At 54.8% G+C, this 228552-nt stretch carries 214 protein-coding genes, 7 tRNA genes, 2 pseudogenes and 1 other annotated feature (2 of these 224 running past the window's edge); of the genes and pseudogenes, 91 read left to right on the top strand and 132 right to left on the bottom strand.

Annotated elements, in window-relative coordinates:
• Both ptrB and ACEPLT_RS13700 read right to left on the bottom strand, forming a co-directional pair.
• Nucleotides 1–643, bottom strand: the 5' portion of a protein-coding gene (ptrB, locus tag ACEPLT_RS13695; protein WP_232928643.1) for an oligopeptidase B. Its footprint begins 1418 nt before the window's first position; 643 of the gene's 2061 nt are visible here — the first part of the coding sequence; its start codon is at nt 641–643; its stop codon lies beyond the left edge, outside the window.
• 85 nt (nt 644–728) lie between these two features.
• A complete protein-coding gene (locus ACEPLT_RS13700; protein ID WP_232928646.1) occupies nt 729–1379 on the bottom strand; it encodes a tellurite resistance TerB family protein in 651 nt (216 codons plus the stop codon).
• Nucleotides 1380–1550: 171 nt separating this feature from the next.
• On the opposite strand from ACEPLT_RS13700, the gene purT reads away from it, so the two are divergent.
• Nucleotides 1551–2729: a formate-dependent phosphoribosylglycinamide formyltransferase gene (purT, locus tag ACEPLT_RS13705; RefSeq protein WP_447088269.1), complete on the top strand. Its 1179-nt coding sequence runs from the start codon at nt 1551–1553 to the stop codon at nt 2727–2729.
• A 41-nt stretch (nt 2730–2770) separates the two neighbouring features.
• Here the strand turns inward: purT and kdgA are convergent, their stop codons facing one another.
• The 3 genes from kdgA to zwf all read right to left on the bottom strand — a co-directional run bounded on the left by kdgA (nt 2771) and on the right by zwf (nt 6972).
• Nucleotides 2771–3412, bottom strand: a complete 642-nt coding sequence (kdgA, locus tag ACEPLT_RS13710; protein WP_008500459.1) for a bifunctional 4-hydroxy-2-oxoglutarate aldolase/2-dehydro-3-deoxy-phosphogluconate aldolase — start codon at nt 3410–3412, stop codon at nt 2771–2773.
• Between the two features lie 39 nt (nt 3413–3451).
• Complete coding sequence (gene edd, locus ACEPLT_RS13715; RefSeq protein ID WP_023325516.1) at nt 3452–5263, bottom strand: phosphogluconate dehydratase; 1812 nt, start codon at nt 5261–5263, stop codon at nt 3452–3454.
• 233 nt (nt 5264–5496) lie between these two features.
• A complete protein-coding gene (zwf, locus tag ACEPLT_RS13720; RefSeq protein ID WP_008500457.1) occupies nt 5497–6972 on the bottom strand; it encodes a glucose-6-phosphate dehydrogenase in 1476 nt (491 codons plus the stop codon).
• Between the two features lie 356 nt (nt 6973–7328).
• Between zwf and ACEPLT_RS13725 the strand changes: the two genes are divergently transcribed.
• Entirely contained in the window at nt 7329–8198 is an 870-nt protein-coding gene (locus tag ACEPLT_RS13725) for a MurR/RpiR family transcriptional regulator (RefSeq protein WP_008500456.1), read from the top strand.
• Between the two features lie 137 nt (nt 8199–8335).
• Complete coding sequence (gene pyk / locus ACEPLT_RS13730) at nt 8336–9778, top strand: pyruvate kinase (RefSeq protein WP_008500455.1); 1443 nt, start codon at nt 8336–8338, stop codon at nt 9776–9778.
• Between the two features lie 45 nt (nt 9779–9823).
• Here pyk and lpxM read toward each other — a convergent pair whose 3' ends face one another.
• The 3 genes from lpxM to znuA all read right to left on the bottom strand — a co-directional run bounded on the left by lpxM (nt 9824) and on the right by znuA (nt 13195).
• Entirely contained in the window at nt 9824–10795 is a 972-nt protein-coding gene (gene lpxM, locus ACEPLT_RS13735) for a lauroyl-Kdo(2)-lipid IV(A) myristoyltransferase (RefSeq protein ID WP_008500454.1), read from the bottom strand.
• Between the two features lie 120 nt (nt 10796–10915).
• A complete protein-coding gene (gene mepM, locus ACEPLT_RS13740) occupies nt 10916–12235 on the bottom strand; it encodes a murein DD-endopeptidase MepM (protein ID WP_008500453.1) in 1320 nt (439 codons plus the stop codon).
• 15 nt (nt 12236–12250) lie between these two features.
• Nucleotides 12251–13195 (bottom strand): zinc ABC transporter substrate-binding protein ZnuA, encoded by a 945-nt coding sequence (gene znuA / locus ACEPLT_RS13745; RefSeq protein ID WP_025910050.1) that lies wholly within the window; start codon nt 13193–13195, stop codon nt 12251–12253.
• Nucleotides 13196–13272: 77 nt separating this feature from the next.
• Here znuA and znuC point away from each other — a divergent pair, with 77 nt between their 5' ends.
• Nucleotides 13273–14028, top strand: a complete 756-nt coding sequence (znuC, locus tag ACEPLT_RS13750) for a zinc ABC transporter ATP-binding protein ZnuC (protein WP_008500451.1) — start codon at nt 13273–13275, stop codon at nt 14026–14028.
• Nucleotides 14025–14810, top strand: a complete 786-nt coding sequence (gene znuB, locus ACEPLT_RS13755) for a zinc ABC transporter permease subunit ZnuB (RefSeq protein ID WP_047747381.1) — start codon at nt 14025–14027, stop codon at nt 14808–14810. The genes znuC and znuB overlap by 4 nt, the downstream gene beginning before the upstream one ends.
• Before the next feature lie 52 nt (nt 14811–14862).
• On the opposite strand, the gene ruvB is transcribed toward znuB, so the two are convergent.
• From ruvB to aspS, 6 genes are all read right to left on the bottom strand, one after another.
• Nucleotides 14863–15873: a Holliday junction branch migration DNA helicase RuvB gene (ruvB, locus tag ACEPLT_RS13760; RefSeq protein WP_008500449.1), complete on the bottom strand. Its 1011-nt coding sequence runs from the start codon at nt 15871–15873 to the stop codon at nt 14863–14865.
• 8 nt (nt 15874–15881) lie between these two features.
• A complete protein-coding gene (ruvA, locus tag ACEPLT_RS13765; protein ID WP_008500448.1) occupies nt 15882–16496 on the bottom strand; it encodes a Holliday junction branch migration protein RuvA in 615 nt (204 codons plus the stop codon).
• 80 nt (nt 16497–16576) lie between these two features.
• Nucleotides 16577–17098, bottom strand: a complete 522-nt coding sequence (gene ruvC / locus ACEPLT_RS13770; protein WP_003859749.1) for a crossover junction endodeoxyribonuclease RuvC — start codon at nt 17096–17098, stop codon at nt 16577–16579.
• Nucleotides 17099–17132: 34 nt separating this feature from the next.
• Nucleotides 17133–17873: a YebC/PmpR family DNA-binding transcriptional regulator gene (locus ACEPLT_RS13775; protein WP_008500447.1), complete on the bottom strand. Its 741-nt coding sequence runs from the start codon at nt 17871–17873 to the stop codon at nt 17133–17135.
• Between the two features lie 27 nt (nt 17874–17900).
• Nucleotides 17901–18344 carry a dihydroneopterin triphosphate diphosphatase gene (gene nudB, locus ACEPLT_RS13780; protein ID WP_008500446.1) on the bottom strand — a complete coding sequence of 148 codons (444 nt, stop codon included), beginning with the start codon at nt 18342–18344 and terminating at the stop codon, nt 17901–17903.
• A 1-nt stretch (nt 18345) separates the two neighbouring features.
• Nucleotides 18346–20118 (bottom strand): aspartate--tRNA ligase, encoded by a 1773-nt coding sequence (gene aspS / locus ACEPLT_RS13785; protein ID WP_032675040.1) that lies wholly within the window; start codon nt 20116–20118, stop codon nt 18346–18348.
• Between the two features lie 263 nt (nt 20119–20381).
• Here aspS and ACEPLT_RS13790 point away from each other — a divergent pair, with 263 nt between their 5' ends.
• From ACEPLT_RS13790 to cmoB, 5 genes are read left to right on the top strand one after another with little or no spacing between them, the layout of a single operon-like run.
• Entirely contained in the window at nt 20382–20948 is a 567-nt protein-coding gene (locus tag ACEPLT_RS13790; protein ID WP_045908206.1) for a hydrolase, read from the top strand.
• Nucleotides 20945–21763 (top strand): DUF72 domain-containing protein, encoded by an 819-nt coding sequence (locus tag ACEPLT_RS13795; protein WP_248213920.1) that lies wholly within the window; start codon nt 20945–20947, stop codon nt 21761–21763. The genes ACEPLT_RS13790 and ACEPLT_RS13795 overlap by 4 nt, the downstream gene beginning before the upstream one ends.
• A gap of 51 nt (nt 21764–21814) precedes the next feature.
• Nucleotides 21815–22210 (top strand): MAPEG family protein, encoded by a 396-nt coding sequence (locus tag ACEPLT_RS13800; RefSeq protein WP_232928658.1) that lies wholly within the window; start codon nt 21815–21817, stop codon nt 22208–22210.
• A 40-nt stretch (nt 22211–22250) separates the two neighbouring features.
• Entirely contained in the window at nt 22251–22994 is a 744-nt protein-coding gene (gene cmoA / locus ACEPLT_RS13805) for a carboxy-S-adenosyl-L-methionine synthase CmoA (RefSeq protein ID WP_232928660.1), read from the top strand.
• A complete protein-coding gene (gene cmoB, locus ACEPLT_RS13810) occupies nt 22991–23962 on the top strand; it encodes a tRNA 5-methoxyuridine(34)/uridine 5-oxyacetic acid(34) synthase CmoB (protein WP_045908203.1) in 972 nt (323 codons plus the stop codon). The genes cmoA and cmoB overlap by 4 nt, the downstream gene beginning before the upstream one ends.
• A gap of 175 nt (nt 23963–24137) precedes the next feature.
• Here cmoB and cutC read toward each other — a convergent pair whose 3' ends face one another.
• Both cutC and ACEPLT_RS13820 read right to left on the bottom strand, forming a co-directional pair.
• Nucleotides 24138–24881, bottom strand: coding sequence for a copper homeostasis protein CutC (gene cutC, locus ACEPLT_RS13815; protein WP_032676030.1), 744 nt, complete (start codon nt 24879–24881; stop codon nt 24138–24140).
• A gap of 69 nt (nt 24882–24950) precedes the next feature.
• Nucleotides 24951–25520, bottom strand: a complete 570-nt coding sequence (locus tag ACEPLT_RS13820; RefSeq protein ID WP_039266608.1) for a VOC family protein — start codon at nt 25518–25520, stop codon at nt 24951–24953.
• Nucleotides 25521–25759: 239 nt separating this feature from the next.
• Between ACEPLT_RS13820 and argS the strand changes: the two genes are divergently transcribed.
• Nucleotides 25760–27493, top strand: a complete 1734-nt coding sequence (gene argS, locus ACEPLT_RS13825; protein WP_008500436.1) for an arginine--tRNA ligase — start codon at nt 25760–25762, stop codon at nt 27491–27493.
• Nucleotides 27494–27551: 58 nt separating this feature from the next.
• On the opposite strand, the gene flhE is transcribed toward argS, so the two are convergent.
• The 14 genes from flhE to ACEPLT_RS13895 form a co-directional block, all read right to left on the bottom strand.
• Nucleotides 27552–27944, bottom strand: coding sequence for a flagellar protein FlhE (gene flhE, locus ACEPLT_RS13830; protein ID WP_232928662.1), 393 nt, complete (start codon nt 27942–27944; stop codon nt 27552–27554).
• Nucleotides 27944–30022, bottom strand: a complete 2079-nt coding sequence (gene flhA, locus ACEPLT_RS13835) for a flagellar biosynthesis protein FlhA (RefSeq protein ID WP_232928664.1) — start codon at nt 30020–30022, stop codon at nt 27944–27946. Before flhA ends, flhE begins: the two co-directional genes overlap by 1 nt.
• Nucleotides 30015–31163: a flagellar biosynthesis protein FlhB gene (gene flhB, locus ACEPLT_RS13840; protein ID WP_021240449.1), complete on the bottom strand. Its 1149-nt coding sequence runs from the start codon at nt 31161–31163 to the stop codon at nt 30015–30017. The genes flhA and flhB overlap by 8 nt, the downstream gene beginning before the upstream one ends.
• A gap of 148 nt (nt 31164–31311) precedes the next feature.
• Entirely contained in the window at nt 31312–31956 is a 645-nt protein-coding gene (gene cheZ, locus ACEPLT_RS13845; RefSeq protein ID WP_008500432.1) for a protein phosphatase CheZ, read from the bottom strand.
• Nucleotides 31957–31966: 10 nt separating this feature from the next.
• Nucleotides 31967–32356: a chemotaxis response regulator CheY gene (gene cheY, locus ACEPLT_RS13850; protein ID WP_008500431.1), complete on the bottom strand. Its 390-nt coding sequence runs from the start codon at nt 32354–32356 to the stop codon at nt 31967–31969.
• 17 nt (nt 32357–32373) lie between these two features.
• On the bottom strand, nt 32374–33423 hold the full coding sequence (locus ACEPLT_RS13855) for a protein-glutamate methylesterase/protein-glutamine glutaminase (RefSeq protein ID WP_008500430.1): 1050 nt from the start codon (nt 33421–33423) through the stop codon (nt 32374–32376).
• On the bottom strand, nt 33420–34286 hold the full coding sequence (gene cheR / locus ACEPLT_RS13860; protein ID WP_008500429.1) for a protein-glutamate O-methyltransferase CheR: 867 nt from the start codon (nt 34284–34286) through the stop codon (nt 33420–33422). The genes ACEPLT_RS13855 and cheR overlap by 4 nt, the downstream gene beginning before the upstream one ends.
• A gap of 19 nt (nt 34287–34305) precedes the next feature.
• Nucleotides 34306–35907, bottom strand: coding sequence for a methyl-accepting chemotaxis protein IV (gene tap / locus ACEPLT_RS13865; protein WP_023344434.1), 1602 nt, complete (start codon nt 35905–35907; stop codon nt 34306–34308).
• Between the two features lie 44 nt (nt 35908–35951).
• Nucleotides 35952–37619 carry a methyl-accepting chemotaxis protein II gene (gene tar, locus ACEPLT_RS13870; RefSeq protein WP_032675045.1) on the bottom strand — a complete coding sequence of 556 codons (1668 nt, stop codon included), beginning with the start codon at nt 37617–37619 and terminating at the stop codon, nt 35952–35954.
• A gap of 84 nt (nt 37620–37703) precedes the next feature.
• Entirely contained in the window at nt 37704–38669 is a 966-nt protein-coding gene (locus ACEPLT_RS13875) for a Csu type fimbrial protein (RefSeq protein ID WP_039266612.1), read from the bottom strand.
• On the bottom strand, nt 38666–41050 hold the full coding sequence (locus ACEPLT_RS13880) for a fimbria/pilus outer membrane usher protein (protein WP_032675046.1): 2385 nt from the start codon (nt 41048–41050) through the stop codon (nt 38666–38668). The genes ACEPLT_RS13875 and ACEPLT_RS13880 overlap by 4 nt, the downstream gene beginning before the upstream one ends.
• Nucleotides 41026–41784 (bottom strand): fimbrial biogenesis chaperone, encoded by a 759-nt coding sequence (locus ACEPLT_RS13885; RefSeq protein WP_232928666.1) that lies wholly within the window; start codon nt 41782–41784, stop codon nt 41026–41028. Before ACEPLT_RS13885 ends, ACEPLT_RS13880 begins: the two co-directional genes overlap by 25 nt.
• Before the next feature lie 16 nt (nt 41785–41800).
• Nucleotides 41801–42349 carry a Csu type fimbrial protein gene (locus tag ACEPLT_RS13890; protein WP_032635222.1) on the bottom strand — a complete coding sequence of 183 codons (549 nt, stop codon included), beginning with the start codon at nt 42347–42349 and terminating at the stop codon, nt 41801–41803.
• Nucleotides 42350–42361: 12 nt separating this feature from the next.
• Nucleotides 42362–42934 (bottom strand): Csu type fimbrial protein, encoded by a 573-nt coding sequence (locus ACEPLT_RS13895; RefSeq protein WP_032675048.1) that lies wholly within the window; start codon nt 42932–42934, stop codon nt 42362–42364.
• A 430-nt stretch (nt 42935–43364) separates the two neighbouring features.
• On the opposite strand from ACEPLT_RS13895, the gene ACEPLT_RS13900 reads away from it, so the two are divergent.
• On the top strand, nt 43365–44630 hold the full coding sequence (locus ACEPLT_RS13900) for a dicarboxylate/amino acid:cation symporter (RefSeq protein WP_008500421.1): 1266 nt from the start codon (nt 43365–43367) through the stop codon (nt 44628–44630).
• Between the two features lie 283 nt (nt 44631–44913).
• On the opposite strand, the gene cheW is transcribed toward ACEPLT_RS13900, so the two are convergent.
• From cheW to flhD, 6 genes are all read right to left on the bottom strand, one after another.
• A complete protein-coding gene (gene cheW / locus ACEPLT_RS13905) occupies nt 44914–45417 on the bottom strand; it encodes a chemotaxis protein CheW (RefSeq protein WP_008500420.1) in 504 nt (167 codons plus the stop codon).
• A 19-nt stretch (nt 45418–45436) separates the two neighbouring features.
• Nucleotides 45437–47473 carry a chemotaxis protein CheA gene (gene cheA, locus ACEPLT_RS13910; RefSeq protein WP_232928668.1) on the bottom strand — a complete coding sequence of 679 codons (2037 nt, stop codon included), beginning with the start codon at nt 47471–47473 and terminating at the stop codon, nt 45437–45439.
• Between the two features lie 4 nt (nt 47474–47477).
• Entirely contained in the window at nt 47478–48407 is a 930-nt protein-coding gene (gene motB, locus ACEPLT_RS13915; protein ID WP_032658606.1) for a flagellar motor protein MotB, read from the bottom strand.
• Entirely contained in the window at nt 48404–49291 is an 888-nt protein-coding gene (gene motA, locus ACEPLT_RS13920; protein ID WP_008500417.1) for a flagellar motor stator protein MotA, read from the bottom strand. The genes motB and motA overlap by 4 nt, the downstream gene beginning before the upstream one ends.
• A 123-nt stretch (nt 49292–49414) precedes the next feature.
• Nucleotides 49415–49993 carry a flagellar transcriptional regulator FlhC gene (gene flhC / locus ACEPLT_RS13925; protein WP_008500416.1) on the bottom strand — a complete coding sequence of 193 codons (579 nt, stop codon included), beginning with the start codon at nt 49991–49993 and terminating at the stop codon, nt 49415–49417.
• Between the two features lie 2 nt (nt 49994–49995).
• Nucleotides 49996–50346, bottom strand: coding sequence for a flagellar transcriptional regulator FlhD (gene flhD, locus ACEPLT_RS13930; RefSeq protein ID WP_232928670.1), 351 nt, complete (start codon nt 50344–50346; stop codon nt 49996–49998).
• Nucleotides 50347–51141: 795 nt separating this feature from the next.
• On the opposite strand from flhD, the gene uspC reads away from it, so the two are divergent.
• Nucleotides 51142–51570 (top strand): universal stress protein UspC, encoded by a 429-nt coding sequence (gene uspC, locus ACEPLT_RS13935; protein WP_045908186.1) that lies wholly within the window; start codon nt 51142–51144, stop codon nt 51568–51570.
• Nucleotides 51571–51585: 15 nt separating this feature from the next.
• Here uspC and otsA read toward each other — a convergent pair whose 3' ends face one another.
• The 5 genes from otsA to araF all read right to left on the bottom strand — a co-directional run bounded on the left by otsA (nt 51586) and on the right by araF (nt 57541).
• Nucleotides 51586–53010, bottom strand: coding sequence for an alpha,alpha-trehalose-phosphate synthase (otsA, locus tag ACEPLT_RS13940; protein WP_232928673.1), 1425 nt, complete (start codon nt 53008–53010; stop codon nt 51586–51588).
• Entirely contained in the window at nt 52985–53788 is an 804-nt protein-coding gene (otsB, locus tag ACEPLT_RS13945; protein ID WP_045908184.1) for a trehalose-phosphatase, read from the bottom strand. The genes otsA and otsB overlap by 26 nt, the downstream gene beginning before the upstream one ends.
• 176 nt (nt 53789–53964) lie before the next feature.
• Entirely contained in the window at nt 53965–54954 is a 990-nt protein-coding gene (araH, locus tag ACEPLT_RS13950; RefSeq protein ID WP_175430159.1) for an L-arabinose ABC transporter permease AraH, read from the bottom strand.
• An 11-nt stretch (nt 54955–54965) separates the two neighbouring features.
• On the bottom strand, nt 54966–56480 hold the full coding sequence (gene araG / locus ACEPLT_RS13955) for an L-arabinose ABC transporter ATP-binding protein AraG (protein ID WP_008500410.1): 1515 nt from the start codon (nt 56478–56480) through the stop codon (nt 54966–54968).
• Nucleotides 56481–56551: 71 nt separating this feature from the next.
• Nucleotides 56552–57541: an arabinose ABC transporter substrate-binding protein AraF gene (araF, locus tag ACEPLT_RS13960; RefSeq protein ID WP_008500409.1), complete on the bottom strand. Its 990-nt coding sequence runs from the start codon at nt 57539–57541 to the stop codon at nt 56552–56554.
• A gap of 788 nt (nt 57542–58329) precedes the next feature.
• Here araF and ACEPLT_RS13965 point away from each other — a divergent pair.
• On the top strand, nt 58330–58833 hold the full coding sequence (locus ACEPLT_RS13965; protein ID WP_008500408.1) for a non-heme ferritin-like protein: 504 nt from the start codon (nt 58330–58332) through the stop codon (nt 58831–58833).
• A gap of 156 nt (nt 58834–58989) precedes the next feature.
• Nucleotides 58990–60333 (top strand): anaerobic C4-dicarboxylate transporter, encoded by a 1344-nt coding sequence (locus ACEPLT_RS13970; RefSeq protein ID WP_008500406.1) that lies wholly within the window; start codon nt 58990–58992, stop codon nt 60331–60333.
• A gap of 42 nt (nt 60334–60375) precedes the next feature.
• Here ACEPLT_RS13970 and ACEPLT_RS13975 read toward each other — a convergent pair whose 3' ends face one another.
• Complete coding sequence (locus ACEPLT_RS13975; protein ID WP_008500405.1) at nt 60376–60627, bottom strand: DUF2766 family protein; 252 nt, start codon at nt 60625–60627, stop codon at nt 60376–60378.
• Nucleotides 60628–60735: 108 nt separating this feature from the next.
• Nucleotides 60736–60819 (bottom strand): stress response protein AzuC, encoded by an 84-nt coding sequence (gene azuC, locus ACEPLT_RS13980; protein ID WP_014884364.1) that lies wholly within the window; start codon nt 60817–60819, stop codon nt 60736–60738.
• A gap of 234 nt (nt 60820–61053) precedes the next feature.
• On the opposite strand from azuC, the gene yecR reads away from it, so the two are divergent.
• Together yecR and ftnA are read left to right on the top strand one after the other, a co-directional pair.
• A complete protein-coding gene (yecR, locus tag ACEPLT_RS13985; protein ID WP_021240460.1) occupies nt 61054–61392 on the top strand; it encodes a YecR family lipoprotein in 339 nt (112 codons plus the stop codon).
• Nucleotides 61393–61595: 203 nt separating this feature from the next.
• Nucleotides 61596–62093 carry a non-heme ferritin gene (ftnA, locus tag ACEPLT_RS13990; RefSeq protein WP_008500403.1) on the top strand — a complete coding sequence of 166 codons (498 nt, stop codon included), beginning with the start codon at nt 61596–61598 and terminating at the stop codon, nt 62091–62093.
• Nucleotides 62094–62129: 36 nt separating this feature from the next.
• Here ftnA and ACEPLT_RS13995 read toward each other — a convergent pair whose 3' ends face one another.
• Nucleotides 62130–62471, bottom strand: a complete 342-nt coding sequence (locus ACEPLT_RS13995) for a hypothetical protein (protein ID WP_023325536.1) — start codon at nt 62469–62471, stop codon at nt 62130–62132.
• Between the two features lie 229 nt (nt 62472–62700).
• Between ACEPLT_RS13995 and tyrP the strand changes: the two genes are divergently transcribed.
• Nucleotides 62701–63912, top strand: a complete 1212-nt coding sequence (gene tyrP, locus ACEPLT_RS14000; protein WP_206805299.1) for a tyrosine transporter TyrP — start codon at nt 62701–62703, stop codon at nt 63910–63912.
• 33 nt (nt 63913–63945) lie between these two features.
• On the opposite strand, the gene ACEPLT_RS14005 is transcribed toward tyrP, so the two are convergent.
• A complete protein-coding gene (locus ACEPLT_RS14005) occupies nt 63946–64614 on the bottom strand; it encodes a YecA/YgfB family protein (protein ID WP_023293977.1) in 669 nt (222 codons plus the stop codon).
• Between the two features lie 424 nt (nt 64615–65038).
• On the opposite strand from ACEPLT_RS14005, the gene ACEPLT_RS14010 reads away from it, so the two are divergent.
• From ACEPLT_RS14010 to ACEPLT_RS14030, 5 genes are all read left to right on the top strand, one after another.
• Nucleotides 65039–66160, top strand: a complete 1122-nt coding sequence (locus ACEPLT_RS14010; protein ID WP_008500398.1) for a branched-chain amino acid ABC transporter substrate-binding protein — start codon at nt 65039–65041, stop codon at nt 66158–66160.
• 99 nt (nt 66161–66259) lie between these two features.
• Nucleotides 66260–67174: an ABC transporter permease subunit gene (locus ACEPLT_RS14015; RefSeq protein WP_008500397.1), complete on the top strand. Its 915-nt coding sequence runs from the start codon at nt 66260–66262 to the stop codon at nt 67172–67174.
• A gap of 11 nt (nt 67175–67185) precedes the next feature.
• Complete coding sequence (livM, locus tag ACEPLT_RS14020) at nt 67186–68460, top strand: high-affinity branched-chain amino acid ABC transporter permease LivM (RefSeq protein WP_126348856.1); 1275 nt, start codon at nt 67186–67188, stop codon at nt 68458–68460.
• Complete coding sequence (locus ACEPLT_RS14025) at nt 68457–69332, top strand: ATP-binding cassette domain-containing protein (RefSeq protein ID WP_046092823.1); 876 nt, start codon at nt 68457–68459, stop codon at nt 69330–69332. Before livM ends, ACEPLT_RS14025 begins: the two co-directional genes overlap by 4 nt.
• Nucleotides 69329–70045, top strand: coding sequence for an ABC transporter ATP-binding protein (locus tag ACEPLT_RS14030; protein ID WP_008500393.1), 717 nt, complete (start codon nt 69329–69331; stop codon nt 70043–70045). Before ACEPLT_RS14025 ends, ACEPLT_RS14030 begins: the two co-directional genes overlap by 4 nt.
• Before the next feature lie 280 nt (nt 70046–70325).
• Here the strand turns inward: ACEPLT_RS14030 and ACEPLT_RS14035 are convergent, their stop codons facing one another.
• The 7 genes from ACEPLT_RS14035 to uvrY form a co-directional block, all read right to left on the bottom strand.
• Nucleotides 70326–71003, bottom strand: coding sequence for a DUF2076 domain-containing protein (locus ACEPLT_RS14035; RefSeq protein WP_232928678.1), 678 nt, complete (start codon nt 71001–71003; stop codon nt 70326–70328).
• A gap of 302 nt (nt 71004–71305) precedes the next feature.
• Nucleotides 71306–71392, bottom strand: a tRNA-Leu gene (locus ACEPLT_RS14040).
• An 11-nt stretch (nt 71393–71403) separates the two neighbouring features.
• Nucleotides 71404–71477: transfer RNA gene (locus ACEPLT_RS14045), tRNA-Cys, on the bottom strand.
• A gap of 46 nt (nt 71478–71523) precedes the next feature.
• A tRNA-Gly gene (locus tag ACEPLT_RS14050) sits at nt 71524–71599 on the bottom strand.
• A 152-nt stretch (nt 71600–71751) separates the two neighbouring features.
• Nucleotides 71752–72300, bottom strand: a complete 549-nt coding sequence (gene pgsA / locus ACEPLT_RS14055; RefSeq protein ID WP_008500348.1) for a CDP-diacylglycerol--glycerol-3-phosphate 3-phosphatidyltransferase — start codon at nt 72298–72300, stop codon at nt 71752–71754.
• Nucleotides 72301–72356: 56 nt separating this feature from the next.
• Nucleotides 72357–74189, bottom strand: a complete 1833-nt coding sequence (gene uvrC / locus ACEPLT_RS14060) for an excinuclease ABC subunit UvrC (RefSeq protein ID WP_008500347.1) — start codon at nt 74187–74189, stop codon at nt 72357–72359.
• On the bottom strand, nt 74186–74842 hold the full coding sequence (gene uvrY, locus ACEPLT_RS14065) for a UvrY/SirA/GacA family response regulator transcription factor (RefSeq protein ID WP_008500346.1): 657 nt from the start codon (nt 74840–74842) through the stop codon (nt 74186–74188). The genes uvrC and uvrY overlap by 4 nt, the downstream gene beginning before the upstream one ends.
• 386 nt (nt 74843–75228) lie before the next feature.
• Here uvrY and ACEPLT_RS14070 point away from each other — a divergent pair, with 386 nt between their 5' ends.
• Nucleotides 75229–75282: a hypothetical protein gene (locus tag ACEPLT_RS14070; protein WP_418885776.1), complete on the top strand. Its 54-nt coding sequence runs from the start codon at nt 75229–75231 to the stop codon at nt 75280–75282.
• A 25-nt stretch (nt 75283–75307) separates the two neighbouring features.
• Nucleotides 75308–75532, top strand: a complete 225-nt coding sequence (locus tag ACEPLT_RS14075) for a DUF2594 family protein (RefSeq protein WP_008500345.1) — start codon at nt 75308–75310, stop codon at nt 75530–75532.
• 66 nt (nt 75533–75598) lie between these two features.
• On the opposite strand, the gene sdiA is transcribed toward ACEPLT_RS14075, so the two are convergent.
• The 7 genes from sdiA to ACEPLT_RS14110 all read right to left on the bottom strand — a co-directional run bounded on the left by sdiA (nt 75599) and on the right by ACEPLT_RS14110 (nt 81287).
• Nucleotides 75599–76321: a transcriptional regulator SdiA gene (gene sdiA, locus ACEPLT_RS14080; protein ID WP_032675117.1), complete on the bottom strand. Its 723-nt coding sequence runs from the start codon at nt 76319–76321 to the stop codon at nt 75599–75601.
• Nucleotides 76322–76542: 221 nt separating this feature from the next.
• Nucleotides 76543–77295, bottom strand: coding sequence for an L-cystine ABC transporter ATP-binding protein TcyN (gene tcyN / locus ACEPLT_RS14085; RefSeq protein WP_008500343.1), 753 nt, complete (start codon nt 77293–77295; stop codon nt 76543–76545).
• Complete coding sequence (gene tcyL / locus ACEPLT_RS14090) at nt 77292–77960, bottom strand: cystine ABC transporter permease (RefSeq protein ID WP_008500342.1); 669 nt, start codon at nt 77958–77960, stop codon at nt 77292–77294. The genes tcyN and tcyL overlap by 4 nt, the downstream gene beginning before the upstream one ends.
• Before the next feature lie 21 nt (nt 77961–77981).
• Complete coding sequence (gene dcyD / locus ACEPLT_RS14095; protein ID WP_032675118.1) at nt 77982–78968, bottom strand: D-cysteine desulfhydrase; 987 nt, start codon at nt 78966–78968, stop codon at nt 77982–77984.
• A gap of 106 nt (nt 78969–79074) precedes the next feature.
• On the bottom strand, nt 79075–79875 hold the full coding sequence (tcyJ, locus tag ACEPLT_RS14100; RefSeq protein ID WP_021240470.1) for a cystine ABC transporter substrate-binding protein: 801 nt from the start codon (nt 79873–79875) through the stop codon (nt 79075–79077).
• An 86-nt stretch (nt 79876–79961) separates the two neighbouring features.
• Nucleotides 79962–80513, bottom strand: a complete 552-nt coding sequence (gene fliZ / locus ACEPLT_RS14105; RefSeq protein WP_008500339.1) for a flagella biosynthesis regulatory protein FliZ — start codon at nt 80511–80513, stop codon at nt 79962–79964.
• Nucleotides 80514–80567: 54 nt separating this feature from the next.
• Nucleotides 80568–81287 carry an RNA polymerase sigma factor FliA gene (locus ACEPLT_RS14110; RefSeq protein WP_008500338.1) on the bottom strand — a complete coding sequence of 240 codons (720 nt, stop codon included), beginning with the start codon at nt 81285–81287 and terminating at the stop codon, nt 80568–80570.
• Between the two features lie 457 nt (nt 81288–81744).
• Between ACEPLT_RS14110 and ACEPLT_RS14115 the strand changes: the two genes are divergently transcribed.
• The 10 genes from ACEPLT_RS14115 (at nt 81745) to ACEPLT_RS14160 (ending at nt 90812) form a co-directional block, all read left to right on the top strand.
• Nucleotides 81745–82389 carry an acetyltransferase gene (locus tag ACEPLT_RS14115; RefSeq protein ID WP_023325549.1) on the top strand — a complete coding sequence of 215 codons (645 nt, stop codon included), beginning with the start codon at nt 81745–81747 and terminating at the stop codon, nt 82387–82389.
• Between the two features lie 105 nt (nt 82390–82494).
• On the top strand, nt 82495–82731 hold the full coding sequence (locus tag ACEPLT_RS14120; RefSeq protein WP_032676038.1) for a hypothetical protein: 237 nt from the start codon (nt 82495–82497) through the stop codon (nt 82729–82731).
• Nucleotides 82732–82740: 9 nt separating this feature from the next.
• Nucleotides 82741–83484, top strand: coding sequence for an SDR family NAD(P)-dependent oxidoreductase (locus tag ACEPLT_RS14125; RefSeq protein WP_032675119.1), 744 nt, complete (start codon nt 82741–82743; stop codon nt 83482–83484).
• Between the two features lie 11 nt (nt 83485–83495).
• The gene (locus ACEPLT_RS14130) at nt 83496–84239 is read left to right on the top strand and encodes an SDR family NAD(P)-dependent oxidoreductase (RefSeq protein ID WP_023325552.1); all 744 of its coding nucleotides are present in this window, start codon (nt 83496–83498) and stop codon (nt 84237–84239) included.
• Entirely contained in the window at nt 84236–85063 is an 828-nt protein-coding gene (locus ACEPLT_RS14135) for a transketolase (RefSeq protein ID WP_023325553.1), read from the top strand. The genes ACEPLT_RS14130 and ACEPLT_RS14135 overlap by 4 nt, the downstream gene beginning before the upstream one ends.
• Nucleotides 85056–86018: a transketolase family protein gene (locus ACEPLT_RS14140; RefSeq protein WP_023325554.1), complete on the top strand. Its 963-nt coding sequence runs from the start codon at nt 85056–85058 to the stop codon at nt 86016–86018. The genes ACEPLT_RS14135 and ACEPLT_RS14140 overlap by 8 nt, the downstream gene beginning before the upstream one ends.
• Before the next feature lie 3 nt (nt 86019–86021).
• The gene (locus tag ACEPLT_RS14145; RefSeq protein ID WP_032675120.1) at nt 86022–87401 is read left to right on the top strand and encodes an AMP-binding protein; all 1380 of its coding nucleotides are present in this window, start codon (nt 86022–86024) and stop codon (nt 87399–87401) included.
• Nucleotides 87385–88470 carry a LuxE/PaaK family acyltransferase gene (locus tag ACEPLT_RS14150; protein ID WP_023325556.1) on the top strand — a complete coding sequence of 362 codons (1086 nt, stop codon included), beginning with the start codon at nt 87385–87387 and terminating at the stop codon, nt 88468–88470. The genes ACEPLT_RS14145 and ACEPLT_RS14150 overlap by 17 nt, the downstream gene beginning before the upstream one ends.
• Entirely contained in the window at nt 88454–89701 is a 1248-nt protein-coding gene (locus tag ACEPLT_RS14155) for an acyl-CoA reductase (RefSeq protein WP_023325557.1), read from the top strand. The genes ACEPLT_RS14150 and ACEPLT_RS14155 overlap by 17 nt, the downstream gene beginning before the upstream one ends.
• Nucleotides 89682–90812 carry an FkbM family methyltransferase gene (locus ACEPLT_RS14160; protein ID WP_032635238.1) on the top strand — a complete coding sequence of 377 codons (1131 nt, stop codon included), beginning with the start codon at nt 89682–89684 and terminating at the stop codon, nt 90810–90812. The genes ACEPLT_RS14155 and ACEPLT_RS14160 overlap by 20 nt, the downstream gene beginning before the upstream one ends.
• Nucleotides 90813–90847: 35 nt before the next feature.
• Here the strand turns inward: ACEPLT_RS14160 and ACEPLT_RS14165 are convergent, their stop codons facing one another.
• Nucleotides 90848–91987 carry a DegT/DnrJ/EryC1/StrS family aminotransferase gene (locus ACEPLT_RS14165; protein ID WP_032635240.1) on the bottom strand — a complete coding sequence of 380 codons (1140 nt, stop codon included), beginning with the start codon at nt 91985–91987 and terminating at the stop codon, nt 90848–90850.
• Nucleotides 91988–92243: 256 nt separating this feature from the next.
• Here ACEPLT_RS14165 and ACEPLT_RS14170 point away from each other — a divergent pair, with 256 nt between their 5' ends.
• The gene (locus ACEPLT_RS14170) at nt 92244–93068 is read left to right on the top strand and encodes a methyltransferase domain-containing protein (RefSeq protein ID WP_032675121.1); all 825 of its coding nucleotides are present in this window, start codon (nt 92244–92246) and stop codon (nt 93066–93068) included.
• Between the two features lie 84 nt (nt 93069–93152).
• On the opposite strand, the gene ACEPLT_RS14175 is transcribed toward ACEPLT_RS14170, so the two are convergent.
• The 3 genes from ACEPLT_RS14175 to ACEPLT_RS14185 all read right to left on the bottom strand — a co-directional run bounded on the left by ACEPLT_RS14175 (nt 93153) and on the right by ACEPLT_RS14185 (nt 98986).
• Nucleotides 93153–96509, bottom strand: coding sequence for a bifunctional class I SAM-dependent methyltransferase/glycosyltransferase (locus ACEPLT_RS14175; protein WP_032675122.1), 3357 nt, complete (start codon nt 96507–96509; stop codon nt 93153–93155).
• 42 nt (nt 96510–96551) lie between these two features.
• Nucleotides 96552–97946: a hypothetical protein gene (locus ACEPLT_RS14180; protein WP_023325562.1), complete on the bottom strand. Its 1395-nt coding sequence runs from the start codon at nt 97944–97946 to the stop codon at nt 96552–96554.
• Nucleotides 97947–98149: 203 nt separating this feature from the next.
• On the bottom strand, nt 98150–98986 hold the full coding sequence (locus ACEPLT_RS14185; protein ID WP_023618406.1) for a flagellin N-terminal helical domain-containing protein: 837 nt from the start codon (nt 98984–98986) through the stop codon (nt 98150–98152).
• A 352-nt stretch (nt 98987–99338) separates the two neighbouring features.
• Here ACEPLT_RS14185 and fliD point away from each other — a divergent pair, with 352 nt between their 5' ends.
• The 4 genes from fliD (at nt 99339) to amyA (ending at nt 103094) form a co-directional block, all read left to right on the top strand.
• The gene (gene fliD / locus ACEPLT_RS14190) at nt 99339–100757 is read left to right on the top strand and encodes a flagellar filament capping protein FliD (RefSeq protein ID WP_023325564.1); all 1419 of its coding nucleotides are present in this window, start codon (nt 99339–99341) and stop codon (nt 100755–100757) included.
• Between the two features lie 13 nt (nt 100758–100770).
• Nucleotides 100771–101175: a flagellar export chaperone FliS gene (gene fliS, locus ACEPLT_RS14195; protein ID WP_023325565.1), complete on the top strand. Its 405-nt coding sequence runs from the start codon at nt 100771–100773 to the stop codon at nt 101173–101175.
• A 5-nt stretch (nt 101176–101180) separates the two neighbouring features.
• Nucleotides 101181–101543, top strand: a complete 363-nt coding sequence (fliT, locus tag ACEPLT_RS14200) for a flagella biosynthesis regulatory protein FliT (RefSeq protein WP_046092830.1) — start codon at nt 101181–101183, stop codon at nt 101541–101543.
• A gap of 63 nt (nt 101544–101606) precedes the next feature.
• Complete coding sequence (gene amyA, locus ACEPLT_RS14205; RefSeq protein WP_232928762.1) at nt 101607–103094, top strand: alpha-amylase; 1488 nt, start codon at nt 101607–101609, stop codon at nt 103092–103094.
• Nucleotides 103095–103186: 92 nt separating this feature from the next.
• On the opposite strand, the gene yedD is transcribed toward amyA, so the two are convergent.
• Nucleotides 103187–103600, bottom strand: coding sequence for a lipoprotein YedD (yedD, locus tag ACEPLT_RS14210; RefSeq protein ID WP_447088270.1), 414 nt, complete (start codon nt 103598–103600; stop codon nt 103187–103189).
• A gap of 74 nt (nt 103601–103674) precedes the next feature.
• Complete coding sequence (gene fliE, locus ACEPLT_RS14215) at nt 103675–103989, bottom strand: flagellar hook-basal body complex protein FliE (protein ID WP_008500329.1); 315 nt, start codon at nt 103987–103989, stop codon at nt 103675–103677.
• Between the two features lie 228 nt (nt 103990–104217).
• Here fliE and fliF point away from each other — a divergent pair, with 228 nt between their 5' ends.
• From fliF to rcsA, 14 genes and pseudogenes are all read left to right on the top strand, one after another.
• Entirely contained in the window at nt 104218–105897 is a 1680-nt protein-coding gene (gene fliF / locus ACEPLT_RS14220) for a flagellar basal-body MS-ring/collar protein FliF (protein WP_021241384.1), read from the top strand.
• Nucleotides 105890–106888, top strand: coding sequence for a flagellar motor switch protein FliG (gene fliG, locus ACEPLT_RS14225; RefSeq protein ID WP_008500327.1), 999 nt, complete (start codon nt 105890–105892; stop codon nt 106886–106888). The genes fliF and fliG overlap by 8 nt, the downstream gene beginning before the upstream one ends.
• Nucleotides 106881–107588 carry a flagellar assembly protein FliH gene (gene fliH / locus ACEPLT_RS14230; protein WP_008500326.1) on the top strand — a complete coding sequence of 236 codons (708 nt, stop codon included), beginning with the start codon at nt 106881–106883 and terminating at the stop codon, nt 107586–107588. The genes fliG and fliH overlap by 8 nt, the downstream gene beginning before the upstream one ends.
• On the top strand, nt 107588–108958 hold the full coding sequence (fliI, locus tag ACEPLT_RS14235) for a flagellar protein export ATPase FliI (protein WP_045908161.1): 1371 nt from the start codon (nt 107588–107590) through the stop codon (nt 108956–108958). Before fliH ends, fliI begins: the two co-directional genes overlap by 1 nt.
• A gap of 21 nt (nt 108959–108979) precedes the next feature.
• Nucleotides 108980–109423 carry a flagellar export protein FliJ gene (fliJ, locus tag ACEPLT_RS14240; RefSeq protein ID WP_021241386.1) on the top strand — a complete coding sequence of 148 codons (444 nt, stop codon included), beginning with the start codon at nt 108980–108982 and terminating at the stop codon, nt 109421–109423.
• Nucleotides 109420–110652, top strand: coding sequence for a flagellar hook length control protein FliK (gene fliK / locus ACEPLT_RS14245; RefSeq protein WP_232928680.1), 1233 nt, complete (start codon nt 109420–109422; stop codon nt 110650–110652). Before fliJ ends, fliK begins: the two co-directional genes overlap by 4 nt.
• A 106-nt stretch (nt 110653–110758) precedes the next feature.
• Entirely contained in the window at nt 110759–111229 is a 471-nt protein-coding gene (fliL, locus tag ACEPLT_RS14250; RefSeq protein ID WP_021241388.1) for a flagellar basal body-associated protein FliL, read from the top strand.
• A 4-nt stretch (nt 111230–111233) separates the two neighbouring features.
• Entirely contained in the window at nt 111234–112238 is a 1005-nt protein-coding gene (gene fliM, locus ACEPLT_RS14255) for a flagellar motor switch protein FliM (RefSeq protein WP_008500320.1), read from the top strand.
• Complete coding sequence (gene fliN, locus ACEPLT_RS14260) at nt 112235–112648, top strand: flagellar motor switch protein FliN (protein ID WP_008500318.1); 414 nt, start codon at nt 112235–112237, stop codon at nt 112646–112648. Before fliM ends, fliN begins: the two co-directional genes overlap by 4 nt.
• Before the next feature lie 2 nt (nt 112649–112650).
• On the top strand, nt 112651–113025 hold the full coding sequence (gene fliO, locus ACEPLT_RS14265) for a flagellar biosynthetic protein FliO (RefSeq protein WP_232928682.1): 375 nt from the start codon (nt 112651–112653) through the stop codon (nt 113023–113025).
• The gene (fliP, locus tag ACEPLT_RS14270; RefSeq protein ID WP_008500316.1) at nt 113025–113762 is read left to right on the top strand and encodes a flagellar type III secretion system pore protein FliP; all 738 of its coding nucleotides are present in this window, start codon (nt 113025–113027) and stop codon (nt 113760–113762) included. Before fliO ends, fliP begins: the two co-directional genes overlap by 1 nt.
• Before the next feature lie 9 nt (nt 113763–113771).
• Nucleotides 113772–114041 (top strand): flagellar biosynthesis protein FliQ, encoded by a 270-nt coding sequence (gene fliQ / locus ACEPLT_RS14275; protein ID WP_008500315.1) that lies wholly within the window; start codon nt 113772–113774, stop codon nt 114039–114041.
• A 7-nt stretch (nt 114042–114048) separates the two neighbouring features.
• Nucleotides 114049–114841, top strand: a pseudogene (fliR, locus tag ACEPLT_RS14280) (flagellar biosynthetic protein FliR); the annotation flags it as partial.
• A 287-nt stretch (nt 114842–115128) separates the two neighbouring features.
• A complete protein-coding gene (rcsA, locus tag ACEPLT_RS14285; RefSeq protein ID WP_008500313.1) occupies nt 115129–115752 on the top strand; it encodes a transcriptional regulator RcsA in 624 nt (207 codons plus the stop codon).
• Nucleotides 115753–115859: 107 nt separating this feature from the next.
• Here the strand turns inward: rcsA and dsrB are convergent, their stop codons facing one another.
• Nucleotides 115860–116048, bottom strand: a complete 189-nt coding sequence (dsrB, locus tag ACEPLT_RS14290; RefSeq protein WP_008500312.1) for a protein DsrB — start codon at nt 116046–116048, stop codon at nt 115860–115862.
• A gap of 136 nt (nt 116049–116184) precedes the next feature.
• Between dsrB and yodD the strand changes: the two genes are divergently transcribed.
• Together yodD and ACEPLT_RS14300 are read left to right on the top strand one after the other, a co-directional pair.
• Nucleotides 116185–116412, top strand: a complete 228-nt coding sequence (gene yodD, locus ACEPLT_RS14295) for a YodD family peroxide/acid resistance protein (protein WP_008500310.1) — start codon at nt 116185–116187, stop codon at nt 116410–116412.
• Nucleotides 116413–116713: 301 nt separating this feature from the next.
• Nucleotides 116714–117514 (top strand): mannosyl-3-phosphoglycerate phosphatase-related protein, encoded by an 801-nt coding sequence (locus tag ACEPLT_RS14300; protein WP_232928684.1) that lies wholly within the window; start codon nt 116714–116716, stop codon nt 117512–117514.
• On the opposite strand, the gene dgcQ is transcribed toward ACEPLT_RS14300, so the two are convergent.
• From dgcQ to ACEPLT_RS14315, 3 genes are all read right to left on the bottom strand, one after another.
• Complete coding sequence (gene dgcQ, locus ACEPLT_RS14305) at nt 117499–119199, bottom strand: cellulose biosynthesis regulator diguanylate cyclase DgcQ (RefSeq protein WP_447088271.1); 1701 nt, start codon at nt 119197–119199, stop codon at nt 117499–117501. The genes ACEPLT_RS14300 and dgcQ overlap by 16 nt on opposite strands.
• Nucleotides 119200–119272: 73 nt before the next feature.
• On the bottom strand, nt 119273–119455 hold the full coding sequence (locus ACEPLT_RS14310) for a YodC family protein (protein ID WP_008500307.1): 183 nt from the start codon (nt 119453–119455) through the stop codon (nt 119273–119275).
• 78 nt (nt 119456–119533) lie between these two features.
• A complete protein-coding gene (locus tag ACEPLT_RS14315) occupies nt 119534–120445 on the bottom strand; it encodes a DUF808 domain-containing protein (RefSeq protein ID WP_008500306.1) in 912 nt (303 codons plus the stop codon).
• 178 nt (nt 120446–120623) lie between these two features.
• On the opposite strand from ACEPLT_RS14315, the gene yedA reads away from it, so the two are divergent.
• Nucleotides 120624–121538, top strand: coding sequence for a drug/metabolite exporter YedA (gene yedA, locus ACEPLT_RS14320; RefSeq protein ID WP_021241392.1), 915 nt, complete (start codon nt 120624–120626; stop codon nt 121536–121538).
• On the opposite strand, the gene ACEPLT_RS14325 is transcribed toward yedA, so the two are convergent.
• The 3 genes from ACEPLT_RS14325 to ACEPLT_RS14335 all read right to left on the bottom strand — a co-directional run bounded on the left by ACEPLT_RS14325 (nt 121510) and on the right by ACEPLT_RS14335 (nt 124160).
• Nucleotides 121510–122001 (bottom strand): very short patch repair endonuclease, encoded by a 492-nt coding sequence (locus ACEPLT_RS14325; RefSeq protein WP_008500303.1) that lies wholly within the window; start codon nt 121999–122001, stop codon nt 121510–121512. The two genes, yedA and ACEPLT_RS14325, sit on opposite strands and share 29 nt — an antisense overlap.
• Nucleotides 121982–123397 (bottom strand): DNA cytosine methyltransferase, encoded by a 1416-nt coding sequence (locus ACEPLT_RS14330; RefSeq protein ID WP_032652569.1) that lies wholly within the window; start codon nt 123395–123397, stop codon nt 121982–121984. The genes ACEPLT_RS14325 and ACEPLT_RS14330 overlap by 20 nt, the downstream gene beginning before the upstream one ends.
• A 61-nt stretch (nt 123398–123458) precedes the next feature.
• Nucleotides 123459–124160, bottom strand: a complete 702-nt coding sequence (locus ACEPLT_RS14335; RefSeq protein WP_032652571.1) for a phosphohydrolase — start codon at nt 124158–124160, stop codon at nt 123459–123461.
• Nucleotides 124161–124444: 284 nt separating this feature from the next.
• Between ACEPLT_RS14335 and ompC the strand changes: the two genes are divergently transcribed.
• Nucleotides 124445–125608, top strand: coding sequence for a porin OmpC (gene ompC, locus ACEPLT_RS14340; RefSeq protein ID WP_032675128.1), 1164 nt, complete (start codon nt 124445–124447; stop codon nt 125606–125608).
• A 57-nt stretch (nt 125609–125665) separates the two neighbouring features.
• Here the strand turns inward: ompC and ACEPLT_RS14345 are convergent, their stop codons facing one another.
• The gene (locus ACEPLT_RS14345) at nt 125666–126529 is read right to left on the bottom strand and encodes an N-acetylmuramic acid 6-phosphate etherase (RefSeq protein WP_232928686.1); all 864 of its coding nucleotides are present in this window, start codon (nt 126527–126529) and stop codon (nt 125666–125668) included.
• Between the two features lie 165 nt (nt 126530–126694).
• On the opposite strand from ACEPLT_RS14345, the gene ACEPLT_RS14350 reads away from it, so the two are divergent.
• Nucleotides 126695–128311, top strand: coding sequence for a sensor histidine kinase (locus tag ACEPLT_RS14350; RefSeq protein ID WP_032675130.1), 1617 nt, complete (start codon nt 126695–126697; stop codon nt 128309–128311).
• Nucleotides 128308–129027, top strand: coding sequence for a two-component system response regulator DcuR (dcuR, locus tag ACEPLT_RS14355; RefSeq protein WP_008500296.1), 720 nt, complete (start codon nt 128308–128310; stop codon nt 129025–129027). The genes ACEPLT_RS14350 and dcuR overlap by 4 nt, the downstream gene beginning before the upstream one ends.
• Here dcuR and ACEPLT_RS14360 read toward each other — a convergent pair.
• Nucleotides 129008–129970 carry an FAD:protein FMN transferase gene (locus ACEPLT_RS14360; RefSeq protein ID WP_032652579.1) on the bottom strand — a complete coding sequence of 321 codons (963 nt, stop codon included), beginning with the start codon at nt 129968–129970 and terminating at the stop codon, nt 129008–129010. The genes dcuR and ACEPLT_RS14360 overlap by 20 nt on opposite strands.
• Nucleotides 129971–130064: 94 nt before the next feature.
• Entirely contained in the window at nt 130065–132845 is a 2781-nt protein-coding gene (locus ACEPLT_RS14365) for a flavocytochrome c (protein ID WP_232928693.1), read from the bottom strand.
• A gap of 609 nt (nt 132846–133454) precedes the next feature.
• Between ACEPLT_RS14365 and ACEPLT_RS14370 the strand changes: the two genes are divergently transcribed.
• On the top strand, nt 133455–134963 hold the full coding sequence (locus tag ACEPLT_RS14370; RefSeq protein WP_008500292.1) for an anion permease: 1509 nt from the start codon (nt 133455–133457) through the stop codon (nt 134961–134963).
• Between the two features lie 52 nt (nt 134964–135015).
• The gene (fumA, locus tag ACEPLT_RS14375; protein WP_032663255.1) at nt 135016–136665 is read left to right on the top strand and encodes a class I fumarate hydratase FumA; all 1650 of its coding nucleotides are present in this window, start codon (nt 135016–135018) and stop codon (nt 136663–136665) included.
• On the opposite strand, the gene ACEPLT_RS14380 is transcribed toward fumA, so the two are convergent.
• Complete coding sequence (locus ACEPLT_RS14380) at nt 136654–137547, bottom strand: LysR family transcriptional regulator (protein WP_032675132.1); 894 nt, start codon at nt 137545–137547, stop codon at nt 136654–136656. The genes fumA and ACEPLT_RS14380 overlap by 12 nt on opposite strands.
• 106 nt (nt 137548–137653) lie before the next feature.
• On the opposite strand from ACEPLT_RS14380, the gene ACEPLT_RS14385 reads away from it, so the two are divergent.
• From ACEPLT_RS14385 to ACEPLT_RS14395, 3 genes are all read left to right on the top strand, one after another.
• Nucleotides 137654–138952, top strand: a complete 1299-nt coding sequence (locus ACEPLT_RS14385) for a serine hydrolase domain-containing protein (protein ID WP_232928695.1) — start codon at nt 137654–137656, stop codon at nt 138950–138952.
• Nucleotides 138953–139232: 280 nt separating this feature from the next.
• Complete coding sequence (gene tcuC, locus ACEPLT_RS14390) at nt 139233–140546, top strand: MFS transporter (RefSeq protein ID WP_032675135.1); 1314 nt, start codon at nt 139233–139235, stop codon at nt 140544–140546.
• Nucleotides 140543–141331 carry a substrate-binding domain-containing protein gene (locus tag ACEPLT_RS14395; protein ID WP_232928700.1) on the top strand — a complete coding sequence of 263 codons (789 nt, stop codon included), beginning with the start codon at nt 140543–140545 and terminating at the stop codon, nt 141329–141331. Before tcuC ends, ACEPLT_RS14395 begins: the two co-directional genes overlap by 4 nt.
• On the opposite strand, the gene ACEPLT_RS14400 is transcribed toward ACEPLT_RS14395, so the two are convergent.
• The 3 genes from ACEPLT_RS14400 to ACEPLT_RS14410 all read right to left on the bottom strand — a co-directional run bounded on the left by ACEPLT_RS14400 (nt 141306) and on the right by ACEPLT_RS14410 (nt 143972).
• Nucleotides 141306–142205, bottom strand: coding sequence for a LysR family transcriptional regulator (locus ACEPLT_RS14400; RefSeq protein ID WP_232928702.1), 900 nt, complete (start codon nt 142203–142205; stop codon nt 141306–141308). The two genes, ACEPLT_RS14395 and ACEPLT_RS14400, sit on opposite strands and share 26 nt — an antisense overlap.
• Before the next feature lie 94 nt (nt 142206–142299).
• Nucleotides 142300–143829: a cryptochrome/photolyase family protein gene (locus ACEPLT_RS14405; protein ID WP_232928704.1), complete on the bottom strand. Its 1530-nt coding sequence runs from the start codon at nt 143827–143829 to the stop codon at nt 142300–142302.
• A complete protein-coding gene (locus tag ACEPLT_RS14410; RefSeq protein WP_071530926.1) occupies nt 143826–143972 on the bottom strand; it encodes a DUF2256 domain-containing protein in 147 nt (48 codons plus the stop codon). Before ACEPLT_RS14410 ends, ACEPLT_RS14405 begins: the two co-directional genes overlap by 4 nt.
• Nucleotides 143973–144188: 216 nt before the next feature.
• Here ACEPLT_RS14410 and mtfA point away from each other — a divergent pair, with 216 nt between their 5' ends.
• The gene (gene mtfA, locus ACEPLT_RS14415; RefSeq protein ID WP_008499488.1) at nt 144189–144986 is read left to right on the top strand and encodes a DgsA anti-repressor MtfA; all 798 of its coding nucleotides are present in this window, start codon (nt 144189–144191) and stop codon (nt 144984–144986) included.
• Here mtfA and ACEPLT_RS14420 read toward each other — a convergent pair.
• Nucleotides 144983–146194 (bottom strand): MFS transporter, encoded by a 1212-nt coding sequence (locus ACEPLT_RS14420; protein ID WP_032675139.1) that lies wholly within the window; start codon nt 146192–146194, stop codon nt 144983–144985. The genes mtfA and ACEPLT_RS14420 overlap by 4 nt on opposite strands.
• A 138-nt stretch (nt 146195–146332) precedes the next feature.
• Here ACEPLT_RS14420 and ACEPLT_RS14425 point away from each other — a divergent pair, with 138 nt between their 5' ends.
• The 6 genes from ACEPLT_RS14425 (at nt 146333) to ACEPLT_RS14450 (ending at nt 154539) form a co-directional block, all read left to right on the top strand.
• Nucleotides 146333–148075, top strand: coding sequence for an IucA/IucC family protein (locus ACEPLT_RS14425; protein WP_032675140.1), 1743 nt, complete (start codon nt 146333–146335; stop codon nt 148073–148075).
• Complete coding sequence (locus ACEPLT_RS14430) at nt 148075–149022, top strand: GNAT family N-acetyltransferase (protein WP_032675141.1); 948 nt, start codon at nt 148075–148077, stop codon at nt 149020–149022. Before ACEPLT_RS14425 ends, ACEPLT_RS14430 begins: the two co-directional genes overlap by 1 nt.
• On the top strand, nt 149019–150761 hold the full coding sequence (gene iucC, locus ACEPLT_RS14435) for an IucA/IucC family protein (RefSeq protein WP_032675142.1): 1743 nt from the start codon (nt 149019–149021) through the stop codon (nt 150759–150761). Before ACEPLT_RS14430 ends, iucC begins: the two co-directional genes overlap by 4 nt.
• Nucleotides 150758–152083 carry a lysine N(6)-hydroxylase/L-ornithine N(5)-oxygenase family protein gene (locus ACEPLT_RS14440; RefSeq protein WP_032675143.1) on the top strand — a complete coding sequence of 442 codons (1326 nt, stop codon included), beginning with the start codon at nt 150758–150760 and terminating at the stop codon, nt 152081–152083. The genes iucC and ACEPLT_RS14440 overlap by 4 nt, the downstream gene beginning before the upstream one ends.
• A 26-nt stretch (nt 152084–152109) precedes the next feature.
• Nucleotides 152110–154299, top strand: a complete 2190-nt coding sequence (locus ACEPLT_RS14445; RefSeq protein ID WP_023325592.1) for a TonB-dependent siderophore receptor — start codon at nt 152110–152112, stop codon at nt 154297–154299.
• A 164-nt stretch (nt 154300–154463) separates the two neighbouring features.
• Nucleotides 154464–154539 (top strand) — tRNA-Asn (locus ACEPLT_RS14450).
• A gap of 107 nt (nt 154540–154646) precedes the next feature.
• On the opposite strand, the gene ACEPLT_RS14455 is transcribed toward ACEPLT_RS14450, so the two are convergent.
• On the bottom strand, nt 154647–155048 hold the full coding sequence (locus tag ACEPLT_RS14455) for a RidA family protein (RefSeq protein WP_032675144.1): 402 nt from the start codon (nt 155046–155048) through the stop codon (nt 154647–154649).
• 141 nt (nt 155049–155189) lie between these two features.
• Here ACEPLT_RS14455 and ACEPLT_RS14460 point away from each other — a divergent pair, with 141 nt between their 5' ends.
• Nucleotides 155190–156128 (top strand): LysR family transcriptional regulator, encoded by a 939-nt coding sequence (locus ACEPLT_RS14460; protein ID WP_032675145.1) that lies wholly within the window; start codon nt 155190–155192, stop codon nt 156126–156128.
• A gap of 43 nt (nt 156129–156171) precedes the next feature.
• Here ACEPLT_RS14460 and ACEPLT_RS14465 read toward each other — a convergent pair.
• The 3 genes and pseudogenes from ACEPLT_RS14465 to nac form a co-directional block, all read right to left on the bottom strand.
• Nucleotides 156172–156578, bottom strand: a pseudogene (locus ACEPLT_RS14465) (LysR substrate-binding domain-containing protein); the annotation flags it as partial.
• Nucleotides 156579–156896: 318 nt separating this feature from the next.
• The gene (cbl, locus tag ACEPLT_RS14470; RefSeq protein ID WP_032675146.1) at nt 156897–157847 is read right to left on the bottom strand and encodes an HTH-type transcriptional regulator Cbl; all 951 of its coding nucleotides are present in this window, start codon (nt 157845–157847) and stop codon (nt 156897–156899) included.
• A gap of 96 nt (nt 157848–157943) precedes the next feature.
• Nucleotides 157944–158861, bottom strand: a complete 918-nt coding sequence (gene nac, locus ACEPLT_RS14475; protein ID WP_008499475.1) for a nitrogen assimilation transcriptional regulator NAC — start codon at nt 158859–158861, stop codon at nt 157944–157946.
• A 320-nt stretch (nt 158862–159181) separates the two neighbouring features.
• Between nac and ACEPLT_RS14480 the strand changes: the two genes are divergently transcribed.
• Nucleotides 159182–159257, top strand: a tRNA-Asn gene (locus ACEPLT_RS14480).
• Nucleotides 159258–159402: 145 nt separating this feature from the next.
• Here the strand turns inward: ACEPLT_RS14480 and ldtA are convergent.
• Nucleotides 159403–160302, bottom strand: a complete 900-nt coding sequence (gene ldtA / locus ACEPLT_RS14485; protein WP_100121847.1) for a L,D-transpeptidase — start codon at nt 160300–160302, stop codon at nt 159403–159405.
• Between the two features lie 191 nt (nt 160303–160493).
• Here ldtA and shiA point away from each other — a divergent pair, with 191 nt between their 5' ends.
• The 3 genes from shiA to ACEPLT_RS14500 all read left to right on the top strand — a co-directional run bounded on the left by shiA (nt 160494) and on the right by ACEPLT_RS14500 (nt 165126).
• Entirely contained in the window at nt 160494–161807 is a 1314-nt protein-coding gene (shiA, locus tag ACEPLT_RS14490) for a shikimate transporter (RefSeq protein ID WP_181238741.1), read from the top strand.
• Between the two features lie 73 nt (nt 161808–161880).
• Entirely contained in the window at nt 161881–163335 is a 1455-nt protein-coding gene (locus ACEPLT_RS14495) for an AMP nucleosidase (protein ID WP_044596678.1), read from the top strand.
• 18 nt (nt 163336–163353) lie between these two features.
• The gene (locus tag ACEPLT_RS14500; RefSeq protein ID WP_248248915.1) at nt 163354–165126 is read left to right on the top strand and encodes an aminopeptidase P family protein; all 1773 of its coding nucleotides are present in this window, start codon (nt 163354–163356) and stop codon (nt 165124–165126) included.
• A 61-nt stretch (nt 165127–165187) separates the two neighbouring features.
• Here ACEPLT_RS14500 and ACEPLT_RS14505 read toward each other — a convergent pair.
• Both ACEPLT_RS14505 and emmdR read right to left on the bottom strand, forming a co-directional pair.
• Nucleotides 165188–165263, bottom strand: a tRNA-Asn gene (locus ACEPLT_RS14505).
• A 103-nt stretch (nt 165264–165366) separates the two neighbouring features.
• Complete coding sequence (emmdR, locus tag ACEPLT_RS14510; protein WP_021241423.1) at nt 165367–166821, bottom strand: multidrug efflux MATE transporter EmmdR; 1455 nt, start codon at nt 166819–166821, stop codon at nt 165367–165369.
• Nucleotides 166822–166983: 162 nt separating this feature from the next.
• On the opposite strand from emmdR, the gene ACEPLT_RS14515 reads away from it, so the two are divergent.
• Both ACEPLT_RS14515 and ACEPLT_RS14520 read left to right on the top strand, forming a co-directional pair.
• A tRNA-Asn gene (locus ACEPLT_RS14515) sits at nt 166984–167059 on the top strand.
• A gap of 53 nt (nt 167060–167112) precedes the next feature.
• Complete coding sequence (locus ACEPLT_RS14520; RefSeq protein ID WP_025913311.1) at nt 167113–167448, top strand: gamma-glutamylcyclotransferase family protein; 336 nt, start codon at nt 167113–167115, stop codon at nt 167446–167448.
• 47 nt (nt 167449–167495) lie between these two features.
• Here the strand turns inward: ACEPLT_RS14520 and ACEPLT_RS14525 are convergent, their stop codons facing one another.
• The 4 genes from ACEPLT_RS14525 to dacD all read right to left on the bottom strand — a co-directional run bounded on the left by ACEPLT_RS14525 (nt 167496) and on the right by dacD (nt 170900).
• On the bottom strand, nt 167496–167831 hold the full coding sequence (locus ACEPLT_RS14525) for a DUF496 family protein (RefSeq protein WP_008499467.1): 336 nt from the start codon (nt 167829–167831) through the stop codon (nt 167496–167498).
• Nucleotides 167832–167989: 158 nt separating this feature from the next.
• Nucleotides 167990–169048 carry an FUSC family protein gene (locus tag ACEPLT_RS14530; RefSeq protein WP_008499466.1) on the bottom strand — a complete coding sequence of 353 codons (1059 nt, stop codon included), beginning with the start codon at nt 169046–169048 and terminating at the stop codon, nt 167990–167992.
• A 92-nt stretch (nt 169049–169140) separates the two neighbouring features.
• Nucleotides 169141–169614 (bottom strand): DNA gyrase inhibitor SbmC, encoded by a 474-nt coding sequence (gene sbmC / locus ACEPLT_RS14535; RefSeq protein ID WP_023293783.1) that lies wholly within the window; start codon nt 169612–169614, stop codon nt 169141–169143.
• A 119-nt stretch (nt 169615–169733) separates the two neighbouring features.
• Complete coding sequence (dacD, locus tag ACEPLT_RS14540; RefSeq protein ID WP_008499464.1) at nt 169734–170900, bottom strand: serine-type D-Ala-D-Ala carboxypeptidase DacD; 1167 nt, start codon at nt 170898–170900, stop codon at nt 169734–169736.
• 198 nt (nt 170901–171098) lie between these two features.
• Between dacD and sbcB the strand changes: the two genes are divergently transcribed.
• Nucleotides 171099–172535 carry an exodeoxyribonuclease I gene (sbcB, locus tag ACEPLT_RS14545; protein WP_369750702.1) on the top strand — a complete coding sequence of 479 codons (1437 nt, stop codon included), beginning with the start codon at nt 171099–171101 and terminating at the stop codon, nt 172533–172535.
• A 122-nt stretch (nt 172536–172657) separates the two neighbouring features.
• On the opposite strand, the gene plaP is transcribed toward sbcB, so the two are convergent.
• The 4 genes from plaP to ACEPLT_RS14565 form a co-directional block, all read right to left on the bottom strand.
• Complete coding sequence (plaP, locus tag ACEPLT_RS14550; RefSeq protein WP_008499462.1) at nt 172658–174016, bottom strand: putrescine/proton symporter PlaP; 1359 nt, start codon at nt 174014–174016, stop codon at nt 172658–172660.
• Nucleotides 174006–174068, bottom strand: a complete 63-nt coding sequence (gene yoeI / locus ACEPLT_RS14555) for a membrane protein YoeI (RefSeq protein ID WP_099458931.1) — start codon at nt 174066–174068, stop codon at nt 174006–174008. The genes plaP and yoeI overlap by 11 nt, the downstream gene beginning before the upstream one ends.
• A 219-nt stretch (nt 174069–174287) precedes the next feature.
• Nucleotides 174288–175217, bottom strand: a complete 930-nt coding sequence (locus ACEPLT_RS14560) for a LysR substrate-binding domain-containing protein (RefSeq protein ID WP_032675152.1) — start codon at nt 175215–175217, stop codon at nt 174288–174290.
• A 41-nt stretch (nt 175218–175258) separates the two neighbouring features.
• Nucleotides 175259–176083 (bottom strand): SDR family oxidoreductase, encoded by an 825-nt coding sequence (locus ACEPLT_RS14565; RefSeq protein ID WP_032675153.1) that lies wholly within the window; start codon nt 176081–176083, stop codon nt 175259–175261.
• A gap of 175 nt (nt 176084–176258) precedes the next feature.
• Between ACEPLT_RS14565 and hisL the strand changes: the two genes are divergently transcribed.
• From hisL to hisIE, 9 genes are all read left to right on the top strand, one after another.
• Nucleotides 176259–176309, top strand: coding sequence for a his operon leader peptide (gene hisL / locus ACEPLT_RS14570; protein WP_001364200.1), 51 nt, complete (start codon nt 176259–176261; stop codon nt 176307–176309).
• Nucleotides 176285–176408, top strand: a sequence feature (His leader region). It overlaps the preceding gene by 25 nt.
• 45 nt (nt 176409–176453) lie before the next feature.
• Nucleotides 176454–177353 (top strand): ATP phosphoribosyltransferase, encoded by a 900-nt coding sequence (gene hisG, locus ACEPLT_RS14575; protein WP_000886595.1) that lies wholly within the window; start codon nt 176454–176456, stop codon nt 177351–177353.
• 5 nt (nt 177354–177358) lie between these two features.
• Nucleotides 177359–178663 (top strand): histidinol dehydrogenase, encoded by a 1305-nt coding sequence (hisD, locus tag ACEPLT_RS14580; protein WP_447088272.1) that lies wholly within the window; start codon nt 177359–177361, stop codon nt 178661–178663.
• A complete protein-coding gene (gene hisC, locus ACEPLT_RS14585) occupies nt 178660–179721 on the top strand; it encodes a histidinol-phosphate transaminase (protein ID WP_021241431.1) in 1062 nt (353 codons plus the stop codon). Before hisD ends, hisC begins: the two co-directional genes overlap by 4 nt.
• Complete coding sequence (gene hisB / locus ACEPLT_RS14590) at nt 179718–180785, top strand: bifunctional histidinol-phosphatase/imidazoleglycerol-phosphate dehydratase HisB (protein ID WP_232928712.1); 1068 nt, start codon at nt 179718–179720, stop codon at nt 180783–180785. Before hisC ends, hisB begins: the two co-directional genes overlap by 4 nt.
• A complete protein-coding gene (gene hisH / locus ACEPLT_RS14595; protein WP_021241433.1) occupies nt 180785–181375 on the top strand; it encodes an imidazole glycerol phosphate synthase subunit HisH in 591 nt (196 codons plus the stop codon). Before hisB ends, hisH begins: the two co-directional genes overlap by 1 nt.
• Nucleotides 181375–182112 carry a 1-(5-phosphoribosyl)-5-[(5-phosphoribosylamino)methylideneamino]imidazole-4-carboxamide isomerase gene (hisA, locus tag ACEPLT_RS14600; RefSeq protein WP_032652636.1) on the top strand — a complete coding sequence of 246 codons (738 nt, stop codon included), beginning with the start codon at nt 181375–181377 and terminating at the stop codon, nt 182110–182112. The genes hisH and hisA overlap by 1 nt, the downstream gene beginning before the upstream one ends.
• On the top strand, nt 182094–182870 hold the full coding sequence (gene hisF, locus ACEPLT_RS14605) for an imidazole glycerol phosphate synthase subunit HisF (RefSeq protein ID WP_021241435.1): 777 nt from the start codon (nt 182094–182096) through the stop codon (nt 182868–182870). The genes hisA and hisF overlap by 19 nt, the downstream gene beginning before the upstream one ends.
• Nucleotides 182864–183475 (top strand): bifunctional phosphoribosyl-AMP cyclohydrolase/phosphoribosyl-ATP diphosphatase HisIE, encoded by a 612-nt coding sequence (gene hisIE / locus ACEPLT_RS14610; RefSeq protein WP_032675154.1) that lies wholly within the window; start codon nt 182864–182866, stop codon nt 183473–183475. Before hisF ends, hisIE begins: the two co-directional genes overlap by 7 nt.
• 39 nt (nt 183476–183514) lie before the next feature.
• Here the strand turns inward: hisIE and wzzB are convergent, their stop codons facing one another.
• A complete protein-coding gene (gene wzzB, locus ACEPLT_RS14615) occupies nt 183515–184495 on the bottom strand; it encodes an LPS O-antigen chain length determinant protein WzzB (RefSeq protein ID WP_032675155.1) in 981 nt (326 codons plus the stop codon).
• Between the two features lie 194 nt (nt 184496–184689).
• On the opposite strand from wzzB, the gene ACEPLT_RS14620 reads away from it, so the two are divergent.
• The gene (locus ACEPLT_RS14620) at nt 184690–185694 is read left to right on the top strand and encodes an NAD-dependent epimerase (RefSeq protein WP_032675156.1); all 1005 of its coding nucleotides are present in this window, start codon (nt 184690–184692) and stop codon (nt 185692–185694) included.
• Between the two features lie 52 nt (nt 185695–185746).
• On the opposite strand, the gene ugd is transcribed toward ACEPLT_RS14620, so the two are convergent.
• The 35 genes from ugd to ACEPLT_RS14795 form a co-directional block, all read right to left on the bottom strand.
• The gene (gene ugd / locus ACEPLT_RS14625) at nt 185747–186913 is read right to left on the bottom strand and encodes a UDP-glucose 6-dehydrogenase (RefSeq protein WP_032675157.1); all 1167 of its coding nucleotides are present in this window, start codon (nt 186911–186913) and stop codon (nt 185747–185749) included.
• A 226-nt stretch (nt 186914–187139) separates the two neighbouring features.
• Nucleotides 187140–188546, bottom strand: a complete 1407-nt coding sequence (gndA, locus tag ACEPLT_RS14630) for an NADP-dependent phosphogluconate dehydrogenase (RefSeq protein ID WP_232928714.1) — start codon at nt 188544–188546, stop codon at nt 187140–187142.
• Nucleotides 188547–188696: 150 nt separating this feature from the next.
• Nucleotides 188697–189758: an acyltransferase gene (locus tag ACEPLT_RS14635; protein ID WP_032675159.1), complete on the bottom strand. Its 1062-nt coding sequence runs from the start codon at nt 189756–189758 to the stop codon at nt 188697–188699.
• A gap of 84 nt (nt 189759–189842) precedes the next feature.
• A complete protein-coding gene (locus ACEPLT_RS14640; protein WP_032652646.1) occupies nt 189843–191270 on the bottom strand; it encodes a phosphomannomutase in 1428 nt (475 codons plus the stop codon).
• A complete protein-coding gene (locus ACEPLT_RS14645; protein WP_032652648.1) occupies nt 191270–192691 on the bottom strand; it encodes a mannose-1-phosphate guanylyltransferase/mannose-6-phosphate isomerase in 1422 nt (473 codons plus the stop codon). Before ACEPLT_RS14645 ends, ACEPLT_RS14640 begins: the two co-directional genes overlap by 1 nt.
• A 1-nt stretch (nt 192692) precedes the next feature.
• A complete protein-coding gene (locus tag ACEPLT_RS14650; RefSeq protein ID WP_032652650.1) occupies nt 192693–193799 on the bottom strand; it encodes a glycosyltransferase in 1107 nt (368 codons plus the stop codon).
• A 47-nt stretch (nt 193800–193846) separates the two neighbouring features.
• Nucleotides 193847–194977: a glycosyltransferase family 4 protein gene (locus tag ACEPLT_RS14655; protein WP_032652652.1), complete on the bottom strand. Its 1131-nt coding sequence runs from the start codon at nt 194975–194977 to the stop codon at nt 193847–193849.
• A gap of 3 nt (nt 194978–194980) precedes the next feature.
• Nucleotides 194981–196294 carry a hypothetical protein gene (locus ACEPLT_RS14660; RefSeq protein WP_086538317.1) on the bottom strand — a complete coding sequence of 438 codons (1314 nt, stop codon included), beginning with the start codon at nt 196292–196294 and terminating at the stop codon, nt 194981–194983.
• A 25-nt stretch (nt 196295–196319) separates the two neighbouring features.
• Nucleotides 196320–197135: a hypothetical protein gene (locus tag ACEPLT_RS14665; protein ID WP_032652655.1), complete on the bottom strand. Its 816-nt coding sequence runs from the start codon at nt 197133–197135 to the stop codon at nt 196320–196322.
• A 59-nt stretch (nt 197136–197194) separates the two neighbouring features.
• Nucleotides 197195–198424, bottom strand: coding sequence for a flippase (locus ACEPLT_RS14670; protein ID WP_277592208.1), 1230 nt, complete (start codon nt 198422–198424; stop codon nt 197195–197197).
• Nucleotides 198425–198453: 29 nt separating this feature from the next.
• The gene (rfbC, locus tag ACEPLT_RS14675) at nt 198454–199011 is read right to left on the bottom strand and encodes a dTDP-4-dehydrorhamnose 3,5-epimerase (protein ID WP_032652659.1); all 558 of its coding nucleotides are present in this window, start codon (nt 199009–199011) and stop codon (nt 198454–198456) included.
• A gap of 3 nt (nt 199012–199014) precedes the next feature.
• Nucleotides 199015–199893: a glucose-1-phosphate thymidylyltransferase RfbA gene (gene rfbA, locus ACEPLT_RS14680; RefSeq protein ID WP_032655542.1), complete on the bottom strand. Its 879-nt coding sequence runs from the start codon at nt 199891–199893 to the stop codon at nt 199015–199017.
• A gap of 50 nt (nt 199894–199943) precedes the next feature.
• Entirely contained in the window at nt 199944–200843 is a 900-nt protein-coding gene (gene rfbD, locus ACEPLT_RS14685) for a dTDP-4-dehydrorhamnose reductase (RefSeq protein ID WP_032652661.1), read from the bottom strand.
• Between the two features lie 2 nt (nt 200844–200845).
• Nucleotides 200846–201928, bottom strand: a complete 1083-nt coding sequence (gene rfbB / locus ACEPLT_RS14690) for a dTDP-glucose 4,6-dehydratase (protein WP_032652663.1) — start codon at nt 201926–201928, stop codon at nt 200846–200848.
• Nucleotides 201929–202282: 354 nt separating this feature from the next.
• Entirely contained in the window at nt 202283–203179 is an 897-nt protein-coding gene (galF, locus tag ACEPLT_RS14695; RefSeq protein WP_032652665.1) for a GalU regulator GalF, read from the bottom strand.
• A 176-nt stretch (nt 203180–203355) separates the two neighbouring features.
• Nucleotides 203356–204747 (bottom strand): colanic acid biosynthesis protein WcaM, encoded by a 1392-nt coding sequence (gene wcaM, locus ACEPLT_RS14700; protein WP_032675160.1) that lies wholly within the window; start codon nt 204745–204747, stop codon nt 203356–203358.
• A 12-nt stretch (nt 204748–204759) separates the two neighbouring features.
• A complete protein-coding gene (gene wcaL / locus ACEPLT_RS14705) occupies nt 204760–205980 on the bottom strand; it encodes a colanic acid biosynthesis glycosyltransferase WcaL (protein ID WP_008499432.1) in 1221 nt (406 codons plus the stop codon).
• Complete coding sequence (gene wcaK, locus ACEPLT_RS14710) at nt 205977–207257, bottom strand: colanic acid biosynthesis pyruvyl transferase WcaK (RefSeq protein WP_232928718.1); 1281 nt, start codon at nt 207255–207257, stop codon at nt 205977–205979. The genes wcaL and wcaK overlap by 4 nt, the downstream gene beginning before the upstream one ends.
• Before the next feature lie 17 nt (nt 207258–207274).
• Nucleotides 207275–208753: a colanic acid undecaprenyl disphosphate flippase WzxC gene (wzxC, locus tag ACEPLT_RS14715; protein WP_032652667.1), complete on the bottom strand. Its 1479-nt coding sequence runs from the start codon at nt 208751–208753 to the stop codon at nt 207275–207277.
• 1 nt (nt 208754) lies between these two features.
• On the bottom strand, nt 208755–210149 hold the full coding sequence (gene wcaJ / locus ACEPLT_RS14720; RefSeq protein ID WP_008499429.1) for an undecaprenyl-phosphate glucose phosphotransferase: 1395 nt from the start codon (nt 210147–210149) through the stop codon (nt 208755–208757).
• 46 nt (nt 210150–210195) lie between these two features.
• Complete coding sequence (gene cpsG, locus ACEPLT_RS14725; RefSeq protein ID WP_032622651.1) at nt 210196–211566, bottom strand: colanic acid biosynthesis phosphomannomutase CpsG; 1371 nt, start codon at nt 211564–211566, stop codon at nt 210196–210198.
• A 111-nt stretch (nt 211567–211677) separates the two neighbouring features.
• Nucleotides 211678–213114: a mannose-1-phosphate guanyltransferase gene (cpsB, locus tag ACEPLT_RS14730; protein ID WP_021241455.1), complete on the bottom strand. Its 1437-nt coding sequence runs from the start codon at nt 213112–213114 to the stop codon at nt 211678–211680.
• 3 nt (nt 213115–213117) lie between these two features.
• Nucleotides 213118–214341, bottom strand: coding sequence for a colanic acid biosynthesis fucosyltransferase WcaI (gene wcaI / locus ACEPLT_RS14735; protein WP_032652672.1), 1224 nt, complete (start codon nt 214339–214341; stop codon nt 213118–213120).
• Nucleotides 214338–214817 carry a GDP-mannose mannosyl hydrolase gene (locus ACEPLT_RS14740; protein ID WP_008499425.1) on the bottom strand — a complete coding sequence of 160 codons (480 nt, stop codon included), beginning with the start codon at nt 214815–214817 and terminating at the stop codon, nt 214338–214340. Before ACEPLT_RS14740 ends, wcaI begins: the two co-directional genes overlap by 4 nt.
• Nucleotides 214818–214819: 2 nt before the next feature.
• Entirely contained in the window at nt 214820–215785 is a 966-nt protein-coding gene (gene fcl, locus ACEPLT_RS14745; RefSeq protein ID WP_032675167.1) for a GDP-L-fucose synthase, read from the bottom strand.
• A gap of 2 nt (nt 215786–215787) precedes the next feature.
• Complete coding sequence (gene gmd, locus ACEPLT_RS14750; RefSeq protein ID WP_003863514.1) at nt 215788–216909, bottom strand: GDP-mannose 4,6-dehydratase; 1122 nt, start codon at nt 216907–216909, stop codon at nt 215788–215790.
• A 24-nt stretch (nt 216910–216933) separates the two neighbouring features.
• Nucleotides 216934–217482 (bottom strand): colanic acid biosynthesis acetyltransferase WcaF, encoded by a 549-nt coding sequence (gene wcaF, locus ACEPLT_RS14755; RefSeq protein ID WP_008499422.1) that lies wholly within the window; start codon nt 217480–217482, stop codon nt 216934–216936.
• A gap of 15 nt (nt 217483–217497) precedes the next feature.
• Nucleotides 217498–218244, bottom strand: a complete 747-nt coding sequence (gene wcaE / locus ACEPLT_RS14760) for a colanic acid biosynthesis glycosyltransferase WcaE (RefSeq protein WP_008499420.1) — start codon at nt 218242–218244, stop codon at nt 217498–217500.
• 16 nt (nt 218245–218260) lie between these two features.
• On the bottom strand, nt 218261–219481 hold the full coding sequence (wcaD, locus tag ACEPLT_RS14765; RefSeq protein ID WP_008499419.1) for a colanic acid polymerase WcaD: 1221 nt from the start codon (nt 219479–219481) through the stop codon (nt 218261–218263).
• Entirely contained in the window at nt 219456–220673 is a 1218-nt protein-coding gene (gene wcaC, locus ACEPLT_RS14770) for a colanic acid biosynthesis glycosyltransferase WcaC (RefSeq protein ID WP_023293848.1), read from the bottom strand. The genes wcaD and wcaC overlap by 26 nt, the downstream gene beginning before the upstream one ends.
• Nucleotides 220670–221161, bottom strand: coding sequence for a colanic acid biosynthesis acetyltransferase WcaB (gene wcaB, locus ACEPLT_RS14775; RefSeq protein WP_008499417.1), 492 nt, complete (start codon nt 221159–221161; stop codon nt 220670–220672). Before wcaB ends, wcaC begins: the two co-directional genes overlap by 4 nt.
• Entirely contained in the window at nt 221161–222003 is an 843-nt protein-coding gene (wcaA, locus tag ACEPLT_RS14780; RefSeq protein WP_021241458.1) for a colanic acid biosynthesis glycosyltransferase WcaA, read from the bottom strand. The genes wcaB and wcaA overlap by 1 nt, the downstream gene beginning before the upstream one ends.
• 65 nt (nt 222004–222068) lie before the next feature.
• Nucleotides 222069–224231: a tyrosine-protein kinase Wzc gene (gene wzc, locus ACEPLT_RS14785; RefSeq protein ID WP_008499415.1), complete on the bottom strand. Its 2163-nt coding sequence runs from the start codon at nt 224229–224231 to the stop codon at nt 222069–222071.
• A gap of 2 nt (nt 224232–224233) precedes the next feature.
• Complete coding sequence (gene wzb, locus ACEPLT_RS14790) at nt 224234–224677, bottom strand: low molecular weight protein-tyrosine-phosphatase Wzb (protein WP_021241460.1); 444 nt, start codon at nt 224675–224677, stop codon at nt 224234–224236.
• A gap of 6 nt (nt 224678–224683) precedes the next feature.
• On the bottom strand, nt 224684–225823 hold the full coding sequence (locus tag ACEPLT_RS14795) for a polysaccharide export protein (protein WP_008499413.1): 1140 nt from the start codon (nt 225821–225823) through the stop codon (nt 224684–224686).
• A gap of 684 nt (nt 225824–226507) precedes the next feature.
• Between ACEPLT_RS14795 and ACEPLT_RS14800 the strand changes: the two genes are divergently transcribed.
• A complete protein-coding gene (locus ACEPLT_RS14800; protein ID WP_008499412.1) occupies nt 226508–228091 on the top strand; it encodes a TerC family protein in 1584 nt (527 codons plus the stop codon).
• Between the two features lie 90 nt (nt 228092–228181).
• Here ACEPLT_RS14800 and asmA read toward each other — a convergent pair whose 3' ends face one another.
• On the bottom strand, nt 228182–228552 hold the end of the coding sequence (gene asmA / locus ACEPLT_RS14805) for an outer membrane assembly protein AsmA (protein ID WP_032675168.1). The gene runs 1480 nt beyond the window's last position; 371 of the gene's 1851 nt are visible here — the last part of the coding sequence; its start codon lies beyond the right edge, outside the window; the stop codon is at nt 228182–228184.

Below are 228552 nucleotides of genomic sequence, written 5' to 3' on the forward strand. Positions count from 1 at the left end.
GCTCGTCGTCTGTGGAGTCCGTTCCGATGGTGTGCCGCCATACCTGATAGGGCAGCAGCGTACAGGCGTGCTTTTTGACGTAGTACACCGTCTCGGAATCATTCGCCCAGACAAAATCCGGGGAGACGTTTTCCAGCATTTCCGGATACCAGTTGCCGGTGTCCAGATTGCGAAAACGCAGGCCGTACTGGCGACGGGAGAGATAATCCTCCGCCAGCGCCATCACCGCATTATCCGGCGAAATGGACATGCCGCCCAGAGTATAAAACTCGCTGTGGGCCGCGCGCTGATTGGCATCCAGCAGAATATCCCACGCATCCCATTCGGCGCTCAGGACCGACTGACGCTGGTAGATGGGATACTCGTTGCCGGGCTCATAAATATGGCGATAGCGATAGCCATTTTTGGTCCAGGGCGCGGAGATATCGCGCTGAGGAATACGCTGCACCATTTCATTCAGCAGCTGGTCCTGAAGCGTCTGCTGGCTGGACATAACCTTGCGGCCATAGTCGTTTTCCTCGTGCAGGTAGTCGAGCACCTCTGGCCGGGAGCGTGAATCGTCCCGTAGCCAGTAATAGTTGTCTATACGCGTATCGCCATGCGTGGTGATCGCATAAGGTATACGTCGGGCTTTCGGTGGCATGTCGTCATTCTTTTTCGTTTTACACCCTATAAGGTTGGCAAAACCCACGCATGATGCAAGCGAAACCGGGTCGCAACGGCGAGAACTATCCCTGTAACGCCTGTTTTTGTTCCCGAATATCCCGCTCAATGCCCTCACGCACGTCCTGCGGGATCTTCAGCGCGTCGCCAAGCGCATTCAGGTAGCTGCGCTCCATAAAGTGATCGATATCGATGGCGGCACAGCTGAGGAAATAGAGTTCAAGCGCCTCTTCCTCATTTTTCACGCTTTGCGCCAGACGCTGCGGATCCAGGGGCTGTTCGATGGCCTGCGCCACCAGCGCTCTGCCCTTCTCTTCGACGCCGGCTTCGCGCAGCTGCTGTTCGATCGCCAGCCGTTCCTTATCGTCGATATGTCCGTCACTTTTCGCGGCAAAAACCAGCGCAAGAATGAGCCTCTCGGTGCGCAGATCCAGCGGCGAGGTGTGCTCGCCGTAGTGCGGTTCATTGCTGTGCGCGGTCCGGACCCTGTCCTTGTATTTATTCCACAGGACGGTACCCGCAATGGCGCCCCCACCGGCCAGCAGCGCGCCTGTCCCGTACTTTGCCAGCAGCTTGCGCGAGGATTTATTCGCGACCAGCAGGCCTGCCAGCCCGCCGAGCGCCCCGGGCACCAGTAGTTTGCTGAGATCCCGCTCGCCGGAAGACGACGTTTTCTGCCCTAACAGTGATTGCAATTGATTTAGCCAGCCAGACATGGTTTCCCTCACTTAACGGTGAACATGTTCCACAGCGTAAGCGAGCAGGCGTCAGGAAATGTCTGGACGGGCTAAAGAAGCGCAAATTTCTTCTCCCCTCACCTGGCCGTACACAAGACAGACGCAAACGTTTTCGTTTATACTGCCTGCAACTTTTTCAGGGGGATTGTTATGATTCGTTTAGGAACCGCGCTGCGACCTGCGGCGACGCGAGTGATGCTGTTGGGATCGGGCGAGCTGGGAAAAGAGGTCGCCATTGAGTGCCAGCGTTTAGGCGTGGAAGTCATTGCCGTAGACCGCTACGCCGATGCACCCGCCATGCACGTCGCCCATCGTTCTTATGTGATTAACATGCTGGACAGCGATGCCCTTCGTGAGCTGATTTCACGCGAGAAGCCTGATTTCGTTGTACCGGAAATTGAAGCCATCGCCACCGACACGCTGATTGCGCTTGAGCAGGAAGGCCAGCGCGTGGTGCCCTGCGCGAAAGCCGCAAAGCTGACCATGAACCGCGAAGGCATTCGTCGTCTGGCGGCAGAAGAGCTGGGATTGCCCACGTCGAGCTATCGTTTTGCTGGCGATAAAGCCGCATTCCTGCAGGCCGTTGAGGAGATTGGGTACCCGTGCATCGTTAAGCCGGTGATGAGCTCCTCCGGTAAAGGACAGAGCTTTATCCGCGACAGCAGCACGCTGGACATGGCGTGGGAGTACGCCCAACAGGGTGGCCGCGCCGGTGCCGGTCGCGTGATCGTTGAAGGGGTGGTGAAGTTTGATTTCGAGATCACCCTGCTGACCGTCAGCGCCGTCGACGGCGTCCATTTCTGCGACCCGATTGGCCACCGCCAGGAAGATGGCGATTACCGCGAATCCTGGCAGCCGCAGCAGATGAGCGCCCTGGCGCTGGAGCGTGCGCAGGCGATCGCCCGTAAAACCGTCCTGGCGCTGGGCGGCTATGGCCTGTTTGGCGTGGAGCTGTTTGTGTGCGGCGATGAGGTGATCTTCAGCGAAGTCTCCCCTCGCCCGCATGACACCGGCATGGTCACGCTGATTTCGCAGGATCTCTCCGAGTTCGCCCTGCACGTGCGCGCCTTCCTCGGCCTGCCCGTCGGCGGTATCCGTCAGTACGGCCCGGCCGCCTCGGCGGTGATCCTGCCGCAGCTAACCAGCCAGAACGTTACGTTTGATAACGTCGACGCGGCGGTGGGTGCCGGGTTGCAGGTCCGTTTGTTCGGCAAGCCGGAGATCGACGGAACCCGTCGTCTTGGCGTGGCGTTAGCCACAGGAGATAACGTTGATGACGCCGTGGCGAGAGCGAAAGCGGCCGCAGCAAGCGTTAAGGTAACGGGATAAAAAAACGGGCCGAAAGGCCCGTTTTTCATGCGGCGAATGACTTACTGCTTCGCGCCTTCTACCGCTTCGCGAGCCAGTTTGGTGATGCGATCCCAGTCGCCCGCTTCCAGGGCATCCGCCGGAACCAGCCATGAGCCACCGATGCACAGCACGCTTTTCAGCGCCAGGTAGTCACGGTAGTTGGCTGGAGAGATACCGCCCGTCGGGCAGAAGCGTACCTGAGAGAATGGACCGGCAATCGCCTGCAGCGCTTTGGTGCCGCCGTTCGCTTCCGCCGGGAAGAATTTAAACTCTTTCAGACCGTAGTCCATGCCCAGCATCAGTTCAGAGACGGTGCTGATGCCCGGGATCAGCGGAATAGTCCCTTCGGTCGCGGCTTTCAGCAGCGACTCGGTCAGGCCCGGGCTGATGGCAAACTGTGCGCCCGCTTCGGTCACTTCAGCCAGCTGTTTTGCGTTCGTTACGGTACCCGCACCGATAATGGCGTCCGGCACTTCTTTGGCAATCGCGCGAATGGCATCCATCGCGCAGGCGGTACGCAGGGTCACTTCCAGAACGCGAACGCCGCCCGCAACCAGCGCTTTCGCCATCGGTACAGCGTGCTCCAGCTTGTTTACCACGATAACCGGCACGACAGGGCCAGTGGTCAGGATTGCTTCTGCACTTGTTTTCCAGTTTTTCATCAGAGTCTTCTCTCGCCAGATCGTTAAAATCAAGTCGTCTTAAAACGTAATACAGGTTGCGCCCTGCTCAGCACCGGAGAGGTTCTCACGCAGTGCGCCAAACATTTCGCGTCCTGTTCCCACGCGCGACGCGCTCAGGTCAGGAATATGGGGCTGACGTGCCGCCAGCTCGGCGTCATCCACCAGCAGGGTTAACTCGCCTGTCTGACCGTTAACGCGGATCATGTCACCGTCACGCACTTTCGCCAGCAGGCCGCCGTCGTACGCTTCTGGCGTCACGTGGATAGCTGATGGCACTTTACCTGAGGCGCCAGAGAGGCGTCCATCGGTCACCAGTGCAATTTTGAAACGGCGGTCCAATAATACACCAAGTGGTGGCATAAGTTTATGTAATTCTGGCATCCCGTTGGCTTTAGGCCCCTGATGACGCACCACTACCACGCAGTCTTTGTCGAGCAGACCGGCGTCAAAGGCAGGTAATACGTCGTGCTGGCTTTCAAATACCACCGCTGGCGCTTCGATAATCTGGTTCTCTTCCGGTACGGCAGAGGTCTTCATTACCGCGCGACCGAGGTTACCGCTCAGCACCTTTGTGCCACCGTGAGGAGAGAACGGTTTGTCGATGGTGGCGATAACCTGCGCATCAAGAGATGCGGTCGCCCCTTCGCGCCAGTCCAGCTCGCCGTTGTTCAGCCATGGCTCCTGGGTGTAGCGCTGCAGGCCAAAGCCCGCTACGGTGTTAACATCTTCATGCAGCAGACCGCCCTTCAGCAGCTCGCGCATGAGCAGCGGTACGCCGCCTGCGGCCTGGAAGTGGTTGATGTCCGCCGGACCGTTTGGATACAGGCGCGCCATCAACGGCACCACGGAAGAGATCTCGGAGAAGTCATCCCAGTTAATCAGAATGCCCGCCGCACGCGCCATGGCCACCAGGTGCATGGTGTGGTTGGTCGAACCGCCGGTGGCCAGCAGCGCGACAATCCCGTTGACGATAACTTTTTCGTCGACCATTTTGCCCATCGGCATCCATTCGTTGCCGTTTCCGGTCAGACGCGTGACCTGACGGGCCGCGGCCTCGGTCAGCGCCTTGCGCAGCGGTGCGTCCGGCTGGATAAACGACGAGCCCGGAAGCTGCATCCCCATAAACTCCACCACCATCTGGTTCGTGTTCGCGGTACCGTAGAACGTACAGGTGCCCGGCGCGTGGTAGGATGCAGCTTCCGCTTCCAGCAGCGCCTGACGATCTGCTTTTCCTTCCGCGTACAGCTGGCGAATGCGCACTTTTTCTTTGTTCGGCAGGCCGCTTGCCATTGGGCCCGACGGCACGAAGATCGCAGGCAGATGACCAAACGACAGCGCGGCCATCACCAGGCCCGGAACAATCTTGTCGCACACGCCGAGATAGAGCGCGCCATCAAACATGTTGTGTGACAGGCCCACCGCCGCGGACATGGCAATGACTTCACGGCTCAGCAGGGAGAGTTCCATACCGTCCTGACCCTGCGTCACGCCGTCGCACATGGCGGGTACCCCACCCGCCACCTGGCCGACCGCATTCACGCTGTGCAGCGCTTTACGGATGATATCCGGGTAAACCTCATAGGGCTGGTGCGCGGAGAGCATATCGTTATAGGCGGTAATGATGGCGATATTGTTACGCAACATGCTTTTCAGCGACGCTTTATCGTCAGGCTGGCAGGCGGCGAAGCCGTGCGCCAGGTTACCGCAGGCCAGCTGGGAACGGTGAACGGTGTTGCTCTTCGCCTGTTCAATCCGGGCGAGGTAGGCCGAACGGGTCTCTTTCGAGCGCTCAATAATGCGCTGTGTTACGCGTAACAATGTCGGATTCATAAAAGCTCCTCTCATTTATCTGTCCGGGCTCGGGAGTTTACAAAGTCGCTGGCAGTTGTTAACAACGCTGAAACGCTTGCTGTCCGGAGCTCAGGGGCAAAATCACTTCCGGCAGTGTAATAAAAAAAGCTCCGCGGGTGAATCCACGCGGAGCTTAAAAGTTGAAAATTGTGCCACGAGCTGTGTTAGATCATGTTACCGGTAAAATAACACTTTCGGGCTAGCGGATTATCTTACTCAAACTCGTTCCAGGAGCGGCCATCACGGGTGATCATTGCCACCGACGCGACAGGTCCCCATGTGCCCGCCTGATACGGTTTTGGCGCATCCTGATCGGCAGCCCAGGCTTCGGTGATGGAGTCGACCCATTTCCACGCCTCTTCCACCTCATCGCGACGCACGAACAGCGCCTGGATACCGCGCATGGTTTCCAGCAGCAGACGCTCGTAAGCATCGGCCAGGTGCGTCTGGTTGAAGGTTTCGGAGTAGCTCAGATCCAGCTTGGTGGTCTGCAGGTTGTGTTTATGATCCAGGCCCGGCACTTTGTTCAGGATCTGGATATCCACGCCCTCGTCCGGCTGCAGACGAATGGTCAGCTTGTTCTGCGGCAGCTCCTGCCAGGACTCTTTGAACAGGTTCAGTTCCGGGTTCTTAAAGTAGACAACCACTTCGGAACATTTCGCAGGCAGACGCTTACCGGTGCGCAGGTAGAACGGAACCCCCGCCCAGCGCCAGTCGTCGATGTCCACGCGGATGGCCACGAACGTCTCGGTGTTGCTGGATTTGTTCGCGCCCTCTTCTTCCAGGTAGCCAGGCACCTTTTTGCCTTGCGCAAACCCGGCGGTGTACTGGCCGCGAACGGTTTTCTCGCGCACGTTGGAGCGGTCGATGCGGCGCAGCGACTTCAGCACTTTCACTTTGGCGTCACGGATGCTGTCCGCCGTCAGGTCAGACGGTGGAGACATGGCAATCATGCACAGAATCTGCAGCAGGTGGTTCTGGATCATGTCGCGCATCTGACCGGCCTGGTCAAAGTAACCCCAGCGACCTTCAATCCCCACCTCTTCCGCCACGGTGATTTCCACGTGGTCGATAGTGCGGTTGTCCCAGTTATTTACAAACAGGGAGTTAGCAAAACGCAGCGCCAGCAGGTTCAGCACCGTCTCTTTACCGAGATAATGGTCGATACGGTAGACCTGGCACTCTTCAAAGAACTCGCCTACCTGGTCGTTGATTTCACGCGAGGTTGCCAGGGACGTACCCAACGGCTTCTCCATCACGACGCGCGCCGGTTTGGCGTTCAGTTTGGCTTCGCCCAGGCCTTTGCAGATGGCGCCGAAGGTGCTTGGCGGCATGGCGAAATAGTTAATGGTGACACGGTTTTTCTGATCCAGCATCGCACCCAAGCGAGCGAATGCGCTGACGTCATTCACGTCAAGGTTGCAGAAATCGAGACGACCGCTCAGGGTATCCCACAAACTTTCATCAATTTTTTCCTTCATGAAAGTTTCGAGCGCCTCGCGGACGACTTTGGTATAAGCGTCCTTGTCCCAGTCGGCGCGCCCAACACCCAGGATACGCGTATCCGGATGAATTTGGCCCGCTTTCTCCAGTTGATACAGGGAAGGCAGCAATTTTCGGCGTGCAAGATCGCCTTTCGCGCCGAAAATGACCAGGTCACATGCCTGGGCTGTTTGCGTTACCGCCATGTCATTCTCCTCAGTTGGATCACCTGGTACTTCTGCCAGGTATCGTTGTAATTTTATTACAATGCACTGTACTGCTTTTACGTCATTCCCGAAACCATTAGCGCTTATCGTCGCGTGCGATACCGCGATTTTTCACCCATCGGATGATTTCGACGGCTTAATGACGCAACAACCGTCGTTTCTTTGCGCAACAGGGTCATAGCAAAACCCGACATCGATCAAGTAATGAAAAAAAACAACAACATTATCTCGTCGATTGTTACCCTTAATGGAAGCCACAGGGGTAATATCGGCTAAATCGAATCACGATTTCATCAATTAATGAAATCGTTTACACCCATGAGCGTCCTGTTAACATGAACATGCTGGAAAAAATCCAGTTTCAACTGGAACACCTTAGCAAATCCGAGCGAAAAGTGGCCGAGGTCATTCTCGCCTCTCCCGCTCAGGCGATTCATTCAAGCATCGCCGCTCTGGCACAGGAAGCGGGTGTTAGCGAACCCACGGTCAATCGCTTCTGCCGCAGCCTGGAAACGCGCGGCTTTCCTGATTTTAAACTGCATCTGGCACAAAGTCTGGCTAACGGCACCCCTTATGTTAATCGTAATGTGGATGAAGACGACAGCGTTGATGCCTATACCGCGAAAATTTTTGAGTCGGCCATGGCTTCGCTTGACCACGTCCGTCAGTCTCTGGACATGAGTTCCGTGAATCGCGCAGTGGATTTACTCACCCAGGCCAAGCGAATTGCCTTCTTTGGGCTCGGGTCGTCGGCGGCCGTCGCGCATGACGCCATGAACAAATTTTTCCGCTTTAACGTCCCGGTGATTTATTCCGATGACATTGTCCTGCAACGCATGAGCTGTATGAATTGCAGTGAAGATGACGTCGTGGTACTGATTTCGCATACTGGCCGCACTAAGAGTCAGGTAGAACTGGCGCAGCTGGCCCGTGAAAACGATGCCATGGTGATTGCGCTGACCACGGCGGGCACACCGCTGGCCCGTGAGGCGACGCTGGCGATCACTCTCGACGTGCCGGAAGACACCGACATTTATATGCCAATGGTCTCCCGACTGGCCCAGCTCACCGTGATTGACGTGCTGGCAACCGGTTTTACCTTACGCCGTGGGGCAAAATTCCGGGATAACTTGAAGCGGGTCAAGGAAGCGCTGAAGGAATCGCGTTTTGATAAAGAATTGCTTATAAAGAGCGATGTTCGATAGTTGATAACGAAGACGTCACGAATAATGACGAAGTAACGATTTACGGCATTCGGTCCCCTCTCCACTGCCTTGCAGCAGATGAAGGCCGATTCAATGTTCACGCAACACCAAAGTTGTTTCAGTCAACGGAGTATTACATGTCCAGAAGGCTTCGCAGAACCAAGATCGTAACCACCTTAGGCCCGGCCACCGATCGCGATAATAATCTCGAGAAAATTATCGCCGCTGGCGCCAACGTGGTGCGTATGAACTTCTCTCACGGTACGCCAGAAGACCATAAATTACGTGCCGATAAAGTGCGTGAAATCGCAGCCAAACTGGGCCGTCACGTTGCGATCCTCGGCGATTTGCAGGGTCCTAAAATCCGTGTTTCGACCTTTAAAGAGGGTAAAGTTTTCCTCAATATCGGCGACAAATTCCTGCTGGATGCCAACCTGGGCAAAGGCGAAGGCGATAAAGAGAAAGTCGGTATCGACTATAAAGGCCTCCCAGCTGACGTCGTACCTGGCGATATCCTGCTGCTTGACGACGGTCGCGTGCAGCTGAAAGTGCTGGAAGTTCAGGGCATGAAAGTGTTCACCGAAGTCACCGTCGGCGGCCCGCTCTCCAACAATAAAGGCATCAACAAGCTGGGCGGCGGCCTCTCTGCGGAAGCGCTTACTGATAAAGATAAAGCGGATATTGTGACTGCTGCGCTGATCGGTGTTGACTACCTGGCCGTCTCCTTCCCGCGCTGCGGCGAAGATCTGAACTATGCGCGTCGTCTGGCGCGTGATGCAGGCTGCGATGCCAAAATCGTCGCCAAAGTTGAGCGTGCGGAAGCCGTTTGCGATCAGGATGCTATGGACGACGTGATCCTTGCCTCTGACGTGGTGATGGTTGCGCGTGGCGACCTGGGTGTGGAAATCGGCGACCCTGAGCTGGTGGGGATTCAGAAAGCCCTGATTCGTCGCGCACGTCAGCTGAACCGCGCGGTGATCACCGCCACTCAGATGATGGAATCGATGATCACCAACCCGATGCCAACCCGTGCAGAAGTGATGGACGTGGCCAACGCCGTGCTGGACGGTACCGATGCGGTAATGCTCTCTGCGGAAACCGCTGCGGGCCAGTATCCGGCAGAAACCGTGGCCGCCATGGCACGTGTTTGCCTGGGTGCTGAAAAGATCCCAAGCATCAACGTCTCTAAACACCGTCTGGACGTGCAGTTCGACAACGTTGAAGAAGCGATTGCGATGTCTGCAATGTATGCGGCAAACCATCTGAAGGGCGTTACCGCGATCATCACTATGACCGAATCTGGCCGCACCGCGCTAATGACCTCTCGTATCAGCTCGGGTCTGCCGATCTTCGCCATGTCCCGTCACGAACGTACGCTGAACCTGACGGCGCTGTACCGCGGCGTGACGCCGGTACACTTCGACAGCACCAATGACGGCGTGGCCGCGGCGCACGATGCCGTAAACCTGCTGCGCGACAAAGGCTATCTGGTCTCTGGTGATATCGTCATTGTGACCCAGGGCGATGTGATGAGCACCATCGGCTCAACCAACACCACACGCGTTATGACCGTCGAGTAATAACGTCTCTGTTAAAAAGCCCTCTCCAGATGGAGAGGGCTTTTTTTATTTCGTTGGATAAAGCTCTTTGCGTTTATACGGCTCTTTTTCACCCGGCTTACGCGTTTTAAGCAGCTTCAGGATCCACGTGTACTGCTCGGCATGCGGCCCTACCAGGATCTCCACCTCTTCGTTCATCCGACGGGCAATGGTGTGGTCGTCAGCGGTCAGCAGATCGTCCATCGGCGGACGAACCTCAATGCTCAGGCGATGCGTTTTACCGTCATAGACCGGGAACAGCGGGATCACGCGGGCACGACACACTTTCATCAGGCGGCCAATCGCAGGCAGCGTCGCTTTATAGGTTGCAAAGAAATCGACAAACTCGCTGTGCTCGGGGCCGTGGTCCTGATCCGGCAGATAGTAGCCCCAGTACCCCTGGCGTACCGACTGAATGAACGGCTTAATGCCATCGTTGCGCGCATGCAGGCGTCCGCCAAAACGACGACGCACCGTATTCCAGACAAAGTCGAAGATTTTATTGCCCTGGTTATGGAACATTGCCGCCATCTTCTGGCCCTGAGAGGCCATCAGCATCGCCGGAATATCAACGCCCCAGCCGTGTGGGACAAGGAAAATGACTTTCTCGTCATTGCGGCGCATCTCCTCAATGATATCCAGCCCTTTCCAGTCTACGCGATCGACAATTTTCTCCGGCCCTTTCAGCGCCAGCTCCGCCATCATCGCCATGGCCTGCGGTGCGGTGGTATACATCTCATCAATGATTGCCTCGCGCTCGGCGTCGCTCTTTTCAGGAAAACAGTAATAGAGATTGATCTGCGCGCGACGGCGGGCACTCTTGCCTAAGCGCCCGGCAAGACGGCCAATTTTACCCAGGACAGGATCGCGGACGGAAGCCGGCAGCAACGCTATCCCCGCAAAGGCGTAAACACCGAGCCAGGCGCCCCAGTTGCGCGGATGGCGGAAGGATTTTTCAAACTCAGGAATGTATTCAATATTGTTTTTTTGGGTTTCCATGCTGGATCCAGGGTCTGATGACGCAAAATTAATTCAGATAGTGTAGCGAGGCAGTCGTCCGCGCACAAAAGAAAAAGCCGGCGTCAGGGTGCGCCGGCTTTTTTAACGAAAACAGAGGGCTTAGTCTAAGCTCAGCTGCGGCAACACCTCTTTCACCTGCGCCAGGTAATCCGTACGATCTTTACCCGTCAGGCCTTCGGTGCGCGGCAGTTTCGCCGTCAGCGGGTTCACGGCTTGCTGGTTGATCCACACTTCGTAGTGCAGGTGCGGGCCGGTAGAGCGACCGGTATTACCGGAGATCGCAATACGGTCACCACGCTTCACCTTCTGTCCTGGTTTAACCAGCAGCTTACGCAGGTGCATATAGCGGGTCGTATACGTGCGACCATGACGTACCGCAACATAATATCCGGCTGCGCCGCTACGTTTGGCCACCACCACTTCGCCATCCCCAACCGCGAGTACCGGTGTGCCCTGCGGCATAGCAAAGTCAACGCCACGGTGCGGTGCGACGCGTCCGGTGACCGGGTTCAGACGACGCGGGTTAAAGTTGGAGGAGACGCGGAACTGTTTCGCCGTCGGGAAGCGCAGGAAGCCCTTTGCAAGGCCCGTACCGGTGCGGTCGTAGAACTTGCCGTCTTCGGCACGGATCGCGTAGTAATCTTTGCCTTCGGAGCGCAGACGCACGCCCAGCAACTGGCTTTGCTCGCGCTTGCCGTCCAGCATTTCGCGGGACATCAGGACGGAAAACTCATCGCCTTTTTTCAGCTTGCGGAAATCCATCTGCCACTGCATGGCTTTGATCACCGAACTGATTTCAGCGCTGGTCAACCCTGCGTCGCGCGCGCTGGAGACAAAGCTTGCGCCCACGGTGCCTTTGAGAACGCTGTTGACCCAGTCGCCCTTCTGCATTTCGCTGGTCATTTTGAAACCGGTTGCCGTGCGATCGTAGGTGCGGGTTTCACGGCGGGACATTTCCCAGGTCAGACGCTGGAGATCGCCATCGGCCGTTAACGTCCAGGAGAGCTGTTGCCCAATTTTCAGGTTGCGAAGATCTTTATCTGCCGCCGCCAGCTGGCTGATATTGCCCATGTCGATGCCGTACTGGTTCAGCACGCTGCTCAGCGTGTCACCGGTAGAAACTACATATTCGTGGATACCCGCTTCATTCTCGGTTTTATCGTCCAGTTCATCCTGTGGAATGGCTTCATCTTCCTGAGCCGACTGGTCGATAGGCTCACTGGCTTCAGGCAGCAAAGAGCGGATTTCGCTCTTTTCTAGCTCGATGGTTTTGATGATAGGGGCAGAACTCGGGTGGTAAACATAGGGCCGCCAGACGGCGACCGCTAAGGTGAGTACTGTAAGCGACCCCAGCATGACGCGGTGGGGTCGAGGCAGATTGTTAAATGCCAGGGCGACAGAGCGGGCTATCTGTTGCACGTATTCACTTCCTCGTTAATCTCCTTTCAGGCAGCTCGCATACTGGTTCGCCAGTTGGCTGAGGAACTGCGAATAGCTCGCTTTGCTCAACTGGATATTCGTTCCTAGCGGGTCAAGGGTCCCCATGCGCACGGATGTCCCCCTGGCCACGGCTTCTACGACCGCTGGCCTGAACTGTGGCTCAGCAAAAACGCATGTCGCTTTTTGCTCAACCAGCTGTGTTCTGATTTCATGTAAACGCTGCGCACCAGGTTGAATTTCAGGGTTGACGGTAAAGTGCCCCAGCGGGGTCAAACCGTAGTGTTTTTCGTAATAGCCGTAGGCGTCATGAAAAACGAAATACCCTTTTCCTTTCAACGGTGCGAGCTCATTCCCTACCTGCTTATCGGTTGCGGCTAATTGTGCCTCAAAATCTTTCAGGTTGGCGTCTAGTTTGGCTCGACTTTGCGGCATAAGTTCCACTAATTTGTCATGGATTGCAACCGCTGAAAGCCGCGCTATCTCTGGGGATAACCAAAGATGCATGTTGTACTCGCCGTGATGGTGATCTCCATCACCTTTTTCACCGTCGGCAGCATGATGGTCATGTTCATCGCCGTCGTCATCCGTGCCTTTCATGAGTAACGGTTTCACGCCTGGGAGGGCGGCAATCGCGACCTGTTTTTCGCCCGCCACCTGTTTTGCTGACTTCTGCATAAACGCTTCCATTTCCGGACCAATCCAGACAACTAAGTCCGCGTTTTGTAAGCGTTTTACGTCTGAAGGGCGCAGGGAGTAGTCATGCTCGGATGCACCATCCGGGAGCAGAACCTGAGTTTCTGTTACCCCGTCAGCAATGGCTGACGCGATAAACCCGAGTGGTTTAAGCGAAGCGACAACCGCAGCGTTAACATCTTGTGCGGTTGTGCCCCAAAGGGCAGCGGATAATGCTGCGAAAAGAAGCGTATTTTTATGTAACATAATGCGACTAATCATCGTAGTGAATGCGTGGAATGTGATATTATAACATTCGTTGACTTCTTCAAGCTTAAAATGACATGACGACATTGGTTTCTCTTGAAAATATTTCGGTCTCATTTGGCCAGCGCCGCGTCCTCTCTGACGTGTCGCTCGATCTGAAGCCCGGCAAAATTCTGACGCTGCTCGGCCCCAATGGCGCAGGCAAATCCACCCTGGTTCGCGTGGTGCTGGGTCTGGTCGCACCCGATGAAGGCGTGATCAAGCGTGAGGAAAAATTGCGTATCGGCTATGTGCCGCAAAAACTGCACCTTGACGCCACGCTGCCGCTGACGGTGAGCCGTTTCCTGCGCCTGCGTCCCGGCACGCGTAAAGCCGATATTCTCCCGGCGCTGAAGCGCGTGCAGGCAGGCCATCTTGTCGATGCGCCGCTGCAAAAACTGTCCGGCGGTGAAACGCAGCGCGTATTACTTGCCCGTGCGTTGCTCAGCAGCCCGCAGCTGCTGGTGCTGGATGAGCCGACGCAGGGGGTCGACGTCAACGGCCAGGTCGCGCTGTACGATCTTATTGACCAGCTGCGTCAGGAACTGAACTGCGCGGTACTGATGGTATCCCACGACCTGCATCTGGTGATGGCAAAAACTGATGAAGTGCTGTGTCTCAACCACCATATCTGCTGCTCCGGCACGCCAGAAGTGGTCTCCATGCACCCGGAATTTATCTCCATGTTCGGCCCTCGCGGCGCTGAACAGCTCGGCATCTATCGCCATCATCATAATCACCGCCATGATTTGCAGGGACGAATCGTTCTGCGTCGGGGAAATGGACACTCATGATTGAACTGTTACTGCCCGGCTGGCTGGCCGGGATTATGCTTGCCTGCGCCGCGGGCCCGCTCGGCTCGTTTGTGGTGTGGCGCAGAATGTCTTACTTCGGCGATACCCTGGCGCACGCGTCCCTGCTGGGCGTGGCTTTTGGCCTGCTGCTGAACGTCAACCCGTTCTACGCGGTGATTGTGGTCACGCTGCTGCTGGCGGCCGGTCTGGTCTGGCTGGAAAAACGCCCTCACCTCGCCATTGATACGCTGCTTGGCATCATGGCGCACAGCGCCCTGTCGCTGGGTCTGGTGGTGGTCAGCCTGATGTCCAATATCCGCGTGGATCTGATGGCCTACCTGTTCGGTGACCTGCTGGCCGTCACGCCTGACGATCTCATCGCTATCGCCATTGGCGTTGTGGTGGTGCTCGGCATTCTGCTCTGGCAGTGGCGTAACCTGCTGGCGATGACCGTCAGCCCCGATCTGGCGTTCGTCGATGGCGTGAAGCTACAGCGCGTTAAGCTGCTGCTGATGCTGGTAACGGCGTTAACCATTGGCGTGGCTATGAAGTTTGTCGGCGCGCTGATTATTACGTCGCTGCTGATCATCCCTGCGGCTACGGCGCGTCGTTTTGCCCGTACGCCGGAGCAGATGGCCGGTGTCGCCGTGATTATCGGGATGATTGCGGTAACGGGTGGGCTAACCTTCTCGGCGTTCTATGACACGCCTGCGGGGCCGTCCGTGGTGCTGACTGCGGCGATGCTGTTTATCTTCAGTATGATGAAGAAGACCGCGCAGTAGCGGGTATGTCCCCGGTGGCGCTTCGCTTACCGGGGCTATAAATTATCGCTGCTTACGGCATTGCCGGTGGCGTAATGCCGAAATGATTCCACGCCCGCACCGTGGCCATACGCCCACGCGGGGTACGCTGCAGGAAGCCCTGCTGGATCAGATACGGTTCAAGCACGTCCTCAATGGTTTCACGCTCTTCCCCGATTGCCGCCGCCAGGTTATCAAGCCCGACCGGGCCACCAAAGAACTTGTCCAGCACCGCCAGCAGCAGCTTGCGGTCCATGTAGTCAAAACCTTCGGCATCGACGTTCAGCATATCCAGCGCCTGCGCGGCGATCTCAGCGGAGATCGAACCGTTGTGCTTCACCTCAGCAAAGTCACGCACGCGGCGCAGCAGGCGGTTGGCGATACGCGGCGTACCGCGGGAACGCTTCGCCACTTCAAACGCCCCCTCTTCGCTCATCTCCAGCCCCATATAGCGGGCGCTGCGGCCAACGATGTGCTGGAGGTCGGCCACCTGGTAAAACTCCAGACGCTGCACGATACCGAAGCGGTCGCGCAGTGGAGAGGTCAACGACCCGGCTCGCGTCGTTGCGCCAATCAGGGTAAACGGCGGCAGATCGATTTTGATGGAGCGCGCAGCCGGACCTTCACCGATCATGATATCCAGCTGATAATCTTCCATCGCCGGATAGAGCACCTCTTCCACCACCGGTGACAGGCGGTGGATCTCATCGATAAACAGCACGTCATGCGGTTCGAGGTTGGTCAGCATGGCCGCCAAATCGCCCGCCTTCTCCAGCACCGGGCCTGAGGTGGTGCGCAGGTTAACGCCCATTTCATTAGCGACGATATTCGCCAGCGTGGTTTTGCCTAAACCCGGCGGGCCAAAAATCAGCAGGTGATCGAGCGCATCGCCGCGCAGCTTTGCCGCCTGGATAAAAATCTCCATCTGGGAACGAACCTGCGGCTGGCCAATGTACTCATCAAGCAGTTTTGGGCGAATCGCGCGATCCACCACATCCTCTGCCTGAACAGTGCCTGCCGAAACCAGGCGGTCTGCTTCAATCATCCTTTACCTCACAATGCAGCGCGCAGCGCTTCACGAATCAGGGTTTCACTGCTGGCGTCCGGTTTGGCAATTTTACTTACCATGCGGCTGGCCTCCTGAGGTTTATAGCCCAGTGCCACCAGCGCGGCAACCGCTTCCTGCTCCGCGTCATCATCCGCTGCAGGCGCACCTGGCGAGGTCAGTACCAGATCGGCCGCCGGCGTGAAGAGATCGCCATGCAGGCCTTTGAAGCGGTCTTTCATCTCGACAATCAGGCGCTCTGCCGTTTTCTTACCGATGCCAGGAAGCTTAATCAGAGCCGCAGGATCTTCACGCTCAACGGCATTCACAAACTGTGGTGCTGACATGCCGGATAAGATCGCCAGCGCCAGCTTTGGCCCGACGCCGTTGGTTTTAATCAGCTCGCGGAACAGGGTGCGTTCCTGTTTGTTGTTGAAGCCGTACAGCAGCTGAGCATCTTCACGCACCACAAACTGGGTAAAGACAATCGCCTCTTTGCCCGCGTCCGGCAGCTCGTAGAAGCAGGTCATCGGCATATGGACTTCATAGCCCACGCCACCCACTTCCAGCAGCACTAACGGGGGTTGTTTTTCAATGATGATGCCTCTGAGTCTGCCTATCACGTGACGCTCCTGCGTTCTGGAAGAAATTAACTGCCGACATAATAAAAAAAGGCTGGATAAACATCCAGCCTGATTTGTCATTATCGTAACCTGCCTCGCGCCAGATTGAGCCGCGACTCGCTCATTTGCATCGCGTTCTGGCTGACGTGACAGTGGGTAATCGCAATCGCCAGCGCATCCGCGGCGTCAGCCTGCGGGTTTGCAGGGAGCTTCAGCAGGGTACGCACCATGTGCTGCACCTGACTTTTCTCCGCGCTACCGATGCCCACCACCGTCTGCTTGACCTGACGTGCCGCGTATTCAAATACCGGCAAATCCTGGTTTACCGCAGCCACGATGGCCACTCCGCGCGCCTGACCGAGCTTTAGCGCCGAATCGGCGTTTTTCGCCATAAAGACCTGCTCGATGGCGAAATAGTCCGGCTGAAACTGGGTGATAATCTCCGACACGCCCGCATAAATGAGCTTCAGGCGCGAAGGCAGATCGTCCACTTTGGTGCGAATGCAGCCGCTGCCCAGGTAGGTTAACTGGCGTCCCACCTGGCGGATAACGCCATACCCGGTGACGCGTGAGCCTGGGTCAATCCCGAGAATAATCGACATCACGCGTCTCCTGTAACGGATCTACACGCTCTCATTAGAGAGTCGCTGCAACCTCATCAGAGATTTCACCGTTGTGGTACACTTCCTGAACGTCGTCGCAGTCTTCGAGCATGTCGATCAGACGCAGCAGTTTTGGTGCAGTTTCCGCATCCATGTCCGCTTTGGTGGACGGGATCATGGAGACTTCAGCGTTGTCCGCTTTCAGGCCAGCCGCTTCCAGCGCATCGCGCACGGCACCCATCTCTTCCCACGCGGTGTAAACGTCGATAGCACCGTCGTCAAAGGTCACCACGTCTTCCGCACCGGCTTCCAGCGCCGCTTCCATGATCGCATCTTCGTCGCCTTTCTCGAAAGAGATGACGCCTTTTTTGCTGAACAGGTACGCAACGGAACCGTCAGTGCCCAGGTTGCCACCGGTTTTGGTGAACGCGTGGCGCACTTCCGCAACGGTACGGTTACGGTTGTCGGACAGGCACTCAACCATTACCGCCGTACCGCCAGGACCGTAACCTTCATAGATGATGGTTTCCATGTTCGCGTCTTCATCGCCACCCACGCCACGTGCGATAGCACGGTTCAGGGTGTCACGCGTCATGTTGTTGGACAGCGCTTTATCCACCGCCGCGCGCAGACGCGGGTTAGACGCCGGGTCGCCGCCACCCAGACGCGCTGCCGTCACCAGCTCGCGAATGATTTTGGTAAAGATCTTACCGCGCTTGGCATCCTGTGCCGCTTTGCGGTGTTTGGTGTTGGCCCACTTACTATGACCTGCCATAAAAAGTTCTCCAAAAATCGCGCCTTTTCAGGCTGCGTTAATTACAAATTCTTCAATCGCCTGCCGGTTGCTCCACGACTTGGTCAGTGCGGCGGCATCCGCCGCATTCACCCAGCGGTAGGTCAGGTGTTCGGTAAACACGATCTCCCGTTCATGGGGGAGCGCGAGACAGAACCAGGACTCCGTATTGCGCTCGGTACCCGGCGCGTAGCGATGACGTAAATGGCTAAAAATTTCAAACTCCACCGTGCGCTGACAGTCCTTCAGGGTCAGTTGCTCGCGGGCAACGTCAATGGCGACCTCTTCCTTTACTTCACGCGCGGCGGCCTGCGGCGCGGTTTCCCCCTCTTCCAGACTGCCGGTAACCGACTGCCAGAATTCAGGGTCATCGCGCCGCTGCAACATCAGCACCCGCTTCGTGTCTTCTGCATAAATGACCACCAGGACCGAAACGGGGAGCTTATATGTCATATCAGTTTTTCTCTTCCTTCTTCACCACCTCAATGCCCAGCTCAGCCAGTGCGGCCGGGTTGGCAAAGCTTGGCGCTTCGGTCATCAGACACGCGGCGGCAGTGGTTTTCGGGAAGGCGATCACATCACGGATGTTATCGGTGCCGGTCAGCAGCATGGTCAGACGGTCAAGACCGAAAGCCAGACCCGCGTGCGGAGGCGTACCGTATTTCAGCGCGTCCAGCAGGAAGCCGAATTTCTCACGCTGCTCCTGCTCGTTGATGCCCAGGATGCCGAACACGGTCTGCTGCATTTCACCGCTGTGAATACGCACGGAACCGCCGCCCACTTCGTAGCCGTTAATGACCATATCGTAGGCGTTGGCGACCGCCTCTTCCGGTGCCGCTTTCAGCTCTGCCGCCGTCATCTCTTTAGGCGAAGTGAACGGGTGGTGCATCGCGGTCAGGCCGCCCTCACCGTCGTCTTCAAACATTGGGAAGTCGATAACCCACAGCGGCGCCCATTTGCTCTCGTCGGTCAGGTTCAGGTCTTTGCCGAGCTTCAGACGCAGCGCGCCCATCGCATCCGCAACGACTTTCTTGTTGTCTGCACCGAAGAAGATCATGTCGCCGTCCTGCGCGCCGGTGCGCTCCAGGATCGCTTCCACGATGTCTGCGTTCAGGAATTTCGCGACCGGGCTGGTGATACCTTCCAGACCTTTCGCACGCTCGGTCACTTTAATATAGGCCAGACCTTTCGCGCCGTAGATCTTGATGAAGTTACCGTAGTCGTCGATCTGCTTACGGCTCAGAGCCGCGCCGCCCGGTACACGCAGCGCTGCTACGCGGCCTTTGGCGTCGTTAGCCGGGCCCGCGAATACCGCGAACTCCACGTTTTTAACCAGATCAGCTACGTCTACCAGCTCCATTGGGTTACGCAGGTCTGGTTTGTCAGAGCCATAGCGACGCTCGGCTTCCGCGAAGGTCATGATTGGGAAATCGCCCAGTTCAACGCCTTTCACGTCATTCCACAGGCTACGCACCAGAGCTTCCATCACTTCACGCACCTGCTCGGCGGTCATGAAGGAGGTTTCCACATCGATCTGGGTAAATTCAGGCTGGCGGTCAGCACGCAGGTCTTCGTCGCGGAAGCATTTCACGATCTGATAGTAGCGATCGAATCCGGACATCATCAGCAGCTGTTTGAACAGCTGTGGAGACTGCGGCAGCGCGTAGAACTTGCCTTTATGAACGCGGGATGGCACCAGGTAATCGCGCGCGCCTTCCGGCGTTGCTTTGGTCAGCATCGGGGTTTCGATATCCAGGAAACCATGGTCATCCATAAAGCGACGCACCAGGCTGGTGATTTTCGCGCGGGTTTTCAGGCGCTGAGCCATTTCCGGGCGACGCAGGTCCAGGTAGCGGTATTTCAGACGCGCTTCTTCGGTGTTGACGTGGTTGGAGTCCAGCGGCAGCGCTTCAGCACGGTTGATGATCGTCAGATCGGACGCCAGCACTTCAATGGCACCCGTCGCCATGTCGGCGTTAACGTTTTTCTCGTCACGCGCACGTACGGTGCCGGTGACCTGAATGCAGAACTCATTACGCAGCTCAGAGGCCAGCTTCAACGCATCTGCGCGATCCGGATCGAAGAACACCTGAACGATACCTTCGCGGTCGCGCATATCGATGAAGATAAGGCTACCAAGATCACGACGACGATTGACCCAACCACACAGGGTGACCTGCTGTCCGACGTGGGACTGACGCAGCTGCCCGCAATATTCTGTACGCATGAGATATCCCTTAATTAGCCGCAGGCTAAATGTCGCCTGGTATGCAGGCTACTATGTCGCAGCTTTCTGTATGTCACAACTGGATGAAAAAAGGCGGCTATTATACTGGAAATTCCGCCGGACGATAAGAGCGAACCACGGCCAGGCGGTCGTTTGCTGCACTCTTATTGCGCATTCTCACAAAAATTAACAAAATTATGCGACCAATAACAGGCCATCACGTCGTATGGTGTCTGGAAGTGATTAATTTAACGGGAGTAACGATGTTAACCCTTGATGCCAGAAAAACCGCGCTTGTAGTCATTGATTTACAGGAAGGCATTTTGCCCTTCGCCGGTGGCCCGCATACCGCGGACGATGTGGTCAGCCGCGCCGCCCGCCTGGCGGAAAAATGCCGCGCCAGCGGTGCCCCGGTTGTCATGGTGCGCGTCGGCTGGTCTGCGGATTACGCCGAAGCGTTAAAACAGCCCGTTGATGCGCAGGCACCCGCGCGAGCCCTGCCGGAAAACTGGTGGACGTACCCGGTCTCGCTTGGCAAACGCGACAGCGACATCGAAGTCACCAAACGCCAGTGGGGTGCCTTCTACGGCACCGATCTTGAGCTGCAGCTCCGCCGTCGCGGCATTGACACCATTATCCTGTGCGGTATTTCCACCAACATCGGCGTGGAGTCGACTGCCCGCAACGCGTGGGAGCTCGGTTTTAATCTGGTGATCGCCGAAGATGCCTGCAGCGCGGCCTCCGCGGAACAGCACCAGGGCAGCATGACCCACATCTTCCCGCGCATCGGCCGCGTGCGCAGCACGGATGAGATTGTCAGCGCGCTATGATGTATGTCGGTTTACCCCAGTGGTCGCACCCAAAATGGGTGCGCCTTGGCATCACCAGCCTTGAAGAGTATGCCCGACACTTCAACTGCGTCGAGGGTAACACTACCCTCTATGCGCTCCCGAAAGCCGAGATTGTTGCGCGCTGGCGGGAACAAACGACCGACGACTTCCGCTTCTGCTTCAAGTTTCCGGCGACCATTTCTCACCAGGCCGCGCTGCGAAACTGCGGTGAGTTGACCGACGAATTCTTTGCCCGGATGGCGCCTCTGGCAAACCGCATTGGCCAGTACTGGCTGCAGCTTCCGGCCGTCTTTGGCCCGCGCGACCTGTCCGCACTGTGGACGTTTCTGGACGCCCTGCCCCGGGAGTTTACCTACGGCGTGGAAGTTCGACACCAGGACTTCTTTGCGAAGGGCGAAGCAGAAAAAGCGCTCAACCGCGGCCTTCTCGAGCGCTCCGTTAACCGGGTGATCCTCGATAGCCGTCCGGTGCACAGCGCGATACCGCACAGTGAGGCCATCATTGAGGCGCAGCGTAAAAAGCCAAAAGTGCCCGTTCATGCCGTGGTGACCGCGCAGAATCCCATGGTCAGGTTTATCGGCAGCGATAACATGCCGCAAAACCAGGCGCTGTTCGCCGTCTGGCTGGAAAAACTGGCCTCGTGGGAACACACCACCACGCCGTATCTCTTTTTGCACACGCCGGATATTGCCCAGGCCCCCGAACTGGTCGATGCTCTGTGGCAGGCCTTGCAGACTGCGGTGCCGTCCGTGGGCAGCCCCCCTTCCATCCCACAACAATCTTCTCTTTTCTGATATCACCCCCTATCATAGTGAAGTGCCATCTGCCAAAAACAGGGAGTTTGTATGGTCAGCGCGCTGTATGCGGTTTTAGGTGCATTACTGCTGATTAAATTTTCATTTGATGTTGTGCGCCTCAGAACGCTCTACCGCGTCTCCTACGGTGACGGAGGATTTTCCGAGCTGCAAAGCGCAATCCGCATTCACGGCAATGCGGTCGAATACATCCCCGCGGCCTTAATCCTGCTGCTGTTTATGGAGATGAATGGCGCAGAAACCTGGATGGTGCACATCTGTGGCCTGCTGCTTATCGCTGGCCGCCTGATGCACTATTACGGTTTTCACCACCGCTTAATCCGCTGGCGTCGTTCCGGCATGAGTGCGACCTGGTGTTCACTTTGGCTGATGGTGCTGGCTAACCTGTGGTATATGCCGTGGGAGTTGGTTTTCTCCCTCCATTAGCGCACAATACGCCACTTTATTTTTCCCGGATTTTTACGTTATGTCAGATCGCGACACGCTTTTTTCCGCGCCTATCGCCAGCCTGGGCGACTGGACCTTCGATGAACGGGTAGCCGAAGTCTTCCCGGATATGATCCAGCGCTCTGTTCCCGGTTATTCCAATATTATCTCTATGATCGGCATGCTGGCTGAGCGCTTCGTTCAACCCAGCACGCAGGTCTATGACCTGGGCTGCTCGCTCGGCGCGGCAACGCTGTCGGTTCGTCGTAACGTTCACCACGAAGGCTGCCGAATCATAGCCGTCGATAACTCCCCGGCGATGGTTGAACGCTGCCGTCGTCATATTGACGCCTACAAAGCCCCTGTGCCAGTGGACGTGGTGGAAGGCGATATCCGCGAGATTGAGATCACTAACGCGTCCATGGTCGTGCTGAATTTCACGCTGCAGTTCCTGGTGCCGGAAGACCGCCAGTTGCTGCTGGACAAAATTTATCAGGGGCTGAATCCTGGCGGCGCGCTGGTGCTCTCAGAGAAATTCAGTTTTGAAGATGCCGAGGTTGGCGAGCTGCTGTTCAATATGCATCACGATTTCAAGCGTGCGAACGGCTACAGCGAGCTGGAGATCAGCCAGAAGCGCAGCATGCTCGAAAACGTGATGCTGACGGACTCCGTAGAAACCCACAAGGCGCGCCTGCGTCAGGCCGGATTTGAGCATAGCGAACTGTGGTTCCAGTGCTTCAACTTTGGTTCGCTGGTGGCGCTGAAAGCGGGGAAACCGGCATGATCGAGTTCAGTAACTTCTATCAGCTGATTGCCAAAAATCAGCTCTCACACTGGCTTGAGACGCTACCTGCGCAGATTGCCGCCTGGCAGCGCGATCAGCAGCACGGCCTGTTAAAGCAGTGGGCGAATGCGGTGGAGTTTCTGCCCGAGCTGACCCCGCATCGTCTGGATCTCCTGCACAGCGTCACCGCAGAGAGTGAAGAACCGCTTCCGCCAGGGCAGATAAACCGCATCGAAACGCTGATGCGCAACCTGATGCCGTGGCGCAAAGGGCCGTTCTCGCTGTACGGCGTGAACATCAATACCGAATGGCGCTCAGACTGGAAATGGGATCGCGTTCTGCCCCACCTTTCCGACCTGACCGGGCGCACCATTCTGGACGTGGGCTGCGGCAGCGGTTACCACATGTGGCGCATGATTGGCGCGGGTGCGCATCTGGCGGTGGGTATTGACCCGATGCAGCTGTTCCTGTGCCAGTTTGAAGCGGTACGTAAGCTGTTGGGTAACGACCAGCGCGCCCACCTGCTGCCGCTGGGTATTGAGCAACTGCCCGCTCTGAAAGCGTTTGATACCGTGTTCTCCATGGGCGTGCTGTACCACCGTCGTTCCCCGCTGGAGCACCTGTGGCAACTGAAAGATCAGCTGGTCAGCGGCGGCGAGCTGGTGCTGGAAACGCTGGTCATCGAAGGGGATGAACATGCCGTTCTGGTGCCGGGCGATCGCTACGCGCAGATGCGCAACGTTTACTTCATCCCTTCCGCGCTGGCGCTGAAGAACTGGCTGGAGAAATGCGGGTTTGTGGACGTGCGGATTGCCGATGTCAGCGTGACCTCAATCGAAGAGCAGCGCCGCACCGACTGGATGATCACCGAATCCCTGGAGCAGTTCCTCGACCCAACCGATCACAGCAAAACCATCGAAGGCTATCCGGCCCCGATGCGAGCGGTGTTGATTGCGACGAAGCCGTAGCCTGTTAGCCGGGTGGCGGCTGCACCTTACCCGGCCTACTCCCGATTTCCCAGGTCCGGTAAGCGAAGCGCTACCGGGCGCAGGAGAAAAAAAGGCCCCTGTGTAATTTGCAGGGGCCTGGTACAAGCAAGCATCATATTGGGCGACATGATGCGCGGTAAAAATCGGTACGTTGCTACACGTGATGGCGCTCAATCAGCGACTTCATTTCCGCAACCGACTCTCCCTCGACGCCGTAGCGTGAATACTCATCCGCTTCAGCATCCGTCGACATTGACAATCCTGTATTGCGATAACGCATGGGTGACGGCATCCATTTGCCTGCCGAGCTGTGCAGCTCTTCTACCCCGGCGTTTAAAAACCGTTCCAGATTGCTGGCACGGACTCCCGCACCCGCCATTATTATTGGAACACCGGAATGTGCTTTTAGTTCCGTAATTAATTGCAGTCCTTTTTCAGCGGACGGCTGTTGACCCGATGTCAGAATGCGCGCCACGCCAAGTTCTCCAAGCGTTTCAAAGGCCTGAAGCGGATCTTTACACATATCAAATGCGCGATGAAAAGTGACGGCGAGCCCCTGCGCGGCGCCCATGACCTGACGCATGCGCGGGAGGTCGATATTGCCGTCTTCATCCAGCAGGCCGGTGACCAGCCCGGGGAACCCCAGGTCGCGCACGAGGGCGATATCATCAAGCATGGCACCGAACTCGCCCGCCGTGTAACAAAAATCACCGCCGCGCGGGCGAATAATCGGGTGAACGGGAATCGTGACGGCCTGACGGGCAGCCTTCAGCACGCCGTAAGAAGGCGTCAGCCCGCCCTCTTTGGGTGCCGCACACAGTTCAATGCGGTCAGCTCCGTAATTTTGCGCGGTGACGGCACACTCCACGCTGTAACAGCAAATCTCCAGCAGCGCCATGTAATCCTCCTTAAATTCCACCAAACGCACCATCATGACATGCCGTCTGTTTTCAGTCCCGGCGGGAACTCACATCTCTTGCGCCTCACTGGCAACGATTTGCTCAATGGTCCAGGGATGAAACTTCACCGTGACCTGCCCGTCCGTGACGGCCAGCGTCGGGTTGGGTAACCGCTCACGTTCGCCTTTGGGCGAACTGGTCTTCACAAAAATCCCCGGCTGGCTTAAGCCTTCGTCAGCTAACAGGGCCAGCGCGCGCGCGTTTAATGTCTCCGGCTCACCCGGCAGGACAATTTCAATGTGCTCCCACCCTTCGTGCGGATAGCGCTTCTCGCCCGGCCACGGCAGTTCAACCACGGTGAATTGCCAGTGGGCCACGTTCACCGGCTCACGCAGCCTGAACAGGCAGATGGGGCGACCGTTAATGATATTCTCGGACAGTAACTCGCCGCACTGTTCAAATCCGCGACGCCAGCGCTCTGCGGTAGCATTCTGATGGCAGCGCAAAGAGATGTGATCGGCCTCAAGCGGCGCGATATCCAGGCCGAGACGGGTGGCAAGTTCTGTGAACGCCTGGGTGAAGCGCGGTAAATCTGCGGAAATATCATGCAGTTCGTCAATGGATTGCCAGTTCGCCATAAGTCACTCTCTTTTCGTGTCGCAAAGCCGCTAATTTACTCTGTTGCTCTGTTTTGACCAACCGCAGAATCCGGCTTTTTAAGACTGCATGTTTATGCACACCTTCTTAGCCTGGATTCTGAGCAATCTTCAGGCCCCGCGATGCTGACGGCAGAAGGCATTTGCAGTATACTCCCGCCCTAAATTCTCTAACTGGCGCGGGTGGTTGTGAGCCCGCATCAAAAAAGTAAGGTATCCAGGTGAATATTCAGGCTCTTCTCTCCGAAAAAGTCAGTCAGGCACTGATTGCCGCAGGCGCGCCTGCGGATTGCGAACCGCAGGTTCGTCAGTCAGCAAAAGTACAGTTTGGCGACTATCAGGCTAATGGCGTGATGGCAGTGGCTAAAAAACTGGGTATGCCGCCGCGACAGCTCGCTGAGCAGGTACTGACGCATCTGGATCTCGCCGGCATTGCCAGCAAAACCGAAATCGCCGGCCCGGGCTTTATCAACATCTTCCTTGAGCCTGCCTTCCTGGCAAGCCACGTTGACGCGGCGCTGAAATCCGATCGTCTGGGTGTTTCCCAGCCGGAAGCGCAGACCGTCGTGATCGACTACTCTGCCCCGAACGTGGCGAAAGAGATGCACGTTGGCCACCTGCGCTCCACCATCATCGGTGATGCCGCGGTGCGTACGCTCGAGTTCCTCGGTCACAAGGTGATCCGCGCGAACCACGTGGGCGACTGGGGTACCCAGTTCGGGATGCTGATTGCTTACCTGGAAAAACAGCAGCAGGAAAACGCGGGCGAAATGGCGCTGGCGGACCTGGAAGGGTTCTATCGCGAAGCCAAAAAGCACTATGACGAAGATGAAGCCTTTGCCGAGCGCGCGCGCAGCTACGTGGTAAAACTGCAGGGCGGCGATCAATACTTCCTCGAGATGTGGCGCAAGCTGGTTGACATCACCATGTCTCAGAACCAGCTTACCTATAACCGTCTGAACGTCACCCTGACCCGTGATGACGTAATGGGTGAAAGCCTGTACAACCCAATGCTGCCCGGCATTGTGGCGGACCTGAAAGCGAAAAACCTGGCGGTGGAGAGCGAAGGCGCAACGGTTGTGTTCCTTGATGAGTACAAAAACAAGGAAGGTGAACCGATGGGCGTGATCATCCAGAAAAAGGATGGCGGCTATCTCTACACCACGACCGACATTGCCTGCGCGAAATACCGTTACGAAACGCTGCATGCCGACCGCGTGCTGTACTACATCGACTCCCGTCAGCACCAGCACCTGATGCAGGCGTGGACGATCGTGCGTAAAGCCGGTTACGTGCCGGACAGCGTTCCGCTGGAACACCACATGTTCGGCATGATGCTGGGTAAAGACGGCAAGCCGTTCAAAACCCGCGCGGGCGGGACCGTGAAGCTCTCCGACCTGCTGGACGAAGCGCTGGAACGCGCCCGTCGTCTGGTGGCCGAGAAGAATCCGGACATGCCGGCCGACGAGCTGGAAAAACTGGCGAACGCCGTGGGTATCGGCGCGGTGAAATACGCGGATCTCTCCAAGAACCGTACCACCGACTACATCTTCGACTGGGATAACATGCTGGCGTTTGAAGGCAACACTGCGCCGTACATGCAGTACGCTTACACCCGCGTGCTGTCGGTCTTCCGCAAAGCCAATATCGACGAAAGCGTGCTGGCGAATGCCACCGTGACCATCACGGAAGATCGTGAAGCGCAGCTGGCGGCGCGTCTGCTGCAGTTTGAAGAGACGCTGACCGTGGTCGCGCGTGACGGCACGCCGCACGTAATGTGTGCTTACCTGTACGATCTGGCGGGTCTGTTCTCCGGCTTCTACGAACACTGCCCTATTCTCTCTGCGGAGAATGAATCGGTCCGCAACAGCCGCCTGAAGCTGGCGCAGCTGACGGCGAAGACCCTGAAGCTGGGTCTGGATACTCTGGGTATCGAAACCGTAGAACGTATGTAATACAAAAAACCCGGCAATCGCCGGGTTTTGTTTTTTTGCAGTCCTGACAATTCAACCGTCAGCGGTAGTTCACGATGACAGAATTACTCTGCACCTTCAGCGCCGGGATCAAACGTCCCCCGCCCGGCACTTCCCAGATGAAACGCAAAGGTTCAATAGCCGGCACGCCGTTGAACGCCTGCGTTGTTCCATTTTCGCCGTCGATTTCCGTGCAGCGCGTCTGAGAGCAGAGGCGCACCCGCAGGCCCGCTGGCGTTGGGCCAATCAGCCGGTAGTTCCAGACCACCAGATCCATCAGACCGGAAACCTCTTCAGCAGGCGCCAGCGGGTTAGATGACATGGCAACACCGCGGTTGCTGAGGGTCACCCCTATGCTGCTCGCCTGCCAGGTGCCTCCCCCGGCAGCCTGCGCCGCCAGCGGGAAGAACAGCATCCAAAGCCATTTACGCATTATTTTCCTCCAATCGTCGCGGTCATGCGGATATGACGGTTATCCGACAGCTCCAGATTCGACAGCACGACCAGCTGGCTCAGGCTGCGGCGCAGGAAGCGCGACAGCAGCGGACGCAGCGCGTGGTTCACCAGCAGCACCGGCGGCGCGCCGAGCATCTCCTGACGCGCCAGCGCCTCTTGGGTTTGCGCCAGCAGGCGATCCGCCAGGCCCGGCTCCAGGCCGCCGCCGCCCTGCAGAGCCTGCAGCAGCAGACGCTCAAGCGGCGTATCGAGGCCAATAACCTGCACCTCTCCGGTTCCCGGGAACCACTGCTGGGTGATCGCCCGGCCCAGCGCCACGCGCACCACCGCCGTCAGCTCGTGAGGATCGCTTTGTATCGGCGCGTGTTCGGCAAGGGTTTCCAGAATGGTGCGCATATCGCGAATCGGCACCTTCTCGTCGAGCAGGTTTTGCAGCACCTTGTGCAGCGTGGTTAAGGTCAGCACCCCCGGAACCAGATCTTCCGTCAGCTGCGGCATCTCCTGCGTGACGCGGTCCAGAAGCTGCTGCGCTTCCTGACGGCCAAACAGCTCTGCCGAGAATTGCCCAATCAGGTGGTTAAGGTGGGTTGCCACCACGGTACTGGCTTCCACAACCGTGTAACCCTGGATCTGCGCCTGCTCTTTCAGCGCGCTTTCAATCCAGATCGCGGCCAGACCAAAGGCCGGATCGATGGTTTGCTCGCCCGGCAGCGTGCCTGCGGCGGTGCCGGGGTTAATCGCCAGCCAGCGGCCCGGATAGGCATCACCGCTGCCAATTTCAACGCCTTTCATCAGGATGCGATAGCGCGCGGGCGGCAGGTCCATATTGTCGCGGATGTGAACCACCGGCGGCAGGAAGCCCATGTCCTGGGCGAATTTTTTACGGATACTGCGGATACGGCCGAGCAGCTCGCCGTCCTGCTGGAAATCGACCATCGGGATCAGGCGATACCCGACTTCCATTCCCAGAGAATCCTCCAGCTGAACGTCGTTCCAGGTCGCTTCGACGGCCTGATTATTCTCCGGCATTTTGACCGGAACAGGTTCCGCTGCCGGTTTGGTTTCACGGCCACGCATCCACCAGGCAAGGCCCAGCAGCGCCGCCGTAAACAGCAGGAAGACGAGGTTTGGCATACCCGGCACCAGGCCGAGCAACCCGAGCACCGCCGCGGCCAGCAGCATCACGCGCGGGTTACTGAACAGCTGGCCCACCATCTGCTCGCCAACGTCCTGATCGGTGCTCACGCGGGTCACGATGACACCCGCCGCAGTGGAGATCACCAGCGCCGGGATCTGCGCGACCAGACCGTCACCGATGGTCAGCAGCGTATAGCTTTCCGCCGCGTGGCCCATGTCCATCCCGTGCTGCAATACGCCCACCAGCAGGCCGCCGACCACGTTAATCACCATGATCAGAATGCCCGCGATGGCGTCACCGCGCACAAACTTACTCGCACCGTCCATGGAGCCGTAGAAGTCCGCTTCCTGCGTCACTTCCGCACGGCGCTTTTTGGCTTCATCTTCGGCGATTAGCCCGGCGTTCAGGTCGGCGTCGATCGCCATCTGCTTGCCCGGCATCCCGTCCAGCACAAAGCGCGCGCCCACTTCCGCAATACGCCCTGCACCCTTGGTGATGACCATAAAGTTGATGATCACGAGGATGACGAACACCACGATACCGATAGCGAAATTACCGCCCACCAGGAAGTGGCCGAACGCTTCCACCACCTTACCTGCCGCTGCCGCCCCGGTGTGGCCTTCCATCAGGATGATACGCGTGGACGCCACGTTCAGCGCCAGTCGCAGCAGGGTGGTAAACAGCAGAATGGTCGGGAACGCGGCGAACTCCAGGGTACGCTGGGTGAACATCGCCACCAGCAGCACCATAATGGACAGCGCGATATTGAAAGTGAAAAGCAGGTCGAGGATGAACGCCGGGAGCGGCAGTACCATCATCGACAGAATTAGCAGGATCAGAATCGGCCCGGCCAGGATCTGCCATTGGGTCGATTTCAGGTTGCCGGGCAGGCGCAACATTGCCACCAGATTAGCCATCAGTGTCCTTCTCGTTCATAAAATCCAGCGCGGCAGGCACCGGAAGGTTCTCAGGTTTCACAGGCCGTTGACCGCCGGCCAGACGCCAGCGCTTCAACTGCCATACCCAGGCCAGCACTTCCGCCACGGCGGCGTAAAGTTGTCCCGGGATCTGTTGTCCAATATCCGCATGGCGGTACAGGGCACGCGCCAGCGGAGGGGCTTCGAGGATCGGCACGCGGTGTTCGGTGCCAATTTCACGGATACGCAGCGCGATCAGTCCCGCCCCTTTCGCCACCACTTTCGGCGCGCTCATTTTGTTTTCGTCATAGCGCAGCGCAACGGAATAGTGTGTCGGGTTGGTAACGATGACGTCGGCCTTTGGCACATCGTCCATCATGCGGCGACGGGCGGCGGCACGCTGCATCTGGCGGATGCGCCCCTTCACGTGCGGGTCACCTTCCATCTGCTTATATTCGTCACGGATATCCTGACGCGACATCCGCAGCTTCTTGAAGTGGGTATAGAGCTGGAAGATCACGTCAAAACCCACCATCGGGATAATGCTGAGCACCACCAGCAGCGCGCAGAGCCCGACCAGATTCAGCGCGTTGCTCATCGCGGTGAGCGGCGATTCGCTGATAAGACGCATCATTTCCGGCCAGTGGTACCAGAGGTAAAACCCCGCGGAGCTGCCCATCAGCACCGATTTGAGAATGGCTTTGAGCAGCTCGGCCCCGGTCTGGGCAGAGAACATTTTCGCAATACCCGGCAGCGGGTTGAGTTTGGAAAATTTCGGCTGCAGCGATTTGGCGCTGAAGACCAGACCGCCGAGCATCACCGGCGAGACCAGCGCGACCAGCACAACCCCGGTAATGAGGGGCAGCAGCGCAACCATGGCCCCTTTAATCAGCTGAATAATCTGGCTGAGGATCAGATTCGGATCGTTGACCATACTGTGGTCAAAACGGAGGCCGGTTGAGAGCATGCCCGCCAGCTTGCGGGCGAGCGACTCCCCGCCCCACCAGATAATGCAGACGCCTACGATAAGGATCAGCAGGGAGGTCAATTCTCGGGATCGGGGGATCTGCCCTTCCTCACGCGCCTTTTCTAGTCGGTGGGGTGTGGGGGCTTCCGTTTTGTCGTCGTTCTCTTCTGCCACTGTGCACGCTCAGCCCATTACGTCACGGGTATCATGCCAGCGCAGCGGAAATCCAATGGCGGGAAAAGCCCGTTTATTCGGGCTCTTTTCGGTGATTTTGTCGCAAACCGCCCCAGGCGGCGTTAACCCCCTGAAGCGGAATGGACCATCAGAAGCCGAGGCTGTCCAGCAGGTCGTCCACCTGATCCTGGCTTGCCACCACGCCCGCCTTGCTGGCGTCGAGCTGTGGACCATTGAGCAGGCTTTCGTTCTCGCGTTTTGGACGGGCTGCCGGTTCCGGGATGTTCTCCAGCAGCACCATCAGCAGCTGGCGCTCAATCTCCTGGATCACATCCATCATGCGCTTAATCACCTGACCGGTCAGGTCCTGGAAATCCTGCGCCATCATGATGTCCAGCAGCTGGGCATTGGTGAAGCTGGTGTGGCCAGGCACATCCCCCAGGAACTGACGGGTGTCGGTCACCAGTTCGCGGGCATCCGCCAGCTCGATTGGGTTCTCAAACCACTCGTCCCAGCGTTTGGTCAGCGCTTTCGCACCCTTTTCCATCGCATCCTGGTGCGGTTGTGACGCTTCAACGCTGTTCAGCGCACGTTCCGCGGCCTGAGCGGTCATCTGCACGACGTAGTCCAGGCGATCGCGCGCATCAGGAATCGCTTCCGCCGCTTCGGCAATTGCCTGATCCAGACCCAGCTCACGCAGGCTGTCACGCAACATGCGCGTCAGGCTGCCGATGCGGACGATAATGTCGCTCGGCGAGTGTTCTTCAACGGGTTTCATAGCAGGTTGCATCATAACCAACACCTCACATGCCGAGTTTCTCGAAGATCTTACCGAGCTTCTCTTCCAGGGTCGCCGCCGTGAATGGCTTCACCACGTAGCCGCTTGCGCCCGCCTGTGCAGCGGCAATGATGTTCTCTTTCTTCGCTTCTGCCGTGACCATCAGCACCGGCATGGACGCCATTCCCGCATCAGCACGAATGGTTTTCAGCAGTTCCAGACCGTCCATGTTTGGCATGTTCCAGTCGGAGATCACAAAACCAAACCCGCCCGCCTGCAGTTTGTTCAGCGCATCCACGCCGTCTTCTGCTTCTTCAACGTTATTGAAGCCCAGCTCTTTCAGCAGGTTGCGCACAATGCGACGCATGGTGGAAAAGTCATCCACAACCAAAAACTTAAGCTCTTTATCCGCCATAAAATAATACTCCTGAGTCAAATACGTATTGCCTGTCCGGCACTGATTTTTGCCAGCATCTGCTGGCTTACCTGGCTAAGATCGACCACTTCGCTCACGCCACCCATATTGATGGCCTCGCGCGGCATGCCGAACACCACACAACTTGCTTCATTCTGCGCAATCGTCCAGGCGCCAGCCTGGTGCATTGCAAGCATTCCGGCGGCCCCGTCGTTGCCCATCCCCGTCAGGATCACCCCAACGGCGTTGCGCCCCGCATGTTTCGCCACCGAATGAAACAGCACATCCACCGACGGACGGTGCCGGTTGACCGGCGGTCCGTCATGAATTTTGATTTGATAGTTAGCGCCGCTGCGCGCCAGTTCCATATGCTTGTCGCCAGGGGCGATATAGGCATGTCCCGGCAGCACGCGCTCGCCGTCTTCCGCCTCTTTCACGCTGATCTGGCACAGCTTGTTCAGGCGTTCGGCGAAGGAACGGGTAAAGCCTGGCGGCATATGCTGCGTGATCAGAATACCCGGACTTGAGAGCGGCAATGGCTGGAGTACATGACGAATTGCCTCTGTTCCTCCGGTTGACGCGCCAATGACCAGCAGTTTTTCCGAACTGAGTAAGGGACCGGCCTTCAGGGTCGCCGGCGCGGCCATCGGCGTGTGGGCGGCAAGCTTCGCCCGCGACGCGGTGCGGATCTTCTCGGCGATCATCTCGCTGTACGCCAGCATCCCCTCGCGAATGCCGAGCTGCGGCTTGGTGACAAAATCCACCGCCCCCAGCTCCAGCGCGCGCAGGGTGATTTCCGATCCTTTCCCGGTCAGGGAGGAGACCATCACCACCGGCATGGGCCGCAGCCGCATTAATTTTTCGAGGAAATCTATGCCATCCATGCGCGGCATCTCGACATCCAGCGTTAGCACGTCGGGGTTATATTTTTTAATTAAATCCCGCGCTACGAGCGGATCGGGGGCGGTTGCCACCATCTCCATGTCGCTGTGGCTATTGATAATTTCAGTCATGATCTGACGCATCAGCGCTGAATCATCGACGGACAATACCCTGATTTTACTCATGCTTTTTCCTTACTCAGCGCATATACCGTTTGCCCACGCAGGCTAAACTCACGCACGAGGTTGCTGAAGTTTTCCGAGTGCCCGGCAAACAGTAAACCGTCAGGCTTGAGCAACGGAACAAACCGACGCAAAATGTCCTGTTGCGTCGTTTTATCAAAATAGATCATGACGTTACGGCAAAAAATGGCGTCGAACGGCCCCGGCACGTTGTACTGCTTATCCAGCAGGTTAACGGGCGCGAATTCGACGCAGTTCGCCAGCTCCTGGCGTACGCGTACCAAGCCTTCATGCGGGCCCGTGCCGCGCATGAAATAACGCTGCAGCTGCTGCGGCGACAGCGTTTTCAGTTCATCCTGGCGATAAACGCCGTTACGCGCCTTCTCCAGCACTTCGGTATCGATATCGCTGGCGTAGACCTTCCAGCGTCCCGGCGCCATCCCCAGCGTATCGGCAAGGGTGATCGCCAGCGAGTACGGCTCTTCACCCGTCGAGGCGGCCGCACTCCAGACGCGATACTCCCCGGTGCGACGGCGCGCATGCTCGGCCAGGACCGGGAAGTGGTGAGCCTCCCGGAAAAACGCCGTCAGGTTGGTGGTTAACGAGTTAATAAAAGCCTGCCACTCGGCGCTGTTCTGGTTCGCCTCGAGCATGCTCAGATAGCGACCAAAATCATCCAGCCCCAGCGTACGCAAGCGCCGCACCAGACGGTTGTAGACCATGTCCCGCTTATGATCCGCAAGCACGATCCCCGCACGCTGGTAGATTAACTGACATATCCGACGAAAATGCGCGTCGGACAGCGCGAGGCGCTGTGTCATCTGCAACAATAATGACGTTTGCCCAGGGGGCATTGGTGATGTCATAGCGCCTTCTTAATTACATTCAGGATACAACTGGCACGGCCTGCGACCGCCCGACTTCTGTTACTGCTTCAACGTGCTCTTTCACATTAAATACCGCGACCAGCCCGGTCAGACGATCCGCCTGGCTGGCCAGCTGATCGGTTGCCGCTGCCGCTTCCTCAACTAACGAGGCGTTCTGTTGCGTCACCTGATCCATCTGGGTGACCGCCTGAGCAACCTGCTCAATCCCGCGACGCTGTTCATCCGACGCCGAGGCAATCTCGCCCATGATGTCGTTCACCCGCGTCACGGAGGTGACGATTTCGTGCATGGTTTGTGCCGCCGTATCCACCAGGGCAGAGCCTTGCTGAACCCGTGACACCGATTCTTCAATCAGCACCTTAATTTCTTTCGCCGCGTTGGCGCTGCGGCTCGCCAGGTTACGCACCTCACCCGCCACCACCGCAAACCCGCGCCCCTGCTCCCCGGCACGCGCCGCTTCAACGGCAGCATTCAGCGCCAGTATGTTGGTCTGGAACGCGATACCGTCAATCACGCTAATGATGTCACCAATTTTCTGTGAACTGGTGGCGATTTCCTGCATGGTGCTGGCGACATGGGACGCCTGGTCGCCGCCCTTCTTCGCCGTCATCGCCGCCTGTTTTGACAGGTCAGATGCCTGACGCGCGTTATCGGCGTTCTGGCTAACCGTCGCGGTCAGCTGCTCCATACTGGCTGCCGTCTGCGCCAGCGAGGCCGCCTGCTGCTCGGTGCGGGATGAGAGATCGTTGTTACCCGCCGCAATCTCTGAGATCCCGGTGTGCATGGCATAACTGCCCTGACGCACGTCGGATACCGTTTCCCGCAGCGATCCCTGCATCGCCTTCAGGCTGGCAAAGATCGCCGAAATTTCGTTTTTGCCGAACACCGCCACCGGACGCGCCAGGTCGCCTTTCGCAATGCTGTCGAAGTGGCTGCTGATAATCGCCAGCGGCTGCACAATCATTTTGCGTGACCAGAGCAGCGCGGCGCCGGTCAGCAAGCCCGCCAGAATCACCATCACGCCGAAGATGACGCCCGACATGTGATAGCTGGTGCGGCTTGCTTCACCGGCGCGCAGAACAGACTGATTGATATCCTGCTGCCATGCGTCAAAGCTGCCGTCAAACGCCGCCTGCGAGGCCTGAACCGGCGCGGTCATAAAATCCGACAGCTGGTTGTTCTCAAGCCACGTCGCCTGATGGTCGAGATCGCTGTACCACTGTTCAAAATGGGTCTTCATGGCGGCCTTCAGCGCTTTCTCTTTCTCGCTGCCGGTGGCCTGTGCCGCAAAGGCCTTAAACTGTGCGTCAGCCTGTTTCAGGCTGTCGCGTGCGGTGGCCATCAGCGCCTTAATGTCATCCGGCGGATAACTTAGCGCGGTTAAGGTTCCCGCCTTGTTCAGCGCAGTGCTTGCCTGCAACAGCACGGCACGGGTTTGTGCCAGTGCGGAGCGCTGCTGATTACTCGCCTCAACGTCCTGCAAATTCTGATAGCCATCGCGAAACGCCCAAAAAGACAACCCGTTACTGCCAACCTGCAACACACCGCAAAGGATCAGAATCAAAAACAGTGTGGTCGAGATACGAATACGATTTAACATCCACGCTCCCATCAAGCGGCAAGCAGCCGCGGTTTAATTGTCAGTCAAAATGTTTCCCAGTTTTCATCTTGTCCGGTCGTCGCGGTACGCGTACGGTTTGCAGCCGTTTCAGCGGCTGGCGCGCGGTACGTCGCCTGCGGGGTGACCGTGTTTCCAGCGAGTGAAGCGAGACGAAACGCCGAGACGGCCATCTTCAGACGGCTCGCCTGGTCTTCCAGCGCAGCGGCCGCCGCAGCGGACTCCTGCACCAGGGCGGCGTTTTGCTGTGTCACGCGATCCATTTCCGATACCGCCAGGGCAACCTGGTCGATACCACGACTCTGCTCATCAGACGCAGAGGCGATTTCACCCATGATGTCCGTCACGCGGGTGACGGCATTCACGATGTCATTCATGGTCTCCCCGGCGCTTTCCACCAGCACGGAGCCGGTATCGACGCGGGAGACGGAATCTTCAATCAGCGATTTGATCTCTTTTGCCGCGTTGGCGCTGCGGCTGGCCAGGTTGCGCACTTCCCCGGCCACCACGGCAAACCCGCGTCCCTGTTCGCCCGCGCGCGCCGCTTCCACGGCGGCGTTCAGCGCCAGAATGTTGGTCTGGAAGGCAATGCCGTCGATAACGCTGATGATGTCGGCGATTTTCTTCGAGCTCTCGGCGATGTCGTGCATGGTTTTCACCACGCCATCCACCACGCGGCCGCCGCGCTGCGCCGTCTCGGAGGCGCTTTCCGCCAGCTGAGACGCCTGGCGGGCGTTATCGGCGTTCTGCTTCACGGTCGCGGTGAGCTGCTCCATGCTGGCCGCCGTCTCTTCCAGGGCGGACGCCTGCTGTTCAGTGCGCGATGAGAGGTCGTTATTGCCCATCGCAATTTCGCTGGTGCCGGTATAGATGGCATCCGTGCCGCTACGCACGTTGGCGACGGTATCGATAAGCGAACGCTGCATATGGTCAACGCTGTTTGCCAGCTCGGTGATCTCATTGCGCCCGGACACGGTCAGCGTTTTGGTCAGGTCACCGCCGGCAATGTCACGAATATGGGCGATGACGCGACCGAGAGGGTTCAGCAGGATATGGCGAATGCCGTACCAGACCGCGATCAGCACAATGACCAGCGCCAGCGCCAGCACCGCCATCTGCCATTTCGCAAAGCGGTAGTCATTCTGGCTTTCAGCAAACGCGGAGTGATACAGATCGCCACTGACCTTTGCATATTCCCCCAGCGCCGCGCCGAGGGCGTTTTGCATCCCCTGCGTCGGCTGCGCGAAATAGGCGTCCATGTTGCCGCTTTCCAGGAACTGAATCAGCTCTGCCAGACCGGCATGGTAGGCGTTGTATTTTTCGTCGATATTCTGGCTCACCTGCTCCATCGCAGGCTGCGGGGTGATTTTCTTAAAGGCCTCGTAATGCTTTGCGGCATCCGCAAGTGTCGCCCGGGCATTTTTCAGCAGATCGGTTTTCGCGCTGCTCTGCTGATTGTTGGGATCCATCATCATGCGCGCGGACGAGCGGCTCAGGTTGATACGCGTTTGCAGCATCAGATCCCACGTTGAGGTGAGTTCACTCTGCTGCAGGCGGAGATCGTTCGAGGCCGCAAAGCTGTCCTGGTTCTGTTTTAATGACGAGAAAAAAAGCCCGCCGGAGATAAGCTGAAGTAGTGCGAAAATGACCAGCACCATCATAAGCATTGTGACAACGCGGATACGGTTCAACATACAACACCTTCTCATAGATTTATTAACGGTGTTATCGGCACAGCCAACAGGAACTTTACATTTGAGAAAGGGAAAAGCGCGGGGTTAGAAAGCCACGTCGACAATCAGCGTATCGGTGTAGGTTCCGGCGGGTGGCGTGGCCTGATTAGTCAGCACTTTCGCGGTGTAGTTGTAGGTACGCAGGAGACCGTCGGTACTGACCTGCGACGACGTCGCGCTGGTCCAGCGTTCGCTGCCGCTGCCGCCCCAGCGGTTACCCGTGGCTTCTTTATAGATGTCATAACTGAGGTAGTTACTGCCGCTTACCATCCGGCGCACGTTATTCAGCGCGTTAGCACCGTTGTTAATGCCGATGGTATAGGTACTGCCTTTGGTACAGGTGACGGCAATCGCCTGTGAGACGGTGGGGAAACTTTGTACCAGCGGCGCGCTGTTGAAGTTGACGTCCGGCGTGGTCATGGCGCTGCAGTCGTTGGTGACGGTCATATCCAACGTGATGCTGGTTCCTTTCGTTCCGGTTTGCAGTCCCGACAAACACGCGTTGAGCACGCCCACCGAGCAGACTCTATAGGTGATATCGAAGTTTAGCGTCACCTGATAAGGACCCGCGGTCACATTTTGCCCCGGTACCGTGCGGAAATAGAGAGGGATATTGTATTGTTTGCCGCCGATCAGATTTAACAAGGTACTGCTGTCCCAGGTATAGGTTTTACTGGTCTGCACTTCGCTGTTGTTAGCGCAGCCCGACTGCCCGCACAGGCGTGTCGGGATCACATCGGTGATGGCCGCGTTGTCGGTGCGCTTCATGGTCGCACGACCATTGGCCGAAACGGTAGCTGAGACAAAATTCAGCGTGATGGTGTCCCCGGTCAGCAAGTTCACCAGCGCATCACAGGCTACGACCAGTGTTCCGGTGGTTGCCACTTCGCCAGAACCACTCAGCGCGAATGAGGTTACACTCCCAAACGCGGCGTTAACCGTACTGACTCGACAGTCAGCCCAACTGCCGCTGGCCACCAGCAGCAGAAGCATAAACAGCAGGCGCGTCATGGCGCCTCCCGGCACACCAGCGGACCGTAGGTTTGCAGCTTGTGCTCCGGGTTGGCTCCCACGGTCAGGGTGACCTTGCAGCGTTTTCCGTCAGGCGCGATCACCTCCAGCGGATTCACATCGCTAAGGTTTTCCAGCCAGGCAATACCGTCATACCCCACCACCACATTGCTGCGCGAGGCACGCCGGACCTGGCTTCCCACCGGCAGCGCCTGGCCGCGCGCATCGTGGAGGATGACGCTTGCCACTCTCTCTTGCTCCATCGGGAAATCGACCAGATAGCCGCTGTGACGCCGAATCGCAATTCGCCGCTCGGTCTCTTTCAGCCGGGTGTCCGCCGGCAGGTTCAGGGTATCAATGCGGTAGCTTGCCGGGTAATACGCCGACACCCCGCTGACCAGCAGGTAACCGTTGTTATTCGTTTTGCCAACGGGCTGGTTCTCATAGCTGACGGGCACGTCCGGATGGCCGTCGGTACTGATGACCACAAACGCATCGTTGATCTTATTCGCCGCGAACAGCTCGCCGTCCATCAGAACAATCGCGCCCATCGCCTCGCCCCACCAGGTCATCATGTCCCTTTCGCCGTAGCCGCCGCCCTGCAGTTCAATATTGTTATTACGCCAGCCCAGCGTGCCCTGCTGATAGTCACTGGATTTTGACTGGTTGGCCCAGGCCATGTTCCAGCTAAAGCCGCCGTCAGACGGCATGGAATGGTTGTAGTTAATGCGCTGGGTGTTGCCCGCATCCGGGGTGTTTTCGACGGTGAACGCGGCGCTGTCGCGTGCCCCCAGCGGCACCTGTAGCGACAGCGCGACCGTCCAGTCTCCCCGCTGCTGGTCCCGGCTCCCGGCGAGGTAAATACTGCTCGCGCCCCACAAATTACGGCTCCATGAGAGATTAAGCAGCTCGGTTTTTTGACTGTCAAAACTCTCCACGCCAATCCAGGCTGCGCCGATGTTGCCGTACTGTCCCAGGTTGAAGGTCAGAGAATACTGGTCCGTATTGCGGCTGAAGCTGGCGATGGGTTTATCGTTCTCGTCATACACCGTAGGCTGGTCGTACAGGGCCAGATTGCCAAAGCCGCGGTCCCGACGCGTGTGCTGGGTGGCCACGCTGAACTCGCTGGTGCTGTACTGGTAACCCCAGTTGATTTGCCCGCCCGCCTCCCCGCGCATGCGGCTTTGCGAGTAAGAGGTATTCACCACGCCAAACTGGCCGAGTTTAATCACCGTCCCAGCCCCGCCCAGCGCCAGCGCCTGCGCCCCTTCGGCATGACCCTCCAGCGTCAGCCAGTCCGTCACCCCGTAGCGATACGAGCCGCTGCCTGCCGCCGGGCCGTAGTCAAAATTCTTGATACCGTAATTACGCCGCAGGCTGCCCAGCGTCACGGCGCCGTCGCTCAGCCCTTTTTTAAGCAGGTCGCTGGAAACGTAAAACGGCAGCGTGGTGCTGACCTGGCGCCCCAGTGCATCCGTCGTGACCAGTACCGCATCCCCGGCGCCGTTGATATAGGGCAGATTGGTCAGGGTGAAGGGGCCCGGCTGAAGCTGGGTTGAGCCGGACCGATAGCCGTTGATAAAGAGATCCACCGAGGTGGGTACCGCCGCTTCCCCCGCGAATTCGGGCAGCGGCCACGTCACCAGGTCAGGGCGCAGGGAGAAATCTCGCCCGACGCTGATCCCCCCCATCCGCACGCTGGAGCTCCAGCTCAGGGCATCGCTGATCACGTCCCCGACGCTCCAGCTCATTGCGTCATCCTCGTTAGTGAACAGCAGGGTCGTGTCATAGCGGACATACCCTTCCTGCTGACCGTCGTTACCGGTGAAATTTTCCCGGGCATAGCCGGTGGAGGAAAACGAGCCGTTCTCATTGAAATAGCGGAATTCATGCCAGAGGGACGCCTGTCCGCCGATATGCTCCGTGTGGTTGGTGTAGAGATCGTAATTGAGCAGCGCGCCGCGCCCGAAGTGCGGTTTGGCCTGCGCCGTTTGCGCGCCGAACGGCGTCACGCGGGATGCAACCCAGTCCCGGGGAACGGTCAGCAGCAGGCGCTGTCCGGCGCTGTCGTACTCCACCCGAACCTGAGAAAGCGATGAGAGATTCACCTCTCCGGCAGGAACATGTTCCGGGGGCAGCCCCGCGCGCAGCAGGTCAGCGCTGGAGATAAAGAAAGCGCCTTTGCGCTGCGTCACGGGCACGACCAGACCGGTATCGTAGTGGTTGAGCACGAGGGCAAGCTGGAAGACCGCTTCATCATGTATCGCCTGTGCCTGGGGCGGCGGCGGAAGGCTGTCATCGCCGGGCTCAGCCCAGGTCGCGGAACTGACGCAAAGCAGTATCATCATCGCCGGCTTCAGTTGACGAGCGTCGACTGCCATTGTGCTTCCCTGGCATTAATCTGCGCGCTCATCCGCTCTGGCTGACGAACGCCTGCGGGTATCGGCCAGCTGCGGGTGCTGCCGGGAAGTACGTAACCCAGCAATCCCTCCGCGACCGTGCGTTTCTGCCCTCCCTGCTCCAGCGCCACCTGGCTCAGCCTGACATGGACATCCCCCCGATTCCGGACCTCCAGTACCGGCTGCCCATCCGCTCGCGTCACCCGCCAGCTCAGGTTCCGGGTCTCCACCAGCGCGTGATGCGCCCCCTCTTTTATTGTCGGGATCCCCTGGCCATACACAAACAGCGGAATGGAGTAACGCATCTGCAACTTGAGGCCGATGGCGGGTTCTGCTTTGGCATCAGGCTGAGGAATTTCATCCACGATAATGCGGTAGGCTTGTTCGACGCCTGCGGGAACGCGGGCCTGCTTAATAAGACGGATAAGCTGCTTGCTGCCTGTGCCAATCGTGACGATGGGCGGGCTGGCGACCACATCCTGCTGCGCGGTGTAGCGTTCGTGTCCGTCCTCCTGCTTCCAGCGCACAATTCGCACCTGCATCGTGGTGGCGCTGTTTCCCTGGTTCTGGATCCACAGCTCCGTGGCGTTGGCGTCTGCCGCAAGCCACGGGTCGATAGGCCAGAGCAGAATGGTGGCTGCCGCCTGCGCCTGACCGGTTGCCACAGCCATTCCCAACGCGCCCGCCAGACAAACAGGTCTGAAAACTGGCTTCATCAACACTCTCCCTTTATTACCATGACAAGGTCACGGTGAGCTGATCGGAATACGTTCCTGCCGGGCTAAATCCGGTCAGTAGCGCCACGCCAAAAAGCGGCAGCGCGATGTTATTGCTGTTGCTATAGGTCACCGGTATCGCCTGGTTGACGCCAATTTCGCTGTTCGCGGCCAGCGAGCTGCTGCTGTAAAGCCGGTATCCCACCACGTCGGCGCCGTTCGAGCGCTTCATGCGGCGAACGGTTGAATAATTCTGTCCGCCATTAATGCTCATGCTCAGCGCCACGCCCGGCGTGCAGGCGATAGACAACGCCCCGTTTGGCACAAAGCTGGTGCTTACCGGTGCGCTCTCGACGCCGTTATGGGTGCCAAAATCCAGCGTCCCGAGAACCCCTCCGCTGCCGGTGGCCACCGCGCATCCCGGAACAATCGTCGCGCTCACCTTAAAGGACTGTGACGTCACCGCCTCCGCCGCGGGCGCCATCAGCAATCCGACGATCAGCGCGAAAAAAGGCTGCACGTGTCCCTCTGCGCATATGCGCAGACCAGTAAGAGTTGCCTTCATGGCGGTGCAGGACTAATAGGTGACGCTGACGTTAATCGTGTCGGTGTAGGTGCCCGGGACGACCGTCACGCTGTTACCGCCGCCGGTAATACGCCCGTAGAGGGTGTAACTGTCCACCCCTCCGGCCGTAGAGGCGATCGGCAGCGCGGTGTTATTGGCAATCACGCTGTTAAACCCGCTGTCGCTGTACAGGCTGTATGCCACGCCCTGTGCCGCGTTGGCGGTGTTAACCAGATAGCGCGCAGGGGTTCCCGGGGTGCCGACAACGGTGCCGGGTGCGGTGGAGTTGGTGTTGCCGGTGATCGCCACCGTATAGCTGGCGGTCGTACATTGAATAGTGAAGGTGTTTCCGCCGCTGGCGCCGGTGAGCTGCGTGGTCAGAGTGGAAAACGTTGCGGGATGGGTGCCGAAATCCAGTGTCCCGAAGTTAATGCCGTTTTGCGTGGGCGATCCGTTTATCAGACAACCGTTCGTGAGCGTCAGCGTCGCGCCGATGGTGCCGCTACTGGTGACGGCCAGCGCCTGATGGGCCGTTGTCGCAGTCAGTAAGGTGCCTGCGCAGATCAAAAGGAGTTTTCTTTTCATTTACCACCCTCCAGAAGACGTCTCCGTTCCCTTGCCACGTTTTATTTTTGTCGTTCAAGATGTTAGCCCCGCTTAATGTTCCTCTGAGGGGGGTTATTGAGAATTTAGTTTACGGATATCGCTTCGACCACCTGCCCCTTAACGCATAAGCACTTTGTCTTATTGACTTCTTATTGCCTTAAATAACAGAGAGTTAAATTATTTTTTTCAGCATTTTCATGCTATCAGGAGAGAATATATCCATTAAAGTGTGATGCAGATCACAATATATCGTCAGGGCAATAACAACAAAATTAATAAAACTTAAAAAGGAGTTGTATCCCCCTACGCTTTGCGTCAATTTATGTGCCGAATAATTTCCCGCGTCGTAATAAAAAATTTATATGTATCGGTGCGGGCTACATCTGAAGCGCATAGAGGGTCTTTTTTCGTGGCAAGTGCAAACAAACTCACACTCTTCATCGTGATATTCATGCTGGCGGGTATTCTTTCAGGGGCAGCAATTCATGAATATGCATCTGCGGATGCCATCAAAGCCTGGTCGGATAATATTACCCTTCTGACCGATATTTTCCTGCGACTGATCAAAATGGTCATTGCGCCGCTGGTCTTCAGTACGCTCACCGTCGGCATTATGAAGCTGGGCGAAACCTCCACCATTGGCCGCGTGGGCGGCAAAGCGATGGTATGGTTTATCAGCTCATCCGTGCTCTCAATTCTGGTCGGCCTGTTTATCGTCACGCTGGAGCATCCGGGCAGCGGACTGAACCTGACCGTCCCGACCGAGGCGGTGGATACCGGTCTGGCCGTTGGGGGCATGACGCTGAAAGCGTTCCTGTCTCACACCATTCCGACCAGTATCGCGGGGGCGATGTCGAACAATGAGATCCTGCAGATTGTGGTGTTCTCAATGTTCTTTGGCATTGGCGGCGCGTCGCTGGGGCAGAAGTTCAACGCCCCGCTGGTGGCCGCGCTGGACGTGGTTTCTCATATTATGCTGAAGGTCACAGGCTACGTAATGTACGTTGCGCCGCTGGCCATTTTCGCGGCAATCTCCTCCGTCATCGCCACGCAGGGCCTGGGCATTCTGTTGAACTATGCCTCCTTTATTGGCGGCTACTATGTTGCCATTCTTCTCACCTGCATGGTGCTGCTGGCCGTGGGTTACATGGTGCTGAAAAAAGAGGTGTTCCGCCTGGTCAGCATGCTGAAAGATCCGGTTCTGGTGGCGTTTACCACCAGCAGTTCTGAAGCGGCCTACCCTAAAACGCTGGAGCAGCTGGAGCGTTTTGGCTGCTCGCGCAACATCGCCTCTTTCGTACTGCCCATTGGCTACTCCTTCAACCTGGTGGGGTCGATGGTGTACTGCTCTTTCGCCTCGATGTTTATTGCGCAGGCGTACAACATTCATCTGAGCTTCTCTGAGGTGACGGTGCTGATGCTGACCCTGATGCTGGCCTCAAAAGGGATTGCGGGCGTACCGCGCTCCTCGCTGGTGGTGCTGGCTGCGACGATCCCAAGCTTTAACATTCCGGTCGCCGGTATTCTGCTGCTGATGGGGATCGACCACTTCCTGGATATGGGCCGTTCCGCAATTAACGTTCTGGGTAATGGTATTGCGACCGCCATGCTGTCGCAGAATGAAGGTGCGCGGGACGCGGAAGCTGAAGCTGAACTGGTAAAGCAGGAAGCGTAATGGCATGAAAAAGCCGGGTGGCGGCTTCGCCTTACCCGGCCTACAAATGGCTCGAACGCGTAGGCCGGGTAAGCGTCAGCGCCACCCGGCTTTGTTTTAGGCTACCCGACTCGCCGCGATATCCTGCAGTGAAGACGGCCCCGAGCATTAACGTATGGGTGGCCACGGAAGCTGGGCTGGTGGAGCAGGATGTAAAAACGCCGGGTGGCGGCTTCGCCTTACCCGACCTACAAATGACTCAAACACGTAGGCCGGGTAAGCGTCAGCGCCACCCGGCTTTGTTTTAGGCTACGTGACTCGCGGCGATATCCAGCAGCGCCATCTCATCGCTGTTCAGCAGCTTCTCAATGTTCACCAGAATCAGCATACGCTCGCCGAGCGCGCCCAGACCGGTCAGGTATTCGGTCGACAGCGTGACCGCAAACTCTGGCGCAGGACGAATCTGATCAGAGGTCAGGGAAAGCACGTCAGACACGCCATCCACCACGATCCCCACCACGCGCTGCCCCAGATTCAGGACGATCACCACGGTGTTGTCGTTGTAGTCAACGTCGCCCTGGCTGAACTTCACGCGCAGATCCACGATGGGCACAATGACGCCACGCAGGTTGGTGACACCTTTAATAAACGCAGGCGTGTTAGCGATGCGGGTAACCTGGTCGTAACCACGGATTTCCTGCACTTTCAGGATATCGATGCCGTACTCTTCATCGCCTAAAGTGAATACCAGAAATTCCTGTCCTGATGGCTCGCCCGCCAGTTTCGTTACATTACTCATACCGGTCATGTTATTACCTTCTACTTAATCAGGCGGCTGTGTACGCCACACGTTGTTCACGATTTAATCCCTGAAGCGCCGACACGTCGACGATCAGCGCCACGCTACCATCACCCAGAATGGTGGCGGCAGAAATACCCGGCACTTTGCGGTAGTTGCTTTCGAGGTTCTTCACCACCACCTGGTGCTGGCCAATCAGCTGATCGACCAGCAGCGCATAGCGGCGTCCCGCGCTTTGCAGGATCACCACGATACCCTGCGTGGCCTCGGTCTTCGCCCCGTCCACTTCGAACACTTTCCACAGTTCCACCAGCGGCAGGTACTCACCGCGAACCTCGAGCACGCGCTCGCCGCCCGCCAGCGGATGCAGATCTTCCTCACGCGGCTGCAGAGATTCCATCACCGCGTTCAGCGGCAGGATAAAGACTTCGTCCGCCACTTTGACGGACATGCCGTCGAGGATCGCCAGCGTCAGCGGCAGCAGGATGCGAATGGTGGTGCCGGAACCCTGTTTAGACTGGATTTCAACGTGGCCGCCCATCTCCTGGATGTTACGTTTCACCACGTCCATGCCCACGCCGCGCCCGGAGACGTCGGTCACCTGCTCTGCGGTAGAGAAGCCCGGCGCGAAGATCAGCATGCCCACTTCTTCGTCGGTCATGTTTTCATTGACCGCCATCCCCTGCGAAATCGCTTTTGCCAGGATGCGCTCGCGGTTCAGACCGGCGCCATCATCGGTCACTTCGATACAAATGTTCCCGCCCTGGTGTTCCGCAGAGAGAATCAGGTTGCCGACCGGCGATTTCCCGGCGGCAATGCGGTTTTCCGGCAGTTCGATACCGTGGTCGAGGCTGTTACGCACCAGGTGCGTTAACGGGTCAATGATGCGCTCGATCAGGCTCTTATCCAGTTCGGTTGAGCTGCCCATCAGGGTCAGTTCAATCTGCTTGTTCAGCTTGCTGGCAAGGTCGCGGACCAGACGCGGGAAGCGGCTGAAGACATATTCCATCGGCATCATACGGATGGACATGACCGATTCCTGCAGGTCGCGGGCGTTACGCTGCAGCTGGCCCATGCTGGTAATCAAATCCCCATGGGTGACCGGGTCGAGTTCGTTTGAACGTTGCGCCAGCATCGACTGGGTGATCACCAGTTCGCCCACCAGGTTAATCAGCTGGTCAACCTTCTCAACGGCAACACGGATGCTGGTCGACTCGCTGGAGCGCGCGGCAGTTTTTTCACCACGGCCCGGTGCAGCAGCTTCTTTTGGCACCGCCTTCAGCGCCGGGGCCGCAGGGGCCACAGCCGGTGCGGCGGCCTGGGCGACAACAGCCGCCTCTTCCGCAGCCACAGGAGCGTCAACTGCGACAGTTTCGGTTTCGAAGGCGATTTGATCGGCTTCAATCACAAAGCACAGCACCGCCACGATATCGTCCTGGCCAATACCGTCATCAAGCGTCGCGGCCAGGCTGTCTTTGCCTTTTACCACGTTGCTTAATTTCGCCAGGTTACCCAGCTCTTCTTCCAGCAGGTTAACTTCATTATCTTTCAGGCGAGACAGCACAACGCGCAGTTTGCCTGCCGGTGCGTCGGCAGGGGCAGACGCCTGCGCGGCAACCGTATCCACAACGCTCAGTTTTGCGGCAGGAACCACGGCTGCGGCAACCTCACCTTTTGCTTCCAGCGCGAGCTGGCGCAGCGCATTGCAGATGTATTCAAAGCTGGCGGCATCAGGCTCTGCCGAACTTTTATAGGCGTCGAGCTGTTCCTGCATAATATCTTTGGTTTCCAAAAACAGGTTGATAATGTCGGTATTGAGCTGCATCTCACCGCGTCGTGCTTCATCAAGCAGGTTTTCCATTAAATGGGTCGTTTCCTGCAGGATGGTAAATCCAAACGTTCCGGCTCCGCCTTTAATGGAATGCGCCGCACGGAAGATGGCATTGAGCTGCTCGGAATCCGGTGCTTCGGGCACCAAATCGAGCAAGTGTTGCTCCATATCGGCCAACAATTCGTCGGCTTCATCAAAGAATGTCTGGTAAAAATCGCTAATATCCATGCTCACGCTATCACCTCGGATTGGCTGGTGGCGATGTTGGAACGGCAGCCGAAGGAACGGCCCCAGGCTGTTTTAAATCGTCCAGTGACTCATTCTGACTTTCGGCGTTTTCATGCAGGATGGCCTGCTCCGCCTGCTGGTTCAGCACTAAAAGACTGATACGACGGTTGATGGCATCATCCGGCCCGCGGTCGGAAACGCGCATGGTTGCGGCCATGCCGACTACGCGCAGTACCTTGCCATCATCAAGCCCACCTACCACCAGCTCGCGACGCGAGGCGTTGGCACGATCGGCAGAAAGTTCCCAGTTGCTGTATCCCTTCTCCCCACTGGCGTACGGGAAATCGTCCGTGTGTCCTGACAGGCTGATTCGGTTAGGAATGCCGTTCAGCACCGGTGCAATGGCGCGCAGAATATCGCGCATGTACGGTTCAACTTCCGCACTCCCGGTTTTAAACATCGGGCGGTTCTGGCTGTCGATAATCTGGATACGCAGCCCTTCCTGCACCAGATCAATCTTCAGATGCGGTCGCAGCGCGCGCAGCTTCGGATCCGCTTCAATCAGCTGGTCGAGATCGCCACGCAGTTTCTTCAGGCGCGCCTGTTCCATCTTTCTCTTCAGCTCGTCGATGTTCGGCTCTTTTTTCACCTCACCCTTCTGCTGGGTGTAATCATCGCCGCCGCCCGGGATCGGGCTTTCGCTGTTAGAGATACGCGGTCCGCCAGCCACCGCCGTTGCCAGCGGCGTGCGGAAATACTCGGCAATCTGGATCAGTTCTTTTGGGCTGGAGATGGAGATCAGCCACATCACCAAAAAGAACGCCATCATTGCGGTCATAAAATCGGCGTACGCGATTTTCCACGAGCCGTGCGCGCCATGCCCACCGCCCTTGTGCTTGCGTTTTTTTACGATGACGATCGGATGGGACTGGTTTTTCATGCGTCCTCAGTTGTCGTCTGTTGGTTTGGGTTTTTCACCGCACGCACGTGTTCTTCAAGCTCGATAAACGACGGACGCTCGCTGGAGTAAAGCGTTTTACGGCCAAACTCAACCGCGATCGGTGGCGCATAACCGTTGAGGTTAGAGAGCAGCGTAATCTTCACGCACTGCATCATTTTGGTGGTTTCCGCGCTCTTCTGGCGCAGTACGCTGGCCAGCGGAGAGATAAAGCCATACGCCAGCAATATACCGAGGAAGGTTCCCACCATCGCATGGGCAATCAGCGCACCGAGCTCCGCTGCCGGACGGTCTGCTGATGCCAGCGCGTGAACCACCCCCATGACCGCGGCAACGATACCGAATGCCGGAAGCGAGTCGCCGACCAGCGCCAGGCTGTTGGCCGGTACTTCAGATTCGCTTTCATGGGTTTCAATTTCTTCATCCATCAGCGCTTCGATTTCGAAGGTGTTCATGTTGCCGCTGATGATCAGTCGCAGATAGTCGACGATGAAATCCAGCATCATGGCATCAGCAAGAATGCGCGGATAGCTGGCAAAAATTTCGCTCTCTTTCGGGTTTTCAATATCCCGCTCAAGCGAGAACATGCCCTGCTGACGCGACTTCGCCATCAGGCGATAGAGCAGTGCCAGCAGATCCATATACATGCTTTTGGTGTATTTCGAGCGACGGAACAGCAATGGAATTGCTTTCAGCGTGCCCTTGATCGATTTACCGTTGTTACCAACGATAAAAGCCCCTACCCCTGCGCCGCCGATGATAATAAGTTCAGCCGGTTGATAGAGTGCTCCAAGGTGCCCGCCGGTCATCATGTAACCGCCGAAAACTGTACCGAGAACTACCAGGTAACCTAATAAGATAAGCACGACATCATCCTTCCGCTAGTGACTATGGCAAGGACGTCCAGCTCGCAGCGTTGACCGTTTACGGGGTAAAAAAAAGCAGCGGTAATCGCTTACCGCTGCTGGAATCTTTCCCACACGTTCGGGTTAAACAGCTTGTTCGATCTGTTCATCCAGCAGTTGTGGAATAATATCGGCAGCATCCCGGGAAAGTTTACGTCTTTTTACTGCGCGGGATGGAGGCTGACATAAACTACAGGCGAAGCTGCCTGCAGGCTGATGAGCATGGGTAATAAAATTGCCGTTGCAGCAGTTGCAGCGCGACAGCTCAAGCATTCCGCTCTCAACAAAACGCACCAGCGTCCATGCGCGGGTCAGCGCCAGCAGAGGACCTTCTTCCTGCTGTGGGCATTGTTCAAGGTAAAGTTTGTAGGCTTTGATCACGGCGTCAACGCCGCTACACAAACCGGTTTTGAGAAGATACTGCCAGGCATTACAGAACATGGAAGCATGAATATTCTGCTCCCACGTCATAAACCAGTCGGTAGAAAACGGCAGCATGCCTTTCGGCGGGGGACTACCACGTAACTCTTTGTACAGTTTGATCAGACGGCCACGGCTCAACTGCGTCTCGCTTTCCAGCATTTGTAAACGAGCACCCAGTGTAATCAGCTCCATGGCTAACTGTATGTCACGCGCTTCCTGAACAATGCTTTTCTCGCTCATTGCTAGGCCCTTTTCTTACGGGCTACGTCATCAGGCTGGCTGATTTCGTTAAGCAAGCGAGTGGAAAGAAGAATACCGGTATGGATCTGTTGAAGATCGTCTACACGGGACTCCTGCGTCAGACGCGTTATTGTCTGTGAATCACCGAAACGGAACTGGCAAACCAGTTGATTCGTTTCAGCCAGTTTAACCATCTGCGGGAGGGTTAAGCCGCCCAGCATGGTTGCCATTTCTTCGTTAATACCCAGACGAAACATCGCGGACGCCTTGTCCTGACTAATCAAACGCTGCGCGAGCAGTAAATACGACAAATTGATGTCATAGATATGTTTTAGCAACTCGGATGTATGCATTGTTCCCATCCCGAATAACCAACTATTATTTTTATGCGGAAAGACCGCACCCCGTGATGTCGCCGGGAAATCACCCGGTATAAAAAAGAAAAGGCTAAATGCATAGTTGAATTTAGGTTTGTATTCATCGAAACGCGTAAGAGAGAAAACGCGAATGCGTCTCTTACATGTTTTATCATTTCTTACAAATAACTAAGATTTTTCCTAATTCGACGCAAACTCTACTCGTCAGTTTTGACACATACAATCCAGCCATCCTCAAATTTAAAAAAAATGTGATCCACGTCACACAATTTAAGTGAATATGACCCATAAATCCATCAGTATGACTTGTAATTTGTTCACTTATTGACCAATCAGCACTGTTTTGTATTCTTAATTGACGAATACTCATGCAGAAGGGGGATCAGAACTGGCATGCAATGTGCTTTTCCATCGGGGAGCGTGGCGCGGAAACATTTACATCAAACACCCCTTCGGGAAACATTTTTCTTACCGTGAAAAAACATAGAGTTATGCAGGGAGCCTAAAAAAGATGTTTCAGTCCGTGATCATTCGAAATGATTTTGTAACGCGTAAAAACGATTCAACAGTCAAGGCATAAATTTGTGTGATTTACGTTAAGTTGTTAATTTTTTTCATTTAGGCCCATTTTTCAGTTATTCTTCTTATAAGAATAATTAATGAATAATTATGATAAGCTTCACACTAATGTCGTAATCAGCCCTTGCAGAACCCGGAAATTCGCGGTAAAGGTGATCAAACGCTGTCAGTCAGACACCCAAGGAGTGCGCCATGAGTTACTCCCATCTACTTGTTTCTGTTGCTGTTTCCCCAGAAAGCCATCAACTCGTCGCCCGGGCGGTGTCCATTGCCAGACCCCACAATGCCCGCATCAGCCTCATCACGCTTGCGGCCGAACCGGAGATGTATAATCAGCTGGCTGCCCCTATGCTGGAGGATATTCGTGAGGTACTTCAGGAGGAAACGCAGCAATTCCTGCGCGAGCTGGTAGAAAAGGCAGATTATCCCGTCTTTGAGACCGTTATTGCGACAGGAGAACTTAATGCCCATATTCTCGATATGTGTCGTAAACAGAATATTGATTTAGTGATATGCGGGAATCATAACCACAGCTTTTTATCGCGCGCGGCCTGCGCGGCGAAATCTATTGTCGCGTCAAGCCAGGTTGATGTGCTGTTAGTACCGCTTGGGGGGCGTTAACCCCCCAGGGAAATATCAGGCAAGTTTAGGGAAGGTTGCGATCTTTTTTTGTAAATCGCCTTCATGGCTTTGTGGGGCGATATCGCGGAGATCCTGAATAAAACGCGCCTGCCAGTGGTTAATATCGTTTTTCCGGATCGTCTCCATCATTTCAGCATGGCGGGAAATACGCTCCGTGAGCGGCATGGTCAGCGCGCGGTTCAGGGCGTTAGCCACGTCATCGCGATCGTAAGGGTTCACAATCAGCGCCGACGTGAGCTCATTTGCGGCCCCGGCAAACTGGGAGAGCACCAGCACACCCGGATCGGCGGGGTCCTGCGCCGCCACGTATTCTTTCGCGACCAGGTTCATCCCGTCGCGCAGCGGCGTCACCAGGCCGACGTCCGCGTAGCGGAAGACCTTCATCAGGATCTTACGGTCAAAGTGCTGGTTCAGATAAAACAGCGGCGTCCAACCCAGTTGCCCGTAGCGGCCATTAATCCGCCCTGCTTCTGTCTCCAGCTGATGGCGAATGTCCTGATAGGCCTGAACCTCACCGCGCGACGTCGGCGCAATCTGGGTATAACGGATTTTACCGTGATGCTCCGGATATTTATCCAGCAGCGTTTCATATGCCAGGAAGCGCTCCGGTAGACCTTTGGAATAATCAAGACGCTCGACCGAGAAGATATTTTTCACGTGCTTGAGTTCATTCTTAAGCTGCGCAAGCTTTGGCGGCAGCGGGCCAGAGGCCTGCTCCGCGATTTCGTCAGGTTCAATCCCTATTGGATACACTTCGGTGTGGAACGTTTTTCCACACGCCGTATGGGTTTTCCCGCCTTTGGTCACCAGACGCGCTTTCCCTGACACGGAGTCAAGGAATGCCAGTCGGTCATTTTCCGTCTGGAAGCCCAGCAAATCGTAGTCACACAGCGCCTCCAGCAGCTCTTCATGCGGCGGCAGCGCGGTAAAAATTTCCGGCGTCGGGAACGGGATGTGCAGGAAGAAGCCAATCCGGTTATTCACTCCCCTCTTTCGCAGCTCTCTGGCGAACGGCAGCAGGTGATAATCGTGGATCCATAAAATATCGTCTTCTTCTATTAAAGGCAGCAGTTTATCCGCCAGCAGCGCATTCACGCGCGCGTAGCCTTCGAAGGATTCACGCTGGAATTTGACCAGGTCAAGACGATAGTGAAACGCCGGCCACAGGACGGCATTCGAGAACTGCGAGTAATACTCGTCGTAGTCTTTCTCTTTCAGTGCAAACGACGCCCACGTGATGTTCCCGCGCGTCACTTTTTTGAGCGGTTTCTCTTCTTCACTGATTTCTCCGCTCCAGCCAAACCACAGCCCGCCAGCGGCTTTCAAGGCACCTAACACCCCTACCGCCAGGCCACCCGCACTGGCTTTTTTATCATCAGGCGGTGCGATTCGGTTAGAGACGACGACTAAGCGACCCATAATGGTTTCCCCCTTTGTTTTGCGCTATTTGTTGTTGTTGCTGGTTAGCGATATCAGATACCCACTGCCAGACGCTGGCGACATCCGCCAGCCGCCATTCGGCGACAGTGTCACCAGGCCCTACCTTAACGGCGATCCCTCCGGCCTGATTAACCACACGGAACCCGGCCTCGTCGGTCAGGTCATCCCCAAAGAAAACAGGCGTCCGGCCCTTAAAAGGTGCCTCCGCCATAAATGCGGCGATGGCTGCGCCTTTATTAATCCCCTTAGGCTTTAACTCCACCACGCATTTGCCCGGCTGCAGCGCCAGCTGTGGATGTTCATCCGCAACCGTCTGCGCAAGCGCAAGCACGGCAGCTTCATGCTGCGGCGCCTGGCGATAATGCAGGGCAAAGGCCATGCCTTTGGCTTCCAGCTCGGTGCCAGGCAGGTCTGCCAGCGCAGCAGAGAGCTGCTTCTGGAGCGTTTGCGTGAGTGCGTCGGGGAGTGAAACGATATGCGTTTGATCATGGATGTCGCGGCGCTCCGCTCCGTGTACACCGGCCAGCGGAAAGTGGTATGGACTGGCGAGCAGATCCAGCTCGGCCATTGAGCGCCCTGAGATCAATGCCAGTGCTCCCTCATTCATGAGCGAGAGCTGATGCAAATCCTGTAACACCGCCTCCGGAATAGACACCTGATCGGGGTGCGGTTTTATCCCGGCGAGCGTGCCGTCGAGATCAAAAAAGAAAGCATAGTGTCCGGGCAGTACAGGCGGTGCGGTTAACAAGTCAGCCACCCTTTTCCTCCTTACGGTTGACCAGAGGCAAACGCCTTTACCTCTTTCATAGCCATGTAAGTATAGACAGTGTGACGTCGCTCGCCATTTGACAACCGCCCCGCCAATAAAACTGGCGGGGCGGTTAAGGGGTCAACTATGGTTATAAGTTGAGCAATAAAAGAGGTGCAAAACGGTTACACGGTACGCTTCGCTTTTTGCTTGTAACGGTCGAAAATCACCGCTGCCAGCAGGATCAGACCACGCACCACGTACTGCGAGAACGGCGAAATATTCAGCAGGTTCATGGCGTTCTCTACCGTCCCTAAAATCAGGATACCGGCCACCACATATGAGATTTTTCCGATGCCGCCCTTGAGGGAAACGCCCCCTAACACGCAGGCTGAAATAACGATCAGCTCATAACCGATAGAGGTCATTGGCTGGCCGCTGGTCATACGCGACGCCAGAATAATCCCCGCCGCGGCAGAAACCAGTCCTGAAAGCACAAAGATAATAATCTTGGTGCGCACCACCGGCACCCCGGCCAGACGGGCGGCCTCTTCATTACCGCCAATCGCCAGCGTATTACGACCAAAGGTGGTCCGGTTAAGCAGGAAGCCGAACAGGATCAGGCAGGCCACCGTCAGCCAGATAGGCGCAGGCAGACCCAGCCAGTTGGCGTACCCTAGCGTGAAGAAGCGTTCGTCTTCAATCCCTACCGCTTTACCGTCGGAAATGATATAGGCCAGCCCGCGGACAATTTGCATTGTCGCAAGCGTCGTGATCAGGGCGTTAATCTTCAGGCGCGCAATGACAAAACCGTTCACCAGACCGCTGATGACGCCGAGTAACAGACCAGCAAGGACGCCAATCCACAGGCTCTCCGTCATGTTGATCACCACGGCCGTCGTGACGCCTGCGCAGGCAATCACCGACGCCACCGACAGGTCAAAATCGCCGGAGGCCAGGCAGAACAGCATCCCGCAGGCCACCATCCCGGACATGGAGATGGCGAGACCCAGCCCCTTCATATTAATGAAGGTGGCAAAATTGGGAACAAAGATCGCGCAGGCGACGAACAGTGCGGCAAAGACCACCAGCATGCCGTACTGATCCCAGATACGCCCAACGCTCAACGCCGACTTCGACTTCGGCACTCCGGATGTAGTAACAGAGGACATCATTAACTCCTTACTCAGGCGACGGCCTGGCTAACTTTAGGCATGGCGAGGTTCAACGCCTGTTGTTCATTCGCCTGTTCATGAAGTAATTCGCCGGCAATTTCGCCTTCACGCATCACCACAATGCGGTCGGCCACGCCCAGCACCTCCGGCAGATCGCTGGAGGCGAAGAGCACCGCCACGCCGCGTTTTGCCAGCTCATAGATCACGTTATAAATCTCGTGTTTTGCCCCCACGTCGATACCGCGCGTCGGCTCATCCAGTAAGATGACCTTCATGTCCTCCGACAGCCAGCGGCCCAGAATGGCCTTCTGCTGGTTTCCGCCTGACAGATTCATGATCAGCTGTTCCGGACCCGGCGTTTTGATATTCAGTGAACGAATATGGTGGTCGGCATTACTCGACTCCCAGCTATCGTTTATCAGGCAACCTGCGCGAATAAACTTACGGCGGGCGGAAATATTGATGTTGTCGCGTACCGAGTGCACCGGAATAATGCCCTCTGCTTTCCGGTCTTCCGGACAGAGCATCATTCCCGCCCCGATCGCGTGGGCCGGTTTCTGAATGTCTACCCGCTCGCCGTCAATGGAGACCTGCCCATCGGTAATACGGGTACCGCCGAACAGCCCTTTCATCAATTCGCTACGCCCCGCGCCTACCAGACCAAACAGGCCGACGATTTCACCGCTGCGTACGGATAACGAAATCGGCGTTCTGACGCCCGGCGCTTTTACGCTATCGAGGCGCAGACGCTCAGGGCCGTACTGGCGAGGCTGCCAGTGATAGATATCACCCAGATCGCGTCCGACCATCGCCTGAACAAGCTGGTCATGGTTCACCTGCGCCATGTCGGTAAAGGTGCGCACATAGCGTCCATCTTTAAACACGGTGATGGCATCGCTGAGAGCAAATATCTCTTCCATGCGGTGCGAAACGTACAAAATCGTCCGGCCTTCCTGACGCAATTCGCGGATCACGCGGAACAGATTTTCGATTTCCCGCTTCGAGAGCGAACTGGTGGGTTCATCAAAGGCAATTATTCTGGCGTTACGCGCCAGCGCCTTGGCAATTTCAACCATCTGCCACTGGCCGATGGAGAGATATTTCAGCGGCGTCTGGGGATCGACGTCCAGCCCCAGGTGTTTTAGCTGCAGCCCCGCTTCATAATTAAGTAGCGAACGATTCACCACGCCGCCTTTGTGCGGGAGCTGTCCTAAATAGATGTTTTCCGCCACGGTCATCTCAGGGATGAGGTGCAGCTCCTGATAGATAATGGCCACCCCGGCATTGAGCGCCGCCGTGGTATCGGCAAAAGAGACCTCTTCGCCGCGGATCGCCAGCGTGCCGGTTGTTGGCGAGTAGTTGCCGCTGAGGATTTTCAACAGCGTGGATTTTCCCGCACCGTTTTCCCCCATCAGGGCGTGAACCTGGCCGGCATAGCAGTCGAAGCTGATATCGGTCAGCGCGTTCACACCGGGGAAGGTTTTCCCGATGCCGCGAAAAGAGAGATACGGATCAGACTGTCGCATAACGTCTCCGTGATTCCTGTAGTGTGTACGTCAGGCCCCTCATGCAGGATGAGGGGCACAATCACCGCGTATTACTTCCCGCCCAGTCCTTTTTTCGCCAGCTCCTCTTTGAAGTTGTCGCGGGTAATGAGCACCACGTCGGTCACTTCGGTAAATTTCGGCGGTTCAGCTCCTTTGGTGACCCAGTTGTAGAGCATCTCGCTGGATTTATAGCCGTGAACGTCCGGGCTTGGCAGCAGTGAGCCGTAGAAGCCGGTGGCCTGCGCTTTGGACAGCTCGCTGACGGCGTCAACGCCGTTGATGCCAATCCCGATCACGTCAGGTGCCTTGAAGCCCTGACCTTCCGTCGCGCGCACGCCGCCCAGCACGGTGTTGTCGTTCATGCCGACCACCAGCCAGTGTTTGACCTCCGGATGCTGAACCAGCATGGAGTTGGCGGCGTCGAAAGCGCCCGGGATATCGTTAGATTTGGTTGGGACTTTGTAGATTTGTTTTTCCGGGAAACCGGCCGCCTTCAGCGCGTCCATTGACCCGGTTGTACGACGACGCGCCGTGTCCAGCTCATCCGCTGTAATAGCCATCACTGCGGTCTCTTTGACGTCCCAGCCGCGTTTTTGCATCTCTTTATAGAGTTCCTGGCCCTGACGTTCGCCGATTTTTGTCGCGGCCATCATTACCAGCGGGACGCTGTCCATCGGCTTGCCTTTGGCGTTCACGAACTGATCGTCAACGGCAATGACCTTCATGTCGTAACCGCGGGCTTTTGCCGCGATGGCCGAGCCCAGCTTTGGATCCGGCGTACAGATAACGAAGCCTTTCGCACCGCTGGCCGCCAGGCTGTCGATGGCATTCAGGGTTTTCTCACCGTCAGGCACGGCGATTTTAATCACTTCAAAACCTAAATCTTTCCCGGCCTTATCGGCGAATTTCCACTCCGTCTGGAACCAGGGCTCTTCGGGCTGTTTTACCAAAAAACCGAGCTTTAAATTCTCAGCAATAGCGGATTGTGACATAACGGCAGCCAGACCGATGGCCGCCAGCGCTTTAGTAAATTTGTGCATGGTAAACTCCAGCTTTAGCTTTCTTTTCTGTAGGGAATATGTGCGTGCTTCTTATTTAATCGGACTTAAAACAAGGCATTAGCGCTTACCTCGTTATAAGCGTTATTGCTGGTGATAGTTTTAGCGGGAAATTAATCATCCATAAGAGAGCCCCATCACACCGCAGAATTACAGTAATTGCGTACATAAATTCAGCGAAAAATGACATAAAAAAGGCAGTATTTGTCAGACAAATGAAATGAGGGTAAGCAGGATTATCCATAAGATTAGCTAAGATATCCCTGATGCCCCGGATCGGGCACGAGAACGCCGGACGTCAGAAAAGTGCAGTATGTTTTCCATCAAAAATGCCACACGCACTGAAAATTATTTACTCCACAGAATTTGATTTAGCGCAATTTTATTAATGCACCTGATATACGGAATAATTAATCCCTGATTCATTTTTTTACGGAGCATTATTCCGGTTTAATATTCCCGAAAGAGTAACAGCATATCTCTTCGATAAAAAATGTTGATTATCAGAGGATTATCTAAACACTGATCTATGGCGAGCTAATTGTATTTCTGTACTATATTAAAGTTTGTAATGTATGGTAAACACAGCCAATTTAAGAGTTTTCTTAGACCAAAGACAAGGGTATGCTTATTTATATCGAACACAGGAAGTGAATTTCGGTCGACTTCGTTTACTGCAGAAAGCGTATTTCTGCTCTTTTTCTTCGTACTTGCCTGGTGCTCAGGTTAAGCAACGGACATCACGTCCCACCGTCAATAAGGATATGAGTATGGCTACCCAAACGATGATGCAAAAACTTAACGCGCAGATGAACCTTGAGTTCTACGCCTCCAACCTGCACCTTCACTTAAGTGCCTGGTGCGCTGAGAATAGCCTCACGGGCTCTGCCACCTTCTTTCGCTCTCAGGCACAAAGTAACGTCACCCATATGATGCGCGTTTTTAACTTCCTGAAAGCTGCAGGGGCAAACCCTGTCGTTAAAGCCCTTGATGGGATAAACGAGAGCTACTCTTGTCTGGAAGAACTGTTTCAGAAAACGCTTGAAGAGTATGAACAACGCTGCAGCACCCTCAACAAACTGGCCGATGAAGCCAAAGCGCAGCAGGACATTACGACGCTCAGATTCTTACGCGATATGGATAAAGAGCAGCAGCAGGATGGCCTGCTGCTGAAGACGCTGGCGGATGAGCTGCATAACGCGCAGCAGGCAGGCTTATGTCCTGAGCAAACCGACCGTCACCTGCTCGACATTGTGGCGGTGCAGCACCACTGAGTTTTTGGCCTGCTTCCGTCCCGGGGAGCAGGTCCCCTTCCCCTCTCCAACCTTCTGCTTTTGCTGAAATTTAACAAATCAGATCTGGCTCCCAATGATTAACCACACAACGTGTGATGATTTATTTAATTACATAATCATTGACGAGGGAGCATCATGATCACCATTGAGTTTGTTGTCATTCTCCTCTGCCTGCTGACGGGTACGCGTTTCGGCGGTATGGGGCTTGGGTTAATCAGCGGTATTGGTCTTTTTATTTTATGTTTCGTCTTTGGTCTGCAGCCGGGTAAACCGCCGGTTGACGTCATGCTGACCATCCTCGCGGTGATTGGCTGTGCCGCTACCCTGCAAACGGCGGGCGGTCTCAACGTCATGATGCAGTTTGCGGAACGTCTGCTGCGCAAACACCCGCAGCACATCACCCTGCTCGCTCCGTTTACCACCTGGATGCTGACCTTTCTGTGCGGCACCGGCCATGTGGTCTACACCATGTTCCCGATTATTGCGGATATCGCCCTGAAAAAAGGGATCCGCCCGGAGCGCCCTATGGCCGTGGCATCGGTCGCGTCGCAGATGGCGATCACGGCCTCCCCCGTTTCCGTTGCCGTCGTGTCGCTGGTGTCCATCCTGGCGGCCCAGCATGGGATCGGCCACGCGTGGGGAATTCTGGAAATTCTCGCCGTGTCGGTTCCCGCTTCACTTTTCGGCGTGGCTATTGCTGCACTGTGGAGTTTACGGCGCGGGAAAGATTTGGCGGACGACATGGAGTTTCAGGAAAAGCTAAAAGATCCTAAGCAGCGCGAGTTTATCTACGGCGGAACAGAGACGTTAATGAATCAGCGTTTCCCAAAACAGGCCTACTGGTCCACGTGGATTTTCTTTGCCGGCATTGCCGTGGTCGTTCTGCTGGGGGCCTTCCCTGAGCTGCGCCCCGCCTTTGAACTGAAAGGCAAAATGACGGCGCTGTCGATGAACCTTGTCATCCAGATGATGATGCTAATTGCGGGTGCCGTGATGCTGATGGCCTGTAAGGTCAATGCCTCCGCGATTTCCAACGGCGCGGTGTTCAAGGCCGGTATGGTTGCGATCTTCTCGGTATTCGGCGTGGCGTGGATGAGCGATACCTTTTTCCAGGCGCATCTCGACGAGTTAAAGCTGGCCCTGGAAGGCGTGGTGAAAAGCCACCCGTGGACATATGCGATTGTGCTGTTTCTGGTGTCAAAACTGGTGAACAGCCAGGCGGCGGCGCTGACGGCGGTGGCGCCGATGGGGTTGATGTTGGGCATCGACCCGAAAATGCTGATCGCCTTTTTCCCGGCGTCCTACGGCTATTTTGTCCTGCCGACCTATCCCAGCGATTTGGCCTGCATCGGCTTTGACCGGTCAGGCACGACCCGCATCGGTAAATTTATCATCAACCACAGCTTTATTTTGCCAGGGCTGATTGGGGTAAGCTGCGCGTGTGCCGCGAGCTACCTGCTGGTCCAGACGTTCTTCTGATAACATCAAAGGGCGACGCACTCCGTCGCCCATTTCCCTGCGTCAGTGGGACTCACCCTGCGGCGTGAATCGCAGCTCGATCAGCGCGATGGCTTTCTGGATCGCACGAAGCGTTACCGGGTCAGCGGCAGCAGGATGGCTGGCGAAATCGATGTTTTTCAGCTGGGTAGACATCTTCTCGCGCACTTCAACCGGCGCAATCACGTCCAGAACATCCAGGATTTGTTTGATAACCAACTGGCAGGCGACAACGTCAGAGACCAGTTCCTGATCGGCGCTCAGGTTTTGTGACATGGGGTTTCTCCTTATTTAAAGGCCGCCATAGTATCAAAACACGCCCCCTGACATCTTCCCTTCAACGTCTGCAGGTATAAAAAAACCTGCCGAAGCAGGTTTTTTTTATCAGAACATGGCGCCCGGCGGCACGTCTTTGAACGTGCGGCAGTAATTGGCCCACATACTTTTCAGGATTTTGCGCAGTTTCACAGTGATGCTCCATCAACTTGTTATACAACTTTATCGTCAATGCGCCTATAATATGACCACCATCACAAAAATCAATGCTTTTGTGATAGAAATCACAATTTAATCAGAATGGGGTCTGATCGCGTTCACCATCGACCCGTTGCGAAGAGTGAGGGCAGATTGTCCGGCTATTCCAGCCATTGCGGCGGGCATCTGCGGGTACGATAACGTATTTCCATCCACTCAGAGCGAACCATGAAAAGAGTCATTGTAGCCGGCACACTCCTCCTGCTCGCGGGGTGCAGCATTAACCGCCAGGCTGAAGTCAGCAGCCTCGATGCGCCGAACGGCATCGTCCGCCTTAACTACGGTCAGGCAGCGCTGCAAAATGCGTATTCCGATGAGTATGTGAATAACGGTACGGCGGCAAAAGCGTGTCAGAGCATGGGGTACGCCACTGCCTCAGCCTATGGTCAGCCCATTAAAACCTGCACCCTCATTAGCGGCTCGTTGTGTCTGAACGAGAGCGTGACTATCCAGTATAAATGTATGGGTTATGCCGTTAACCCTAAGTCAAACAATCCGTGGTATTAATCCAGACTGCCAGCGCAGGCTGGCAGTTTATTTCATTACGAACAAAAACAATTCTCATTAATAAATGATAAAATCGCCAATGCGTTTTATTCCCATCCGTATTTTAAATAAATAAAATAAATATTTTACGTTTTGCAAATAATTAAATAACAAATTATAGTGTCGCTCATTGTGAACCAGAAATAATAACCCGGAGCGCCACCATGCTGAAAACTGAAATGATCGACAAGCTCAACGCACAAATGAATCTTGAGCTGTATTCATCCCTTCTCTACCAGCAGATGAGCGCCTGGTGCAGTTATCACAGCTTCGAAGGCGCTGCCGCGTTTCTGCGTCGTCACGCGCAGGAAGAGATGACGCACATGCAGCGTCTGTTTGATTATCTGACGGATACCGGCAGCCTGCCGCGCATTGAAACCGTGGCATCTCCATTTGCTGAATATAATTCTCTCGATGAACTGTTCCGCGCCACCTACGAGCACGAGCAGCTGATCACCCAGAAAATTAACGAACTGGTTCATGCCGCGATGACCAGCCAGGATTATCCAACCTTCAATTTCCTGCAGTGGTATGTCGCCGAACAGCATGAAGAAGAGAAGCTGTTTAAATCCGTGCTGGATAAATTATCTCTGGTGGGGAAATCAGGCGAAGGTCTTTACTTTATTGATAAAGAACTTTCCACGCTGGATACGCAGAATTAATTTCAGCGCGGTGCGGGTTCCCTGCACCGCGTTAATTTACATACACCCAGCGCAGCTGGTGCAGCGCCAGTCGTGGGGATTCACGGCCTGGTAAAAATAGCGGTAGCTGGCCGTCTCCAGCGCAATACCCCTCTCGTAGAACATATCCGTCAACCAGTCGACATTCGCTATGATCCACTCATCTTCCTGTAAGCCTTGTGCAAAGGTCTCATCCTCAGGATCAATAACCGAATAGATTCCCCAGGTGCCCATATCTTTTTCGCGGCGGGACTCCGGAAGTATCAGGGGCTGGTTCTGCCAGTGGATTATCCAGTGGCCATGGCACAACAGGTTGCCTCCACGGCTCCATGCCGCGGTAAAAGGATTCTCCCCCGCCATAAAACCCTCACTTTATTTGATAATTTATATTAATTGTTTACGTTACGCCGAAATGTTGCTCAGCAACATTGCCCTCATGTAGTAGGCGGAAGCCTATAAAGGGTCAGAGGATCAATAATGTGTAAAAAATTCATTACACCACTTGTAACGGTGATTTGACGAGTTACAGCTTTTCCCTTACTCTGCGCCGCAGATTTTGTCGCGGTTAAGAAGCGTTGTAGAGGAAAGCGTGAAAAACAGAACTCTGGGAAGTATTTTTATCGTCGCCGGAACGACGATTGGCGCAGGAATGCTGGCAATGCCTCTGGCAGCCGCGGGCGTGGGATTTGGCATGACCCTGCTGCTGCTGGGGACGCTCTGGGCGCTGATGTGCTACACCGCCCTGCTGTTGCTTGAGGTTTACCAGCATGTGCCCGCCGATACCGGTCTGGGTTCCCTCGCGGCGCGCTACATGGGACGCTACGGCCAGTGGATAACCGGCTTCAGCATGATGTTCCTGATGTACGCCCTGACCGCCGCCTACATCAGCGGGGCCGGGGAGCTGATCGCTTCCAGCGTTAACGACTGGTTTGGGTCTGACATTACCCCGGCGACGGGCGCCATCTTCTTTGCGCTCATCGGCGGCGGCGTGGTCTGTGTGGGAACATCGCTGGTGGATCTGTTTAACCGTTTCCTGTTCAGCGCCAAAATTCTGTTCCTGATTGTCATGCTGGTCCTGCTGGCACCGCATGTTCATCAGGTCAATCTGCTGACGCTGCCGCTGGAAAAAGGGCTGGCGCTTTCCGCTATCCCGGTCATTTTCACCTCGTTTGGCTTCCACGGCAGCGTGCCGAGCATCGTCAGCTATATGAACGGCGATATTCGCAAGCTGCGCCGCGTCTTTGTTATCGGCAGCGCGATCCCGCTGATTGCCTACATTTTCTGGCAGCTGGTGACCCTGGGCAGCATCGACTCTTCAACCTTTATTGGCCTGATGGCACAGCACGCAGGCCTGAACGGTTTTCTGCTGGCGCTGCGCGAGGTCGTCACCTCCCCGCACGTGGAGCTGGCGGTACACCTCTTTGCCGACCTGGCGCTGGCAACCTCGTTTCTGGGCGTGGCGCTTGGCCTGTTTGACTATCTGGCCGACCTGTTCCAGCGCCGCAATACCGCCGCAGGACGATTACAGACCGGGGCCATCACCTTCCTGCCGCCGCTGGCCTTTGCGCTGTTTTATCCACGCGGGTTTGTAATGGCGCTGGGGTATGCGGGGGTGGCGCTCTCGGTCCTTGCCCTGCTCCTCCCTTCCCTGTTGGCGTGGAAGAGCCGCCAGCAGCATCCGCAGCAGGGTTACCGCGTGGCGGGAGGAAAACCGCTGCTGTGCATTGTGTTTGGCTGTGGGGTGGTGATTATTCTGGTGCAGGTACTGATTGCGGCGGGAATGCTGCCGGAAGTGGGTTAATGAAAAAAGGGGCTGTCATCAGCCCCTTTTTTATCAGTGCAAACAGCAGCTCTTGAACTTCTTCCCGCTGCCGCAAGGACACGGATCGTTACGCCCAACCTTCGTGCCGTTCACCATCGGCTTCTTCACCTCCGGCTGCTGCGGATTGTTCACCCAGTAGTTATACAAGCGCAGCGCCGCAGGCTGAATACGTTCAATGCTGGCGGTATATTCTTCTTCGGTCAATTCATCCAGCTGGTCGCCGATCTCTTCGCTACCGTGCAGCGCAATCACATCCAGATCGGCCTTCAGCTCGTCCGGCAAGGCTGACCAGTCCGTCAGCGCCACGCCGCGCATGTAGCCGTAGCACCACTCTTCCACTACGGTATAGCTCTCACCGTCAATGTCGTTATAGCCAAACATCGGTTCAAACTGGTCCGGATATTCGCTCAGGCGCTCGGCAATATCGTTCATATGCTTAAAGCAAAGATCGATAAAACGGTTCATCTCGCGATCGTTTTTCCAGCGCGGAATGTATTTCTCGCCACCCCACACCGCCACCAGCCAGGTATCTGGCTCAACGACAACAGGACCGGAAAGCACTGCGGTAAACATGCCGTCCAGTTCAGACACGTCAAGCACGGACGCATCGTCATGACCGTAAGACATTAACGTCTCTTCAAGCCACGCCATTTCGCTTTCATTTAATGGGCCTTCAGTCATCGCTGACACTCCTGATAAAAAGGAAACGATCCTAACACATATCTCACGCCTCTCCGGGCTGAAGTTTAGGTCTTTATTGCTGCAAAAACGTGCAAATCGTGACCTTTGCACAACTTATGGGCTTTATTGTTAACGATATGTGATCTCCGCTGTAATTTCTTCTCCTCCCGCAAGGCGGCATAACGCGGCGCTCTATACTCAAACATGTCACAGGCCCGTCAATGGGTTAACCATTCTGGCAACGTTTTTGCTTAATGTTCTTCGCGCGACGCTGCGCAGGGAAACCTCGCCGTATATGCAGGATGCCGTCTGTATCTTGTTCGTTTAGTGCATTTTGTTCTTGCTCGTGTTTCGGATTGGCTGCGCCGTCGGGCGTTCGGGTTTACGCCGTGGTGCAAAAACCTCTTTGCTAAGGAACATAATAATGTCGCTGAAATTTATCAGAACTCCGCTTTCTCTCGTGTTGGCCGGTTGCCTGGTGACGGCGTTTTCCGCCAGGGCAGATATCGTGATTGGCGTGGCCGGACCGTTCACGGGTCCTAATGCCACCTATGGCGATCAGTACTGGCACGGCGCAACGCAGGCCGCTGAAGACATTAACGCCGCCGGCGGCATTAACGGCGAGAAGATCAAACTGGTTCAGGGGGATGACGCCTGCGAGCCTAAGCAGGCGGTGGCGGTGGCCAACCGCTTAGTCGACCAGGATAAAGTCAACGCCGTGGTCGGTCATTTCTGCTCCTCTTCCACCATGCCCGCCTCCGAGGTTTACAGCGATGCGGGGATCATCGCTATTACCCCCGGTTCAACCAACCCGCTGATCACCGAACGCGGCATGAGCGACATGTTCCGCATGTGCGGCCGCGATGACCAGCAGGGCCAGGTGGCCAGCGACTTCATCATCGACAAGCTGAAAGCCAAACGGGTGGTGATTATTCACGATAAAGACACCTATGGTCAGGGCCTGGCTGACGCCACCAAAGCGGCGCTGGCGAAACGCGGGGTTCAGGATGTGATGTACGAGGGGTTATCCCGCGGTGAAAAAGACTTTAACGCGCTGGTCACTAAGATCGGCGCGCAAAAACCGGACGTCGTGTTCTTCGGGGGCTGTCATCCGGAAGCCGGCCCGCTGGTTCGCCAGATGCGTGAGCAGGGCGTGCAGGCGAAATTCTTCTCCGGGGACTGTATCGTCAACGAAGAGATGGTGACCGCGGCGGGCGGCCCGCAATATACCAATGGCATTTACATGACCTTCGGTAAAGATCCGCGCCTGATCCCGGACGGCAAAGCGGTAATCGAGAAATTCCGCGCCGGTAAATTCGAGCCGGAAGGTTACACCCTCTACTCCTACGCCTCGGTACAGGCGATTGCCGCGGCCTTCAAGGCCACCGGCGGCAAGGACTCTGCCAAAGCCAGCGAGTGGCTGAAGGCCAATTCCGTCGACACGGTGATGGGCAAAAAAGCCTGGGACAGCAAAGGCGATCTGAAAGTCTCTGACTACGTGGTTTACCAGTGGGACGACAAAGGAAAATATAAGGAAGTGGAGTAACGGGACGGAGTCACGCTCAACGTCGATGGGCTCGCCCGTCGGCGCGTAATAAACATCAGGCTGCGCGGCTCGCGCAGCCTATAAAACGAGCGCGCTAAAATGAGTACATTCTTCCTGCAACAGTTAATCAATGGCTTAACGCTGGGTTCCGTCTACGGCCTGATCGCCATCGGCTACACCATGGTGTACGGCATTATCGGCATGATTAATTTCGCCCACGGCGAAGTGTATATGATTTCCGCCTATCTCTGCGCCATTGGCCTGGCGCTGCTCTCGTTCTTCGGCCTGCAGTCCTTCCCGCTGCTGATCCTCGGCACGCTGGTGTTCACCATTGTGGTCACCGGGGTGTACGGCTGGACCATCGAGCGTATCGCCTATAAGCCGCTGCGCAACTCCACGCGCCTGGCACCGCTGATCTCCGCCATCGGGATATCGCTTATTCTGCAAAACTACGCGCAGCTGAGCCAGGGCCCGCGCCAGCAAGGGGTGCCAACCATGCTGGACGGCGTGATTCGCCTGCATCTGGGCGAAGGGTTCGTGCAGATAACCTACACCAAAGTGTTTATTCTGGTGGCCTCGTTTGCCGGCATGCTGGTGCTCACCTGGATAATCAACCGTACCCGGCTGGGGCGGATGTGCCGTGCGGTGCAGCAGGATCGCAAAATGGCCTCCATTCTGGGGATTAACACCGACCGGATTATTTCGCTGGTCTTCGTCATCGGCGCGGCGATGGCGGGCCTGGCGGGGGTGCTGATCACCATGAATTACGGCACCTTTGATTTCTACGTCGGGTTCGTGATCGGCATTAAAGCCTTCACGGCGGCGGTACTGGGCGGCATCGGTTCCCTCCCCGGCGCCATGCTCGGCGGCCTTATCCTGGGCGTGGCGGAAGCGCAGTTCTCGGGCATGGTGAACTCGGACTATAAAGATGTCTTCTCGTTCGGCCTGCTGGTCATGATCCTTATTTTCCGTCCCCAGGGCCTGCTTGGGCGCCCGATTGTGGCTAAAGTGTGAGGGAGAGAATGATGACATCACAGGATTTTTCACTTAAACGCTGCATTCTGGACGCGATTTTCTCCGGGCTGATTGCGCTGATTATCTTCGGCCCCATTGCAGGCGTGGTGCTGGACGGGTACAGCTTTACCTTCGCCGGGCAGCGCCTGGCCTGGATGGTGGGCATTGTCATGGCGGGGCGTTTTCTGTTGAGCGCTTTTTTAGGTACCGCTGCCGGGGCCCGCTTCCAGGCGCGCTTCGAGGCCGACAGCGCGGGCGTTTATGTCCGGCCACCGGATTACAAAAGCCGCATGCGCTGGATCATTCCCCTGGTGATTACCCTTGCGATTTGCTTTCCGTTTGTCGCCACTAAATATGTGCTGACCGTCGCCATCCTCGGGCTGATCTACGTGCTTCTCGGTCTGGGGCTGAACATCGTCGTGGGCCTGGCCGGTCTGCTGGATCTGGGGTATGTCGCGTTCTATGCGATTGGGGCGTACGGTCTGGCGCTGGGATACCAGTATCTCGGCTTAGGCTTCTGGAGCATGCTGCCGCTGGCGGCAATCATGGCCGCCGCCGCAGGCGCCCTGCTCGGCTTCCCGGTACTGCGCATGCACGGTGACTATCTGGCCATCGTCACCCTCGGCTTCGGGGAGATTATTCGCCTGATACTGAACAACTGGCTGACCTTCACCGGCGGCCCCAACGGCGTGTCGGCCCCTCCCCCCACCTTTTTCGGTCTGGAATTTGGGCGACGCGCGAAAGAAGGCGGCGTGCCCTTCCACGAGTTTTTCCACCTGACCTACAACCCGAACATGAAGTTTATCTTTATCTACGCGGTGCTGTTTCTGGTGGTGATGCTGGTGCTTTACATCAAGCACCGCCTGACGCGCATGCCGATTGGTCGGGCGTGGGAAGCCCTGCGCGAAGACGAAATTGCCTGCCGCTCAATGGGGTTGAATCATGTTCTGGTTAAGCTTTCCGCCTTTACGCTGGGCGCGTCCACCGCAGGCATTGCCGGGGTGTTCTTCGCCACCTATCAGGGGTTCGTGAATCCGACCTCCTTTACCTTCTTTGAATCGGCGCTGATCCTCGCCATTGTGGTGCTGGGCGGTATGGGTTCTACGCTTGGCGTGGTGCTGGCCGCCTTTGTGCTCACGGTAACGCCGGAGCTGCTGCGCAGTTTTGCCGAGTACCGCGTCCTGCTGTTCGGCATGCTGATGGTGGTGATGATGATCTGGCGTCCACGCGGTTTGATCCGCATTAACCGCAGCGGGTTTGCCGTGCGTAAGGGCGTCGCACCATGAACGAAACGATATTACGCGTTGAGCATCTGATGATGCATTTTGGCGGGATTAAGGCGCTAAACGACGTCAACCTGGACGTGCAGCGCGGCTCCATTACCGCCCTGATTGGCCCCAACGGGGCGGGCAAAACAACCGTGTTTAACTGCCTGACGGGCTTCTACAGAGCCTCCGGCGGCAACATTTTGTTTAATACCCGCCATAAAACGACCAACGTGATTCAGGTCCTCGGGCAAAAATTCCAGCCCGGCGACTGGATTAACCCCGCGCAGTTCGGGCAGCGTCTTTTCTACAAAATGTTCGGCGGAACCCACCTGGTCAACCGTGCCGGGCTGGCGCGCACGTTTCAAAATATCCGCCTTTTTCGCGAGATGTCGGTCGTAGAAAACCTGCTGGTCGCGCAGCATATGCGCGTTAACCGTAATCTGCTCGCCGGGATCTTAAATACGCCGGCATACCGGCGGGCGGAAAGCGACGCCCTGGACAGAGCCTTTTACTGGCTGGAAGTGGTGGATCTGGTGGAGTGCGCCAATCGCCTGGCGGGAGAGATGTCATACGGCCAGCAGCGGCGACTGGAAATCGCGCGGGCAATGTGTACCGGGCCGGAAATGATCTGTCTGGATGAACCCGCCGCCGGGCTTAACCCGGTTGAAACGCACAAGCTGAGCGGCATTATTCGCTTTCTGCGGGATCATCATGACATCACGGTATTGCTGATTGAGCATGATATGGGGATGGTGATGGAGATTTCGGACGACATTATCGTGCTCGACCACGGCGATGTGATTGCCAGGGGGAAACCCGAGCAGATCCAGCATGATGAAAAGGTCATTGCCGCCTACCTGGGCACGGATGAAAGCGAGGTCTCCCTATGAGCGAACCGCTGCTGGCTTTTCGCGAGGTGGATGTGTTTTACGGCGTCATTCAGGCGCTGAAGCAGGTCTCTCTTGAGGTGAATAAGGGGGAAACCGTGGCGCTGATTGGCGCAAACGGTGCGGGTAAATCGACATTGCTGATGTCCATCTTTGGTCAACCCCGTATCCGCAGCGGGCAGATCCTGTTCTGTGGTGAAGATATCAGCCATCAATCCACCCACTACGTTGCGTCCGGCGGCATTGCGCAGGCACCGGAGGGGCGACGAATCTTCCCCGATATGACCGTGGAAGAGAACCTGCTGATGGGGACCATCCCCATCGGCAACCAGTTTGCGGCTGAAGACATGCAAACCATGTTTGACCTTTTCCCTCGCCTTAAAGAGCGGCGCAAGCAGCGCGCGATGACCATGTCCGGCGGGGAACAGCAGATGCTGGCGATCGCCCGGGCGCTGATGAGCCGTCCAAAGCTGCTGCTGCTGGATGAGCCCAGCCTGGGCTTAGCCCCGATTGTGGTGAAGCAGATCTTCCAGACGCTGCGCGAGCTGGCCCGCAGCGGTATGACCATTTTTCTGGTGGAGCAGAATGCGCACCATGCGTTGAAGCTGTCTGACCGCGGGTATGTGATGGTGAACGGACAGATCCGGCTGAGCGGCAGCGGTGAGGAATTGCTGGGGAATCAGGAGGTGAGGAAGGCGTATTTGGGCGGGGTGTGATGTGATATCTGCCAAATGGGCTTATGCCGTGATGGATCATTTCGGCACATACGGGATAGAAAAATTGGAGGATACGTTAGTCGATATCGCCTTATTATTTGGATTGCTTCCGGCAATTCTTACAGTTTTGTTAGTAAGAAAAATAGTAAAAAGAATGTGATTTATGAGCATTCAGGCTTAGCCTCAAAGGTTTTTTTTGATTCAGAAACGCAAAACCCCTAATCGTTGGATACCCAACTTTCGGGGTTCACTTCATTTCGGTAGTTTCACGATAACGTCGTTAAATAAAACTATCGTCGTCATTGCTGTAGTTGTCATCTTCATCGTCGTTCTGCCAGACGTCGTTATTACTGCCGAACGGATCGTTCTGGTTGAGGAAACGGGTGTCAGAGACGTTATTAACATCGCCGTATTGATTACCGACAAACGGTTCACCACCGACGGGCATTGTCGGCTCTTCGATAATGTTCACGATCTCTTCCGGCCGCGACTGATGGAACATGCTGGTAAGCATCTCAGCAAGCGCGATGCCACCGGCCACGCCAGCGGCTGTCTGGAGCGCGCCAGCCATAAAACCACCGCCGCGAGTAGCTGACGCTGGCGCCCGAGAGTAATCCTGCGCCGGCGGCTGTTGCGGCTGGGCATTCCAGCTGTTGTCAGGCTGCGGGTTACTTTTCCCTCCACCAAACAGGCCGCCGAGGAAGCTGCCGCCCGTCGAGGGTATGCTTTTTTGCGCGGCTAATTCGCTTTCAAGCTCCAGAACCCGGGCCTGCAGGCGTTTCAGCGCCGCTTCCTGAATCAAAATCGACTGCGCCATATAGTAGGGGGCCGCAGGCTGCTGTCTGACAAATTCAGCGATCTGACGCTCTGCATCTGCATCCCGTTGGCTGTTTTGTTGTCCGGCCTGTTTAAGACGCTCGAAAAGGCCGTTGATAAGCTGCTGTTCTTCATATTGCATGACAATAACCTTCCGCTCTCCAGGGTGGATACCAACCAGTTTATCAGCGGCGGCAACCTGTGTCTGGCGAGTGAAATGTTTGTTTAAGATTGGTTGCAGGTTAGCTGACAATCGCCCTGCTTTCCGGGCTTGATATTAGAGAGTTAGGCTTAACGTTCTGGTATGGCAGCAAATATCCGGGCACAGCACGATCGTGATGACGATGAGATACGCTCACTTCGCGCTAAACTGGAGGCACAAAAAAACCACCTTTCGGTGGTTTCACGACACTGCTTATTGCTTTGATTATTCTTTGTTTCCCATGGTAGCCGGAGTGGGACTTGAACCCACACAGCGCGAACGCCGAGGGATTTTAAATCCCTTGTGTCTACCGATTCCACCATCCGGCCAGGGAAGAAAGTGGAGGCGCGTTCCGGAGTCGAACCGGACTAGACGGATTTGCAATCCGCTACATAACCGCTTTGCTAACGCGCCGTAAAACTGTTCAAACTGACACCCGCTGTTGCGCATGTCTTTAATCTGGAGCGGGAAACGAGACTCGAACTCGCGACCCCGACCTTGGCAAGGTCGTGCTCTACCAACTGAGCTATTCCCGCATGTCATCAAGTAAATGTCTAACCACTTGATTTCATTATCGTCCGGCTTGCTGTGCCGCCGTTCGATGCGTTGCATTCTACTGATATGACGTTATGAGTCAACGTTATTTTTTGCATCCCCGGATCGTTTGCTGAAAATTACGGCGAAACGATCACTGATCAAGCAAATCTCCGCGCGCAGCGTTCAAATATTGCAGCATTGACCACAGCGTCAGCACTGCCGCCACCCACAGGAGGCCAATCCCCGCCCACTCAACCCAGGCGTTCGGACGCCACAGCATCCAGACCAGCGCCGCCATCTGCGCCGTCGTTTTCACTTTACCAATCCACGAGACCGCCACGCTGCTGCGTTTCCCCAGTTCCGCCATCCACTCGCGCAGCGCAGAGATAATAATCTCACGGCCGATCATGGTTGCCGCAGGCAGCGTCACCCACCAGGTGTGATAGTGCTCGGCCACCAGAACCATGGCGATAGCAACCATCACCTTATCCGCCACCGGATCGAGGAAGGCACCGAAACGGGTGCTTTGATTCCAGCGGCGCGCCAGGTAGCCATCAAACCAGTCTGTTACCGCTGCAATAAGGAAGATCAATGCGCAGGCAAAGGGTGCCCAGACAACCGGCAGGTAAAACGCCAGCACAAAGAACGGGATGAGTACGACACGAAAAAGAGTGAGCAACGTAGGGATGTTATATTGCATAGTGACGGTAACTATTTGTTGTCAGTAAAATTTAGCTCTATGTTGCTACAGAGCCCTCAATGTTTCAACGAGTAGTAGATCTTTTCTGCCAGCCCTTGCGAAATACCCGGCACTTTTGCAATTTCCTCCATGCTGGCGTTGAGTAATCCTTGCAATCCGCCCATATACTTCAGCAGCATCTGGCGACGTTTTGGCCCCACGCCTTCGATCGTCTCGAGTGAGCTGGTGTTTTTCACCTTCGCCCGTTTTTTGCGGTGACCGCTGATGGCATGATCGTGCGATTCATCGCGAATATGCTGAATGACGTGCAGCGCCGGAGAGTCCGGCGGCAGGCTGAAGCCCTCACCTTCCGGCTCGAAGAACAGTGTCTCCAGACCGGCCTTACGATCGGCCCCTTTTGCGACGCCCAGCAGCAGCGGATGGTTTTTATCCCAGCTGACATCAAGCGATTCAAATACCGCTTTCGCCTGGCCGAGCTGCCCTTTCCCGCCGTCAATCAGGATCACATCGGGGATCTTGCTCTCTTCTATGGCTTTACCATAGCGACGACGCAGCACCTGATTCATCGCCGCATAGTCATCGCCCGGCGTGATGCCGGTGATGTTATAGCGGCGATACTCGGCGCGCAGCGGACCGTTAGCATCAAACACCACGCAGGACGCGACCGTCTGTTCACCCATCGTATGGCTGATGTCGAAACACTCCATCCGTTTCACTTCCGGAAGCTTCAGCAGCGCCGCCAGGGCCGTTAAACGCTGGTGCACCGTCGACTGCTGCGACAGCTTGGTGCTCAGCGCCGTTGCCGCGTTGGTTCGCGCCAGCTTCAGATAACGCGCGCGATCGCCGCGCGGTTTGGTTTGAACATTGACCCGGCGCCCCGCCAGTTCAGAGAGCGAATCGGCCAGCAGGGTTTTATCGTCAAGATTAAAATCGAGCAGGATTTCAGAAGGCAGCGTGCGCATCTGGCTACCCTGCAGATAGAACTGGCCGACAAAGGTTTCCACCACTTCGCCCAGTTCGGTACCGCCAGGCACTTTCGGGAAATAGCTGCGGCTGCCGAGCACTTTGCCCTGGCGAATAAACAGCACGTGCACGCAGGCCATTCCGGCGTCAAAGGCCACGCCGATGACGTCGAGATCGTCACCGGTATTTGAGACAAACTGTTTCTCCGTGACTCTGCGCACCGCCTGGATTTGATCGCGGATACGCGCGGCCTCTTCGAACTCGAGTGCGGCGCTGGCTTTTTCCATCCGCGCGATCAGCTGCGTTAACACCTGATCGTCCTTGCCGGCTAAGAACAGGCGCACATACTCCACCTGCTGGGCATACTCTTCTTCACTCACCAGCCCGGCCACGCACGGCCCCAGGCAGCGTCCAATCTGGTACTGCAGGCATGGCCGCGAACGGTTACGGTAAACGCTGTTTTCACACTGGCGGATCGGGAAGATTTTTTGCAGCAGCGCCAGCGTTTCTCGCACGGCATAGCCGTTGGGGAACGGCCCGAAATATTCACCCTTCGCATGTTTTGCACCACGGTGCATGGCGAGGCGCGGATGGGTGTCTCCGCTCAGAAAGATGAACGGATAGGATTTATCATCACGCAGCAGGACGTTGTAGCGCGGCTGGTAGAGCTTAATATAGTTGTGCTCAAGCAGCAGCGCTTCTGTCTCCGTATGCGTGACGGTGACATCAATATTCTGGATGAGTGAGACCAGCGCTTCGGTCTTACGGGAGGCCAGGTTACTGCGAAAATAGCTGGAAAGGCGTTTTTTAAGATCTTTTGCCTTCCCCACATAGATAACCGTACCGCCAGCGTCATACATGCGATAGACGCCAGGCTGGCTGGTTACGGTTTTCAGAAATGCTTTTGAATCGAACACATCACTCACTGACTTAACAACGTCTCCGCATTACACAAACCATGTCGGATGGCCAGATGCGTCAGTTCGACGTCACCATGAATGTTCAGTTTACTGAACATCCGATAACGATAGCTGTTTACCGTTTTCGGGCTGAGATTCAGCTGTTCCGAGATCTCATTCACCTTCTGACCTTTAGTGATCATCAGCATAATCTGCAATTCACGCTCGGACAAACTGGCAAAGGGTGATTCGGTTTTCTCGGGCTCGATCTGACTCAGCGCCATCTGCTGAGCGATGTCGGACGCAATATAACGCTGTCCGGCAAACACGGAACGGATAGCATTGACGACTTCCTGCGGTGCAGCACCTTTACTCAGGTAACCCGCGGCCCCCGCCTGCATCACTTTCGCGGGCAGTGGATTTTCGGTATGCACCGTCAGCATGATGACTTTGGTGTCTACAAAGGTACGCGCGATTTTGCGTGTTGCTTCAAGACCACCGATACCGGGCATGTTCATATCCATCAGCACCACATCGGCGGAGTGGGTACGGCACCATTTTACCGCATCTTCGCCACAGCATGCCTCACCGGCAACTTTAATACCTTTAATATCTTCAAGAATGCGTCGTATCCCTGCGCGCACCAGTTCGTGGTCATCAACAAGAAGGACGTTGATCAAAGGAAATGTCTCCAGAATAGGGATAACGCTACTGTGTGATAATTTGGTTTATATTAACGGTTTTCCTGACAAGATTAAAACGTTAAAAAACCGGCTATTCGATTTTGCTCTCGTTTTTGGAAATTAGGCTGTACAGGCGGTGGAAAGAGAGCCCGTGCATTCTGGGCTCTTGCAGCTTTTTTTAACCATCTGTATTCAAAAAGTTACAAAAAACGGGCTGGCTTAACCTGCGCAAAAACAGGGTTCAACTTTTTGTAACAATAATTAACGGCAAGCGAACCCGACCTAAACAATTAATAATCATTAAGCGGGTTGAGTTTACCGGTACGATCTGTTTACGCAATTAAACATCAGCGTAAAAGTACGAAAAACAACCGCTGCATTTTTTGCTTCAGCTTGTGGTATACTCCGCCGCCTTGACTTTCGTCGTCGCGCTTTAGCGCCGTTTAATAATGAGGAAAATAAATGAGCACACCTGAATTTGCCACTGCGGAGAATAACCAGGAACTGGCACAGGAAGTAAACTGCCTGAAAGCGCTGCTAACGCTGATGCTGCAGGCGATGGGCCAGGCTGATGCCGGTCGTGTGATCATTAAAATGGAAAAACAAATCGCGGAGATGGAAGACCAGGCTGAATCAGCGGTATTTGCTAACACCGTTAAGCAAATCAAGCAAGCGTACCGCCAGTAACAAAAAACGGCTGGATGCAGTGCATTCAGCCGTTCGCTCGTCTGTCACGCAGAACGTTTTACTGCGTCAAATCAGTCCCGTTGCCGCCGCATAGCACGCGATCTGCGTCTTGTTGGGCGCGTTGAATTTCTTCTGCATATTCTTCTGATGGAAGTTAACGGTATTCTCTGAGATCGAGAGAATGATCGCTATTTCCGCTGACGTCTTCCCTTCCGCAGTCCATTTCAGAATTTCACGCTCGCGCTTGCTGAATTTCATTTCCGGCGGCATGACCATCTCATCGTCAAAACGCATCAGCGAGATTAAGGCCATTTGCACCAGCATTTGCAACCGCAGCTCTATTTCTTCATGGGCTAATGGCCCTTCCTGTACACGCGTACGAGACACGGACAGGAAACCAAGCGCATGATTTGGCAGCATCAGGCACTGCGTTATTCCCGAGCGTAAACCGTGATCCTGGGCGCTGTGCCATAATTCCTGCGCCTCGGCGAATAATGCATCTGTCCAGGGGAGATGGCCCTGAATGAAATTCTGCGGTTTTAAAACCGGATCAATCGCGAAATAGTTCGCGGATTGATATTGCGCCATCCACAACTTTGGGTAAGTGGTTTGCAGGGAGATTTTAGGGCGGGTAAATGGCACGGGATGGCGCACGCAGAGCGCGTAATAATCGAATTCCAGCGCCTGAGTTTGTCGCTCCAGCTCCTGATATACCTCGGCGGCACAGGTCAATTCCTGAAACCGGAGGGAGCAATCCCGTCGCCAGGTGAAAAAGTCTAAATCCTTCATACTTACTAAATGAAGCCTCTGAACAGATAATCATTATTATGGTGAATATAAGCTAACACATAAAACTTTTTTCTAGCCACAAAATATCGGCAATAGCACAATTAACTTTACTATCGATAAGGTTTATCCGATCTGGATGGAATAAAAAAACAGAAGCCCTCGCGCAGAGGGAGAATAATTTGCTCCAGAGTCAATTTCTGGAGCAAATGCGTGCAAAAATGCTACTGCATAAGGAATTTTTCAAGGAATTGACGGGTTCGCGGCTGTTGAGGGTTAGCGAACAGGCTTTTCGCTGGCCCCTGCTCCACAATCCGTCCCTGATCCATAAAGATGGCTCTGTCAGCGACATCGCGCGCAAAGCTCATTTCATGGGTCACGATCACCATCGTACGCTTCTCCTGTGCCAGCTGGCGAATGGTGTTCAGCACCTCGCCCACCAGTTCCGGATCGAGCGCAGAGGTCGGTTCATCAAACAGGATCACGTCCGGGCGCATCGCCAGCGCGCGCGCAATCGCCACGCGCTGCTGCTGCCCGCCCGACAGGCGACGCGGATAGCTGGTCTCTTTCCCCGCCAGCCCGACTTTGGCGAGCAGTTCGCGAGCCCGCGCGGTCGCTTCCTCTTTAGGCTCACCTTTGACGATCACCGGCCCTTCGATGATGTTCTCCAGCACAGTACGATGCGGGAAAAGGTTGAAGTTCTGGAAAACAAAGCCGACATGCTGGCGCAGGCGGCGAATCAACCCTTTCTGCTGGCTGATGGATTTCCCGGTATCAATCGTGATCTCCCCGACGCGGATGGTACCGCCTTCCGGCTGTTCAAGCAGGTTAATGCTGCGCAGCAGCGTCGTCTTTCCCGAACCGCTCGGTCCAATAATCGCCACCACTTCGCCCTGCTCGACTTCCAGATCGATCCCGTGGAGCACCGTTTGACCGTGGAATTTCTTCACCAGGTTTTTGACGTCAATTGCACTCATTTTGGATCACGCTCCTGGCGGTTAAGCTGGTTTTCGAAATAGTTTTGCAGAGCAGAGAGCACCGTCGCCATCACCCAGTAAATTAGCGAGGCGGCCAGATACATGGTAAAGACCTCAAGCGTACGGGAGGTGATGAGCTGTGCCTGACGGAAAAGCTCCGGAACCTGAATCGTTGCCGCCAGGGAGGTATCTTTCACCAGGCTGATAAAGCTGTTGCTGAGCGGCGGAAGCGCCACGCGCGCCGCCTGCGGCAGAATGGCCCGGCGCAGCGTCTGCCAGGGCGTCATCCCGATACTGGCCGCCGCTTCCCACTGCCCTTTGTCAATGGAGGAGATGGCCGCACGCAGGGTTTCGGAGGTGTACGCCGCGGTATTGAGCGACAGGCCAATCATCGCCGCCGGAATCGGATCCAGCTCGATTCCGAACTGCGGTAAGCCGTAGTAGATCATAAAGAGCTGGGCGATAAGCGGCGTGCCGCGAAACACGGAGATATAAAAGCGCGCCAGCCAGCGCACCGGCAGGACAGGCGACAAGCGCATTAAGGCCAGTATAAATCCCAGTACCAGCCCAAAGAACATCCCGCCAATACTGAGCTGCAACGTAAATACCGCACCTTTCAGCAGATACGGCAGAGAATCAATAACAAGTTGAATACTTTCTTGCATTATTATTTTTCGACCTGATTTTTAAACGTGAGGATGGTAGGCAAACAGCGCAGGCGCTCCGCCGGTATGGACAAATAAAATCGGCCCTTCATCCTTAAAGCGTTTTTGCGCAATGCCGTCGATCAGTCCGGCCATCGCTTTGCCGGTATAGACCGGATCGAGCAGTATGCCCTCGAGGCGCGCCAGCAGTTTCACCGCTTCCATTCCCTCTTCGTTCGGCGTGCCGTAACCCGGCGCAAAATAGTCATCCCAGAGGAGAATATCGGCCGTGGAATTCAGCTCCAGCTGCTCTGCGACCGCCTGCTGTAGCGTAACCACTTTCGGCTTCTGATCCGCCACGCTGCGGGACACCGTCACGCCAATCAGTTCGACCTCGGGAAGCAGTTGCTCCAGCCCCACCGCCAGCCCGGCATGGGTGCCCGCACTGCCGGACGCGACCACGACGGAGGAGAGACTCACCGCCCCCTCGCACTGCTGCGCGATTTCCAGCGCGCTTTCCACGTACCCCAGCGCGCCCAGCGCATTCGACCCGCCGACGGGAATAACGTAGGGGCGAAAACCCTGCGCTTCCAGACGCGTCGCCAGCTCATCGAGCTGGGCGGTCGGGTCGGTCAGCGCGTCAACCATCTCAACCTGCACGTTAAACAGGTCTAACAGCAGGCGGTTACCGTTGGTGAGATAGTTTTCAGCCCGCGTGCCAATCGGGTTTTCCAGCAACGCCACGCAGTGGAGCCCAAGCTTCGCCGCCACGGCCGCCGTCTGGCGAACGTGGTTGGACTGGATGGCCCCGGCAGTGATGAGCGTATCCGCACCTTCGCGCAGGGCGTCCGCCGCCAGAAACTCCAGCTTGCGCAGCTTGTTGCCCCCCATCGCCATGGGCGTCACGTCATCACGCTTAATAAAAATATCGCGCCCTAAATAATCAGAAAATCGCGGGAGATACTCCAGCGGCGTCGGCGCGCCGATGAACTCCAGGCGGGGAAAGCGCGTTAAATTCTGTAGTGACATGGATGCTCCGGTAACTCAGACAAAATGTGATATTTTTCATTATGCACGCAGACGCGTAAGAAATAAAAAAGGCGCTTTTAAAAGCGCCTTTTTTTACGTCAGAAACTTATTTCGTGACGTCTGCCCCGAACCACTTCTCGGAAAGCGCCTTCAGGCTACCGTCTTTTTGCATGTCAGCAATCGCGGAATCAATCGCTTTCACCAGGTCTTCGTTACCTTTACGAACGGCCACGCCGGATTCCTGACGAGAGAACGCATCACCCGCTACCGCCAGGGTGTTGTTAGTTTTCTTCACCAGATCCAGTGCTGCCAGGCGGTCAACCAGAATGGCGTCGGTGCGGCCCACGCGCAGATCCTGGTATTTCGTCGGGTCATCATCATAAGTACGGATATCCACGCCCTGAACGTTCTGGCGCAGCCACTCTTCGTAGTTGGTTCCCAGACCGACACCGACTTTCTTCCCTTTCAGGTCCGCAGCCGTTTTGATGGTGCCTTCGTTGCCTTTCTTCACCAGTGCCTGAATACCGGACACGGTATACGGGGTGGAGAAGTCATACTTCTTCTTACGCTCGTCAGAGATGGTGACCTGGTTGATGACCACGTCAATACGTTTCGAATCCAGCGACGCCAGCATACCGTCCCATTTGGTCGGTTTCAGGGACGCTTTCACGCCGAGGTGTTTTGCCAGCTCTTCAGCAAACTCCACTTCAAAACCGGTCAGCTTACCGTCATCGCCCTGGAAGCTGAACGGAGGATAGGTACCTTCCAGCCCGACCAGCAGCGTACCGCGCTCTTTTACTTTATTCAGCAGGTTTTCTGCGGCGAACGTTTTCACGCTCATGCCCGCAACCAGCGCAACGGCCATAACACCCATCAGCGCCTGACGACCCAGAAGTGCAAATTTCATAAATACCCCGATATAGTGGAATTTTTACGTAGTGTAGAGAAATCGCCTGCAACGTCAAAGGCGACTGCGCTACATCTTATTCTTTTTTAATATATATCAGAAGTTGTTCCGGCGTGGGCTTTCTGCTTTATGGCACCCGGCATTTGTACCTTATATTGTGCGTACTTGCGCAGCGCAATCCGGTAGTTGTTGGTGCTGGTCGCAGGCAGCCACGGCTCCAGGTTCTCGTCGAGATAACCGGTTTTGAGCAGATCGCGAGAAATGTTGTTCACGGTCAGATGTTGCCCGAGGCGGCGCAGGCGAACCACGTATTCGCGAACGGTGCCGTGGCTCATCTCCGTTTGTTCAAACAGGAACTGCTTGAAGCCGATAATGTCGAAGAAGTCGCTTTGCTCTTTGCAGTGGAGATCGCCACAGAAACGGCAAAGCGCCACCCACTCTTTTTGCTCTTCGAGCCATGCTGCTTCGTCCATCAACGTGTCGAGGCGAGAAATCGCGATCTTATTGACGATTTCGCCGCGGCGAACCAGCGTGATACGATCGAGTAACTTGTTACAGTGGGCGCAATGCGTCTGGCTGTGTTTAAAGTCTTTCAGGTAGCGGCTTAAAGGCCGTCTTTTAGATTGCTGCACCGTCATGATAACTCCTGGTTGTCAATACGTTGTGCGGCATTTTTAAGGTGAATCAATCACCTATAACTTACCCAGCTTGGTTCGTAAGCGTTTAATGGCCTGGCTGTGCAGCTGGCTCACCCGCGACTCTCCCACCTCCAGAACAGCGCCAATCTCTTTGAGATTAAGCTCTTCCTGGTAATAAAGGGTCAATACCAGCTGTTCGCGTTCAGGCAGAGCTTCAATAGCTTCCATGACGCGCTGGCGTAAATTCCCTTCCATTAAATGGTGTAACGGGTTTTCTTGCTGGTGCTCATCCGTCACCAGCTCGATGCTATCGCCATGCTCTTCTCGCCACTCGTCATAAGAAAAGAGTTGGCTATTATTGGTATCGAGCAACATCTGACGATACTCTTCAACAGCAATGCCAAGACGATCCGCCACTTCGGTTTCCGTTGCGTTGCGTCCCAGTTCCTGTTCCAGCTGCCCCATCGCATGCGCCACTTCGCGTGCGTTGCGGCGAACACTGCGCGGTACCCAGTCACGGCTGCGCAGCTCGTCCAGCATCGCACCACGAATACGCTGAACTGCGTAAGTCGTAAATGCCGTTCCTTGCAGAGCGTCGTATCGGTCAACTGCATTCAATAACCCGATACCGCCCGCCTGTAGCAGATCGTCGAGTTCCACGCTCGCCGGCAAGCGCACCTGGAGGCGCAATGCTTCGTGACGCACCAGCGGGACATAACGCTGCCACAGCGAGTGTTTATCCATTACACCTTCAGCGGTATAGAGTGAATTCACGATAAACAGCCCTGCGTTAGTTGAGTTATCGGCATGATTATCCGATTCTGGAGGGGTTTTAATCGGGAGAATAGTGGGTGAAATGGGGGGTTATTTGGGGTAATAAAGACACCAACAGATTGTAACCCTTTGTTTTATATTGAAGTTGTTATTTTTTAGTATCAATCCTGGCAGCAATTTGTAGCTGACGCGGGATTCCCCCCCCAATAAAAAGGCTCTTTCGTTACGTCTTGCTTTAATATATCTGTTACAACCCTAATGCCAACACACATTTTATTGAAGAAAGACCCGCTTTTTCCAATCCGCTAATTAACGAGAAAAAATGACGGCTATTCGTTCCCTGAGAGGTCTCGCTCATGGTTTATATTAGGCCCAAAGTATTAATTCAGGCATCCTGGCAGTTAAGAAAGCAAGGTTGCGGCGAGACTCAGTCAGCCTTTAGAGCGTTGGGGATAAGATGAAACTAGCAATTTATGGCGCAGGTGGCCTTGGCAGAGAAGTGCTCGAACTCGCACAAGAGATAAACGCTACGGAATCGCGCTGGGATGCTTTGTGTTTGGTCGATGATAATCCCCAATTTGATCAATTAAACAGTTATCCCATTGTTCCCCTAAACGCTCTCATACCCGACGAATGTGAAATAGTTATTGCTGTTGGCGAACCTTCACTGCGCCGCACCCTCGGACAGAGGGCCTTTGAGGGCGGGTTTCGGCTGGCCACGCTTGTCCATCCCAGTGCGCGCCTGAGCCGATCCTGTACCCTCGGAGAAGGATGCGTTATTAGCTATGGTGCATTCATCTCTTGCGACACCGTCATTAGTCGCAATGTGCATCTTCAGCCTAATGCCAGTTTGGGACATGATTGCCATATAGGGCAGGACTCAATTATCTCTTCTTATGCCAATCTTGCTGGTAAATGCAGGATCGGCGAACGCGTCTTTATTGGTATGAACGCCGTTATCCGTGAAGCCACAGCCATTGGTGATGACACTATTATCAGTATGGGGGCCGCCGTTTTTAACGATATCGCACCCACAATGATTGTGATGGGTAATCCAGCGCGGGCGATTCGTCCGAATATAGATAATAAAGTATTTAAGTAGACCCAGTTTTTGGACGCTCAAAAAAGCATGTACTTTTGGACATAATCTGGGCACCTAATACATTTTTAAGTATTAAGAAATTTACTCGCATATTGGAGAAAAATGATGTCAAACCTGGAAACTTACAACCGCATCTTCACTGAAACCTTTGAAGTTTCAGAAGATATTTTGTCTGACTATAAATATCAGGATACACCATCCTGGGACTCAGTTGGTCATATGACCATGATTGCATCACTTGAAGATGCATTTGACATCATGATGGACACGGATGACATTATTGAATTCGCATCCTGGGAAAAAGGCAAAGAGATCCTGAAAAAATACGATGTAGAAATTTAGGGCTAAGTGATGATGCTTCATGAAAAAACGGCTGTGATCACAGGATGCTTACAAGGTATCGGTAAGGCTACGCTGGAAACGTTCGCCCGTTCGGGTGCGACAGTTTTTGCTTGCTGCCAGGTTCCCGAACCAGCCTTTAATGATTTCATCACAGAAATTAGCGAGAAATATCAAGCGGAAATAATTCCACTGTATTTCGACCTGCAGGATAATGATGCAATAAAACATGCCGCAATGACGATTCAGAAGACTAAAAAAAAGATTGATATTTTGGTCAATGTGGCTGGTGCTAATTTTGATGCCAATTTTCAGATGGTAACGCTCGAACAATTGCAAAAAACATTTACTATCAATTTCTTCTCGCAAATCGCTTTCACGCAATATATCGCCCGTATCATGCTTCGCCAGAAAAAGGGCAGCATTATCAATATTTCCAGTATTTCTGCCCTTGACGGAAACCCGGGTCAACTTGCCTATGCCAGCGCAAAAGCAGCGTGGATTGCAGCCACGAAAACACTATCTGCTGAACTCGGCCCACAGGGCGTGCGTGTTAACGCTATCGCACCAGGCGTTATTCGTACAGCAATGACAGCCGCGCTCTCAGAAGAAGTTATGGCACGACAAATGGCGCGTTGCGAATTAAAACGCCCGGGTTTGCCTGAAGAAGTGGCAAATACGTTGCTGTGGTTGGCGTCCGATGCCTCCAGTTATACCACCGGGCAGGTTATCCGCATCGATGGCGGAATGGGTTGAGGAAAGCAGAAATGTTGATGCAAGGTAAAACCGTTTTAATTACTGGCTGCCGCCGTGGCATGGGTCTCTCTATGGTCGAGGTATTTGCTGCCAATGGTGCAAACATTTACGCCCATGCGCGGGAAGCCGATGATGCGTTCATAGAGAAAATGGCTGTCATAGCCGACCGCCATCAGGTTGCGATCTGGCCCGTCAGTTTCGATATGACAGATTATGGCGCAATGAAACTGGCCATAAAAAACATCATGTCCGACAAGCGTCCGCTGGATGCGGTGATCAATAACGCCGGCATCACGTTAAATGGTTTGTTTCAGATGACCAGTGAAGCGCAGCTTCGTGAGCAGTTCGAGGTGAACTTCTTTTCCGTTTATCTTTTCAACCAGTACATCGTCAGAATCATGGTTCGCAATCAGCGCGGCAGCATTGTTAATATTGCCTCGACTGCAGGAGAAGATGGGAACCCGGGAAAATCTGCCTACGGCGCATCAAAAGCAGCGCTCATTGCGATGACAAAATCCATCGCGGCGGAGTTGGGTGAAAAAGGTATTCGCGCCAACTGTATCGCACCCGGCATTACGGATACGGATATGCTGCTGACGATGCCCGCTCACGTCGTAAAAGAAGCAAAAAATAGTGCCGATCTGCGACGCGCAGGTATCCCGGCAGAAATTGCAGAGGCGGCACTGTTCCTCGCAAGCGATCTCTCTTCCTACATTACCGGCCAAACGATTCGTATTGATGGCGGTTTGAAATGATACACACGCACTCAGAAACAGAAAACGCCTCTCGTCGTATTAGAAAACAAATTGTGCGCGTGGCTCATCACGCCCCAAGCGATGGTGTTCATATCTCGCCTGCTCTTTCGATGGTGGATATCCTCAGCGTTCTTTACGGGAATGTAATGCGGTATGAGGCAAACGACATTACCAGCTCACATCGCGATGTTTTTATTCTGAGTAAAGGTCATGCAGCGTTGGGGCTTTATGCCACTCTGTGTGAGTTTGGCATCATGACCCCTGAGCAGCTTAACACTTTCGAGTTGAATGGCTCTGTCCTGCAAGTGCATCCCACTAAGCATCCTGAATACGGCATCGATTTCTCTGGAGGTAGTCTAGCTCAGGGACTTTCCTTTGCTACAGGGCTGGCATTGGGACGCCGTCTTAAGGGCGAAACGTGGCATACTTATGCGTTAGTGGGGGATGGAGAATGCAATGAAGGTGCCATTTGGGAATGTGCGTTCATGGCCGCACATCATAAAGTGGATAACCTGACGCTGATTGTCGATCGTAATGGTTTACAGTCTGATGGACACACTGAAGATGTCATGCGCATGGATCTCGAAGCCCTCTGGCGTGCTTGCCACTGGGAAACCATTGTCTGTGACGGACACGATGTGGGGGCGCTGGTTAACGCTTTTGCACAGCCGCACAACGGCAAACCCAAAGTTATTATCGCCAATACCATCAAGGGTAAGGGCGTGTCCTTCATGGAGAATAACAAAGAGTTTCATCGCAATCGCATTTCTGCACAACAGCTCAACGATGCGCTAGTCGAACTTAATGGGGAACATCATGCTTGAGTTTAAACCCGCCACCATCCGTTCATGGTCAATGCTCGGCTCACGCGGTACCTTTGGCATGGCGCTGTTGGAACTGGCACGCGAACACGAAAATATCGTGGCGCTTTCCGGCGATCTGTGTAAGTCCTCCGGTCTTGACCGCTTTAGTACCACCTGGCCTGAACGCTTTTTTAACGCCGGAATTGCCGAGCAGAATATGGTCGGTGTGGCTGCGGGTCTTGCGGCCAGCGGCTTTATCCCCTTTGTCACTTCGTTCCCCAACTTCCTGACCCTGCGTGCAGCCGAACAGGTACGTTTAAACCTGGGCTATATGCAGGAAAACGTTAAGCTGGTCGGTCTGGCTTCAGGATTAGCAACAGGCATGTTTGGCGCAACTCATCACGGCATTGAAGAACTGGCGATGCTGCGATCCGTTTCTAACATCACTATTTTCTCCCCTGCGGACTGTACGACCACGGTGAAAATGACCCATGCCGCCTTTGAACATAAAGGACCGGTCTACCTGAGGTTAACGGGTGGGATGCGTGCGCCAATCGTCTATAAAGAGGACTTCGAACTGGTGCCAGGCAAAGCCAATACGTTGCGCGAGGGTGTGGATATTGCCATCATCGCCACCGGCAGCATGGTCCACACTTCGCTCACTGCAGCCGGGCATCTCGCGGACCGGGGCGTGCAGGCTACGGTGATTGACATGCACACAATCAAACCTCTGGATGTGGCGACACTTCAACAGCATCTGGATAAAAAACTGCTCGTAACGGTAGAAGAGCACAGCGTGACGGGTGGTTTGGGAAGTGCAGTTGCAGAATTTCTTGCCGGGGAAGAGTGTCGGCCGAAACTGATCATCGTTGGTATTCCTCAGGGTTATCCACACGCAGGAGACTATTCTTGGATGCTTGAGCAAAGTGGGCTCACTGCAGCACAACTGACAGCCCAGATATTAGGTGCATTATAAATCATGGCGTTCTGGCATACTGATAAGGTTTCACCTGACCATCTCGCTCTAGTGGACGATCGAGGACAGACTCTTCGCTGGGGTGAACTCACAGACCGCGTTCAGAAGCTGGCTGAAACTATTCCGCCTCGTACATTGGTCTTTATTTTTTGCAAAAATCAGTGTGACACCATAATTGGTTATCTGGCTTGCCTTAAGCAAAATGCAGTTGCACTGATGCTTGATAGCGAGCTTAACGACGCAATGGTTAAGTCACTCATCGACACCTATCATCCCTCGTATTTATGGCGCGAAGAGCACGGGACTTTCCGCCTGCATGCTACCGGTCTTACACCATTCCAGTTGCATGATGATCTTGCCCTATTGATGACTACCTCAGGATCCACTGGAAGTAGCAAACTGGTGCGATTAAGTCAACGCAACCTGGAAAGTAATGCCACAAGCATTGCTAATTATCTTGCTATCGACTCTAAAGAGCGCGGGCTGGCCAGCCTGCCGCTGAATTACGTTTATGGGTTATCAATCGTCAATAGCCATCTGAAAGCTGGCGCGACGTTGCTTCTGACAAGCGCAAGTGTCATGCAGCGTGAGTTCTGGACATTTGTGCGTGATGAACGTGCCACCTCGCTTGCTGGAGTGCCCTACACCTGGGAAATGCTCAAGAAATTGCGTTTTATGCGCATGGATCTTCCTGATATGCGAACGCTGACCCAGGCTGGCGGAAAATTGGCTCCTGCGCTGGTCAAAGAGTTCACTGATTATGCCGATCAACACGGAAAACGATTTGTGGTGATGTATGGCGCAGCTGAAGCAACATCTCGCATGGCCTGGCTTGCCCCAGAACTGGCGCAACACAAAAGTAGCACCATTGGTACTCCCATCCCCGGCGGCGAATTTATATTGCTTGACGAAAACGGTGACATTATCACTACCCCCGATGTTGACGGAGAGTTGGTCTATAAGGGTGAGAATGTGGCGCTTGGCTACGCAGAGCGTGGTTGCGATCTGGCATTAGGAGATACATTCCAAGGTATTCTGCACACCGGCGATATTGCCCGCGTAGATACCGACGGGTTTTACTCTATCGTTGGCCGTAAAAAGCGTTTCCTTAAAATTTTTGGCAACCGCCTCGGCATGGATGAGATGGAAACGCTACTGAAAACAGCATTCCCGGATCTTAACTGCGCATGCGATGGGCGCGATGATTTAGTCTGTATTTTCATTACAGATGCCGCTTATGAAAGCGCAGTAAAACACTATGCAGCGGCTAAAAGCCAGCTCCATCATTCCGCGTTTCGCGTTATCACACTGGATGAGATACCCAAAAACGCCGCGGGTAAGACGATTTATCCTAAGCTGAAAGATTATGTCCCTTCCGTTTGAAGCAATATTAGCGCAGGCGCCCTACTCGCTTGCACGGGAAGAAAAGCACGCGCTCCAACTGGCCAGGCTGCGCGAGCTTACCGCGCACCATTATGCGCATTGCGAACCTTATCGTCGTATGCTGGATGCACAATCCTTTGACCCCGCTACGCTTAGCGATGTAACCTCATTGCCTTTTCTTCCGGTTTCTCTGTTTAAGACACTGAAATTACAAAGCGTACCGGATAGTGACATTGTAAAGACAATGACCTCATCCGGCACAACCGGACAGCAGGTCTCGCGAATTTATCTGGACAAGGTAACTGCATCCTACCAGCAAAAAACGCTGGTAAAAATTGTCAGTCAATTTACTGGCTCTGGTCGTTTGCCCATGCTGATTATTGACTCTCCTGAAGTGTTAAAAGATCGGCAGCAATTCTCTGCCCGCGGCGCCGGGATTTTAGGCTTCTCGTTATTTGGTAGCGATCGTGCCTGGGCATTAGACGAGAGCATGACGCTGAATTTGCCAGTAATTGAAGCCTTTTTAGAGAAGCATCAAGGTAAGCGGATCCTGCTGTTCGGTTTCACCTTTATGGTCTGGCAGCATTTCTATCAGGAATTAAAAACAAGCTCTCATCAGATTGATCTCAGTAATGCCCTGTTAATTCACGGCGGCGGCTGGAAGAAGCTGCAAAGTGAAGCGGTGACACCCGAGGTCTTTGCTGAAAGTTTAAATGAACTTTTTGCCCTACCGGCGGTACATGATTATTATGGCATGGTCGAACAGACCGGCTGTATTTACATGCAATGTGAGCATGGACATCTGCACACGTCGATTTTCTCGGATGTCATTGTCCGCGATCCGCACGATTTTTCCGTTCTCCCCAACGGCCATTCAGGCATTATCCAGGTAATATCCCTGTTACCCGAATCCTATCCCGGACACGCTTTGCTAACCGAAGATGAAGGCGTCATTCTGGGTGAAGATGACTGTGATTGCGGACGAAAAGGCAAATACATGCGTATTTTAGGACGGTTGAAGAAAGCCGAATTACGGGGGTGTAGCGATACGTATGCAGCACAATCTTAGCGGTCTGGACTTTATTCTGGGGGATGAAACACTCCTGCACAGTATGCCTGAGCAAAAAGCGCTACCACTTTTTGCCCCGGATATTATCGAGTTTCTGGACACTTTTTCCCGCCTCACGTTAGCCGATAATGAAGCGAAAAACTGGCCAGATGTGATCGGCCTGGGTTTCTGGTGTCGCCCCTCATCTATCGCTCGTATGCAGTCTGAAAACCGTTCAGTTGCTCACCGCTATGGACGTGGAGTGGCATTTCATATTGCTCCGGGCAATGTAGCTGTGAATTTTGCCTATTCGCTTATTGTTGGGCTACTAACCGGTAACTCCAATATTGTCCGTTTACCCGGACGCGTTCACCCCCAGACGGCGATAGTGGTACGGTTATTTAATAGTGCGCTCCAAAGCCACCCAATGATGCGGCCAAGAATTATTCTTGTGCGTTATGATCGACAACGGCACATCAATGATGCGCTATCGGCAATATGCGACACACGCATTATCTGGGGTGGCGACAAGACCATAGCTGATTTACGTCAATCTTCACTTTCCCCCCGGGCTCTGGACATTGCCTTCGCCGACCGTTACTCCATCGCGGTGATTAACGCAGATGCTTATCTGGCGCATCCTGAAAAGGAAAAACTTGCGCGGGCATTTTACAATGACACGCTCTTAAACGATCAGAATGCATGTTCTTCTCCGTCTCTTATCGTCTGGTTGGGTGAAAATCAACCGGAGGGGCGAGCCTTGTTCTGGCAAAATTTTGAGGCGCTTGCCGCTGCTCGTTATACGCCTGAGCCCATCTCTGCAGTGAATAAACTGACGCAATTGTACTTGCTTAGTGCTCGTTTTGCTGGCGTGAGAAAAGTGTCCGGGGCACAAAATATCGTCGTGCGCGTGGAACTCTCTGCCCTCGAAAAAGAGACACTCGACTGGCGCGGCAATGGTGGTTTTTTCATGGAGTACGTGGCGCGGTCGCTTGATGAAATCAGTCCGGTTTGTCACTCACGTTGCCAGACAATGGCCACCTTTGGCGTCTCGTCTGATGAGCTGAATAATTGGCTTGCTTCAGGTCTCAGAGGGGTAGACCGTATTGTCTCCCTTGGCCAGACGCTTGATTTTTCTCTGCAATGGGACGGATATGATTTGGTCGCCATGTTGACGCGTGTTATTGCTCGTCCCTCCTCTTTTCCTCACCTTGCGCATAATGCTGGAGAAAATGTTGAAAGCTATACTTGATATGCTCAGTGAAACCCGCAATCACTTCATCGATACGCTGGCGCGGATGCAGACAAACGGTCACCCCATCGTGCTTTGTGGTGCAGGTTATGTCTCGCAAATCACCTGGGATTTTATGCAGCGTCAGGGAATGTCCGTTGATTATGTTGCGATAAGTGAAGCGTGGCTTAAACCCGGGGATGAATTCAATGGCAAACGCATTGTCAGTTTAGAGTCCCTCACGGCTCAGGAATCGCAATATAACTACATTATCGCTATGCAGTTTATCGATGAGCCATTACGCGTAGAGCTTGAACGTAATGCCGGCGTGATCCTCTTTTATGATCCCACCTTTGTGGGAATTAATGCGGGTGAACACTTTACTACGGCGTGGTGTGAAACCCACCAGGACAAGCTTAATGAATTTTATGCAAACCTTACCGACGAGGCGTCGAAAACCACGTTAATTGCGTATCTGAACCAGCGGATAAGCGCGCGCGCAATCTACTACCAAAGTGTCTTTCACCCGGAACATTACTTCCCACATGAGTTGATACGCTTCGGTGCTGAAGAGATCTTTATCGATGGCGGGGCGTATAATGGCGATAGTATCGCCGCTTTTGTAAATGCCCTTGAGCAGCAAAATGTTGCCCCTGCGGCTAAAATTTTCGCATTTGAACCGGACAAAACGACGTTCGCGTTACTGGAACAAAATACGGCTAATTTGCCCCAGTGCGTTTGCATCAATGCGGGAATATGGAATACAAACACCACGCTGCGTTTTAATGCCGGCCAAGCCCTGTCTTCTGCCATAACTGATGCACCTGACGCCGATGAAATTTCGCTTAAAAGTATTGATAACGTCGTTGCTGGCGAGAAAGTTACTTTTATAAAGATGGATATTGAAGGCTCAGAACTTGAGGCATTAAAAGGTGCGCAGGCGACGATAGAAAAACATTATCCGATACTGGCAATTAGTCTTTACCATAAGCCAGTCGATCTCATCACCATTCCACAATTTATTCACCAGATACAGCCTGGCTATCATTTTTATCTGCGTGCTCATCATCCCAGGCTGGCATGTGAATTAGTGCTTTACGCCATTCCTCCACACAGATTACCCACCCATTAATAGAAAAAGGCTTTGATATACAAAGCCTTTTTAAATTATGCAACCTGATGATTTATTAAAGGAATCGTGGCGTAGCGTCGCAGGATATCGATAACTCGCATTTGCTCCTCTATTTGCAGGTCAGGATAAATGGGTAGGCAAAGTATCTGCTCGGCAAGTCGACTGGCGACAGGCAATTTATCGGACGCGGCTGAAGGCAGGTGACTGTACATCGCAAACGAGCTAATGAGCGGATAGAAGTAACGTCGGCAGTAGACATTCTCTGTTTTCAACGCCTCGTAGAGCGCATCCCGACTCAGCGGAAAACTACTGTCAATAAGAATCGGATAATAGGAGTGATTCCATTCAAATCGGTCTGCCGCATCAAAGAACGTTACGCCGGGAATATCCTTCAGCGCTTCACTGTAACGCTTTGAAATCGATGCCCTTTCAAGTAGTGCATTATCAATATATTGCAACTGAAGCAGACCAAATGCCGCTTCCATCTCGTTCATTTTGGCATTAATACCCGGAGCGACAACACGCGTTTCACCGGCGAAACCAAAGTTTTTCAGATAATCAATACGTTGCTTGGTACGGCTGTCGTGACAAATTATAGCCCCGCCCTCAAAGGTGTTAAACACTTTGGTCGCATGAAAGCTTAATACCGACAGATCGCCATGGTTGAGTATACTGGTCCCGCTCTGGCGAACGCCAAAAGCATGGGCCGCATCGTAGATAACTTTTAAACCATAAATATCAGCAATCTGCTGAATCTTATCTACATTGCAAGGGATACCATAGCAATGGACTGGCATAATTGCTGTGGTTTGAGGCGTGATTAATTCTTCAATGCGTTCAGGATCGATATTAAATGTGTGCGGGTCAATATCGACAAATACAGGGGTTAAACCATTCCATAAGAGCGTGTGCGATGTCGCCACGAATGAATACGGCGTAGTGATCACTTCCCCCGTTACACGCAGCGCCTGAAGCGCGGTCAGCAATGCAAGCGTACCATTTGCAAAAAGGCATACGTATTTGACACCCAGATAGCGTGCCAGGGCTTCTTCCAGTTCCTGATGAAATTCACCGCCGTTAGTCAGAATTCGGTTCTGCCAGATTTTTTGAAGATATGGCATGAACTCCTCTAAAGGAGGCATTAAAGGACTTGTGACGAAAATTTTATCGCCCATGTGCAAACCTGAATGTAATGAAGAAGTGATTCATCATAGCGAGCATCGTCACCAGTTTATCGGTAAAATAACCGACATTTTACAGTCTATTTGAACTGACTCCATGCAGATTCCCTGCCATCGTGGAAACAAGGACAGAAAAAGGCATCTGTTTTGCGCCTGATCCTCTAAAAGATATGCGACATTTATCAAGACGATCTTTCACTCTCATTCACACCTGTGCTGACTGGCAGCAAATTCTATAACGTGGAGCATCATGACGATCACATGCCTCATCTGTAACAGCGAAATGAAGTTCTATTTCGAAAAACCCAAGTATCATGCACCTTCAGCGGAAAAATTCACGCAAAAAATGATGCCAGTACAATATTACCAATGTCCTGAATGCGGTTTTTTTAGTTCAAAAACCCATCAGGAACTTTCCCTTGAGGAATGGGAAAAATTCAATACTGATTTTCACCATTACAATGAAAATGGCGGGCGCGAAACGCTGGGCTTCAATCAGCCTCCTTATGCTGAACAGGCGCTGATGATTGAGTTGTTGGCGCGCAATAATATTATCGACGACAGCCGAATTCTTGATTACGCGGCAGGCTACGGTACGCTTAGCCATCTCATCCAGAAGTATTTCAAGCGCAACACCTTTTGCTACGATAAATATGTCCAGAACCCGGACTTTACCTACATAGACGATCCCGATGAAAAAAGCTGGTCGTTAGTCGTCAACTCCGCCATGTTTGAGCACGTGATAACACGTAACGATCTGGATAACGTCAACCGTTTGGTCGATGATGCTGGCAGTTTGTTTATTCATACCGTCGTTGTTGAGAAAGTACCTGAAGATCCAAACTGGTTTTATATCGACGTCCCGGTGCACACATGTGTGCATACCAATAAAAGTATGAGCATTTTGATGGAACAGTGGGGATATCGATCTTCCGTCTATAGCCCTAAGAGCAAATCGTGGGTTTTCCTGCGACAACCTTACAAGGAAGTGAAGCCCATAATTGAACGCATCAACCAAGAGCTTCAAACGACCTGGCTTTTCGGTAAAGATGGATTTCTCGATTACTGGAAATAGTTTTTGCGTTCTAAAAGGCAGGTAGCATGCATTTGCCACCTGCCTTTTCACTAGAAACGTATTATTTAGTCAACAGGTTCATTATCATCCGTTAAAGGTCTGACTTGTAATAATCAACTCGTGGGGTGGTTCTCCACGACAATATATATGCCATGCTTCCCTAAGCGCTTTTTCTAAATTGACAGCAATTTTATTACCTGAATCATTTTCTCTCGGGATTCTGGCACGCATTCCCTGGCGAATGATTGCAAGCTCAGCAATATTGTCACACCAGGCAACGGCTTTATTGATGTAATCCTGTTCATCAACAGCAATAAACTGTTCAAGTTGATAGCCCCCCATAATATCCACACCCTGTAGGCAAGGGATTGTTGGCCCACTCAGAGTAAGGGTCGGCACTCCCATCCATGCACCATGATGAGTCGTTGTCCCACCGGTATAAGGGAAAGTATCCAGTAAAATATCGATTTCATGATGATAAGCGAGATAGTCATCCAGTTCAACTAAGCCTCTGAAAATCAGTTTATCCTGGGAAACTCCTAGTTTCTGCATGCGCTTTGTCATTGCAGCAATCATATCCGCATCCGTCATAAACCCCATCAGCAGTTTTGATTCAGGATTGGCCAGCATGATTTTCGCCCATACGCCAAGCACATGGTCATTAATCTTTTTAGCCCGGTTGAAACTACCAAAGGTGATATACCCATTACGTAGCGCAGGCAGTTCATTTATTTCCGGGCTTTGAGGATGTGGCTCAAAGTGCTTACGCGTCTCGACAAACATGATCTTTTCAGATAGCTGCTCTCTGAGAACCTGTGACTTAATCAGGGTCGTCGGCAATAAAATATAGTCCATTTGACTGATGCCAGTCGTTCCAGGATAACCTATCCAGGTTAATTGGATTGGAGCTGGGCGCAGCGCAAATGCCGGTAGACGATTATACGCCGTATGCCCGGATAAATCGAAGAGTATATCAATTTCATCTTCGGCAATGACATTGGCCAGTTCTATATCACTGAGGGCATCAACCTGACGCCATAACGTCGCGGTATCACGAAAATGCCGATAAACACTGTCTTCATTCATGAAAAGAGTACTATATGCCACTAGATCAAATTTTTCACGATCCAGTGCGTTCCAGGTCGGCAGTAAAAAATTAGCTACGGGATGTTGGCGTAAATCTCCTGAAACGAACCCTATTTTGAGCTTTCTGTCTGGCTCTTTAGTATTTTTTAATACGGGTTTAAACTCGCACCCTTTCGCCCATTCTTCAACCCGATAACCAAACTCAAGATGTTTTCTCAGCAATTCTTCAGGGGATACCGTAGCATCATGGCTCATGACAAACAGTAAGTTACTGAAGTAACCGAAATTGTAATTACTCAGCTCAACGGCTTTTTCCATAAAATAGCGCGCTTCAGCCATTTTATGGTTATCACTAAGTACAATGCCGGTGAGTCCAAGAGAACTTGCCCCCGGATGCTGAAAACGCATAATTTCTCTGCAGCATTTTTCAGCTAAGGCCATATCACCATAGGCATGATGTAGCGAAGCAAGGCTAAGCCAGTAATCGATATTTTTTTTATTCAAACGTAGCAAAGTACGAATAATCTGTCGCGAGCCATAGAATTCGCGTTTACGCTGCAACACAGTGGCAAGATCATAATAAATATCAAGACTCGAGAAATAATAGCCCATCAGTTTACAAAGCGATTCCAGCGCGTCATCCCAGGCGGAGGTCAGCACGCAAGTTTTTGAAAAGCAGCGAAGGACGTGAATATTGTCTGGATTTTTTTTCATTAATCCACGAGTATACTCGCGAGCCTCTTCAGAACGGCCTTTTTGGATAAGGCTATTTGCGCGCTCGTAGATGTCGTCCACGTCCGGGTCGGCTAATTCGGGTTCGGCATTACCTTTCAGAAATATACCACCCTGTTCTCGATCGACACTCAATAATAACAACAGAGAAAGCTGTGATTTTAGTACGTCGAGCATGCCAGCACGTAGAAATACCTGCAGCTGCTTTATCCAGGCCTCGGGAGATCCTGTCAACAAGCCTTTTATTTTTAATGAGGAGTAATGTTCCCAACTCGTTTGACTGGCATTACCCATATCATAACGCAGATAATTCCACTCGGCGGGGGTCAATGCAACCCACTCTCCCCAGAGATTCATCATGCTTAAATTTTGTTCAGGACATTCCGAAGGTAGTAAACCTACCAGAGCTAATTCATCGTTTTGTGCTGTGTTGTATGCCCCAGCAGAGCCACTCCAGAAAAGACCTTCTGCACAGGTCATAAACAGCGTCTTTAACGCCTCCCACACCGTCTCGTTGTAATCCTTATCAGTTTCGGGTGCGCGGCAATTGAGCACGAGCTGTTCAAAACTTAAAGACATAGGCCAGGCATTCCCCAGCAGCTCCATAATTCTGATAATAATGGCATTATCACTACGAATAATCTGGCCGTTATTATTTCTAAATGCGTTAGGCGCTTTTGCAGAATCCAGCTCTACCGGCACAAAGCTTCCTGCCCAATGCAGATTTTTGAGCTGTTCAAGATCAGGGTTAACCGGAGGAGAGGTGAGATTTGCGTGACAGAACAACGTAAAGCGTTCGTCTCGTTGAACGGCATAGTCAAGATACTGCTGCGACATGGTTCGGCTTGCGCCATTGCTGACGGCCCCCAGAAGCTGTTCGATTGTCGGATTAAAGTAGTTTCCGAGTTCCAATTGTGGCAGCACTTCCCCCAGGTAGTGCAGCCCAATTTGTTCAGCCTGTACGTTAAAATGTCCGAGGGTACACGCCCCGTCAGAAGGGCTTAAGTAGGCCAGAATCAGTGTATTATCGTCCATTTCTTCAGCGAGAAGGGCTTCATTTTTCAGCGCCCCCTCTTCCAGCGTGAGCAACATAAAGCTCAGCATGGCGCGGGCTGACGCCAGCAGATCGCTGCCCTCTTCTGCGCGATCAAGATGGAGACGCAACGCTTCACCCAACGTTATGCGCGGTATGCTACCAGGCAGTACCGACCACTTAATGGCGATAACGCCGTTGGCAGATAAATGCGCCTGACACCATGTCAGCAACGCTTCCCGTTCGCTTTTTCCAAGAAAAGCAAAGGTCTGATGAATAATGATGTAATCTAACTCGCCAGGATCCGCGGCGAGCAAATCCCCTAATCCTGCAGCAAACAGTTCAACGTTATGACATCCCAGTTCGGCAGCAAACTTCTGCCCCTTCACGATCGCCTCTTCATCAATATCGATACCCAGAGCGATACTCTCGGGATACGCCCAGGCATGCATAATCAGACGCGTCGCTGAACCACAGCCAATCTCCATTACACGGGCAAAGGCAGGCAGTGGCGTGGTCAGGTGATTAAGCACCGCAGCGGCATGAATGGTCACGGGGCTGATCCGATAATAGGGATACTGTGTCGTCACGTTTTTTCCAGATTCTCTTCTTACGGTCACAGGGCAAATGTTTCAGCGTTGATACGTGCGAATAAGCGACGATTTATATTCCTGGTATGGGCCTGCTGTGTTCCTTGCCACCCAACAGAACGCCTCATCACCCGCCTGGCTATCGAGTATTCCGCTACGCTCGACACGCGCGATCGCCAGACGGTCTTCTGGTGAAAGCGTGTCCAGACATGAAAAGAGTGCGACTTGCTCCAGACCAGGCGCATGATTGCCCCTGGCGAGGTTGGTATGGATGAACGGCACAACGCGGTCGAAATACCGTTGCGCTACGCCCCCGGGTTTTGCGTAAATAAAACCGGCAAAAACCTCTTCCCAGAAAGGTGAGGATTCGGTTTGCAGGAGCAACAGCGCCGTTTCTGGCTCACACCACGGCTTACGCACCAGCACATTAGGGTTAATGGCAATAATGGGAGTGTTAAAAACCTGGAGTGCGTGGTGCAGGAAAACGATGCGACGTGCAGCACGGACTACTGACATGCCTTCATTACGGGTTATTTGTTCATGGCTGGCAGAGAGGTTGAGCTCAGGTAGCTGTTCGCTAAGGGTCATCAGGCTATGTTTAACATCATCATTGCCGTTAATTAGATGCACGTGCACATCAAGAACGTCGCGATTGATCTCATAGAGTGAATAGAGCATCGGCACAGCGTGCTCGAAATAATCCTCGTTGTCGCACGTTACAAGCACCGTTGTTTTGGCAGCTGTGCTTTTTGCTATCCAATAATCATAGGATTGATTTTCCACCGTATGCTCGCTCACGTTAAGCGATCTAAAATCGATGTACGAATCGGGTATGCCCCCCAGCCTGTAGATGCCACAAGTTATCATCAACAGGGCTATAGGGTCTTCGCCGATTAATGCAGCGTCTGCCGTCAGAGCCTGGATAACAACCATCGCCTGGTTGAAATCATTTTCCATTAAACAGATTAACAGCAGGATTTTCAGCACAGGTGCCGAATTGCTGACCAGCGAAAGGTTGTTGTTAATTAAAAATAACGCTGAGCTGATTTCATTGACGCGGAACAGAAGCTGAATGGCGGCGACAAGATAGTGAATGTTGTCATCGGCTTTTAACGCCGACACAACATATTCTGTCAGTTGGGTATTCATCTCTGCAGAAAGAGTCTGTTTTTCGCCAATAATGGACTCATCCAGTGCGGTGTTTGCCAGCACGATAGCACATAGCATGTCTTTTAATGCCGCATCTTTTTCAGCATCCAGCCCCGTTTCAACCGCACGTATCATGGGTTCGAGGGTGGTAATATTGGCGCTCTTAAAGCTGAAGATTTCCGCCACGATGTTAGCGGGCATAACATCTGCTTCGGGGAGATCAATGAATCGGGTAAAGACATTCCGATAAAACTGACGCATGGCCCGGCTACGTGCGAATTCACTCATCTTATAACTCATCGATAAACCGTCGTCAGACGACCGGAAAAGGACATTTTAGGCAGAATAGCACTGCGTTACGGCGGGTGAAGGCAGGAAAACGCTGCTAAATGCAGCCTTATTTTGAAGATTAAAGGTGGGTTTATTTCAGGATAAAAAGTGAAAAAAAAGGCTGCTGTTTCCAGCAACCTTTTTTAAATATTTGGCGTCTATTAACGCAGCAGGGACAGCATAGCCTGCGGAACCTGGTTTGCCTGAGACAGCACAGAAGTACCAGCCTGCTGCAGGATCTGCGCGCGAGACATGTTAGAAACTTCAGTTGCGTAGTCAGCGTCCTGGATACGGGACTGAGCAGCAGACAGGTTAGTGATAGAGTTGTTCAGGTTGTTGATGGTAGATTCGAAACGGTTCTGAATCGCACCCATGTTTGAACGCGCGGTATCAATTTTGGAGATAGCGTTGTCTGCAGCAGTGATGAACGCTTTTGCAGTGCTGTTATCAGTGATAGTACCGGTCAGTCCAGAGTCGAGGCTGGTTGCTTTTGCGTTGATCAGTGCGCCAGTGGTGATAGCGATGCTATCAGTTGCGCCAGTACCTGCGCCAACCTGGATGTTCAGGGAAGCTGTCTGGCTACCGTCCAGCAGTTTTTTGCCGTTGAAGTTAGCAGCGCCAGCGATACGATCGATTTCACCCAGGCGCTGAGTGATTTCAGTGCTGATTGAGGTGTAGTCAGTAGTACCGTTAGTGTCGTTCGCAGCCTGAACAGCCAGCTCACGGATACGCTGTAAGTTGGAGTTGATCTCGTTCAGGTTACCTTCAGCGGTCTGAACCAGAGAGATACCGTCGTTAGCGTTACGTGCAGCCTGAGTCATCCCTTTGATCTGAGAGTTCATGCGGTTTGCAATTGCCTGACCAGCAGCGTCATCTTTAGAGCTGTTGATACGCAGACCGGAAGACAGACGCTCGATAGCGGTGCCCAGAGAAGACTGAGATTTGTTCAGGTTGTTCTGAGTGGTCAGGGACAACAGGTTAGTATTGATAACTGCCATAATTTTAATTCCTTCAAAAATGGTTTCTAGGGTCGGTGCCTAACACTCACGGCGTCTCTCACCGTCAACAAGGTTATCGACGCCCTTGCAGCAGACTTTAGAAAATATCGAAGAAAAAAATTAACCTTTTGTTTTATATATATTTATTTAGCGAAATGGCACATGGAATACCCAAGAGTTGTAAAATTATAAGGCCAATTGCTTCTTTTTTACCCTCCTCAAAAACGTCATGTCAGACGTTAAAAGCGAGAAAATGAACGCTTATTACGCGATTATTTTTTAAAACTCGCCGTAAACTTTTTGCAAGATGGGCCGATAAACGACTGAAACATCCATTGAAAAGGAACATTACATGGCGACTATCAGTAATCTCGGGGTGGGCGTGCCCGGCCTGTCGGATCTGTACGATAAGCTGCAGGCAGCAGAAGAGACTAAATTAACAGCGATTGCCAAACAAAAGACCACTTACGACGCGCAAATCACCGGTTACGGAAAATTACAAAGCGCCCTGACTACCCTGCAAACCGCAGCAGCAAAGCTGGCAAAGACGGATACCTGGAACTCTACGTCCGTTTCAAGCACCAACACAGCATTCTCCGCTATCAGTACCTCCAGCGCTAACGTTGGCGACGTTACTATTAATGTCAGTAAGATCGCGAAAGGCCAGGTTCTGACGACAGCTCCCGGCACCATTGACAGCAATACAAAGCAGTTAGGCGGGACAACGGGCTCCAATAGCCGAACCATTACCATCACCCAGGCAGGAGCCGACAGCAAACCGCTGACGGTAACGCTCGCCGATGGCGATACTTCACTGAACGGGATTGCGAAAGCTATCAATGCGGCCAACGGCAACGTATCAGCAAGCGTGGTGAAAGCCGATAACGGCGACTACCGTCTGATGCTGACCTCAAAAACCACGGGTACCGATTCCGATATGACGGTGACGGTGGCGGGAGACGATACGCTAAACGCCGTTATCGGAAGCGCCGCACTAAATGTGCAGGTTAAGTCGCAAAATGCCGTCATTAACGTGAACGGTATTCAAATAGTTCGCCAGAGCAATACCATCACTGACGCGCTGCCTGGCGTAACATTAACTCTGAAAGCCCCGAGCACAGCAGATGAAACGCTGACGATAGCCCGCTCAACCGACGATAACAAAAAAGCCATTACGGAATGGGTCAATGCCTATAACTCTCTGCAGTCTACCATTGCTGCGCTGACCAAATACGAGCCGCCAGCAGTGGGTGCAACCGCCCAGTCCTCGAACAACGGCGTGTTAATGGGTGACAGTACTATCCGTGGAGTACAATCCGATCTTCGTGCTTTATTGACCAATGTACAGAGTGGCTCCTATGCCATTATGGCTCAACTTGGCATCACCCAGGACCCGGTCAAAGGCGCAGACGGCGCGATTGGCAACCTAAAAATTGATGATAAAAAATTAACCAAGATTCTCACCGACGATCCGGCTGGCGTTCAGGCCTATTTTGTGGGTGACGGAAAAAAAACCGGTTTCGCCACACAGATGAATAACACCTTGACCGATATGCTGAGCACCTCTATCGGTAAAGAAGGTGTGATTCAGAATGCGAAGGACGGTATTAACGCCACACTCAAATCCATCGGCAAACGTTACGACGCGATGGAGTTGACCATTGAAGCCACGATGGCGCGTTATAAAAAGCAATTTAACGATTTGGATAAGCTGGTCACTAAATTCAATGGTACGGCCACTTATTTGACCCAACAGTTCAGCAGTAAGTAAGAAAGGAACCGATATGTATAGCAAATCTGGTGTACAAGCCTATCAGCAGGTAGGTCTTGAATCTGCTGTCTTGAGTGCCAGCCCGCACCAGTTGGTTGTCATGTTGTTCGACGGTATCCATAGCGCGCTTATTAGGGCGCGCCTTTTCCTTGAGCAAGGGGACATCCCGGCAAAAGGAGAGGCCCTGTCTAAGGCCATTAATATTATCGAAAATGGCCTTAAGGCTGGTTTAAATATGGATGTGGGAGGAGAACTCCCCCGCAATCTTTCTGCACTTTACGACTATATGGTACGCCGTTTGTTACATGCCAACCTGCGCAATGACATCGAGGCCATTACCGAAGTCGAGGCTCTGCTGCTCAATATTTCCGACGCCTGGAAGCAAATCGGCCCGGGTTATTCTCCCAAGCAGGATTAACTGTAATGAACGACTTCAGCTTATCCCTAAAAAAGTGGCATGCCCTTAATGCGCTTAGCAATACCATGCTAGGCCTTGCTCAATCCGGGAAATGGGATGAGCTAATTGACCAGGAGGTGGCATACGTTTCGCTGGTAGAAGAGATCAGCACGACGCCTTTTCCGCCCAACAGTAAGACTGTTCAGGACCAGGCAATGGTGATACTGAATCAGGTGCTTCAGAATGAAATCATTCTTAAAGAGTTGCTACAGGAAAGGATGAGTGAGCTGAGCGGCCTTATTGCGCAAACCAACAAGCAAAAAAACGTAAACGTCACCTACGGTAGGCTTTCTGGCAACATTTTATTTCCCGGAGAGATGAATCAATAATACACATTAGCGATTCATCAACCATACTCCAGAAGTCTGCCAATGGCTTCTGGAGCAAGGATGATGAAAAACCCCACCCTGTTACAATGTTTTCACTGGTACTACCCTGCTGGCGGTGAATTGTGGCGAGAGGTCACGGCGTTAGCCCCCAATCTTAACGAAATCGGCATTAACATGATCTGGCTCCCGCCCGCCTATAAAGGCGCGTCAGGCGGGTATTCTGTCGGCTATGACTCCTATGACCTGTTCGATCTGGGCGAGTTTGACCAGAAAGGCAGTATCGCCACGAAATACGGTGACAAAGCGCAGCTGCTGGAAGCCATCGACGCCCTCAAGCGCAACGACATTGCCGTGCTGCTGGACGTGGTGGTGAACCACAAAATGGGTGCCGATGAAAAAGAGCCCGTCCGCGTTCAGCGCGTGAACGAGCAGGATCGCACGCAGATCGACGATGAGGTCATCGAGTGCGAAGCCTGGACCCGCTACACCTTCCCTGCCCGCGCCGGGCAATATTCCCAGTTTATCTGGGACTACAAATGCTTCAGCGGCGTCGACCACATTGAAAACCCTGATGAAGACGGCATTTTTAAAATCGTCAACGACTACACCGGCGAAGGCTGGAACGATCAGGTTGATGATGAGATGGGTAACTTCGATTATCTGATGGGCGAAAATATCGACTTTCGCAATCACGCCGTCACCGAGGAGATCAAATACTGGGCCCGCTGGGTCATGGAACAGACGCGTTGCGACGGCTTTCGCCTGGACGCCGTCAAGCATATTCCCGCCTGGTTCTACAAAGAGTGGATTGAGCACGTCCAGGAGGTCGCCGACCAGCCGCTGTTTATCGTGGCGGAATACTGGTCCCATGAGGTGGATAAACTTCAGGCCTATATCGACCAGGTCGAAGGCAAAACCATGCTGTTTGATGCCCCCCTGCAGATGAAATTCCACGAGGCTTCACGTCAGGGCCGGGATTACGACATGAGCCAAATCTTTACCGGCACGCTGGTGGAAGCCGATCCGTTTCATGCGGTCACCCTCGTCGCAAACCATGACACCCAGCCTTTGCAGGCGCTGGAAGCACCGGTCGAAGCCTGGTTTAAACCGCTGGCGTATGCGCTGATCCTGCTGCGGGAAAATGGCGTGCCGAGCGTCTTTTATCCTGACCTCTTTGGCGCCAGCTATGACGATACGGGTGGAGACGATGAAACGTACCATATTGATATGCCTGTGATTGAGCAGCTCCACGAGCTGATCCTCGCGCGCCAGCGTTTTGCCCACGGCGTGCAGACGCTCTTTTTTGACCATCCTAACTGCATCGCCTTCAGCCGCAGCGGCACGGAAGACGATCCCGGCTGCGTGGTGGTCATGTCAAACGGGGACGACGGCGAGAAGGTAATTTGCCTGGGGGAAAACTACGGCAACAAAACGTGGCGTGATTTTCTCGGCAATCGCGAAGAAACGGTCACCACGGCGGCGGATGGCGAAGGAACGTTTACCTGCAAAGGCGGAAGCGTGAGCGTGTGGGTAATTGAGGATGCGTTGTAGAAACAATGCGGGTGGCGGCTTCGCCTTACCCGGCCTACGGGAAGGCACTTTTGTAGGCCGGGTAAGCGTCAGCGCCACCCGGCAACAAACGGCTACGGTAGTTTACTCTCCAGCGGATGCTTGCTCAGGTAATCGGCACACTCAACCGTTGGGAGATCGACCTTCTGCAGCTCCAGCCCGTCGTACTCAAGCGTCGAGCCATCGCGCTCCAGCGGATAGATATCCAGCTTGCGCGTCACGTTGTAATAACTGTCTGAACGCAGCATGATTTTACCCGGCACGGCAATCACGCGCTGCCACTGACGGCAGTCCAGCGTATCGCCCTCTTCCGTCACCACCAGCGTGGCAATCGCTTCAGGGCTGACCATTTTGCTCTGCGGCCCTTTTGACTGCCAGTATCCCGCCAGATGCGCCGGGACAGGATGCTTGATCACCTCTTTATAATTATCGACCTGAACGCACCCGGTCAGTGCCAGCAGCGCGCCAGCAATTGCTATTTTTTTCATCATCTTTCCTGCATTCGAAGAAAAAAATATTGTGGCATTAAAGCGCTGTGGCTGCCAGCGAAGATCGACAGGTCTTAGACCTGCATCCCCATGACCTCTTGATAAGCCGACACCAGCTTGTTACGCACCTGGATCCCCATCTGCAGGGAAACCGAGGCTTTTTGCAAATCGGTCATCACATCATTCAGCGCCACGCCCGGCTCGCCGAGGGTGAACTTCTCTGCCTGCGTGCGCGCTGCGGTCTGGGTATCACTGATACGGTCAAGAGCGGCATGCAGTTGCCCTGCAAAGCTGATGCTCGGCTGCTGATCTGCCACATTCTGATTACGGGCCGTCATCGCCGTTGCCTGCAGCTGACTGATTACCCCTTCAATGCCCTGTATAGCCATGACTCTCCCCTGGATGGTTTTTTACGCGGTCAAGACTAACAGCTTGTCAATAAGATAATGGCGGTAAATAGCATGAAAAAACCAGGTTATTTGACGCATAGAAAATCACGAATCATCAAATAATGGCAGGGCCATCAATATGGAACATTTGTCGTGTTTGCCGACCCGGGAGTCAGTTTTGTTTCTCTACACGAATAACGTAAACCACCAGGATTTAAGAGGTGCGCAATGAGTGCAACAGCATCGACAGCGCCGCAGAATAAATCACTCGAGTGGATGAACCGCCTTCGCGCGAATCCTAAAATCCCGTTGATCGTGGCAGGCGCTGCCGCAATTGCGATCCTTGTAGCGATGGTCCTGTGGGCGAAAAGCCCTGATTACCGGACGCTCTACAGTAACCTTTCCGATCAGGATGGCGGCGCCATCGTCACCCAGCTGACCCAGATGAACATCCCTTATCGCTTTGCCGATAATGGCGGTGCGCTGGAGGTCCCGGCAGATAAGGTGCATGAACTGCGTCTGCGTCTGGCCCAGCAGGGGCTGCCGAAGGGCGGCGCGGTAGGCTTTGAGCTGCTGGATCAGGAAAAATTCGGTATCAGCCAGTTCAGCGAGCAGGTGAACTACCAGCGTGCGCTGGAAGGTGAGCTGGCCCGCACCATTGAAACATTAGGCCCGGTGAAGAGTGCCCGCGTGCACCTGGCGATGCCAAAACCTTCCTTATTTGTCCGCGAACAGAAATCACCTTCGGCTTCCGTGACCGTGAACCTTGAGCCAGGCCGCGCGCTGGACGAAGGGCAAATCAGCGCGGTGACGCATCTCGTCTCCAGCGCCGTGGCCGGTCTGCCGCCGGGTAACGTGACGCTGGTTGACCAGAGCGGTCACCTGCTGACGCAATCCAATACCGCCGGTCGCGATCTGAATGACGCGCAGCTGAAATATGCCGCCGATGTGGAAAGCCGTCTCCAGCGCCGTATCGAAGCGATCCTGGGTCCGGTGGTGGGCAACAGCAACGTGCACGCGCAGGTCACCGCGCAGATCGACTTCTCGAATAAAGAACAAACCGAAGAGCAGTACAGCCCGAACGGCGATGCGGCGCAGGCGGTTATGCGTTCGCGCCAGATCAACACCAGCGAGCAGATTGGCGGCGCAAACCCGGGCGGCGTGCCGGGCGCGCTGTCTAACCAGCCTGCCCCGGCTAATGCGGCGCCGATCTCTACGCCGCCGGCCAATCAGCAGAACGGCCAGCAGAATAACCAGCAGACCACCTCAACGGCGACGAACAGCGGTCCACGAAACAGCAGCCGTAACGAAACCACGAACTACGAAGTGGATAGAACGATTCGCCACACTAAACTGAACGTGGGCGATATTCAGCGTCTCTCCGTTGCGGTAGTGGTGAACTACAAAACGCTGGCGGATGGCAAACCGTTGCCGTTGACCGCCGAGCAGATGAAGCAGATTGAAAACCTGACCCGTGAAGCGATGGGTTACTCCGAGAAGCGCGGCGATACCCTCAACGTGGTGAACTCACCGTTCAACTCGGTGGAAGAGACCGGCGGTGAACTGCCGTTCTGGCAACAGCAGGCGTTTATCGACCAGCTGATGTCCGCAGGACGCTGGCTGCTGGTGCTGATTGTCGCGTGGCTGCTGTGGCGCAAGGGCGTTCGTCCTCAGCTCCAGCGCCGTGCTGAAGCCGAAAAAGCGGCTCGCGAGCAGATGAATGCGCGTCAGGAAACGGAAGAAGCGGTTGAAGTGCGCCTCAGCAAAGATGAACAGATGCAGCAGCGCCGCGCTAACCAGCGCATGGGTGCCGAGGTGATGAGCCAGCGCATTCGCGAAATGTCAGATAACGATCCGCGCGTCGTGGCGCTGGTCATCCGTCAGTGGATGGGTAACGAACATGAGTAATACGCTTACGGGCACCGATAAAAGCGTCATCCTGCTGATGACCATTGGCGAAGATCGCGCGGCAGAGGTGTTTAAACACCTCTCCCAGCGGGAAGTGCAAATTCTCAGTGCGGCGATGGCCAACGTGCGTCAAATCTCCAACAAGCAGCTGACCGAAGTGCTGTCGGAGTTTGAGCAGGAAGCCGAACAGTTTGCCGCGCTGAACGTCAACGCCAACGACTACCTGCGTTCCGTGCTGGTCAAGGCGCTGGGCGAAGAGCGTGCCGCCAGCCTGCTGGAAGACATTCTGGAAACGCGCGATACCGCCAGCGGTATCGAAACGCTTAACTTTATGGAACCGCAGAGTGCCGCCGACCTTATTCGCGACGAGCACCCGCAGATTATCGCCACCATCCTTGTCCACCTCAAACGCGGTCAGGCGGCCGATATTCTGGCGCTGTTCGAAGAGCGTCTGCGTCACGATGTGATGCTGCGTATCGCCACCTTCGGCGGCGTTCAGCCTGCCGCGCTGGCGGAGCTGACCGAGGTGCTGAACAACCTGCTCGACGGCCAGAACCTCAAGCGCAGCAAAATGGGCGGCGTGAGAACGGCGGCGGAAATCATCAACCTGATGAAAACGCAGCAGGAAGAGGCCGTCATTACGGCGGTTCGCGAATTCGACGGCGAGCTGGCACAGAAAATCATCGACGAGATGTTCCTGTTCGAAAACCTCGTCGAAGTGGACGACCGCAGCATCCAGCGCCTGCTCCAGGAAGTGGATTCCGAGTCGCTGCTTATCGCCCTCAAAGGCGCCGAGCAGCCGCTGCGCGAGAAGTTCCTGCGCAACATGTCTCAGCGTGCGGCCGATATCCTGCGCGACGACCTTGCCAACCGTGGCCCGGTTCGTCTGTCTCAGGTGGAAAACGAACAGAAAGCCATTCTGCTTATCGTTCGTCGTCTGGCGGAAACCGGCGAGATGGTGATTGGCAGCGGAGACGACACCTATGTCTAATGAGCTGCCGTGGAAGCGCTGGACGCCGGACGATCTGGCCCCTCCCCTCTCCGAGTTCACGCCAGCCGCGATCCCGACCGAGGCGCTTGACCCGGACGTCGAGCAGCCCGAGCTGAGCGAAGAGGAGCAGCAGGCGCAAATGCTGGCTCAGCTGCAAATGCAGGCGCACGAGCAGGGCTACAATGCCGGTCTGAACGAAGGTCGGCAGAAAGGCCACGAGCTGGGGTATCAGGAAGGCCTGGCGAAAGGGTTAGAGCACGGTATCGATCAGGCGCGCCAGCAGCAGGCGCCGATCCATGCCCGCATGCAGCAGCTGGTCAGCGAGTTTCAGCACACGCTGGACGCGCTGGACAGCGTGATTGCCTCGCGACTGATGCAGATGGCGCTGGAAGCCGCGCGTCAGGTGATCGGCCAGACGCCCGTCGTGGATAACACAGCGCTGATCAAACAAATTCAGGGCCTGCTGCAGCAGGAGCCGCTGTTCAGCGGTAAGCCGCAGCTGCGCGTCCATCCGGACGACCTGCAGCGCGTGGAAGAGAGCCTGGGCGCGACGCTAAACCTGCACGGCTGGCGTCTGCGCGGCGATCCGTCGTTACATCACGGCGGCTGCAAAGTCTCAGCCGATGAAGGCGATCTGGATGCCAGCGTCGCCACCCGCTGGCAGGAACTGTGCCGCCTGGCGGCACCGGGAGTCGTCTGATGACCGCACGCCTCACCCGCTGGCTCACCACGCTCGACAATTTTGAGACGAAGATGGCGCAACTGCCCTCTGTTCGTCGTTATGGGCGACTGACGCGCGCCACCGGTCTGGTACTGGAGGCCACCGGCCTGCAGCTGCCGCTGGGCGCGACCTGCGTGATCGAGCGTCAGGACGGTCTGGAAACGCGTGAAGTGGAAAGCGAAGTGGTCGGGTTCAACGGCCAGCGCCTGTTCCTGATGCCGCTTGAAGAGGTGGAAGGCATTCTGCCCGGCGCGCGCGTGTATGCCAAAAACACCTCTGGCGATGGGCTGCAAAGCGGGAAGCAGTTGCCGCTTGGTCCTGCCCTGCTGGGGCGCGTGCTGGACGGCAGCGGGAAGCCGCTCGACGGGCTACCCTCGCCGGACACCACTGAAACCGGCGCATTAATCACCCAGCCGTTTAACCCCCTGCAGCGAACCCCTATCGAGCATGTGCTCGATACCGGCGTACGCCCGATTAACGCCCTGCTGACCGTGGGACGCGGACAACGTATGGGCCTGTTCGCCGGGTCAGGCGTGGGTAAATCCGTTCTGCTCGGCATGATGGCGCGCTATACCCAGGCGGACGTTATCGTTGTGGGCCTGATCGGCGAACGTGGTCGCGAAGTTAAAGATTTCATTGAAAACATTCTGGGTGCGGAAGGCCGTGCCCGCTCGGTGGTCATTGCCGCACCGGCGGACGTGTCACCGTTACTGCGTATGCAGGGGGCAGCATATGCCACCCGCATCGCCGAAGATTTTCGTGACCGCGGCAAGCACGTGCTGCTGATCATGGATTCGCTGACCCGCTACGCGATGGCGCAGCGTGAAATTGCGCTGGCTATCGGTGAGCCACCGGCGACCAAAGGCTACCCGCCTTCGGTCTTCGCCAAACTCCCTGCCCTGGTGGAACGTGCGGGGAACGGCATCAGCGGCGGCGGCTCCATCACCGCATTCTATACGGTGCTGACCGAAGGCGATGACCAGCAGGATCCGATTGCCGACTCCGCGCGCGCGATCCTTGACGGGCATATTGTGCTGTCGCGTCGTCTCGCCGAAGCCGGACACTATCCGGCAATTGATATTGAAGCCTCTATCAGCCGCGCAATGACGGCGCTGATAACCGAGAAGCACTACGCCCGCGTGCGTAACTTTAAACAACTCCTCTCCAGCTTCCAGCGCAACCGCGATCTGGTCAGCGTGGGGGCGTATGCCAAAGGCAGCGACCCGATGCTCGACAAAGCGATTACCTTGTGGCCGCAGCTGGAGGCATTTTTGCAACAAGGCATTTTTGAACGTGCCAACTGGGAAGATTCAATTCAGGCACTGGAGCTGATTTTCCCGCAGGTGTAACACAGGTGGAGGGCGAAGGTCATGGCGCAAAACAGCGCGTTATCAACGCTGAAAGATCTGGCTGAAAAAGAAGTTGATGATGCCGCATTGCAGCTTGGAGCAATGCGACGCGGGTGCCAGCAGGCTGAAGAACAGTTGAAGATGTTAATCGACTATCAGCATGAATATCGCACCAACCTCAATACCGATATGACACAGGGCATTGGAAGCCAGCGCTGGATTAACTATCAGCAGTTTATCCAGACGCTGGAGAAGGCGATAGATCAGCATCGCCAGCAGCTTCACCAGTGGACCCAGAAAGTCGATACCGCGCTGAATTTCTGGCGCGAGAAGAAGCAGCGACTGCAGGCCTGGCAGACCTTACAGGACCGACAGATTGCGGCAACGACCCTGGCGGAAAACCGTCTGGATCAGAAAAAAATGGATGAGTTTGCCCAGCGCGCATCAATGAGGAAACCGGAATGATCACACTGCAACAACTGCTGATGAGCGACAGCGACCTGTCAGGCGGTACGCAGACGGGGAAAGGCACCGACGGTGCACAGGACTTTCTCGCGCTGCTCGCGGGCGCCCTGTCGGACGCGACGGGCAAGGGCAAAGATGCGCCACTGACCCTGGCTGACCTGAAAGCCGCCGGCAGCAAGCTGTCCCACGTTGCTCAGGACGCCAAAGGGGATACCACCCTGCAGGCCAAAATTGCCGACCTGCTCTCGCGCCAAACCGCGCTGAATGGCGATGAAACGGCGCCCGTCACCTCGCTTGATACGCTGGTTTCCGGACTGGTGCCGCTGTCTAAAGGTGACGCACTGAAGACGATCAATGCCGCGAACAGCAAAGATGACGGTAAAAGCGAGCTGAGCGAAGAGGAGCTGGCCGGATTGAGCGCCCTGATGGCGATGCTGCCGCACCAGCAAACTACCGCCTCTCGCGTAGCTGGCAGTGACGGCGTTTCCGCCACCGCAACGCTGAGTACAGCGGCGCTTGCGCAAAACGGCGCGGGCCAACCGTCCCTGAACGCGCTTCCGGGAAGCCATGATAAAGCGCAGAGTGCTGCGCCTTATCAGAGCCAGACGAAAAACAGCGACCCGGCCCTGTCGGGCAACGCGCAGGCGACGCCGGTCGTGGTCGCAACCGCAGAGAAGCAGGAGCTCGCCAGCGCCTCCTCTTCATCATCGCCGACGGCTACCCTGGCACCGATTATGTCCAGCCATGCAACCAGTCAGACGGCCGCCACCGTTGCTCCCGCGCCGGTGTTAAGCCAGCCTCTGGGCACGCATGAATGGCAGCAGTCCCTGAGCCAGCACATCACTCTGTTCACCAAACAGGGCCAGCAGACGGCCGAGCTGCGTCTGCACCCGGAAGATCTGGGTCAGGTACAAATTTCGCTTAAGCTTGATGATAACCAGGCGCAGTTGCAGATGGTCTCTGCGCACAGCCATGTCCGCGCGGCGCTGGAAGCCGCGCTGCCGGTACTGCGAACCTCGCTGGCAGAAAACGGCATTCAGCTTGCGCAGAGCAGCGTCAGCAGCGAGAGCTTTGCCGGGCAGCAGCAGTCCTCATCCCAGCAGCAGCACCAGGCTTCGCGTTCCGGCAACACCGGCGGTTTTAATGAAGAGAGCGATGAACTACTGCCCGTTCCTGCCGCCCTGCAATCCGCCGCGCGCGGTAACAGTGCCGTAGACATCTTCGCCTAAACGCCAGAGGTAGCGTGATTATCCCCGTCTTTTCCACGCTTTGACGACAGCAGGACACGGGATAATCACCTTATTAAGCTGTACCGAAACAGGAAGCTCGTATCAGATGACTGACTCCGCTATCACCAAAAAAAGTAAGCGTTCCATCTGGATCCCGCTGCTGGTGTTGATCACGCTCGCCGCCTGCGCTACCGCGGGCTATAGTTACTGGCGTATGCAGCAGGAACCTTCGACCGCTGCGGCCAAAGCCGAACCTGCACCGCCACCGGCGCCGGTATTTTTCCCTCTGGACACCTTCACCGTGAATCTCGGTGACGCGGATCGTGTGCTGTACGTCGGTATTACGCTGCGCCTGAAGGATGAAGCCACGCGCGCGCGTCTGAATGATTATCTTCCGGAGGTGCGTAGCCGCCTTCTGCTGCTGTTCTCTCGTCAGGACGCTTCGGCGCTGGCCACCGATGTGGGTAAGCAAAAGCTGGTCGACGCCATTAAACAAACGCTGGCGACCCCGCTGGTAAACGGCCAACCTAAGCAGGAAGTCACTGACGTTCTGTATACAGCCTTCATTCTGCGGTAACGACATGGGCGACAGTATTCTTTCTCAGGCAGAAATCGATGCGCTGCTCAACGGCGACAGCGATAAAAGTGATGATCCGCAACCGGGTATCGGCGGCGATAGCGATATTCGTCCCTATGACCCGAATACCCAGCGTCGCGTGGTACGTGAACGTCTGCAGGCGCTGGAGATCATTAACGAACGTTTTGCACGTCAGTTCCGTATGGGGCTGTTTAACCTGCTGCGTCGTAGCCCGGATATCACGGTCGGTGCGATCCGCATTCAGCCGTATCATGAGTTTGCCCGCAACCTGCCGGTGCCAACCAACCTTAACCTGATTCATCTGAAGCCGCTGCGCGGTACCGGTCTGGTGGTGTTTTCCCCAAGCCTGGTGTTCATTGCGGTGGATAACCTGTTCGGCGGCGACGGGCGTTTCCCGACCAAAGTAGAAGGTCGTGAATTCACCCACACCGAACAGCGCGTCATTAACCGCATGCTGAAGCTGGCGCTGGAGTCCTACAGCGACGCGTGGAAAGCGATTAACCCGCTGGAAGTGGAGTACGTCCGTTCTGAGATGCAGGTGAAATTTACCAATATCACCACCTCCCCGAACGATATCGTCGTTAACACCCCGTTCCACGTGGAGATCGGTAACCTGACCGGCGAGTTCAACATCTGCCTGCCGTTCAGCATGATCGAACCGCTGCGCGAGCTGCTGGTTAACCCGCCGCTGGAGAACTCCCGCAACGAAGACCAGAACTGGCGTGAAAACCTGGTCCGCCAGGTCCAGCATTCGCAGCTTGAGCTGGTGGCGAGCTTCGCCGATATCCCGCTGCGGTTATCTCAGATCCTGAAATTACAACCCGGTGATGTTTTGCCGATAGAAAAACCCGACCGCATTATTGCCCATGTGGATGGTGTCCCCGTGCTGACAAGCCAGTACGGCACGATTAACGGTCAGTATGCGTTACGCGTTGAGCACTTGATCAACCCGATTTTGAATTCGCTGAATGAGGAACAGCCCAAATGAGTGACATGAACAATCCGTCCGATGAAAACAGCGGAGCACTGGACGATCTGTGGGCTGACGCGTTAAACGAGCAAAAAGCGACCCCGGCCAAAAGCGCAGCGGATGCCGTATTCCAGCAGCTCGGCGGCGGTGACGTCAGCGGCACGCTGCAGGACATCGACCTGATTATGGATATCCCGGTTAAGCTGACCGTTGAACTGGGACGCACCCGTATGACCATTAAAGAGCTGCTGCGCCTGACGCAGGGTTCCGTGGTGGCCCTTGACGGCCTGGCCGGTGAGCCGCTGGATATTCTGATCAACGGCTATCTGATTGCTCAGGGTGAAGTGGTGGTGGTAGCCGATAAATACGGCGTACGTATCACCGACATCATTACCCCGTCTGAACGTATGCGTCGTCTGAGCCGTTAAGCATGAAAACCCAGGCAACACTATCGCAACCTTCTGCCGTTCCCAGCTCACCTCTGCTCCAGGTGAGCGGGGCGTTGTTCGGTATTATTGCCTTTATTCTTATCGCCGCCTGGCTGGCGAAGCGCTTTGGCCTGGCGGGGAAAACCGCCGGTGCCCGCGGGCTGAAGGTCAGCGCCAGCACCACGCTGGGGCCGCGTGAACGCGTGGTCATCGTCGAGGTGGACGATGCGCGCCTGGTCCTGGGCGTCACGGCGTCAAACATCAGCGTGTTACATAAACTGCCCCCCGCCCCTGTTGTGGTGGACGAGCGTGCAGAGGCCCCTGCGGATTTCCAGTCCGTGATGAAGAGTTTGCTTAAGCGTTCCGGGAGATCCTGATGCGCCGTTTGTTATCCCTGACGCTTGCGGGCGTTGGCCTGTTTGCTCCCGCGGTCTATGCGCAACTGCCCGGTCTGGTTTCTACCCCGCTCGCGGGCGGCGGCCAAAGCTGGTCGCTTCCGGTTCAGACGCTGGTGTTCATCACCTCGCTGACGTTTATTCCGGCTATCCTGCTGATGATGACCAGCTTCACCCGCATCATCATCGTTTTTGGTCTGCTGCGAAACGCGCTCGGCACCCCTTCCGCTCCGCCAAACCAGGTTCTGCTCGGGCTGGCGCTGTTTTTGACCTTTTTCATTATGTCGCCGGTGATCGATAAGATTTACACCGACGCCTACCAGCCGTTCAGCGAAGATAAAATCTCCATGCAGGAGGCGCTGGATAAAGGCGCGCAGCCGCTGCGGGAATTTATGCTGCGCCAGACGCGTGAAGCCGACCTGGCCCTCTTTGCCCGCCTGTCCAACACCGGCGAGCTGCAGGGACCGGAAGCGGTACCCATGCGTATTCTGCTGCCCGCCTATGTGACCAGCGAGCTGAAAACCGCATTCCAGATTGGCTTTACCATCTTTATTCCGTTCCTGATTATCGACCTGGTGATCGCCAGCGTCCTGATGGCGCTCGGGATGATGATGGTGCCGCCCGCGACCATCGCCCTGCCCTTTAAGATCATGCTCTTTGTACTGGTCGACGGCTGGCAGCTGCTGGTCAGCTCGCTGGCGCAGAGTTTCTACAGTTAAGGAACGGCAATGACACCCGAATCGGTCATGATGATGGGCACGGAGGCGATGAAAATCGCGATTGCCGTTGCCGCGCCGCTGCTGCTTGTCGCGCTGGTTACCGGTCTGATTATCAGTATTCTCCAGGCCGCCACGCAGATTAACGAAATGACGCTGTCATTCATCCCGAAAATCATCGCCGTGTTCGTGGCGATTATCGTGGCCGGGCCGTGGATGCTGAACCTGCTGCTGGACTATATGCGCAACCTGTTTACCAACCTGCCGTACATCATCGGCTGACCTGACGATGCTGCACTTCACCAGCGACCAGTGGGTTCAGTGGCTCGGCGTCTATTTCTGGCCGATGCTGCGCATCATGGCGCTGATCTCCACCGCCCCCATTCTCAGCGAGAAATCGATCCCCAAGCGTGTCAAAGTGGGGCTGGGCATCATCATCTCCATTATCGTCGCCCCGTCTCTTCCGCCGGTGGATATTCCGATCTTCTCGGCGAATGCGGTATGGGTGGCCCTGCAGCAGGTGATGATTGGCGTCGCCGTTGGCTTTACCATGCAGCTCGCCTTTGCCGCGGTGCGTACCGCGGGGGAACTGATTGGCCTGCAGATGGGGCTATCGTTCGCCACGTTTGTTGACCCTGGCAGTCATCTCAACATGCCCGTGCTGGCGCGCATTATCGATCTGCTCGCCATGCTGCTGTTCCTGTCGTTCAACGGCCATCTGTGGCTTATCTCCATGCTGGTGGACACGTTCCATACGCTGCCGATTGGCGAAAATCCGGTGAACAGCAATGCGTTTCTGGCCCTCACCCGCGCGGCGGGGCTGATCTTCCTCAACGGGCTGATGCTGGCGCTGCCGATCATCACCCTGCTGCTGACCGTCAACCTGGCGTTAGGTTTACTCAACCGAATGGCACCGCAGCTTTCGGTGTTTGTCATTGGTTTTCCGCTGACGCTGACGGTCGGAATTTTATTAATGTCATTACTGATGCCACTTATCGCTCCCTTCTGTGAACATTTATTCGGCGAGATATTCAACCTGTTAGCGGATATTGTCAGCGAACTGCCACGTAAATAATAGCCCGCACTGTTGTTACTGTCTTTCTGAGGATATTCCTAAAATAAAACGCGAAAAACATCTTCCAGGATATATCTGACGCGGTTTAATTGTTTCTAACCACCTCACAATACTTAATATTTACTTTACTTTAAGAAGATTCCTGGCAAATTATACGTAACTTTACGGGATAGTGAGTCCGCCTGAAAGTCTTTGTCATGCTCACAGGTTTATTATTTTTTTCCATCCCGTATGGCTGTTTTGAGCTCTCAGGCAGATGGTGAATTATCGTTACGCATTGAGTGAGGGTATGCCATGTCAACGATCATTATGGATTTATGCAGCTACACCCGGCTAGGGTTAACCGGGTACCTGGCAAGCAGAGGGGTAAGAAAGAGAGACATCAACGATGCACACACCGTTGACGAACTCGCAGCCGCTTGTGACGAACTAAAACCAGGCGTGGTGTTTATTAATGAGGACTGTTTCATTCACGATCCAGCCAACAGTCAGCACATTAAGCAAATCATTAATCAGCATCCAAAAACCCTGTTTATTGTTTTTATGGCGATCGCGAATATCCATTTCGATGAGTATTTGTTGGTCCGTAAAAATTTATTGATCAGTTCTAAATCGATTAAACCCGAGTCGCTGGATGACATTTTGGGTGATTATTTGAATAAAGAAGTTAAAAATGTAGGAGCGGTTAACTTACCCACCCTATCATTAAGCAGGACTGAATCAAGTATGCTGCGAATGTGGATGGCGGGACAAGGAACTATTCAGATCTCCGACCAGATGAATATTAAAGCGAAAACCGTTTCATCACACAAAGGAAATATTAAACGGAAAATTAAAACGCATAATAAGCAAGTGATCTACCACGTGGTACGCCTGACCGATAATGTGACGAACGGGATTTTCGTCAACATGCGTTAGTCGCTTAAGAAAAGACCCTGTGCACCCTACCTTTGATCTCTGGCCTGGCCAGAGATTTTTGCTTTTACAGCGGGTGTCGGGCACGCAATGTGCTACCCGACGCCGTGCTAGTCTGCTTTCTCTACAAAAATCCCGTCCGGATGCCCCAGTTCGTTAAAAAACCAAATGCCGAGCGGGTAGTCTTCCAGTGATACCAGGTACATTGTACCTTCGCTAAACTCTTCAATTGCCAGCACCACACCCGGGCGGCGCGGCCCACCGTCCGTTTTAACGGTTACCCGATCGTTGACCTTCATACATTCCTCCTCTGGTTTTGAGCCAGTGTAGAACAAAACGCAAAAACGCACATCGCCGCCCGGCGTGAATGGCGTTTTTATGCACAGGCTATACTTAACCCTGGACACGTTTGCAGGTTGAAAGAGGAGTCCCGCAATGAAGACCGATAAAGAGTACAGCGATACCATCAAGCGCGAAGTCGAGGTGGATGTCGATGCCCTGCTGGCCGCCATCAATGAGATCAGCGAGTCAGAAGTCCGCCGCTCGGACGACAATTCGGACCGCGTCATTGTCAACGGAAGGGATTATCACACCTATCGCGAGCTGGCAGAGGCCTTCGAGCTCGATATTCACGACTTTAGCGTGTCGGAAGCCAATCGTTAGGGCGAAAAAAATCCCGGTCATGGGGATGACCGGGATCAAAACTTGCTTATGCAAGAAGCACTTGAAAATTCGTTACACCAGGAAATCTGATGTACATGCCACACTATCCCCAACGAATTTGTCTGACAAGCATATATTCTTAGGATGAATATAATATTTTTAACATAATGCTTTTGGTTATGAGCAATAACATACGCCGAATGCGGGTTTGCCAGGGAATACTCTCACTTCTCCGGTTAACAATTCGGATATTTTTTAGGAATTTTCTTAGAGCGAAACGCATCCGTCACCGGGAGTCACTATGCCTTCACTGCGGGATACCTTGCTGATTTTTTCCGACCTGGATGGCTCGTTGCTGGATATTCATACCTATGACTGGCAACCCGCCATGCCCTGGCTGGACAGGCTGCAGGATAACCAGATTCCGATCATTCTCTGCAGCAGCAAAACCGCGGCAGAGATGCTGGATATTCAGCAGGATCTGGGGCTGGAAGGCCTGCCGTTTATTGCCGAGAACGGCGCGGTGATTCAGCCTGACGTGCGCTGGGACAATATCCAGCGTCAGATTAGAGGGATGACGCACCGGGATATTCGTCCGCGGATCGAGCAGATTCGCCTGCAGACGGGCTTTAAATTCACCACCTTTGACGATGTGGATGAGCACGTTATTAGCGAGTGGACCGGACTGACGCGCTACCGTTCGACGCTTGCCCGCAAGCACGAAGCCTCCGTCACGCTGATCTGGCGCGATACCGACGAGAACTTGCTTCAGTTTGAAGAGGAACTGGCGCACAGCGGCCTGCAATGCCTGCAGGGGGCGCGCTTCTGGCATATTCTGGACGCCCGCTGCGGTAAAGACGTGGCGGTTAGCTGGCTGATTGAACGGTATCGCGAGCAGGAAGACATAGAACCCACCACGCTAGGGCTCGGCGACGGTCCCAACGATGCGCCGCTGCTCGACAGCATGGACTTCGCGGTGGTGATCAAGGGGATTAACCGCCAGGGCATCACGCTACGGGACGATAACCCCGCGCGGGTCTATCACACCCAACAGCCCGGGCCTGCGGGCTGGCAGGAGGGGCTGGATCATTTCCTGTCCTGATCCCGCCACACGACCCGGTTACGCCCGCTCTGCTTGGCCTGATACAGCCGGGCATCCGCCACGGACTGCAGCTGTTCAAAATCGTAATTGCCCGTTTCATCCGCGCTGCTGACGCCCAGTGACGCGCTGATGCGCAGGGTTGTGCTCTTCTTCACCAGGATCTCCTTACTGTTGATTCGGCAACGAATGCGTTCGGCGACGCCTCTCGCCTCCTCCAGACCAAGACCGGGAAGGACCACACAAAACTCTTCGCCACCGACGCGTCCGGCCACGTCATTCTTGCGTAACGCGCTGGCAATCACGCCTGCCGTATGGGAAAGCACCTTATCACCGGCCTGATGGCCGAAACGGTCGTTGATGTTTTTAAAATAGTCGAGATCGATCTGAATCACCGAGAACGGCAGCGACTGCTGACGACAGGTTTCCGCCAGCAATTTTGCGCGGTCGAACAGCGCGCCGCGATTATTCAATCGGGTCAGCGGATCGTGCCAGGCCTGCCACTGGAGCGAGTGCTGAAGCGTATACATGTTACTCACCATCCGACGGATCACCAGCCACGAGATCAACAGCATAGCGGTAAAGAGCGCCCACAGCAGCGCCAGCACAATGCTGATACTGCCGAAGTCGTCCTGCACCCCTTCGTGCAGGGTGTGGATCCGCAGGACGACGCCATCGAAATGATCGAGCCGCTCCCAGGTGATAAACCGGCTCCCGAGGCGGATACCGCCGCCGGTATCGTGCTCAATCGCCTGGGCAATCTGCGCCGTTTCGCGTTCGTCAAACTGGTTAACCGGGCTTCCCGCGTGGGCTGAGGTAGCAATCATATTAAGCCGGGTATCGTACAGCTGATACTCCCCCTCCGTCCGGTCTTCCGTCGCGTCGGTCAGCAAACGCTGCATCGTGTCTAATGTAAAATCCATCGCCACGACGCCGTACCAGTAATGATCGAAATAGATGGGAACGCTGGCGGTGATCGTGCGTTCATCCCCGGTCCAGGATGAAGGCGTGGAGATAAACCAGCGCACGGCGCGGGCGCGGTTGTTACGTTCTGACTGCTGGGTAAACCAGAACTGGGTGACCAGATTATAATAGCGGGCGGTAATATCACCCGCCCGATCCGGCGTATCCGTGGAAAGGAAAAATCCGGCGCGGGAGACGTAGATCACCCGCGCTTCCGTTTGCGCTCTCGATGACGCCAGCCTGAGCAGATACCCCACTTCGAGCGCGGCAGAAATTTCATGACTGATGCGCTCAGCGTCCCGGTTCAGAAGCGTGGTTTTATCCACGAACGCATCCGAGACCCCGTTGATGGGAAGGGTGCGCTTTTTATCAACGACGAGCTGCCAGGTGGGGAGCATGCGGACGGTGTTAAAGCGTGACACCGCGTCCTGTAGGACATCAAAGGCCAGCGGCGTCTCGATTGCATCATGCATGCCCTGGCGAAATAACAGCATCCTGTCGACGCTGTTCTGTAACTGCCTGTCCAGCGAACTGGCCACCGTATCCAGATGGTTGCGCTGGCTGGAGATGTACGCCTCTTCCAGCACCACCACCTCACGCCAGGTCAGGAGCGTGGAAAACACCAGAACGATCAGAAAACAGAGATTAACAATCCGCCCCGGATTGCTACGCTTATGCAGCCATTGCAAAAAAGTTTGTCTTACAACAAAGGTATCGCGCTGCACACACACTCCCTGATTACTGCTCTATACCCGAAACCTGAGATAAAAACGCCCGGCAAAGCCGGGCGTTATGTGATTAAGCCTTGTCCCGTTTGTGCTGCCCGTCCCCCGGCTGAAGCTCATCTTCACGGAATGCTTCCCGCTTGATGCTATAGCCATCGTGCCACCGGCATTCCACCATTCCGCTGGAATACCCGGTTACGATCATACGTGGGCCGCCCTTTTTAGGCTTAACTTCATCACTGACCAAAAAGACCATACCTGCCTCCTGTATCAGGGTGAAACTGTTTCAATTTAGACGAGGAATGGTCTTTTTGCATCCTGCCGACGGTAACAATTAGTGCGACGTGCCGCGAATTTTCTCAACCAGCTTCACCGCCGCAACGACGATAGCGCCAATGATAAAGCCCAGCACCAGGTTCAGCAGCGTGGGCAGAATCGCCGCGATAACGGCCCCCTGCGTGGAGGAGAAATGTTCGATGGCATGGTGCAGCGGCGCGATGCCGTGAACCACAATTCCGCCGCCTACGAGGAACATCGCCAGCGTGCCCACCACCGACAAGCTCTTCATCAGCCAGGGCGCCAGCACCAGCAGGCTTTTGCCGATGCCTCTTGCCACCGCGCTCGACTTTTCTTCCAGCCAGTAGCCAATATCGTCCAGCTTGACGATCAGTCCCACCAGACCGTACACGCCCACGGTGACCAGAATCGCGATGCCGGAGAGGATCAGGACCTGATTCAGGAGCGGCGCGTCAGAGACAATGCCCAGCGTAATCGCGACGATTTCCGCAGACAGGATAAAGTCGGTCCGAATGGCGCCTTTGACCTTATCGCGCTCGAAGGTTTTCGGATCCTGCGCGGCCAGCGCTTCAAGACGCTGCTGGCGCACCTCCGGCGTATCGCTCTGCTTGCGCGCGCTAAAGGAGTGGAGCACCTTCTCCACGCCCTCGAAGCAGAGAAATGCCCCACCGATCATCAGTAACGGCGTGATGGCCCAGGGGATAAAGGCGCTGATCAGCAACGCCAGCGGCACCAGGATCACCTTATTCAGGAAGGAGCCTTTCGCCACGCCCCACACCACCGGCAGTTCACGGTTTGCCCTCACCCCACTCACCTGCTGCGCGTTAAGCGATAAATCATCACCCAGCACGCCTGCGGTTTTCTTCGCCGCCAGTTTCCCCATCACTGAAATGTCGTCCAGTAGGGTGGCTATATCATCCAGCAATGTTAATAAGCTACTTCCTGCCAAAATCTTAATCCTTCATTTTTTGGTAATTAAGTGAATAGTATGGAGCAAAAGCGCAAACCCGGAAACAGGCACCTTACGTCAACAAAAAATTCACATCAGCTACACAATTAAAGGGCTCGCCAGCGCGATAGTTTTCGCGTTTACTATCAGCGACCTTTTTATTTCGTCGTGAGGGATTATGCGTTTCCGGCAATTGCTACCGCTCATCGGGGCACTCTTTTCGCTGTACATCATCTGGGGCTCAACCTACTTTGTCATTCGCATCGGCGTGGAAAGCTGGCCGCCGCTGATGATGGCGGGCATCCGCTTCCTTTCGGCGGGTATCCTGCTGCTGGCCTTCCTGATGCTGCGCGGGCATAAGCTTCCCCCGCTGCGCCCGATGCTGAATGCCGCCCTGATCGGCCTGCTGCTGCTGGCAGTGGGGAACGGGTTTGTGACGATTGCCGAGCACCAGAACGTCCCGTCCGGGATCGCCGCCGTGGTCGTTGCCACCGTACCGCTGTTTACCCTCTGCTTCAGCCGTCTTTTCGGCATCCGCACCCGCAAGCTGGAATGGCTGGGGATTGGGATTGGGCTGGCCGGCATTGTTCTGCTCAACAGCGGCGGCAACCTGAGCGGGAATCCGTGGGGCGCGGTGATTATCCTGATCGGCTCGATGAGCTGGGCGTTCGGCTCCGTCTACGGGTCGCGTATCGAACTGCCGACCGGCATGATGGCCGGTGCGATTGAGATGCTCGCCGCGGGGATTGTCCTGCTTCTGGCCTCCACCCTGACGGGAGAAAAGCTGACCGCGCTGCCGGACCTGTCGGGCTTTCTCGCGGTAGGCTACCTGGCGCTGTTTGGCTCTATCATCGCCATTAACGCCTATATGTTCCTGATCCGCAACGTCTCACCGGCGGTCGCCACCAGCTACGCCTACGTTAATCCGGTCGTGGCCGTGCTGCTCGGGACAGGACTGGGAGGAGAAACGCTCTCGCCTGTGGAATGGATTGCTTTAGGGATCATCGTGTTTGCCGTCGTACTGGTCACGCTGGGCAAATATTTGCTGCCGGCAAAACCGGTGGTCACGCCTTGTGAGGTGGAGAAACCGTAAGCAGGTGAATACCCTGCGTGTCGATCTGCGCGGTCTGACCGCCGCCGCAGATCCACTCTTCCAGCCGTTCGCGCAGATCGGTATCGTTCAGCTTTAGTCTGCCTCTCAGCGCACACTCCCAGACGATCAGCACCCGCCAGCCCTGCGCAATAAGCATTGAGAGATCCCGTTTGTCACGCTCGACGTTTTTACCAATCTTATCCAGCCAGAAATCGGTGCGCGTCGCGGGGACTTTAAACAGGTAGCAGTCGTGATGGTGCCAGAAGCAGCCGTGAGTAAAGATGATGCACTGCCAGGCGTCGAGGACGAAATCGGGACGACCCGCCAGGGCGGGATCCTGCACGCGAAAGTCAAACCCTGCCTGCGTCAGCAGCGCGGCCAGGCGCTTTTCAATGGCGGTGTCACGCGTGCCGATGGCACGCATGTTTTTACTGCGCGTGGCCTTATCGTGAACGTCCGTCATTGACGGCCTCACTCTGGCGTAGCGCCACCGCCTGTCTGATGCGCGGAGCCAGCAGTTTTGCGACAGCCGCAAACGCGGGAACGACGACCGAGTTACCAAACTGGCGGTACGCCTGGGTGTCTGAAACCGGAATGCGGAAACCGTAGCCTTGCGGCGTTTCAAAGCCCATCAACCGGGCGCATTCCCGCGGCGTTAAGCGCCGTGGGCGATGACGCTGGTTGTGCGGATCGTCGAAATCTTTTTCACCCAGCGCTTTGTCCCAGCCTCTGTCGATCAGGATTTCCGCACCGTCTTTATAGTAGCGAGCAGACAGCGTGCGGGTGACGCTGTGCGGATCGTTCGGGTTGACCATCCCAAAACCGAAGCCGTTGCCTTTCGCCTGATGCTTCTTGGCATAGCGGTAAAGGTATTTCCACAGCACCGGGGTAAGGATAAATTTCGCGTCGACGACCGGTTCCAGCAGGTCGGCCACGGTAGGACGGCGCTCGGGATACAGAGAAGGAATATCCCGCAGGGTGAAATCCCCTTTCAGATTGAGATCGCGGCGGAAGCCCACCAGCACGATACGTTCGCGATGCTGGGGCAGGAAATGTTTCCCATCAATGATTTTAGGATCGTCCGCGCCCATGTCCTCTGAATCGGCCACGTCATAACCCAGCTCATCCAGCGTTTGCATGATAATGCGGAAGGTTTTCCCGCCGTCGTGGCTTTTTAAGTTTTTGACGTTTTCCAGTACAAAAATGGCCGGACGACGGGCGTCAATAATGCGCGCCACGTCAAAAAACAGCGTTCCCTGCGTATCGCAGGCGAAACCGTGGGCGCGTCCGAGGGCATTCTTCTTGGAGACGCCGGCCAGCGAAAAAGGCTGGCACGGGAAGCCGGCCAGCAGCACGTCATGCGCGGGGATCGTCTGACGAATATGCTCGGCGGCCTGCTCATCGCTCACGCCGCTTTTATGGCTCAGGGTGACATCGCGAATATCGGCGTTGAAATGATGCTCGTGCGGGTCGCAGTACCAGTTGGCCTTATAGGTCCGCACGGCGTGCTTGTTCCACTCGCTGGTAAATACGCACTGTCCGCCGATAGCTTCAAAACCGTGCCGAATACCGCCGATACCGGCAAACAGATCGATAAACCGGAAGGCATAGTTCGGGTGCGCGGCAGAAGGACGCGGAAGCAGGTTTTGCAGATAACGAAACTCGCTTTCACTCAGGCGACGCCCTGCTCGCTCGCTGGTCAGCAGACGTTTAAGGATCGCCGGGCTCCAGTGGCTTTCGCCGTGCGCCACCAGCAGACTGGCCAGCGTTTTAGCATCATAGATATCCAACAGCTGGCGCAGTAAGGCCTGCACCGTTGCCGTTGATTTCTCAGCCTGCGCGGGCGCGGGCTCTTTCACTGCTCGATTTTCCTGCATTCTTTTAACCGGAGAGTAAAGACTGGGAACAGATTACCACAGTTCAGTTGCGCAAACTGCGACGGAAGCGGCTCAGCATCTGGCTATCCAGCCCGAGGCAGTCGCCGTGTAATTCGGCGCTGAGTTTCGCCATAAACTGGATCAGGAAATCGGCATTGTGACGTGCCAGTTCGCGGCCCATTTCCGTCTGCATTGTATCAGGCAAACGCAGCAGCTTGGTCTGAAAATGGTCGAGGGCAAACGCGCGGTCGTCGAGGGGACGCGCATCGGCAAAGGGATCGTCCGCGTCAAATAGCGGCACGCCCAGTGCGCCCGAGACGGCAAAAACGCGCGCCAGGCCGATAGCGCCTAACGCTTCCAGCCGGTCAGCGTCCTGCACAATTTTGGCTTCTATACTTTGCGGCGCAATGCCGGCGCTGAAGCTGTGCGCCTCAATCGCGTGCGCGACGGCGGCAATATGCTCGGGCGGAAAGTCCGGGAAGTCGCGGCGCAGTATCTCGCTCGTCTTGCGAGCAGCGAGCCGTGACGACTGGCTGCGTTCAGGATGGTTCTTCGGCAGGCTGACAATATCGTGAAAATAGCAGGCGGTCAGAATCACCCGCGGCTCGGCCGTGTGGTGAACCATGATTTTTTGCGCCGTCATCCACACCCGACGAAAATGCGAAATATCATGTGCGGTATCGTCGTTCTGGTGATTTTCCTTGAGCCAGCGCTCAAAGCCATGCTGCCACCGGGCCAGTTCCATCATCATGTCCTGTTGTTTAAAAGAAGGAGAATTATAACATAGCCAAATTAAATGAATTTAAAAATAGCGCTGCGAAATATTTAATAATAATTACTCCTTATAAATCCACCCCAATAATTCACAAGAAAAATAAAGAGATTAATAGAAATAATTTGAAATATTTCATCGAATTTAATTACATTTATTTTTGAAACTAAATCACAAGCCATAGAATAGTATCGAGCCTGTAATTACGGAGGGTGATTACATATATTCATATAAATTATCTTTAAAGGGAATATATAATGAAAAGAAAAGTTCTGGCATTTCTGGTACCCGCGTTATTAATGGCAGGCGCAGCGAATGCGGCTGAAATGTATAACAAAAATGGCAACAAAGTTGACCTGTACGGTAAGGTTGACGCGCGTCATACCTTCTCTGACAACCCTGGTGATGATGGCGATGAAACCTATGTACAGGTTGGTTTCAAAGGCGAAACCCAGATTACTCGCGATCTGGTCGGTTACGGTCAGTGGGAATATAAAACGTTCGCTAACGATACCGAAGGCGCGGGTGACAAATCCTTTAACCGTCTGGCCTACGCTGGCCTGAAATATGGCGAATACGGTTCATTTGATTATGGCCGTAATTACGGCGTCGTGTACGACGTTGAAGCCTGGACCGATATGCTGCCGGTATTTGGCGGTGATTCTTACACCTGGACCGATAACTTTATGAATGGCCGTGCCAACGGTCTGGCAACCTACCGTAATAGCGATTTCTTCGGTCTGGTTGAGGGTCTGAATTTCGCGCTGCAGTATCAGGGTGCGAATGAATATCAGTTTGCTCAAGAAGACCAGGAAGGCACGAAAAACGGTCATAAAGACGTACGCTTCCAGAACGGCGACGGCTTCGGTATGTCTACCTCCTATGACTTCTCTGGCGATCTCTCCGGCCTGAGCCTGGGTGCGGCGTACTCTTCTTCTGATCGTACTAATGAGCAGGAAGCGGCAGGCCAATACAACGCGCATTATGCGGGCGGTAAAACAGCTGAAGCGTGGACCCTTGGCGCGAAATACGACGCCAACAACGTCTATCTGGCGATGATGTACGCTGAAACCCGCAACATGACGCCATATGGTGATTATGGTATCGCGGATCAGACTCAGAACTTCGAAGCGGTAGCACAGTACCAGTTCGACTTCGGCCTGCGTCCATCCCTGGCATGGGTTTACTCCAAGGGCAAGGACATGACCTATCCAGGCAACGCCAGCAACCCTCAGGGTCAGCATGGAGACATGGACCTGGTTAACTACATCGACCTGGGTATGACCTACAGCTTCAACAAGAACTTCTCCACCTATGTTGACTACAAAATCAACATGCTGGATAACGATGAAAGCTTCTACGAAGCCAACGGTATTTCCACCGACGACATCGTTGGCGTAGGCATGACCTACCAGTTCTAATCTTTAAAAATACCAAAGGCCGCATCTGCGGCCTTTTTTATTTCTTCGCGGTCTGTGTTATGGCGCTTCCTGCAGCGCCACGCGGATGAACCCGTTATTCTGCGCCAGCAGTTCATGGGCTTTCCATGCATCCAGCCCTGTCAGCACCATCAATACCGCCGTTTTACAGTGATGGTTACAGCTCTCCAGCGCCGCTTTTGCCTCCGCCCGGGAGCATCCCCCCGCTTCCATCACAATGGCGATTTGGCGTTCAGCCCATTTGGTACTGCTTGCCTCGAGATCCACCCGCAGGTTGCTGTAAACGCGCCCGGTTCGAACGGCCAGCCCGGTAGCGATCATCGAGAGGATCATTTTCTGCGCAATCCCCGCTTTGGTGTTGAGATAGCCTGCCACCACATCGGCACCCAGTTCGGGAGCAATAACCATACTCGCCAGCTGCGCGGCTTCACTTTGCGCATCACCGGTAATGACGGCGACCGGCGCCCCCAGCGACCATGCATGGCGCATTGCCCCCCACACCCACGGCGTTTTTCCGCTGACGGTCACGGCCAGCATCATATCGTGTTCACCAAACTTAATGGCCTGCAGATCGGCAACGCCGCGCTCGTAGCTCCCTTCCCCCTCTTGTGCCGTTACGGCCATCACAGGGGTTTTGCCCGGCGCATAGTCATCGGCAACCTGTTGCGCGACGCGGCCAGACGGCCCCGCCCCGACAATGACCAGGCGACCACCGTGATTGAGGGTCGCGGCAGCGTTATCCACCGCGCGGGCAATCACAGGTAAGCTAGGGGTGAGTGCAGCAGAAATGAGTGCATCATCCTGGTGAATGACTTTCAGCATGTCCAGCGTGGACAATCGATCGATATTCATCGTGCTGGCGTGCCGTCTTTCCTTGACCGAACCGGTAAGCAGAATGCTCATAAACAGCCTCCTTATTATGAGTACCCACACACTATAAAGTGTTTTATATAGATGACCTGCGAGGAGGGTCACGAAAAGAGGACCAAATCCACGCCTTTACATGGCTTTAAGAAAAGCGCGTCATCGGCGATAATTACCCCCTTACTTAATCATCGCGGAGTATTGATGAGCGATTTGCAGCCTTTCCTTCCGACGCGCAAGCGCCCCATGAAACTCAATACGCTGGTCACGCTGATGGTATGCGCGATTATCGGCTCAGTGCTGCTGGTGGTCTTTGCGCTCTATTCGGTGCAGATCACCCGCGCCACACGCGATGATGTCAAAGACACCGCGCTCGGCATTGCCCGCACCCTCGCCGACAGCCCCGAGATACAGCGCGGCCTGATGCAGGCGCCGCAGGAGAATATTATTCAGCCCATCGCCCAGGCGGTGACGAAACGAAACGATCTGCTGTTCACCGTGGTCACCGATATGCGCGGGATCCGCTATTCTCACCCGAACGAGGCGCTGCTCGGGCTGCATTTTATCGGCGACGATTTAACGCCCGCGCTGGAAGGCAAAGAGAACGTATCGGTTAACCGGGGCGCGCTCGCCGAAGCGCTGCGCGTATTTACCCCCGTCTACGACGGCCAGCACGAGCAGATTGGCGTGGTAGTGGTCGGTATCTCCCTGAATAAGGTGGAAGAGCAGATTACCCGCGGGCGGCTAAACGCCGTCTGGACCATTTTGTTCAGCATTTTTATGAGTTCGATGGCGATTTGGGGTCTGGTGCGGGTCCTGAAACGCATCCTGTTCGGACTCGAACCCTACGAAATTTCCGCCCTGTTCGAACAACGCCAGGCGATGCTGCAGTCGCTTCGTGAGGGGGTTCTGGCAGTTGATATTCACGGGCGCGTGACGATGATCAATCAGACCGCCAGAGAAATATTGCTTCTCCCGTCCGGCAAGCAGACCGAAAACACCAGCGCCCCCCTGCTGGCCAGTCTGCGTGACGTCTCGAAGACGGGCGTCGCGCGCCAGGATCAGGAGATCAGCTGCAACGGCCGGCTATTGCTGTGCAACATGGTCCCGGTGAAAAGTCAGGATCGGGTGATCGGCGCCATCACCACCTTCCGTGATAAAACGGAAATCAGCCAGCTGATGCAGCGTATTGATGGCATGGTGAATTACGTCGATGCCCTGCGCGCCCATACACACGAGTTTATGAATAAACTGCATGTGATCCTGGGCCTGCTGCACATGAAGCGCTACGACAAGCTGGAAGAGTACATCCTGCAGACGGCGCATCATTACCAGACGGATATCGGTACGATACAGAGCAAGGTAAAATCCCCGGTGGTAGCCGGGTTCCTGCTGGGTAAAATCAACCGGGCGAAAGAAGCGGGCGTCACCCTGACGCTGGCGGATGAAAGCCAGATACCAGATACCGCAAGTGAAGAGCAGGTCGCGGTGCTGATCACCGCGCTGGGCAACCTCATTGAAAACGCGCTCGACGCGATGGAAGGACAGCAGGAAGGTGAGATTGGCCTGCTGCTGCATTATCAGAATGGCTGGCTCAGCTGTGAAGTCAGCGACGATGGCCCCGGCATTGATCCCACTCAGCTGGAGTCTATTTTTACAAAGGGCTTCTCAACAAAAGGTGAAAACCGCGGCGTTGGGCTGTTCCTTGCTCGCCAGCAGATTCAGAACCTTGGCGGCGATATCTCCGTCGAGTCTGAGCCCGGCGTATTTACCCAATTTTTTGTTCACATCCCCTGGGATAGCGAGAGGAAAATCGCGTGATAAATGTGTTAATTGTCGATGATGACGCCATGGTAGCCGACCTCAACCGTCTGTATGTCAACCGTGTTGAAGGCTTTAGCTGCTGCGGCGTCGCCTCCACGCTAAGCCAGGCCGAGGCCATCATTAATAACCCCAGCCAGCCCGTCGATCTGGTGCTGCTGGATGTCTATATGCAGCAGGATAACGGGCTGGATCTGCTGCCCGTGATTCGCGCATCCGGCCGCCCAATCGACGTGATCATGATCTCCTCGGCCGCCGACGCCGCGACGATCCAGACCTCCATCCATTACGGCGTGGTGGATTATCTGATAAAGCCGTTCCAGTTCCCACGCTTTGAAGAGGCGCTGAACGGCTGGAAGGCAAAGCACAGCCTGATGGGGTCGCACCAATATTACGAGCAGGCGGACGTCGACCGGCTGATCCACGGCGGGGCGCCGGAACTGGCGGACAGCAAAAAGCTGCCGAAAGGGTTAACGCCGCAAACGCTGCGCACGATTTGCCAGTGGATTGACGCTCACCCGGAGACGGAGTTTTCCACCGACGATCTGGCAAACGCGGTCAATATTTCCCGCGTGTCCTGCCGCAAATACCTGATCTGGCTGGCGCAAATTAATATTCTGTTCACCAGCATTCACTACGGCGCCACCGGGCGTCCGGTGTATCGCTACCGTCTCCAGCCGGAGCAAACGGGCCTGCTCAAGCAGTACTGTCAGTAACGCGGTAGGTATCATCCAGCAGGGTAAAGCGGAAGTGGTGTGCTGAAGAGAACACCACTTCTTTTGTTTTGGTCACAAAGATGGCCACAATGTCGGGGCGCGCACGCAGCACGGCACAGCCCTTCTCCACGCCCATGCCGTACATCAGCGTGGTCCAGATATCGCCGTCGATGGAATCTTTGGAAATGATGGTCACGCTGTCCAGTTCGTTGTCCAGCGGATATCCGGTGCGCGGATCGAGGATATGGTGATAGCGTTTGCCGTCTTGTTCAAAATAGCGCTCGTACGTTCCCGACGTGACGACGGACACGTTCTCAACGATCATCGTGCCGATCAGCGCATCTCCGGCGAACGGTTTTTTCAGCCCGACGCTCCAGCCCCCTTCCGGCGAGCCTAACGTCTGAATGTTGCCGCCGAGGTTAATCAGCCCCAGCTCCGCGCCCTCTTTATGCAGGTAATCCCGCACCCGGTCGGCGATATAGCCTTTGGCAATCGCCCCCAGATCGATCTCCATCCCCGCTCTGGTCAGAAACACGCTGCTGCTGGCCTCATCAAGAAGAACATCCTCGGGCCGGGTTATCGCCAGCAGCGACGCGATTTCATCGGCAGGCGGAACGCTGTCCCCCTGAAAGCCAATTTTCCAGCGCTTCACCAGCGGACCGATCGCCAGATTAAAGGCGCTCTCCTTAAGCAGGCTTGCCGCTTTTGCACAGCGGATCAGATCAAACACCGGCCGACTGACGGTGACCGGACGCTGGCCCGCCGCATGGTTAATGTCCATCACCTGCGAGTGCGCGCGGTTAACGGTGAGCAGATCTTCGTACTGTTTGATCAGACGAAACACGCGGGACGCGAGGGCTTCGTCATGGGAGAAGAGCTTCAGGAGGATGGGTGACCCCATCAGGACGGCGGAGTAGCTGTAAACGCGATGGCTATCAGGCATGGCAGGAGTCCTCAGAAGTAGCCCCGGCAAGCTCCGCGCCGCCGGGGAAAATGCCGGATAGCGCTGTGCGTATCCGGCCTGGGAAGCAGGTGCCTTACATCTTTTTCGAACGCAGAGCCGCCTGATGTCCTGCAAGGGTACCAAAAATGATGATATCTGCCACTGCGTTACCGCCGATACGGTTGCCGCCGTGGATCCCGCCGACCACTTCACCGGCCGCAAACGCACCTGGCAGCACGTTGTGGTTGCTGTCCAGCACGCAGGTTTCGGTGTTGATGGTCACGCCGCCCATGGTGTGGTGCACGCCCGGTGCAATCTGAATGGCGTAGAATGGCCCTTCATTGATTGGCGCACGCAGCGCGGTGGTACGTCCAAAGTCGTCATCGTGCTGTTTTTCAACGAAACCGTTGTAACGTTCCAGGGTCGCCGGGAAAGCGTGGTAATCCATGCCGAGCGCTTCCGCCAGCGCTTTTGGCGAGCTGGCGCTGGTCACGAAGCCTTTAGCGATGTACTCATCCGCGGCTTTGTTTTTGGCGCGAACATGCTCGTCAAAGACGATGTACGCGTATTTCTCCGGCAGGGCGATGATTGACGCCGAGACTTTATCGCGGGTCGACATTTCGTTGTAGAAGCGTTCCCCTTTCTGATTGACCAGAATCGCCCCGCCGCCGCGGATGGATTCGGAAATCAGGTATGAGGTTTTCTGTTCCACGGTTGGGTGAATTTGAATTTCCCCCATATCCACGGTACCTGCCCCGATACGCTCCAGCAGCGCGATGCCGCCGCCGGTCGCCCCTTTATGGTTGGTGGTAACGAACCCTTCCAGGTCAGGGCGGTATTTCACCACCATCTGGCTGTTAGCGCTGAAGCCGCCGGTGGCGACAATCACGCTTTTCGCTGCCACGGTGAGGGTTTCGTTCTCTTCGGTGGTCAGGCGCACGCCGGTGACTTCACCGTTTTCGAAGAGGATGTCGCTGACGGAGGTATCCAGCATCACCTCGATGTTGCGTTTGTTGACGTTACGCACCAGGCCGCTGATCAGGTAGCCGCCGACCGCTGAGCCGTCTTTTGGACGGTGGGTACGGTCAATGCTCATCCCGCCGGTGGTGGTGATGTCGTTCAGCATGATGCCGCGGGTTGCCAGCCATTCAATCGCCTGCGGCGCGTTCTCAACGAAGCGGTGCAGCAGTTCCGGGTTGTTCTTGTTGCCGCCACCTTTCAGGCTTTCCTGGTAGAACAGCTCTTTGCTGTCCTGAATGCCCTTCACGCGCTGGAAGCGGGTTTCTGCGGCGTTCATCCCGGCAGAGGCTTTAATGGTGTTGCCACCGATGGTTGGCATTTTCTCAACAATCAGCACGCTCGCGCCTTCGTCGTGCGCCTGAATCGCCGCCGCCAGACCGGCGCCGCCGCTGCCGACAACCACCACGTCCACGCTGCGGGTTTCGTTCGGGTCAACGCCCTCTTCCGCGGCCAGCGCTTTGCTGGATTTCAGCATCGCTTTAGAGACCGCTTTCTTCACCGCCTCGCTCTGGCTGGTTGCGCCGGTGATGGCATCCACGTGCGGGGTGTTGGCATCCAGAATGCGAGTGCGGATCTCTTCAAAGCTGGTGACAAACTCAACGTCTTCGCTCGGGCCAGAGGCCAGCTCGATGTCTGCAATGCGGTCAGTTTCCAGACTGACGTTAATCACCAGCTCGTTCGCGTCGTCCTGCACCTTCTCAGTAAACATGCCCGGTTTGAATTTCGATTCGCCCATGCTCATGTCGCGGATCATCGCTTCCACCAGCGAGAAGCGCCACAGCGGCTCAGGAATGTTCAGCGCCTCGCGCTGGGTGCTGTCCATAAACAGCTCCAGGTTTTCCCCGGCCGCGATGCGGTCGGTCCAGTCCGGGTAAGCGATGGTGGCACGGCCAACGGCAATCAGGTCGTAACCGTGGTCCAGCGCTTCATTGGCATCGGCGGCATTCACCACGCCGCCCACGCCCATCACCGGTACCTGAGCCAGCGTTTCAGAACGCATCGCGCAGTATTTTTCGATCAGCGGCGTCGGGTCCTGGGTGTCAACAATGGAAGGACGCAGGGTCGCGCCGACGGAGAAGTGGAGGTAGTCCACGCCGCGAGCCGCCAGTTTTTCCAGCAGATACATGGTGTCTTCAAAGCGGATGCCCGGCACTTCAAGCTCTTCAGGAGAGAAGCGGTAGCCAATAATAAAGGCGTCGTCCGCGTACTGGCGCACCATTTTGTGGGTGATATCCAGTACTGCCAGCGGGAACTTCGCGCGGTTGTCGCGGCTACCGCCCCACTCGTCATCGCGCTGGTTAGAGTTTGGCGAATAGAACTGCTGAATCAGATAGGTGTTTGCCCCGTGGATTTCCACGCCGTCGAAGCCGGCCTGGATGGCGCGGCGCACCGCTTCACCAAACTTGCCGATCATGCCTTCGACTTCTTCGCCAGTCAGTGCCACTGGCGTTGCTGCGCCCTCACGCGGCGCGGCAACAGCGCTTGGGCCAACCGGCGTACGGCCACCGATCAGTTTCGGGTCGACCATGCGGCCGCCGTGGTAGATCTGCAGCAGGGCTTTAGATCCTTTGGATTTGATCGCCTCCGCGATTTTCGCCAGCCCGGCAATTTTCTCGTCATTATCAATCCCGATCGCGCCCGGGAAGGCGAGACCGAGATCGTCGACGAAGCAGCACTCCACAATAATGGTACCGATGCTTCCGGAACGGGCACGATAGTACTCCACCAGTTCGCTGGTGACGGTGCCGTCGTAATAGCCGGTGCAGGTGGTCATAGGGGCCATTAACAAACGGTTTTTCAGTTCAGTGCCATTCGGTAATGTGAAGGGGCTAAGAATACGTTCGTTAGTGCTCATAATTGAAACTCCAAACTTTTTAAAATTAAGAATTCGTTATCGGATTGATTTTTTAGTTCGTCGTTATTTGCCGATGTCATGATATTAATATAATGATTTTTTTAGTTTCTAAAGTTATTACGTTAGTTAAAAAACTATTTAATCCCTGCAATAACACAATTAACACATTGGTGTTAGCGAATGTCATTTAGCCATTCACAATAATTTAAAATTCGTTAAATAATGATTGGTAAAACCACTTCTCCAAACCACTAAAAAAACCAAATAAAACAAACACTTATATAATCAAAGAAAATAAAAATGTTACAAAAATGATAAAATAAACCAATAAAAAAAGGAATACCCACATACGCCAGAGTGGTTATTAATAAAAGCATAAAAATAACGCTGCAATTCTATTTTTTTGATCGCGATCAATAGTTATGGCATCCAAAAGCGCAATATAAAAACATCATCAATTTTTAATTTAGCGCCTCCACAAAAGCGTTAAATTACTATTACCGAAAATACAAAATCGCACCTTTAATAACTAAAAAAAGCAAAGAAACTTAAGAAAGTGATTTTGTTTTTCAGTACGACCGAATCTTTGACAACTTAAGACGTGAAACTATGAATACAAAAACTGCTGTAACGCCCCCTGTGGCGAACCAGGCATCAAATGGAAACGCAAAACGTCTGCTGATGATGGCACTGCCCGTCATCGTCGCCGTACTGCTGCTGTTTGTTCCGGTACCGGAAGGCCTGCCTCCTTACGCGTGGCACTATTTCGCTATCTTCGTTGGCGTGATCGTCGGTTTGATCTTCGAACCGCTGCCGGGTGCGGTGATCGGTCTGACCGGCGTGGTCGCCATTGCCCTGTGCAGCCAGTGGGTGCTGTTCAGCCCTGAACAGTTGGCTGATCCGAAATTCAAGCTGGCGGGCGCCTCCTTTAAATGGGCGGTGAGCGGGTTTGGTAACTCTACCGTCTGGCTGATTTTCGGTGCCTTTATGTTCGCCGCAGGCTATGACAAAACCCGCTTCGGCCGCCGTCTGGCGCTGATTCTGGTGAAATACCTCGGCCGTCGCAGCCTGACGCTCGGTTACGCGATTACGTTTGCTGACCTGCTGCTGGCACCGTTCACCCCGTCCAACACCGCGCGCAGCGGCGGGACCATCTACCCGATCATCGCTAACCTGCCGCCGCTGTACGGTTCAAAACCGAACGACCCAAGCGCGCGTAAGATTGGTTCGTATCTGATGTGGGTGGCGATCACCGCGGCCTGTATCACCAGCTCAATGTTCCTCTCCGCACTTGCGCCGAACCTGCTGGCCCTGGCGCTGGTGAAAAGTACGGTTGGAATCGATATCTCCTGGGGGACCTGGTTCCTCGCCTTCCTGCCGCTGGGTATCCTGCTGATTCTGGCCATGCCGCTGCTGGCCTACTGGTTCTACCCGCCTGAAGTGAAGGTAAACAACGAAGTGCCGCTGTGGGCGACCCGTGAACTGGAAAAACTGGGCAAACTGTCCCGCAATGAAATCCTGCTGCTGGTGTTCGTATGCTGTGCGCTGCTGATGTGGATCTTTGCCGCCGCGTGGATTGAACCGGCTATGGCTGCCCTGCTCATCGTCGGCCTGATGCTGTGGACCGGCGTGCTGGAGTGGAACGACATCACCGGTAATAAAGCCGCGTGGAACACCTTCGTCTGGTTCGCCACCCTGGTGGCGCTGGCAGATGGCCTCTCCTCTACCGGCTTTATCAGCTGGTTAGGTAAAGAAGGTGGTCTGCTGATGAGCGGTATCTCTCCGGGCGTAGCGACCATCGTGCTGCTGCTGGCGTTCTACCTGCTGCACTACCTGTTTGCCAGCACCACCGCGCACACCACGGCGCTGCTGCCAGCGATGCTGACCATCGCCTCCACCATCCCGGGCATGAATATGGAAGTGTTCGTTCTGCTGATGGTGACCTCGCTGGGCGTGATGGGGATCATCACCCCGTACGGCACTGGCCCAAGCCCGATCTACTACGGTAGCGGCTACCTGCCAACCAAAGACTACTGGCGCCTCGGCACCATCTTCGGTGCCATCTTCCTGGCGGCCCTGCTGCTGATTGGCTATCCGTGGATGTCCATGATGTTCTGATTCCTGACCGCCGGACTTCTCCTCCGGCGGTTTTATTTTTTTGGAGCAAGCTATGTCAAACAAACCGTTTTTTTATCAAAACCCCTTCCCACTGGCGCACGACGACACCGAATACTATCTGCTGACCAAAGAGCACGTTTCCGTTGCCGAGTTCGACGGTCAGGAAGTCCTGAAAGTCGAGCCAGAGGCGCTGACGCTGCTGGCACAGCAGGCCTTCCACGACGCCGCATTTATGCTGCGTCCTTCCCATCAGAAGCAGGTCGCCGCCATTCTTAACGACCCGGAAGCGAGCCAGAACGATAAGTACGTTGCCCTGCAGTTCCTGCGTAACTCTGAAATCGCCGCTAAAGGCGTGCTGCCAACCTGCCAGGATACCGGCACGGCGATCATCATGGGTAAAAAAGGCCAGCGCGTCTGGACCGGCGGCGGTGACGAAGCGGCCCTGAGCCAGGGCGTGTATAACACCTACATTGAAGACAACCTGCGCTACTCCCAGAACGCGGCACTGGATATGTATAAAGAGGTGAACACCGGCACCAACCTGCCGGCGCAGATTGACCTCTACAGCGTTGACGGCGATGAGTACAAATTCCTGTGCATGGCTAAAGGCGGCGGCTCTGCCAACAAAACCTATCTCTACCAGGAAACCAAAGCGCTGATCACCCCGGCGAAGCTGAAAAACTATCTGGTTGAGAAGATGCGCACTCTCGGTACCGCGGCCTGCCCGCCGTACCATATCGCGTTCGTGATCGGCGGCACCTCGGCGGAAGCCACGTTGAAAACCGTGAAGCTGGCCTCCACGCGCTACTACGACGCGCTGCCAACGGAAGGTAACGAACACGGCCAGGCGTTCCGCGACGTTCAGCTCGAACAGGAGCTGCTCCAGGAAGCCCAGAACCTCGGCCTCGGCGCGCAGTTTGGCGGTAAATACTTCGCCCACGACATCCGCGTGATCCGCCTGCCGCGCCACGGCGCCTCCTGCCCTATCGGCATGGGGGTCTCCTGCTCCGCGGACCGCAACATCAAAGCGAAAATCAACCGCGACGGGATCTGGATTGAGAAGCTGGAGCACAACCCGGGCCAGTACATTCCTGAATCACTGCGCCAGCAGGGTGAAGGCGACGTGGTCAGCATCGATCTGAACAAGCCGATGAATGAGATCCTGGCGCAGCTTTCCGCGCACCCGGTCTCTACCCGCCTGTCGCTGAACGGGACCATCATCGTGGCGCGCGACATCGCCCACGCGAAGCTGAAAGAGCTAATCGACAACGGTGAGGAACTGCCGCAGTACGTCAAAGATCACCCGATCTACTACGCGGGCCCGGCCAAAACGCCGGAAGGCTACGCGTCTGGCTCACTCGGCCCAACCACGGCAGGGCGCATGGATTCGTATGTGGACTTACTGCAGTCCCACGGCGCGAGCATGATCATGCTGGCGAAAGGCAACCGCAGCCAGCAGGTGACGGACGCCTGCCATAAGCACGGCGGCTTCTACCTGGGCAGCATCGGCGGCCCGGCGGCGGTGCTGGCGCAAAACAGCATCAAGAGCCTGGAGTGCGTGGCGTATCCTGAGCTGGGCATGGAAGCTATCTGGAAGATCGAGGTCGAGAACTTCCCGGCGTTTATCCTGGTGGATGACAAAGGCAACGATTTCTTCCAGCAGATCCAGAACCAGCAGTGTAAAGGCTGTTCACAGCGCTGAGTGCTTCCATACGTCCGGCAAGAGCGACAGCGTTTCAGCGATTGTGCTGCGCTTGTCGCTCCCCGGCTTCCAGATGGTGACCATCGTCTGACCAATCCCCTGGCTGCCCACTTCGGTGTGCAGCCTTTTTACGTTTTGCCACTGCCCGGCGTGAAAATGCGTCGGTAAGAATCCCCAGCCGCAGCCGCGCTCCAGCAGACCGCGCAGCATCTCCGGCTCATTGGTAAAGAGGGTATGCCCGGAAATCTGCAGGCGGCGCGCCACCGGCTCGTCCGAGGCGGGGTGCATGACGACCTGAGGTACCAGGGAGAGATCGAGCAGCGACAGAGGGGAAGCACTGTCCGCAAACAGCCCGCTGGCGGCATAAAAATCCATCTCGATGGCACCCAGGGCCCGCCACTCCATGTCGTTGCCCACGCTGCGGTTGCGCGCCTGGCAGATGGCCAGATCCGCGTCGTTATTCGCCAGCAGCCGTTCCGATTCATCCCGCGAGGCGCAGATAAGGCTCAGGCGGATTTTTCGCACCGCCATGTCAGCAATCACCCCGTGCAGAAAGGCTCTGGGCGTAAAAGGATCGTAGACCAGCGTCAGGTCCTGCGTGGCACCGTGCGGCACCTCTCTGGCAAACGCCTCAAAGGCTTTTACCTGCCGCATCAGGAGGTGCGCCTGGCGCTGAAGCTGTTCCCCTTCGGGCGTGAGCCGCAGGGTGCGGCCGTCGCGAATAAACAGCGCGTAGCCCAACCCATCCTCAAGAAAATCAACCAGATCGCGAAGCGTCGTGCGGTCCTTCTTCAGCGCCACCGCGGCTTTACTGAGGCTCCCATTCTCGGCCACGGCGGTAAAAGCCTCGAGCTGTGCAAAAGAATAAATCAGTCCCGCCACGCTACGCTCCCTCTGTTTTTTAGGGGGATTTTCCCCCACTACGTGTTTTTTATTATAGCCCCGGGGTTTTTAAACTGAAGCCGTTCTTAACCTGTAAGAGACGGATATGAAAAACAGAAAAGTAAACCATGCTCTGCTGGCGGGCCTTGTCTTTAGCACCCTGCTCTCCCCTGCGGCAGTGGCGGCCTGTAAAGGTACCGACCTCAGCGCCTGCCCTGCCCCCTTCGACACCACGCTGCCTGACACCCATAAGATGCTCACCTGGAGTCAGGCCGATCGCGTGGTGGGCTTTCGCAATGACTACCGCAACTACACCGGGGATGTTTTCCGCCACGGTAACGCTGTGCCGCTGGAAATGTCGGACAAGCCGCTCACGGACGCACACTATCAGGTCAACGGCAGGCGCTACGGCCTTAAGGACTACCTCCAGCGGCAGAACGTCAGCGGCATGCTGGTGCTGAAGGACGGCAAAATCGCCTGGAAGTATCTTGGAGAGGGCAATACCGACTCGACGCTCTGGACCTCGCGCTCGGTTGGGAAATCGGTGGTATCGGCGCTGGTGGGCGTGGCCCTCAAAGAGGGAAAAATTCACTCGCTCGACGACCTGGTCACGCGGTATGAACCCGACCTGAAAGGCACCGCGTGGGACGGCGTGACGCTTAAGCAGCTGATCACCCATACCTCCGGCGTGGCCTGGAACGAGGATTACACCAACCCCCACTCCGACTTTGCGCAGCTCACCGAGTGCGAGGCGAAGCCGGGTACCTATGACTGCGTGCGCAAGCTGGTGAAGGGGCTGCGCAGGGCGCACCCGGCCGGAGAGAACTGGTCTTACTCTTCGGGTGGCGCCTGGCTGCTGGGTGACGTGCTGGAGCGGGCCACCGGCATGACGCTCGCAGCCTATCTGGAGAAAAGCATCTGGCAGCCTTACGGCATGGCGAGCGACGGCGTATGGCATGCCTACAGCAAAGGCCAGCACGACGTCGGCGCGCACGGCTTTAACGCCACACTGGAGGACTGGGGACGCTTCGGGCAATTTATCCTGAACAACGGTACGTTACCGAACGGTAAGACCATCCTGCCGGAAAACTGGATCCGGCAGTCGTCAGGCTGGACGAAGGCCAAAGGCTCGGTATCAGACGCCCATCCCGAGGGGCTGTACGGCTATCAGTGGTGGAACAATGAAGTGCCCGCCAACGCCGCGGGCGTAGAGCCGACGGCACAGGATTCGCTGAAAGGTTCGCTCTGGGCGCTGGGCATTTTCGGACAGATGATCGTGGTGAACCCGAAGGAAAATCTGGTCATCGTCCAGTGGTCTACCTGGCCGCAGGCGGAACCGTCCTTCAGCGCCCAGCCGCTGGAAGCCTCTCTGATGTTTAGCGCGATTGCCAGGGCGCTGCGCTAAATGGCCTCCGCCGGGTAATGACGCGGTTACCCGGCTCATTCTGAAACGCGCCTCTGCGCCACATCACAAAATCGCAATATCAGAGACTTACAGAATATTGGTGAATAAAAAGCCAACATTTTGTTAAGTTATTGTTGCCATTAATTGTATTTATTCGCCGGATTATATTCATGCAAGAAATGCATCAGTCGATGCGGCATTTGCGCTTATCTAATTCCTCATCCTGATCCAGTTTTCAGAAACAGACGCGTAAAACGTCAACAATAAACTGGAGATAACCATGTTTTCCTCAACCTCACCTGCAACCGTACGGTCGAAGGCGGGCGCGATACTTCGCGTCACGTCCGGCAACTTTCTTGAGCAATTCGATTTCTTTCTGTTCGGCTTCTATGCCACCTACATCGCCCACACGTTCTTCCCGGCGAGCAGTGAATTTGCGTCGCTGATGATGACCTTTGCCGTCTTCGGCGCGGGCTTTTTGATGCGTCCAATCGGCGCCATTGTGCTGGGGGCTTATATTGACAAGGTTGGCCGCCGCAAAGGGCTAATAGTGACGCTTTCCATTATGGCGGCAGGCACCTTCCTGATCGTGCTGATCCCGTCTTATCAAAGTATTGGTCTCTGGGCGCCGCTGCTGGTGCTGACGGGCCGTCTGCTGCAGGGCTTTTCCGCCGGCGCGGAGCTTGGGGGCGTGTCGGTCTATCTCGCGGAAATCGCCACGCCGGGCCGCAAGGGCTTTTACACCAGCTGGCAGTCCGGTAGCCAGCAGGTCGCCATTATGGTCGCCGCCGCAATGGGCTTTGCGCTGAACGCGGTGCTGGAAGAGAGCGCCATTCGCGAATGGGGCTGGCGCATCCCGTTCCTGTTCGGCTGTTTAATCGTGCCGTTTATCTTTTTCCTGCGCCGCAAGCTGGAGGAGACGGAAGAGTTCAGCGCGCGCCGCCATCACCTGGAGATGCGCCAGGTCTTTAAAACGCTGCTCGCGAACTGGCAGGTAGTGGTCGCGGGCATGCTGATGGTGGCAATGACCACCACGGCCTTTTATCTGATCACCGTTTATGCGCCCACCTTTGGTAAAAAGGTGCTGATGCTGAGCGCGTCAGACAGCCTGCTGGTCACGCTGCTGGTGGCGATCTCTAACTTCATCTGGTTGCCGGTGGGCGGCGCGCTGTCGGACCGCTTCGGGCGTAAACCGGTGCTGATTGCCATGACCCTGCTGGCGCTGGCCACCAGCTACCCGGCCCTGACGCTGCTGGCTGACGCGCCAAGCTTCTCCATGATGCTGAGCGTCCTGCTGTGGCTCTCCTTCCTGTACGGGCTGTATAACGGGGCGATGATCCCGGCGCTGACGGAAATTATGCCCGCTGAAGTCCGCGTGGCAGGGTTCTCTCTGGCTTACAGCCTCGCAACGGCGATCTTCGGCGGCTTTACCCCGGTGATGTCCACCGCGCTGATTGAATACACCGGTGACAAAGCCTCTCCGGGCTACTGGATGAGCTTCGCCGCGGTGTGTGCCCTGCTGGCAACCCTCTACCTTTACCGTCGTCGCGCGGTTTCGGTGCAAAACACCGTTAAGTCGCAGGAGGCCGCATGACTCGCACTTCTCGTTATACTGTTACCGCGCTGATGCTGACGTTCCTGAGCGCCAATGCCTGCGCTCAGGAGGTGAAAGTGATGATTTCAGGCGGTTTCAAAGCCGCCCTTGAAAAGCTGGCACAGGAATATGAACGCCAGACCGGCGATACCATCGTGATTATTCCCGGTCCGTCAATGGGCGCTACGCCGCAGGCGATCCCAAACCGGCTCGCGCGCGGCGAGAAAGCCGACGTGGTGATTATGGTGGGCGATGCGCTGGCGAAGCTCGAAAAAACCAGCCAGACCCAGCCGGGTTCGCGAACCGAACTTGCGGACTCCCCCGTCGGAATGGTGGTGAAAAAAGGGGCGGATGTCCCTGATATCAGCAGCGAGGCGACGCTACGTAACGCGCTGCTTCAGGCCAGCTCCATCGCCTATTCAGACAGCGCCAGCGGCAGGTATGTCAGCCAGACGTTGTTTAAAAAGCTGGGGATTGAAAAGGAGGCGGCGGCTAAAGCAACGATGGTCGAACGCATTCCGGTTGCTTCGGAAGTGGCAAAAGGGAAATACGCCGTGGGCTTCCAGCAGGTGAGCGAGCTGCTGCCGGTTCAGGGCGTCACCTTTATCGGTAAAATCCCGGATAATCTGCAGTACATCACGCGCTTCGCAGGCGCGGTCACCCGTCATGCAGAGCATCCCGCGGAGGGGAAAGCGCTGCTGACCTATCTCGCCTCACCGCCCTCACGCGCCGTCATCGAGAAGACGGGGATGATCCCCGTTACGTCCGGCGATACCGCTCGGTGATCTCTTTTTCCAGTTCAGCCGCGATATAAGACTGGATGCGCCCCCGGCGCCGGATAAGCCCCACGGTGCGTTTCACTTCCGGCGCCACCAGCGGCAGATGCGTCAGCGGCGTGTACTCTGACGTCGGCATCGACATGGCGGGAACGGCGGCAATGCCGATCCCCGCCTCTACCATACCGAGCATCGTGGTGACGTGGCGCGTTTCGCAGACGCTGGGGCGCTCGGGAATGATATCCCCCAGCATCCGATCGAGCAGGTTGCGGTTGCCTGACGTTTTATCGAGGGAGATATAGTCCTGCTGATAAAACGCCTGCCACGTCAGGTGACTCTTCTGCGCCACGGGGTGATCCTTTCGGCACGCCGCGACGTAGACATCCTCCACCAGCGGGAAAAACTCGATTTCAGACGGCAGGTTTCCTGCGAAGCAGATGCCGAAATCCGCCTGGCTGCGGGCCACGGCGTCAATCACATTCCCCGCGCTGCTGTCGATGAGCTTGATGCGAACGCGCGGATACCGAGATTGAAAACGCCGGATCACGTCGGGCATAAAGTAACAGGCCGCGGAAGGTACCGCGGCAACCGCGATCAGCCCCGTCCGCTCTTCGCTGGCCTTATCGACATCCGCGAGCATTGACTCCACGCTGTCGAGCAGCAGCGCGGAGCGCTCGGCAAAGTTCTGTCCGTAGAGCGTCAGCGCCACGCGGCGGGTGGTGCGATCGAACAGCCTGTTTCCCAGCGCTGCTTCCAGCTTTTCAATCCTGCGGCTCAGCGCCGACTGGGATAAGCAGATAGATTCAGCGGCGACACGGAAGTTACCGTATTCCACTAACGCTCTGAAAGCATAAAGATCGTTAAGGTCAAAATTCACGGGCATGGCGTCTGGATGTCCTGTCAGGGAATACGCAACAAAGTCAAAAATAATAGCGTCTTATTGACCTGCCGCAACCGGCCAGGCGTTGAAATACCGATCAGAGGTCGTTGAGATGCAGACGGACGTACCCGGCGCGGTCGGTAATGGCCTGCCGATCCTCTTCCGTCATGTCCGCAAGCTGTTTAAAGACAATGCCCAGGCGGGGATTGTTACCGAGACGCGCCTGATTGCGCGCAAAGAAGTCCCAGTAAAGGGCATTGAAGGGGCAGGCCTGCTCTCCGGTACGCTGGTTGTGCTGATACCGGCACCCCTGACAGTAATTACTCATCTTATGAATATATGACGCGCTTGAGACGTAGGGTTTACTGGCCAGCAACCCGCCATCGCCAAACTGGCTCATGCCGAGGGTATTGGGCAGTTCCACCCACTCAAAGGCGTCAATATAGACGCCCAGATACCATTCATGAACCGCCTGCGGCGACAGGCCGCTGAGCAGGCTAAAGTTTCCAATGACCATCAGGCGCTGGATATGGTGGGCGTAAGCCTCGGTGAGCGACTGCCCAACGGCATGCGCCAGGCAGCGCATCTGCGTCTTGCCCGTCCAGAACCAGTCCGGCAGCGGGGCGTGCTGGTCTAAGGCATTCAGCTCCCGATAGCCGGGCATCTGCGACCAGTAGATCCCGCGCACATACTCCCGCCAGCCGAGAATTTGCCGGATAAACCCTTCGACGGCAGGCAGCGGCGCGTGGCCCAAACGCCACGCCTGCTGGGCGGCGGCAACCACTTCCCGCGGATTAAGCATCTTTGTATTCAGCGCAAACGAAATTAACGAATGGAAAAGAAAAGGTTCCTCCGTGTGCATCGCGTCCTGCCAGTTTCCAAACTGCGGGAGCACGTGCGTGATAAATTCATCCAGCCTGGCTTTGGCTTCCGCACGGTTGAGCGGCCAGCGAAAATTGTCGGCCTGCGGTTCGCCGAAGGTCTTTACGCCGCAGCGCTGGATCTCCGCCCATAAGACGGAACGATCGTGGCAAGGACGCGCGTCCCCCGGCGCGGGAGGCTCGCCGGACCAGCGCTTGCGGTTTTCAGCATCGAAATTCCATTTCCCCCCTTCCGGCTCGCCTTCAGAGGTTAACAGGACGCCGTGCCGACGACGCATTTCCCGGTAAAAGTACTCCATTCGCCAGCTTTTGCGCGACGCAAAGAACGCGCTGACCTGTTCCCGAGTGGTGAAGAAATGCTCGCTGCTGACGCAGGCCGTTTCAACGGAGACCGTTTTCGCCCACGCCTGCAGCTGCGTATCAAGACGCCATTCGTCGGGCTCCTGCCATATCACCCTGCCCGCGCCGTAATGCGCGACAAGCGCGTTGACATTGTCTTCCAGCGCGCCGCGGTTCGAGCTGTCAGAAAGTCGGACATACCTCACCCGATGCCCCTTCTCCTTTAATGCAGAGGCAAACGCGCGCATGGCGGCGAAGATAGCGATAACTTTCTGGGCGTGATGAAGCACATAGGCGGTTTCTGCCCGGAGTTCCAGCATCACGTAAATGATGTTCGGACTGCAGGTATCAAACCAGCTGTGATGCGGATTAAGCTGGTCGCCCAGGATCAGACGTAGCTCGGTCAACGGTGGCTCCTGCGACAGCGCTCAGAACAGTATTTAACCTCATTCCAGCATTTCGCCCATTTCTTGCGCCACGTCATGGGCCGCTGGCAGTGCACGCACAGTCGACTGGGCAGGTCCTGCTTGTTACCTTTGAAATCGCTCATCTTTTCAATACCGTACTGATTTATTCACCCCACCTGCGGATAAAGGCTACGACAGACTTCACAAAATGAAGGTGATGCCCGCAAACCGCTACCCACCGCTACGTACGAAATGATAGTTTATTCAGGCTGGATTTGTCGCAGCAGGCGATATTCTGGCATCTTAACCGAATCTGACTTTCCCATTTTTGTTCAAGTGACGAGTTTGCGAGCAAAGCGATGATAAAGTGGCCCTGGAAAACGAATGAGGCTGGCCGGGATGTGGCGCTGCCATGGGATGACGCGCTGACGATCCCTGTTCTGGCTAATCTAAATCCGGATGAACAATCGAAACTGGTTCAGCTGGCGGATCGTTTTTTACAGCAAAAGCGCCTGGTGCCGCTGCAGGGGTTTGAACTCGATCCTCTGAAAAACGCCCGCATCGCGCTGCTTTTCTGTCTGCCGGTGCTTGAACTTGGCATTGAGTGGCTGGACGGTTTCCACGAAGTGCTTATCTATCCTGCGCCGTTCGTGGTGGATGACGAATGGCAGGACGATATTGGGCTGGTGCATAACCAGCGCGTGGTGCAGTCCGGACAAAGCTGGCAGCAAGGGCCGATTATCCTCAACTGGCTCGATATTCAGGACTCGTTCGACGCCTCCGGTTTTAATCTAATTATCCATGAAGTGGCACACAAGCTGGACACCCGCAACGGCGATCGCGCCAGCGGCGTCCCGCGGATCCCGCTTCGCGAAGTGGCGGGCTGGGAGCACGACCTGCACGCGGCGATGGATAACATCCAGGATGAAATAGACCTGGTGGGCGAAAGCGCGGCCAGCATTGACGCCTATGCGGCAACCGACCCGGCAGAGTGCTTTGCGGTGCTCTCCGAGTACTTCTTCAGCGCGCCCGAGCTCTTCGCGCCCCGTTTTCCGGCCCTCTGGCAACGTTTCTGCCAGTTTTATCAGCAGGATCCGCTACAGCGCCTGCGGCAGAATGAGGCGTCCGGCGGGCATTCGTCCCGCCAGTTTCATTAAGCTTTTTCAGCAGGGGTACGCTCGGTTGACCATACCCCTATGCTCAGGGCTAAAAACAGCAATGCCATTCCCCACGCGGCCACCGTTAAAGACTGCTCCCCGTAAAAGCGCGTCACGACCGGCACCATCAGCGCGCTGACGCCGTAGCCTAACGTGTGGCTGGTGGCGATGACGCCCGCCCCTTTCCCCGTGGTTAGCCGATCGTTCAGCAGCAGCTGGTAGCCCGGCGTGGCCATCGCCGCCCCGAGTGACGTGATAACAATCCCCACGTAGAACAGCGCTAAACCGGCGACAGCCATCAGCCCAAGCCCGGCCACCATCAGCACCGCCGCGATGCAGAGCAATGTCACCGGGCTGAAATGCTGAGGGCGGACCACCAGAAACTGTGCCGCGAGCGTGGCCAGCGCGGCCAGGCTCAGCAGAAGCGCGACATGATGGCTGATCTCCCGGGCGTTACCGTCCAGCAACGGGCTAAGATGCGGTGACAGGCCAATCTGCATCAGGCTCACCAGCGCCGCCAGCAGCAGCGCCAGCAGCAGGAAAGGAAGCATAGAGGCCTGCAGGCGGGTTGTCTGGTGGGCTACCGGCGGCAGCGGCGGGTCAGCGACTTCGCGAAGCACCAGCAGCAGAGCGATAAGCGGCGCAACCGCCATCAGCCAGAGCGGCGCCACCGGATTAACGCTGAGCATCAGCGCCGCCAGCGGCGGGCCGAGCAAACGCCCGCAGCTGAGGCCGGAGCTTATCGTCGCCAGCGCCGCCATTCTTTTCTCCAGTCCCGCACGCTGAATCGCCCACGTCTGGGCCGCAGGCACCAGCCCCGAGACCGTCAGTCCGTAGAGCAGGCGCGAGAAAATAAGCCCCGCCAGCCCCCAGACCGCATCCAGCCTTCCGGCCGCCATCCCCCAGACCACCAGCGCCATCACGACGAAACTCGCCAGATAGCCGCTTAGCGAGGCCAGCATGACGGACTTACACCCCTTTCGCTCGCTCTGACGCCCCCACCAGGGCGAGGCCGGTAAAAAGAGCATCGATCCGAACATCAACAGCCCGGCCAAGACAGAGAGAGACAGCCCGGTCAGGGTGACCAGCTGCGGGAGCATCACCAGCAAACCGTTTTGCCCGATGCCCAGTAACCCCGCAGATAGCGCCAGGGGCCAGTTAGCTTTTGAAGTGACGTTTTCCGTCAAGGTTTCAGAGTCAGCGCGCATGAGAATGTGAACATAGTGTCAATAAATGTGTGGAAATTATGAAGTTTATGAAAACAAATATTGCAAAAATGGTTGCGAGTGTAAACAGAATGAATATCATAACGAGAATTATTATCAATCATGGAATGAGGTACATCTATGCGTGCTCTGCTCCGCGCCGCCGGTACAGACGTTGCAGCCCAGTGCTTTTTAAACGCCCTGTTGCGTGAAACGAAGGACTGGCGCTATCTCCCCGCTACCGATGCGGATGCGCTATCTGAGATCCATATCCCGCTTTCCCAAACCCAGGCGCTTCGGGTGCCGGTACGCTATTTCTCACCCACCCAGCATCATCAGTACCGTTTCCCGGCAACGCGGATTCAGAGCAACAGCGACAGGGGTGACGCCGTCACTTTCCCTCAACTGGTTGATTTAATTCTTGAAAAACCGTCCGTAAAAGGCTCGCTGGATGCCGATACGCTGGCGCGTTTTAAGCAGCGCGTTCTCGAAAGCCATGCCCACACCTGGCAGGCGATTGATTTACGCCACAGTTGGGCAACCCTGCGCGATAAGCCGCTGACGTTTGCCGAAGCGGAACAGGCGCTGCTGGTCGGCCATGCGTTTCACCCGGCACCGAAGTCCCACGAGCCGTTCAACGAAGCCGAGGCGCGCCGCTATTTGCCCGATTTCGCCTCCCGCTTCCCGCTGCGCTGGTTTGCCGTTGAGAGCACGCTCGTTGCCGGCGACAGCCTGAACGTCTCCCTGCGTGAGCGTCTGCTGCGCTTTGCGGCCCAGAGCGCGCCCGAGCTGCTCGGCCACTTTACCGACACCCGCTGGCTGCTGCCGATGCACCCGTGGCAGGCCGACTATCTGCTGGAGCAGGACTGGTGCCAGCGTCTGGCGGAAAACGGTTCGTTGCAGGACCTGGGTGAAGCGGGCGCACAGTGGCTGCCCACCAGCTCCTCCCGCTCGCTGTACAGCGAGACCAACAGCGACATGATTAAGTTCTCCCTCAGCGTGCGCCTGACCAACTCCGTGCGCACGCTGTCGGTGAAAGAGGTAAAGCGCGGCATGCGCCTGGCGCGTCTGGCAAAAACGGAACGCTGGCAGGAACTACAGGCACGCTACCCGACCATGCGCGTGATGCAGGAAGACGGCTGGGCGGGGCTGCGTGACGAAAGCGGCACTATTCAGGAAGAGAGCCTGATGGCCCTGCGCGTCAATCTGCTGTTCGATACGCCAGACACCCAGACCAACGTGCTGGTGAGCCTGACGCAGGCCGCGCCGGACGGCGGTGACAGCCTGCTCGCCGCGGCGGTGCGCCGTCTGAGCCAGCGTCTTGATTTACCGCTCGCCCAGGCCGCCCGCTGCTGGCTGGACGCCTACTGCGACCGCGTATTGCTTCCGCTGTTCAGCGCCGAGGCGGACTACGGTCTGGTCCTGCTGGCGCACCAGCAAAATATCCTCGTTGAGATGCAGCAGGATTTCCCGGTCGGGCTGATCTACCGCGACTGCCAGGGCAGCGCGTGGACCGAAGGCGCCGACGCGTGGCTGAAAGAGGCGGGCGAAACTGAGGTGGAAAACCGCTTTGGCGAGAGCCAGCTGCTGCGCTACTTCCCTTACTACCTGCTGCTGAACTCTACCCTTGCCGTCACCGCCGCCCTTGCCGCCGCCGGATTTGACAGCGAAGAGAGCCTGATGTCCCGGGTGCGCGACGCGCTGGCAGAACTGCGCCGCACGGCGAAGCAGACCCGCTGCCTCGACTACGTGCTCGACAGCCCGACCTGGAACTGCAAAGGCAACTTCCTCTGCTACCTGCACGATCGCAATGAAAACACCATCGCCGATCCGGCGGTGATCTATTTCGACTTTAGCAACCCGTTCTACAAGGAGAAGACGTGATGGCTATCGCGAATATCGTCCATTCCGGCTACGGCTTTCACTGCACCGCAACGGATCGCGCCCTGCCGCTGGCGTTGGGTCTCGACGGCAGCGCGGTGCTGGAGCGTCTGAAGGGGATCCCGGACGGCTGGCTGGTGGAAGCCCTGGATCAGCTGTTTGTGGCCGCCCCCGCGCTGACCGGCATTACGTTGCCGTGGGCGGAGTGGCAGGATGAACCCCAGGCGCAGGCGCTGTTTGGCCTGGCCCACGGTGATTATCTGGCGCGCGACGCCTTCTGGCAATTGCCGCTGTGGCTGAAGGGCGAACGCCCGCAGGCGAGCGGCGGAATGCAGTTTGACGAGAGCCGTCAACTGTACTTCCCGCTGCGCCCTCGCCGCCCGCAGGGTGAGATGTATCGCCGTTACGATCCGCAAATTAAGCGTACCCTCAGCTTCCGCGTGGCCGACGTGGCGCTGGACGGCGAGCGTTTTACCCGCTGGATGAATAACCCGCGCGTGAACGCCTTCTGGGAGATGGCGGGCCCGCAGGCCGAGCAGGAAAACTACCTGCGCCGTCAGCTCGACTCGACCTACTGCTACCCGGTTATTGGCTGCTTCGACGATCAACCGTTTGGCTATTTTGAACTCTACTGGGCACCGGAAGACCGCATTGGCCGCCACTACCGCTGGCAGCCGTTTGACCGCGGGCTACACATGCTGGTGGGGGAAGAGAACTGGCGCGGCGCGCAGTACATCCGCAGCTGGCTGCGCGGCCTGAGCCACTACCTGTATCTCGACGAACCGCGCACCGCGCGCATCGTGGCCGAGCCGCGCTTCGACAACCAGCGCCTGTTCCGCCATCTGGACTCTGCCGGTTTTGACACGGTGAAAGAGTTCGACTTCCCGCATAAACGCTCGCGCCTCATTATGAGCCAGCGTCACCGCTTCTTCAGCGAGGTGGGCCTGTGAACGCGCTCTGGGAAAAAGTGAACCGCGAGATGGTGGCGAAGATCCTCGCCGAGCTGGAATACGAGCGCACCCTGCGCGCCGAGCCGGTTTCGTCGGACGGCTGGCGCATCGCCATGGGCAACGCGTCCTGGCAGTTTTGCGCCACGCGCGGGATCTGGGGCTGGCTGCATATCGACCCGGACAGCCTGACCACCGCCAGCTGCGATGCCGTCGAAGCGGAAAGCGCGCTGCTGCAGCTGGCGACGGTGCTGGAGATGAGCGACGCGCAAACGGCAGAGCACATGGAGGACCTCTACGCCACGCTGCGCGGCGACATGCAGCTGCTTCAGGCGCGTGACGCGCTGGATGCGGACGCGCTGATCCACCTCGATCCGGACGAATTACAGTGCCTGATGCGCGGTCACCCGAAGTTTATTTTCAACAAAGGTCGCCGCGGCTGGGGGCTGGACGCGCTGCGCCAGTACGCGCCGGAGTACCGCGGACGTTTTCGTCTGCACTGGGTTGCCGTTCAGCGAGAGCATCTGGTCTGGAGCAGCGACGCCGATTGCGATATCAGCGCCCTGCTGGCGAGCGCCATGGACAACGCCGAGCGCGCCCGCTTTGACGCCCGCTGGCAGGCGCTGGGCCTCGACGAGAGCTGGCTGCCGGTGCCGCTGCACCCGTGGCAGTGGCAGCAGAAGATTGCCATTCATTTCCTGCCGCAGCTGGCACGCGGTGAGATGGTTGAGCTGGGCGAGTTTGGCGATGAGTACCTGGCGCAGCAGTCCCTGCGCACGCTCACCAACGCCAGCCGTCGCGCGCCGTTTGACATTAAGCTTCCGCTGACGATCTACAACACCTCCTGCTATCGCGGTATTCCGGGCAAATACATTGCCGCCGGGCCGCTGGCCTCGCGCTGGCTGCAGCAGCAGTTTGCCACCGACGCTACGCTTGCCCGCTCTGGCGCACAGGTGCTTGGCGAACCCGCCGCCGGATATCTGTCGCATCCGGGCTATGCGGCGCTGCCGAAAGCGCCGTACCGCTATCAGGAGATGCTGGGGGTGATCTGGCGCGAGAACCCGTCCTGCTATCTGCAGGAGGGCGAACAGGCGGTGCTGCTGGCGGCGCTAATGGAAACCGACAACGCCGGGCGCCCGCTCATCGACGCGTGGATCAACCGTTCCGGGCTAAGCGCCGAAGCGTGGCTGGAAAAGCTGTTTGAAGCAACGGTGATCCCGTTCTATCACCTGCTCTGCCGCTACGGCGTGGCGCTGATTGCCCACGGCCAGAACGTGACGCTGGTGATGAAAGACTACGTCCCGCAGCGCATCCTGCTGAAGGATTTCCAGGGCGATATGCGCCTGGTGGATGAAGATTTCCCGCAGGCCCAGAGCCTGCCGGAACAGGTGAAGGCCGTCACGGCGCGCCTGAGCGCGGATTACATCATCCACGATCTGCAAACCGGTAACTTCGTGACGGTGCTGCGTTTTATCTCACGCCTCACGCTGCAAAGCGGCGTCAGCGAAACGCGTTTCTATCAGATCCTCGCCGGCGTTCTGCACCGCTATATGGCCGTGCACCCCGAGCTTGCCGAGCGCTTTGCGACGTTCGACCTGTTCAAGCCGCAAATTATTCGCGTGATCCTCAACCCGGTCAAACTGACCTTCTCCGAACACGACGGCGGCAGCCGCATGCTGCCGAACTACGTCACCGACCTTGATAACCCTCTTTTTCTGGCCTCCCGGGAGTCCGCGCAATGAAAACCTATGATTTCATCGGCATTGGTATCGGCCCGTTTAACCTCAGCATCGCCGCGCTGGCGGAAGGGCTGGACGGCTTTAGCTCGCTGTTTCTTGAGCGTAAACCGCACTTCTCCTGGCACCCGGGAATGATGGTGCCGGACTGCCACATGCAGACCAGCTTCCTGAAGGATCTGGTCAGCGCCGTGGAGCCGACCAACCGCCACAGCTTCCTGAACTACCTGGTGCAGCGTAAAAAGTTCTACCGATTCCTGACCACCGAGCAGCGCACCGTTTCACGGGAGGAGTTTGCCGACTACCTGTGCTGGGCGGCGGACAACCTCACCAACCTCGCCTTCAGCCAGCAGGTACAGCAGGTGAGCTTTGATGAGAAAAGCGGCCTGTTTGAGGTAGTGACCCAACGCGATCGCTTCCTGGCGCGCCACGTCTGCGTGGGGATCGGTAAGCAGATCAACCTGCCGGACTGCGTCACGACGCAGGACGATAGCTGCTTCCATGCCAGCGAGATGATGCTGCGCACGCCGGATCTCGCGGGCAAGCGCGTTACCGTCGTCGGCGGCGGCCAGAGCGGCGCCGACCTGTTCCTGAATATTTTCCGTGGCGAATGGGGCCAGCCGCTGAGCCTGAACTGGGTCTCGCGCCGCAACAACTACAACGCGCTGGATGAAGCCGCCTTTGCTAACGAGTATTTCACGCCGGAGTACGTGGACAGCTTCTCCACGCTCGGTGAAGAGGCGCGTCGTCAGATGCTGCACGAGCAGAAGATGACCTCCGACGGCATCACCACCGAGTCCCTGCTGGCGATTTACCGCGCCATGTACCACCGCTTTGAAGTGCTGCGCGAAAAACCCTGGGCGCACCTGATGCCGTCCCGCTCGGTGACGGCCCTGACGCGCCTGGAAAACGGACAGCGTCTGAGCATACAGCACCATCTCGACGGCGGCCGAGAGCAGCTGGAGAGTGACGTTGTGATCTTCGCCACCGGCTATCGCGCCGTGCAGCCAGCGTTCCTCGCGCCGCTGTCTCACCGCCTGCATCTGGATACGGACGAAGCCTTCTGCATCAACAACGATTTCACCCTCGAATGGGACGGTCCGCAGAGCAACCGCCTGTTCGCCGTAAATGCCGGGATGCACCGTCTCGGCATTGCCGAACCCCAGCTCAGCCTGATGGCCTGGCGCGCGGCGCGAATTCTGAACCGCGCGCACGCCGACGAGCCGTTTGAGCTGGCTACCACCCCTGGCGTTATCCACTGGCGAAGCACCACCAGCCCGGAGAACAGCCAGGTTTTTAAATCATTAGCAAAAACCACCGAGTACTGACACACACAATCAGGGTCAACATAACAATGAAACGTTCTCATCTTTGGGTTTTAAATCCTTGCTTGCTTGCAATGCTTTCTACCTCTGCGTGGGCGGAAGAACAAAAGGAAGAAAATATCGTTGTCTCCGCCAGCCGCGCGCACCGCAGCGTGGCGGAGATGGCGCAGACCACCTGGGTCATTGAGCGGGCTGAAATTGAGCAGCAGGTTCAGGGCGGGAAAGAGATTAAAGAAGTGCTGGCGCAGCTGATTCCGGGCATGGACGTCAGCAGCCAGGGACGTACCAACTACGGCATGAACCTGCGCGGCCGCTCCATGATGGTGATGGTGGACGGCGTGCGCCTGAACTCGTCCCGCAGCGACAGCCGCCAGCTCGACTCTATCGATCCGTTCAACATTGACCGTATCGAGGTTATCTCCGGCGCCACGTCACTCTACGGCGGCGGCAGTACCGGCGGTCTGGTGAACATCGTCACCAAAAAAGGCCAGCCTGAGACCGAAGTCGAATTCCAGACCGGGGCTAAAAGCGGGTTCAACAGCCACAACGACCACGATGAGAACGTGTCGGCAGCGGTCAGCGGCGGCAATGACAACGCCTCCGGTCGTCTGTCGGTGTCGTATCAGCGCTACGGCGGCTGGTATGACGGCAACGGCGATGAGGTGATTATTGATAACACCCAGACCGGCTTACAGTATTCCGACCGTATCGATGTGATGGGAACAGGCACCCTCAATATTGACGATCACCAGCAGCTGCAGCTGACGACCCAGTACTACAAGAGCGAGTCCGACGGTAAGCACGGGCTGTATCTCGGAAAGAATTTCTCGGCGGTCACGGGCGATGCGACCGCGTACAACAAAGGTAACCTCGATTCTGACCGCGTGCCGGGTACCGAGCGCCATCTGATTAACCTGCAGTACTCCAATACCGACTTCTGGGGCCAGGATCTGGTCGCGCAGATTTACTATCGCGACGAGAGCCTGACCTACTATCCGTTCCCGACCCTGACCAAAGGCGTGGTCACCAGCATCGGCGCGTCGCAGCAGAAAACCGATTTCTACGGCGGCAAGCTGACGCTGAACAGCAAGCCGGTGGACGATTTGACGCTGACCTGGGGTATGGATGCCGACCACGAAACCTTCGACGCCAACCAGCAGTTCTTCAACCTGAAAAAAGCTGCGGCGAGCGGCGGCATGGAGCTGGATAACGCCTACAACGTGGGCCGCTACCCGGGTTATAGCATCACTAACCTCGCCCCGTTCCTGCAGGCCAGCTATGACATTGACGCCATCACCCTGAGCGGCGGCGTGCGCTACCAGTACACCGAGAACAAGGTGGACGACTTTGTCGGTTACACCCAGCAGCAGGCCATCGCTACCGGGAAAGCCACCTCCGCCGACGCGGTGCCGGGCGGGAAAACCGATTACAACAACTTCCTGTTTAACGCCGGGATCCTCGGTCGCCTGACCGAACAGCAGCAGGTGTGGTTTAACTTCTCCCAGGGCTTCGAAATCCCGGACCTGGCGAAGTACTACGGCTCCGGGACCTATCAGCTCAGCAACGGTCACTATCGCCTGCTGAACAGCGTCAACGTCAACGACTCGAAGCTGGACGGTATCAAGGTCAACGCTTATGAGCTGGGCTGGCGCTACACCGGGGATAACCTGCGCACCCAGGTTGCGGCGTATTACTCGCTCTCGGATAAAACCATCACCATCAACAAGACGGACATGACCATCAACCTGGAAGACGACAAGCGTCGTATCTACGGGGTAGAAGGTCAGGTGGACTATTTCTTCACCGACAGCGACTGGAGCACGGGCGCGAACTTTAACGCCATTAAGTCGGAAACCCGCGAAAACGGGAAATGGGAGAAGCTGACGGTAGACAGCGCCAGCCCGTCGAAAGCCAGCGCGTGGGTCAACTGGGCGCCGGGCGACTGGACCCTGCGCGTGCAGAGCACGCAGACCTTTGACGTCTCTGACGCCGACGGCAAGAAGATCGATGGCTATAACACGGTCGACTTCCTGGGCAGCTACGCCCTGCCGGTGGGTAAAGTCAGCTTCAGCGTGGAGAACCTGCTGGACAAAGACTACACCACCGCCTGGGGCCAGCGCGCGCCGGGGCTGTATAGCCCAACCTACGGTGCACCGGGCCTGTACACCTATAAAGGCCGTGGACGGACGTTTGGTCTGAACTACTCCGTTCTGTTCTAATCCCGAGCGCCGCCTGCGGGCGGCGCATTTTGCTGTGTAGTTTCGAAGCAAATTTACTATAAAATCAGCGATTTGCTGAAATTGTCGGCAAACGAACAAAAAGCGCGATTTCACCCTTTGACAAGGCGAACTGAGGTCGCTACTATGCGCCTCGTTCACACGATTCCTCTGTAGTTCAGTCGGTAGAACGGCGGACTGTTAATCCGTATGTCACTGGTTCGAGTCCAGTCAGAGGAGCCAAATTAGAAAAGCCTGCTTTTGAAGCAGGCTTTTTGCTTTTCTGCGTCGGGTAAAATTGTCGGGTGGCGGCTTCGCCTTACCCGACCTACGGAACTGCATCTCTGAAGTTAACTCTGAATCGCATCCAGCCTGGCAATCACCTTAATCTCAAACTTAAATCCGTACAGCCACGTCACGCCGATCCCGGTCAAGGTAGGATAAGGCGCGTCCCCCCAATATTCTGGCAGGATACTCCAGATAGCGTCGAGGTTTGACTCGGGATCGACGACAAAGAGGGTCACGTCAACCACGTCAGCGAACGTGCAGCCCGCAGCCGCGAGGACAGCATTAAGATTATCAAAGGCCAGTCTGACCTGCGCTTTCAGATCGGGTTCAGGCGAACCATCCTCGCGACTACCCACCTGCCCCGAAACGAACAAGAAACCGTTGGATTTGATGGCCGGTGAATAACGATTACGCTCATAGAGCGCCTGCCGACCGAAGGGGAAAACTGCTTCGCGTGCTGTCATGTTTGTACCTTTGCAATAGGGCAAAATCAGCCCGTTGAACATAAAGACACTTTACAGGTGCAGGTTTGGGCGGATAAACAAGCGACTTTGTCCATCATTGTTTGTAATATCCAAACAATCGGTGAAAAGAGAGGATAAGGAATGGATCGTTTCGACGCGATGCGCGCCTTTGCTCGCGTGGTGGAGGCAGGTAGTTTCACAAAGGCTGCCCAAACGCTTCATATGAGCAAAACCACGGTGACGCAGCTCATTCAGCAGCTGGAAGCGCGCCTGCGCGTCAAATTGCTCCATCGCACCACCCGCAGGCTCGGTGTGACCCCCGATGGCGCGGTCTACTACGAACGCGTCATCCGCCTGCTGGCGGACATGGAAGATGCTGAAAACAGCCTGTCCAGCGCGACGATGACGCCCAGGGGACGGCTACGGGTTGATGTGCCCAGTCCGCTGGCCCGCCTCATCCTGGTGCCGGCGCTACCGGCTTTTCACGCACGCTACCCGGATATCCAGTTCGATATGGGCGTGAGCGACCGGGTGGTGGATCTGATCGGCGACAACGTGGATTGCGTCCTCCGCGGTGGCGAAATCAACGACCAGTCCCTGATCGCACGCCATGTCGGCGATTTGCACATCGGCGTTTACGTCGCACCGAGCTATGTGGAACGCCTCGGCGCCCCGGCGCACCCGCGAGAGCTGGAAAACACCGACCATCGCATTGTAGGGTTCTTGTCCTCGCGCACCGGTAAGATTGATCCTCTGGTACTGCGCAGTGAGAGTGAACATATTGACATCACGGGCAGCTATGCCCTTGCCGTGGATGATGGCAATGCTTACCTCGAAGCTGGGTTAGCCGGGTTAGGCGTGATTGCGCTGCCGGTCTATATGGCAGAAGCGCATCAGGCTTGTGGTTCCTTGATTCGGCTATTCGAACATTGGCGTATTAAGCCAATGTCCCTGTACCTGGCATTTCCGCCTAACCGCCACGTCAACGTCAGACTGCGCGTTTTTATTGATTGGATCGTTGAATTGATGCAGCAGCATGTCCCTAATTCCAATAATAAGTCACTCCCTCCCAGCCCCTGATTCGCTCATTAGGGTTGGTTACTTTCCACAGCACTCACCGCTCGCCGCCAGGCACGATCTCTTTCTCAAGACCCGCATTCATGCACCACGTTTTCCACGATTCCATGGAAAAAATAAGATCACTTTTTGCAATGTCAGACGGCGTAGCGGGCAGCACGCCGTCGTTATAGCCCGGTGCGGCCACTACAATGAGCTCATCGGAAAAAAGATAATGACTTTCGCTCCCTTCCCAGTTTCCCTGCCCCATCCATATCGCGATATCTATCCCTTCCTGCTGCAGGCGCTGGCCTGGATCCGCAGGGTGATAAGCGGATATTTCGCCCGTAAACGAGCCAGTTGCGGTAATAACCAGTGTCATCCAAATGACGGCACCATCGCCAGCATCACGCAGCCAAGACGGGCGACGGCTTCAAAGCTTCGCAAACTGACAATGGGTGGGAAATCCGACATGAAAGTACTTCCTTATCTGCGCTGGATATACAGCGGCAACCTGACCATATGTCAGTAATACTGACCCTTACGGTAAGATACTGAAGAAATAGATTACTGCAGGCGCGTCCGGTCACCACAGTGCCCAATCAGGTGCCATTACCAGCACGGTTGTCTGGACGTTTATGCAGCCGATGATCCAGCACGTCGTTAGTGCAGCGGAGTTAAGCTCGATCCAGTCGCTTGCCAAATCATTCGAATCACAGGCGGTCTTTAGAAAATACCCATTCAGCTAAGTGGCGAGCCCGGTAAGCGCAGCACCACCGGGCAAACCCGCACCTAAATCTGATAATCAATCGCCACTTCTTCTGGCTCCATCACCTGCCGTTTAATCTCATCCACCGACAGCCCGGCGTTGCAGAGCTCGATAAAGCGCCACACATAGTTACGCTGCAGCTGCCCGCGCTTCAGGCCAAGCCATACGGTGTTGGCGTCAAACAGATGACGCGTGTCAAGACGCACCAGGTTCCCGTCCTCGCGTTCTCCGCTGGACTGTTCCGCCACCAGGCCAATACCCAGACCCAGCTCGACGTAGGTTTTGATGACGTCAGAGTCCTGCGCGCTCAGCACGATGTCGGGCGTTAACCCTTTACGATTGAAGGCTTCATCTATACGCGAGCGTCCCGTGATCCCCTGGCGATAAGTAATGAGCGGCCATTTCGCAATGTCTTCCAGCGTCAGGGGAGAGACCTGATTCAGAGGATGATCGACCGGGAGCAGTAAGCTGTGATACCAGCGGAACCAGGGGAACGCCACCAGCAGCGGGTCGTTGCTCAGGCGTTCGCTGGCGATACCGATATCCGCCCCACCGTTTTGCAGCAGCACTTCAATTTCCTGCGGCGTGCCCTGGATAAGCTCCAGACGCACCTCCGAAAAAAGTTCGCGGAACGCCTTAATCACCGGCGGCAGGCTGTAGCGCGCCTGGGTGTGGGTGGTGGCGATGGTGAGCACGCCCGAGGCGTCATTGGTGAAGAGATCCGCCAGGCGACGCACGTTGCTGGCCTCGTTGAGGATCCGCTCAGCGATGGTGAGCAATGCTTTACCCGGCTCCGTCATGCCGAGCAGCCGCTTGCCGCGACGGATAAAGATCTCTATGCCCAGCTCCTCTTCCAGCTCGCGGATATGGCGGCTGACGCCGGACTGAGAGGTATAAAGCATATTGGCGACCTCGGTCAGGTTGTAGTCCCGCCTGGCCGCCTCACGGATAATTTTAAGTTGCTGGAAATTCACGATTCACTCCGGCGCATCTGACATAGCTCTATTGTTAGAGTCAGCCGAGCTGCAGAACAAATAATAAAAACCAGCATCTTATGCTTTTATGGAATATCAGCTCACGAGCTGGAGTTCACGGTTCTCAAGCGATGGCTTGCTGACCAGCGACATCAGAATCTCTTTTACCGCCTGCGCCTGTGGCGACAGCGAACCGCGTGCGGACATGTTCAGCGAGAGCGGCAGGCTCATGGAAGGCGTGGTGATCCGCGCCATCCAGCCGTTTGCCGCGCTGCACAGCGAACGCGCGGCGGATTCCGGCAGCACGGTGACGCCCATGCCGCTGGCAATGGCTGCGGTCAGCGTGGAGATCGAGTCAATTTCGCCGATGATTTTGGCCGTCAGACGGCGCAGGGAGAACGCTTCGTCCACGCGCACGCGCACGGCGCTATAGTCGCGCGGCAGATAGAGGTTCATCTCTGCCACGGCGGTAAGGTCTACGCTCTGGCCCGGACAGTCGCGGGTGCCCACGAGGTAGAGATCTTCTTTCAGCAGCGGCTGGCTGGTGATCCCGGCGACAGGAGAGCGATCGTAAAGGACCGCCATGTCCAGCTGGCCGTTGAGCAGTTTGTCATTCAGTACGGACCCGCTGTTTTCGTGCAGGTACACCAGCACTTCAGGCAGCTCAGCGCGAACGGCCTGCAGCAGCGGCATGGTAATAGAGGACGCGGCCGTTCCCGGCGCCAGGCCAATAGAAACGTGTCCGCTCAGGGTCTGGCCCACGTTATTCACCGCCAGCTGCGCCTGCTCGCACTGGCGCAGAATCGTGCGGGCATGGGTATAGAGAATTTTTCCGGCTTCCGTTGGCGTGACGCCGCGTTTGGTGCGGATCAACAGCTGCTGATCCATCTCGCCTTCCAGAGTAGCCACCTGCTGGCTCAGCGCAGGCTGCGCGATATGCAGCACTTCTGCTGCTTGAGTCAGGCTGCCGATATCGACGATTTTTACGAAGTATTTCAGTCGTCTTAAGTTCATTTTGCCCCCTGTTCGAAATGCTGTGCCGGAACCGGCTGTCGTTGTTGAACAGGTTTTGCAATATGAATGCCACTTTTACCAGGCGGTCTGAATTGGGCACTAAGCGCCTGAAAATAAGGAAACCTAATCATGGAGGGGGGTTTTATTACCGAAACAGCAGTTTATGATCTGCCCCATTAGAGGTATATCCGCACCAAAGCGGTGCATTCCGCTGTCAAAAACGCCACTTTGCCGATTTTGTCAGCAAACGATCAAAAGGCGGCGATCCACCCTTTGACAAGGTGAACGCAGGTCGATAATATGCGCCCCGTTCACACGATTCCTCTGTAGTTCAGTCGGTAGAACGGCGGACTGTTAATCCGTATGTCACTGGTTCGAGTCCAGTCAGAGGAGCCAAATTTGAAAAGCCTGCTTTTAAAGCAGGCTTTTTGCTTTTCTGCGTCGGGTAAAATTGTCGGGTGGCGGCTGCGCCTTACCCGACCGACAAAAACCTCGAATCGTAGGCCGGGTAAGGCAACGCTGCCACCCGGCGAAAATGTCCTCAATTGCCGAGCTTCACCGGCATCCCTGACCGCCGTTCCAGCTCAGCGCCCGCCCCCTCGTTTATCAACTGTGTCTGCTGTGCGGCGGAGATGGGCAGCGGCACTTTTCGGGTCGATTCAAACTCCGCGCGGTTACGCGATAACGGCTCGTGAACCTCCACCCAGCGGCTGCCGTCCGGTTCCGTGGTGACTTTAACGGGCCGATCGATAAGCTGTACGCGGGTGCCGACGGGAACATTATCGAAAAGGTATTTGATGTCGTTATTCCGCAGACGAATACAGCCCTGGCTCACCCGCAGCCCGATGCCGAAATTGGAGTTTGTGCCGTGTATGGCATACAGCCTGCCGATATAGATTGCATACAGCCCCATCGGGTTATCCGGCCCGGCGGGCACGAAGGCAGGCAGCGTTTTTCCCTCTGCCGCATAGGCACGGCGCGTATTGGGCGTCGGAGACCAGGTGGGTCCCACCTGCTTACGTTCAACCGCCGTTACCCAGTTACGCGGGGTTTCGCGCCCGGCCTGACCGATGCCGATGGGCAGCACTTCAACAGTATTGCTGCCCGGCGGGTAATAGTAGAGACGCATTTCCGCCACGTTAACGACAATCCCCTCGCGAACGGTGTCGGGCAAAATCAGCTGCTGGGGAATGACCAGCCGGGTACCGGATTTGGGCAAAAAAGGATCCACGCCCGGGTTCGCTTCCAGCATATTGCTCAACCCCTGCCCGTACTGCGCGGCAAACGCCTCAAGCGGTAACGTATTATGTTCCGGCACGGTAATGACCTGCGAGCTCCCCACCAGGCGACTGCCCGCCGGCGGTAAAGGATAGCTCACCGCCTGCACGCTCTGGCTGATGAGTAACGCAGCAAGACAGCCCAACGCCATTTTACGACACATATTCCCTTCCTCAGTCGCTTCGCTCTTTAGTAAGCATAGCGTAGCCGTTTTGCATTACCCATCAGGAAATAAAATCAGTTTGCACAGGCCCCCTGTCGCGGTAGTCTCATAGGTTCCGTTTATATGACGGCCGCTATGTGAGTGACCTTTTCTTATACCAATAATTAAAAATCAGTGCAGACAGGACAACTATGGACTCCACTCTCACCTCCACACATCCCAACGAGGAGACACCTTCGCTCAATCGTGCCCGCCGCGCCGCACTCGGCAGCTTCGCGGGTGCCGTCGTCGACTGGTATGATTTTCTGCTCTACGGCATTACCGCCGCGCTGGTGTTTAACCGCGAGTTTTTTCCGCAGGTCAGCCCCGCGATGGGTACCCTCGCCGCGTTTGCCACCTTCGGCGTCGGTTTTCTGTTTCGCCCACTGGGCGGGGTGATCTTCGGCCACTTTGGCGACCGCCTCGGCCGCAAGCGCATGCTGATGCTTACCGTCTGGATGATGGGGATCGCCACGGCGCTGATTGGCATTCTCCCGTCGTTTTCCGCGATTGGCTGGTGGGCACCGGTATTGCTGGTGACATTACGGGCGATTCAGGGCTTCGCCGTGGGCGGTGAATGGGGCGGCGCGGCGCTCCTATCCGTTGAGAGCGCGCCCAAAAATAAGAAAGCGTTTTACAGCAGCGGCGTGCAGGTCGGATACGGCGTGGGTCTGCTCCTTTCTACCGGGCTGGTCTCCTTGATCAGCCAGCTCACCACCGACGAGCAGTTCCTGAGCTGGGGCTGGCGCATTCCGTTCATCTTCAGCATCGTGCTGGTCATCGCCGCGCTGTGGATCCGTAACGGCATGGAGGAGTCGGCAGAGTTCGAAAAGCAGCAGGAAAAACCGGCCGCCAAAAAAAGGCTGCCGGTCATGGAGGCACTCGTCCGGCATCCTGGCGCTTTTCTGAAAATTATTGCCCTGCGCCTGTGTGAACTGCTGACGATGTATATCGTCACGGCGTTTGCCCTGAACTACTCGACGCAGAACCTCGGCCTGCCGCGTGAACTGTTCCTGAATATCGGCCTGGTGGTTGGCGGGATCAGCTGCCTGACCATCCCCTGCTTCGCCTGGCTGGCGGACCGCTTTGGCCGCCGTCGCGTCTATATCACCGGGGCGCTGGTGGGCACCCTCAGCGCCTGGCCATTCTTTATGGCGCTGGAGGCGCAGTCGATCTTCTGGATTGTCTTCTTCGCCATCATGCTCGCCAACGTCGCTCACGACATGGTGGTCTGCGTCCAGCAGCCGATGTTTACCGAACTGTTCGGCGCCAGCTACCGCTACAGCGGCGCGGGCGTGGGCTACCAGGTCGCAAGCGTGGTCGGCGGCGGGTTTACGCCATTTATTGCCGCCGCGCTGGTGACCTTCTCCGGCGGAAACTGGCACAGCGTGGCGATTTATCTGCTGGCCGGTTGCCTGCTCTCTGCTGCGACGGCGCTGGTGATGAAAGAGCCCCGCCACACCTGATCGCCCTTTTGTTTCACAGGCGTGTGACATACTATCGGGTAGAGTCGCACACCTGTGGAACAAGGAGACAGAGATGAATAATAAGGGCTCCAGCCTGACCCCGGCTCAGGCGCTGGAAAAACTCGACGCGCTGTATGAACAGTCCGTCAATGCGCTGCGCAGCGCCATCAGCGAATATATCGATACAGGGAAACTTCCCGACCAAAAGGCCAGAAACGAGGGCCTTTTTGTTTATCCATCGCTCTCTGTGACCTGGGACGGCAGCGCCAGCACGACGCCAAAAACCCGCGCCTACGCCCGTTTTACCCACTCCGGCTGCTACAGCACCACCGTCACCCGCCCGGCCCTGTTCCGCCCGTATCTTGAAGAACAACTTACGCTGTTGTACCAGGATTACGGCGCGCACATTGCCGTTGAGCCCTCGCAGCATGAGATCCCCTATCCGTACGTAATTGACGGTTCGGCGTTAACCCTTGACCGTTCCATGAGCGCGGGGCTGACCCGCCACTTCCCGACGACGGAACTGTCGCAGATTGGCGATGAGACCGCCGACGGGATTTATCACCCGGCAGAATTTTCTCCTCTGTCGCACTTTGACGCCCGCCGGGTCGATTTCTCCCTGGCGCGACTGCGCCACTACACCGGTACGCCCGCTGAACATTTTCAGCCGTTCGTGCTCTTTACCAACTACACCCGCTACGTCGACGAGTTTGTCCGCTGGGGCTGCAGCCAGATCCTCGACCCGGAAAGCCCGTATATTGCGCTCTCCTGCGCGGGCGGGATCTGGATCACCGCAGAGACCGAAGCCCCCGAGCAGGCCATCTCCGATCTGGCATGGAAAAAGCATCAGATGCCGGCCTGGCACCTGATCACCGCCGACGGTCAGGGCATTACGTTGATTAACATTGGCGTCGGCCCCTCGAACGCCAAAACCATCTGTGACCATCTGGCGGTGCTGCGCCCGGACGTGTGGCTGATGATTGGCCACTGCGGCGGCCTGCGTGAAAGCCAGCTGATTGGCGATTACGTGCTCGCCCACGCCTATCTGCGCGATGACCATGTGCTTGATGCGGTGCTGCCGCCGGATATCCCGATCCCGAGCATCGCCGAAGTACAGCGTGCGCTGTATGACGCCACCAAAGCGGTCAGCGGCATGCCGGGCGAAGAAGTTAAGCAGCGCCTGCGCACCGGTACGGTCGTCACGACGGATGACCGCAACTGGGAGCTGCGTTACTCAGCCTCCGCGCTGCGGTTCAACCTGAGCCGCGCGGTGGCCATTGATATGGAGAGCGCCACCATCGCCGCACAGGGCTATCGCTTCCGCGTCCCGTACGGCACGCTGCTGTGCGTCTCCGATAAGCCGCTGCACGGCGAAATTAAGCTACCGGGCCAGGCCAACCGTTTCTATGAAGGGGCCATCTCAGAGCATCTGCAAATTGGCATTCGCGCCATCGACCTGCTTCGGGCGGAAGGTGACAGACTGCATTCCCGCAAGCTGCGCACCTTCAACGAGCCGCCGTTCCGCTAATAACGATAAGGAATAACCATGTCCAGCACATCTCCGCTCTCTGCCCTGCGCCACTGGCTTGAGGCCAGCCATCTCGACGGGATGATCGTCCCGCGTGCGGATGCGTGGCAGAGCGAATACTGCGCGCCCTACGACGAAAAGCTGGCCTGGCTGACGGGCTTTGACGGTTCTGCCGGCGTCGCGCTGGTACTGAAGGATAAAGCGCTGCTGTTCGTCGACGGGCGCTATCAGGTGCAGGCCCGCGTTCAGGTGAATCTGGACGAGATTGAAATTCACCACCTGCACAACGAGCCGCTGGCTGAATGGCTGGCAGAAAACGTGGAGGCAGGCACGCGCATCGGTTTTGACGCACTGCTGATGACCAATACGGAGTTTGAGCAACTGTCCGCCACGCCGTGCAAGCTGGTACCGCTGAAGGCTTCGCCGTTTGACGCCTTATGGACCGATCGCCCTGCCGCACCGGCGGGGCTTATTCGTGAAATGCCGGTTGAAGTAAGCGGTGAAAGCAGCGAGGACAAACGTCAGCGCGTTGCCGCCGTGCTGGCCGCGAACAATGCTGATTATCTGGCCGTTACGCTGCCGGATAACATTGCATGGCTGCTCAACGTAAGGGGCTCAGATATCCCAACCAGTCCGGTACCGCTCTCATTTGCCCTGCTGAGTCGTGACGGCCACGTTGAGTGGTTTGTAAACGACAACAAGCTCGGCGCCCTGCCTGAAGAGGTGCGCAATGCGTTTACGATTGCGCCGCAGGACGCCTTCATCGAACGCGGTCAGCAGATTGCTGCAGGCAAACGGGTGATGGTTGATGCCGATTCCGCTCCGGTCGCCCTGCGCTTTGCCATTGAACCACGGGGAGAGATTGTCTGGCGAACCGATCCCATCACCCTGATGAAGGCCACCAAAAACCCGATCGAGCTGGCTGGGTATCGCGCGTGCCATCACCAGGACGGTGCCGCCTGGGTCAACTTCCTGGCCTGGCTGAGCCGCGAAGTGCCGCTGCGCGAGGCGGCAGGAAATCCGCTCACCGAGCTGGAAGTGCAGGCGCAGCAGCTCGCGTTCCGTAAACAGCAGCCCGGGTTTATCGAGCAAAGCTTTGCGACCATCTCCGCCTCTTCGAGCAATGCGGCGATGTGCCACTATCATTCGAGCGAGGCCAGCAACAAGCCCATCGGCCATGATCATTTTTACCTGAACGATTCCGGCGGTCAGTACGTTAATGGCACCACCGACGCCACGCGCACGCTGGCATGGGGTAAGGTCGACCCGCAACAGCGCCTGCACTACACCGCCGTGCTGAGAGGCTTTCTGTCGCTCATTACCCTGCAGTTCCCCTCTGGCACTCAGGGGCATCAGCTGGATGCCTTCGCGCGTCGTCCGCTGTGGGAGATGGGGCTGGATTACGATCACGGCACAGGGCATGGCGTGGGGCATCAGCTTCTGATCCATGAGAATCCGCATCGCATCGCCAAAAAGGTCAACCCGTGGCCGCTGGTGGCGGGCAATATCATGACGATTGAACCTGGCTACTATCTGGGCGATAGCCACGGGATTCGCATTGAAAACCAGGTGGAGATTGTGGAGAGCCGTCCGGGATTCTGTAAATTTGCCTCGCTGACGCTGATCCCGATTGATTTAAGCCAGGTCGAGCTGGATCTGTTGAGCGAACAGGAAAAAGCGTGGCTGGATGCGTATCACCAGCAGGTGCGTGAGGCGCTGTCACCACTGGTGAACAGCGATGCGCGTTCGTGGCTGGAAGAGGCGACGGCACCGGTTCGTGTGAACGGATAGTGCGGCTTTTACCCGACGCAGAAAAGCAAAAAGCCTGCTTCAAAAGCAGGCTTTTCAAATTTGGCTCCTCTGACTGGACTCGAACCAGTGACATACGGATTAACAGTCCGCCGTTCTACCGACTGAACTACAGAGGAATCGTGTGAACGGGGCGCATATTATCGATGCTCCCCCATGATGTCAAAGGCAGAATGCATATTTCCGATCGTTTGCCGATTTATTCTCCACTTCGCGCAATTGTCAGGCATTTTTCCGCGGGTATTTCCACAGCCAGCGCCCGCTGACCATGCGCCAGTAGAACAGCGCGCCCCGTACGGCCCAGTCCAGGAACATACCCAGCCAGACGCCAACCACGCCCCATCCGAGCATCACCCCGAGCGTATACCCCGCCACAACGCGACATCCCCACATGCCGAGCATCGACACCCACATCGCAAAGCGGGCGTCACGCGCGCCCTTCAGCCCGGCTGGCAGTACCCATGAGGCCGCCCAGATGGGCATAAAGGCCGCATTGAGCCAGATGAGGATTTTAACGACCTCTTTAACGTCCTCTTCGTGGGTATAGAACGAGGCCATCAGCCCGGCAAACGGCGCCGTTCCCCAGGCAATCACGGTCAGTCCAATGGTCGACAGCCAGAAAACGTGGCGCAGCTGCCGCTCAGCCTGGCCGATCTGCCCTTTCCCGAGCCGTTTCCCGGTAATGATAGTCGAGGCCGAACCCAGCGCGTTACCCGGCAGGTTAATCAGCGAGGCGATAGAAAAGGCGATGAAGTTACCGGCGATAACGTCGGTGCCCATCCCGGCGACAAACATCTGCGTCAGCAGCTTCCCGCCGTTAAACAGCACCGACTCAATACTGGCGGGAATGCCGATCCCCATCACTTCCCAGATAATGGCGAAGTTAAAGGGGCGGAAATAGCTCTTCAGCGTGAGGCGCAGCGAGGGAGTGATCCCCGCCATCAGCACCCCGATAATCGCTGCTGCACCGATATAGCGTGAAATGGTTAGCCCCAGTCCGGCGCCGACGAACCCCAGCCCGTCCCACGAGAACACGCCGTAGATCAGCACGCTGCTGATGATGATATTCAGGATATTCATTCCGCCGTTGATCAGGAGCGGAATTTTGGTGTTACCTGCCCCGCGCAGCGCGCCGCTGCCAATCAACGCGATAGCCGCCGCCGGATAGCTGATGACGGTCATCTCCAGATAGGTCAGCGCCAGGTCTTTGACCTCGTTCGTGGCTTCCCCGGCGACAAAATCGATAATCTCTTTACCGAAATAGTGGATCACCGCCGCCAGAACAATCGAAAAGACAGTCATGATCATCAGCGACTGGCGGGCTGCCTCGCGCGCACGTTTGGGATCGAGCTTGCCTAGGCTAAAAGCCACCACCACCGTCGTCCCGAGATCGATGGCAGCAAAAAATGACATCACCACCATGTTAAAGCTGTCCGCCAGCCCGACCCCCGCCATCGCCTCTTTCCCCAGCCAGCTCACCAGGAAGGTGCTCAGTACCCCCATCAGCAGAACGCAGGTATTTTCCAGGAAGATAGGCACAGCAAGAGGGGTGATTTCACGCCAGAACAGGACACGATAGCTTTTACGTTTTGCATACCATGGCGTGCGCGCGATCGCCTGGCGTAAGGAGGCAGTGACGTTCAAAATGGACCTTAGCGAGAAAAGTTGAAACTCCATTTCAAATGATGGGGGAGAAATGCTAATCCTGCAAAGTATTTTCCTGAAAAAAGATGTGTGGAATTACAACAAACTGACGACAGAATCAGCAATCAGTCGATTTTCCCTAAGATCAGGTTTGACAAAAGTTTTTTCGCCGCTAAGATAAGCCTCCACAACGATTCCTCTGTAGTTCAGTCGGTAGAACGGCGGACTGTTAATCCGTATGTCACTGGTTCGAGTCCAGTCAGAGGAGCCAAATTTAAAAAGCCTGCTTTTAAAGCAGGCTTTTTGCTTTGCGGATGAGGGAAAATGAACGCTCTGTTTGTCTACGGCACGCTGCGCCCGGGCCATTCTAATGCGCATATCCTTGAAAACATCGGCGGTGAATGGCTGGCCGGTTTCGTCTCCGGTACGTTCTACGAACGCGGCTGGGGTGCGGCGGCAGACTTTCCCGGGATTGTCCTCCACTCCGATGGACCGCGCGTCGAAGGCTATCTGTTTATCTCTGATAACCTTTCCGCACACTGGCAAATGCTGGATGAGTTTGAAGACGGCTATGACCGGGTTGAGGTCACGGTGACCACCACTGAAGGCAAGCAGGTTCAAGCCTGGATTTATCAGCTACAGCCACGTTCTGAGTCATAAAAAAAGGCTCTCTGTCACCAGAGAGCCTTTTTCACGATTCGCTGCGATTACTCGCTTTTTGCTTCGCCGTTTTTGATTTCGCCCATCACTTTCAGCTTTTTAGAGATGTCACGACGCTCTTTGGACAGTTCAGCGTTTTTGATGATGTAATCATCAACACGGTCTTCATAGTCGCTCTTCATGCTGGCGATGATGCCCTGAATAGCTTCAACGCTCATGCCTGGCTTGATGTAGTCGCTCAGGTTGTCGAGCAGCAGAACACGTTTCTGGTTGTCACGGATCTTCTTCTCAACGTCCTGGATTTCACGCTGCAGCTTGTTTTTGCGGCGGAACAGGCGGACGAATTCCAGAACATCCTGGAACGAAGGCTTGGTAGTTTCCATTTTTACACCCCTGATAATGTGAGATTCGGATTCGTTAAAGCAACCGTTGTAACAATAACCTTACTGACAGCGGCTGCGAATGACAATGAGTATATCGTTTAAACCTATCATAACCCCAATTGCTGCTGAATCGAAGCAGCAGGCGTCACATCCGCGTTTTATTTGCGCAGCGCCCGACAAATCAGATGCGATAGCAGCTCAAGCTGTCGCGCCAGTTCCATACTCAGCCAGACATAGCCATGAATGGGCGTTTCCGCCACGTTATCGCCCTGCCGCTCATTGATTAACTGCTTCAGCTCCGCAACGATCTCATTCAGCCGCTCGCTGTTTGCCAGTATCGGCTGCGGGTTACCTTCGTAGAGCGCATGAGCGATGGTCAACAGCGTTTGCTGCGTCATCTGCTGGGTCTCTTTGAGGGTCTGCGCGTTAAGCATCAACAGATGGCTCGGGCGAGAGGCCCAGTGCGCGTTGATTTGCAGTTCAAGCATGCACACCAGGTTGCGGCTTACCGTCTGGATGGCTTCGAAAATCGCTTTCTGAATATGGGTCTCTTTGCTGGCGGGCGTGATCAGGCCGCGCATTTTGACCACGTCGTTGAGGATGGTTTGCAGATGCTTTTCCAGCCGGGGGCGTTCAACCAGATTAGGGGAAAAACCGGCCTGATAGACGCGGTTAAACGCGGTGACATAGTTGGCCATCTGGATACGCCAGTGCAGAAAAGCCCGCTGCGGCCAGATGCCGGTAAACAGCATGGCGAGCAGTGAACCCAGAATGACATCCCCGCTTCGCCACAGCGCCGTGGTCATATCCCCGGCGGGTGCGCCGACCACCACCGCAAGCGTGATACCAATCAGCAGCGCCTGATAAGGACGCTTACCCAACGCCAGCCAGCCGCACAAGAACATGGCGGCACCGCACCATATCAGCATGACCGGAAACGAGATAAGTTCCAGCTTCAGGGCGATTAGCCCCAGGGCCGAACCTAACACGGTCCCGCCAATACGCTCGAAGGCGCGCGGGACAACGTTGCCCCAAAACGAGATGGGCCCCATCACCACCACCAGCGTGATCAGCGGCCACGTCCCTTCCGGAACCTCCAGCAAGCGGACCAGGACAAACGTCAATACGAATGCCAGCGCGATGCGACACCCGTGCACCACACGGTAGTGTTTATACAACCGAATTTCAAAAGGGGTTAATGATTTGTCGGGACGCACACCCGCTCTCCAGCTACACGGCAAATCACAATTGTACTGTGTTTTCAGCCGGGCGGAACGGTCCCGGCTGAAAAACCCTTTATTCAGCAGGCCTAAACCGGTTTGTGCTCTACCGCGATATACATTTCAATATCCCAGTAGCCGTCCGCGTTGCCGTCATTCAGGTAGCGCTCGAAGCAGGGTTTGAGCGCCATCTGATACGTATTGTCCTGCAGCAGGGAATTGAAGAACTGATACCACGGCGTGGCAAAGTCGTAGTTTTCCACACGCGCCGTCGCCACGGCATAATCCCCTCCCGCGATTTCCGTCATCATGACGCCTTCGCTGTTTTCCGGGATCACAAAATCGTCCGGTACGGTAACGGCCGTATCGCAGCGCAGTTTTTCGGCCGGGACTTCATCCGGGTTATCGTAGTAGACCGCCACCCACTCCAGGGGCTCAATGTGACGCCCGTCGACCCACATGACCAGCTGTTCAAAGCCCTGTTTTACCGTGTGTTCCCACGGACCGACCAAATGAAAACCGGCAATCTTACGTTTCTGTTGCTGCGTAATGCTGTAGTCCATGCTGCCTCCGTTTATTACTGTATATTTATACACTATAAAACTGGATTATCATTATCAGCAAACGAGGAGTATTTATTATGTGAGCAGACTCGCAACCCTGCCAGTCTGCTCATCGGCGGTTAAAGCGTGTGATGCAGATAATCGCTCAGACGAGAGAACAGGCCGCCTTTATCAACGGCTTCCAGCGTGACCAGCGGCCAGTGGGCTACCACCTTGTCGCGATCGTAAAGCTGGATCTCCCCGACACGCTGATGCGCGGCAATCGGCGCTTCCAGCTCTTTTTTATCCAGCACGTATTTGGCTTTGATGTTGGGCACCTCCGCTTTCGGCAAGGCCAGCCAGAAGTCCTGGTCGGTGCCCAGTTTTACCTGCTCCTTGTCGCCGTACCAGATGCGCTCCGTTCCCACTTTTTTTCCGTTATGCAGGATCTGCACCGTATCGAAATTCTGCTGCCCCCAGTGCAGCAGTTTTCGGGCCTGGTCCTCACGCCCTTTCGGGCTGTCCGCTCCCATTACAACGGCAATCAAACGACGCTGACCGTCAACGGCGGATGCAATCAGGTTAAAGCCGGCCCCCGAGGTATGCCCCGTTTTCAGCCCGTCTACGTTCATGGTCTTATCCCACAGCAGGCCGTTACGGTTCTGCTGGGTGATTCCGTTCCAGGTCAGGCTCTTTTCGCTGTACATATGATAAAACTCGGGCTCACCGTGGATAATGGCCCGGGAGAGAACGGCCAGGTCATACGCCGAGCTATGCTGGCCAGGCGCGTCCAGCCCGTGGACGGTTTCGAAGTGGGTATCACGCAGGTTCAGCTTCTGCACATAGTCGTTCATCATCTTCACGAACTGCGGCTGCCCGCCCGCCACGTGATCGGCCAGCGCCACGCAGGCGTCGTTGCCGGAATCGACAATCAGGCCGCGGCTCAGATCGCGCACGGTGACGCGATCGCCCTCCTTCAGGAACATCAGCGATGAACCGTCAAACACCGGGTTCCCTTTTGCCCAGGCATCACGCCCTACGGTGACGATGTCATCCGGGGTAATGCGGTGGCTATCAATGGCCCGATCCACCACATAACCCGTCATCAGCTTGGTCAGGCTCGCCGGATTACGTTGTTGATGTTCGTTGCCCGCCGTTAAAATCTGACCAGTCGTGTAATCCATCAGCACCCAGGAGCCAGCCTGAATGGCCGGAGGCTGCGGCGAAAAATCCAGTGGTTCGGCCGCAAAAGCAGATGAGACACTCGAAGCGAGTAAAGAAACAGCAATAAACAGACGGCGTTTCAACGGTATATCCTCAGGTCATTAAAAATCGATGACCTTTTTACGGGAGTTCTGATGTCGTTACCTGGCTTAATTGCAAAAAAATGTGACAGAACGCAGATTTTTCTCTGAAGCTGGCGCGCAAATTTGCGACGCGGCGGTGCTTTTTATTCGGTCTGACCCGCACGATCGTTTACCATAGTGACGTCATTTTTTAACAGGATGGTATTACTGGTGTCTGACTCTGCCGCTCGCCCGACTTTTTTGTTCCACGACTACGAAACCTTTGGCACGCATCCGGCGCTGGACCGACCGGCGCAGTTTGCCGCCATCCGTACCGACGACGAATTCAACATCATCGGCGAGCCTGAGGTCTTTTACTGCAAGCCGGCGGATGATTACCTGCCGCAGCCCGGCGCGGTGATGGTCACCGGGATCACCCCGCAGGAAGCGCGGGAAAAAGGCGTTAACGAGGCAGAATTCGCCCGACGCATCCACGACCTGTTTACCGTTCCCAATACCTGCGTGGTCGGTTACAACAACATCCGCTTCGATGACGAAGTGACGCGCAACATCTTCTATCGCAACTTCTACGATCCCTATGCCTGGAGCTGGCAGAACCGCAATTCGCGCTGGGATTTACTCGACATCATGCGCGCCTGCTACGCCCTGCGTCCTGAAGGCATTCACTGGCCGGAAAATGAGGAAGGTCTGACAAGCTTCCGGCTGGAACACCTGACGCGCGCCAACGGTATCGAGCACAGCAATGCCCACGACGCGATGGCGGACGTCTATGCCACCATTGCCATGGCAAAGCTGGTGAAAAGCGCACAGCCCCGGCTGTTTGAGTATCTGCTGAGCCATCGCAGCAAGCAGAAGCTTATGACCCTTATCGACGTACCGCAGATGAAACCTCTGGTGCATATTTCCGGCATGTTTGGCGCCTGGCGCGGCAATACCAGCTGGGTTGCGCCGCTGGCCTGGCATCCGGACAACCGTAATGCGGTCATCATGGTGGACCTGGCGGGCGATATTTCACCGCTGCTCGAACTCGACAGCGATACCCTACGCGAACGGCTTTATACCCCGAAAAACGAGCTTGGCGATCTGCCGGCGGTGCCGGTCAAACTGGTGCATATCAATAAATGTCCGGTCCTGGCGCAGGCGAATACGCTGCGCCCGGAAGATGCTGACAGGCTGGGCATTAACCGCCAGCACTGCCTCGATAATCTCAAAGTGCTGCGTGAAAATCCGCAGGTGCGCGAGAAAGTCGTGGCCATTTTTGCTGAAGCCGAGCCGTTCGTGCCGTCTGAAAACGTGGACGCCCAACTCTATAACGGTTTCTTCAGCGATGCCGATCGCGCGGCCATGAATATCGTTCTGCAAACAGAGCCGCGCAACTTACCGGCGCTGGATATCACCTTCGCCGATAAGCGCATCGAAAAGCTGATGTTTAACTACCGCGCGCGTAATTACCCCGGCACGCTGGATGAAGCCGAGCAGGAACGCTGGCTGCAGCATCGTCGCAACGTGTTTACGCCAGAGTACCTGCACAGCTATGCACAGGAGCTGGAGATGCTTTACGGCCAGTATGAAGGGAATGCTGAGAAACAGGCGCTGCTGAAATCCCTGTTCCAGTACGCGCAAGAGATAGTTTGATCGATGGGTATAAAAAAGCCGGAGGCGATGTCTCCGGCTTTTTTTTGCCCGGTGGGGCGGCGCTTACGCGGGCCTACGGGGTATGTAGGTCGGGTAAGGCATAGCCGCCACCCGACACAGTCTTACGCGACGTCTTCGTACTGCGGAACCGGGTTACGGAAGCTCTTCGTGACGCAGGCCAGGTAAACCAGACCGATACCCGCCCAAATCAGGCCAAGCACCATCGAGCTCTCTTCCAGGTTAACCCACAGCGCGCCCACGGTCAGGGCACCGCACATCGGCAGGAACAGATACTGGAAGTGATCTTTCAGCGTCTTGTTACGCTTTTCACGGATCCAGAACTGAGAGATAACCGACAGGTTAACAAAGGTGAACGCCACCAGCGCACCGAAGTTAATCAGCGCCGTTGCCATCACCAGGTCAAAGTTAATCGCCAGAAGCGCGATCGCACCGACCAGGATAATGTTCATCGCCGGGGTACGCCAGGTTGGATGCACGTAGCCGAAGAAGCTTTTCGGGAATACGCCATCGCGGCCCATTACGTACATCAGACGCGCAACGCCTGCATGCGCGGCCATACCGGACGCCAGTACGGTGATGGTGGAGAAGATCAGCGCGCCGACCTGGAACGCTTTACCTGCCACGTACAGCATAATTTCCGGCTGAGACGCATCCGGATCCTTGAAACGAGAGATATCCGGGAAGTACAGCTGCAGGAAATAGGTCGAGAAAATAAAGATCAGACCGCCAATCAGCGCCGTCAGGAAGATGGCACGAGGAATTACGCGCTCTGCATCTTTGGTTTCTTCAGACAGGTTGCTGATCCCGTCAAAACCGGTAAAGGAGAAGCACAGAATGGTTGCCCCGGTAATCATCGGGATCACATGCGCATCACCAGACCAGAACGGCTTGCTGCTCGCCAGGGTGCCCGCGCCTTCGCCGTGGAATACGCCGTAAATCACCATGCCAAGAATAACCGCAATCAGCACAACCTGAAGCACAACGATAACGGAGTTAAAGTTGGCGACAGACTTGATGCTGCGCAAGTTAAAGGCCGTCATAAAGGCCACCAGCGCCACGACGAACATCCACGAGGGAATCGACGGCACCAGCGCTTCAAAATAGATTTTTGCCAGCAGAATGTTGATCATCGGCGCGAACAGATAGTCGAGCAGCGAAGACCAGCCCACCATAAAGCCAACCGTCGGGCTGATGGATTTCTGGGCATAGGTGTAGGCGGAACCCGCAGACGGATAGCGACGCACCAGTTTACCGTAGCTCAGCGCGGTAAAGAGGATCGCAATCAGCGCGAAGCCATATGCCGTTGGCACATGACCGTCTGTGAGGCCTGATACGATACCGAATGTATCAAACAGCGTCATCGGTTGCATATAGGCCAGGCCCATCATAACAACCGGAATCAACGTAAGCGTTTTACGTAATTCCACGCGAGAGGTGTTTGGAGTTGCGTTATGCGACATAGTTATTCTCCTTTACGGTGATAACCGCCACGTAAGCGAAAAATTGCCCCATTTCTTTCTTCCTCAGCGACAACAACTGTCGGATTTTAGTAAATATCTATCCGGTACGAAGCCCGGCCTCTTGGTTTTTAGTTTCGTTTCGTACATGCAAAAAAAAATAACCGACGCCTTTTATATCGTCGATTATTCATTTGGTTGCAGCGGCGGCATTTTGCCCCACATCGGATACAAAAGGCAATACTTTGCAACGCACCGGGTCATTTTCTTTTTGCTAACTGGCTGATTTCTCGACGCTGCCCTGAGCATATACAGCAGCGATAGCACTATTTGCTAAAATTTCGTCCCGCCACCAGGCACTCGCCAGCCCGGCGGTCTGTTCATTCCAGCCCACCCACACCGATTCATGGCTCTTTTGAGCAAGTACCTGTTTTTCAACAAGCGCACCGCTGTCAATAAAGCGCTGCGCCAGATAGCGGGGTAAATAGCCGCAGCCCAGACCGCTAATTTGCAGCTCAAGCTTGGTTTTAAAGTCGAAAACGGTAATCGCTTCCTGCTCATCAAGCAGCTGCGAGGAGACCGCACATTCCGGGCGAGAGCTGTCACCCACTACAATCGCGCGGTAGCCTTTAATCACGCGGCGGTTAAGCGGCTCGGGCTCCTGAGCCAGCGGATGATGAGGCGCCACGGCAAATACCTGCTCCAGCACGCCAAGGCGGGCAAAACCAAATTCACTGAGTTGGGGAGGCTCATGCAATGCACCGACAAAAATGTCCGCCCTGCCCTGGGTTAAGGCATCCCAGGAACCGCCCAGCACGCCGTTGATGAAAATAAGCCGGGTGACGCTGTGATGTTGGTAAAACATTTCAATCAGCGGCGTCAGGAGAGAAAACGGAAAGGTGTCATCCACCCCAATCACCAGCTCGTTTTCCCATCCCTGATGCAGTTTGACGGCCTGTTTTTCGAGTTCACGAACGGTGTGGAGGACTTCACGGCCTTTTTCCAGCAGCATCTGTCCGGTGCGGGTAAAGCGTGCGCGATGCCCGGAGCGATCGAGGATCTGGATATTGAGGTCGCTTTCCAGTTTTTGGACGGTATAGCTCAGGGCCGAAGGGGTTTTGTAGAGCTTTGCCGACGCAGCGGCAAAGCTCCCCTCTTTTTCCAGTGCATCCAGAATAATAAGAACATCCAGCAGCGGTTTCATGCTCGCCCCCTTCTGGCGTGCGATCGTCTCCGCTGCGGAACTTATTCCATGGGCATCACCAGCGGATCGGGATACTGATACTCAAACCCCAGCTCATGACAAATGCGATTGCCATCAACAATTTTGCCTTTACTGCCATCTTTTGCCTCACCAAAGACCGGCGGAGCCAGGCCCAGCTGACGTGCCATCAGCGGGTAAAAGGTGCTGCGCGCCGGATGAGTCGGTGCACATATATTATAGATGTGTCCGCCTTTCGGAGCCTGTAAGAGTAGCTCAATTGCGCCAATAACATCCTCAAGATGGACAAGATTCACGCCATGCTGGCCGTCTGGCGCAGTCTTTCCGGCAAAGAAGCGTCCCGGATGGCGGCCAGGGCCCACCAGCCCCGCCAGACGAACGATATCGACCTGCGTGCCGGGAAGATTGTGTAGCCAGTCTTCCAGCTCTTTCAGGACCTGACCGCTCGCGGTAACGGGACGGCGCTCGGAGGTCTCTTTCACTACGCCTTCAGCATCGCCATAGACCGACGTCGAGCTGGTGAAAACAATGCGCGGTACGTGATGCGCCAGCGCGCTGTCGACTATCTCCTGCATCGCCTGCAGATAAAATGATTCACCCGGGCCGCTGCGCCGCGCGGGTAGCGTAATCACCAGCGCATCGACGTTCATCAGCGTGTCCAGATCCTCCGCATCACACACCAGTTCTGGCTCCAGACGCAGTTCAACGCCCTCAATACCGCACATGCGCGCCGCTTCGACCCCATCTCGGGTGGTCTTGCTCCCGGTCACCTGCCAGCCTTTCGCGGCTAATGACATCGCCAGCGGCATTCCCAGCCATCCTAAACCGACAATCGCGACCTTTTTCATGCGAATTCTCCTGACTCTCACTCGTCTTTCATAAGGCTACGCCAGCCCGGCAGAACACACAATTCATAGCATCAATATGAAATGAATTAATGATCAAAAAAAGCCCTTGCAATATGTCGCACAACTGGTTTAGGTTAAAAGACATCAAATGAATAAGCATTCATCGAGAATTTATATGACACGCGTTCAATTTAAACACCACCATCATCACCATCATCCTGACTAGTCTTTCAGGCGATGTGTGCTGGAAGACGTTTGGATCTTCCAGTGGTGCATGAACGCATGAAAAAGCCCCCGGAAGATCTTCTTCCGGGGGCTTTTTTTTGGACCGAATTCAGACAGGTTAAAACAGGTTAACGAGGAATAAAGAATGTTAGATAACTCACGTTTACGCATAGCTATTCAAAAATCAGGCCGTTTAAGTGACGATTCACGCGAACTGCTGGCCCGCTGCGGGATTAAAATCAACCTGCACACCCAGCGCCTGATTGCTCTGGCTGAAAACATGCCCATCGACATTCTCCGCGTGCGTGATGACGATATTCCCGGCCTGGTGATGGATGGCGTCGTTGACCTCGGCATCATCGGCGAAAACGTGCTGGAAGAAGAGCTACTGACCCGCCGCGCGCAGGGTGAAGACCCGCGTTACTTTACCCTGCGTCGTCTGGACTTCGGCGGCTGCCGCCTGTCGCTGGCAACGCCGGTTGATGAAGCGTGGGACGGCCCGGCCGCGCTGAACGGCAAACGTATCGCCACCTCCTACCCTCACCTGTTAAAGCGCTATCTGGATCAGAAAGGCGTGCAGTTTAAATCCTGTCTGCTGAACGGTTCTGTTGAAGTGGCGCCGCGTGCGGGTCTGGCGGACGCCATCTGTGACCTGGTCTCTACCGGCGCGACGCTGGAAGCGAACGGTCTGCGCGAAGTGGAGGTGATCTACCGCTCCAAAGCGTGCCTGATCCAGCGTGACGGCGAGATGGCCGACGCTAAGCAGCAGCTGATCGACAAGCTGCTGACCCGTATTCAGGGTGTGATTCAGGCGCGTGAATCCAAATACATCATGATGCACGCCCCAACAGAGCGTCTGGATGAAGTGATTGCCCTGCTGCCGGGCGCCGAGCGTCCAACCATCCTGCCGCTGGCGGGCGATCAGCAGCGCGTGGCGATGCACATGGTGAGCAGCGAAACCCTGTTCTGGGAAACCATGGAAAAACTGAAGGCGCTGGGCGCAAGCTCCATCCTGGTGCTGCCGATTGAGAAGATGATGGAGTAATGGCCATGAGCTTTAACACAATCATCGACTGGAATACCTGTAGCGACGCACAGCAGCGCGAGCTGCTGATGCGCCCGGCGATTTCCGCCTCTGAAAGTATCTCGCGCACCGTGGCGGAGATCCTGGATAACGTCAAAGCCCGCGGCGATGACGCGTTGCGTGAATACAGCGCGAAGTTTGATAAGACGGACGTCGGCGCATTAGAGGTTACCGAGCAGGAAATCATTGATGCCAGCAATCGCCTGGGGGATGACATCAAGCAGGCGATGGCCGTCGCGGTGAAAAACATTGATACCTTCCACACCGCGCAAAAGCTGCAGACCGTGGATGTCGAAACCCTGCCCGGCGTGCGTTGCCAGCAGGTGACGCGCCCGGTTGCGTCCGTCGGCCTCTATATTCCCGGCGGCTCTGCCCCGCTTTTCTCCACCGTGCTAATGCTGGCGACTCCCGCACGCATTGCCGCGTGTCAGAAAGTGGTGCTGTGCTCACCGCCACCGATTGCCGACGAGATCCTGTACGCGGCGAAGCTCTGCGGCGTGCAGGCGGTGTATAAAGTGGGCGGCGCGCAGGCGATTTCGGCCCTGGCGTTCGGCACGGAATCCATTCCCAAGGTCGACAAAATCTTTGGCCCGGGCAATGCGTATGTGACCGAGGCTAAGCGTCAGGTCAGCCAGCGTCTGGACGGCGCGGCCATCGATATGCCTGCCGGCCCGTCTGAAGTGCTGGTGATTGCCGACAGCGGCGCAACGCCAGATTTCGTCGCGTCTGACCTGCTTTCCCAGGCGGAACACGGCCCGGACTCGCAGGTTATCCTGCTGACGCCGGATGCCGATATGGCGAAACGCGTGGGCGAAGCCGTGGAGCGTCAGCTTGCCGACCTGCCCCGCGCCGACACGGCACGCCAGGCGTTAGCGGCCAGCCGTCTGATTGTGGCGCGCGATCTGGCGCAGTGCATTGCCATTTCTAACCAGTACGGTCCGGAGCACCTGATTATTCAGACCCGCAATGCGCGCGATCTGGTCGACAGCATTACCAGCGCGGGCTCGGTGTTCCTCGGCGACTGGTCACCGGAATCCGCGGGCGATTACGCCTCCGGCACCAACCACGTGCTGCCAACGTATGGTTATACCTCAACCTGTTCCAGCCTGGGACTGGCGGATTTCCAGAAACGCATGACCGTGCAGGAACTCTCCCGCGAAGGGTTTGCCTCACTGGCGTCCACTATTGAAACCCTGGCCGCCGCCGAGCGCCTGACCGCTCACAAAAACGCCGTTACGCTGCGCGTTGCAGCCCTGAAGGAGCAAGCATGAACATTGAAGAATTAGCCCGCGAAAATGTCCGTCGCCTGACGCCTTACCAGTCTGCGCGTCGTCTGGGCGGTAAAGGGGATGTCTGGCTGAACGCCAACGAATATCCAACGGCGGTGCAGTTTGAGCTGTCGCAGCAGACGCTGAACCGCTATCCGGAATGTCAGCCGAAGGCGGTTATTGAAAACTACGCGCAGTACGCTGGCGTGAAGCCAGAGCAGGTGCTGGTCAGTCGCGGCGCGGATGAGGGCATTGAACTGCTGATCCGTGCCTTCTGCGAGCCGGGCAAAGACGCGGTAATGTACTGCCAGCCGACCTACGGCATGTACAGCGTCAGCGCGGAAACCTTCGGGGTGGCGTGCCGCAACGTGCTCTCACTGGAGAACTGGCAGCTGGATCTGCAGGGGATTGCCGACAATCTTGACGGCGTAAAAGTGGTGTTTGTCTGTAGCCCAAACAACCCGACCGGGCAGATTATTAACCCGCAGGATATCCGTACCCTGCTGGAGATGACGCGCGGAAAAGCCCTGGTGGTCGCGGACGAAGCCTACATCGAGTTCTGCCCGCAGGCGACGCTGGCTGGCTGGCTGGAAGAATATCCGCACCTGGTGGTGCTGCGTACGCTGTCGAAGGCTTTCGCCCTCGCGGGTCTGCGCTGCGGATTCACCCTGGCGAATAAAGAGGTCATCGACCTGCTGCTGAAGGTGATCGCTCCGTACCCCCTCTCGACGCCGGTTGCCGATATTGCGGCACAGGCGCTGACGCCTCAGGGGATTAACGCGATGCGCGAGCGCGTGGCGCAAATCCTGGAGGAACGTCAGTACCTGGTGACCGCCCTGAAGGATATCCCGTGCGTGGAGCAGGTATTCGACTCAGAAACCAACTACATCCTGGTGCGCTTTACCGCTTCCAGCGCCGTATTTAAATCTTTATGGGATCAGGGCATTATCTTACGAGACCAGAATAAACAACCTTCTCTGAGTGGCTGCCTGCGCATTACCGTCGGCACCCGTGCAGAGAGCCAGCGCGTGATTGACGCCCTGAAAGCGGAGAAAGTATGACCCAGAAGATCCTTTTCATCGATCGTGACGGCACCCTTATTTCGGAGCCACCAGCTGATTTTCAGGTCGACCGATTCGACAAGCTGGCGTTTGAACCTGACGTGATCCCGGTGCTGCTCAAGCTGCAAAAAGCCGGGTACAAGCTGGTGATGATCACCAACCAGGACGGTCTGGGTACCGACAGCTTCCCGCAGGCAAACTTTGACGGCCCGCATAATCTGATGATGCAGGTGCTGACCTCGCAGGGCGTGGTGTTCGATGAAGTGCTGATTTGCCCGCACATGCCAGCCGACGAGTGTGACTGCCGGAAGCCAAAGGTGAAGCTGGTCGAGCGCTATCTGGCGGAGGATGTGCTGGATAAGACCAACAGCTATGTTATCGGCGATCGCATCACCGATATTACGCTGGCGGAGAACATGGGCATCGCGGGGCTGCGCTATGACCGCAACAACCTTAACTGGGCGATGATTGGCGAGCAGCTGACAAAACGTGACCGCTACTCGCACGTTGAACGCAACACCAAAGAGACACAGATTGATGTGAAGGTCTGGCTGGACCGTGAAGGCGGCAGCAAGATCCACACCGGCGTCGGTTTCTTCGACCACATGCTGGACCAGATTGCCACCCACGGCGGTTTCCGCATGGAGATCGCGGTAAAAGGCGACCTCTATATTGACGATCACCACACCGTGGAAGATACCGGCCTGGCGCTGGGTGAAGCCCTGAAGCTGGCGCTCGGCGACAAGCGCGGCATCAACCGTTTTGGCTTTGTCCTGCCGATGGACGAGTGTCTGGCGCGCTGCGCGATGGATATCTCCGGCCGTCCGCACCTGGAATATAAAGCAGACTTCAATTACCAGCGCGTGGGCGATCTGAGCACCGAAATGGTGGAGCACTTCTTCCGTTCATTGTCCTACACCATGGGCCTGACGCTGCACCTGAAGACCAAAGGCAAGAACGACCACCACCGCGTGGAGAGTCTCTTCAAGGCCTTTGGCCGCACGCTGCGCCAGGCAATTCGCGTGGAAGGCGACGCCCTGCCCTCATCAAAAGGAGTGCTGTAATGAACGTGGTGATTCTGGATACCGGATGCGCCAACCTGAACTCCGTAAAGTCGGCCATCACCCGCCACGGCTACGAACCGGTGGTTAGCCGTGACCCGGACGTGGTGCTGCGTGCCGACAAGTTATTTCTGCCGGGCGTAGGCACTGCGCAGGCGGCGATGGATCAGATTCGCGAGCGCGAGCTGGTCGATCTGATCAAAGCCTGTACCCAACCGGTGCTGGGCATTTGCCTGGGTATGCAGATCCTGGGCCGTCGCAGCGAAGAGAGCAACGGCGTTGACCTGCTGGGCATTATCGACGAAGACGTGCCGAAGATGACCGACCACGGCCTGCCTCTGCCGCATATGGGCTGGAACCGCGTGTACGCCAAAGCGGGCGACCGGCTATTTCGCGGCATTGAAGATGGCGCGTATTTTTACTTCGTGCACAGTTACGCTATGCCGGTGAACGTCAATACCATCGCCCAGTGCACTTACGGCGAGGCGTTTACCGCGGCGGTGCAGAAAGACAATTTCTTCGGCGTACAGTTCCACCCGGAGCGATCTGGCGCCGCGGGCGCGCAGCTGCTGAAAAACTTCCTGGAGATGTGATGATTATTCCCGCGTTAGATTTAATTGACGGCACGGTTGTCCGTCTTCATCAGGGTGATTATGGGCAGCAGCGAGACTACGGAAACGACCCGCTGCCGCGTCTGCAGGATTATGCCGCCCAGGGTGCTCAGGTGCTGCATCTGGTGGATTTGACGGGCGCGAAAGATCCGGCGAAGCGACAGATCCCTCTGCTGAAAAATCTGGTCGCCGGTGTTGATGTGCCGGTACAGGTTGGCGGCGGCGTGCGTACGGAAGATGACGTTGCCGCGCTGCTGGACGCGGGCGTGGCGCGCGTGGTGGTCGGTTCAACCGCGGTGAAAGAGCCTGAGACGGTGAAGGGGTGGTTCCGCCGCTTTGGCGCCGACGCGCTGGTGCTGGCGCTGGACGTGCGCATTGACGAACAGGGTAATAAGCAGGTGGCGGTCAGCGGCTGGCAGGAAAACTCCGGCGTGACGCTGGAGGCGCTGGTCGAGATGTATCTGCCCGTTGGCCTTAAGCACGTGCTGTGCACGGACATCTCCCGTGACGGCACGCTGGCGGGCTCCAACGTCTCGCTGTATGAAGAGATCTGCGCGCGTTATCCGCAGGTAGCGTTCCAGTCTTCGGGCGGAATTGGTGATTTAAACGATATTGCCGCGCTGCGCGGAACGGGCGTACAGGGCGTGATTGTGGGCCGGGCCCTGCTGGAAGGTAAATTTACGGTGACGGAGGCGATACAATGCTGGCAAAACGGATAATCCCTTGCCTGGACGTACGTGACGGCCAGGTCGTGAAAGGCGTGCAGTTCCGCAACCACGAGATCATTGGCGACATCGTTCCGCTGGCAAAACGCTATGCCGATGAAGGCGCAGACGAGCTGGTGTTCTACGATATTACCGCGTCCAGCGATGGCCGCGTAGTTGACAAAAGCTGGGTCGCTCGCGTGGCGGAAGTAATCGATATTCCGTTCTGCGTGGCGGGCGGGATTAAATCCGCCGACGACGCCGCCAAAATTCTCTCATTTGGTGCCGACAAGATTTCCATCAACTCCCCTGCCCTGGCCGACCCGGAGCTCATTACCCGCCTCGCCGATCGTTTTGGCGTGCAGTGTATTGTGGTTGGGATCGACACCTGGTATGACGCCGCAACGGGCAAGTATCACGTCAACCAGTACACGGGGGATGAAAGCCGCACGCGCGTGACGCAGTGGGAAACGCTCGACTGGGTGCAGGAAGTGCAGAAGCGTGGCGCTGGCGAGATTGTCCTCAACATGATGAACCAGGACGGCGTGCGTAACGGGTATGACCTCGAACAGCTGAAAAAAGTCCGTGAGGTCTGCCACGTTCCGCTGATTGCCTCTGGCGGCGCGGGCACCATGGAACACTTCCTCGAAGCCTTCCGCGATGCGAACGTGGACGGCGCGCTGGCCGCTTCCGTGTTCCACAAACAGATTATTAATATTGGTGAGTTAAAAACGTACCTGGCCGACCAGGGCGTGGAGATCAGGGTATGTTAACAGAGCAACAACAGGCGCTGCTGGACTGGAAAAAAACGGACGGATTACTGCCGGTGGTTGTCCAGCATGCCGTCTCAGGCGAAGTGCTGATGCTGGGATATATGAACCAGGACGCGCTGGCGAAAACGATCGACAGCGGCAAAGTGACGTTTTACTCCCGCACGAAAGAGCGCCTGTGGACCAAAGGCGAAACCTCGGGCCATTTCCTGAATGTAGTAAGCATTACGCCGGACTGCGATAACGACACCCTGCTGGTGCTGGCAAACCCCATCGGCCCGACCTGCCATATGGGCACCAGCAGCTGCTTTGGAGAGGCGAGTCACCAGTGGCTTTTCCTGTATCAACTGGAGCAGCTGCTGGCAGAGCGTAAATCGGCAGATCCGGAGAGTTCTTATACCGCGAAGCTGTACGCCAGCGGAACCAAGCGTATTGCGCAGAAGGTGGGTGAAGAAGGCGTTGAGACAGCGCTGGCCGCGACCGTGCATGACCGCGAGGAGCTGACGAACGAAGCCTCTGATTTGATGTATCACCTGCTGGTGCTGCTGCAGGATCAGGAGCTGGATTTGACGGCGGTGATAGAAAACCTTCGCAAACGTCACAAATAAAAAAACCGGGGTATATCCCCGGTTTTTTTAATCTGCAAATCAGGCTTTTGGTTTGTAGTTTCGTAAGGCGTTACGGCCAAGTACCACACCTGAACCAATCATTCCGCCAAGTAGCACGGCGAGGACCAGAATCACGGCTTTTTTCGGGCTGTCACGGCGGACAGGAAGATCCGGCTTCATGACGTAACGATAGACGTGGATTGTATCCGGGTTTACGTTCAGATTCTGGATGTCCAAGAGATTTCGCTTGGTCTGATAATAGGCGGTGGGGAAAACCAGTGGGCGCGATGCTTCGTTGTCAATCATCGATTTAAGCCCTTCGCTGCCAAGCAGGAATAATGTTTCCTGTGTGACATCCTGGGTTTGCTGGAGCTGTGGCGAAGTAATTTTCGCTGCCTCAGCGTTTTTCAGGGCCTCAGCAATCTGTTTGATACGCAGATCTTTTTGTTCCTGCGCGACCTTCTCCTGGTTTTGCAGTGAATCATTCAGGGTTTTGATCTGCTCCTTAATATTGTCCTTAAGATCAAGGGCTAGTTCTTTTGCGGTCTGCTCATCGACTTGCTGAATGTACTGCGCTAGCTGCTTTTGAGCCGCTTCTGCTGATGTACTGGTATAGGTGACGCTTAATGGCAGCGCTTGCCCTTTAACAGCAGGCTCGATAGTAAGTTTTTCAGGCTCTGACTGATTGTCCAGCGCCTGAGATAACGCTGAAAGCGATGCATTAAAACGTTCAATAGCGCGCGTTTGAGTATCCAGCATTGAAGGTGCTGCGGTACCATAAAGGATGTTCAATGCATTTGAATAGGGTGCTATCTGAGCCGCATCGGGTTGCGCAATAATTGCACTTGAGGTCCACTTTTCTTTAGCAACAAACAAATATCCGACAGCAAGGGCAATAAAAACAATAACAAAGGTTGCTATCATCCACTTTCCACGCCAAAGTTGCAGCATTAAATCAAGTAAATCAATTTGCTCAGGGTCATGATTTCGACTGACCTGGCTATTGTTGTTTTGCGTCATACAATCCCTAACAGATGAAAAAGGGCGGAACATAATTAAGTTTGCATAGTTTATCGATTACTGGCGATTTTTCTATAAGAATCCGATGAGTAATATCGGAAAGATAGGTTATGTAACTTACCCCCTTCGCGCTATGATAGATGCAGTGCGATGCGTTATGGCATCGGTAAGAATATAGCTTTATGAGGAACGCTATGAAATTTTTGGTAACGGGTGCAGCGGGTTTTATCGGTTCAAATGTCAGTAAACGCCTCCTTGAGGCCGGACATCAGATTGTTGGTATCGATAACCTCAATGACTACTACGATGTAAGCCTGAAGCTGGCGCGCCTGGAACTGTTGAAATCAGAGCGTTTCACCTTTCACAAGCTGGAGTTAGCAGACCGTGAAGGCATGGCTGCGCTTTTCGCTGCTGAGAAGTTTGATCGTGTGATTCATCTGGCCGCGCAGGCGGGTGTTCGTTACTCCCTGGAAAACCCCCATGCGTACGCGGACGCCAACCTTATCGGCCACCTCAACGTACTGGAAGGCTGCCGCCATAACAACGTTCAGCATCTGCTGTATGCCTCATCCAGCTCCGTATATGGCCTCAATCGCAAGATGCCCTTCTCCACTGACGATTCCGTGGATCACCCGGTTTCGCTTTATGCCGCGACCAAAAAAGCCAATGAGCTGATGTCGCACACCTATTCGCATCTCTACAACCTGCCGACAACTGGGCTGCGCTTCTTTACCGTATATGGTCCGTGGGGACGCCCGGACATGGCGCTGTTTAAGTTTACCAAGGCGATGATTGAAGGCAAAAGCATTGATGTCTATAACTACGGTAAGATGAAGCGCGACTTTACGTATATTGATGATATCGCTGAAGCCATTATTCGTCTGCAGGATATAATTCCTCAGTCAGATCCAAACTGGACCGTTGAGAATGGCTCACCGGCAACCAGTTCAGCGCCTTATCGTGTTTACAACATCGGCAACAGTTCACCAGTCGAGCTGATGGATTACATTACCGCGCTGGAAGACGCGCTGGGTAAACAAGCCGAGAAGAATATGCTGCCTCTTCAGCCAGGAGATGTTCTGGAAACCAGCGCCGATACCCAGCCACTTTATGACGCGATCGGATTTAAACCGCAAACCTCGGTTAAGGATGGGGTGAAGAATTTCGTTGACTGGTACCGCGATTTCTACAAAGTCTAAAAATAAAAAACCCGGCAACTCAGCCGGGTTTTTTACAATATAGAGCAGAGAATCAGTCACTACCAAACAGATCGCGGGTATAAACCTTATCCGCCACGTCAGCCAGCTCTTCCGCCATGCGGTTTGAAATGATGACATCGGCTTCTTTCTTAAAGGCGTCCAGATCGCGGATCACCCGTGAATTGAAGAACTGATCGTCCGACATAGCAGGTTCATAGATAATAACCTCAACGCCTTTCGCCTTGATACGCTTCATGATCCCCTGAATGGAAGAGGCACGGAAGTTATCGGAACCACTCTTCATGATCAGACGATACACACCGACCACTTTCGGCTGACGTGCAAGGATAGAATCGGAGATGAAGTCTTTACGCGTACGGTTGGCATCAACAATCGCCGAGATGAGGTTATTCGGCACTGCCTGATAGTTTGCCAGCAGCTGCTTCGTATCTTTTGGCAGGCAATAGCCACCGTAGCCAAATGAAGGGTTGTTGTAGTGATTGCCAATGCGCGGGTCGAGGCACACCCCTTCAATAATCTGGCGAGTATTCAGTCCAAGGCTTTCTGCGTAGCTGTCGAGCTCATTAAAATAAGCCACTCGCATCGCCAGATAGGTATTCGCGAAGAGCTTGATCGCCTCAGCTTCGGTGGAATCGGTAAATAGCACCTGAATATCTTTCTTGAGCGCCCCCTCCTGTAGCAACGCAGCAAAACGTTCAGCGCGCTCAGAACGTTCACCAATAACGATACGCGAAGGATGCAGGTTATCGTAAAGCGCTCTCCCCTCACGCAGGAATTCCGGCGAGAAGAAGATATTATCAATACCGAATTTTTCTTTAATGGATTTGGTAAAACCGACAGGGATGGTCGATTTAATCACCATCACCGCATCAGGGTTGATCGCGATAACGTCTTTGATTACCGCTTCTACCGTTGAGGTGTTGAAATAGTTGGTTTTAGGATCGTAGTCAGTAGGCGTCGCAATGATGACGTAATCCGCATCGCGGTATGCATCTTCTTTATCTGTCGTGGCACGGAAATTCAGCGGTTTATTGCTGAGATAGTCCTGGATTTCTTTATCGACAATCGGCGATTTCTTCTGATTGAGCATATCCACTTTGGCTTGCACGATATCCAGCGCAACCACTTCATGATTCTGAGCAATCAAAATGCCGTTAGAAAGACCGACATACCCTGTTCCGGAGATTGTTATTTTCATTCGCTAATGACTTCTGTGAGTTAACTGTACTGATGGCCGCCAGACCATCGCGATAAACATAACTGTTGGGCTTTGTACCTCCTGGCAAACTGAACTGTCAAGGCAAACCAGGAGTAATCACTGCGAGGAGGATGAGATTCAGACTACTTCGAGTAACAGGCGGCAGTTTTTGCATAAAAAAACCCGGAGACAGGCTCCGGGTTTTGATGACAGCGAGTCAGTTAACTTATTCCATCCATTCGGTATGGAATACGCCTTCTTTATCGGTACGCTTGTAGGTATGCGCGCCGAAGTAGTCACGCTGGGCCTGAATCAGGTTAGCAGGCAGAACTGCCGCACGGTAACTGTCGTAGTAGGCTACTGCCGCAGAGAAGGTCGGAACCGGGATACCGTTCTGGACAGCGTAGGCAACCACGTCACGCAGCGCCTGCTGATATTCATCCGCAATCTTCTTGAAGTACGGTGCCAGCAGCAGGTTGGCGATACCGGCGTTTTCAGCATAGGCATCGGTGATTTTCTGCAGGAACTGCGCGCGAATGATGCAGCCCGCGCGGAAGATCTTCGCAATCTCACCGTAGTTCAGATCCCAGTTGTTCTCGTTTGATGCCGCACGAAGCTGAGAGAAGCCCTGCGCGTAAGAAACGATTTTCCCCAGGTACAGTGCACGACGCACTTTTTCAATGAACTCGGTTTTATCACCTGCTGGTTTAGCCTGTGGGCCAGACAGTACTTTAGATGCCGCGACGCGCTGCTCTTTCAGAGAAGAGATGTAACGCGCAAAGACAGATTCGGTGATCAGAGACAGCGGTTCGCCCAGATCCAGAGAGCTCTGGCTGGTCCATTTACCAGTACCTTTATTTGCCGCTTCATCCAGAATCACATCAACCAGGTATTTACCCTCTTCATCTTTCTTCGTGAAGATATCTTTGGTGATGTCGATCAGGTAGCTGTTCAGTTCGCCTTTGTTCCACTCGGTAAAGGTTTCAGCCAGCTCTTCGTTAGAAAGGTTCAAGCCACCTTTCAGCAAGGAGTAGGCTTCAGCAATCAGCTGCATATCGCCGTATTCAATACCGTTGTGCACCATTTTCACATAGTGACCCGCACCGTCCGCACCGATATAGGTCACGCACGGCTCGCCATCTTCTGCAACAGCAGCGATTTTGGTCAGAATAGGCGCAACCAGTTCGTACGCTTCTTTCTGGCCGCCAGGCATGATGGATGGGCCTTTCAGCGCGCCCTCTTCGCCACCGGATACACCGGTACCGATGAAGTTGAAACCTTCAGCAGACAGTTCACGGTTACGACGAATGGTGTCCTGGAAGAAGGTGTTACCGCCATCAATGATGATGTCACCTTTTTCGAGGTAAGGCTTCAGGGAGTCGATAGCTGCATCGGTACCTGCGCCTGCTTTCACCATTAACAGGATACGACGAGGCGTTTCCAGAGACTCAACAAACTCTTTAACCGTATAGAAAGGAACCAGTTTCTTGCCTGGGTTCTCGGCAATCACTTCTTCGGTCTTATCACGGGAGCGGTTGAAAACGGAGACGGTATAACCACGGCTTTCGATGTTGAGCGCCAGGTTGCGCCCCATCACTGCCATACCGACAACGCCGATCTGTTGTTTGGACATTATATACTCCTGTCAGGTGTGGTCACTGCGAATCATAACGCAGATAAATGTTGTTATGATGTTAACCTATTTTATATACTTTTGAATAGCATCATCCAAGATTTATTTTATAATAGACATCATTGAACATGAGGATATTCATTTCATTTATTAAGTATTACTTAACTTCAATTTTCTGATCAATTTAAAAATAAATAGGTTATCGAAAATGAAGCAAAAAATTAACGCCAGTGTAAAAGCAACCACAGCCGTCAACACAGAATTTGCAATAACACTGCTCGTAGCCGTTTTCGTATAGCCGCTTACAAAATACATCATAAATACATGAGTCAAATAAATCCCATAGGTGTATTTCGATGCTTTCGCAACCCACGTCGTTAAAAAACTTTCGCGAAGCGTTTGGAAAATTATAAAGAATCCGCATACGCAAAGCACCATGTTAATGTCAATACCATAAGGTGCTTGATAAATACTCAACATGGAAAAATTGAACCAAGTCAAGAAAACAGTCAACACATAACCAATAGCGCAACACACGAATGCATATTTTCTATACTTATTGAGTTCCAAACCGTACAGAAGCCCACCTATTAGAAAATAAACGAACCAACCATCAGCAATAAAAGGAATAGAGATAATGTTAGCATTTGGGAAATAGCGATTAACATAGAGATGCAACCAGCTAACACCAAGCAAAAAAGCGATAGACTTGAGCCTTGAAGATGGCTCTATACGCTGAATAACATAACCAACAAAGGGAACCACGGCATAGGCACCCACTATCCAGTAGATAAACCAGAAGTGTAGCGAAACAAACATTGAACCATTAAAAGCTGGCCCGATAATAACCGCATGTAGAAAATCCGCCAGAGTGGTTATTGAAAAGAAACCTGACAGAGCATTAGCGGCTCGGCCAAAGTCATAATGCACCATGAAGTAATGAATATAAGCATAGAATAAAAACGGGATAACTATAGTAACAACTCTGTTGTAATAATACTTCTCCAAGCTAACTATTTTTTCGTTAAGGGCGAAATAACCGCTAATTAGAAAAAAAGAGATAAATCCTGCACGTGATACTGACTGTAGGATTAGTGCAGCCAAGTTCGTTCCCGAACCATTCGTATACTCCGGAGTTGAATGTATCAAAACCACCATAAATATAGCAAAGACTCTTAATACCTCAACCCCCGGAATTCTTTTTGCGATCATATTGATTAATATTCCTAAGCTAATAACTAACTGGGCAGCACAGAATGCTGCCCAACTTCTAAAGTAGAAAATATCTAACAGATATTAGATAGATAGTTTTTTTAGCTGATCGAGTATATTTTCAACCAATGCTACAGCGGAAAAAACACTGCAACTTTCAGCATAACAGCGTAGCTCAGGTGCATTGCCCGATGGGCGCAAATGTATTACAGAATCATCACTGAGAGTGAGTCGAAGACCATCCGTGGAATCGACGACTTTAATTCCGAGGTTAAAACCAAGAGAATGTACAAAGTCGAGCGGGTCATGTAAGGCTTTAGCGATGATTTCTTTGCTCAGCGCCGTAGCGAAGTTCTGGATGCGGTCTGAATGAGTAAAACGCTGTGGGAGATTGTGTAACAGATCCGACATAAGTACTTTCGCGGTAACGCTGCTGGCAAAAACCATCAGGAAAGGCAGAACGGCATCACGTGTCGGCAGTGCGGAAATCGTCGTATCACCAAATGTGATGTCGCTACCCAATAAAAAACCACCATTAGCTTCAAAGCCAGCGATGCGATCATAGTCTATGCTTAGCCCGGCAAAAGCGGCAATAACATAAGGTGAACCAATCTTTGTTAGCTCGATATGCTTAAACAAGCCGGATTTTGCTATTGCCGTATTACAACTAACCGGGATAGCGAGTGCGTCAATACCCAGCGCCTTAGCACATAGCAGACCCAGGATATCACCGCGCAGCCATTCCCCCTGCTCATCAGCCACAAGAGGGCGATCGCCATCGCCATCGGTTGAAAAGATAGCGTCGAGATTAAGCTCACTCGCCCATTCACGGGCTTTCTCTTTATCTTCCTCAGAAACAGCTTCGGTGTCGATTGGTACAAATTCATCGCTGCGGCCAATGCTGATAACTTCGGCCCCAAGCTGGGTAAATATTTTGGCATAAAGCTCTCGACCAGCGCTGGAGTGCTCATAAATACCTACTCGCTTTCCTGCCAGCGTATCAGCAGCAAACAGGGAGGTGTAACGCGCTATGTAGTTATCGGCGGCCAGCGACGACGTTGTCAATTCAAGTAATGGTAGTTCGAGGCTAAAAGCGGACTCGCACTGCAGAATACTGAGCTCATCGGCTTTGGTGATTTCACCATCTGGACGGTAAAATTTTAACCCGTTGCGATCGAAGGGGATATGGCTGCCGGTAACCATGATGGCTGGGACCCTATCCTGGAGTGATTGATTAGCCAACGCGGGCGTTGGGATCACTCCGTAATAAACCGCTCTTAACCCTTTAGCAATAATCGCCTGAGCGCAGGCCTTAGCCATAGCATAACTGCTCGGGCGATTATCAATAGCTAAAGCAACAGTATCAAAGGTAAAATCGCGCGCCATGACATCAATAAATGCGTGTGCAAATGCAGCACAGACTTCAGGTGTGAAATCGACAACCAGACCTCGTGCTCCGCTTGTTCCAAACGCAACATTACTGTTTTTAATCACAAGTTTGGAATTCAACATTATTTATTATCCTTAATGCGTCCATATTTATCATCGAATCGAACGATATCATCACTGCCAAGATAGGTCCCGGACTGGATTTCAATGACTTCTAACGGCACCTTCCCCGGGTTTTCCAGAGTATGGACGACCCCAACCGGAATAAACGTTGATTCATTTTCCGATACCAGGAAAACGTCATCACCCCGAGTTACCTTCGCTGTACCAGCAACGACCACCCAATGCTCTGCGCGATGGTAATGCATTTGTGTCGAGAGACGCTCACCCGGCTTAACGGTAATGCGTTTAACCTGATAGCGCCCCCCCTGATCAACGGAATCGTAACGCCCCCAAGGACGATACTCTTCGCGGTGTGAAATATGCTCGCTACGTTTTTCACGTTTAAGGACATCGACGACTTTTTTGATATTCTGTACTTGATCCTGCTTCGCAATCAGCAATGCGTCTTTAGTTTGAACAATCACAAGATCATCCGTCCCAATTGTGGCGACCAGCGAATTTTCAGCATAGACATAGTTATTGTTGCTATTGTGATAGATCACATCACCATGGGTCACATTACCATTGTCATCTTTGGTAGAAATATCCCACAGCGAACTCCAGGAACCAACATCGCACCATTGAGCATCCATTGGCACAACAACACTATGGCTAGTCTTTTCCATCACAGCATAATCAATTGATTCGTCCGGACAGGCGGCAAAAACCGAGTCTTCAAGCCGGATAAAATCAAGATCAGACGAGGCACCTGACATTGCCTTCTTACAGACACTGAGTATGTCCGGACGGAATTTTTCCAGTTCTGACAAATAGACACTTGCTTTGAACATGAACATTCCACTGTTCCAAAGATAGTGGCCGTCACATAGATAAGCTTCAGCAGTAGACTGATCAGGTTTCTCAACAAAAGCATCGACTTCAAAGACCGACTCGAGCACTTCCTTACCCTGTCGAATGTATCCATAGCCCGTTTCAGCATGCGTGGGAACAATGCCAAAGGTCACCATTTTTCCATCCACCGCTTGCCTCTGAGCCAAAGTAACACTACTGCAAAACGCATCAACGTTTTGAATAACATGATCGGCGGCAAGCACCAGCATAATAGGATCATCGCCATCTCTTAACGCATGGAGTGCGGCCAGAGCAATAGCCGGTGCAGTGTTGCGCCCCATGGGTTCAAGAATAATATCAAAGTCAACAATTCCTGCCTGGCGCAATTGTTCAGCGACGATAAATCGGTGCTCGTTATTGCTGATAATAAGAGGCGTGGTGCAATCGAGGTTTTCGAGTCGCAAGAGTGTACCCTGCAACAATGAAGCATCATCAACTAATGACAAAAATTGTTTTGGATACAGGGAGCGTGAAAGCGGCCAGAGACGTGTTCCTGAACCTCCAGCCATAACAACAGGCAATATTTTCATATTATGCTCCCTCTACGACCTTGATGAAATAATTAACCATTTTTGACCTAGTATAATGCTGTGTAAAATACTCATGAACTTGGTTTCTATTAATTGGATGCTCACGCAAATAATTAAAACTACTAGCTAACGCATGTGCATTCTTCACCGGGACCACCAGGCCAGTCAGACCATGTTTATTGACCCATGCGACACCAGAGCCTTTAATATCGGTTGAGATTACTGGTGTACCACAAGCCATCGCTTCAAGTTGCACGACACCGTAAGCTTCGGAGCGTTCAACAGATGGCAGACAGAACACATCAGCTGCGCTAAAGTATGCTGGCAGTTCATGAGCGGAGATCCGCCCCAGCAACTTAACGACATCTTCAAGGTTATGCTCTTTAATTTTCGCTTTCAATTCAGGGGTTAACTCGCCCTGTCCACCCAGCAAGATAATGTAGTTTTCGTCCATTAGTCTAGCCGCTTCAATAAGATACTCAAAACCTTTGTAGTAGACGTGTCGACCCAAAGAGAAGATCACAAATTTGCCGGCATAGCGCTGTTTAATCTGTTCGACAGCGTCAGGTGAAGCGACCATTTTATCTTCGTCAATACCGATCGGAATAACTTCTACTTTATAAAGGTATTTTGTGAGATCTTCTGAAGCGTCGGCATAAACTTGGCTGGTTGCGATGATTTTATTACAGCGAGCAAGCAAATCGTTTTGCAAAGGGATAAAAGGAATTTTCAAATATTTTTGTTTTACTATATCGCTGTGCCAGTGGACGATAATTTTACATTCTTTATGGGGTTTAAATAAGAAAAAAGCGAGAAGAGCAAGTGGATTCGGTAAGTGAACATGTATAACATCATAGTTATTTCTAATTTTCCTCCAGACTTTAATAAATTCGAAGGATAAATAAGTACTTGCCAAATGGGCAATACTGGCACAGCGATAAACCTTAACGCTATCGATAACTTCTTCAGAAGACTGATTTTTTTCCGAAACGCATAATACATCAACGTCGTAACCTTCTTGTTTTAATACCGTTGATATATCGTACACAACCGTCTCAATCCCACCCCAGAAGGGGGGATATAACTTACTTACCTCGAGAATTCGCACCTTAACCTCTTTATAAAAAATAAAACCTTTTTCTTATTAAGGATTTATTATTGAAATATCTTTTTAAAATACTCTGCGCATGCACTATCAGAGTAATATTGAAGGAAAAGCTTCCTTGTTGTAGATGCTGTAGTTTGCATGTTTCTTAATTTTTTAATTGCGACCTTATATTCGGATAAGCTGTTACAGCTGATGATATCTGGACTCTCGAGTGACTGTTCATAGCCAATCAAGGTGAAAGATGATGCGATAACCTTTTTATTATATTTAAGCGCCTCAGCAACTTTTACTTTCATACCTCCCCCAATGGAGATCGGGGATAAAATCACATCAACACTCTGATAAAAATCCGCTAACGACTCAACGTAACCGTAAGTTTTAAGGTTAGGCTTATCAAGCTTTGTAGCATACGCTTCAAATCCGTTTCCAGCGATCACAAACTGTATTTGTCTATCGTCAATAAATGCAGGTGCGATATGCTGAGAGATATATTGTGCGGCCTCGGTATTAGCATAGAACGCAGTTCCGATAAAACCAACGGTAAACACCCTCGACTGTGTGGCTTCAGAACCATACAGCACCGCATCGGCAATTTGTTCATCTACAATGCAGACGGGTACGCAAAAGTCTGCTTTTCTTTTGTAAAGACGAAAGAGACGATCCGAGTCCGCCTCATGCAGCGTAATCAATAGATCACTATATTTGACTGCTTTTTTTTCAGCGGATACGGTTGAGAATAGCGACGGTAGAAACTGAATTTTGCCGCTCTTAAGGCGATCTTTTTCGAAATCCACTTCCGCATTGTGGAAAAAGGTTAAAATCTTGATAGTTGGGTACGCGCTCTTACACCATTCGGCCACGCTACCCAGCAGGCTTGAATCAAGATATAACGTAGTTGGCTGATACTCATGAATAATTCCTTTAATTCTGCTGAAAATTTCAGCATTGAGCCTACCAGCGTAGCCGCGTAAATTGTTGAGAGCCGTCTGTATTTTTGAATTCTTCGCCAGCATTTCCCATTCGTAAGCACCCTCCTCTTTCCTGACGATCGCGATCTCTTTAATCTCTAGACGTTCGTTGGTTTTCAGAGCTTTTAAATTTGCTCGAGATACAATGCTTCCGCCATAATTAGACTTTTCCAGAGACATTGAGATATACAGTAATTTTTCTTTGATCATTATTTACCGTCTATGAATTTGTTTTAGATAATTTACGACAATAAAAGGCAATAGAAACGCATATAAAACCTCTATATTAACAGCGAACAAAATTGATAGCAGCGAGTACCAAAGCGTTATCCGCAGCAATATTTTTTGGTAGTAACCTGCATTAGTCTCCTGAACGTCCCGAAAAGCATTTCTAAAAACAATAAAGTAGAAAATGACAGCCATAAAGCCGCTATGAATAACTGAAAAGAGAATACCTGATTTTGCCGAAAGATAATTACCTGTATCGATCATATCATTAATTTCGGACAGATTAAGCGAAAACGGAGCCAGATTATTGCCTATGCTGATCGCTGCCTCTAGTGGGTGCACGAACCATGCAGTGTAGGTACCATACCCCTCACCAAGGGGATAGTAGAATAAACTACAGACGGCCCATAGCGAGGTGATCAGCCGTGTGCTAACGCTGGTGAAATTTTGAATATCAACCATCAACGCAGGAAGCACTGTATGAATAATAGTATAAATGACTATCCCTGCAATCGGTATGAGTGCAAACAGTGATTTTAATTTCTGAATTAACGTCATGTTGAAATAGAATACCAGCAGTCCGCCAAACATGATCAGCACCAATGAGGACTTTGAGCCAATCAACATGTTACCCGCTAGCAGCGCCCCCCAAAGAATGAGTCTGACCAGGTTAACTTTGCTGAGGGTAATCGCCAGCAGTAAAAATATATTAAACGTAAAAGCGGCTATTGACGGTTCGGGCGAGAGCAACCGCTGTCGCGATCCCACACCATAGCCTTCCATGCTAAGGTGGAACGGTGCAAGCACATCAGGCGCAACGAATTCTATAACAATAATCAATGTCATAATAAACGCGATTAAAATAACCGTTTTGCTCAAAAACGTTCCGCTTACGGAGCGTAGAACATAGCCTGCACAATAAACAGTCAAAAAATAGAAAAAATAATAAGAAGAGGCAAAGATATGCTTACTGAGTACAGACACTCCGTAAGAATTTAATATAGTCCCTTCAACGATATAGTACCAGACACACTGGATAAGCGAGATGCAAAACGTCAGCAAAAAATAGAACATAAAAAGTCGGCTGTACTTATCTAAGTACAGACGAAATTTATTTTGAATAAGAAATAGTATAAAGATAACCGCTGACGCTGCCCACATTGGACTAGCACCCAGCATGCCTAAAAACGCCTGCACCGGTAAATCGTTCAGGGTCATCGACAGGAGAATTATCATTAAGCACATTGATGCAAATACATACTTTCCTCTACCCGGAGCGCTTATTTCAATTCCATTCATATTGGTATTCATGAATTAATGCCATTTATACTAATTTATGGCGCTTGCAAAAAGTGTAGAGCCTGTTGCGCAGCGAGTTATAAATTCTGTTTAGTTTACCCTGATAGATATCGTTTACAGTGAGACCATTTATCAGTGCCTTATGGCTCAACAGCTTTTCATTTATAATGGCTTTGAGCTTAAATAGTAGAATTGCTGGAGAGCTTTTACCCGCATTGTACCAACCATTTCTGTTTATAGGGAAAAGCCAATGGCTAAGATGCTGATTGAGATTTTCCGAGAAGAAAGACACATTAACCCTACGCTGTTTAAGACCGTCGTTGATCTGTACAAATTCTTGATCATCTATTGTCTGTACATTATTTAAAGGCATAAGCTTATCGATATTTTCTCTTCGACTCAGAAATACGTAGGAAGAGATCCATGCGGTTAACGGCAACTGATTGATGGTAAATGCTGTTCTGGTACTGTTTAACTCGCCATAGAAACCATTCACGGTACAGTGTGCAACCGCCTTGCGGTAGAGCATTCTATCATAGAAGGTAAAGAAGCGATGGTGACAGAAAGTATCATTCATAAACAAAATGATATCATCATTGTCTATTGTTCCATCACCCGTAAGAAGAGTGTAGCCTTCATCCCATGCAGAGAATTCTCCGGCTACATTGCTGCCCTTGAGCCACTGTACATTCGCTGCAGGCTCATTTTCAGGGATCAGCTTACCACTATTATCTACAAATAAAATATGAAAATGCTCATTAGCAAAAATAGAGAAGATCTCTTTTCTCACTTTTTCATAATAGTGGGGGTAATAAAGAGCAACAATAATATTAACTTTCATAGTTATATTTTATCTGTAAATAAATCCAGCGGCAGCATTGCCAGTTTTTACGTTTAGAATTAAATTGTGCACAGTTGTCGTTTCAGCAAGCTTTGGCTAATAATCGTCAGAATTAACCAGTCCACGATGACCCTAATACTCCAGGCAAATGCAACACCAATCAGCCCATAATGCTGTACAAAAAAATAGAGCATTACAAAGTAGGGTATAATCTCAACACAGTGGAGCAAAGCAGTAATTTTAGCTTTACCTGCAGACTGGATTGCCGTAAAGGGAACCTGAGCAAGCGCGTTAAACAAGAAACCTACCAGTAAGATAATCAAAATATTCTTTGAATGTGCCGCGTAGCTTGTGCCTAACCACAGATGTAAAATGTTTTCTGCAAATACTATTCCGATAATCACTACCGGCGCGCAGACGGCAAACATCAGTAGCCAGGAGACTGTCATATTCCTTTTTAATTCATCTTTATGTCCCGCGCAGCTTAATTTTGGGAAGATTGCCCTGCCTACTGCGGCAGGCAAGATCCCCAAACGGGCAATGGCTTCCGAAGGTCCAGAGTAGTAAGCAACATGCCTGGCGCCCAACATATTTGAAATGATAAAACGATCAAAATAGACCATCGCTGGACTGATAATGTTACTGACCGTGATCCAGCCGCCAAAAAAAATTAGCCGTTTAAAAGTGACGAGGTCGAGGCGCATTCCTGACTGAACTATTTCGTTACGTACCAGCAGAAAGGCTATCAGCAACGAAATGATGCGAGAAATAAGCAGCCCTGCTATCGCTGAGAGAAGCGTTCCATCAAAGATGACAAATAGCGCAGGCATTCCAGCAATGAATGTGCTGCTAAATGACTTTTGAATATTAACTGCTTTAAACTTTTCATCGCCCTCAAGAATGGCTATCCATAGCTGATTCAGTAAAAATATCGGGATTGTCAGTGCCAGTAACTTAAAGGAGTTGTTGATATCGACAAAATCAGCAGCTGTTATGTTGAGAAAATGCACTATAGAAGCAGAGAAGATCAGTACCAGACATCCTCCTAGCGTACTTAGCGCCAATAGGAATACGGTAGCGCTGGCAATGATTTTTTTCCGTTCAGCGCTGTTATTTCGATAAATAGCAATTTCCCGGGTAATTGCGCGAGTCAATCCCATATCGAAAATGCCTGCATATCCTACCACCGCGATTGCGATGGTGTAGATACCAAAAAGTTCAGGCCCTAGTTTGTGTGCCATATAGCCCAGAGCGGGTATAGCGACAAGCGACGGGATTACGTATCCCACCAAGTTCCAGATGCTATTCTTAATTATGCTCATATAAAAAGCTCATTCACCGGAATAGAATTCAGCTGTGGAGCGGCTTCGTCCTTGGGCGAGAGCTTGAGATTGACATTAAACGGCCACTGAATGTTGAGTTGCGGATCGTTGTAGCTTACGGCGCGCTCCAACTGCGGCTGGTAATAGTCCGTGGTCTTGTAGACAAACTCCGCCGTCTCGCTCAGCACCAGAAAACCGTGTGCAAAACCTTCTGGGATCCAGAGCTGGCGTTTGTTTTCAGCAGAGAGATTTACTCCTATCCACTGACCGAAGGTTGTTGACGATTTACGGATATCTACTGCAATATCAAAGACTTCGCCTATAATACAACGAACCAGTTTACCCTGCGCGTGCGGAGCCAACTGATAGTGCAGTCCGCGTAGAACCCCTTTACTGGATTTCGAATGATTATCCTGGACAAACTCTACCTGGCGGCCTACTGTCTCTTCAAAAACACGATGGTTAAAACTTTCGTAAAAGAAGCCACGATCGTCGCCAAATACCTTCGGTTCAAAAATCAGCACGTCAGGAATAGCGGTTTTAATCACGTTCATTGCTTAGTAACCTTTAATCATTTTTAGCAGGTACTGACCATAAGCATTTTTAGCGAGCGGTGCCGCCAGTTTTTTAACCTGATCAGAATTAATAAAGCCTTTACGGAAAGCGATCTCTTCCGGACAGGATACCTTGAGTCCCTGACGTTCTTCTATTGTCGAGATAAAGTTACTTGCTTCGATCAGACTTTGATGAGTTCCTGTATCAAGCCACGCATACCCACGCCCCATCATCGCAACAGACAGGCGCCCTTGCTCCAGGTAAATACGATTAATATCGGTAATTTCCAGCTCACCACGTGCTGATGGCTTCAGGCTTTTCGCTATTTCTACTACATCATTATCATAGAAGTAGAGTCCGGTAACGGCATAGTTACTCTTAGGCTCTAAAGGTTTTTCTTCCAGACTAATTGCGGTGCCGCTCTTATCAAACTCCACCACGCCATAGCGCTCAGGATCGTTAACATGATAGGCAAAGACTGTAGCACCTTCGTCTTTATTTACTGCGGCTTCAAGTTGCTTCGGCAGGTCATGTCCGTAGAAGATATTGTCACCCAATACCAAAGCGCAACTGTCTTCGCCGATAAACTCTTCACCGATGATAAACGCCTGCGCCAAGCCATCTGGACTAGGCTGTACTTTATATTGTAGATTCAGCCCCCACTGGCTGCCATCCCCAAGCAATTGTTCAAAACGTGGTGTATCTTGTGGAGTGCTGATAATAAGAATATCTTTTATCCCTGCCAGCATGAGTGTTGAGAGTGGATAATAAATCATTGGTTTGTCATAAATAGGCAGTAATTGTTTACTCACCGCCATGGTCACAGGGTACAGACGAGTGCCAGAACCACCGGCAAGAATAATACCTTTACGCGTAGCCATCATTTTTTCTCTATAAAAAACCAAATGCCCATATAAGAGCATTTATCTCATTAAATTGATTGTGCCGAAAAAAGCTCGGTAAGCATCCGTTTTACGCCAATATCCCAGGAAGGAAGTACAAGACCAAAATTCGTCTGAAACTTCTCTGTGTTCAAGCGTGAATTATGCGGTCGACGTGCAGGAGTTGGATAAGCCGACGTTGGAACAGCATTAAGCTTTTCAATAGCCAACTCAATATCTGCTTTTCTGGCCTCATCAAAGACCAGTGCCGCATAATCATACCAGGTTGTCGTATTTGACGCGACCAGATGGTAGAGGCCAGCAACTTCAGGCTTTATCATTGCGACACGAATAGCATGCGCTGTGCAGTCTGCTAACAACTCAGCGCCGGTTGGGGCACCAACTTGATCGTTGATTACGGAGAGTTCCTGACGCTCTTTTGCGAGCTTCAACATCGTTTTAGCAAAATTATTGCCCTTCCCAGCATATACCCAACTGGTACGGAAAATAAGATGCTTAGGACAATGCGCCTGCAATGCCTTTTCACCTTCAAGCTTTGTCTCACCGTACACATTCAGCGGAGCAGTCAAGTCTGTTTCATGCCAAGGCTTTTCACCGTCACCGGGGAATACATAGTCAGTTGAGTAATGAACAACCCATGCGTCTATTTTGGCGGCTTCTTTGGCTATTGCTTCAACGCTAGTTGCGTTGAGCAGTCTGGCAAAATCTGGCTCTGACTCAGCCTTATCAACGGCCGTATGCGCTGCGGCATTAACGATAACGTCAGGTTTAATTGTACGAACCGTTTCCGCGATTCCTTCAGGGTTGCTAAAGTCTCCGCAATACTCCTTAGAATGCACATCGACCGCTATCAAGTTACCCAGTGGAGCAAGCGCACGCTGGAGTTCCCACCCCACCTGCCCTGTTTTACCGAACAGAAGAATATTCATTATTAACGTTCCCCGTAGTTCTGCTCGATCCAACTTTTATAAGCACCACTTTTCACGTTGTTAACCCAATTCTGATTGCTCAAATACCATTCCACCGTTTTACGAATGCCGCTTTCGAATGTCTCTTCAGGCTTCCAGCCCAGTTCAACGCCAATTTTATGCGCATCAATCGCATAGCGACGGTCATGACCTGGACGGTCAGCCACATACGTAATCTGATCGCGATAAGACCCCTCTTTTGGCACAATCTCATCCAGCAGATCGCAAATCGTATGGACCACATCCAGGTTCTGCTTCTCGTTATGGCCACCTATATTGTACGTTTCACCCGGTTCACCCTGAGTGACAACGGTATAGAGTGCGCGAGCATGATCTTCTACATAAAGCCAGTCACGAATCTGGTCACCCTTGCCGTAAATAGGCAGAGCTTTACCGTCCAGTGCATTCAGAATAACCAGCGGGATCAGTTTTTCCGGGAAATGGTACGGTCCGTAGTTATTAGAACAGTTAGTGACAATAGTCGGGAAACCGTAGGTACGCAGCCAGGCACGAACCAGATGATCGCTGGAGGCTTTTGATGCTGAATACGGACTGCTGGGCGCATAAGCCGTGGTCTCAGTAAAGAGTGGCAGCTCAGTTGACGCAGGGTGCTCATCCGGATGCGGTAAATCACCATACACTTCGTCGGTAGAGATGTGATGGAAACGAAACGCTTTCTTCGCCTGCTCATCCAACGTTGACCAGTACGCACGAGCGGCTTCCAGCAGCACATAAGTGCCGACGATATTGGTTTCGATAAACGCTGCCGGTCCGGTAATGGAACGATCGACGTGACTTTCAGCGGCCAGGTGCATCACCGCATCAGGCTTATGCTTTGCGAACATGCGATCCATGGCGTCTTTATCGCAAATATCCGCATGCTCAAAAACATAGCGGTCGCTATCGCTGACTTCACTAAGCGACTCAAGGTTGCCGGCATAGGTCAGCTTGTCCACGTTGACGACGTCGTCCTGGGTATTTTTAATAATATGTCGTACAACCGCTGAGCCGATAAAGCCGGCCCCGCCCGTCACAAGAATTTTCACGTTAACTGTTCCGTCTAGTGTATATGTCTGGATACTGGCGCTCTGAAAACTGAGAATTTATAACCAGTTTCAGAAAATGAGCACGCTACCGCCCCTGGCTTAACAGCTACCAGTGCACTGAGCGATGTTTGATTAAATGATTTTTCTTGTCTGGATACAGACAAAAAACTGGCGTTAATTGTCGTCCTAAACGACCTCAGAAACAAGCACAAATCGCTACAAAGCGGTCCAGATTTAAATCAGATAACTCTATGTAATCCTTTAATTTATAACAAAAAACGGCAGTCATCATTTTGGTTAGAGATCAACACACCAAAATAATGACTGCCGTTTGTTCAGGTCGAGACTGAAATATCAGTCGTTAGCCAGCAATTTCTCAATCCTGTTTCTGAACTTCGCCCCTTCCTTCAGGTTGCGCAGCCCATAGTTCACGAACGCCTGCATATAGCCCATTTTCTTACCGCAGTCATAGCTCTCGCCGGTCATGAGCATCGCGTCAACAGACTGCTTCTTCGCCAGCTCGGCAATCGCATCGGTGAGCTGGATACGATCCCAGGCGCCTGGCTCGGTTTTTTCCAGTTCCGCCCAGATATCGGCATTCAGAACATAACGACCCACTGCCATCAGGTCCGAATCCAGCGTCTGCGGCTGATCCGGTTTTTCGATGAACTCCACGATGCGGCTCACCTGCCCTTCCGTCTCCAGCGCTTCTTTGGTCTGAATTACGGAGTACTCGGAGAGGTCGCCTTTCATGCGCTTCGCCAGCACCTGGCTACGGCCCGTTTCGTTGAAACGTGCCACCATTGCTGCCAGGTTGTAACGCAGCGGATCGGCAGACGCGTTATCAATAATGATATCCGGCAGCACAACGATGAACGGGTTATCCCCCACCACCGGACGGGCACAAAGAATAGAGTGTCCCAGACCCAGCGGCTGCGCCTGACGCACGTTCATGATGGTCACGCCCGGCGGACAAATAGACTGCACTTCCGCCAGCAGCTGACGCTTAACGCGCTGCTCAAGCAACGCTTCGAGTTCGTAAGAGGTGTCGAAGTGGTTTTCTACCGCATTCTTGGATGAGTGCGTAACCAGGACGATTTCTTTGATCCCTGCAGCAACAATCTCGTCGACAATGTACTGAATCATTGGCTTATCGACGATCGGCAGCATCTCTTTAGGAATGGCTTTTGTGGCGGGCAGCATATGCATGCCCAGGCCTGCTACCGGAATGACTGCTTTCAAATTAATCATTATTTCTTCCACCTTAAAATGGTTGACGAATTATAGCTCTTAAACCTGTTTTCGCCAGCATGATTTGCCGTAATCCTTAAGCAATGTTACGCCTTAGCATCACATATTTCTGTAGTTGTAATCTGATTCGATCGCGCTTATATGCCAGGAATCGTCTTAAAACAGATTATTGTCGATTATCTGTGCGGCAGCGCAAAGTTCAGTCTTTCCACATTCACCACCTGCTGGTCGACCCGGTCAATATCCACCGAGCTTTGCCCCTTCTCGTTCACAGCTTTGATGTTCGCCAGCGAAAGCAGCGTCTCGTCTTTCGCCATAAATTTACCTCTTACATCTTTGCGCAGATCGAAGTTGATCTTCAGGGCAGGACCCACGGCAGCTTCCTGCATCACATTGATATTACGTAAGAAAAGGTGCTGAGGCTTGTTGTGCAGTTCCAGCGTTGCGCGCTGCATTTCCACATTGGTAATCGCCACAAACGACGTCGCATTACCGGATGAAATCTGAATTCCGCGCAATTTATAGGCGAGCTGGCGGTTATCGAGATGAATATTATTGAGCTTGAAGTTCTGCGGGATGGACAAATAATCGCCTTTTATGACCCCATAGCCGATTAACATTCCCGCGCTGTTGACCATGTCGACATTATCAATAATGAAATTATCACAGCCATAAATCGCCACCGTGGCGTTGTCTATTCCCGCCTTTTTACTGAAGTCTGGGGTGATATTTTTGGCCTTAATATTGCGGATAACAAAGTGCTTCCCGTTTTCCACATGCACCAGCTGACGACAGTTGCTGCCGGTGATGTTGGCCACCACGAAGTTCTTAACGGTTTGCTTTTCCGGGTAGTCGTTGTCGTAGGTGCTCCCGGCAAGGCCAATGCCGATGCCCCAGTTGATCTTGCCGTTAGTGCAGTTGATGTTGTCGATGACATGGTCGGAAATCAGGATATTGCGATCGTTGATGGCGACGTTCCATTCGATCGCATCGCCCTGCAGATGGCTAAATTTGCTGTTGGTGATGCGGGCGCCGTCCACCTGGTTATGGAACCCCTGGCGCAGGATGGCGTAGTTGGCCTGACTCACGCTGATGTTATCAATCACCAGATTGCGCATCACGCTCGGTTTCTTACCGCCGATGTAGATTTGCGTCACAGGGCCAAAACCGCTCATGGCCAGCCCTTTGATGACGCAGTTGGAGCCGCGAACGTCGAGCGTAATGTTCTCCGTGCGGCCAGCGCCTTCGCCTACCACTTTGCTGCCTTCCTGCAGAACAAAGCGGCCGCGGCCATTGCCGGTTAACGCCCCGCGGATCAGCAGCGTTTTACCGTCGGGAATGAAAATACCCGTGTTGATGTTTTCACAGGTCAGCCCGGCAGGGACAACGACCGTGTCCCCGTCATTAAACGCCTGCTTAAAGGCCGCGATCCAGTCGTTGTTATTGTACTGTTTAACAGAGACCGTTCTTCCACTCGCCGCCTGCGCAATGCGGGACGACAGCAGCGGCGTAGCTGCCAGAACGGACAGAGACGAGACAAAGGTGCGTCGGGTAATCTTTTTCAGCATACATCCTCGGCGTTACAACGTTTGCAGCAGGCTGGCTAACTGACGGTTAATCACCTGCTGGTTAAAATCGGCTTCAACTTTTTGTCGGGCATTATGGAGCACGGGCTCCAGCGCCTGCTGGTCGATATCGCTGAAGGCAGCTAAGCGATCGGCGAGCGCCATGGCGTTATTCTCCGGCACCAGCCAGCCGGAATGGTCAGACTTAATCAGCTCCGGGATCCCGCTGTGAATGGTCGAGACCACAGGTATCCCGACGGCCATCGCCTCCATCAGCGCCACCGGAATGCCCTCCATATCGCCATCGGCTCCCGTTACGGAAGGCAGCAGGAACACATCTGCCTCATCGAGCATCGCCTTGACCTCGTGGCTCGGCTTGAAGCCCGGCATCTCTACGACATCTTCCAGCTGATACTGTTCGATCAGCGTGCGCAGACGACGCTCCCACGGCCCAATCCCGAGAATGCGGTAGTGGAAATCCACCCCGCGCGCTTTCAGCTGGCGGCAGGCTTCAATCGCCACATGCAGGCCTTTCTTCTCGGTCAGACGCGCGACGGAGATGATCTGCAGCGGCTTGCCCGGCACCTTCACCGGACGGCGGGTAAAGCGCGTTAAATCCACGCCCATGCGCGACACGGCAATTTTCTCTCCCGGGCAGCCCATGCTTTTCAGGCGTCCGGCCCACAGTTCGCTGATGGGCAGCATCATGTCGCCGCGGCGGAAAAGCTGCTGGTACTCCGGCGTATAATGGTTCAGCACTTCACGGCTGGAGATGTCGATACCGTGGAAAATGGTCGCAATTTTACCGTCAATCACGCCCAGTTCGCGTAACTTCGCGGCGGTCACGCCTGCCGGGCCAAAGTGGGCGATAAACACGTCAGCACGATACGGCTGCGCCGTTTGCCCGCAGATGGCCGAGAGAATTAAATTGCGTGATTCCGACCCATAGCGGGAAACATTCAACGCCCGCCACGTCGACGCGCGATGGATCCCACGTAAGGTCTGGCTGGCGCGGTGGCGCAGCTTGCTCAGCTTCCCGGACGGCTCGTCCTGCAGCCAGCGGGTTTTTGCCTCCAGCCCATACTGGGTATACGCCGCGTGGGTGTTTTGGGTATCGCCCTTTTGCAGGGCGATAATCTCCACGTCATATCCCATATCGATAAACGCGGTGATTTGATTCAGAACAAAGGTCTCAGACGACAGCGGAAATTTCAGTAAGAAGAAACCAACCTTCATTTCCCCTCCCGCACGCGGTCAAGTACCGATTTCACCATCCCAATGCCCTTCTCGCGCTCGGCTTTCACCGCCACCGCCAGACGTTCATTGATCGCAGGCAGTTGGCCGAGCGTGTCGCCCACCATGGCGCCGAGCGATCCGTCCAGCAGATGACGGATATCCACCGCCATTTCCGGCATACCGAGCTGCTGCATAATGCCCGCGGACTTGTGCTCGTAGTTAATAGCGATGGCCGGCGTGCCAAAGTTCATGGAGATAATGGCCGAGTGCAGTCGGGTGCCCACGGTCAGGTCGCATGCGGAGAGCAGTTTGCCCATCTCCAGGTCGTTCAGCTCGTCCATCACCACGTGATAGCGGGACGGATCGTTCACCAGGTTGCGCAGGTTGAGAGCCACCATGCGGTCATCTTTGTTGTAGCTGTCGATACCGGTACAGGTGGACAGCGCCAGCACCTGGTACCCGCTGTCCAGCACGCGGTTCACTACGTCGGCGAACGCTTGCTCATACGCCGCCTGCGTCGTGCCTAAACGTTTATCGAATGGCGCCAGCTCGCGCAGGGTGATCGCGACGGTTTTCTGTTTCGCCGTAACGCCGAGCCAGTGCTGCACCGCGTAGCTCGGCTGGAAGCTGTCGTCCTGGTGATCCACCAGCCAGGCGGTATCCACGCCGTGCTCAACTTTCGACGTGTCAATCTCGCTGCGCTTCATCATGTCAAGGCTGACCGACTCGCGCAGGATCAGGGCATCGCAGTGGCCAAACACATAGTTCGCCAGCTGGTTAAACTGCGGATTCTGGAAAGGCCCGACGCTGTGGCCGATCATAAACAGCGGCTTTTTCGCCATGAACGTACAAAGCGCATGCTCAAACTGCGGCACGCCGTAGAGATCGACGAAGAACGAACCGCCGACCTGAATAATGGCGTCATAGCCGGAGAGCAGACGGACAAAATCCGTAAAGCCCTGGGCAATGGCGATATTGCGCAGCTTGCCGGTATCGGTCACCCGGGAAAGCAGCACCTGATGCTGGTAGCGACGACGCAGCACTTTTTTCACGCGCCCCATTACGCCCGCGGCGTTGTTGTGCTGTTTCATCTGGCTGTAAAGCGGGTCGCCCATTACCGGGCGGTTCAGTAACCAGGATGAGCTGACTGGATAACGGCTCATCACGTCCACTTCGGTCTCAGGCTTAAGGGTGTTAATTGCATCCAGTAAACCGCGCAGGATGGCGCTGTCGCCACGGTTGCCGCAGGTATGGTTGCCAAGAATTAATAATTTCATAATGGCCTCTTAAATAACTAGCCTGCGCGAAGCAGCGTTTTCATTTTTTCGTTACGGCAAAACTGGCGCTTCATCTCAACGACCAGCGCATTGCGAGAAAGTACGATCATCACGACGAAGGCCAGCGCCCCCGCGGCAACCTGCACCGCCAGCAGCGCGGCCAGCGGCAGATGCCCGCTGAGGATAATGCCCAGGCCGTAGCTCACCGCCAGGGTCGGCAATGAGAGATAGAACGGCAGCCACAGGCTCAGGATGTACTGACGGTAGCTGGAGCCCAGCACCGGTTTAATCATGATGAAGTAGCTCAGGACGGTATTGACGATCTGCACCAGCAGGAAGCCCAGCGTCACGCCAATAGCGCCCGCCATGTGCCCGCCGACGATAATTGCCGGAATAAACAGGAAAGTTTTGAATACGTTGAACTTAAAGCTGATGTCCACGCGCGCTTTTGCCATCAGCAGGGACCCAATCGGGTTCCCCACGGAGCGCAACAGCCCTACCACGCACAGCAGCTGCAGGATCGGGATGATGCCGTTCCATTTCTCGCCAAACACCAGCGGCACGAAATTGCTGGACACCACCATCAGCCCCAGCAGCACCGGGAAGTTGATGATCCCCACTACCGAAAGCAGCTTGTAAAAGTTAATGCGCAGCTTTTCGGTGTCGTCCTGAATCTTGGCAAACGCCGGGAACAGCACGCGGGTGATTATTGGGTTCAGCTTCATCGGCGGCACCACCGCGACGTTGTAGGCCAGGTTGTAGCCCCCCGCCACGCTCGCGCCGAGAATACGTGCCAGCACCAGCGTCGAGAGGTTGGTGTTCACGTAGTTGATAATGCTGTCCGCCGTCAGCCACGCGCCAAAGCGCAGGTTGGACGAGACGGACGCAAGAGAGAAATGCAGTCCCGGGCGGTAAATTTTACGCCCAAAGTAGCCGAACAGCAGCGTGCGCACGGCAGAGTTCACCAGGTAACCGAGGATGGCGGTCATCGCCAGCGGCCAGAAATGGGCGCTCACGACGGTAAAGGTAAAGCCCGCCAGCACGGCGCTGGTCTCGATCATGCCGATCTTGTTGAACTCCAGCTCTTTCTGCATCAGCGCGCGGAACTGTTGCCCGTGGGGGATCACCACGAACGCAAACGACAGCGTACGCATCAGCGGGGCGAGATCCGGGTTGTGCAGCACGCTGGCGATGGTATCGCTCAGCAGGAACACCAGCACAAACACGAAAATCCCCAGCCCCACGTTCAGCCAGTAGAGGGTGGTCAGCTCAAGATGGCTGATCTCTTTGCGCTGGATAATCGAGTTGGCGATACCAAAGTCAGACAGCGTATCGGCCAGCGCAATGATCACCAGCGAGACGGTCAGCAGGCCGAACTGGTGATTATCTATAATGCGCGCCAGCACCGTCATCTGCACCAGCCCCAGGCCAATGATGACGATGGTCGCCATCGCTGACCACTTGGCGCCGCTGATGGTTTTTTCACGTAAGCTCATCTTAGTACGCCGCTTTGTTCACGAAACCTTTGAAGATGGTCAGAAAAACAATCTTGATATCGAACCAGAGGCTCCACTCGCGGATGTACTCCAGATCGAACTCGATGCGTTTTTCCATTTTTTCCAGCGTGTCGGTTTCGCCACGCCAGCCGTTGATTTGCGCCCAGCCGGTGATGCCCGGCTTCACCTTATGGCGCAGCATGTAGCCTTCAATCAGCGAGCGGTACTGCTCGTTATGCGCCACCGCGTGCGGACGCGGGCCAACAATCGACATCCCGCCGGTAAAGACGTTGATAAACTGCGGCAGCTCGTCCAGCGAGGTGCGGCGCAGGAAGTTCCCCACGCGGGTGACGCGCGGATCGTTCTGCGTGGCCTGGGTCACGACTTTGTCGTTCTCCATCACCTTCATGGAGCGGAATTTCCACACCATAATCGGCTTACCGTCCATGCCGTAGCGGGTCTGACGGAAGATAACCGGTCCTGGCGAGCTCAGCTTCACCGCGAGGGCAATGCAGCACAGCACCGGGGAGATGAGCAGCAAAATCAGCGAAGAGAGCACGATATCTTCCAGACGCTTCAGCACGCGGTTAATACCGGACAGCGGCGTGTCGTACAGCGGTACGACCGGCACCCCGTTCACCTCTTCAATACGGGAGTGAAGAATGTTGAAGGTAAACACGTCCGGGATCAGGATCACTGAACAGGTGGTATCCGCCAGCTCGCGCATCAGCTGCTTAATGCGGGATTCGTCTTTCATCTGCATGGCGATGTAGACGTTGTGAATTTTGCCGGCTTTGGCATCGTCAATCAGCTGATCGTAGTTGCCCGCCCAGTCGGCAGGCACGCCGCCAGGCTTTGCGTCGTGATAAATCCCGACCACTTCAAAGCCTAACCACGGCTCTTTGCGGAAGCTGTCGAGCAGCACTTTCCCAACCGGCAGATCGCCTGCCACCGCCACGAAGCGACGGTTATAGCCCCGGTTGCGCAGCCAACCCGCGCCAAAGCGGATCAGGGAACGGCACACCACCATGCCGACGCTGGTCAACAGATACCAGCTCAGATAGGTCACGAGGCGATTATCAAAATCATGGCTAAATGCCACCAGGCCTGCGCTGAAGATCAGGCTCAGGGTCCAGTTCTGCAGCAGCAGCATCAGTTCAGTGGTCATTTTGACGCCGCGCCACGAGCGGTAGAAATCGGTCATACCGCCGATCATTTGAAACACGACCAGCGCAATCAGGGCCATCAGCAGATGCATATATAAGAACGGCAGCCCGCTGATCCGACACACCGCCCACAATCCACCGACCATGATGGTGATATCAGAAAAACGCTGCACCATAGAGATTAACGATGCATTCGTTCTCGCTCGTTCGCGTTTTTTTAGATTCGTCATCGTTGTTCCTGTATTCGGTTCCCCCTCCCACCGGGAGGGGCAGTTATTACTGATTCAACAGCGCCAGAATGTCCTTCGTTCGGGCTTCCATGAGCGCGGTGTCAGCGCGGGACTCCACGTTCAGGCGCACCACCGGCTCGGTATTGGACGAGCGCAGGTTAAAGCGCCACTGCGGGAACGCCATGCTGATGCCGTCAGTACGGTCAATTTCCAGCGCGTGGATGGCAAAGTGCTGCTCCACGCGGGCAATCGCCTCGGCAGGCTGTGCCAGCTTGCTGTTGATCTCTCCGCTCGCCGGGAACGCCGCCATACGGTCGCGCACCAGCTCGCCCAGGGTTTTCCCCTTCAGGCACAGCAGTTCAGTCACCAGCAGCCACGGGATCATCCCGCTGTCGCAGTAGGCAAAGTCACGGAAGTAGTGGTGGGCGCTCATCTCGCCGCCGTAGATGGCGTCTTCTTCGCGCATGCGCTCTTTGATGAAGGCGTGACCGGTTTTGGACATCACCGGCGTGCCGCCTGCGGCAGACACCACGTCGACGGTGTTCCAGGAGAGACGCGGGTCATGAATGATCTTCGCGCCAGGGTTTTTCTCGAGGAACGCTTCCGCCAGCAGGCCGACAATGTAGTAGCCCTCGATGAACTGCCCTTTCTCGTCGAACAGGAAGCAGCGGTCAAAATCGCCGTCAAAGGCGATACCCATGTCCGCGCCGTGTTCAATCACCGCGTTGCGGGTGTCGTCGCGGCACTCCGGCAGCAGCGGGTTAGGAATACCGTTCGGGAAGTTGCCGTCCGGGGTGTTGTGCACTTTGACGAAGGTCACCGGCACGTTCAGTGCTTTAAAGCGCGCTTCAAGGGCATCGACAACCGGGCCAGCCGCGCCGTTGCCGGAGTTAATCACCAGCTTCAGCGGCTTCAGGTTTGCCACGTTGATGTAGCCCAGCAGGTGGTCGATGTACTCTTTCTGCAGGTTGATTTTTTTGTAGCTGCCGCGCTTCGCCTCGTTCACCGGCGGGAAATCGTTGGCTTCCGCCAGACGCTGCACATCACGCAGGCCGGTGTCGCCGCTGATAGGACGGGCGCCCTTGCGCACCAGCTTCATGCCGTTGTAATCCATCGGATTGTGGCTGGCCGTCACTTCAATACCGCCGTCCACGCCCAGGTGGAAGGTGGCAAAGTAAATCTCTTCGGTTCCGGAAAGACCGATGTCCAGCACGTCCACGCCCGCGTCCTGCAGCCCTTTCGCCAGCGCCAGCTTGAGGGATTCACTGGTCAGACGCACGTCACCGCCCAGCACGATGGTCTGCGGTTTTAAGTATTCGCCGTACGCGCGGCCAATGCGCCACGCAATGTCTTCATTCAGCTCTTCGCCCAGCTTGCCGCGAATATCGTAGGCTTTAAAACAGGTTAATTTATCCATGATGACCCCTTTTTCAGGCAACAGTCGGTCCTGACCACTAAATGGCCAAATTAATTTTTTTGTCATTCGTAGGCCCGGTAAGCGCAGCGCCACCGGGCATGATGCAGAGAGCTACACTCGCCCGTAGCGGTCCTGGAAGCGCACGATATCGTCTTCTTCCAGATACGAGCCGGAGCGCACCTCAATTAAGTCGAGAGGAATTTTCCCCGGGTTCTCCAGACAGTGCGTCGCCCCCAGCGGAATATAGATGGACTCGTTTTCGCCCAGCAGTTTCACTTCACCGTCGATGGTGACTTTGGCGGTACCCGCGACCACCACCCAGTGCTCGGCGCGGTGATGGTGCATCTGCACCGACAGCCCCTCGCCCGGCTTCACGGTGATGCGTTTCACCTGATAGCGGTCACCGGCGTCAATGGAGTCATATTTGCCCCACGGACGGTAGACTTCGCGATGAATATGGTGCTCGTGACGGCCATCCGCCTTGATCTTCTCCACCACTTTTTTAACGTCCTGCACGGCGTTACGGTCGGCAATCAGCACGGCGTCTTTGGTCTGGACCACAACAAGATCTTTTACTCCAACCGTGGTGACCAGGCCGGACTCGGCGTAGACGTAGCTGTTTTCCGTTTTGTGGCTAATGACATCGCCGTGATGGACGTTACCCTCCGGGGTATGGGCGCTGATCTCCCACAGGGAGGACCAGGATCCAACATCGCTCCAGCCCGCATCCATCGGTACCACGACGGCGTCAGCCGTGCGTTCCATTACCGCATAGTCAATGGATTCTTCCGGACAGGCGAGGAAGGCCTCTTCATCCACGCGGATGAAGTCGAGATCCGGATCCACCACCGCCATCGCTTTCTCGCAGGCGCTCAGAATATCCGGGCGATATTTGCGCAGCTCTTCCAGATAGCGTCCGGCGCGGAACAGGAACATCCCACTGTTCCAGTAATATTCCCCGCTGGCGACATACGCCTGCGCGGTTTCCAGATTCGGTTTTTCAACGAACTGCGCCACGTCAAACGCCACGCTGTCGCCTTCACCCGGCGTCACGTTGCCGCGACGAATGTAGCCGTAGCCGGTTTCCGGCAGATCCGGCACGATGCCGAAGGTCACCAGCTTGCCGCTCTCAGCGTAAGGAATGGCCGCACGCACCGCGTCGCGGAAGGCCTCTTCCTGCTGGATCACGTGGTCTGCCGCCAGGACCAGCATCAGCGGGTCACAGTCCGGGCTGCTGCGTTTTGCCGCCAGCGCCGCCAGGGCGATAGCCGGTGCGGTATTGCGTCCGGCAGGCTCCAGGATGATATTTTCTGTGAGTTTGTTCAGCTGGCGCAGCTGCTCGGCAACAATAAAGCGGTGCTGTTCGTTACAGATCACCACCGGGCTTTCACACTCCACGCCGTGGAGACGGTTTACCGTCGTCTGCAGCATGGTGAGATCCCCTTTCAGGCAGAGGAACTGTTTTGGATAGAGCACGCGGGACAGCGGCCACAACCGGCTACCAGAGCCACCAGCCATCACAACCGGATACAAAGTGGTTTGACTCATGATTTATCCCCGTATATCTGCAATAAATTGGCTCAGCACGTTCTCTTTCTCGAGCGTGCGTTCGGCATATTCACGTGCCACCGTGTTCACTTTTGGCATGGCAAGTGCCTGTTCAATGCCGGTGACCAGCGCCGGAACCGATTCCGGCTCTACGCACACCGCAATCCCCGGATAGCTGTCACACAGCTGGCCTAATTCAGTTTCGGCTTCGGCCGTAATCACCGCGTTACCGCCCACGGCCAGAATGTTGGTCAGCTTGGACGGCAGCACCGCGTCCGCCGCGCCGCGCTTTTGCACCACCAGATGGCAGTCGCCCATCTTCAGCAGCGCAGGCAATGCCTCGTAAGACTGAAGCGGGAAGAATTTCACGTTGGTCAGGCCGCGAACGCTGACCATTTTTTCCAGCCGCGCTTTTCCACCGCCCTGCCCGACAATCACAAACATCCATGGATGTTCGTTCAGCAGTTGAGCCGCCTCGATCACGCTCTCCAGCCCCTGCTTTTCGCCGATATTGCCTGAGTAAAGAATGATTTTTTGATCTTCAGGCAAACCGAGCTGCGCGCGCAGCGCCTGAGCGTCTTGCTCAGTCACGTCGCGAAAACGCGCCACTTCGGACCAGTTCGGGAAGAAGATCACCTTCTCCGCCGGAACGCCTTTCTCCTGCGCTTTGTTCATCATGGAGCGCGAGATCGTTGAGACGTAGTCCACGTTGTGTAAGCCACTGCGCTCAAACGCGCTGGCGAGCTTCGCCACCTTGCCGCCTTTGCTTTTGCCTGCCATCCCCAGGCCCAGCATGGCGTCCACTTCATAATCCTGAATGTGCAGCAGGGTGCGCGCGCCGGAGAGTTTGCCCAGCAGGCGCATGCCCGGCGTGCAAAACAGCGTCGGCACCACGCCGATAATGCGATCCGGCTTCCAGCGACGCTGCGCCATCAGCGGGAAGAAGCTGCTCAGGGCAAAGCTGCCGAGATGAATCAAGCGCTTCAGCGTCGAGGGCTGCTTAGGCACATACAGCGGGCAGCGCCAGACGGTTGCTGCACCCTCTTCGCGACGGTAGCGCCAGCTTGAGTAGCGCTCCCCCACTTTCCACTCCGGGTAGTACGGCGGCGCGGTAATGACCCGCACGTCATGTCCCTGGCTCGCCATCCACTCGACCATCTCGCCGGTGTATTTCCCGATGCCGGTTAATTCCGGCGAGTAGTTGATTCCGTATACGAGGATCTTCATAAGCCCGGCACCCCGGACTGACGTTCAGCGAGGAAATAGGCACGGCTGTTGTCATGCACATTGTCGCTCGCCAGCAGCGCCTCTGGCGTCTGCCAGCGGTAGTCGTCATGCTGAGAATCAGGCAGACGCAGGTCTGCCTCACTCACCTTCAGGCGGAACCCCAGCACGATGTAGTGCGTGGAGAACCCGGTGCCCGAAAAGTTATCGTCATAGAAGTGCTGCCAGACCCCGTAAAACTGGCCCGCTGCCATCGGCAACTGCAGGCCCAGTTCCGCCAGAGTGAGACGCTCAAACGCATCGGTCAGCGTCTCATCCTTTTGCACGCGCCCGCCGGGCACGAACCAGAAGCCCTGTGCAGGACGGTTGGTTCGTTTCCCCAGCAAGAACTCGCCGCGTTCGTTCTCCACGATCAAATCAATTGAGATGAGCGGAGTGGAACGCACTACCGTGGCAAAATCTTCCTGACTTAAAAACATCGTTACCCCCGGAAGCGGTGCTGGTTTTCCAGGAACCACTGATAGGTGCTGGCCAGCCCCTGCTCCAGTGACACCTCGTGATACCAGCCCAGCTGATGCAGACGGGTCACGTCCAGCAGTTTGCGCGGCGTGCCGTCCGGTTTCGTGGCGTCAAACACCACGCGGCCTTTGTAGCCCACCACCTGCGTGATGGTCTGCGCCAGCTCGCGAATGGTGCAGTCCACGCCGGTGCCCACGTTGATGTGCGACAGCATCGGCTCGGTGTTCTCCTGCCACACCTCGCGATCCAGCTCCATCACGTGAATGCTGGCCGCAGCCATGTCGTCCACGTGCAGGAATTCGCGCATCGGCGTACCGCTGCCCCACACCACCACATCCGGCGCGTTCTCCGCGGTCGCCTCGTGGAAGCGGCGCAGCAGCGCCGGGATCACGTGCGAATTGCTCGGGTGGAAGTTGTCGTGCGGTCCGTACAGGTTGGTCGGCATTACCGAGCGATAGTCGCGGTTGTACTGACGGTTGTAGGACTCGCACAGCTTGATCCCGGCAATTTTGGCAATCGCGTACGGCTCGTTGGTGGCTTCCAGGGTACCCTGCAGCAGCTCGCTTTCGGCGATCGGCTGTTTTGCCATTTTCGGATAAATACAGGATGAGCCGAGGAACAGCAGCTTGTTCACGTTGTGCAGATGCGCCGCGTGAATGATGTTGCTCTCAATCATCATGTTTTCGTAGATGAAATCCGCCGGGTAAGTGTTGTTGGCAACAATGCCGCCCACCTTCGCCGCCGCCAGATACACCTGGTCAATACGTTCGTTTGCAAAGAAGTCCTGTACCGCACGGCTGTCGAGCAGGTTCAGCTCGTCGCGCGTGCGGACAACCACTTCGACGTCACCGCGCTGTTCGAGCTGGCGAACAATCGCGGAACCCACCATTCCGCGATGACCGGCGACAAAAATACGTTGTTTTGTCATTCTCAGGACTCCAGCGCGATGGCAACCTCGTAGCCATGAGATTTGAGCAGGGAGTGTTTTTTCGCTGCTTCAAGATCTTTGGCTACCATCTCGGAAACCATCTCCTGCAGAGTGGTTTCTGGTTTCCAGCCCAGCTTCTCGTGCGCTTTGGTTGGGTCGCCCAGCAGGGTTTCCACTTCAGCAGGACGGAAGTAGCGTGGGTCAACCTGCACAATCACGTCGCCTGGCTTCACGCCCGGTGCGTCGTGGCCGGTCACGGAAACCACGATGCCCTTCTCTTCCACGCCGGTGCCTTCGAAGCGCAGCTTGATGCCCAATTGAGCGGCAGCCATTTCAACGAACTGACGAACGGAGTACTGCACGCCGGTGGCGATCACGAAGTCTTCTGGCTGTTCCTGCTGCAGCATCATCCACTGCATTTTCACGTAGTCTTTGGCATGGCCCCAGTCACGCAGGGAGTCCATGTTGCCGAGGTGCAGGCACGATTCCAGACCCTGCGCAATGTTGGCGATAGCGCGGGTGATTTTGCGGGTCACGAAGGTTTCGCCGCGACGTGGAGATTCGTGGTTGAACAGAATGCCGTTACAGGCGTACATGCCGTAGGATTCACGGTAGTTCACGGTGATCCAGTAGGCGTACAGTTTCGCTACCGCGTACGGAGAACGTGGGTAGAACGGCGTGGTCTCTTTCTGTGGGATTTCCTGCACCAGGCCGTACAGCTCAGAGGTGGATGCCTGGTAGAAACGGGTTTTCTTCTCAAGACCCAGGAAGCGGATCGCTTCCAGCAGACGCAGGGTACCCATGGCGTCCACGTCAGCGGTGTATTCCGGGGATTCGAAGGAGACCGCAACGTGGCTCATCGCGCCCAGGTTGTACACTTCATCCGGCTGCACTTCCTGCAGGATACGGGTCAGGTTGGAGGTATCGGTCAGGTCGCCGTAGTGCAGGTGGAATTTCGGGTTCGCCGCGTGAGGATCCTGATAAATATGATCGACACGTTCGGTGTTAAATGAAGACGCACGACGTTTAATACCGTGTACTTCATAACCTTTTTCCAGCAGTAACTCTGCCAGGTAAGAACCATCCTGCCCGGTAACGCCGGTGATGAGAGCGACTTTAGACATGTTTATATTCCTCTACTTATGAATTTAATCAGTTTCAACGCGTTCGCGTATCACCACTGCGGGGTTGCCACGACAAATTTTATTTGCCGGTAGCGATTTAAAAACGCTGCTGCGGGCACCGACTACCGTGCCATCGCCAACAGAAACACCCGGTGCAACAAAAACATCCGTTGCCAGCCAGCATTTTTCACCGATCACAATAGGCGAAGCGGTAATATCAAAATGCTGACTCATAAAGTCGTGGCTGCCGGTGCACAAATAACATTTCTGTGAAACCACCGAATTCGCGCCAATCGTAATCTCGCCCAGGGTATATAACACCGCGTCATCCCCTACCCAGGCGTAATCCCCAAGCGTTAATTTCCAGGGATAGGTAATTTTCACCGAAGGACGAATGACTACGTTTTTTCCTATTTTTGCGCCAAACAGACGCAATAAAAATGCTCGCCAGCGGTACAGTATTTGCGGTGACCAGGCAAATAGGGTGGCCTGAACCGCCCACCATAGCTGCACTTTAATACCGCCCGCCCCCCGAAAACCTTTCGGTACGGAGAAACCGTTCAGATCCTGCATTACGTTTCCTTATATTCAGGCTTTGTTATATAAGGCTTTCGTTTTACTCGTGGTACGCACGCGTAAAAAATAAGATAATTCCGCCCAGAATCCCGGCACGCGTAATATTTTACGCTGCACGTTTTTGGCGTCCTGGCACAACTCCAGATTATTCGAGGTTGACACACCACCCATTGAAAATTCAGATACCAGCCCTTTAATTCGGCGGAACGGGTAACCTGACTTATACAGACTGGCGGCCAGCGCATAATCGGAAGACACTTTATACTGCAAATCGTAAGGCTGTTTTTTCAGACCTTTTACCGGGAAGAAAATGGCCTGATGGCTGGCCGGTAAGCTGTGGTAGATATACCAGCCCGGCTTCGCGCTGCGGCACACTTTATGTCCGTCGCCAAAATCAAGCAGCGCATCGCCAATATACATGGCGTCTTCTTTCTGGCGCGCCAGCTGGCGGGCAAACAGCGCCACGTCGTCATGGAAGATATCACCCGAATTCAGGAAGATGGCATAACGGCCTTGCGCCATGTTAATGCCTTTGTTCATTGCATCGTAGATGCCTTTATCTTTCTCGCTGATGTAGCGTAAGTTGAACTCACCGTTGAGTTTTTCCAGAAACTCTGCCGTGCCATCGTTCGAGCCGCCGTCGACCACAATCCACTCAAAGGTGAGGCTTGGATCGCGCGCCAGGTTGCGCAGCGAGCGCCAGGTTTTTACCACCCCTTCGTAATTACGAAAAGCGACAGTAATGACGCTAAGAAACATAAATCACCTCATTTCGTCATACGTGCGTAATATTAAGCGCTTTGCGCAGAATAAACGGACAGACAATCAAGAAAGCATATTCCGGGCTAAATATTGACCCGGTAAAAAACAGCGACACCGGCGTAAACAGATAAAGTTGCACGCGAAAGTTCTGGTTATCACCAAACGCGTTAATCATCATTTTGAAAACTTTAAACAGATACCACAGCGTCAACAGTACGGCGAACCACGAAAAATAAATAATTAACAGATACAGACCATTGTCTATGGTTTTACCGACATCCGCACCGTTAAAGATTCCGAATGATGCAACATATTCGTAAAGTGAGCCGAATCTTACTACACCATCAATATGGGTTAAGGAATAACCCACCATCACCAGTGGTCCAATGATGCGATAATAGGACGAGGATCCTTCCGTTCCCAAATCACCCAGACGTTCTGAGATGTAGGGGAAAGCAAATATCACGCCCACCATAAATACCGTCAGGGAGATAATCGCCAGCGGCAGTTTTTTCTTAATCGCATCTTTGTTCAGGTACTGAAACGCCCATTCCAGCAGGTAAAACAGGATAAATGTCATTACCCCTGAGAACGATCCAGACAGAACGATTCCTGCAAGAATCATAGCATCGGTCTTAGGCGTTTTGATACCAAACTGTTTGATGCTGAGCCAAATTGAGATTAACGCCAAAGCGAAAAACGCCGGTTCAAAATAGAGGGCCGTGGTACGCTTCCCGCCGAACTTGATGAAGTTCAATACATAGCTGTTGCTGTAAATGAGATATTTCGAAATTATCTCCATCAGGCTGCTGCCGCCGGTGAGAATAATTTGCGCCATCTCCATAGCAGCAAGCATAACAATTAACGCAACGGCAATATAAAAGAACCTGAGGATTTTCCGATAATTGTGCGGAGAAATCGTTTTAAAGCGAATACTCCAGACCATGCCGATAATAATGACAATATAAACAAACAGCATGGTCGAGGTGACGTATTTACTGGCATCCAGCGACTGGCCGAAGATATAGTTAAACAGCGTCAGACCCGTACCCAACCCTAAGGCGATCATCAGCTTCTTCAGGTTGATTTTATCGACATACAGCAGAAGCAGAACGGGCAAGAAGGTGACGATGGTTATCGGGAAGCTTTCGCCGAGCTGGGCAATCTTGACGTTGACCAGCAGGTAAATCAGCGGCAGCAGCAGATAACTACAGATTCTGATAGAACGAGACATACTCCTCCAGCATCTGTTGTCCACTGTAGGCCTTGCGGCTGCGGTTGCGGAACGATTCCAGGTCGGTGCCAAAAACGGCCTGAGCGATCTGCGCCTTCGGCAATTGCACCAGCGGCAGAACCTCCTGCTCCGCAAAAGTTTTCCCGCCGGATTTTTCCAGCACCTCACGTGCCGCATCGCTGTGGGTGGCAATCACCGGCACGCCGATGGAGAGCGCTTCACAGAGGATCAGCGGGTAGTTATCCACGCGGGAGCTGAACACCAGCGCATCCATTTCATTCAGCGCGCTCATCAGCTTGCGCTTATCGGTTTCAAACCCGTGGTTGACCACGTTAGCCCCTTCGAACGGTGAAAATTTGCCGAAGGTGTGAAGCTCAATTTTGTCACCCAGCGCCATCATGTCGCGCACCAGCTGCTGGTTGGTTTTCCCGTCGTAACGCAGGTCATGCGCAACGATAGCGATTTTCGGTTTGCCCGTGGTTTGCGCCACCGGCGTCAGGTCGGCGAGAATGGCTTCCGTCGCCACGTCGATGCCGTTGTTAATAATCTGGCAGCGCCCTGCCCCGTACAGACTGTTGAAGGCATCGGCCACGTGCTGGCTCGGGGAGATAAACGTACAGCCGAGCGAGAGCATGTCGCGGAAAAGCTGGCGCTTTCCGGCCACCAGCTTGTGCGCGCGATCCACCTTCACCGGCGGATAGTTGCTCAGCGTCGGGCATTTCTGGCAGTTGTTTTTCCAGCCTTCGCAGCCGTCGGTAAACGCGCAACGGCCGGTTACGCTCCAGTGGTCGTGCAGCGTCCAGACGAAGCGGGTGTCGGGCTTGTGGGCCTGCACCTTCTGACAAAACGCTACCACCTCTTCCAGATTCAGCCAGTAGCTGTGCAGCACGTGAAAATGCAGCACAACGGGGCCGGTAGTGCGGGTCACCGTGCGATAAAGCGTATTCAGGTTGCCAAACAGATCGCGGTTAAACAGACGGAACAACGCGATATTGGCAATCGAGGTCAGGCGCGGCGTGTGCTTATGCACCTGCGGGAAGTTATCGTGACTGACGCTTTTCTTGCCGCCCTTGCCATAGCCATAAATAAAACGAGACTGAAGTCCTTTTTGCAGCGCGCGCTGGTGTAGATCCAGCGCCACCCCTGCCGCTCCGCCTTCTGCGAGGCGTACGTTAAATTGCAGAATATTCATTTAATCACCTTCACGCGGGCTTTTTCTCCCACCACCAGCGCGTTATCCGGAATGGTGTCCAGCACCACGCTGCCCGCACCAATCGTGACGTTGTTACCAATCGTAATGTCGCCAATGATCACCACGTTCGCGCCCAGCTCGACGTTATTGCCAATGACCGGGCAGGCCAGGCTGTCTGGCCCACGGTTGCCAATGGTCACCCCATGGCGGATGGTGAAATCATCCCCGGCGACCACGAACTTGTTGATCACCACCGCATAGCCGTGATGGATGGTAAAGCGACGGCCAATGGTTGCAGCGGCCTGAATTTCATAGCCAAAAAAGCATTCGGTAATGATGCGGTACAGCACCAGCACGGGGGCCGCCCAGATGTTGTTCAGGATATTTTTCTTACGCCACACCGAGCAGAAATGCGCGATGCGGTACGCCAGAACCATGCAGCAAGGACGCAGGCTCCAGCTGTTAGCGCGGCAATCTTCCAGAAACATTATTTCCCCCGAAGTCCATCAGCCAGGCGCTTGCCGTTACGTATGGACAACAGCGTCAGCAGCGTGCGCCAGTTCATGCGCTTATTGCGGATCTGATAGAGGGTAAAGAGCTGATATTTACGGCTGGCACGGTCAAACTTGTCCTTGTGCTTGCGGTAAAAATGGAAGTAGCCCGAGAACTTCTTCGGCGACGAGGTGATCTGCATCTCCCCGTGGTTGATGTGCAGGATCTGCGTGGCCTCTTCCACTTTCCACGGCTCGCCATACTCCACCACCATCCGCAGGAAGATGTCGTAATCCTGCGCGGCCTTCAGTTCGGTATCGAACAGGCACTCCTTGAAGCGCCACGCCCAGGTGAAGACCTGGTTACCAATGATGTTGCGCTTGTAGAACAGGCGTCGAGAGTACGGTGATTTCGGATAGAGCGGCAGGCTGGCAGGCTGCGAGTACACCTCGCCCTGACAGACATAGTCGTTGGCATACAGGAACGCGTGCGTGACCAGCTGCTCTTTATGCGACAGGAAAATAGACAGGCGGTTCGGCGTCCATTCGTCATCGTCGTCGATGCCGGTCAGATACTGACCTTTGGCCTGCATAATCGCCTGATTTCGTACAGCGCAGGCGCCGGAGTTAATCTCGTTGTGGGTATAGACCACCCGCGGGTCGTTGAGGTCAGTCACGAATTTTTGCAGCTGTTCATACGAGGAAGAGCAGTCATCAACGATGATCAGCTCCCAGTTATCGTAATCCTGACGTAACACCGACTTGATTGCGCGGATCGCCAGCTGCTGACGATTCCATGTCGGCATATAGATTGAAACTAAAGGGCGTTGTGTGGTCATGATCTTCCCCTGATCCCTCACCCCGCCCCTCTCCCCTCGGGAGAGGGTTAGGGTGAGGGGGATTGTTATTTGCTGTCAGACTTATATTCGTACTCGTAATACCCGTAATCCTGGTACCCGGTCGCACGGCGGAAGATGGAGTTCAGGATCACCCCTTTCACCTCAATCCCGTTCTGCTCGAAGCGGCTCAGGCTGGTTTCCACCTCTTTCAGGGTATTCACCGCGTAACGCGCCACCATCAGCGTCGTACCCGCATGGCGCCCCACAACGGCAGCGTCGGTCACGGCCAGAATCGGCGGCGTATCGATCAGCACCAGGTCGTAGTTTTTGCTCGCCCACTCAACCAGCTCGGTAAAGCGTTCGCTCATCAGCAGCTCGGACGGGTTAGGCGGTACCTGCCCACGTGGGATCAGGTCAAATTTCGGCACGGTAGTCGGTTTCGCGCTCTGGCTGATGTCACCTTTGCCAAGCAGGATCTCCGACAGACCGTTGACGTTGTTGGTGCCCAGCAGCTCGTGGGTGTAGCCCTTGCGCATATCGCAGTCGATCAGCAGCACGCGCTTGTTGGTCTGGCTAACGACCGCCGCCAGGTTGGCGCAGACGAAGGTTTTACCGATTGACGGGCTGACGCCGGTCAGCATCAGGACGTTGTTTTTAGCCTGCATCATGGCGAAGTGCAGACTGGTACGCAGGCTGCGTATCGCTTCAATCGCCAGGTCGGTTGGGTTACCCACCGCCAGCAGCTGGCTCTGTTTGTAACGCTTAACGCCTTTGATGGTTTTGACGCTGTCACGGGATTTTTGCCACTCAGACAGCGGAATGCTGGCATAGACGTTGATACCGTTCTCTTCCAGCACCTGCGGGCTTTCGATACCGCGGTTGAACAGCGAACGCAGCAGCACGCCAACGATGGAGAGCATCAGGCCGAGAATAATGCTGCCGAGAATGATCAGCGCTTTCTTCGGCTTCAGCACGCCAGGCTGGGTAATCGCCGGGTCGACGATGCGCACGTCACCCACGGTGCTTGCCTCGGTGATTTTCAGCTCCTGCTGCTTGTTCAGCAGCTGCATGTAAACCTGCTGTCCTGACTCCACGTCGCGGGTCAGACGCACGATCTCCTGCTGCGTTTTCGGCATCGCGGTCACACGGTCATTGAGCTTCGCCTTCTCCTCTTCCAGCGTGCGGCGTTTCTCCAGCAGCGTGCGGTAGGCCGGGTGACGTTTGGTGTAAAGCTTGGAGATCTCCGCCTCTTTGAAGGTCAGCTCGTTGAGCTGAGCGTCAATGTTGACCATCGAATCGAGGACCGATTTCGCCTCCAGCGGCAGGTCGACAGAGTCTTTATCCTGGCGGTAGGCGTTCAGCTTGTTCTCGGCATCATCCAGGCGGGCGCGCACTTCCGGGAGCTGTTTCGACAGGAACGCCAGGCTTTTCGCCGCTTCAGCCGACTTACGCTCAACGTTCTGCTCAAGGTAGTTGCGGGTAATGCTGTTCAGGATGTCGCGGATCTGATCCTTATCTTCCCCGGTAAAGGTCATGCTCAGCACGCCGGTGTCCTTACCGTTTTCGGTGACGGTCAGGTTGTTTTGCAGGTTGTTGATCATCCCCAGCGTGGAGAATTTGGTGACGGTAAACTCCCCGCCCTCCTGGGCGTTGATCGCACTGACCATCATGCTGACGCCGTCTTTGCTCAGCATCTGTCCGACTTCACCGCGCGCGCTAAAGCCCGCGTCGCTGGTCAACTGATACTGTTTCGGGCCAAGCACCGTCAGGGTAAAGGTCTGATCGGCTGCCCCTTTTGGCAGCACGAAGTCAGTGACCTTCACCGTGTCGTTGCTTCTGCCCATCAGCCGATCCCAGCCCGCACCAAAGATTGGGAAGGTATTTTTGGTGACGGAGATATCGAGCCCAAGGTCGTGAACCGTTTTACCCAGCACCAGACGTGACTGGATGAGCTGGATTTCAGCGTCAGAGGCCGGCGGCTTGTTCGCCAGCGCGGAGCCAATGTCCTGCACCAGCGAGTTACCGGTATTCTGCTCGATCTGCACCAGCGCATCGGCGCTGTAGATAGGGGTGGCGAACAGCGTATAGACGACGGCCGCCGCGGCAAACACGGCGGTAATGCCCAGCACCCACCACTTTGCCTCGATAACCGTGCCAACCAGGCGCCCAATATCAATTTCATCACTGCCCGAAGTCGGGGCGGCAGAAGGTTTTGTTTTTTCTGTCATTGTTATCCCTGCTGAGCTTTCAGTGCCTGCGCCCACTGTTGGGCAGACTGGTCAAGTAAGGTGTAAACCGCCTCGAAAGCCTCATGGCTTTTGCGATATGGATCGGGAATTTCACGCTCATTGTCCCAGTGTCCAAACAGCATCACCTTACCGCGCATCTCCGGAGCGATATCGCACAGCGCTTGAATATGGCGTTTTTCCATCGCCAGAATCAGGTCATACTCACGGCACATGCGGCCAGTGACCTGGCGGGCAACATGCCCGTCGAGAGAGAGGTGATGGTCCCGCGCCACGCTCATTGCGCGCTCATCGGCACCTTTACCGACCAGTGCACCCAGCCCTGCCGAATCAACGGTCAGTTCGGGCTGGTAGTGTTTCAACAACCGTTCAGCCGTAGGGGAACGGCAAATGTTCCCCACGCATACCACCAGAATTTTGTTAAACATCGCGGATTACCAGGTATGAATGTCGCGCGCCGTATCCGTCATGTAGCGAACGCCACTGATGGTTGGCAGCAACTGGTTGATCAGACGGTTCCAGCGGGCAACCGGTGCGGTAGTGACATACACCACGTCGTATGGCTGGAGACGGAACTCCGTCGCCATCACCAGAGAGGTCGCATCGGACATATCCAGCTGGTAGATGTTGGCAATCTTGCCTTTCGCGCTGCCCTCACCTTTCAGCGGACGGATCACGAAGATACCGGTCGCGTTAGAGGTCGTCAGATCGATACCCTCAGCATTGCCCAGCGCTTCGGTCAGCGTCATACCGCTGAAGTCCATCTTGAGGGTGCTCTGTTTCTTCACTTCACCCATCACGAAGACTTTAAGATCGTCATTGCGTGGTACATAGAGGATGTCGCCCGGATAAAGCAGGCGGTTCTGGGTCAGATCGCCGTTTTGCATCAGCGCCTGCAGCGAAATGCGCTGCTCTTTCCCGTTGTGGGTCAGTACCACGTTGCGCCAGTCGGCGCCGTCGGTTAACCCGCCTGCGGCGTTAATGGCGTCCAGCACGGTCAGAGGAACGTTGGTGATGGCCTGCTGACCAGATTTGTTCACCTGGCCGGAGATATAGGCTTTTTGCGAGCGGAATGCGGCGATATTAACGTCCACCTGCGGATCGGCGATGTACTGCGCTAAGCGGCCGGTAATATCACTGCGGATCTCGGCAAGCGTTTTCCCTGCTACATGGACTTTACCAATGTAGGGATAGAACATGGTGCCATCTGACTGCACCCAGTTACCGGTGTCGCTTGAGCTGCGGTACTGGCCCGCTGGCGTGGTCAGTTCGGGGTGATCCCAGACGGTCACGTTAATGACGTCTCCAGGCCCTACGCGATACTGGTAGGAAGCAATTTCCTGGTCCAGTGACATATTTGGCTGGGCAACGTTTGGACGTGGGCGTAATTGTTCGACCAGACGAGGCGTAAGTGGATAAACATTCACCATTTTGTCGAGATCAAAATCGGCATCCTGTTGCTTGATCACATCCTTGCCCATTGTAGACATATTGCTTCCGGGAAAGACCGTGCAACCGCTCATCAAGGTCACAGACACCAATAATGGCATCAATTTCATTTTGGAGTTCATCATTGATTATTTATCACTTTGGCAGAGTAATTATCCTGTGCAATTTAAATACGTGTGAATCTAAAATGCATTAAGAATGTAGCTAATTAAATAAAAATATAAGTGGCATCATTCCTAAAAAAAACGCTATTTGGCCAGTCACTGTTGACAACGTAATCATGGCCCACCCACACACATTCAGGCACGCTACCGCCCTTGGCTTCCAGCTACCAATACGCTATAACACAATGAATTACAGGCAAAAAACCGCAAGAATTTTTTACTGGTGAAATAAATGAAGCATTCAAAATACGCAGGCACTATTTCGTTAATCGCCCAAAAAAAACATCAATCCTTAACGGGAGATATCCTTTTTTAGGCTAATAATCTTGTAACAGTTAATCCCAAAACAGGCAAGAAAACGGGGTCCGAACGTCAACTTTTAAGAATTTATTTAGAAATGCACTTTATTTTTAAGAATTTCTTTATGTTGACAGCGTTATGATTGAACATCTTTTAATGCGATATTTCTTAATTTTGTTATTTCGGATAAATACAGATTTTCTGGATAAATTAAAACTATTATACCCGGCAGTTTTAATTTAATGATTATTGAGAGAAATCTCATACTGACATTGCATTTTCCCACAGCTTTATCCATGATCGAATTGTGTCATTAGTCATGTTACAGAAGGTATTGCTACTACTATGGAATGGATTGCCGATCCCTCAATCTGGGCCGGGCTGGTTACGCTGGTTGTCATCGAGCTGGTGCTCGGGATTGATAATCTGGTTTTTATCGCCATCCTCGCTGAAAAACTGCCCCCTTCCCAGCGCGATCGAGCGCGCGTAACGGGGCTGCTGCTGGCGATGGTGATGCGCTTACTGCTGCTGGCCTCTATTTCCTGGCTGGTCACGCTCACTCAGCCTCTGTTCTCCATTCACGGTCTGAGCTTTAGCGCCCGCGATCTGATCATGCTCTTCGGCGGGCTATTCCTGCTGTTCAAAGCCACCGTGGAGCTCAACGAGCGGCTGGAAGGCAAAGACAGCGAGAACCCGACCCAGCGCCGCGGAGCAAAATTCTGGCCGGTGGTCGCGCAAATCGTGGTGCTGGATGCGGTCTTCTCCCTGGACTCGGTGATCACCGCCGTCGGGATGGTGGACCACCTTGCGGTGATGATGGCCGCGGTCATTATTGCCATCACGCTGATGGTCATGGCCAGCAAGGCACTGACCCGCTTCGTGAACAGTCACCCGACCATCGTTATCCTTTGCCTGAGCTTCCTGCTGATGATTGGCTTCAGCCTGGTGGCCGACGGTTTTGGCTTCCATATTCCGAAAGGCTACCTGTATGCCGCCATCGGGTTCTCCGTCATGATTGAAGCGCTTAACCAGCTGGCGATATTCAACCGCCGTCGCTTCCTTTCCGCCAATCAGACTCTGCGTCAGCGCACAGCCGACACGGTCATGCGTCTGTTAAGCGGCAAGAAAGAGGATGCGGAGCTGGACGCCGAATCCTCCGCCATGCTGGCCGACCATAGCGACGGGCAGATCTTTGACCCGCAGGAACGACGGATGATTGAGCGAGTGCTCAATCTGAACCAGCGTACGGTCAGCAGCATTATGACGTCGCGGCATGACATTGAGCATATTGACCTGACGGCCCCGGAAGCGCACATTCGCGCCCTGCTGGATAAAAACCAGCACACCCGCGTGGTGGTGACCGGCGGGGAAGCGGAAGAGGAGCTATTGGGCGTGGTACACGTCATTGACCTGCTCCAGCAGCAGCTCCACGGTGAGCCGCTCAATCTCCGCGCTCTGGTTCGCCAGCCGCTGGTCTTCCCGGAGGGGCTGCCGTTGCTTTCCGCCCTTGAGCAATTCCGTAACGCGCGCACCCACTTTGCCTTTGTGGTGGATGAGTTTGGTTCGGTGGAAGGGCTGGTCACGCTCAGCGACGTGATGGAAACCATTGCCGGTAATCTGCCAAACGAGGTGGATGAGATTGACGCCCGCCACGACATTCAGAAAAACGCCGACGGCTCGTGGACGGCTAACGGCCATATGCCGCTGGAAGACCTGGTGCAGTATGTGCCGCTGCCGCTGGATGATAAACGGGAATACCACACCATTGCCGGTCTGCTGATGGAGTATTTGCAGCGTATCCCACAACCGGGGGAAGAGGTTCAGGTCGGCGACTATCGGCTTAAAACGCTCCAGATTGAAAACCATCGCGTGCAGAAGGTTCAGCTGATACCGCTGCGGGAAGAGGAAGAACTGGATTTTGAGGTGTGAAAAAGCCGGGTGGCGTTTCGCTCACCCGGCCTGCGGTATTCGGTTTTTGTAGGCCGGGTAAGGCGAAGCCGCCCCCCGGCGCAACAGGCATCAAAGCTTATCCAGCAGCTTCTTCACATCCTTGCCGTCCTGTGAATCTTTATTACGATCCGCCCAGCCGCTGAGTCGACGTTTCGCTTCATCCTGCAGATGCTTACGCAGGATCTGATCCACCTGCAGACTGTAATTCAGGGCCTGCCATTTGCCGTATACGGTCAGCGGGACCGGCGTCTGTTTCAGGAAGTCGATGAGCTTGCTTTCCCCCTGCCAGCCGGAAAGTACCCGCACGTTAAAGCGCGTGTCCGCCGTCTCTTTGACCAGATCCAGCTTACCCTCGCCCGTTACTGATAAGAGTGAAGAGGTACCCTGCATTCCGTCGAGAGAGAGTTGTCCGTTGTTCAGCGTCAGGTCCGTGGTGAAGC

The organism is Enterobacter sp. fkY84-1 (genome assembly GCF_052974705.1).

What these genes read in the sequence shown, in the direction of transcription:
- ACEPLT_RS13700 (WP_232928646.1), bottom strand. Translation starts at nt 1,379, where the DNA reads ATGTCTGGCTGGCTAAATCAATTGCAATCACTGTTAGGGCAGAAAACG.
- purT (WP_447088269.1), top strand. Translation starts at nt 1,551, where the DNA reads ATGATTCGTTTAGGAACCGCGCTGCGACCTGCGGCGACGCGAGTGATG.
- kdgA (WP_008500459.1), bottom strand. Translation starts at nt 3,412, where the DNA reads ATGAAAAACTGGAAAACAAGTGCAGAAGCAATCCTGACCACTGGCCCT.
- edd (WP_023325516.1), bottom strand. Translation starts at nt 5,263, where the DNA reads ATGAATCCGACATTGTTACGCGTAACACAGCGCATTATTGAGCGCTCG.
- zwf (WP_008500457.1), bottom strand. Translation starts at nt 6,972, where the DNA reads ATGGCGGTAACGCAAACAGCCCAGGCATGTGACCTGGTCATTTTCGGC.
- ACEPLT_RS13725 (WP_008500456.1), top strand. Translation starts at nt 7,329, where the DNA reads ATGAACATGCTGGAAAAAATCCAGTTTCAACTGGAACACCTTAGCAAA.
- pyk (WP_008500455.1), top strand. Translation starts at nt 8,336, where the DNA reads ATGTCCAGAAGGCTTCGCAGAACCAAGATCGTAACCACCTTAGGCCCG.
- lpxM (WP_008500454.1), bottom strand. Translation starts at nt 10,795, where the DNA reads ATGGAAACCCAAAAAAACAATATTGAATACATTCCTGAGTTTGAAAAA.
- znuA (WP_025910050.1), bottom strand. Translation starts at nt 13,195, where the DNA reads ATGTTACATAAAAATACGCTTCTTTTCGCAGCATTATCCGCTGCCCTT.
- znuC (WP_008500451.1), top strand. Translation starts at nt 13,273, where the DNA reads ATGACGACATTGGTTTCTCTTGAAAATATTTCGGTCTCATTTGGCCAG.
- znuB (WP_047747381.1), top strand. Translation starts at nt 14,025, where the DNA reads ATGATTGAACTGTTACTGCCCGGCTGGCTGGCCGGGATTATGCTTGCC.
- ruvB (WP_008500449.1), bottom strand. Translation starts at nt 15,873, where the DNA reads ATGATTGAAGCAGACCGCCTGGTTTCGGCAGGCACTGTTCAGGCAGAG.
- ruvC (WP_003859749.1), bottom strand. Translation starts at nt 17,098, where the DNA reads ATGTCGATTATTCTCGGGATTGACCCAGGCTCACGCGTCACCGGGTAT.
- ACEPLT_RS13775 (WP_008500447.1), bottom strand. Translation starts at nt 17,873, where the DNA reads ATGGCAGGTCATAGTAAGTGGGCCAACACCAAACACCGCAAAGCGGCA.
- nudB (WP_008500446.1), bottom strand. Translation starts at nt 18,344, where the DNA reads ATGACATATAAGCTCCCCGTTTCGGTCCTGGTGGTCATTTATGCAGAA.
- aspS (WP_032675040.1), bottom strand. Translation starts at nt 20,118, where the DNA reads ATGCGTACAGAATATTGCGGGCAGCTGCGTCAGTCCCACGTCGGACAG.
- ACEPLT_RS13790 (WP_045908206.1), top strand. Translation starts at nt 20,382, where the DNA reads ATGTTAACCCTTGATGCCAGAAAAACCGCGCTTGTAGTCATTGATTTA.
- ACEPLT_RS13795 (WP_248213920.1), top strand. Translation starts at nt 20,945, where the DNA reads ATGATGTATGTCGGTTTACCCCAGTGGTCGCACCCAAAATGGGTGCGC.
- ACEPLT_RS13800 (WP_232928658.1), top strand. Translation starts at nt 21,815, where the DNA reads ATGGTCAGCGCGCTGTATGCGGTTTTAGGTGCATTACTGCTGATTAAA.
- cmoA (WP_232928660.1), top strand. Translation starts at nt 22,251, where the DNA reads ATGTCAGATCGCGACACGCTTTTTTCCGCGCCTATCGCCAGCCTGGGC.
- cmoB (WP_045908203.1), top strand. Translation starts at nt 22,991, where the DNA reads ATGATCGAGTTCAGTAACTTCTATCAGCTGATTGCCAAAAATCAGCTC.
- cutC (WP_032676030.1), bottom strand. Translation starts at nt 24,881, where the DNA reads ATGGCGCTGCTGGAGATTTGCTGTTACAGCGTGGAGTGTGCCGTCACC.
- ACEPLT_RS13820 (WP_039266608.1), bottom strand. Translation starts at nt 25,520, where the DNA reads ATGGCGAACTGGCAATCCATTGACGAACTGCATGATATTTCCGCAGAT.
- flhE (WP_232928662.1), bottom strand. Translation starts at nt 27,944, where the DNA reads ATGCGTAAATGGCTTTGGATGCTGTTCTTCCCGCTGGCGGCGCAGGCT.
- flhA (WP_232928664.1), bottom strand. Translation starts at nt 30,022, where the DNA reads ATGGCTAATCTGGTGGCAATGTTGCGCCTGCCCGGCAACCTGAAATCG.
- cheZ (WP_008500432.1), bottom strand. Translation starts at nt 31,956, where the DNA reads ATGATGCAACCTGCTATGAAACCCGTTGAAGAACACTCGCCGAGCGAC.
- cheY (WP_008500431.1), bottom strand. Translation starts at nt 32,356, where the DNA reads ATGGCGGATAAAGAGCTTAAGTTTTTGGTTGTGGATGACTTTTCCACC.
- ACEPLT_RS13855 (WP_008500430.1), bottom strand. Translation starts at nt 33,423, where the DNA reads ATGAGTAAAATCAGGGTATTGTCCGTCGATGATTCAGCGCTGATGCGT.
- cheR (WP_008500429.1), bottom strand. Translation starts at nt 34,286, where the DNA reads ATGACATCACCAATGCCCCCTGGGCAAACGTCATTATTGTTGCAGATG.
- tap (WP_023344434.1), bottom strand. Translation starts at nt 35,907, where the DNA reads ATGTTAAATCGTATTCGTATCTCGACCACACTGTTTTTGATTCTGATC.
- tar (WP_032675045.1), bottom strand. Translation starts at nt 37,619, where the DNA reads ATGTTGAACCGTATCCGCGTTGTCACAATGCTTATGATGGTGCTGGTC.
- ACEPLT_RS13875 (WP_039266612.1), bottom strand. Translation starts at nt 38,669, where the DNA reads ATGACGCGCCTGCTGTTTATGCTTCTGCTGCTGGTGGCCAGCGGCAGT.
- ACEPLT_RS13880 (WP_032675046.1), bottom strand. Translation starts at nt 41,050, where the DNA reads ATGGCAGTCGACGCTCGTCAACTGAAGCCGGCGATGATGATACTGCTT.
- ACEPLT_RS13885 (WP_232928666.1), bottom strand. Translation starts at nt 41,784, where the DNA reads ATGAAGCCAGTTTTCAGACCTGTTTGTCTGGCGGGCGCGTTGGGAATG.
- ACEPLT_RS13890 (WP_032635222.1), bottom strand. Translation starts at nt 42,349, where the DNA reads ATGAAGGCAACTCTTACTGGTCTGCGCATATGCGCAGAGGGACACGTG.
- ACEPLT_RS13895 (WP_032675048.1), bottom strand. Translation starts at nt 42,934, where the DNA reads ATGAAAAGAAAACTCCTTTTGATCTGCGCAGGCACCTTACTGACTGCG.
- cheW (WP_008500420.1), bottom strand. Translation starts at nt 45,417, where the DNA reads ATGACCGGTATGAGTAATGTAACGAAACTGGCGGGCGAGCCATCAGGA.
- motB (WP_032658606.1), bottom strand. Translation starts at nt 48,407, where the DNA reads ATGAAAAACCAGTCCCATCCGATCGTCATCGTAAAAAAACGCAAGCAC.
- flhC (WP_008500416.1), bottom strand. Translation starts at nt 49,993, where the DNA reads ATGAGCGAGAAAAGCATTGTTCAGGAAGCGCGTGACATACAGTTAGCC.
- flhD (WP_232928670.1), bottom strand. Translation starts at nt 50,346, where the DNA reads ATGCATACATCCGAGTTGCTAAAACATATCTATGACATCAATTTGTCG.
- uspC (WP_045908186.1), top strand. Translation starts at nt 51,142, where the DNA reads ATGAGTTACTCCCATCTACTTGTTTCTGTTGCTGTTTCCCCAGAAAGC.
- otsA (WP_232928673.1), bottom strand. Translation starts at nt 53,010, where the DNA reads ATGGGTCGCTTAGTCGTCGTCTCTAACCGAATCGCACCGCCTGATGAT.
- araH (WP_175430159.1), bottom strand. Translation starts at nt 54,954, where the DNA reads ATGATGTCCTCTGTTACTACATCCGGAGTGCCGAAGTCGAAGTCGGCG.
- araG (WP_008500410.1), bottom strand. Translation starts at nt 56,480, where the DNA reads ATGCGACAGTCTGATCCGTATCTCTCTTTTCGCGGCATCGGGAAAACC.
- araF (WP_008500409.1), bottom strand. Translation starts at nt 57,541, where the DNA reads ATGCACAAATTTACTAAAGCGCTGGCGGCCATCGGTCTGGCTGCCGTT.
- ACEPLT_RS13965 (WP_008500408.1), top strand. Translation starts at nt 58,330, where the DNA reads ATGGCTACCCAAACGATGATGCAAAAACTTAACGCGCAGATGAACCTT.
- ACEPLT_RS13970 (WP_008500406.1), top strand. Translation starts at nt 58,990, where the DNA reads ATGATCACCATTGAGTTTGTTGTCATTCTCCTCTGCCTGCTGACGGGT.
- ACEPLT_RS13975 (WP_008500405.1), bottom strand. Translation starts at nt 60,627, where the DNA reads ATGTCACAAAACCTGAGCGCCGATCAGGAACTGGTCTCTGACGTTGTC.
- yecR (WP_021240460.1), top strand. Translation starts at nt 61,054, where the DNA reads ATGAAAAGAGTCATTGTAGCCGGCACACTCCTCCTGCTCGCGGGGTGC.
- ftnA (WP_008500403.1), top strand. Translation starts at nt 61,596, where the DNA reads ATGCTGAAAACTGAAATGATCGACAAGCTCAACGCACAAATGAATCTT.
- ACEPLT_RS13995 (WP_023325536.1), bottom strand. Translation starts at nt 62,471, where the DNA reads ATGGCGGGGGAGAATCCTTTTACCGCGGCATGGAGCCGTGGAGGCAAC.
- ACEPLT_RS14005 (WP_023293977.1), bottom strand. Translation starts at nt 64,614, where the DNA reads ATGACTGAAGGCCCATTAAATGAAAGCGAAATGGCGTGGCTTGAAGAG.
- ACEPLT_RS14010 (WP_008500398.1), top strand. Translation starts at nt 65,039, where the DNA reads ATGTCGCTGAAATTTATCAGAACTCCGCTTTCTCTCGTGTTGGCCGGT.
- ACEPLT_RS14015 (WP_008500397.1), top strand. Translation starts at nt 66,260, where the DNA reads ATGAGTACATTCTTCCTGCAACAGTTAATCAATGGCTTAACGCTGGGT.
- livM (WP_126348856.1), top strand. Translation starts at nt 67,186, where the DNA reads ATGACATCACAGGATTTTTCACTTAAACGCTGCATTCTGGACGCGATT.
- ACEPLT_RS14025 (WP_046092823.1), top strand. Translation starts at nt 68,457, where the DNA reads ATGAACGAAACGATATTACGCGTTGAGCATCTGATGATGCATTTTGGC.
- ACEPLT_RS14030 (WP_008500393.1), top strand. Translation starts at nt 69,329, where the DNA reads ATGAGCGAACCGCTGCTGGCTTTTCGCGAGGTGGATGTGTTTTACGGC.
- ACEPLT_RS14035 (WP_232928678.1), bottom strand. Translation starts at nt 71,003, where the DNA reads ATGCAATATGAAGAACAGCAGCTTATCAACGGCCTTTTCGAGCGTCTT.
- pgsA (WP_008500348.1), bottom strand. Translation starts at nt 72,300, where the DNA reads ATGCAATATAACATCCCTACGTTGCTCACTCTTTTTCGTGTCGTACTC.
- ACEPLT_RS14075 (WP_008500345.1), top strand. Translation starts at nt 75,308, where the DNA reads ATGAGCACACCTGAATTTGCCACTGCGGAGAATAACCAGGAACTGGCA.
- sdiA (WP_032675117.1), bottom strand. Translation starts at nt 76,321, where the DNA reads ATGAAGGATTTAGACTTTTTCACCTGGCGACGGGATTGCTCCCTCCGG.
- tcyN (WP_008500343.1), bottom strand. Translation starts at nt 77,295, where the DNA reads ATGAGTGCAATTGACGTCAAAAACCTGGTGAAGAAATTCCACGGTCAA.
- tcyL (WP_008500342.1), bottom strand. Translation starts at nt 77,960, where the DNA reads ATGCAAGAAAGTATTCAACTTGTTATTGATTCTCTGCCGTATCTGCTG.
- dcyD (WP_032675118.1), bottom strand. Translation starts at nt 78,968, where the DNA reads ATGTCACTACAGAATTTAACGCGCTTTCCCCGCCTGGAGTTCATCGGC.
- tcyJ (WP_021240470.1), bottom strand. Translation starts at nt 79,875, where the DNA reads ATGAAATTTGCACTTCTGGGTCGTCAGGCGCTGATGGGTGTTATGGCC.
- fliZ (WP_008500339.1), bottom strand. Translation starts at nt 80,513, where the DNA reads ATGACGGTGCAGCAATCTAAAAGACGGCCTTTAAGCCGCTACCTGAAA.
- ACEPLT_RS14115 (WP_023325549.1), top strand. Translation starts at nt 81,745, where the DNA reads ATGAAACTAGCAATTTATGGCGCAGGTGGCCTTGGCAGAGAAGTGCTC.
- ACEPLT_RS14120 (WP_032676038.1), top strand. Translation starts at nt 82,495, where the DNA reads ATGTCAAACCTGGAAACTTACAACCGCATCTTCACTGAAACCTTTGAA.
- ACEPLT_RS14125 (WP_032675119.1), top strand. Translation starts at nt 82,741, where the DNA reads ATGATGCTTCATGAAAAAACGGCTGTGATCACAGGATGCTTACAAGGT.
- ACEPLT_RS14130 (WP_023325552.1), top strand. Translation starts at nt 83,496, where the DNA reads ATGTTGATGCAAGGTAAAACCGTTTTAATTACTGGCTGCCGCCGTGGC.
- ACEPLT_RS14135 (WP_023325553.1), top strand. Translation starts at nt 84,236, where the DNA reads ATGATACACACGCACTCAGAAACAGAAAACGCCTCTCGTCGTATTAGA.
- ACEPLT_RS14140 (WP_023325554.1), top strand. Translation starts at nt 85,056, where the DNA reads ATGCTTGAGTTTAAACCCGCCACCATCCGTTCATGGTCAATGCTCGGC.
- ACEPLT_RS14145 (WP_032675120.1), top strand. Translation starts at nt 86,022, where the DNA reads ATGGCGTTCTGGCATACTGATAAGGTTTCACCTGACCATCTCGCTCTA.
- ACEPLT_RS14150 (WP_023325556.1), top strand. Translation starts at nt 87,385, where the DNA reads ATGTCCCTTCCGTTTGAAGCAATATTAGCGCAGGCGCCCTACTCGCTT.
- ACEPLT_RS14155 (WP_023325557.1), top strand. Translation starts at nt 88,454, where the DNA reads ATGCAGCACAATCTTAGCGGTCTGGACTTTATTCTGGGGGATGAAACA.
- ACEPLT_RS14160 (WP_032635238.1), top strand. Translation starts at nt 89,682, where the DNA reads ATGTTGAAAGCTATACTTGATATGCTCAGTGAAACCCGCAATCACTTC.
- ACEPLT_RS14165 (WP_032635240.1), bottom strand. Translation starts at nt 91,987, where the DNA reads ATGGGCGATAAAATTTTCGTCACAAGTCCTTTAATGCCTCCTTTAGAG.
- ACEPLT_RS14170 (WP_032675121.1), top strand. Translation starts at nt 92,244, where the DNA reads ATGACGATCACATGCCTCATCTGTAACAGCGAAATGAAGTTCTATTTC.
- ACEPLT_RS14180 (WP_023325562.1), bottom strand. Translation starts at nt 97,946, where the DNA reads ATGAGTGAATTCGCACGTAGCCGGGCCATGCGTCAGTTTTATCGGAAT.
- ACEPLT_RS14185 (WP_023618406.1), bottom strand. Translation starts at nt 98,986, where the DNA reads ATGGCAGTTATCAATACTAACCTGTTGTCCCTGACCACTCAGAACAAC.
- fliD (WP_023325564.1), top strand. Translation starts at nt 99,339, where the DNA reads ATGGCGACTATCAGTAATCTCGGGGTGGGCGTGCCCGGCCTGTCGGAT.
- fliS (WP_023325565.1), top strand. Translation starts at nt 100,771, where the DNA reads ATGTATAGCAAATCTGGTGTACAAGCCTATCAGCAGGTAGGTCTTGAA.
- fliT (WP_046092830.1), top strand. Translation starts at nt 101,181, where the DNA reads ATGAACGACTTCAGCTTATCCCTAAAAAAGTGGCATGCCCTTAATGCG.
- amyA (WP_232928762.1), top strand. Translation starts at nt 101,607, where the DNA reads ATGAAAAACCCCACCCTGTTACAATGTTTTCACTGGTACTACCCTGCT.
- yedD (WP_447088270.1), bottom strand. Translation starts at nt 103,600, where the DNA reads ATGAAAAAAATAGCAATTGCTGGCGCGCTGCTGGCACTGACCGGGTGC.
- fliE (WP_008500329.1), bottom strand. Translation starts at nt 103,989, where the DNA reads ATGGCTATACAGGGCATTGAAGGGGTAATCAGTCAGCTGCAGGCAACG.
- fliF (WP_021241384.1), top strand. Translation starts at nt 104,218, where the DNA reads ATGAGTGCAACAGCATCGACAGCGCCGCAGAATAAATCACTCGAGTGG.
- fliG (WP_008500327.1), top strand. Translation starts at nt 105,890, where the DNA reads ATGAGTAATACGCTTACGGGCACCGATAAAAGCGTCATCCTGCTGATG.
- fliH (WP_008500326.1), top strand. Translation starts at nt 106,881, where the DNA reads ATGTCTAATGAGCTGCCGTGGAAGCGCTGGACGCCGGACGATCTGGCC.
- fliI (WP_045908161.1), top strand. Translation starts at nt 107,588, where the DNA reads ATGACCGCACGCCTCACCCGCTGGCTCACCACGCTCGACAATTTTGAG.
- fliJ (WP_021241386.1), top strand. Translation starts at nt 108,980, where the DNA reads ATGGCGCAAAACAGCGCGTTATCAACGCTGAAAGATCTGGCTGAAAAA.
- fliK (WP_232928680.1), top strand. Translation starts at nt 109,420, where the DNA reads ATGATCACACTGCAACAACTGCTGATGAGCGACAGCGACCTGTCAGGC.
- fliL (WP_021241388.1), top strand. Translation starts at nt 110,759, where the DNA reads ATGACTGACTCCGCTATCACCAAAAAAAGTAAGCGTTCCATCTGGATC.
- fliM (WP_008500320.1), top strand. Translation starts at nt 111,234, where the DNA reads ATGGGCGACAGTATTCTTTCTCAGGCAGAAATCGATGCGCTGCTCAAC.
- fliN (WP_008500318.1), top strand. Translation starts at nt 112,235, where the DNA reads ATGAGTGACATGAACAATCCGTCCGATGAAAACAGCGGAGCACTGGAC.
- fliO (WP_232928682.1), top strand. Translation starts at nt 112,651, where the DNA reads ATGAAAACCCAGGCAACACTATCGCAACCTTCTGCCGTTCCCAGCTCA.
- fliP (WP_008500316.1), top strand. Translation starts at nt 113,025, where the DNA reads ATGCGCCGTTTGTTATCCCTGACGCTTGCGGGCGTTGGCCTGTTTGCT.
- fliQ (WP_008500315.1), top strand. Translation starts at nt 113,772, where the DNA reads ATGACACCCGAATCGGTCATGATGATGGGCACGGAGGCGATGAAAATC.
- rcsA (WP_008500313.1), top strand. Translation starts at nt 115,129, where the DNA reads ATGTCAACGATCATTATGGATTTATGCAGCTACACCCGGCTAGGGTTA.
- dsrB (WP_008500312.1), bottom strand. Translation starts at nt 116,048, where the DNA reads ATGAAGGTCAACGATCGGGTAACCGTTAAAACGGACGGTGGGCCGCGC.
- yodD (WP_008500310.1), top strand. Translation starts at nt 116,185, where the DNA reads ATGAAGACCGATAAAGAGTACAGCGATACCATCAAGCGCGAAGTCGAG.
- ACEPLT_RS14300 (WP_232928684.1), top strand. Translation starts at nt 116,714, where the DNA reads ATGCCTTCACTGCGGGATACCTTGCTGATTTTTTCCGACCTGGATGGC.
- ACEPLT_RS14310 (WP_008500307.1), bottom strand. Translation starts at nt 119,455, where the DNA reads ATGGTCTTTTTGGTCAGTGATGAAGTTAAGCCTAAAAAGGGCGGCCCA.
- yedA (WP_021241392.1), top strand. Translation starts at nt 120,624, where the DNA reads ATGCGTTTCCGGCAATTGCTACCGCTCATCGGGGCACTCTTTTCGCTG.
- ACEPLT_RS14325 (WP_008500303.1), bottom strand. Translation starts at nt 122,001, where the DNA reads ATGACGGACGTTCACGATAAGGCCACGCGCAGTAAAAACATGCGTGCC.
- ACEPLT_RS14335 (WP_032652571.1), bottom strand. Translation starts at nt 124,160, where the DNA reads ATGGAACTGGCCCGGTGGCAGCATGGCTTTGAGCGCTGGCTCAAGGAA.
- ompC (WP_032675128.1), top strand. Translation starts at nt 124,445, where the DNA reads ATGAAAAGAAAAGTTCTGGCATTTCTGGTACCCGCGTTATTAATGGCA.
- ACEPLT_RS14345 (WP_232928686.1), bottom strand. Translation starts at nt 126,529, where the DNA reads ATGAGCATTCTGCTTACCGGTTCGGTCAAGGAAAGACGGCACGCCAGC.
- ACEPLT_RS14350 (WP_032675130.1), top strand. Translation starts at nt 126,695, where the DNA reads ATGAGCGATTTGCAGCCTTTCCTTCCGACGCGCAAGCGCCCCATGAAA.
- ACEPLT_RS14360 (WP_032652579.1), bottom strand. Translation starts at nt 129,970, where the DNA reads ATGCCTGATAGCCATCGCGTTTACAGCTACTCCGCCGTCCTGATGGGG.
- ACEPLT_RS14365 (WP_232928693.1), bottom strand. Translation starts at nt 132,845, where the DNA reads ATGAGCACTAACGAACGTATTCTTAGCCCCTTCACATTACCGAATGGC.
- ACEPLT_RS14370 (WP_008500292.1), top strand. Translation starts at nt 133,455, where the DNA reads ATGAATACAAAAACTGCTGTAACGCCCCCTGTGGCGAACCAGGCATCA.
- fumA (WP_032663255.1), top strand. Translation starts at nt 135,016, where the DNA reads ATGTCAAACAAACCGTTTTTTTATCAAAACCCCTTCCCACTGGCGCAC.
- ACEPLT_RS14385 (WP_232928695.1), top strand. Translation starts at nt 137,654, where the DNA reads ATGAAAAACAGAAAAGTAAACCATGCTCTGCTGGCGGGCCTTGTCTTT.
- tcuC (WP_032675135.1), top strand. Translation starts at nt 139,233, where the DNA reads ATGTTTTCCTCAACCTCACCTGCAACCGTACGGTCGAAGGCGGGCGCG.
- ACEPLT_RS14395 (WP_232928700.1), top strand. Translation starts at nt 140,543, where the DNA reads ATGACTCGCACTTCTCGTTATACTGTTACCGCGCTGATGCTGACGTTC.
- ACEPLT_RS14400 (WP_232928702.1), bottom strand. Translation starts at nt 142,205, where the DNA reads ATGCCCGTGAATTTTGACCTTAACGATCTTTATGCTTTCAGAGCGTTA.
- ACEPLT_RS14410 (WP_071530926.1), bottom strand. Translation starts at nt 143,972, where the DNA reads ATGAGCGATTTCAAAGGTAACAAGCAGGACCTGCCCAGTCGACTGTGC.
- mtfA (WP_008499488.1), top strand. Translation starts at nt 144,189, where the DNA reads ATGATAAAGTGGCCCTGGAAAACGAATGAGGCTGGCCGGGATGTGGCG.
- ACEPLT_RS14420 (WP_032675139.1), bottom strand. Translation starts at nt 146,194, where the DNA reads ATGCGCGCTGACTCTGAAACCTTGACGGAAAACGTCACTTCAAAAGCT.
- ACEPLT_RS14425 (WP_032675140.1), top strand. Translation starts at nt 146,333, where the DNA reads ATGCGTGCTCTGCTCCGCGCCGCCGGTACAGACGTTGCAGCCCAGTGC.
- ACEPLT_RS14430 (WP_032675141.1), top strand. Translation starts at nt 148,075, where the DNA reads ATGGCTATCGCGAATATCGTCCATTCCGGCTACGGCTTTCACTGCACC.
- ACEPLT_RS14440 (WP_032675143.1), top strand. Translation starts at nt 150,758, where the DNA reads ATGAAAACCTATGATTTCATCGGCATTGGTATCGGCCCGTTTAACCTC.
- ACEPLT_RS14445 (WP_023325592.1), top strand. Translation starts at nt 152,110, where the DNA reads ATGAAACGTTCTCATCTTTGGGTTTTAAATCCTTGCTTGCTTGCAATG.
- ACEPLT_RS14455 (WP_032675144.1), bottom strand. Translation starts at nt 155,048, where the DNA reads ATGACAGCACGCGAAGCAGTTTTCCCCTTCGGTCGGCAGGCGCTCTAT.
- ACEPLT_RS14460 (WP_032675145.1), top strand. Translation starts at nt 155,190, where the DNA reads ATGGATCGTTTCGACGCGATGCGCGCCTTTGCTCGCGTGGTGGAGGCA.
- nac (WP_008499475.1), bottom strand. Translation starts at nt 158,861, where the DNA reads ATGAACTTAAGACGACTGAAATACTTCGTAAAAATCGTCGATATCGGC.
- ldtA (WP_100121847.1), bottom strand. Translation starts at nt 160,302, where the DNA reads ATGTGTCGTAAAATGGCGTTGGGCTGTCTTGCTGCGTTACTCATCAGC.
- shiA (WP_181238741.1), top strand. Translation starts at nt 160,494, where the DNA reads ATGGACTCCACTCTCACCTCCACACATCCCAACGAGGAGACACCTTCG.
- ACEPLT_RS14495 (WP_044596678.1), top strand. Translation starts at nt 161,881, where the DNA reads ATGAATAATAAGGGCTCCAGCCTGACCCCGGCTCAGGCGCTGGAAAAA.
- ACEPLT_RS14500 (WP_248248915.1), top strand. Translation starts at nt 163,354, where the DNA reads ATGTCCAGCACATCTCCGCTCTCTGCCCTGCGCCACTGGCTTGAGGCC.
- emmdR (WP_021241423.1), bottom strand. Translation starts at nt 166,821, where the DNA reads ATGGAGTTTCAACTTTTCTCGCTAAGGTCCATTTTGAACGTCACTGCC.
- ACEPLT_RS14520 (WP_025913311.1), top strand. Translation starts at nt 167,113, where the DNA reads ATGAACGCTCTGTTTGTCTACGGCACGCTGCGCCCGGGCCATTCTAAT.
- ACEPLT_RS14525 (WP_008499467.1), bottom strand. Translation starts at nt 167,831, where the DNA reads ATGGAAACTACCAAGCCTTCGTTCCAGGATGTTCTGGAATTCGTCCGC.
- sbmC (WP_023293783.1), bottom strand. Translation starts at nt 169,614, where the DNA reads ATGGACTACAGCATTACGCAGCAACAGAAACGTAAGATTGCCGGTTTT.
- sbcB (WP_369750702.1), top strand. Translation starts at nt 171,099, where the DNA reads ATGGTATTACTGGTGTCTGACTCTGCCGCTCGCCCGACTTTTTTGTTC.
- plaP (WP_008499462.1), bottom strand. Translation starts at nt 174,016, where the DNA reads ATGTCGCATAACGCAACTCCAAACACCTCTCGCGTGGAATTACGTAAA.
- ACEPLT_RS14560 (WP_032675152.1), bottom strand. Translation starts at nt 175,217, where the DNA reads ATGAAACCGCTGCTGGATGTTCTTATTATTCTGGATGCACTGGAAAAA.
- ACEPLT_RS14565 (WP_032675153.1), bottom strand. Translation starts at nt 176,083, where the DNA reads ATGAAAAAGGTCGCGATTGTCGGTTTAGGATGGCTGGGAATGCCGCTG.
- hisG (WP_000886595.1), top strand. Translation starts at nt 176,454, where the DNA reads ATGTTAGATAACTCACGTTTACGCATAGCTATTCAAAAATCAGGCCGT.
- hisD (WP_447088272.1), top strand. Translation starts at nt 177,359, where the DNA reads ATGAGCTTTAACACAATCATCGACTGGAATACCTGTAGCGACGCACAG.
- hisC (WP_021241431.1), top strand. Translation starts at nt 178,660, where the DNA reads ATGAACATTGAAGAATTAGCCCGCGAAAATGTCCGTCGCCTGACGCCT.
- hisB (WP_232928712.1), top strand. Translation starts at nt 179,718, where the DNA reads ATGACCCAGAAGATCCTTTTCATCGATCGTGACGGCACCCTTATTTCG.
- hisH (WP_021241433.1), top strand. Translation starts at nt 180,785, where the DNA reads ATGAACGTGGTGATTCTGGATACCGGATGCGCCAACCTGAACTCCGTA.
- hisA (WP_032652636.1), top strand. Translation starts at nt 181,375, where the DNA reads ATGATTATTCCCGCGTTAGATTTAATTGACGGCACGGTTGTCCGTCTT.
- hisF (WP_021241435.1), top strand. Translation starts at nt 182,094, where the DNA reads ATGCTGGCAAAACGGATAATCCCTTGCCTGGACGTACGTGACGGCCAG.
- hisIE (WP_032675154.1), top strand. Translation starts at nt 182,864, where the DNA reads ATGTTAACAGAGCAACAACAGGCGCTGCTGGACTGGAAAAAAACGGAC.
- wzzB (WP_032675155.1), bottom strand. Translation starts at nt 184,495, where the DNA reads ATGACGCAAAACAACAATAGCCAGGTCAGTCGAAATCATGACCCTGAG.
- ACEPLT_RS14620 (WP_032675156.1), top strand. Translation starts at nt 184,690, where the DNA reads ATGAAATTTTTGGTAACGGGTGCAGCGGGTTTTATCGGTTCAAATGTC.
- ugd (WP_032675157.1), bottom strand. Translation starts at nt 186,913, where the DNA reads ATGAAAATAACAATCTCCGGAACAGGGTATGTCGGTCTTTCTAACGGC.
- gndA (WP_232928714.1), bottom strand. Translation starts at nt 188,546, where the DNA reads ATGTCCAAACAACAGATCGGCGTTGTCGGTATGGCAGTGATGGGGCGC.
- ACEPLT_RS14635 (WP_032675159.1), bottom strand. Translation starts at nt 189,758, where the DNA reads ATGATCGCAAAAAGAATTCCGGGGGTTGAGGTATTAAGAGTCTTTGCT.
- ACEPLT_RS14640 (WP_032652646.1), bottom strand. Translation starts at nt 191,270, where the DNA reads ATGTTGAATTCCAAACTTGTGATTAAAAACAGTAATGTTGCGTTTGGA.
- ACEPLT_RS14645 (WP_032652648.1), bottom strand. Translation starts at nt 192,691, where the DNA reads ATGAAAATATTGCCTGTTGTTATGGCTGGAGGTTCAGGAACACGTCTC.
- ACEPLT_RS14655 (WP_032652652.1), bottom strand. Translation starts at nt 194,977, where the DNA reads ATGATCAAAGAAAAATTACTGTATATCTCAATGTCTCTGGAAAAGTCT.
- ACEPLT_RS14660 (WP_086538317.1), bottom strand. Translation starts at nt 196,294, where the DNA reads ATGAATGGAATTGAAATAAGCGCTCCGGGTAGAGGAAAGTATGTATTT.
- ACEPLT_RS14665 (WP_032652655.1), bottom strand. Translation starts at nt 197,135, where the DNA reads ATGAAAGTTAATATTATTGTTGCTCTTTATTACCCCCACTATTATGAA.
- rfbC (WP_032652659.1), bottom strand. Translation starts at nt 199,011, where the DNA reads ATGAACGTGATTAAAACCGCTATTCCTGACGTGCTGATTTTTGAACCG.
- rfbA (WP_032655542.1), bottom strand. Translation starts at nt 199,893, where the DNA reads ATGGCTACGCGTAAAGGTATTATTCTTGCCGGTGGTTCTGGCACTCGT.
- rfbD (WP_032652661.1), bottom strand. Translation starts at nt 200,843, where the DNA reads ATGAATATTCTTCTGTTCGGTAAAACAGGGCAGGTGGGGTGGGAACTC.
- galF (WP_032652665.1), bottom strand. Translation starts at nt 203,179, where the DNA reads ATGATTAATTTGAAAGCAGTCATTCCGGTAGCAGGCCTGGGCATGCAT.
- wcaM (WP_032675160.1), bottom strand. Translation starts at nt 204,747, where the DNA reads ATGCTGAAAAAGATTACCCGACGCACCTTTGTCTCGTCTCTGTCCGTT.
- wcaL (WP_008499432.1), bottom strand. Translation starts at nt 205,980, where the DNA reads ATGAAGGTTGGTTTCTTCTTACTGAAATTTCCGCTGTCGTCTGAGACC.
- wcaK (WP_232928718.1), bottom strand. Translation starts at nt 207,257, where the DNA reads ATGAAATTATTAATTCTTGGCAACCATACCTGCGGCAACCGTGGCGAC.
- wzxC (WP_032652667.1), bottom strand. Translation starts at nt 208,753, where the DNA reads ATGAGCTTACGTGAAAAAACCATCAGCGGCGCCAAGTGGTCAGCGATG.
- wcaJ (WP_008499429.1), bottom strand. Translation starts at nt 210,149, where the DNA reads ATGACGAATCTAAAAAAACGCGAACGAGCGAGAACGAATGCATCGTTA.
- cpsG (WP_032622651.1), bottom strand. Translation starts at nt 211,566, where the DNA reads ATGGATAAATTAACCTGTTTTAAAGCCTACGATATTCGCGGCAAGCTG.
- cpsB (WP_021241455.1), bottom strand. Translation starts at nt 213,114, where the DNA reads ATGAGTCAAACCACTTTGTATCCGGTTGTGATGGCTGGTGGCTCTGGT.
- wcaI (WP_032652672.1), bottom strand. Translation starts at nt 214,341, where the DNA reads ATGAAGATCCTCGTATACGGAATCAACTACTCGCCGGAATTAACCGGC.
- ACEPLT_RS14740 (WP_008499425.1), bottom strand. Translation starts at nt 214,817, where the DNA reads ATGTTTTTAAGTCAGGAAGATTTTGCCACGGTAGTGCGTTCCACTCCG.
- fcl (WP_032675167.1), bottom strand. Translation starts at nt 215,785, where the DNA reads ATGACAAAACAACGTATTTTTGTCGCCGGTCATCGCGGAATGGTGGGT.
- gmd (WP_003863514.1), bottom strand. Translation starts at nt 216,909, where the DNA reads ATGTCTAAAGTCGCTCTCATCACCGGCGTTACCGGGCAGGATGGTTCT.
- wcaF (WP_008499422.1), bottom strand. Translation starts at nt 217,482, where the DNA reads ATGCAGGATCTGAACGGTTTCTCCGTACCGAAAGGTTTTCGGGGGGCG.
- wcaE (WP_008499420.1), bottom strand. Translation starts at nt 218,244, where the DNA reads ATGTTTCTTAGCGTCATTACTGTCGCTTTTCGTAATTACGAAGGGGTG.
- wcaD (WP_008499419.1), bottom strand. Translation starts at nt 219,481, where the DNA reads ATGTCTCGTTCTATCAGAATCTGTAGTTATCTGCTGCTGCCGCTGATT.
- wcaC (WP_023293848.1), bottom strand. Translation starts at nt 220,673, where the DNA reads ATGAATATTCTGCAATTTAACGTACGCCTCGCAGAAGGCGGAGCGGCA.
- wcaB (WP_008499417.1), bottom strand. Translation starts at nt 221,161, where the DNA reads ATGTTTCTGGAAGATTGCCGCGCTAACAGCTGGAGCCTGCGTCCTTGC.
- wcaA (WP_021241458.1), bottom strand. Translation starts at nt 222,003, where the DNA reads ATGACCACACAACGCCCTTTAGTTTCAATCTATATGCCGACATGGAAT.
- wzc (WP_008499415.1), bottom strand. Translation starts at nt 224,231, where the DNA reads ATGACAGAAAAAACAAAACCTTCTGCCGCCCCGACTTCGGGCAGTGAT.
- wzb (WP_021241460.1), bottom strand. Translation starts at nt 224,677, where the DNA reads ATGTTTAACAAAATTCTGGTGGTATGCGTGGGGAACATTTGCCGTTCC.
- ACEPLT_RS14795 (WP_008499413.1), bottom strand. Translation starts at nt 225,823, where the DNA reads ATGATGAACTCCAAAATGAAATTGATGCCATTATTGGTGTCTGTGACC.
- ACEPLT_RS14800 (WP_008499412.1), top strand. Translation starts at nt 226,508, where the DNA reads ATGGAATGGATTGCCGATCCCTCAATCTGGGCCGGGCTGGTTACGCTG.